This window comes from Sphingomonas sp. 22176 (assembly GCF_052045505.1).
Lineage (GTDB): Bacteria > Pseudomonadota > Alphaproteobacteria > Sphingomonadales > Sphingomonadaceae > Sphingomonas.
The window spans coordinates 1-222,494 of record NZ_JBQEPL010000002.1; the positions used below are offsets into that span (position 1 = coordinate 1).

189 protein-coding genes, 2 tRNA genes, 18 pseudogenes, 1 riboswitch and 1 other annotated feature are annotated in these 222,494 nt (G+C 64.0%); of the genes and pseudogenes, 106 read left to right on the plus strand and 103 right to left on the minus strand.

Translation table 11 applies throughout. The annotated features are described in order from the left end of the window. The first annotated feature begins 86 nt into the window (after positions 1 to 86). From ACTJKY_RS07875 to ACTJKY_RS07895, 5 genes and pseudogenes are all read left to right on the plus strand, one after another. Entirely contained in the window at positions 87 to 995 is a 909-nt protein-coding gene (locus tag ACTJKY_RS07875; protein ID WP_440845259.1) for an ArdC family protein, read from the plus strand. Beyond that, a complete protein-coding gene (locus tag ACTJKY_RS07880) occupies positions 992 to 1,201 on the plus strand; it encodes a sigma factor-like helix-turn-helix DNA-binding protein (protein WP_440845261.1) in 210 nt (69 codons plus the stop codon). The genes ACTJKY_RS07875 and ACTJKY_RS07880 overlap by 4 nt, the downstream gene beginning before the upstream one ends. Before the next feature lie 73 nt (positions 1,202 to 1,274). Then, complete coding sequence (locus ACTJKY_RS07885; RefSeq protein ID WP_440845262.1) at positions 1,275 to 2,198, plus strand: nucleotidyltransferase; 924 nt, start codon at positions 1,275 to 1,277, stop codon at positions 2,196 to 2,198. Positions 2,199 to 2,271: 73 nt separating this feature from the next. Then, positions 2,272 to 2,547 carry an HU family DNA-binding protein gene (locus tag ACTJKY_RS07890; protein ID WP_440845264.1) on the plus strand — a complete coding sequence of 92 codons (276 nt, stop codon included), beginning with the start codon at positions 2,272 to 2,274 and terminating at the stop codon, positions 2,545 to 2,547. Continuing rightward, positions 2,547 to 3,112: pseudogene (locus ACTJKY_RS07895) on the plus strand (YbaK/EbsC family protein). Before ACTJKY_RS07890 ends, ACTJKY_RS07895 begins: the two are co-directional and overlap by 1 nt. On the opposite strand, the gene ACTJKY_RS07900 reads toward ACTJKY_RS07895, so the two are convergent. Next, positions 3,026 to 3,325 carry a conjugal transfer protein TraD gene (locus ACTJKY_RS07900; protein WP_440845265.1) on the minus strand — a complete coding sequence of 100 codons (300 nt, stop codon included), beginning with the start codon at positions 3,323 to 3,325 and terminating at the stop codon, positions 3,026 to 3,028. The pseudogene ACTJKY_RS07895 and the gene ACTJKY_RS07900 overlap by 87 nt on opposite strands. Between ACTJKY_RS07900 and ACTJKY_RS07905 the strand changes: the two genes are divergently transcribed. Then, positions 3,255 to 3,593 carry a hypothetical protein gene (locus tag ACTJKY_RS07905; protein ID WP_440846341.1) on the plus strand — a complete coding sequence of 113 codons (339 nt, stop codon included), beginning with the start codon at positions 3,255 to 3,257 and terminating at the stop codon, positions 3,591 to 3,593. The two genes, ACTJKY_RS07900 and ACTJKY_RS07905, sit on opposite strands and share 71 nt — an antisense overlap. A 146-nt stretch (positions 3,594 to 3,739) precedes the next feature. Beyond that, positions 3,740 to 4,195: a DUF6118 family protein gene (locus ACTJKY_RS07910; protein ID WP_440846295.1), complete on the plus strand. Its 456-nt coding sequence runs from the start codon at positions 3,740 to 3,742 to the stop codon at positions 4,193 to 4,195. Positions 4,196 to 4,313: 118 nt separating this feature from the next. On the opposite strand, the gene ACTJKY_RS07915 is transcribed toward ACTJKY_RS07910, so the two are convergent. The 6 genes from ACTJKY_RS07915 to ACTJKY_RS07940 all read right to left on the minus strand — a co-directional run bounded on the left by ACTJKY_RS07915 (position 4,314) and on the right by ACTJKY_RS07940 (position 8,346). Then, entirely contained in the window at positions 4,314 to 4,925 is a 612-nt protein-coding gene (locus ACTJKY_RS07915) for a hypothetical protein (RefSeq protein ID WP_440845266.1), read from the minus strand. A 224-nt stretch (positions 4,926 to 5,149) separates the two neighbouring features. Beyond that, positions 5,150 to 5,671: a toll/interleukin-1 receptor domain-containing protein gene (locus ACTJKY_RS07920; protein ID WP_440845268.1), complete on the minus strand. Its 522-nt coding sequence runs from the start codon at positions 5,669 to 5,671 to the stop codon at positions 5,150 to 5,152. Positions 5,672 to 5,674: 3 nt separating this feature from the next. Next, positions 5,675 to 6,151, minus strand: a complete 477-nt coding sequence (locus ACTJKY_RS07925) for a TIR domain-containing protein (protein ID WP_440845269.1) — start codon at positions 6,149 to 6,151, stop codon at positions 5,675 to 5,677. 53 nt (positions 6,152 to 6,204) lie between these two features. Further along, positions 6,205 to 6,687: a TIR domain-containing protein gene (locus tag ACTJKY_RS07930; RefSeq protein ID WP_440845271.1), complete on the minus strand. Its 483-nt coding sequence runs from the start codon at positions 6,685 to 6,687 to the stop codon at positions 6,205 to 6,207. Positions 6,688 to 6,703: 16 nt separating this feature from the next. Continuing rightward, on the minus strand, positions 6,704 to 8,158 hold the full coding sequence (locus ACTJKY_RS07935) for an SIR2 family protein (protein WP_440845273.1): 1,455 nt from the start codon (positions 8,156 to 8,158) through the stop codon (positions 6,704 to 6,706). Continuing rightward, on the minus strand, positions 8,158 to 8,346 hold the full coding sequence (locus ACTJKY_RS07940; RefSeq protein WP_440845275.1) for a hypothetical protein: 189 nt from the start codon (positions 8,344 to 8,346) through the stop codon (positions 8,158 to 8,160). Before ACTJKY_RS07940 ends, ACTJKY_RS07935 begins: the two co-directional genes overlap by 1 nt. A 142-nt stretch (positions 8,347 to 8,488) precedes the next feature. Here ACTJKY_RS07940 and ACTJKY_RS07945 point away from each other — a divergent pair, with 142 nt between their 5' ends. The 16 genes and pseudogenes from ACTJKY_RS07945 to ACTJKY_RS08020 form a co-directional block, all read left to right on the plus strand. Next, complete coding sequence (locus ACTJKY_RS07945) at positions 8,489 to 9,397, plus strand: WYL domain-containing protein (RefSeq protein ID WP_440845277.1); 909 nt, start codon at positions 8,489 to 8,491, stop codon at positions 9,395 to 9,397. Between the two features lie 35 nt (positions 9,398 to 9,432). Then, positions 9,433 to 10,101: a nucleotidyltransferase domain-containing protein gene (locus tag ACTJKY_RS07950; RefSeq protein WP_440845278.1), complete on the plus strand. Its 669-nt coding sequence runs from the start codon at positions 9,433 to 9,435 to the stop codon at positions 10,099 to 10,101. 490 nt (positions 10,102 to 10,591) lie between these two features. Further along, positions 10,592 to 10,939 (plus strand): IS110 family transposase, encoded by a 348-nt coding sequence (locus ACTJKY_RS07955; protein WP_440845280.1) that lies wholly within the window; start codon positions 10,592 to 10,594, stop codon positions 10,937 to 10,939. Positions 10,940 to 10,949: 10 nt separating this feature from the next. Further along, positions 10,950 to 11,171 (plus strand): hypothetical protein, encoded by a 222-nt coding sequence (locus ACTJKY_RS07960; protein ID WP_440845282.1) that lies wholly within the window; start codon positions 10,950 to 10,952, stop codon positions 11,169 to 11,171. A 153-nt stretch (positions 11,172 to 11,324) separates the two neighbouring features. Next, positions 11,325 to 11,447, plus strand: a complete 123-nt coding sequence (locus ACTJKY_RS07965) for a hypothetical protein (protein WP_440845284.1) — start codon at positions 11,325 to 11,327, stop codon at positions 11,445 to 11,447. 159 nt (positions 11,448 to 11,606) lie between these two features. After that, a complete protein-coding gene (locus ACTJKY_RS07970; RefSeq protein ID WP_440845286.1) occupies positions 11,607 to 14,192 on the plus strand; it encodes a TonB-dependent siderophore receptor in 2,586 nt (861 codons plus the stop codon). Continuing rightward, positions 14,189 to 16,924 carry a M16 family metallopeptidase gene (locus ACTJKY_RS07975; protein WP_440845288.1) on the plus strand — a complete coding sequence of 912 codons (2,736 nt, stop codon included), beginning with the start codon at positions 14,189 to 14,191 and terminating at the stop codon, positions 16,922 to 16,924. The genes ACTJKY_RS07970 and ACTJKY_RS07975 overlap by 4 nt, the downstream gene beginning before the upstream one ends. Next, a complete protein-coding gene (locus ACTJKY_RS07980; protein ID WP_440845289.1) occupies positions 16,921 to 18,759 on the plus strand; it encodes an ABC transporter ATP-binding protein/permease in 1,839 nt (612 codons plus the stop codon). The genes ACTJKY_RS07975 and ACTJKY_RS07980 overlap by 4 nt, the downstream gene beginning before the upstream one ends. A 35-nt stretch (positions 18,760 to 18,794) precedes the next feature. After that, entirely contained in the window at positions 18,795 to 19,559 is a 765-nt protein-coding gene (locus ACTJKY_RS07985) for a MotA/TolQ/ExbB proton channel family protein (RefSeq protein WP_440845291.1), read from the plus strand. Positions 19,560 to 19,561: 2 nt separating this feature from the next. Next, positions 19,562 to 19,978: an ExbD/TolR family protein gene (locus tag ACTJKY_RS07990; protein WP_440845293.1), complete on the plus strand. Its 417-nt coding sequence runs from the start codon at positions 19,562 to 19,564 to the stop codon at positions 19,976 to 19,978. Next, positions 19,978 to 20,700: an energy transducer TonB gene (locus ACTJKY_RS07995; RefSeq protein WP_440845295.1), complete on the plus strand. Its 723-nt coding sequence runs from the start codon at positions 19,978 to 19,980 to the stop codon at positions 20,698 to 20,700. Before ACTJKY_RS07990 ends, ACTJKY_RS07995 begins: the two co-directional genes overlap by 1 nt. Positions 20,701 to 20,864: 164 nt before the next feature. Further along, positions 20,865 to 21,437, plus strand: a complete 573-nt coding sequence (locus ACTJKY_RS08000) for a sigma-70 family RNA polymerase sigma factor (RefSeq protein ID WP_440845297.1) — start codon at positions 20,865 to 20,867, stop codon at positions 21,435 to 21,437. Then, positions 21,427 to 22,395 carry a DUF4880 domain-containing protein gene (locus ACTJKY_RS08005; protein WP_440845298.1) on the plus strand — a complete coding sequence of 323 codons (969 nt, stop codon included), beginning with the start codon at positions 21,427 to 21,429 and terminating at the stop codon, positions 22,393 to 22,395. Before ACTJKY_RS08000 ends, ACTJKY_RS08005 begins: the two co-directional genes overlap by 11 nt. Before the next feature lie 435 nt (positions 22,396 to 22,830). Next, complete coding sequence (locus ACTJKY_RS08010; protein ID WP_440845299.1) at positions 22,831 to 24,618, plus strand: sensor domain-containing phosphodiesterase; 1,788 nt, start codon at positions 22,831 to 22,833, stop codon at positions 24,616 to 24,618. Between the two features lie 197 nt (positions 24,619 to 24,815). After that, positions 24,816 to 25,025, plus strand: a complete 210-nt coding sequence (locus ACTJKY_RS08015; RefSeq protein WP_440845301.1) for a hypothetical protein — start codon at positions 24,816 to 24,818, stop codon at positions 25,023 to 25,025. A gap of 116 nt (positions 25,026 to 25,141) precedes the next feature. After that, positions 25,142 to 25,588, plus strand: a pseudogene (locus ACTJKY_RS08020) (IS110 family transposase); the annotation flags it as partial. Positions 25,589 to 25,909: 321 nt separating this feature from the next. Here ACTJKY_RS08020 and ACTJKY_RS08025 read toward each other — a convergent pair. Further along, entirely contained in the window at positions 25,910 to 26,947 is a 1,038-nt protein-coding gene (locus ACTJKY_RS08025; protein WP_440845303.1) for a substrate-binding domain-containing protein, read from the minus strand. A gap of 153 nt (positions 26,948 to 27,100) precedes the next feature. Here ACTJKY_RS08025 and ACTJKY_RS08030 point away from each other — a divergent pair, with 153 nt between their 5' ends. The 6 genes from ACTJKY_RS08030 (at position 27,101) to ACTJKY_RS08055 (ending at position 39,351) form a co-directional block, all read left to right on the plus strand. Continuing rightward, positions 27,101 to 29,122, plus strand: coding sequence for a glycoside hydrolase family 31 protein (locus tag ACTJKY_RS08030; RefSeq protein WP_440846297.1), 2,022 nt, complete (start codon positions 27,101 to 27,103; stop codon positions 29,120 to 29,122). Between the two features lie 65 nt (positions 29,123 to 29,187). Beyond that, on the plus strand, positions 29,188 to 30,609 hold the full coding sequence (locus ACTJKY_RS08035) for an MFS transporter (protein ID WP_440845305.1): 1,422 nt from the start codon (positions 29,188 to 29,190) through the stop codon (positions 30,607 to 30,609). After that, entirely contained in the window at positions 30,606 to 33,242 is a 2,637-nt protein-coding gene (locus ACTJKY_RS08040; protein WP_440845307.1) for a cellulosome protein, read from the plus strand. Before ACTJKY_RS08035 ends, ACTJKY_RS08040 begins: the two co-directional genes overlap by 4 nt. A gap of 79 nt (positions 33,243 to 33,321) precedes the next feature. After that, a complete protein-coding gene (locus tag ACTJKY_RS08045) occupies positions 33,322 to 36,069 on the plus strand; it encodes a TonB-dependent receptor (protein ID WP_440845309.1) in 2,748 nt (915 codons plus the stop codon). Between the two features lie 333 nt (positions 36,070 to 36,402). Then, positions 36,403 to 36,657, plus strand: a complete 255-nt coding sequence (locus ACTJKY_RS08050) for a hypothetical protein (RefSeq protein WP_440845311.1) — start codon at positions 36,403 to 36,405, stop codon at positions 36,655 to 36,657. 822 nt (positions 36,658 to 37,479) lie between these two features. Beyond that, complete coding sequence (locus tag ACTJKY_RS08055; RefSeq protein WP_440846299.1) at positions 37,480 to 39,351, plus strand: methyl-accepting chemotaxis protein; 1,872 nt, start codon at positions 37,480 to 37,482, stop codon at positions 39,349 to 39,351. Between the two features lie 889 nt (positions 39,352 to 40,240). On the opposite strand, the gene ACTJKY_RS08060 is transcribed toward ACTJKY_RS08055, so the two are convergent. Next, a complete protein-coding gene (locus ACTJKY_RS08060; RefSeq protein ID WP_440846301.1) occupies positions 40,241 to 40,696 on the minus strand; it encodes a peptidylprolyl isomerase in 456 nt (151 codons plus the stop codon). Further along, entirely contained in the window at positions 40,697 to 40,978 is a 282-nt protein-coding gene (locus ACTJKY_RS08065) for a hypothetical protein (RefSeq protein WP_440845312.1), read from the minus strand. A gap of 147 nt (positions 40,979 to 41,125) precedes the next feature. On the opposite strand from ACTJKY_RS08065, the pseudogene ACTJKY_RS08070 reads away from it, so the two are divergent. Beyond that, positions 41,126 to 42,165: pseudogene (locus tag ACTJKY_RS08070) on the plus strand (IS481 family transposase). A 9-nt stretch (positions 42,166 to 42,174) separates the two neighbouring features. Here the strand turns inward: ACTJKY_RS08070 and ACTJKY_RS08075 are convergent. The 4 genes from ACTJKY_RS08075 to ACTJKY_RS08090 all read right to left on the minus strand — a co-directional run bounded on the left by ACTJKY_RS08075 (position 42,175) and on the right by ACTJKY_RS08090 (position 45,923). Continuing rightward, positions 42,175 to 42,414 (minus strand): transposase, encoded by a 240-nt coding sequence (locus ACTJKY_RS08075; protein WP_440846303.1) that lies wholly within the window; start codon positions 42,412 to 42,414, stop codon positions 42,175 to 42,177. A 78-nt stretch (positions 42,415 to 42,492) separates the two neighbouring features. Beyond that, positions 42,493 to 42,642, minus strand: coding sequence for a hypothetical protein (locus ACTJKY_RS08080; protein ID WP_440845313.1), 150 nt, complete (start codon positions 42,640 to 42,642; stop codon positions 42,493 to 42,495). A 70-nt stretch (positions 42,643 to 42,712) separates the two neighbouring features. Continuing rightward, positions 42,713 to 42,841 carry a transposase gene (locus ACTJKY_RS08085; RefSeq protein ID WP_440845315.1) on the minus strand — a complete coding sequence of 43 codons (129 nt, stop codon included), beginning with the start codon at positions 42,839 to 42,841 and terminating at the stop codon, positions 42,713 to 42,715. 370 nt (positions 42,842 to 43,211) lie between these two features. After that, positions 43,212 to 45,923 carry a TonB-dependent receptor gene (locus tag ACTJKY_RS08090; RefSeq protein ID WP_440845317.1) on the minus strand — a complete coding sequence of 904 codons (2,712 nt, stop codon included), beginning with the start codon at positions 45,921 to 45,923 and terminating at the stop codon, positions 43,212 to 43,214. A 113-nt stretch (positions 45,924 to 46,036) separates the two neighbouring features. Between ACTJKY_RS08090 and ACTJKY_RS08095 the strand changes: the two genes are divergently transcribed. Genes ACTJKY_RS08095 through ACTJKY_RS08105 form a run of 3 tightly spaced genes read left to right on the plus strand, consistent with a single transcriptional unit; the run spans position 46,037 to position 49,217 of the window. After that, positions 46,037 to 46,900: a DUF6528 family protein gene (locus ACTJKY_RS08095; protein WP_440845319.1), complete on the plus strand. Its 864-nt coding sequence runs from the start codon at positions 46,037 to 46,039 to the stop codon at positions 46,898 to 46,900. Then, positions 46,888 to 48,069: a hypothetical protein gene (locus ACTJKY_RS08100; RefSeq protein ID WP_440845320.1), complete on the plus strand. Its 1,182-nt coding sequence runs from the start codon at positions 46,888 to 46,890 to the stop codon at positions 48,067 to 48,069. The genes ACTJKY_RS08095 and ACTJKY_RS08100 overlap by 13 nt, the downstream gene beginning before the upstream one ends. Further along, positions 48,066 to 49,217, plus strand: a complete 1,152-nt coding sequence (locus ACTJKY_RS08105) for an ROK family protein (protein ID WP_440845322.1) — start codon at positions 48,066 to 48,068, stop codon at positions 49,215 to 49,217. Before ACTJKY_RS08100 ends, ACTJKY_RS08105 begins: the two co-directional genes overlap by 4 nt. 882 nt (positions 49,218 to 50,099) lie before the next feature. On the opposite strand, the gene ACTJKY_RS08110 is transcribed toward ACTJKY_RS08105, so the two are convergent. Both ACTJKY_RS08110 and ACTJKY_RS08115 read right to left on the minus strand, forming a co-directional pair. Next, the gene (locus ACTJKY_RS08110) at positions 50,100 to 51,935 is read right to left on the minus strand and encodes a sensor domain-containing phosphodiesterase (protein WP_440845324.1); all 1,836 of its coding nucleotides are present in this window, start codon (positions 51,933 to 51,935) and stop codon (positions 50,100 to 50,102) included. Positions 51,936 to 52,202: 267 nt separating this feature from the next. Further along, a pseudogene (locus tag ACTJKY_RS08115) lies at positions 52,203 to 53,153 on the minus strand (IS481 family transposase). A gap of 300 nt (positions 53,154 to 53,453) precedes the next feature. Then, positions 53,454 to 53,558: riboswitch (SAM-I-IV-variant riboswitch) on the plus strand. Between the two features lie 37 nt (positions 53,559 to 53,595). Here ACTJKY_RS08115 and ACTJKY_RS08120 point away from each other — a divergent pair. Both ACTJKY_RS08120 and ACTJKY_RS08125 read left to right on the plus strand, forming a co-directional pair. After that, positions 53,596 to 54,375 (plus strand): aminotransferase class V-fold PLP-dependent enzyme, encoded by a 780-nt coding sequence (locus tag ACTJKY_RS08120; protein ID WP_440845325.1) that lies wholly within the window; start codon positions 53,596 to 53,598, stop codon positions 54,373 to 54,375. A gap of 130 nt (positions 54,376 to 54,505) precedes the next feature. Then, a complete protein-coding gene (locus ACTJKY_RS08125) occupies positions 54,506 to 54,721 on the plus strand; it encodes a hypothetical protein (protein WP_440845327.1) in 216 nt (71 codons plus the stop codon). Positions 54,722 to 55,118: 397 nt separating this feature from the next. Here ACTJKY_RS08125 and ACTJKY_RS08130 read toward each other — a convergent pair whose 3' ends face one another. From ACTJKY_RS08130 to ACTJKY_RS08160, 7 genes and pseudogenes are all read right to left on the minus strand, one after another. Beyond that, complete coding sequence (locus ACTJKY_RS08130; RefSeq protein WP_440845328.1) at positions 55,119 to 56,546, minus strand: DUF6055 domain-containing protein; 1,428 nt, start codon at positions 56,544 to 56,546, stop codon at positions 55,119 to 55,121. 956 nt (positions 56,547 to 57,502) lie between these two features. Beyond that, positions 57,503 to 58,876 (minus strand): methyl-accepting chemotaxis protein, encoded by a 1,374-nt coding sequence (locus ACTJKY_RS08135; RefSeq protein WP_440845330.1) that lies wholly within the window; start codon positions 58,874 to 58,876, stop codon positions 57,503 to 57,505. Positions 58,877 to 60,209: 1,333 nt separating this feature from the next. Further along, positions 60,210 to 60,713: a hypothetical protein gene (locus tag ACTJKY_RS08140; RefSeq protein WP_440845331.1), complete on the minus strand. Its 504-nt coding sequence runs from the start codon at positions 60,711 to 60,713 to the stop codon at positions 60,210 to 60,212. Positions 60,714 to 60,814: 101 nt separating this feature from the next. Beyond that, positions 60,815 to 62,143, minus strand: a complete 1,329-nt coding sequence (locus ACTJKY_RS08145) for a discoidin domain-containing protein (RefSeq protein ID WP_440845332.1) — start codon at positions 62,141 to 62,143, stop codon at positions 60,815 to 60,817. Positions 62,144 to 62,717: 574 nt separating this feature from the next. After that, a pseudogene (locus tag ACTJKY_RS08150) lies at positions 62,718 to 63,465 on the minus strand (IS3 family transposase); the annotation flags it as partial. Then, positions 63,067 to 63,182: a sequence feature (AL1L pseudoknot), on the minus strand. (Overlaps the previous pseudogene by 116 nt.) Positions 63,466 to 63,778: 313 nt before the next feature. Continuing rightward, positions 63,779 to 63,979, minus strand: a pseudogene (locus ACTJKY_RS08155) (transposase); the annotation flags it as partial. A 36-nt stretch (positions 63,980 to 64,015) separates the two neighbouring features. Further along, positions 64,016 to 64,360, minus strand: coding sequence for a winged helix-turn-helix transcriptional regulator (locus tag ACTJKY_RS08160; protein WP_440845334.1), 345 nt, complete (start codon positions 64,358 to 64,360; stop codon positions 64,016 to 64,018). Here ACTJKY_RS08160 and ACTJKY_RS08165 point away from each other — a divergent pair. After that, entirely contained in the window at positions 64,286 to 65,446 is a 1,161-nt protein-coding gene (locus ACTJKY_RS08165; protein WP_440845335.1) for an aromatic alcohol reductase, read from the plus strand. The two genes, ACTJKY_RS08160 and ACTJKY_RS08165, sit on opposite strands and share 75 nt — an antisense overlap. Before the next feature lie 52 nt (positions 65,447 to 65,498). Further along, positions 65,499 to 65,945 (plus strand): ester cyclase, encoded by a 447-nt coding sequence (locus ACTJKY_RS08170; protein ID WP_440845337.1) that lies wholly within the window; start codon positions 65,499 to 65,501, stop codon positions 65,943 to 65,945. Positions 65,946 to 66,167: 222 nt separating this feature from the next. Here ACTJKY_RS08170 and ACTJKY_RS08175 read toward each other — a convergent pair whose 3' ends face one another. The 4 genes and pseudogenes from ACTJKY_RS08175 to ACTJKY_RS08190 form a co-directional block, all read right to left on the minus strand. Then, the gene (locus tag ACTJKY_RS08175) at positions 66,168 to 66,536 is read right to left on the minus strand and encodes a nuclear transport factor 2 family protein (protein WP_440845339.1); all 369 of its coding nucleotides are present in this window, start codon (positions 66,534 to 66,536) and stop codon (positions 66,168 to 66,170) included. Positions 66,537 to 66,804: 268 nt separating this feature from the next. Beyond that, entirely contained in the window at positions 66,805 to 68,010 is a 1,206-nt protein-coding gene (locus ACTJKY_RS08180; RefSeq protein WP_440845341.1) for an FAD-dependent monooxygenase, read from the minus strand. Positions 68,011 to 68,042: 32 nt separating this feature from the next. Next, positions 68,043 to 68,543 (minus strand): MarR family winged helix-turn-helix transcriptional regulator, encoded by a 501-nt coding sequence (locus ACTJKY_RS08185; RefSeq protein ID WP_440845343.1) that lies wholly within the window; start codon positions 68,541 to 68,543, stop codon positions 68,043 to 68,045. Between the two features lie 223 nt (positions 68,544 to 68,766). Continuing rightward, positions 68,767 to 69,560: pseudogene (locus ACTJKY_RS08190) on the minus strand (IS5 family transposase). 982 nt (positions 69,561 to 70,542) lie between these two features. On the opposite strand from ACTJKY_RS08190, the gene ACTJKY_RS08195 reads away from it, so the two are divergent. From ACTJKY_RS08195 to ACTJKY_RS08215, 5 genes and pseudogenes are all read left to right on the plus strand, one after another. Further along, positions 70,543 to 70,746, plus strand: coding sequence for a hypothetical protein (locus ACTJKY_RS08195; protein WP_440845345.1), 204 nt, complete (start codon positions 70,543 to 70,545; stop codon positions 70,744 to 70,746). A 94-nt stretch (positions 70,747 to 70,840) separates the two neighbouring features. Beyond that, a pseudogene (locus ACTJKY_RS08200) lies at positions 70,841 to 71,020 on the plus strand (hypothetical protein); the annotation flags it as partial. Next, positions 71,019 to 71,759 (plus strand): annotated as a pseudogene (locus ACTJKY_RS08205) (methyl-accepting chemotaxis protein); the annotation flags it as partial. The pseudogenes ACTJKY_RS08200 and ACTJKY_RS08205, both read left to right, overlap by 2 nt. A 116-nt stretch (positions 71,760 to 71,875) precedes the next feature. Then, positions 71,876 to 72,154, plus strand: a complete 279-nt coding sequence (locus ACTJKY_RS08210) for a hypothetical protein (RefSeq protein WP_440845347.1) — start codon at positions 71,876 to 71,878, stop codon at positions 72,152 to 72,154. Further along, positions 72,154 to 72,528 carry a response regulator gene (locus ACTJKY_RS08215; protein WP_440845349.1) on the plus strand — a complete coding sequence of 125 codons (375 nt, stop codon included), beginning with the start codon at positions 72,154 to 72,156 and terminating at the stop codon, positions 72,526 to 72,528. The genes ACTJKY_RS08210 and ACTJKY_RS08215 overlap by 1 nt, the downstream gene beginning before the upstream one ends. Before the next feature lie 22 nt (positions 72,529 to 72,550). Here ACTJKY_RS08215 and ACTJKY_RS08220 read toward each other — a convergent pair whose 3' ends face one another. Next, positions 72,551 to 73,552, minus strand: a complete 1,002-nt coding sequence (locus ACTJKY_RS08220) for a sensor histidine kinase (RefSeq protein ID WP_440845351.1) — start codon at positions 73,550 to 73,552, stop codon at positions 72,551 to 72,553. A 132-nt stretch (positions 73,553 to 73,684) separates the two neighbouring features. Between ACTJKY_RS08220 and ACTJKY_RS08225 the strand changes: the two genes are divergently transcribed. The 6 genes and pseudogenes from ACTJKY_RS08225 to ACTJKY_RS08250 all read left to right on the plus strand — a co-directional run bounded on the left by ACTJKY_RS08225 (position 73,685) and on the right by ACTJKY_RS08250 (position 78,599). Further along, positions 73,685 to 73,924 carry a DUF6894 family protein gene (locus ACTJKY_RS08225; protein WP_440845353.1) on the plus strand — a complete coding sequence of 80 codons (240 nt, stop codon included), beginning with the start codon at positions 73,685 to 73,687 and terminating at the stop codon, positions 73,922 to 73,924. 374 nt (positions 73,925 to 74,298) lie between these two features. Then, the gene (locus tag ACTJKY_RS08230) at positions 74,299 to 74,568 is read left to right on the plus strand and encodes an SDR family oxidoreductase (protein ID WP_440845355.1); all 270 of its coding nucleotides are present in this window, start codon (positions 74,299 to 74,301) and stop codon (positions 74,566 to 74,568) included. 21 nt (positions 74,569 to 74,589) lie between these two features. Continuing rightward, positions 74,590 to 75,706: pseudogene (locus ACTJKY_RS08235) on the plus strand (IS3 family transposase). Between the two features lie 783 nt (positions 75,707 to 76,489). Next, entirely contained in the window at positions 76,490 to 77,398 is a 909-nt protein-coding gene (locus ACTJKY_RS08240) for an ArdC family protein (RefSeq protein WP_440845357.1), read from the plus strand. Further along, complete coding sequence (locus ACTJKY_RS08245) at positions 77,395 to 77,604, plus strand: sigma factor-like helix-turn-helix DNA-binding protein (protein ID WP_440845359.1); 210 nt, start codon at positions 77,395 to 77,397, stop codon at positions 77,602 to 77,604. The genes ACTJKY_RS08240 and ACTJKY_RS08245 overlap by 4 nt, the downstream gene beginning before the upstream one ends. Positions 77,605 to 77,675: 71 nt before the next feature. Then, positions 77,676 to 78,599, plus strand: coding sequence for a HEPN domain-containing protein (locus ACTJKY_RS08250; RefSeq protein ID WP_440845361.1), 924 nt, complete (start codon positions 77,676 to 77,678; stop codon positions 78,597 to 78,599). Between the two features lie 42 nt (positions 78,600 to 78,641). On the opposite strand, the gene ACTJKY_RS08255 is transcribed toward ACTJKY_RS08250, so the two are convergent. From ACTJKY_RS08255 to ACTJKY_RS08285, 7 genes and pseudogenes are all read right to left on the minus strand, one after another. Then, complete coding sequence (locus tag ACTJKY_RS08255; protein ID WP_440845363.1) at positions 78,642 to 79,151, minus strand: MucR family transcriptional regulator; 510 nt, start codon at positions 79,149 to 79,151, stop codon at positions 78,642 to 78,644. Positions 79,152 to 79,329: 178 nt separating this feature from the next. Then, positions 79,330 to 80,096 (minus strand): IS5 family transposase gene (locus tag ACTJKY_RS08260; RefSeq protein WP_440846305.1). Its coding sequence is split into 2 segments (ribosomal slippage): positions 79,330 to 79,758 and positions 79,761 to 80,096, totalling 765 coding nucleotides; the frame shifts between segments, so codons are not numbered across the junction. 30 nt (positions 80,097 to 80,126) lie between these two features. Next, complete coding sequence (locus tag ACTJKY_RS08265) at positions 80,127 to 80,393, minus strand: conjugal transfer protein TraD (protein ID WP_440845365.1); 267 nt, start codon at positions 80,391 to 80,393, stop codon at positions 80,127 to 80,129. 243 nt (positions 80,394 to 80,636) lie between these two features. Next, positions 80,637 to 81,734 carry a PepSY-associated TM helix domain-containing protein gene (locus tag ACTJKY_RS08270; RefSeq protein ID WP_440845367.1) on the minus strand — a complete coding sequence of 366 codons (1,098 nt, stop codon included), beginning with the start codon at positions 81,732 to 81,734 and terminating at the stop codon, positions 80,637 to 80,639. A gap of 6 nt (positions 81,735 to 81,740) precedes the next feature. Continuing rightward, positions 81,741 to 83,855, minus strand: a complete 2,115-nt coding sequence (locus ACTJKY_RS08275) for a TonB-dependent siderophore receptor (RefSeq protein WP_440845369.1) — start codon at positions 83,853 to 83,855, stop codon at positions 81,741 to 81,743. Between the two features lie 351 nt (positions 83,856 to 84,206). Continuing rightward, positions 84,207 to 84,668 carry a helix-turn-helix domain-containing protein gene (locus ACTJKY_RS08280; RefSeq protein ID WP_440845371.1) on the minus strand — a complete coding sequence of 154 codons (462 nt, stop codon included), beginning with the start codon at positions 84,666 to 84,668 and terminating at the stop codon, positions 84,207 to 84,209. 52 nt (positions 84,669 to 84,720) lie between these two features. Then, a pseudogene (locus tag ACTJKY_RS08285) lies at positions 84,721 to 84,915 on the minus strand (hypothetical protein); the annotation flags it as partial. Between the two features lie 352 nt (positions 84,916 to 85,267). On the opposite strand from ACTJKY_RS08285, the gene ACTJKY_RS08290 reads away from it, so the two are divergent. Continuing rightward, positions 85,268 to 86,026, plus strand: a complete 759-nt coding sequence (locus tag ACTJKY_RS08290) for an IclR family transcriptional regulator (protein WP_440845373.1) — start codon at positions 85,268 to 85,270, stop codon at positions 86,024 to 86,026. Positions 86,027 to 86,203: 177 nt separating this feature from the next. Here the strand turns inward: ACTJKY_RS08290 and ACTJKY_RS08295 are convergent, their stop codons facing one another. Together ACTJKY_RS08295 and ACTJKY_RS08300 are read right to left on the minus strand one after the other, a co-directional pair. Then, a complete protein-coding gene (locus tag ACTJKY_RS08295) occupies positions 86,204 to 86,482 on the minus strand; it encodes an aldehyde dehydrogenase family protein (protein ID WP_440845375.1) in 279 nt (92 codons plus the stop codon). Between the two features lie 80 nt (positions 86,483 to 86,562). Continuing rightward, a pseudogene (locus tag ACTJKY_RS08300) lies at positions 86,563 to 87,030 on the minus strand (aldehyde dehydrogenase family protein); the annotation flags it as partial. 116 nt (positions 87,031 to 87,146) lie between these two features. Between ACTJKY_RS08300 and ACTJKY_RS08305 the strand changes: the two are divergent. The 5 genes from ACTJKY_RS08305 to ACTJKY_RS08325 all read left to right on the plus strand — a co-directional run bounded on the left by ACTJKY_RS08305 (position 87,147) and on the right by ACTJKY_RS08325 (position 92,944). After that, the gene (locus tag ACTJKY_RS08305; RefSeq protein WP_440845377.1) at positions 87,147 to 88,049 is read left to right on the plus strand and encodes a VOC family protein; all 903 of its coding nucleotides are present in this window, start codon (positions 87,147 to 87,149) and stop codon (positions 88,047 to 88,049) included. Between the two features lie 29 nt (positions 88,050 to 88,078). Then, positions 88,079 to 88,927 carry a fumarylacetoacetate hydrolase family protein gene (locus tag ACTJKY_RS08310; RefSeq protein ID WP_440845379.1) on the plus strand — a complete coding sequence of 283 codons (849 nt, stop codon included), beginning with the start codon at positions 88,079 to 88,081 and terminating at the stop codon, positions 88,925 to 88,927. Then, the gene (locus ACTJKY_RS08315; protein WP_440845381.1) at positions 88,927 to 90,570 is read left to right on the plus strand and encodes a bifunctional 3-(3-hydroxy-phenyl)propionate/3-hydroxycinnamic acid hydroxylase; all 1,644 of its coding nucleotides are present in this window, start codon (positions 88,927 to 88,929) and stop codon (positions 90,568 to 90,570) included. The genes ACTJKY_RS08310 and ACTJKY_RS08315 overlap by 1 nt, the downstream gene beginning before the upstream one ends. Positions 90,571 to 90,697: 127 nt before the next feature. Beyond that, positions 90,698 to 91,705 carry a SphA family protein gene (locus ACTJKY_RS08320; RefSeq protein ID WP_440845383.1) on the plus strand — a complete coding sequence of 336 codons (1,008 nt, stop codon included), beginning with the start codon at positions 90,698 to 90,700 and terminating at the stop codon, positions 91,703 to 91,705. 24 nt (positions 91,706 to 91,729) lie between these two features. Further along, positions 91,730 to 92,944, plus strand: a complete 1,215-nt coding sequence (locus ACTJKY_RS08325; RefSeq protein ID WP_440845385.1) for an MFS transporter — start codon at positions 91,730 to 91,732, stop codon at positions 92,942 to 92,944. A 556-nt stretch (positions 92,945 to 93,500) separates the two neighbouring features. Here ACTJKY_RS08325 and ACTJKY_RS08330 read toward each other — a convergent pair. The 9 genes and pseudogenes from ACTJKY_RS08330 to ACTJKY_RS08370 form a co-directional block, all read right to left on the minus strand. After that, positions 93,501 to 94,264 (minus strand): IS5 family transposase gene (locus tag ACTJKY_RS08330; protein ID WP_440845387.1). Its coding sequence is split into 2 segments (ribosomal slippage): positions 93,501 to 93,923 and positions 93,926 to 94,264, totalling 762 coding nucleotides; the frame shifts between segments, so codons are not numbered across the junction. Positions 94,265 to 94,606: 342 nt separating this feature from the next. Then, the gene (locus ACTJKY_RS08335) at positions 94,607 to 96,016 is read right to left on the minus strand and encodes an alginate export family protein (RefSeq protein ID WP_440845389.1); all 1,410 of its coding nucleotides are present in this window, start codon (positions 96,014 to 96,016) and stop codon (positions 94,607 to 94,609) included. Continuing rightward, positions 96,013 to 97,023, minus strand: coding sequence for an anion permease (locus tag ACTJKY_RS08340; protein ID WP_440845391.1), 1,011 nt, complete (start codon positions 97,021 to 97,023; stop codon positions 96,013 to 96,015). Before ACTJKY_RS08340 ends, ACTJKY_RS08335 begins: the two co-directional genes overlap by 4 nt. 10 nt (positions 97,024 to 97,033) lie before the next feature. Then, the gene (locus ACTJKY_RS08345) at positions 97,034 to 97,645 is read right to left on the minus strand and encodes a DUF47 domain-containing protein (RefSeq protein ID WP_440845393.1); all 612 of its coding nucleotides are present in this window, start codon (positions 97,643 to 97,645) and stop codon (positions 97,034 to 97,036) included. A gap of 338 nt (positions 97,646 to 97,983) precedes the next feature. Next, entirely contained in the window at positions 97,984 to 98,601 is a 618-nt protein-coding gene (locus ACTJKY_RS08350) for a trimeric intracellular cation channel family protein (protein ID WP_440845395.1), read from the minus strand. 1,042 nt (positions 98,602 to 99,643) lie between these two features. After that, positions 99,644 to 100,846: an MFS transporter gene (locus ACTJKY_RS08355; protein ID WP_440845397.1), complete on the minus strand. Its 1,203-nt coding sequence runs from the start codon at positions 100,844 to 100,846 to the stop codon at positions 99,644 to 99,646. Positions 100,847 to 100,880: 34 nt separating this feature from the next. Continuing rightward, positions 100,881 to 101,981, minus strand: a pseudogene (locus tag ACTJKY_RS08360) (serine hydrolase domain-containing protein); the annotation flags it as partial. A 322-nt stretch (positions 101,982 to 102,303) separates the two neighbouring features. After that, positions 102,304 to 102,834, minus strand: a complete 531-nt coding sequence (locus ACTJKY_RS08365; protein ID WP_440845399.1) for an AAA family ATPase — start codon at positions 102,832 to 102,834, stop codon at positions 102,304 to 102,306. Between the two features lie 232 nt (positions 102,835 to 103,066). Beyond that, positions 103,067 to 103,219: a hypothetical protein gene (locus ACTJKY_RS08370; RefSeq protein WP_440845401.1), complete on the minus strand. Its 153-nt coding sequence runs from the start codon at positions 103,217 to 103,219 to the stop codon at positions 103,067 to 103,069. 180 nt (positions 103,220 to 103,399) lie between these two features. Here ACTJKY_RS08370 and ACTJKY_RS08375 point away from each other — a divergent pair, with 180 nt between their 5' ends. Beyond that, a complete protein-coding gene (locus ACTJKY_RS08375; protein ID WP_440845403.1) occupies positions 103,400 to 104,296 on the plus strand; it encodes a LysR substrate-binding domain-containing protein in 897 nt (298 codons plus the stop codon). Here ACTJKY_RS08375 and ACTJKY_RS08380 read toward each other — a convergent pair. Next, on the minus strand, positions 104,271 to 104,594 hold the full coding sequence (locus ACTJKY_RS08380; RefSeq protein WP_440845405.1) for a hypothetical protein: 324 nt from the start codon (positions 104,592 to 104,594) through the stop codon (positions 104,271 to 104,273). The two genes, ACTJKY_RS08375 and ACTJKY_RS08380, sit on opposite strands and share 26 nt — an antisense overlap. 36 nt (positions 104,595 to 104,630) lie before the next feature. Between ACTJKY_RS08380 and ACTJKY_RS08385 the strand changes: the two genes are divergently transcribed. After that, on the plus strand, positions 104,631 to 104,840 hold the full coding sequence (locus ACTJKY_RS08385; protein ID WP_440845406.1) for a transposase: 210 nt from the start codon (positions 104,631 to 104,633) through the stop codon (positions 104,838 to 104,840). 594 nt (positions 104,841 to 105,434) lie between these two features. Here ACTJKY_RS08385 and ACTJKY_RS08390 read toward each other — a convergent pair. Then, complete coding sequence (locus ACTJKY_RS08390; RefSeq protein ID WP_440845408.1) at positions 105,435 to 105,989, minus strand: gamma-glutamylcyclotransferase family protein; 555 nt, start codon at positions 105,987 to 105,989, stop codon at positions 105,435 to 105,437. A gap of 85 nt (positions 105,990 to 106,074) precedes the next feature. Here ACTJKY_RS08390 and ACTJKY_RS08395 point away from each other — a divergent pair, with 85 nt between their 5' ends. From ACTJKY_RS08395 to ACTJKY_RS08405, 3 genes and pseudogenes are all read left to right on the plus strand, one after another. After that, positions 106,075 to 106,260, plus strand: a complete 186-nt coding sequence (locus tag ACTJKY_RS08395; protein WP_440846307.1) for a helix-turn-helix domain-containing protein — start codon at positions 106,075 to 106,077, stop codon at positions 106,258 to 106,260. A gap of 228 nt (positions 106,261 to 106,488) precedes the next feature. Continuing rightward, positions 106,489 to 107,042, plus strand: a pseudogene (locus tag ACTJKY_RS08400) (IS5 family transposase); the annotation flags it as partial. 88 nt (positions 107,043 to 107,130) lie between these two features. Next, on the plus strand, positions 107,131 to 108,126 hold the full coding sequence (locus ACTJKY_RS08405) for a sigma-70 family RNA polymerase sigma factor (protein ID WP_440845410.1): 996 nt from the start codon (positions 107,131 to 107,133) through the stop codon (positions 108,124 to 108,126). A gap of 657 nt (positions 108,127 to 108,783) precedes the next feature. On the opposite strand, the gene ACTJKY_RS08410 is transcribed toward ACTJKY_RS08405, so the two are convergent. Continuing rightward, positions 108,784 to 108,921 (minus strand): HU family DNA-binding protein, encoded by a 138-nt coding sequence (locus tag ACTJKY_RS08410; RefSeq protein WP_440845412.1) that lies wholly within the window; start codon positions 108,919 to 108,921, stop codon positions 108,784 to 108,786. Between the two features lie 1,329 nt (positions 108,922 to 110,250). Between ACTJKY_RS08410 and ACTJKY_RS08415 the strand changes: the two genes are divergently transcribed. Next, positions 110,251 to 110,967 carry a hypothetical protein gene (locus ACTJKY_RS08415; RefSeq protein ID WP_440845414.1) on the plus strand — a complete coding sequence of 239 codons (717 nt, stop codon included), beginning with the start codon at positions 110,251 to 110,253 and terminating at the stop codon, positions 110,965 to 110,967. A gap of 46 nt (positions 110,968 to 111,013) precedes the next feature. Here ACTJKY_RS08415 and ACTJKY_RS08420 read toward each other — a convergent pair whose 3' ends face one another. Continuing rightward, a complete protein-coding gene (locus ACTJKY_RS08420; RefSeq protein WP_440845416.1) occupies positions 111,014 to 112,303 on the minus strand; it encodes a recombinase family protein in 1,290 nt (429 codons plus the stop codon). A gap of 128 nt (positions 112,304 to 112,431) precedes the next feature. Here ACTJKY_RS08420 and ACTJKY_RS08425 point away from each other — a divergent pair, with 128 nt between their 5' ends. From ACTJKY_RS08425 to ACTJKY_RS08435, 3 genes are all read left to right on the plus strand, one after another. Further along, entirely contained in the window at positions 112,432 to 112,905 is a 474-nt protein-coding gene (locus ACTJKY_RS08425) for an Lrp/AsnC family transcriptional regulator (protein WP_440845418.1), read from the plus strand. A 109-nt stretch (positions 112,906 to 113,014) separates the two neighbouring features. Continuing rightward, a complete protein-coding gene (locus ACTJKY_RS08430; protein WP_440845420.1) occupies positions 113,015 to 114,754 on the plus strand; it encodes a M61 family metallopeptidase in 1,740 nt (579 codons plus the stop codon). Positions 114,755 to 115,252: 498 nt separating this feature from the next. Continuing rightward, positions 115,253 to 116,821: an aldehyde dehydrogenase (NADP(+)) gene (locus tag ACTJKY_RS08435; protein ID WP_440845422.1), complete on the plus strand. Its 1,569-nt coding sequence runs from the start codon at positions 115,253 to 115,255 to the stop codon at positions 116,819 to 116,821. Between the two features lie 58 nt (positions 116,822 to 116,879). Here ACTJKY_RS08435 and ACTJKY_RS08440 read toward each other — a convergent pair whose 3' ends face one another. The 4 genes from ACTJKY_RS08440 to ACTJKY_RS08455 form a co-directional block, all read right to left on the minus strand. Beyond that, positions 116,880 to 117,512 (minus strand): hypothetical protein, encoded by a 633-nt coding sequence (locus ACTJKY_RS08440; protein ID WP_440845423.1) that lies wholly within the window; start codon positions 117,510 to 117,512, stop codon positions 116,880 to 116,882. A 155-nt stretch (positions 117,513 to 117,667) separates the two neighbouring features. Then, on the minus strand, positions 117,668 to 119,044 hold the full coding sequence (locus tag ACTJKY_RS08445; RefSeq protein ID WP_440845425.1) for a glutamate--cysteine ligase: 1,377 nt from the start codon (positions 119,042 to 119,044) through the stop codon (positions 117,668 to 117,670). A 58-nt stretch (positions 119,045 to 119,102) separates the two neighbouring features. Next, positions 119,103 to 119,843 carry a 16S rRNA (uracil(1498)-N(3))-methyltransferase gene (locus tag ACTJKY_RS08450; RefSeq protein ID WP_440845426.1) on the minus strand — a complete coding sequence of 247 codons (741 nt, stop codon included), beginning with the start codon at positions 119,841 to 119,843 and terminating at the stop codon, positions 119,103 to 119,105. Positions 119,844 to 119,893: 50 nt separating this feature from the next. Continuing rightward, on the minus strand, positions 119,894 to 121,699 hold the full coding sequence (locus ACTJKY_RS08455; RefSeq protein ID WP_440845427.1) for an AcrB/AcrD/AcrF family protein: 1,806 nt from the start codon (positions 121,697 to 121,699) through the stop codon (positions 119,894 to 119,896). A 90-nt stretch (positions 121,700 to 121,789) separates the two neighbouring features. On the opposite strand from ACTJKY_RS08455, the gene ACTJKY_RS08460 reads away from it, so the two are divergent. Continuing rightward, entirely contained in the window at positions 121,790 to 122,179 is a 390-nt protein-coding gene (locus ACTJKY_RS08460; protein WP_440845428.1) for a GtrA family protein, read from the plus strand. After that, positions 122,180 to 122,911, plus strand: a complete 732-nt coding sequence (locus ACTJKY_RS08465) for a class I SAM-dependent methyltransferase (RefSeq protein WP_440845429.1) — start codon at positions 122,180 to 122,182, stop codon at positions 122,909 to 122,911. Positions 122,912 to 123,067: 156 nt separating this feature from the next. Here the strand turns inward: ACTJKY_RS08465 and ACTJKY_RS08470 are convergent, their stop codons facing one another. The 4 genes from ACTJKY_RS08470 to ACTJKY_RS08485 all read right to left on the minus strand — a co-directional run bounded on the left by ACTJKY_RS08470 (position 123,068) and on the right by ACTJKY_RS08485 (position 129,492). Further along, the gene (locus ACTJKY_RS08470; protein WP_440845430.1) at positions 123,068 to 124,093 is read right to left on the minus strand and encodes a glycosyltransferase family 2 protein; all 1,026 of its coding nucleotides are present in this window, start codon (positions 124,091 to 124,093) and stop codon (positions 123,068 to 123,070) included. A 49-nt stretch (positions 124,094 to 124,142) separates the two neighbouring features. Then, positions 124,143 to 125,459, minus strand: coding sequence for an Nramp family divalent metal transporter (locus ACTJKY_RS08475; protein ID WP_440845431.1), 1,317 nt, complete (start codon positions 125,457 to 125,459; stop codon positions 124,143 to 124,145). A 38-nt stretch (positions 125,460 to 125,497) separates the two neighbouring features. After that, on the minus strand, positions 125,498 to 127,303 hold the full coding sequence (locus ACTJKY_RS08480; protein WP_440845433.1) for a DUF885 domain-containing protein: 1,806 nt from the start codon (positions 127,301 to 127,303) through the stop codon (positions 125,498 to 125,500). Positions 127,304 to 127,404: 101 nt separating this feature from the next. Further along, entirely contained in the window at positions 127,405 to 129,492 is a 2,088-nt protein-coding gene (locus ACTJKY_RS08485) for a RelA/SpoT family protein (RefSeq protein ID WP_440845435.1), read from the minus strand. A 134-nt stretch (positions 129,493 to 129,626) separates the two neighbouring features. On the opposite strand from ACTJKY_RS08485, the gene ACTJKY_RS08490 reads away from it, so the two are divergent. Next, entirely contained in the window at positions 129,627 to 130,109 is a 483-nt protein-coding gene (locus ACTJKY_RS08490; protein WP_440845436.1) for a winged helix-turn-helix transcriptional regulator, read from the plus strand. A 69-nt stretch (positions 130,110 to 130,178) separates the two neighbouring features. After that, on the plus strand, positions 130,179 to 130,481 hold the full coding sequence (locus ACTJKY_RS08495) for a hypothetical protein (protein WP_440845438.1): 303 nt from the start codon (positions 130,179 to 130,181) through the stop codon (positions 130,479 to 130,481). Here ACTJKY_RS08495 and ACTJKY_RS08500 read toward each other — a convergent pair. Next, entirely contained in the window at positions 130,478 to 130,900 is a 423-nt protein-coding gene (locus tag ACTJKY_RS08500) for an acyl-CoA thioesterase (protein WP_440845440.1), read from the minus strand. The genes ACTJKY_RS08495 and ACTJKY_RS08500 overlap by 4 nt on opposite strands. Before the next feature lie 224 nt (positions 130,901 to 131,124). After that, positions 131,125 to 132,333: an LL-diaminopimelate aminotransferase gene (locus ACTJKY_RS08505; protein ID WP_440845442.1), complete on the minus strand. Its 1,209-nt coding sequence runs from the start codon at positions 132,331 to 132,333 to the stop codon at positions 131,125 to 131,127. Positions 132,334 to 132,463: 130 nt separating this feature from the next. Between ACTJKY_RS08505 and ACTJKY_RS08510 the strand changes: the two genes are divergently transcribed. The 3 genes from ACTJKY_RS08510 (at position 132,464) to clpS (ending at position 135,577) form a co-directional block, all read left to right on the plus strand. After that, positions 132,464 to 134,200 carry a PHA/PHB synthase family protein gene (locus ACTJKY_RS08510; RefSeq protein WP_440845444.1) on the plus strand — a complete coding sequence of 579 codons (1,737 nt, stop codon included), beginning with the start codon at positions 132,464 to 132,466 and terminating at the stop codon, positions 134,198 to 134,200. A gap of 119 nt (positions 134,201 to 134,319) precedes the next feature. Continuing rightward, positions 134,320 to 135,078, plus strand: coding sequence for a TIGR01841 family phasin (gene phaP / locus ACTJKY_RS08515; RefSeq protein ID WP_440845446.1), 759 nt, complete (start codon positions 134,320 to 134,322; stop codon positions 135,076 to 135,078). Positions 135,079 to 135,244: 166 nt separating this feature from the next. Continuing rightward, entirely contained in the window at positions 135,245 to 135,577 is a 333-nt protein-coding gene (clpS, locus tag ACTJKY_RS08520) for an ATP-dependent Clp protease adapter ClpS (RefSeq protein ID WP_064310916.1), read from the plus strand. Positions 135,578 to 135,727: 150 nt separating this feature from the next. Here the strand turns inward: clpS and ACTJKY_RS08525 are convergent, their stop codons facing one another. After that, complete coding sequence (locus ACTJKY_RS08525) at positions 135,728 to 136,435, minus strand: Crp/Fnr family transcriptional regulator (RefSeq protein ID WP_440845447.1); 708 nt, start codon at positions 136,433 to 136,435, stop codon at positions 135,728 to 135,730. Positions 136,436 to 136,584: 149 nt separating this feature from the next. On the opposite strand from ACTJKY_RS08525, the gene murA reads away from it, so the two are divergent. After that, positions 136,585 to 137,868, plus strand: a complete 1,284-nt coding sequence (murA, locus tag ACTJKY_RS08530; protein ID WP_440845449.1) for a UDP-N-acetylglucosamine 1-carboxyvinyltransferase — start codon at positions 136,585 to 136,587, stop codon at positions 137,866 to 137,868. Positions 137,869 to 138,020: 152 nt separating this feature from the next. Here the strand turns inward: murA and ACTJKY_RS08535 are convergent, their stop codons facing one another. From ACTJKY_RS08535 to ACTJKY_RS08545, 3 genes are all read right to left on the minus strand, one after another. Continuing rightward, the gene (locus ACTJKY_RS08535) at positions 138,021 to 140,336 is read right to left on the minus strand and encodes a GH92 family glycosyl hydrolase (RefSeq protein ID WP_440845451.1); all 2,316 of its coding nucleotides are present in this window, start codon (positions 140,334 to 140,336) and stop codon (positions 138,021 to 138,023) included. A gap of 46 nt (positions 140,337 to 140,382) precedes the next feature. Further along, positions 140,383 to 141,630 carry a GGDEF domain-containing protein gene (locus ACTJKY_RS08540; protein WP_440845452.1) on the minus strand — a complete coding sequence of 416 codons (1,248 nt, stop codon included), beginning with the start codon at positions 141,628 to 141,630 and terminating at the stop codon, positions 140,383 to 140,385. Between the two features lie 118 nt (positions 141,631 to 141,748). Further along, a complete protein-coding gene (locus ACTJKY_RS08545; protein ID WP_440845453.1) occupies positions 141,749 to 143,257 on the minus strand; it encodes an acetyl-CoA hydrolase/transferase family protein in 1,509 nt (502 codons plus the stop codon). 248 nt (positions 143,258 to 143,505) lie between these two features. On the opposite strand from ACTJKY_RS08545, the gene ACTJKY_RS08550 reads away from it, so the two are divergent. Together ACTJKY_RS08550 and ACTJKY_RS08555 are read left to right on the plus strand one after the other, a co-directional pair. Then, a complete protein-coding gene (locus ACTJKY_RS08550) occupies positions 143,506 to 144,402 on the plus strand; it encodes an iron-containing redox enzyme family protein (protein WP_440845454.1) in 897 nt (298 codons plus the stop codon). Between the two features lie 31 nt (positions 144,403 to 144,433). Continuing rightward, positions 144,434 to 145,420 (plus strand): GDSL-type esterase/lipase family protein, encoded by a 987-nt coding sequence (locus ACTJKY_RS08555; protein WP_440845455.1) that lies wholly within the window; start codon positions 144,434 to 144,436, stop codon positions 145,418 to 145,420. Between the two features lie 115 nt (positions 145,421 to 145,535). Here ACTJKY_RS08555 and ACTJKY_RS08560 read toward each other — a convergent pair whose 3' ends face one another. After that, positions 145,536 to 146,852 carry a cystathionine gamma-synthase family protein gene (locus tag ACTJKY_RS08560; RefSeq protein WP_440845456.1) on the minus strand — a complete coding sequence of 439 codons (1,317 nt, stop codon included), beginning with the start codon at positions 146,850 to 146,852 and terminating at the stop codon, positions 145,536 to 145,538. Positions 146,853 to 147,107: 255 nt separating this feature from the next. Here ACTJKY_RS08560 and katG point away from each other — a divergent pair, with 255 nt between their 5' ends. Then, on the plus strand, positions 147,108 to 149,306 hold the full coding sequence (gene katG / locus ACTJKY_RS08565; RefSeq protein ID WP_440845457.1) for a catalase/peroxidase HPI: 2,199 nt from the start codon (positions 147,108 to 147,110) through the stop codon (positions 149,304 to 149,306). A 222-nt stretch (positions 149,307 to 149,528) separates the two neighbouring features. Here the strand turns inward: katG and ACTJKY_RS08570 are convergent, their stop codons facing one another. Continuing rightward, positions 149,529 to 150,683 (minus strand): DUF2171 domain-containing protein, encoded by a 1,155-nt coding sequence (locus ACTJKY_RS08570; protein WP_440845459.1) that lies wholly within the window; start codon positions 150,681 to 150,683, stop codon positions 149,529 to 149,531. A gap of 223 nt (positions 150,684 to 150,906) precedes the next feature. Here ACTJKY_RS08570 and ACTJKY_RS08575 point away from each other — a divergent pair. Then, positions 150,907 to 150,982: transfer RNA gene (locus tag ACTJKY_RS08575), tRNA-Ala, on the plus strand. Positions 150,983 to 151,014: 32 nt separating this feature from the next. Here ACTJKY_RS08575 and ACTJKY_RS08580 read toward each other — a convergent pair. From ACTJKY_RS08580 to ACTJKY_RS08595, 4 genes are all read right to left on the minus strand, one after another. Further along, positions 151,015 to 152,361, minus strand: a complete 1,347-nt coding sequence (locus tag ACTJKY_RS08580; protein WP_440845460.1) for an ATP-binding protein — start codon at positions 152,359 to 152,361, stop codon at positions 151,015 to 151,017. Positions 152,362 to 152,364: 3 nt separating this feature from the next. Beyond that, positions 152,365 to 153,069, minus strand: a complete 705-nt coding sequence (locus tag ACTJKY_RS08585) for a response regulator transcription factor (RefSeq protein ID WP_440845461.1) — start codon at positions 153,067 to 153,069, stop codon at positions 152,365 to 152,367. 77 nt (positions 153,070 to 153,146) lie between these two features. Then, positions 153,147 to 153,698 (minus strand): DUF4142 domain-containing protein, encoded by a 552-nt coding sequence (locus tag ACTJKY_RS08590; protein WP_440845462.1) that lies wholly within the window; start codon positions 153,696 to 153,698, stop codon positions 153,147 to 153,149. A gap of 140 nt (positions 153,699 to 153,838) precedes the next feature. After that, the gene (locus ACTJKY_RS08595) at positions 153,839 to 155,287 is read right to left on the minus strand and encodes a carboxylesterase/lipase family protein (protein WP_440845463.1); all 1,449 of its coding nucleotides are present in this window, start codon (positions 155,285 to 155,287) and stop codon (positions 153,839 to 153,841) included. On the opposite strand from ACTJKY_RS08595, the pseudogene ACTJKY_RS08600 reads away from it, so the two are divergent. Both ACTJKY_RS08600 and ACTJKY_RS08605 read left to right on the plus strand, forming a co-directional pair. Then, positions 155,286 to 155,711 (plus strand): annotated as a pseudogene (locus ACTJKY_RS08600) (hypothetical protein); the annotation flags it as partial. The gene ACTJKY_RS08595 and the pseudogene ACTJKY_RS08600 sit on opposite strands and share 2 nt — an antisense overlap. Before the next feature lie 92 nt (positions 155,712 to 155,803). Beyond that, positions 155,804 to 156,049, plus strand: a complete 246-nt coding sequence (locus ACTJKY_RS08605; RefSeq protein WP_440845464.1) for a glycosyl hydrolase — start codon at positions 155,804 to 155,806, stop codon at positions 156,047 to 156,049. 83 nt (positions 156,050 to 156,132) lie between these two features. Here the strand turns inward: ACTJKY_RS08605 and ACTJKY_RS08610 are convergent, their stop codons facing one another. From ACTJKY_RS08610 to ACTJKY_RS08620, 3 genes are read right to left on the minus strand one after another with little or no spacing between them, the layout of a single operon-like run. Continuing rightward, positions 156,133 to 157,617, minus strand: coding sequence for a PepSY-associated TM helix domain-containing protein (locus tag ACTJKY_RS08610; protein ID WP_440845465.1), 1,485 nt, complete (start codon positions 157,615 to 157,617; stop codon positions 156,133 to 156,135). Continuing rightward, positions 157,614 to 158,195, minus strand: a complete 582-nt coding sequence (locus ACTJKY_RS08615) for a hypothetical protein (RefSeq protein WP_440845467.1) — start codon at positions 158,193 to 158,195, stop codon at positions 157,614 to 157,616. Before ACTJKY_RS08615 ends, ACTJKY_RS08610 begins: the two co-directional genes overlap by 4 nt. Continuing rightward, entirely contained in the window at positions 158,192 to 160,417 is a 2,226-nt protein-coding gene (locus ACTJKY_RS08620) for a TonB-dependent receptor (protein WP_440845468.1), read from the minus strand. Before ACTJKY_RS08620 ends, ACTJKY_RS08615 begins: the two co-directional genes overlap by 4 nt. Before the next feature lie 532 nt (positions 160,418 to 160,949). Here ACTJKY_RS08620 and ACTJKY_RS08625 point away from each other — a divergent pair. Together ACTJKY_RS08625 and ACTJKY_RS08630 are read left to right on the plus strand one after the other, a co-directional pair. Next, entirely contained in the window at positions 160,950 to 161,564 is a 615-nt protein-coding gene (locus ACTJKY_RS08625; protein ID WP_440845469.1) for a hypothetical protein, read from the plus strand. A 12-nt stretch (positions 161,565 to 161,576) separates the two neighbouring features. Further along, positions 161,577 to 164,438, plus strand: a pseudogene (locus ACTJKY_RS08630) (GAF domain-containing protein); the annotation flags it as partial. 27 nt (positions 164,439 to 164,465) lie between these two features. Here the strand turns inward: ACTJKY_RS08630 and ACTJKY_RS08635 are convergent. Together ACTJKY_RS08635 and ACTJKY_RS08640 are read right to left on the minus strand one after the other, a co-directional pair. Next, positions 164,466 to 164,639, minus strand: a complete 174-nt coding sequence (locus ACTJKY_RS08635) for an aldehyde dehydrogenase family protein (RefSeq protein WP_440845470.1) — start codon at positions 164,637 to 164,639, stop codon at positions 164,466 to 164,468. After that, positions 164,558 to 165,205, minus strand: a complete 648-nt coding sequence (locus ACTJKY_RS08640) for an aldehyde dehydrogenase family protein (protein ID WP_440846308.1) — start codon at positions 165,203 to 165,205, stop codon at positions 164,558 to 164,560. The genes ACTJKY_RS08635 and ACTJKY_RS08640 overlap by 82 nt, the downstream gene beginning before the upstream one ends. Positions 165,206 to 165,451: 246 nt before the next feature. On the opposite strand from ACTJKY_RS08640, the pseudogene ACTJKY_RS08645 reads away from it, so the two are divergent. Beyond that, positions 165,452 to 166,031: pseudogene (locus ACTJKY_RS08645) on the plus strand (NAD(P)H-dependent flavin oxidoreductase); the annotation flags it as partial. 449 nt (positions 166,032 to 166,480) lie between these two features. Here ACTJKY_RS08645 and ACTJKY_RS08650 read toward each other — a convergent pair. Together ACTJKY_RS08650 and ACTJKY_RS08655 are read right to left on the minus strand one after the other, a co-directional pair. Continuing rightward, positions 166,481 to 166,945: pseudogene (locus ACTJKY_RS08650) on the minus strand (IS5 family transposase); the annotation flags it as partial. A 253-nt stretch (positions 166,946 to 167,198) separates the two neighbouring features. Further along, positions 167,199 to 170,396, minus strand: coding sequence for a TonB-dependent receptor (locus ACTJKY_RS08655; RefSeq protein ID WP_440845471.1), 3,198 nt, complete (start codon positions 170,394 to 170,396; stop codon positions 167,199 to 167,201). Positions 170,397 to 170,715: 319 nt separating this feature from the next. Between ACTJKY_RS08655 and ACTJKY_RS08660 the strand changes: the two genes are divergently transcribed. The 5 genes from ACTJKY_RS08660 to ACTJKY_RS08680 all read left to right on the plus strand — a co-directional run bounded on the left by ACTJKY_RS08660 (position 170,716) and on the right by ACTJKY_RS08680 (position 179,301). Beyond that, positions 170,716 to 172,230 (plus strand): tryptophan halogenase family protein, encoded by a 1,515-nt coding sequence (locus ACTJKY_RS08660; RefSeq protein ID WP_440845472.1) that lies wholly within the window; start codon positions 170,716 to 170,718, stop codon positions 172,228 to 172,230. Continuing rightward, entirely contained in the window at positions 172,227 to 173,657 is a 1,431-nt protein-coding gene (locus tag ACTJKY_RS08665) for a tryptophan halogenase family protein (RefSeq protein ID WP_440845474.1), read from the plus strand. Before ACTJKY_RS08660 ends, ACTJKY_RS08665 begins: the two co-directional genes overlap by 4 nt. Continuing rightward, positions 173,644 to 175,167 (plus strand): tryptophan halogenase family protein, encoded by a 1,524-nt coding sequence (locus ACTJKY_RS08670; RefSeq protein ID WP_440845475.1) that lies wholly within the window; start codon positions 173,644 to 173,646, stop codon positions 175,165 to 175,167. The genes ACTJKY_RS08665 and ACTJKY_RS08670 overlap by 14 nt, the downstream gene beginning before the upstream one ends. A 577-nt stretch (positions 175,168 to 175,744) precedes the next feature. Next, on the plus strand, positions 175,745 to 178,177 hold the full coding sequence (galA, locus tag ACTJKY_RS08675; protein ID WP_440845476.1) for a beta-galactosidase GalA: 2,433 nt from the start codon (positions 175,745 to 175,747) through the stop codon (positions 178,175 to 178,177). Between the two features lie 8 nt (positions 178,178 to 178,185). Next, a complete protein-coding gene (locus ACTJKY_RS08680; protein ID WP_440845477.1) occupies positions 178,186 to 179,301 on the plus strand; it encodes a glycoside hydrolase family 53 protein in 1,116 nt (371 codons plus the stop codon). Between the two features lie 92 nt (positions 179,302 to 179,393). Here ACTJKY_RS08680 and ACTJKY_RS08685 read toward each other — a convergent pair whose 3' ends face one another. From ACTJKY_RS08685 to ACTJKY_RS08695, 3 genes are all read right to left on the minus strand, one after another. Then, positions 179,394 to 182,003, minus strand: a complete 2,610-nt coding sequence (locus ACTJKY_RS08685) for a TonB-dependent receptor (protein ID WP_440845479.1) — start codon at positions 182,001 to 182,003, stop codon at positions 179,394 to 179,396. Between the two features lie 722 nt (positions 182,004 to 182,725). Further along, on the minus strand, positions 182,726 to 183,877 hold the full coding sequence (locus ACTJKY_RS08690; RefSeq protein ID WP_440845480.1) for an epoxide hydrolase family protein: 1,152 nt from the start codon (positions 183,875 to 183,877) through the stop codon (positions 182,726 to 182,728). A 32-nt stretch (positions 183,878 to 183,909) separates the two neighbouring features. Beyond that, on the minus strand, positions 183,910 to 184,803 hold the full coding sequence (locus ACTJKY_RS08695) for an NmrA family NAD(P)-binding protein (protein ID WP_440845482.1): 894 nt from the start codon (positions 184,801 to 184,803) through the stop codon (positions 183,910 to 183,912). Positions 184,804 to 184,907: 104 nt separating this feature from the next. Here ACTJKY_RS08695 and ACTJKY_RS08700 point away from each other — a divergent pair, with 104 nt between their 5' ends. The 3 genes from ACTJKY_RS08700 to ACTJKY_RS08710 all read left to right on the plus strand — a co-directional run bounded on the left by ACTJKY_RS08700 (position 184,908) and on the right by ACTJKY_RS08710 (position 187,955). Continuing rightward, a complete protein-coding gene (locus tag ACTJKY_RS08700; RefSeq protein WP_440845483.1) occupies positions 184,908 to 185,798 on the plus strand; it encodes a LysR family transcriptional regulator in 891 nt (296 codons plus the stop codon). A gap of 660 nt (positions 185,799 to 186,458) precedes the next feature. Further along, the gene (locus ACTJKY_RS08705) at positions 186,459 to 186,872 is read left to right on the plus strand and encodes a hypothetical protein (RefSeq protein WP_440845484.1); all 414 of its coding nucleotides are present in this window, start codon (positions 186,459 to 186,461) and stop codon (positions 186,870 to 186,872) included. Positions 186,873 to 186,977: 105 nt separating this feature from the next. Next, positions 186,978 to 187,955, plus strand: coding sequence for an extracellular catalytic domain type 1 short-chain-length polyhydroxyalkanoate depolymerase (locus tag ACTJKY_RS08710; RefSeq protein ID WP_440846310.1), 978 nt, complete (start codon positions 186,978 to 186,980; stop codon positions 187,953 to 187,955). Between the two features lie 240 nt (positions 187,956 to 188,195). On the opposite strand, the gene ACTJKY_RS08715 is transcribed toward ACTJKY_RS08710, so the two are convergent. Beyond that, a complete protein-coding gene (locus ACTJKY_RS08715; protein WP_440845485.1) occupies positions 188,196 to 188,828 on the minus strand; it encodes a class D sortase in 633 nt (210 codons plus the stop codon). Further along, the gene (locus ACTJKY_RS08720) at positions 188,825 to 190,933 is read right to left on the minus strand and encodes a marine proteobacterial sortase target protein (protein WP_440845486.1); all 2,109 of its coding nucleotides are present in this window, start codon (positions 190,931 to 190,933) and stop codon (positions 188,825 to 188,827) included. The genes ACTJKY_RS08715 and ACTJKY_RS08720 overlap by 4 nt, the downstream gene beginning before the upstream one ends. Before the next feature lie 210 nt (positions 190,934 to 191,143). On the opposite strand from ACTJKY_RS08720, the gene ACTJKY_RS08725 reads away from it, so the two are divergent. Continuing rightward, positions 191,144 to 191,896 (plus strand): helix-turn-helix domain-containing protein, encoded by a 753-nt coding sequence (locus tag ACTJKY_RS08725; RefSeq protein WP_440845487.1) that lies wholly within the window; start codon positions 191,144 to 191,146, stop codon positions 191,894 to 191,896. 389 nt (positions 191,897 to 192,285) lie between these two features. Next, a complete protein-coding gene (locus ACTJKY_RS08730) occupies positions 192,286 to 192,417 on the plus strand; it encodes a recombinase family protein (protein WP_440845488.1) in 132 nt (43 codons plus the stop codon). A gap of 870 nt (positions 192,418 to 193,287) precedes the next feature. Here the strand turns inward: ACTJKY_RS08730 and ACTJKY_RS08735 are convergent. The 12 genes from ACTJKY_RS08735 to ACTJKY_RS08790 all read right to left on the minus strand — a co-directional run bounded on the left by ACTJKY_RS08735 (position 193,288) and on the right by ACTJKY_RS08790 (position 202,931). Next, positions 193,288 to 193,512: a hypothetical protein gene (locus tag ACTJKY_RS08735; protein WP_440845490.1), complete on the minus strand. Its 225-nt coding sequence runs from the start codon at positions 193,510 to 193,512 to the stop codon at positions 193,288 to 193,290. A gap of 834 nt (positions 193,513 to 194,346) precedes the next feature. Further along, positions 194,347 to 194,422, minus strand: a tRNA-Phe gene (locus ACTJKY_RS08740). Between the two features lie 31 nt (positions 194,423 to 194,453). Then, positions 194,454 to 194,636 carry a DNA gyrase inhibitor YacG gene (locus ACTJKY_RS08745; RefSeq protein ID WP_440845491.1) on the minus strand — a complete coding sequence of 61 codons (183 nt, stop codon included), beginning with the start codon at positions 194,634 to 194,636 and terminating at the stop codon, positions 194,454 to 194,456. 5 nt (positions 194,637 to 194,641) lie between these two features. Continuing rightward, positions 194,642 to 195,592 carry a ribonuclease gene (locus ACTJKY_RS08750; RefSeq protein ID WP_440845492.1) on the minus strand — a complete coding sequence of 317 codons (951 nt, stop codon included), beginning with the start codon at positions 195,590 to 195,592 and terminating at the stop codon, positions 194,642 to 194,644. After that, on the minus strand, positions 195,585 to 196,154 hold the full coding sequence (locus ACTJKY_RS08755; RefSeq protein ID WP_440845493.1) for a Maf family protein: 570 nt from the start codon (positions 196,152 to 196,154) through the stop codon (positions 195,585 to 195,587). The genes ACTJKY_RS08750 and ACTJKY_RS08755 overlap by 8 nt, the downstream gene beginning before the upstream one ends. A gap of 13 nt (positions 196,155 to 196,167) precedes the next feature. Beyond that, a complete protein-coding gene (infA, locus tag ACTJKY_RS08760; RefSeq protein ID WP_003049127.1) occupies positions 196,168 to 196,386 on the minus strand; it encodes a translation initiation factor IF-1 in 219 nt (72 codons plus the stop codon). Between the two features lie 270 nt (positions 196,387 to 196,656). Then, entirely contained in the window at positions 196,657 to 198,846 is a 2,190-nt protein-coding gene (locus tag ACTJKY_RS08765; RefSeq protein ID WP_440845495.1) for a sodium-translocating pyrophosphatase, read from the minus strand. 197 nt (positions 198,847 to 199,043) lie between these two features. Beyond that, entirely contained in the window at positions 199,044 to 199,529 is a 486-nt protein-coding gene (locus ACTJKY_RS08770) for a DUF1440 domain-containing protein (protein ID WP_440845496.1), read from the minus strand. Between the two features lie 65 nt (positions 199,530 to 199,594). Beyond that, complete coding sequence (locus ACTJKY_RS08775) at positions 199,595 to 200,518, minus strand: TraB/GumN family protein (protein WP_440845497.1); 924 nt, start codon at positions 200,516 to 200,518, stop codon at positions 199,595 to 199,597. A gap of 63 nt (positions 200,519 to 200,581) precedes the next feature. Beyond that, positions 200,582 to 201,418 carry an S-formylglutathione hydrolase gene (gene fghA / locus ACTJKY_RS08780; protein WP_440845499.1) on the minus strand — a complete coding sequence of 279 codons (837 nt, stop codon included), beginning with the start codon at positions 201,416 to 201,418 and terminating at the stop codon, positions 200,582 to 200,584. Beyond that, a complete protein-coding gene (locus ACTJKY_RS08785; RefSeq protein ID WP_440845501.1) occupies positions 201,418 to 201,804 on the minus strand; it encodes a VOC family protein in 387 nt (128 codons plus the stop codon). The genes fghA and ACTJKY_RS08785 overlap by 1 nt, the downstream gene beginning before the upstream one ends. A 14-nt stretch (positions 201,805 to 201,818) precedes the next feature. Then, a complete protein-coding gene (locus tag ACTJKY_RS08790; RefSeq protein ID WP_440845502.1) occupies positions 201,819 to 202,931 on the minus strand; it encodes an S-(hydroxymethyl)glutathione dehydrogenase/class III alcohol dehydrogenase in 1,113 nt (370 codons plus the stop codon). A 165-nt stretch (positions 202,932 to 203,096) separates the two neighbouring features. Here ACTJKY_RS08790 and ACTJKY_RS08795 point away from each other — a divergent pair, with 165 nt between their 5' ends. From ACTJKY_RS08795 to ACTJKY_RS08825, 7 genes are all read left to right on the plus strand, one after another. After that, positions 203,097 to 203,558 carry a DUF4126 domain-containing protein gene (locus ACTJKY_RS08795; protein ID WP_141987181.1) on the plus strand — a complete coding sequence of 154 codons (462 nt, stop codon included), beginning with the start codon at positions 203,097 to 203,099 and terminating at the stop codon, positions 203,556 to 203,558. Beyond that, positions 203,555 to 204,931, plus strand: coding sequence for an FAD-containing oxidoreductase (locus tag ACTJKY_RS08800; RefSeq protein WP_440845503.1), 1,377 nt, complete (start codon positions 203,555 to 203,557; stop codon positions 204,929 to 204,931). Before ACTJKY_RS08795 ends, ACTJKY_RS08800 begins: the two co-directional genes overlap by 4 nt. A 14-nt stretch (positions 204,932 to 204,945) precedes the next feature. Then, complete coding sequence (locus ACTJKY_RS08805) at positions 204,946 to 205,590, plus strand: sulfite oxidase-like oxidoreductase (protein WP_440845504.1); 645 nt, start codon at positions 204,946 to 204,948, stop codon at positions 205,588 to 205,590. A 134-nt stretch (positions 205,591 to 205,724) separates the two neighbouring features. Continuing rightward, positions 205,725 to 206,087, plus strand: coding sequence for a response regulator (locus ACTJKY_RS08810; RefSeq protein WP_440845505.1), 363 nt, complete (start codon positions 205,725 to 205,727; stop codon positions 206,085 to 206,087). Further along, positions 206,084 to 207,853, plus strand: coding sequence for a PAS domain-containing sensor histidine kinase (locus ACTJKY_RS08815; RefSeq protein WP_440845506.1), 1,770 nt, complete (start codon positions 206,084 to 206,086; stop codon positions 207,851 to 207,853). The genes ACTJKY_RS08810 and ACTJKY_RS08815 overlap by 4 nt, the downstream gene beginning before the upstream one ends. After that, on the plus strand, positions 207,850 to 208,467 hold the full coding sequence (locus ACTJKY_RS08820) for a response regulator transcription factor (RefSeq protein ID WP_440845507.1): 618 nt from the start codon (positions 207,850 to 207,852) through the stop codon (positions 208,465 to 208,467). The genes ACTJKY_RS08815 and ACTJKY_RS08820 overlap by 4 nt, the downstream gene beginning before the upstream one ends. A 90-nt stretch (positions 208,468 to 208,557) precedes the next feature. Next, entirely contained in the window at positions 208,558 to 208,779 is a 222-nt protein-coding gene (locus ACTJKY_RS08825; RefSeq protein ID WP_440845508.1) for a hypothetical protein, read from the plus strand. A 60-nt stretch (positions 208,780 to 208,839) separates the two neighbouring features. Here the strand turns inward: ACTJKY_RS08825 and ACTJKY_RS08830 are convergent, their stop codons facing one another. The 4 genes from ACTJKY_RS08830 to ACTJKY_RS08845 all read right to left on the minus strand — a co-directional run bounded on the left by ACTJKY_RS08830 (position 208,840) and on the right by ACTJKY_RS08845 (position 212,250). Then, entirely contained in the window at positions 208,840 to 209,367 is a 528-nt protein-coding gene (locus ACTJKY_RS08830) for an AAA family ATPase (protein WP_440845509.1), read from the minus strand. A 74-nt stretch (positions 209,368 to 209,441) separates the two neighbouring features. Continuing rightward, entirely contained in the window at positions 209,442 to 210,257 is an 816-nt protein-coding gene (locus ACTJKY_RS08835; RefSeq protein WP_440845510.1) for a hypothetical protein, read from the minus strand. A 975-nt stretch (positions 210,258 to 211,232) separates the two neighbouring features. After that, a complete protein-coding gene (locus ACTJKY_RS08840) occupies positions 211,233 to 211,691 on the minus strand; it encodes a hypothetical protein (RefSeq protein ID WP_440845511.1) in 459 nt (152 codons plus the stop codon). A gap of 112 nt (positions 211,692 to 211,803) precedes the next feature. After that, positions 211,804 to 212,250, minus strand: a complete 447-nt coding sequence (locus tag ACTJKY_RS08845) for a hypothetical protein (RefSeq protein WP_440845512.1) — start codon at positions 212,248 to 212,250, stop codon at positions 211,804 to 211,806. A gap of 222 nt (positions 212,251 to 212,472) precedes the next feature. Between ACTJKY_RS08845 and ACTJKY_RS08850 the strand changes: the two genes are divergently transcribed. Continuing rightward, complete coding sequence (locus tag ACTJKY_RS08850) at positions 212,473 to 212,709, plus strand: hypothetical protein (RefSeq protein ID WP_440845513.1); 237 nt, start codon at positions 212,473 to 212,475, stop codon at positions 212,707 to 212,709. Between the two features lie 259 nt (positions 212,710 to 212,968). Here the strand turns inward: ACTJKY_RS08850 and ACTJKY_RS08855 are convergent, their stop codons facing one another. From ACTJKY_RS08855 to ACTJKY_RS08865, 3 genes are read right to left on the minus strand one after another with little or no spacing between them, the layout of a single operon-like run. Further along, a complete protein-coding gene (locus ACTJKY_RS08855) occupies positions 212,969 to 213,427 on the minus strand; it encodes a GNAT family N-acetyltransferase (protein WP_440845514.1) in 459 nt (152 codons plus the stop codon). Next, complete coding sequence (locus tag ACTJKY_RS08860) at positions 213,424 to 214,542, minus strand: M14 family metallopeptidase (RefSeq protein ID WP_440845515.1); 1,119 nt, start codon at positions 214,540 to 214,542, stop codon at positions 213,424 to 213,426. Before ACTJKY_RS08860 ends, ACTJKY_RS08855 begins: the two co-directional genes overlap by 4 nt. Beyond that, complete coding sequence (locus ACTJKY_RS08865) at positions 214,539 to 215,177, minus strand: DUF4136 domain-containing protein (protein WP_440845516.1); 639 nt, start codon at positions 215,175 to 215,177, stop codon at positions 214,539 to 214,541. The genes ACTJKY_RS08860 and ACTJKY_RS08865 overlap by 4 nt, the downstream gene beginning before the upstream one ends. 192 nt (positions 215,178 to 215,369) lie before the next feature. On the opposite strand from ACTJKY_RS08865, the gene ykgO reads away from it, so the two are divergent. The 6 genes from ykgO to ACTJKY_RS08895 all read left to right on the plus strand — a co-directional run bounded on the left by ykgO (position 215,370) and on the right by ACTJKY_RS08895 (position 218,499). Beyond that, entirely contained in the window at positions 215,370 to 215,495 is a 126-nt protein-coding gene (ykgO, locus tag ACTJKY_RS08870) for a type B 50S ribosomal protein L36 (protein WP_010543750.1), read from the plus strand. Between the two features lie 8 nt (positions 215,496 to 215,503). Then, positions 215,504 to 216,124, plus strand: a complete 621-nt coding sequence (locus ACTJKY_RS08875; RefSeq protein WP_440845517.1) for an HAD family hydrolase — start codon at positions 215,504 to 215,506, stop codon at positions 216,122 to 216,124. Positions 216,125 to 216,479: 355 nt separating this feature from the next. Continuing rightward, positions 216,480 to 216,752: a PadR family transcriptional regulator gene (locus ACTJKY_RS08880; protein WP_440845518.1), complete on the plus strand. Its 273-nt coding sequence runs from the start codon at positions 216,480 to 216,482 to the stop codon at positions 216,750 to 216,752. Beyond that, the gene (locus tag ACTJKY_RS08885; RefSeq protein ID WP_440845520.1) at positions 216,749 to 217,387 is read left to right on the plus strand and encodes a hypothetical protein; all 639 of its coding nucleotides are present in this window, start codon (positions 216,749 to 216,751) and stop codon (positions 217,385 to 217,387) included. The genes ACTJKY_RS08880 and ACTJKY_RS08885 overlap by 4 nt, the downstream gene beginning before the upstream one ends. A gap of 431 nt (positions 217,388 to 217,818) precedes the next feature. Then, the gene (locus tag ACTJKY_RS08890; RefSeq protein WP_440845521.1) at positions 217,819 to 218,070 is read left to right on the plus strand and encodes a hypothetical protein; all 252 of its coding nucleotides are present in this window, start codon (positions 217,819 to 217,821) and stop codon (positions 218,068 to 218,070) included. Between the two features lie 105 nt (positions 218,071 to 218,175). Further along, positions 218,176 to 218,499: a UrcA family protein gene (locus ACTJKY_RS08895; RefSeq protein WP_440845522.1), complete on the plus strand. Its 324-nt coding sequence runs from the start codon at positions 218,176 to 218,178 to the stop codon at positions 218,497 to 218,499. 33 nt (positions 218,500 to 218,532) lie between these two features. On the opposite strand, the gene ACTJKY_RS08900 is transcribed toward ACTJKY_RS08895, so the two are convergent. Both ACTJKY_RS08900 and thrC read right to left on the minus strand, forming a co-directional pair. Then, on the minus strand, positions 218,533 to 219,402 hold the full coding sequence (locus ACTJKY_RS08900) for a class I SAM-dependent methyltransferase (RefSeq protein WP_440845524.1): 870 nt from the start codon (positions 219,400 to 219,402) through the stop codon (positions 218,533 to 218,535). Next, a complete protein-coding gene (gene thrC / locus ACTJKY_RS08905) occupies positions 219,399 to 220,790 on the minus strand; it encodes a threonine synthase (protein ID WP_440845525.1) in 1,392 nt (463 codons plus the stop codon). Before thrC ends, ACTJKY_RS08900 begins: the two co-directional genes overlap by 4 nt. A gap of 148 nt (positions 220,791 to 220,938) precedes the next feature. Between thrC and mgrA the strand changes: the two genes are divergently transcribed. Both mgrA and ACTJKY_RS08915 read left to right on the plus strand, forming a co-directional pair. Beyond that, positions 220,939 to 222,003 (plus strand): L-glyceraldehyde 3-phosphate reductase, encoded by a 1,065-nt coding sequence (gene mgrA / locus ACTJKY_RS08910; protein WP_440845526.1) that lies wholly within the window; start codon positions 220,939 to 220,941, stop codon positions 222,001 to 222,003. Continuing rightward, complete coding sequence (locus tag ACTJKY_RS08915; protein WP_440845528.1) at positions 222,000 to 222,461, plus strand: GreA/GreB family elongation factor; 462 nt, start codon at positions 222,000 to 222,002, stop codon at positions 222,459 to 222,461. Before mgrA ends, ACTJKY_RS08915 begins: the two co-directional genes overlap by 4 nt. Positions 222,462 to 222,494: the final 33 nt, after the last annotated feature.

Below are 222,494 nucleotides of genomic sequence, written 5' to 3' on the forward strand. Positions count from 1 at the left end.
CTCTGACGGCAGGACTGCCGGTTCGCTCCTGCCGCTCCCCCCGCCCTTCCGGCGCCGGTTGCGGTGTTTTGGAAGGAGCAAGGATCATGGGTGTTGGACACGAGAACCGGGTGAGCCTCTATGCCGAGGTGACGGGACGGGTGATTGCCGAGCTGGAGCAGGGACGGCTGCCCTGGGTTCAGCTTTGGGATGCGGCGGCGTGTGGCTGTGCGATGCCGGCCAATGCCGTGACTGGGCGGCGCTATTCGGGGATCAATGTGCTGATCCTCTGGGCTGCGGTGATCGAGGGGCGCTATGCCGCGCAGCGCTGGCTGACCTTTCGGCAGGCGCAGGCGGCGGGCGGGAGCGTACGGCGCGGCGAGCGGGGCACGACGATCTGTTATGCCGATCGCTTTACACCGAAGGACGAGGCCGAGCGGGCGCGGGATGAGGACCGGGAGGCGCGGCAGCTGGCGTTTCTGAAGCGCTTCACCGTGTTCAATGTCGACCAGTGTGAGGGGCTGGCCGAGCGGTTGGCTACGGTCGAGCAGGACGCCCGGGTGGCGGAGGCGGACCGCATTCCCGCCGCGCATGCGCTGATGGAAGCGTGCGGTGCCGATATCCGGATTGGCGGCGGAGAGGCCTATTACAACCCCGGTGGCGATTATGTGGCGGTGCCACCGCAGTTGGCATTCTACAGCCGCATCAACTGGTATCGCACTGTGCTGCATGAACTGGGGCACTGGACCGGGCATGGCTCTCGGCTCGACCGCGACCAGTCGGGCGCATTCGGCAGCGCCGCCTATAGCCGGGAAGAGCTGGTCGCTGAAATGGCGAGCGCGTTCACCTGCGCGTCGCTGGCGATCCGGCCGACGGTTCGGCACGCCGATTACATCGGCAGTTGGCTGGCGGTGCTGCGCGAGGATGAAAAGGCGATCTTCCGGGCGGCGAGTGCTGCCAGCAAGGCGGCCGATTACCTGCTCGGGTTCGTCGCGGACGGGGAGGCGGGGCAATGATGCGCTGGCTTCGCCTGCGGCGGATGCGCCGTGCTTTCCGTGCCCTCCCAGAGCGCGATCGGACAATCTTTGGATCGGTGCGGTTCGACGATTTGGATTACATTGAGACGGCCCGGCGGCACGGCTGCACGGTGGCGGAAGTCGAGCAAACCGTCGCCCGCGTGCTGATAGCACTCGGTCGAGCGGAGCGGGGCGACCAGCCATGAGCGACGACGTACACCTCGCCCGGCGAACCCGGGCGAGGTGTACGTCGTCGCTTCAGCGCGTTAGGATCGATCCATGAGGACCAGCCTCGACCATTTGCCCCCAGCCAAGCAGCGCGAGCTGGAGCGTGTCGTCCAGATCCTGTTTGAGGAGTTTGGCGACGCGATCGCTATCGCCACGTCGGACTGGAAGAAGCAGGCGCGCATCCTCAAGGTGATCCTGTACGGCAGCTATGCGCGAGGCGGCTGGGTCGACGAACCGCATACCGCCAAGGGCTATCAGTCGGACTTCGACCTGCTGGTGATCGTCAACAGCCCGAAGCTGACCGATCGGGTCGAGTTCTGGGCAACCGCTGAGGATCGGCTCAACCGCGAACTGGGGATCACCAAGACGTTGCGCACGCCGGTCAATTTCATCGTGCACACCCTGCAGGAGGTAAACGACGGGCTGGCGCACGGGCGGTACTTCTTCATGGATGTCGCCCGCGACGGCATCGCGCTGTACGAGAGCGACCCGAGCGAACTCCATCAGCCAAAACCAAAGACACCGGCACAAGCGGTGGCTATGGCACAGGAATATTTCGTCGAGTGGTTTCCCAGCGGGGCGAGCAAGCTGGACCTGGCCGGCGATGCTCGACGCAAAGGATATCTGAAGGACGCCGCTTTCCTCACCCATCAGGCGACGGAAAGCCTCTATCACTGCGTGCTGCTCGTCTGCACCTTCTACACGCCACATGTTCACAACCTGGCCTTCCTGCGCACACAGGCAGAGCGCATCGACCCGCGATTGGTCGATGCGTGGCCGCGCGACCAGCGCGTCGACCGTTCGCGGTTCGAGAAGCTGAAGGAAGCTTATGTGAAGGCGCGCTATTCCAAGCATTATCGGATCAGCGCCGAGGAACTGGCGTGGCTGGGCGAACGCGTCGAATTGCTGGGACAGGCGGTACAGGTGATCTGTGAAGAACGCATTGCCGCGCTGGAGCGTGCCGCTGCCGCATGATGGCGCGCGTCGCTGGACAGGTTGATGGCCCGCACCTAGAGGGCACGCCTCTTTTCACACGGAGAACACGTCCATGAACAATGCCGATCTCGCCGACCGCGTTTCCGAAGAGCATAGCCTTAGCAAGGCCGACGCGCGCAAGCTGGTCGACGGCATTTTCGCGGCCATCACCGAGGCGGCAGCGGCCGGCGAGGAAGTGTCGCTGAACGGCTTCGGTAAGTTCAAGGTCAAGGAAAGTGCCGCGCGTGAAGGCCGCAATCCTTCCACCGGCGAGGCGATCCAGATTGCCGCGTCGAAGAAGCTCGCCTTCACGCCCGCCAAGGCCGTGAAGGACAAGCTCAACAGCTGATGGGTATCGAGGCGGTCCGCGCCTTTCTGGAGGCGCGTGCACCCGACATTCCAATCATCGAACAGGCTTCGAGCACCGCAACGGTGCTCGAAGCTGCCGCCACGCTTGATGTGCTGCCGGGGCAGATCGCCAAACGCTGTCACTGCGCGTCGGCGATGCGGTGGTGCTGGTTGTGGCGGCCGGCGATTACCGGCAGCGGGGCGAAATACGCCTCGACAATTGCAAGGTGAAGGACGCGCTCGGCGGTCGTTCGCGCATGCTCACGGCCGAAGACGTCGAGCAGCTGACAGACCATCCGGTTGGCGGCGTCTGCCAATTCGGATTGCCGACGCGGTTGCCGATCTATTGCGACATTTCGCTACGCCAGTTCGACACCGTCTATCCCGCGGCCGGGTCGCGCACCGCGTCGGTGCGGATGACGCCCGAGCGGCTTGCGGATCTGGTGGGCGCAACCTGGGCCTATCTCTGTTCGCCACCTTCAAAGTTCTGCGTCGTTGTCGGCGAAAGCACGCCGCCCGCGCCGTCGCCAGAGTGTCAGCGCGTGTTCGCTATCATCGCCCCGTAGCGTCACGGCGGCTTCGACCATCAGCCCGAACAGCACCGCGCGATCATCGTCGGTGAGTTCGACCAATCCGGCTTCCGCAACCAACCCGCCAAGTTCGATCAGCTGACGCGTTCGCTCGCGGCGTTTCACCACCCAGGCTCGCGTGTCATTCCGCGCCCGCTGCCCTTCCAGCCGGTGCGGTGCCGCTGTCAGCTGCCGCAGCCGATGCCGCACGCGGACGAGCGTCGCCGCGAGCTTTCCCCTGTCGCTGAAAGAAGGCCGCGCCGCACTGGCGCCAGTCCTCCCGCGCGATCATATCGGACAAGCTGACTGCGGCGAACAACGCGCCCGCCAGTTGCTCCACCGGCAGTGCATCGGCACCGGTCGCGACCACCAGTTCGCCGAGCTGCTGGAGCTTGGCCTATTTGAGGTGTCGCGCCTTGCTGTCGAGCGCCTTCAGTTCCGAATCGAAGTCACGTGGTTTTCGCATTTTGCCCTCTGAAGTTGATGGATCATGTTTGATAATTTAGGAACTGCATCGATTAGCGCAAATGTCGTGAAACATCTTGGGATGAGCACGTCGCGAAGAAGATGAAATCTTTTGACGGCCCGGCTATGACGTTGACGCCGTAGGATGTAGCGAAGCAGATCGCGGCGGCTGACAGGCAGGGTCGCGCGGACGATCATCGTGCCTGGACCGCCGCCAGCCATGCCCTTGCCGGCGCAGTCCAGGAATTGAAGGGGATGGTTGCGTCCGCGCATTCCGCGGAAACCCAGCAGCTGTGGATCACGGGGGCGGCCGCTTTGGCACTACTGGTAGGCTTCGCGTTTGGCACTGTTGTCCCCCCGGTTATCGCTCAGCTCGCGCCGGAGAGCTGGCATTGGCCAGAAGAACGGGCTGCAACAATACTCAGGCGGGCACCTTGGGACGCGGGCGTGCGGCTCATGCAGGTTGCCGATCCACAGCAGGCGCGGGCACTGGCCGACGCCGCTCGGCTCGCGAAGGACAATGCGGAAGTGCTTACAGGATGCCGGAAACGTGCAGAGCAGCTCAATGCTCCAGTAAGGTGCTCCGTCGAGATCCACCAAGCAAAGATCGATTGACGCGCTGGGGCTGGCTCCCCGCCGCTTGCAGCCTTTCCGCTTTTGGTCGTCGAATCGGCAACAGCTGCTCTTCGTGCTGGAATCGCGGCCGGCAGCGGCGGCGTATCGGCGTCGAGCATCAATTGGTGACTGGTTTCACCGGCGAAGCGGCGGCAGCCTTAGGGTCGGGTGATGGCACGCGTGGATGCAGATAGGGTCCAGTTGGGCCGATCCAGAGTGCGACGGTCACACCGAGCGTCACGGCCGCAACGACCGCTACCAGAATGCTGGCTTTGAATCTGCGGTACCAGGGTTCACCCGTTTTCACGATGGACCAGTTTGCCTTGAGCGGCCACCGCGCGCCGTCGAGGATCGCGGTGCAATGGGTCTTCATCGCGGCCTTATCCGGGAGAGATTTGATCATTTCGTCGCGCAGTGATCCGATCTCAGCTCTTATAGGCGCCCATTCGGACTCGCGTGGATTCTCGCGCAGCTCGACCCGCGCGCGTGCTGCGTCGAATGTCGCTAGCCTTTCGACCTTCTTGGCTATATCGGTTTCTGCCACATAGGCCTCTGCTTGGGAGCAGATAGAGGCTAGATCCGCGCGCTGTGCGTCGATCCAGGCTTGCCGAAACTCGCTGATCTTATTCTCTTTGCCGATGACAGCGGTCATCGCCGCGATCAAGCCGGCGAGTGAGCCGCCAGCGAGACCGATGATGGCGGGCAGCCAATCCTTCGCCTGCAAATCCATTCGCCTCCTCCGTCGGTCGAGCGTGTGCTCCGGCTCTATGCTCCCGCCGCACCAGCAAGGTATACGCCAAAAGCTGCCGGTCAGGCTGCACGAAGCGGCGGGTCGGGAAAGCAGCTTAGCCGACTCGATTGCAGCTGGAAGACTCGCAACGTGGGCCGGCAACCAATTCAACAGGGCGACGGAGCAGTACACAAACCTCGAGCAATGAAGGCTGGATCAAGTTTTCACAGGGATCTGACGAACGCCCCGGAGGTTTCGCCCGGACGCCAGGTCGCGAGAGGCCCTTGTTGGCTCACATCCACCTTACGATAGAGGTCGAGGTACTCGTTACCGTAATTGTTGCCTTGCGCATCCTGGGTTTGCACCACCATGATCGTGTCGATCGGCTTCACACCGTCGGCGAACCCGATCTCCCAGGGGCACCAGCGCGACGCGGTCGAGTTCGGCGTGGCCAGGAACATAAAGTAGTCGGCCTGCTTGATACGCATTTTGATCCGCTGAGCGGTCGTCCTGTTAGGACGCGGCGGCATCGTGTCATCCAACCAGTCGACATACGCGTCCCATCCGGCCTCCCGAAGCAACTCAACGAAACCGACGACGTAGTCACGGTCGGCGTGGCTATGACATAGGAAAACGGTCTTCCTACCTGCCGCACGAGCGCTCTCGAGCGCCATCTCTCGCGTGGCGGCGGTGGTCTGACTAGCGCGGCGCGCTGCTGCGGAGAGCGTAGAAAGGGCAATCGGCATTCGTCAGCGCCCCGCCTTCTTCGCGGCCGCCTCGATCCAAGCGGGCATGTTGGCATATCCGCGGCCGTTCACCCAAGAATAAGTGTTGTACAGCTGCGTGAACGGCACATCCACGCCCCCTTGTTTGATAGACCAGTACGAAAGCGGATTGGCGCCGGGAACGTCCACTCCGAGCTGGGGATCCTTGACCCCATACAGGTCGACCGCCAGCAGCCCCTTCCCAAGCTCGAAGCTGCGCTTGATCTCATGGCGCACCCACGGCCGGTGATAGGTCTCGGCGCCAAACAGGACTACCGTTACCGACGTACCCGCGAGCTGGTCCTCGATCCACTTCTCGATGCCACCCGCCCGTCGCTTCGCCTGCTCGAACTCGGCCTTATCATAAAACGGCTGCGCCTCATCTCCCGGACGCATCACCCACGAGTTACGCACCTGCACGACGCGACGTACGTCGCGCGCGTAATGAAAGCTGAAGAACACTCGCCTCGCCATGAACTTTCCACTCCATCAAGTGCGCCAAACATGTCTCATCATCACTTGCGGACGTCGATCGCCACCTTCACCCAATCTTCGATGTTCGCGGCAATGTGATTGTAGACGTCCTTGCCCACTGAGTAAGGCGGGTCATACACCTTACCCTCTACCGCCACGCCGTCGACCGTCAGTCCGGCGAACGGGTTGCCGCCCTTCTTCGCCTGCTCGCCCGAACTGTTCTCGAGATTGTGAATGTGGATGGCGAGAATGCCCATCCCTTTTCCCCAGGCTTTCTTAATCTCGTAATTCACCCAGCGGCGTCCCGCAGTTTTCTCGCCGACCAGAACGACCAAGCAGTCCTTGTCCTTCATGTTGTCGTCGATCCACCTGCGGATCCCATCATCTCCGCCCTTCTTGACATCTTCCCATTTGTTGGAGCTGAGTAGCGGCTGCTCGTCGATGGCGCCCATCTGCTTGACTTGCTGCACTCGCCAGCTGTCAAGCTTATAGTGGAAGCTCAGGAAGCACTTCTTCTTGGCCATAACTATCCCCTCAAATTCAGCGGCCGCGCCGCAGGCGAGCAATCAGGTTGGCGATGGGCTCGACGAGCAACATGAGGTCGTCGACATTATCGGGAATTTCCCAAAGAAGGCCGCGTTCGGCGTCGTCGAGCGCCGTCAGGTAAACGTCGGGTTCGGACGCGGCCTGCTCGGCAAGTGTCCGTGCCATTGATCCGGTCGCCGCGATGGGCAGCAAGGCAAGGCCCTTCTCGCACGCGATCTCCCACTCTTTCTCGATCCCGTCGGCGGGCACCACAGCGTCCCCAATGCGCTTATTGCCGAACAGGAACAACGCCACACCCGCCTCACTGAGGATGCGCAACCGGTACTCGGCCCATACCCTCTGCCTTTCGTCAGGATCGAGAATGTGCTGGGGAAAGGGTCGGATGATTAGAGAGTCTTCGATATGGCCGGCCCGACTCTCCAGTACCCGCTCAATGGCACCTGTAAACAGCGCGTTTCCAACGCCCAGTCCAAGGCCGGTGACGATCCGGATCCGGCGGCCAACGAGAGCGCTCCCGAGCGCTCGCATGAACTTCTCAACCGCCGGCTGGCCCCAGGGTCCAAAATCGTCGGCGCTGGCGGCGACGAAGACCGACTGGCGGCGATACCGCCGCTCCAACTCCTGCAGGATCTCGTCAATGTCGGCGTAGTCGTCGACCAAAATTGCATTGACGCCGTAGCGCTTCAAGTCTGCGACGATGTGCTTCTGGCGGGCAAGATCGTGTGCGTAGGACTCATCCGTGTCGGCGTCGCCGCGCTGCCGCCGCTTAAAAAACGCGAAGTGCTCGCGCGTGTTGTCGCGCAGGCTGAGCCGAACCCTCGCCAGCACTTGCTCGAGGTTCGGATCCGTAAAGCTGAAGCCGATAAACAAGAAGGTCTTCGAAACGAGATCACCAGCGAGCGCGCTTACGAAGGGTGCGCGATCACGAGCGTAGCTCTCGTAGTCGTCGCGGGTGACCACCGCCTCATTTGGACGGCTCACGTCGCCGTGCATCTTATAGAGGATTGTGTCGCGCCGCGCCTTCGTGTCGGCCAGCTGGCGGTGGTCAGACTTGACATCGACGACCTTCCCAGCCGCCTTTAGCGCTTCTTCGGCAAGGGTGTCGTAGTTCGTCGTCCACCACGTGGCGATCGGCATTCGCGCGAGCAGGCGATGATTCGCGGTCGGCGGGGTGTCTGGCGAAAGGTGATCAATGATTTCCTTATTGAGCCGATATCGGCTCTGCGCCTTGTTAACGTGCCATTGCGCGACGGAGATTAGGTCGTCCTCGCGGTCGATTACCAGATCTAGATCATGTGCGATCTCACGCAGCAGTTCCTTCCAGTTTACGAACCCTGCCGGCGCAGAGAGACCAGCACCAGCGAAAATTGCTGCATTGCCGGCTTCAATCTCGGCCAAAAAGCGCTTCAGGAATCCGGCTATCTCTCGGTCAGAGAAGTCGACCATCATCAGGCTCCTGGTGTGTCGCGGCCGTCAGGCTCGCGGGCCACGCCCTTAAAAGGTGTGCCGTCATCCTTCACGCCCATGAGCCGGCCGGTGCGCTCATCGCGCTTCTGCCAATTGCCGTCCGGCCGCTGGAACTGCGTGCGAGCCGTAACCGCCCCGCGACGAAAGTCTGACCCCGTATTCTTCGCCATCATCGTCTCCATCCCTGCGGGTTCGGGTAGCCGGGGCGTTGCCGGGCGAATCGAAACCGTCCATAGAATATGATAACATTTCAACCGTCCGTCAAGAAAGTCGACGTATGATGTGCAGGATCATCGGGTTACAGGAGGTGCAATGAGTGACGAACAAGCTAGCGCGGTGCGCTGGGGCGTGCGCCGCCGTCTCGAATTTATCGACTTCCGGCTCTTCTGGGACAGTAAGGTGAACCGGCGCGACCTCGCGGAAACGTTTGGCATCTCCTCCCAGCAGGCATCTGCAGACATCGCACAATACTCGGCGATGGCACCGCATAATCTGGTCTACGATGGCGCGTCGCGCGCTTATGTCAGAACCCCGGAGTACAGACCGGCACTGATGGCAGCCTCATCGGAAAGGTACCTCTTACAGTTGGTTGCCATCGAGAATCGCTGGATGAGGAAGGAGGACACCTGGTTTGACGAGCCGCCGCCGATCGAGAACGTCGCACTCCTGCGAAAGCGAACGGATTCCGCCATACTCCTGCGAATTTTGGAAGCAATCAACTGCAACGGACAAATCGAGATACAGTACAAGTCCATCACCGGCTCGCCCGAGCCGAGGCGGCTAATCGCCCCGCATGCCCTTTTCCATGCCATCGGGCGCTGGTATGTTCGGGCTTGGTCGGCTGAGCATGGCGACTTTCGCGATTACAACTTGTTTAGGATCGACAGCGCGGGTGCGATCAAGCCCACCGCCGCGGATTCAGCGCTCGACTACGAGTGGGCGCATCGCGTTGACCTCGAGATCTCGCCCAACTCCGCTTTGAACGAGACTCAGCGGGCCGCGGTAGCCATGGAGTACGGCATGACCAACAACCGGCTGATGGTCACGGTGCGGCTAAGCCAAGCCTTCTACGTCATGACGGAGCATAACCTTGACGTGGAGCCCGGAGTGCTGGTGGCTGGCAAGCAGCAGCTCGTCCTGCTCAATCGCGAGGAGGTGGTCGCGGCGCGGGTAGCGGCACGCAAGCTGTCCGTGGCTGCGATCGCGCGAGCGGGCCGCTGACGGCTGTGGTCGCCCCCTTTGACGGCATCGCCTCGATGCTGCTGTTTGGCAGCCGCGCGCGCGGGGACAACGAACGCGGCTCGGATACGGACCTGCTCCTTGTGACCCCTGCGGGGGAGCCGAGGCACAGGTCCATCGGCCGCCTCTCCATGTTCTTCTACCCTTGGGAAAAGCTGCTCGCCGAGGCCGCCGAGGGTGACCTCTTCCTCTACCACGTGACTACAGAGGCGAAGCCGATCTTCGACCCTCAAGGGTACCTCGAAAAGCTGCGCGCTAAGTTCACACTTCGGCGGAGCTATGCGTTTGAGGTGTCGCACGCCTCTGACCTTGGATGGCTCTTGGAACGGCACGCCGATGCGCTGCCGTCGCAGCTCGTGGCGAAGCGTATATTATGGTGCGTCCGGACGATCTTAATTGCTCGTGCGGCCGAGCGCGGCCAACCTGTATTCGGGCCGCTGGAGCTGGCCGGCCAAACTCGATCTCAAGCGGCATCGGACCTGTTGACGGAACGGCATCAACGCCGAGCGGACGCGCCGATGCAGCGGCGTTTCAGGCAGTTCCTCGCAACTGAGGCGAACGCGCCCCCGCTTCCGCAGGAGGCAGACTTGGACGCCTTCCGTGTGCTATTCAGGAACACGGGGAACAAGGTGGGCCTTAGCACGCTCCAGGAGGGAGAGCTCGCGTTGGACGGCATCTACCGGTGAGGCGCTCCGCCAGCTCCTCCAATAGCTCAAGGAGACACTACCTTAGCTCCGCGCGCGTAGCGTAGCGGTGATCCTCACGAGCGGGGTGCGCGAACTTCCGCTGGTGGCAAGAGCTGTCCTTCGGCGAGCTGTTTTGGATTGCCTGCTTCGTCCCAAACTCAGCCATGCCCCCCCCCTGTCGCATCAGCGAACGACGGCTTTCAGGTTTGAGCCGACGGGTTCGGAATGAGTGAGGTTGGACGCGTAGCGGTCGCAGTCGTGCCAGATTGTTCCTGGCAATCTCACAAGAAGTGTGGGGAAAAATGTGGGGGCGCCTCTCGCAGGATCATGCATTTAGCTGCGAATTGGAATACTTAAGATCAATTTCAGTCTTCCTCCCACGTAGTTACAACTCTGAATAGTTGCTTGGACAGTCGATCCCGCACGACATGGACAGGAGGCATACCCACGCCAAAAGCCACCCATCGGCTGCGATCTCTCCCGTGCCGTCATGGACCACCGCGAGCTATCAACGCTAAAAAATGGAGAGAGCGTTAGTACTCCAGATATCATCGCTGCCTGGCTTGACAGGCTCGATCATGACATTCGCCTCATCTTCGAGGCCATCAACGGCTGCGATGGCAGCCAGATCGCCGCATTGGCAAGGCGCGGACATCCTTCCTCTCGCGTCAATCCGCGTCGCGCCCGCGAATTTGCCCGGTACACCCGCGCGCTCGCCAAGACCGACTGCGCCGATGCGCGCGTTCTTGCCCGGACGGGTGCGGCCCTCGACCTGCCGTCCACAATCTCGCTCGCCCCTCGCGACGGTGCATGCCGATCCTCTGCGTCATCCCAGTGATTTGGTTGACATGCGCAAAGCCAAAAAGCTGCATTGTCACAGCGCCGGTCAGCTCAAGGTCACGCAGACAATCGAAACCATGATATCCCTGCTCCACGAACAGATTGTCGATCTCGATCGCCAGATTGCCGCCTTCCTCGCCGAGGATCAGACGCTTGCCGCGATCCACCCCCTCGTCCCCGGCACCGGACTACCGTCCTGGCCACGCTGCTCGGCGACCTTCCCGCGCTAGGCACCGCCGTCGCCGAATCGCTTCCCCCGTCAGCTTTCCTGCTCATGCATGGGGAAGCAAAACCTCGCCCGGCGGCCGCCCACATAGGTCAGCGCTCCCGAGGTCGACGAAGCACTACGCATCGTTGCGTGCCGCATTCCGGTGTTAACCGCGATGCGTGACAGCATTCACGCCAAGGGCGAGGCACTCAAAGCCATTCTCGTCGCCGTCGCCACACGACTCCTCGTCATCCTCAACGCCATGATTGCGAAACGACAGCCTATCGCTGTCGTCTGATTAACACAGTTGCCACCACCCCGGCCTCGGGCGGGCACGGTTAAGCATGTTCTCAGCATCGCCTCTGAATTTTTTTTGCCCGGTGGTGACACTTTTTGGCCCTTACCAGTCAAAGTAATAAGGGAATTGCTTCGGCAGCAGCATGTCGTGGGGCGGGGTATGGAACGGAACAGTGGCTGGAATTCGATCCTGATGGCGGTGGCAGTGGCCGCGGCTGTCACGCCCTCCGCGGCCTGGGCTCAGGCCGAGGGCGACGAGGTAGTCTTTCACGTTAGTAGTGGCGCGCTCGACACGACGCTGACCCGGATCGCCGCGCAGTCGGGACATCGAATAGTGTTCGATCCGGTCCTCGTAGCCGGCAAGACCGCGCCACCGGTTGAGGGACGGATGCTGCCAGAGGCAGCGGTGCGGCTGGCGCTCTCGACGAGCGGGTTGACCCTGCGCGTCACTAGCGATGGTCAATGGATCATCGCTGGCCAGGCACCGTCGGACGCGAGCGTGACGGGCGGCCGAACCCTGTCGACGGTCCGCGTGACGAGTTCCGTCGGCCATGCAGGGAGCTATGGCGGGACCGAGTTTGGCGCGAACGGTAGCACCGATCCGGTCTCAACTGAGGGGACCAGAAGCTATACGACCAATGGTGCCATCGTCGCGTCGAAGATGCCGTTGGCGCTCAAAGACACGCCGCAGGCCATCTCTGTCCTGACCCGTCAGCAGCTCGACGACCGGTCGATCAACAGCTTCAGTGATGCCATGAAGGCGCTGCCCGGAGTGACGACGTCGGTCGATTCCTCCGGTAATGCTGTGCTCAGCTCGCGCGGGTTTGTGATCAACAGCATCCAGATCGACGGTGGATCGCCGATCTTCACGGGCAGCAACAGCAACTATTCGTCGCAGTACCGGCAGCTCGATGATCTTTCCATCTATGACAGCGTAACGATCGAACGCGGCGCCGCCGGGACCTTCACCGGGGTCGGCAACCCAGGCGGCACGCTCAGCCTGGAACGGAAACGTCCGCTGGATCACGAGATGTTGGACGTCACAGCTCAGGTCGGCTCGTGGGACCGTTACCGCGGCGTTGTCGATGTGTCGTCGCCGGTTCTACTGAACGGCCTTGTCAAGGCGCGTGCGGTTGCCACGGTTGAGCGGAACGGCTTCTTCTACGACTATGCCAAGCGCGCTTTCGCGCAAGGCTATATAAACGTTGAGATCGCACCCGCGGCCGACACTACGATCAACATCGGCGGCAAGATCAGCCATGAGCGGAACACCCCCTTCCAGGGGATCCCCGTCGACCCCAACGGGAACCTGCTTTACGTGCCACGTGCAACCTGCCTGTGCACGCCGTGGAGCCGGTCAATCACCAATACGAAGGAAGTGTTCGTCCAGCTTCGTCAGGCGATCGGCGACGACTGGACGCTGCGGCTCAATACGGGCGCGACCTATCAGGACGGGGATGACGACAGCTTCGTCTTCAACGTGCCGTTCGGCAAATACGGCGTCCAGCCAGGCGCGACCAATCAGGGCTCGGCCGGCGCCTATCGTTCAACACGGCGATCGAACCAGTATGTCGCGGACGCGTACATCGCGGGCAAGTTCGATGTGCTTGGTGCAGGAATTGAGCTGACGGTCGGCGGAAACTTCCAAAAGGTGACGCAACGTCTACCCGACCTGACCGGCAGCGCTTCCTATTCCAATTACGTGGTTATTCCGTTCGATGCCGCTAATTTTCCGCGTCTGCCCGACAGCGCCTTCAGCACGAGCGGCGGCATCTACTCCCCTCTCAGCTATCAGCGGCAGTACGGCGTCTATGGCACGATCCGGATATCACCATCGTCATGGCTACATTTGACCATCGCGGATCGATTTACTGCTTACGATTTTAAGGTGATTAGCATCAGTGGCGGTCGCACGACCCTCAAGACCACGAGTTATAGCAACTTCTCGCCTCCGAACGCAGGGCTGGTCGCCGATCTGAGCAAGGAAGTCTCGCTGTTCGCGAATTACAACAGCATCTTCGACCAGCAGAACCTGTATCAAAAAGACGGCTCGGTGGTGAAGCCGACCACCGGGGTCAACATCGAGGGCGGTGCGAAGGCGGCGCTTGCTCATGGCACGCTGAACCTGTCGGGATCAGTATTTTATATCGAGCAACGGAATGTGCCGGCACGCGACCGGTCGGTGCCGCTGGTCGCATCCAATTCAATAAACGGTTCCGGCTGCTGCTATCTTGACGATGGAACCAAGTATATCAGTAGGGGCTTCGAATTTCAGGCGCAGGGTGCCATCACCCGCCGCGTCCAAGCCGACGTATCCTATACGTACACCAACTTCAGCAAGCATGAGGGGCCGACGGCCCAACTCAGCGACCTGTTTTCGCTCGAGCTGCCACTTGCCCAGCCGAAACATCTGGTTAAAATCTTTGGAACGTGGCAGCTTCCAGTATTGGATCACCGGATGACCGTCGGCCTGGGCGGTCAAGGGGACACCGGGGTTACTTCAGTCTACCCGGGGCCACGTCGTCTCACCAACGGCATCTTCGCCGTCACCTCCCTGCTTACACATCGGCCCGGTTACGTGACGGCGGACGCGCTGCTCCGTTTTGCGATCACGCCCAAACTAAGTGCGCAAGTCAATATTACCAACATCTTCGACCGAACCTATTACGCTGTGGTCACGCCGCCCACGGTCGACTTCTACGGTCAGCCGCGCGCTGCGCTCTTCACCCTCCGGCAGGCGCTATGAACGAGGTGGAATGTGTCGCCATGTCCGAGGCGGCAGCTGGCGTAGGCGCGGTTCGTAACTGGCGGCTCGGCAAGGAGAAACTCCTATCCATGATTACCATGGATTGGTCTCGACACGTGCTGCCGAACGGGCTGACGGTGATACTGCAGCCCGCCGCCGCCACCGCGCTGGTGCACGTCAGCATCGCCTATCGTGTCGGATCGATGGACGAGGGGCCGCGCCAGACGGGTCTCGCCCACTTCTTCGAACATTTGATGTTTGGCGGTACGCGTACTCTGCCGGGCAGCTACGTCACCCGGATGATCGACGCTGGCGCAATCGACGTGAACGCCGTGACGATGCGGGACATGACCCGCTACGTGCAGACCATTCCGGCATATATGCTCGAACATGTGCTGTTCGCCGAGGCCGACCGGATGGGCGATTTCGCCGCAAGCCTCGATACCGGGATTGTTGAGCGCGAACGCAAGGTGGTGCTCGAAGAGAAGCGTCAGATCGAAGCGCAGCCGCTCGGCAAGCTCCACGACTGGCTGTCGCGCGGCCTGACACCGCCGGGGCACCCGTACCATCATCCGACCATCGGATACGAGCATGATATCGCCAATTACACGCTCGACGACATCCTGGCTTGGCATGGCGAGCATTACGGCCCGAGCAATGCCGTGATCGTTGTTGCGGGCGCGATCGATCCGGACCGGACGCTTGCGATGGTCGAGATGTATTTCGGAGCCATTCCGCCGCGCAATCCGCCGCGCCGAATCCTTGCGCATGTACCCTCCATGCCGCAACAAAGCATAATGCGGGTCGCCGATCGGATCGGTGACCCCGGTATCTACCTTCAAGGGTGGAACACGCCGTCCTATGTGGGGACGCCCCGCGCTCATCTGGCTCTGACGATGGCGGCGGAATTGTTCGCTAACGGGCAGGCAAGCCCTCTTCATCGCAGGCTGGTGGCGCAGGACGGCCTTGCCGCCGGCGTCAGCGCAACGGCGCTGGCGGGGCGGGGGACGGGCATGTTCGTCATCCGCGCGCGGTTGAAGGCGGCGGCCGACCTGCGTGTGCAGCGCGCGGTTGATGACGCCGTGAAGGCCTTCCTCGAAATGCCGATTGACGCCGAGCGGCTGGAAGAAGTCCGTCTGCAGCGGCTTTCCAGGACGGCCCGCGACATGGTCGATCTGCAGCGTCGTGCGACGTTGCTCGTCGAAGGCGAGGTCTTCCATGGCGACGCCAGCTGGTACCGCGAGGAAGCGGGGGTGATCGCTGATCTCGATGGCGCGGAAATTCGCGAAACGGCTGCCCACTGGCTCGCGCGTGAGGGCTTCCGGCTGTCGGTGGACCAGATCTCCACACGAACGTCTGGGGCTACCGCGCCAAAAAGCGTTCCGGCGATCGGCGATGCTGCGGCGATGCCGGTATGCCCGCCGGCCTGGAGCACGACGCGCCTGCGATGCGGAGCACGGCTGCTGGTGTCCCAGCGTCCGAGCGACACGACGTTCCACCTCCGGGCGCTGGGCCATGGCGGCCGCTCCCGCGAACGACCCGGAATGGAAGGGCTCGCCGAACTGGCGGCGTCCGTTCCCATGATCGGAGCGGGTCCCGACGATGCGGCCGGCCTGTCGGGCAGAATCGCGCGGGCCGGACTGTCGGTTAGCATGGCGGCCGGCATGCAGGTGGGTGTAGCTAACGTCAGCGGACTGGCGATCGCGCTGCCCGCTGGCGTTGCCCTCATGTCCGACATGCTGATCCGGCCAAACTTCGAATCGCCTGACTGCCGCCGCCGTGCGGAGGCGATTGCCGGGAGCGCCTCCGCGCAGGCAGGGATGCCGAACGAGCGGTTTAACACGATATTGTATAGGGCATTGTTCGGCTCAGATCATCGTATCTGCGCGCCTTTGCCCGCCACGCCGTCGCCATCGAAGGCGCTGTGGGGGGACGAGGTCCGCGCGTTCCATCGAGGCGGCTGGCGAGCCGACAAGGTCGATCTGCTGCTCGCAGGCGACATAGCCATCGCCGATGCGGAGACGCTGTTCAACGCGATGTTCGATGACTGGCAAATGGGTGACGAGCATCTACCCCCGCCGCGACTGACACTTGAAGACGCCACCGCCGGAATCCGCATCGTCGACGCGCCCGAACGTGAGGCGGCGCGGCTCGTGATGGGCTGGCGACCCGAGGCGCAAGGCGGGGAGGCGTATCTCATGGTTCGATGTCTCCACGATTCGCTGTGTGGCGGCTTCGCTTCGCGCGCCAACCGCCGGCTGCGCGAGGAAAAGGCTTGGACCTACGGCGTTGGCGGGCAGGCGGGCGAGTTGGTGCCCGGCATCGGGCCGCTATTCGCTTCCGTTTCAACCGAGATCGCCCCGGAACTGGCTGGCGAAACGGTCGGCGAGCTTCGTCGCCTCGTCGCGGAGCTACGGAGCGATAGCCCGATCACGGAGAACGAGGTGGAGGCCTTTCGCCGGTCCGAGCGCCAACGGCTTGCCGGTCTCAACGAAAAGGCGGCGGATGCGGTCGATGCCATGCAGTTCATGCTTCAACACGGGTATCTTGGCACAGCGGACTGGCAGACCTATCGCACGAACGTCGATCGGCTGTCGTGCGACACCATCCAAGCGCGCATCGGAACGCTGCTGCCTGCTCCCACCGAAATCGTCTGCGTCGTGATGGGCAACGCCGCGGCGATCCGCGCGTCGCTCGAACGCGCCGGATTCGATTCGGCGATCGTCGAATGAAGGCGAAGACGGAGCGGGAAAAGACCGGTACAGTCCGCTCGCGGATCGTTATCGCGGCCAGGGACAAGCGCATAGACGGACGGTTCTTCCGTCGCTTGTGGGCACTTGCTGCGCCATATTGGCTCAGCAGGGATGCGCGGCTGTCGTGGCTACTCTTCGCCGTCATGATCGGGCAAAGCACCGCGAGCGGTCTCATCGGTGGGATGCAGACCCTCGTCACACAACAGCAAACCAACGCGCTCGTTGCAAAGCAGGTCGCGAGCTTCTGGCCGCTGACCTATTGGCTGGTCGGTTTGATGATCGGGTCGGCGATGGTTGGCTGGGTCAGCGGGGCCGGTCGGGATCTCATCGAAATCCGGTGGCGACGCTGGCTAACGGAGAGGCTAACCGACCGTTATTTGAACGACCGCACCTATTACGATATCGCCGTCGATAACGACATCGACAACCCTGATCAAAGGATTCAGGAAGAAGTTGGTCCGCTGGTCAAGGCGCTGATCGCGCTACCCCAGACGGTGGTAAATATCGTGTTCTCCATTTCCATACAGACGGTGATCCTTAGCAGGATATCGCCCGATATGACGAAGGCTGTCTTTGCGTTCGTCATTTTACGCGCCATCTCGATGATCTACATCTATCGTCCGGGCATCGGTATCGCCTGGGACATCAAAATCGCCGAGGCCGATTTGCGGTACGGCATATTGCACGTACGCGATAATGCGGAAACCATCGCCTTCTACCGGGGTGAATCCGCCGAGCGTACCCAGATCCAGGCGCGATTGCGCCATGCGTTGCGACAGGCCACTCGGCAGGTTTTGAACAATGTCTATGTCAACGCGTGCCTGCAGGCCCTTCAGATTGGACAGTTCTTCCTGCCGCTGCTCTTCGTCGTTCCGCTATTCTTCGCGGGTCGGATCGAATACGGCGCAATTGCCGCCGCAGCCATGGCGGCTAGATTGATCGAAGACAGCCTAAGTCAGGTTTCGAACATCATCCCGACGCTAACCGCGATCGCGCCAAATGTAGTTCGACTCGCACAAATCGTCGAGAAATCGGATGAAATCCGCGGACGGACCCGTACGCATGCCGATAAGCCGGGGCAGCATTCGATCGACATGCGGCGGCACGACGACATGATCCGCCTGTCGGGCGTGACGTATCAAACCCCGGGCGGCGAACGCAGTCTCGCACGAGATATCTCGCTCGAGCTGCGCCACGGCCAGCGGATGATCGTGGTGGGCCAGACCGGCGTGGGCAAAAGCTCCCTTTTGCGTGTACTTGCCGGGCTATGGACCCGTGGCGAGGGACGCGTAGACGCGCCTCCGCTCGAACGCTCGCTGTTCATGCCGCAGAAACCCTACATGCTGCTGGGAAGCCTGCGTGTCCAGCTCCTCTACCCGGGTTACAGCAGCCCCGACGTCGACGATGCGTTCCTGCTGGACGCGTTGCGCCGCGTGCAGCTGCGCGATTTGGCCGACCGGCACGGCGGGTTGGACGTCGAACGCGATTGGGGCCGGATCCTGTCACTGGGAGAGCAGCAGCGGATCGGCTTCGCAAGGTTTCTCGTGAACCGTCCAGACCACGTGTTCCTGGACGAGGCCACGAGCGCGGTCGACCTCGAGATGGAAAAGCATCTCTATCAGCTGCTGACGGAGGCCGGCGTGACGGTGGTCAGCGTTGCGCATCGTGCCAGCATCATTCCCTTTCACGATTTTATACTCGACCTGCGCGCGGACGGCTGGTCACTGAATCCCGTTTCCAGCAAAATGGTGGCGGGCGATGACAATCCGACCATTCCTCCCGATCGATCTTCGTTGCCGGAGCTGCTCAAATGACGAGACGCCAAAAGATCCTTTTCGTCCCCGCAGCGATGGCGCTGTGCCTGCTGCCGATGACGGCGTGGTGCCGTCCGCTTGCCGCCAAGGTGAATTTCGATGCCTTTGCGATGTTTCTCAACGCCGAGCCGGTCGTGAAGCTAGTGATGATTGTTCTGGTGGGCACCTCCTTCGTGAGTTGGGCGCTGTGCGTGGTGAAGGCACGGGAGATCTCCGCCGGCGTTCGGGCGGTACGCGAGTCGACCGCACGTCTGAAGGCCGCCCGGCGCCTGGGCGAACTCGACGCGCTCGATGCGGCCACCACCGCGATGCTGGACGCTGCACGCGGCGAGATCGCGCAATCGGGCGACCTCATCCGGCAGAACCGTGTCGATGGCGCGTCACAGCGCGTCGAGGATAAGGTCGCCCGGATCGAGGCACATTCGGTGTTGGCCATGCGGCGTGGGCTGCCAGTCTTCGCGTCGATCAGCTCGGTTGGTCCCTTCGTGGGACTGTTCGGCACGGTCTGGGGGATCATGCACAGCTTCATCGGCATCTCCGCGGCGAAATCTACCAGCTTAGCGGTAGTGGCGCCGGGTATCTCCGAGGCGCTGCTCGCTACCGCGCTGGGCCTGGTCGCGGCGATCCCAGCTACGATCATGTACAATTACCTGCTGCAACGGCTCGCCGCCTATCGCGAAACTCTTGAGATGAGCGCGACAATGATCGCCGGATTGGCGAGCCGCGAGATGGAGTTCATTGCGATGACGGGGGAGGCAGCTGTCGCCGCTTCTGCGCGCGCCTCGGCAAGGAGTGTTTGATCGTGGCCATATCGCCCAAGCTAAACGACGAGCTGACCGAATGCAGCGAGATCAATCTGACGCCCTTCATCGACGTCATCCTTGTTCTGCTAATCATCTTCATGATCGCCGCGCAGGCATCCAGCGTCTCGCAATCGGTGGACCTGCCGAGTTCCGCGGCGAAACCGCTTGAGCCGCAGGACAAGCCCATCGTTGTGACGCTTCGGCCCGATCGGTCGCTCCAGGTCGACGACCGGCCGGTGTCGCGGGACAGGCTCCACGACGCACTTTTGAGAGCCGGCGCGAAACCAGACGACCGGGTGCTACTGTTGGCGGATCGGACCATGACCTACGAAGGCGTTATGGACACTCTGGACGACTTGCGTGACGCAGGGTTCACCCATGTCGCTCTGGTCGGCCGGGACCGGCAGTCGCGGTGATGGTCGGACGGGAAGCCGCGGCGACGTGGCAACGGTGGCGCCTGGGGCTGGGCGTCGCCGCGCTCCTGCACGGCGCCATCTTTCTGATGCTCATCATCCGGGTTCGCGAACCGATCCCTTCCGAGCCGCCGAGCCTTTCCGTTGAGGTCGTGCCTGCGCCCCCGGCCGCAATGCCCCAAGCACAGCCGCCGACACCCGAACCGCAACGCTCCACGCAGCCGCCGATCTCGTTGAAGGATATCAAAGTGTCGAAGACGCGCGCGCACAACGATTTCGTTCTGCCGCCGCCAGTGACTCAGGCGTCCAAGCCGATACCCCCATCGCGCCCGTCTGCAGCTCCGCAACAGATACAACAGATGCAACAGGCTGCGGCCGCGGTGAAGGCCGTTGAGGACCGGATAGCGACGGCTTCTCACGCCGATCCTAACTTACAAATGACATGGGAGTCATTTGTCGTCGCAAGGCTCGAAGGCAGCAAACGCTATCCCGCGTCTGCGCGTTTCGCGCATGAGGAAGCGACGATTCTCGTGCGCTTCACCGTTGATCGTACAGGGCGGGTAACCCGGTCCGCATTGGTCAAGCGCAGCGGCATGGATGATCTGGACGACGAGGTGTTGTCGCTCCTGCGACGAGTTCATCTGCCGCCACCGCCCAAAGATCTCTCGGACAGTGATCTGACGCTCACGGTTCCGATCGAATTCTCGCTTCAGACAAGATTTTAGTAGTTGTTTTGTCGTAAACCTGTCGGACCCCGCATGGTCCTCTGCTCGCCAGACTTGGCTGCATGTCGCTGAAGGTGCGTACAGGAGAGGGCGGCTGAAAAATTAGACTTCGGAGCGTTCGACATGTCTGTTGATCAATCGTCTGCATCGCCACGGCGAGATAGATGTCGGCGGGGAACTGCGCCCGCAGCGCCGGCAGTCGTGTTGCGGGTAATCAGCCAGTGATGACAACGGCGTCTACCTCGAACTCGGCGCTAGATGCGATTTTTCGTTCCGACTACGCTTGGCTGCAAAGCTGGGTGAAAAGACGAACGGCCGCCAATCACTTAGCGGAAGACGTTGCCGCGGAGACCATGCTTCGCCTGACGAGTATCGCGGCCAATCAGCAAATCCGCGAACCTCGCGCGATCATGACGATCATCGCGCGGCGGATCCTATACGACTTACGCGTGAGGAATGATCTACATTGCGCTTACGAGGAGGCCATGGCGTTGCTCCCGGCGGCATTGGAACCTTCGCCGGAGGAGCAGTTGATCGTCAGGGAGGCGCTTCGCCAGATTGATCGAGTCCTTCAACGATTGTCCATGAAAGCGCGCTCCGCCTTCCTACTGAGCCAGATTGAAGGCATGCGCCAAGCCGAAATCGCGGAGTTGCTCGGCGTGTCGAGCAGCATGGTACGCAAATACATCGCTCAGGCTTTACGCGCGTGTTATCTGGACGCCTCCGATGACCGTTGAAAACGAAGCGATCCCCAACCAGGTGATCGACGAGGCCATCGCCTGGATGATAGCAGTCCGCGAAGATGCGCTGAGCGCCGAGGACCGTGTAGCGCTTGATGATTGGTTGAATGAGGACGAAGTGCATCTTCAGGCGTGGACCCGTCTTAAAGGATCGCTCCACCCCTTCCGCGTCGTCCAGGACCGTCTGTCGGCAACGGGGCTAATTGCTTCATTCGAACGCGATCACATTTCGCGCAGGGCAGCGGTGAGTAAGATCTTTGGAGTAACGGCGGTTGGGATGGTTACCTTACCCGTCCTCAATCGCTTCTTTCCGCTTGCGACTATGACCTCCGATTATGGCACACGGACTGCTGAACGGCGGCGTTTCATGCTGCCGGACGGGACTGCGCTCGCACTCGACGCGCGCAGCGGTGCGGATCTTATCTCCCCGTCTCATCCGCGGGGCCTGGCGCTCAGTGAGGGCAAAGCGTGGATTTCGGTATCACCCGCTGCGCTGCCGTTCCGGGTCATGGTAGCACAGCTACGCATTACCATGATGTCGGGTGACCTGCTCGTCTCCAATCGCAAGGGGCGGCTTCAGGCAATCGCCTTGAACAAGCCCGTAGTGATGGCACTAGGTGGCGGTCCTGATGTTCGCGTCGCGGGCGGTGCTGGCCTGTCTCTAGCCGGTAGCACGCTCCGCCCCCTTCCGCCAAACGAGACACTCGACGCGGTAAGTTGGCTGGATGGTCGTCTGATCCTTCACGACCGGACCCTCGGCGACCTCATAGATGCATACCGTCCGTACCAAGCTGGTATTCTCTCCATAGCTTCACGGGCAGCCGCGCTGCGGGTCAGTGGAGTGTTCGATCTCGGGAACCTGGAAGATGCGCTTGCGATGATTCAGACCACCTTTCCCGTCCGTATAACGCAGGTTGGGCAACTCTTGACGCGCATGGACTTGGTGCGTCTATAGCTCTGTCAGGCAAGCGGCTTCGTCGCGGTCCATAAAGGCTGCGTTTACAAGAACCTGTAAATGCGCGCGGTATGTAGCGGCGTTTTGACTGTTGTATCTCCCAGTTGATCGATCTGACGACGCATCCGTGGTCGATCGTAGCGCGTCCGACGTGGCGGGCCCAAACCTGTTAATGACCTTTAGTTCCTTTCCTGTCCTGGAAACGTCTCCAGTGAGATTGACGTATATCCAACAGAATTGAAGCTCAGGCAAAACCAAAATCGTTATACCTGACCATCTCGATGCCGCCAGATCTCTGACGGTTTACGGCGGCCTCAGCGGCGACCATCTACGGTTACTAGTAGAATCACATATGCTGTTGGATAAAAGTGGCTGACAGGCTCTGCGGATGTCGACCTCTATCGAGTAAAATTCAATTCAATGAAAGGGTGACGTGTGTCCGATGCTGCCGAAATTGCTAGATTAAACGTTCTTCATCAATTGAACATTATTGACACGCCAGTAAGCACGCACTTTGATCGGATCACGCGAACGGCGGCTCAAATTTTTCAACTTCCATTTGCAGCAATCTCGCTCACGGATAAAGATAAGCAGATATTCAAATCGCGATACGGGTTCGATGTTCATAGCGCGCCACGGAAAGGTGCTCCATGCGCCGAAGTTACTGTTTATAGAAAGCCGGTGGTAATCGAAGATATTTTGAGCGACCCCCTTTACCGAGATACTTCGCTTGCAAGGAATGGTAAACGATTTTACGCCGGCGTGCCTCTTGTAACGGCTGACGGTTATGGCCTTGGTTCGCTCTGTGTTCTCGGCGACCGACCGCGTGTCGCTACTCGCGGTGAGTTAGAAGCCCTAACCGACTTGGCTGCAATGGTTATGGCGCAGATAGAATTGCGGTATGCCTATGGTCACATCGACCCAGTAAGCGGCATGCCCAGTCGAGCACGTTTTCGCGAGGACATGGCGTATCTTGAGCATGTCAATGCGCGTACTAAGTACGTGCTCGTATTCTTAGATCTGGCAAGAGGAGAACAAATATCAAAGATTGCCAGCGCCATGGGGGTGCGCCGGGTGGACGAGTTGATCCGCGAAATTGCTGTCGGGTTTGATCGGGTGCTAGGGAGCGGGCGGACAGCATATCACGTCGGGGCGACGCAATTTGCCTTTATTTCACCTCCTGATGTTGAAGTCTCGTCGTACATGGATTTGGTTGAACGAACATTCAAGGAGCTTTGTGCTGGCAGTCCGCTACCTTTCGTAACGACAGTTGCGTTTGGTGCTCGTGAGTTCCAAGTTGGGATGGTAGGATCGGAGGACTTGCTGCGTGGTGCGGCCTTGGCTGCGCACGAAGCTCGCCGCACAAAAAAGCTGACCGCTATTTATTGCAGTGAGCTAGATGCAGCGGTGCAGCGTCAGTACCGACTGCTCCGCGATTTTGGCGCCGCACTGCGAGGCGGCGATCAGTTTTACCTTGTGTACCAGCCGCGGGTTGAACTGAGTAGCGGGGCATGCCTTGGGGCGGAGGCCCTTCTTCGTTGGCGCCATCCGGAACTCGGGGAGATATCCCCATCTGAGTTCATCCCCATGATCGAGCAGACGTCGCTCGCGCGTCCGCTGACCCAGTGGGTGCTCGATACAGCGTTGGACGAAGCTGTTCGTTTACGCGCAGCAGGAATCCATCTTAAGTTATCGGTTAACATATCTGCGGCAAACTTAATGGAGTCGGATTTTGCAGAACGAGTTTATGGTGGGTTGCTCGTCCGAGACTTGCCGGCCCAATGTTTAGAGATTGAGCTGACTGAGAGCGCGGTGATGGAGCATCCTGCCTCAGCCCTCAACATACTCAGAGAGCTCGCGACGGCCGGTATTGCATTGGCTATCGATGACTTTGGAGTAGGGCATAGTAGCTTTGCGTATCTACAAAACATTCCGGCAAGTGTAGTTAAAGTGGACCGGTCGTTCATAAAAGATTTGGAGGCAGGAGACAGCAAGCGAATATTATTGCTCGAGACGATAGTGCGTCTTGTAAAAAAACTCGGCTATCGTGCCGTTGTGGAAGGCGTAGAGAGTAAAAGCTGCTTCGAGATACTTAAGAAATTAGGCTGTGACGAGATTCAGGGTTATTATTATTCGAAACCAATGGCGCAAGATATTTTCAACTGTTGGTGCAACGAGGTATGTCTAAACGTGGATTTTGATACTATTGAAAATCGTCAATAAAGGTAAGCATAAGCTATTTGGCCAAATATGAAGGTTGGACGGCGTAATGTATAAAAATTTGTGACCGATCATTCATACTGTTGTTCTCGCAATGATCGGGTGTGATCTTGACGGTTGGCAAATAAACTACGCCCCGCCAAGCCGAATATGTCGGTAAAACCGCGTTCCTGGTTTTCCGTTTCATCTCAGGAGGTATTATGGTTTTCGAAGAACGAGCTAAGAGATTCATTTTGGCATTTGAACTATGTCAGCTATATGGCTCCCGGGTGGGGAAAATTGTCGATGGGAAGATTACCGAAGCTCACGAGCAAGGTGACAAAGACCTCGTTGAAGCATGGTTATCAATACGTCAAGTAGCCCTGATTGCAGTGGCGCTCTCAGATGTTGAACTCTATCAAGTGCATTAGAGAATCTCATTGAGTTCGGCTGAGGCTAAGGTGATGAGTGCACGGCCCCTGCACCAGCGTAGCTGCGCAATGATGTGGTCGTTGAGCCACGTCTAGGTGATGATCCGTGCAGCAGGATTTGTGATCGTGGTGCCGAACTGGCGAAGAACGTTGTTCAAGTTCATGCAATCGGGGCCGATGGCAAGGTGTTGGTGCGCCGGCAGCTCCGGCGGGGCATGGGGGTGAATTTCTTCTCATCGTTGCCACCGTGCATGGTTGGGGTGGGCGTGTGCATCGGTGCACCACTGGAGTCGAGGGCTTCTGGCGCTGAGCCATGGTGTCCGGGTGATGCCGGCTGCCTATGTGTCCCATACCTGAAGCGCGGGAAGACCTATGCCGCAGATTCCGAAGCTATTTGCGAGGCATTGACCCGGCCAACGATACGGTTCGTGCCGGTCAAGGGTGTCGATCAGCAGGCGGTGCTGATGCTCCATAAGAGCCGTGATCTGCTCGTGGGACAGCGAACCCCATTGATCAACGCGTTGCGGGCGCACTTGGCGGAGTACGGCATCGTCAGTAGCCGATCAGCATCCACAGCATCAGTTCGGGATCGATCGAGGGGGGCCCCGTCTGGCTCTAGAAGGGACGCAGCTGATCGCGCAGGTTCGACAGGTCGACCGAGCGGTCGATCAAGTGGAGCAGGTGGTCCGCCACACGTGCCCTTCCAGCTTGAAGCTGTAGAACAGCGCTCCTGCGACACGGTTCAGTCGGCCATCATCCGCATGTATCCCGCCGACCGCTGGGAGTGAATCAGACGGTCACCGCGCCTTCAAAGGCTGTTTTCAACACAGTGCGCCCACTTTCAAGGCGCCGAGGTTTCGCGTCTCCCGTATCCGCGACGATCGTCAGGCGCTCGCGTGGACCGGCAGCTGATGGCTTTCCCGCACTCGAAGGACCATGGGCCAACGACGCTGCACCAGATCAAGCGGCTTTCCGTCCTTGCTTTCGAGAATAGCGATCAATCCCTGTGCGAGCGCCAGCCCTAGGGCATTGAGGTCGAGCGTGAAGCAAGTGAGATCCGGCGAAAGCGCCTGGCAGGTGGGATTGTCGCGCAAACCGATCACCGCGATGTCCCGCCCCGGCTCGCGGCCCAACCCGCGCAAGGCGCGATAGGCCCCCACCGGCGAGGTTTCACCCATGAGCAACAAGGCCGTCGGCGGCTGGTCCAGCGCCATCAGCTCGCGCGTCGCGGCTTCCCCGTCGTGCTCATCGGAATCGCCGCGATGGACCAGCGCTTCATCTATGGGGATGCCGGCATTGGCCAGCGCGGCGCGATACTCGGCAACAACGATATGGCTGTTGTTGATCGTCGCTGGCGGCGCGACGAGCCCGATGCGCCGGTGGCCGTCGGTCAGCAGCAGTGCCATGGCCTGCGCCACCAGACCTTCGAAATCAAGATCGATCCAGGCATAATCGCGATCGAGCGCGGTGCGGCCGAGCGCGACGAACGGGATCTTGTGGTCGAGCAGGAAAGTAATGCGCGGATCGTTTTGCTGGGTGCCGGACAGCACCCAGCCATCTACCGTGCTGCGCGAAACGTGGCGCCGCAAAAAGGTCAGCCCGTCCTCCCCCTTGCGGGCCAGCAGCACGGCAAGGTCCAGATCCTGCTCGCTCAGCCCGTTCTGCAACCCTTCGAGCAGCGCCATGAAGAACGGATCGCCATGGATGGCGCTGTCATGCTCCAGCGTGAGCATGAAGCCCACCGTGCCCGTGCGGCCGCGGCGCAGCGTGCGCCCGGACTGGTTGGGCGCATAGCCGAAGGCCTGCGCCGCCTCGATCACCCGCTGGCGAGTGGCCGGGCTGACATCTTTCCGGTCGTTCAGCGCACGCGACACCGTGCCGATCGACAAGCCCAGGTGACTGGCGAGTTCGCGTATGTCCATTCGCATGTGATCGCGGCCCGGCGCGTTTAGCACAAGACCCGTTGACAGCGACCGGCATTCCAGCAACAAAACCGTAAACGTTTACGGCCGTCCTAGAATGGCGATGAGAGGATCGAAGGATTGGACACGCTCGTCCTGGAAAACCACGCGATAATGTGGGCTTATAACGGGGATTGGCTTCGGATCGAAGCGCATGGGCCGGACGGATTGCGTCTGCGCGCCTCTCCCTTCTCGGATCGCGGCCCACGTGCCGGCGCTCTGCTTGACGATCGAGGCGGTTCCACTGCCCGGCCGGTGGTGACGCGCGAAGGCGCGACTGCCCGCATCACCCATGGCCGCATCACCGCCGAAGTCGACCTGCAAGGGCGCGTCCGCTTTCGGGACGCGCGCGGCACCCTGTTGCTTGCCGAGAAATGGCGGCAGCGCGATACGATCAGCAAGTTCTGGACGGTGGGCACCGACGAGGTGCGGACGATCAGCGCGCTCGGATTGGCGGGACGCGAGTTCAAGCCGCTGACCGGCGAGACCGCCCGTATCACCGCGCGGTTCGAACCGAAATCGGGCGAGCGTCTGTATGGCATGGGCCAGTATCAGCAGCCGCATCTCGATCTGGCCGGCTGCACGCTCGAACTCGCCCAGCGCAACTCGCAGGCGAGCGTGCCCTTCGTCGTATCGAGCCACGGCTATGGGCTGTTGTGGAACATCCCCGCCATCGGCGAGGCGCATTTCGCGACGAACGGCGCGACTTGGACGGCTGAGGCGACACGCGAAATCGATTATTGGATCACCGCGGCAGACACTCCTGCCGAGATCGTGCGCAACTATGCCAGCGTTACCGGCACCGCGCCGATGATGCCTGACTATGCGCTGGGCCTGTGGCAGAGCAAATTGCGTTACCGCACGCAGGATGAGCTGCTGTCGGTCGCGCGCGACTATCAGCGCCGGGGCATTCCGCTGGCGGTGATCGTTGCCGATTTCTTCCACTGGCCGGTGCAGGGCGACTGGCGGTTCGACGAGCGCGAATGGCCCGATCCCGCCGCCATGACCGCCGAACTCAAGGCAATGGGCACCGAATTGCTGGTATCGGTATGGCCGACGGTCGATCCGCGATCGGAAAATTATCCGGCGCTGGCAGAAAAGGGCTATCTCGTCCGCGCCCGCCGGGGGCTGGACGTGCAGCAGGAATTTCTGGGCAATACCCGTTTCATCGACGTGACCCACCCTGGCGCCCGCAGCTTCCTGTGGGACACGCTCAAGCACAACTATCGCGATAAGGGCGTCCGCCTGTTCTGGCTCGACGAGGCCGAGCCCGAGTTCAGCGTCTATGATTTTGACAATTATCGCTATCATGGCGGCAGCACGCTCGAAATCGGCAACGCTTATCCGCTCCATTATGCGCAGGCGCTGCACGATGGGCTACGCGCCGAGGGCGAAAGCGAGATCGTCAGCTTAATCCGCTGCGCCTGGGCAGGCAGCCAGCGCTACGGCGCGCTGGTTTGGTCCGGCGACATCCACAGCTCGTTCGAGGCGATGCGCAACCAGCTGAGCGCCGGGCTGAACATGGGGATGGCGGGCATCCCGTGGTGGACCACCGATGTCGGCGGATTCCATGGCGGCCATGTCGATGATCCGGCCTTTCACGAGCTGATGGTACGCTGGTTTCAATGGGCGGTGTTCACACCGATCCTGCGGATGCACGGCCATCGCGATCCGATCACTCCGCCGACCGAGCCATTCCGCGACGGTGTTGCACAATGCGATACCGGCGCGGGCAACGAGCTATGGAGCTTCGGCGAGCCCGTGTTCGAGGTTCTGCGCCGATATGCCGCGCTGCGCGAGCGCCTGCGGCCCTATGTCGCAGACCTGATGCGCACCGCACACACAGATGGCGATCCGCTGATGCGACCGATGTTCTACGACCACCCCGACGATCCGGAATGCTGGGCGGTGGACGATCAATATATGTTCGGCCCCCACCTTCTGATCGCGCCGGTGACGGCGGCCGGGGTCATCGAACGGCCGGTGTATTTGCCCGCCGGCCAATGGCGCGATGCCTGGACCGGCACGACAGTCACTGGCGGACAGACCATCGTCTGCGCCGCGCCGCTCGAGCAATTGCCGGTGTTCGTGCGCGACGAGGCCGCGGTTGGCGCAGTCTTCAACGAACAGGACTAACCCGACGAGATAGAAAATTGGGAAATCGTCGAGACAGGCGGCCCAAGGTAGAAGGAGAGAACGGGATGGTGTCGTCGATCACGAGAGATCTCCCACGATTCAGGCGAGAGGCCGGCACGGCCGCACCCGCCGCTCCCATCCCGTTTTTCGAGAAGGTCTGCTATGGCCTTGGCGACGCTGGCGGGACGATCGTCACCGGGCTGATCGCCAACTTCCTGACCTTCTACTACACCGACGTGTTCGGGCTCGCGCCCGGGATTGTCGGCATCCTGTTTCTGTCGCTGCGCATCTTCGACGCGGTGTCCGATCCGCTCATCGGCATCATGGCCGATCGCACCTCCACCCGCTGGGGTCGCTTCCGTCCCTATCTGCTCTGGACGGCGATTCCCGTGGGGCTCAGCTGTTTTCTCACCTTCCAAGCGCCCGATTTCAGCTATGACGGCAAAGTCTTCTATGCGGCGATCACCTATTTCCTGCTCGCCCTCTTCTATTCGCTCAACAACGTCCCCTATTGCGCGCTGATCACCCGGATGACCGACAGCGAACGCGAAGGCGTATCCTGCCAGTCGGTGCGCTTCGCCTTGGTGGCGGTCGCGTCGTTCTGCGTGTCAGTGGGGCTGCCGATCCTGGTGCGCCATCTGGGCGGTGGAGACGTTGCGCGTGGCTATCGCGACGGCGCGGCGATTCTGAGCGCCGCGGCCGTCGTCATGTTCATGATCTGCTTCCTGTTCGTGCGCGAACGGGTGGCGGCCGCTGATGCCGCCGATGTGCCGATGAAGGTCGCCGTCGCCAACACGCTGAAGAACGATCAGCTTCGCCTCACCTTCTTCATGACCCTGTTGCTGATCGCGATCTTCAATACCAAGGGCGGCGCCGCCCTCTATTTCATCACCTATGTGCTGAAGGGTGACGCGACTTATCAAGCGCTGTTCTTCGGCACCGCCACCGCCGGCGGCTTTCTGGGGTCGATCGTGGTGCAGGCCTTCACCCGGCGGTTCGACGTGCGCACGGTCTATATCTGGGTGAACCTGATCCTAGTCGCGGGGCATTTCGCCGCCTTCTTCGTGCCGGGCGACTATCCCACGCTGTGGCTGGTGCTGGTGGGGCTTTGCTGCATCGTGCTCGGCTGCACGCTGCCATTGCACTTCACCCTGATCCAGCTCGCCGACCAATATGGCGAGTGGAAGCTGGGCATGCGCTCGTCGGGCATGAGCTTCGCCTTCAACCAGTTCTTCGTGAAACTGGCCTGGGCAGTCGCCGGTGCCCTGATCAGCGGCGTGCTCGTCCTCGTCTCCTACAAGGCCGGCGCGAGCAACCAGACTCCGCTGTCGCTGACCGGCATCCGCCTGCTGTCCACGATCATCCCCGGCCTGATGCACCTGGTGCTGGCGATCACGATCTCCCGCCTGATCCTCAACCGCGCGACGATCGCGCGCATGACCGCCCATCGTGCGGCATCCCCCGCTACCCGGAGCCCTGCCCTATGACGCTTTCCCTCCGCCGCTCGACGCCGCTGGCGGTCAGCGCACTTCTCGGTTCGGTATCGCTGCCCGCCTTGGCGCAGGAGCGGATCACCGTCGATCTCGCCAGCGATACCGGCGCCTTTCATGGTGGCGCGGCAGGCACGCTCTACGGCCTGTACGATGCGCGGCTGCCGCACCCCAATCTGGTCGAGGGCATGGGGCTGCGCACCGTATCGACCAAGGCACAGGACGGCCCGCAGCATCCTGGCGCCGACGCTTTGGAGGTCTCGAAGCTGCTAACCGACGCCTCGGGCGGCGACACCTATATCTACATGACCGACATCAACCGCGAATTTCCATATGACTGGAAGACCGGGGACTGCGCGCAATCGATAACTAATTATATCGAGAAGCTGCGCGCACAGGTCCGCCAAGCCTGGGCCATGGCGCCGCGCTATCGCAACCGGATCGTGTTCATCCCCTATAACGAGCCCGACGGCAACATGTTCGCCGAAGGCCCGAAAAGCTGCAACGGCGTCTCGTGGCGCAAGGACCCGACCGCCTTCAACGACGCTTGGGACCGCGCGGTACGCATGATCCGCCAGGAAGCGCCAGGCGCCCGAATCGCGGGTCCCAACACCAGCGTTCTGTTTCCGGAAGTCGAGGGCTTTCTGCGGCACACCATCGCCGCCGATACCGTGCCCGACGTGATCACCTGGCACGAACTCAGCAACCCGGCTACGGTCAGCACCAGCGTGCGTACCTTTCGGGCATGGGAGGATCGGCTGTTCGCCGGAACGAAATGGGAGAGCCGCCACCTGCCGATCAACATCAACGAATATGCCCACAACTACCACACTTCGGTTCCCGGCCAGATGGTGCAGTGGGTCGCCGCGATCGAACAGTCCAAGATCGATGCCGACATCGCCTATTGGAACATCGACGGCAATTTGAGCGACTCCGCCGTCCAGGCCAATCGCGGCAACGGGCAATGGTGGATGTTCAACGCCTATGCGACGATGGGTGGCCACACGCTGGCGGTCACGCCGCCGCATCCCGACGAGAGCTATACGCTGCAGGGCGTAGCGACGCTGGATCCGGCGCGTGCGCAGATGCGGATGCTTTTTGGCGGAACATCGGGCGCGGCGACGGTCGCGCTGACGCATGTTTCCGACCGGTTCGGTGACACGGTGCGCGTACGCGTGCGCGAGATCGGCTGGACCGGACAGCTCGGCGATTCCGCGCCGCCAGTGGTGGTCGGCGACCGGGTCGTGCCGGTGCGGGAAGGACAGGTCGCCGTGGCGTTCGGGCAGGACGGATGGCCGAACCTGCGGGAGGAAGCCGCCTATGAGCTGCTGCTGACGCCCGGAAAGGGTGTGCATTCCGCGGCCGCCGCGTCCCGCTGGCGGCAGGACTATGAGGCCGAACTGGCGGCCCGGCGCGGAACCGGCCTCAGGGTGCGCGGCCCTGAAGGCTCACCCGAGCATGTCGATCGCTTTCACGTCTCGGGCGGCTATGCGGTTGAGGGATTCAAGACGGACGCGGATGCCGCGCTCGACTTCACCGTCGATGTGCCGCACGACGGGCGCTACGATCTGTCCGTCCTAGCGAGCACCTTCAACAAGGACCCGCTGGCCGCCACGCAAGGGCCGACCAACGTCTTCCTCCAGATCGACGGCAGGGAAACGATCGAACTGTTCCTGCCGCTCGGCTACAAGCCTGCGGTGCTCGACCATAGCGACACGGTTGTCTCCCTAACGCGCGGCCGCCACACGCTTACCTTGTCGACGCGCAGCCTGGATGGCGCGGGGCGGACGCAAGGCAATGCACTGATAGACCGCATCACCCTCGCCGCCATCGATCCCGCAGGCGACTGCACCACGTACGACGTGCAGGATGCGGTGCTGAAAGGCACGTCCACGCCCGCAGGTAGCGCGGTAGTGCTCGCCCAGGGCAGCAGCGCCACCTTCTGGGTCTATGCAGCCCAGGACGGGCTAGCGCAACTGGCGCCGGAGGTGCGCAGCGGATCGGTGCGCATCGCTGCGAACGGCCGCGATACGATGGGCACCGCCTTCCTGCTCGGCGGCATCAACAAGGTGGTGTTGACCGCAACCACCGGTGCATCGCAACTACGCGGGCTCTCGGTCGTGCCCGAGGCGGGGCACGCCGGAACTGTCTATGAGGCGGAGGATGCGCAGCTCGCCGGCACCGCCCGGATCGGTGCGGCGTCGCTCGCGAGCAAGGGCGCCGCCGTGTTCGACATCGGCGGTGCGCCCGGCAACGGCAACACCCTGACCTTTCCCGAGGTAACGGTCGCGCGCGCCGGCACCTATGCGTTGACGATCCGCTACTCGAACGAGGAACAGGCCAAGGCGACCCACTATAATCCCGATCCACTCGCCCGGATCGCGTGGATCTCGATCAACGACGGCAAGCCAGTGCTCGCCAGCTTCCCGCACAGCTTCAATGCCAACAACTGGTGGGAAATGACGGTGCCGGTGACACTGAAGGCAGGTGGCAACAGCATTCGCTTCTCGGGCGAGGCACAGCCCGATTGGGATGGCCGTACCTTTGCGTCGCAGCGCTGGCCCGGGATCCAGCTGCGTTCCCGCTTCGCCCCCAACATCGACCGTATCACCGTCACTGCGATGCCGTGACCATACCCCCTTGGAAGGGGTCCGCAGGCCTTCCACGCACGATCAACCGTAAACGTTTACGAAAAATAGGGAGGGGATTATGAAACCGAATACCATCTGCATGCTTCTGGGATCGGTGTCCGCGATGATGGGGGTGGCGCTCGCCGCCCCCGCTAACGCGCAGCAACAGCCGTCGCCGCAGCAGGATCCGACGACCACGCCGAGCACGGCCGCCGCTCAGACTCCGGATAGCGCCGATGAGATCGTGGTCACCGGTCTGCGCCAGAGCCTAAGCAGCGCGCAGAACATCAAGCGCAGTTCGGATGCGATCGTCGACGCGCTAGTCGCCGAGGACATCGGCAAATTCCCGGACAACAACGCCTCTGAGGCAATTGCCCGCATCACCGGCGTCCAGGTCACCCGCTATGCCGACGAGGCCAACGGCGTGCTGATCCGCGGCCTCCCCAATGTGCAGACGACGGTGCAGGGGCGCGAGATCTTCACCGCGGACGGCAGATCGGTGGCGATCCAGGACTTCCCGGCCCAGGCACTGTCGCGCGTGGAGGTCTACAAGGCGACCACCGCCGATAATCTGGAAGGCGGCATTGCCGGGCTGATCGACGTAGGTCTGCGCCGCCCCTTCGACTTCAAGGGCTTTCAGCTCGCCGGCGCAGCGCGCGGTGTCTACAATACCGAATCGCGGAAGCTCGATCCGATCGGCAGCCTGCTGATCAGCGATCGCTGGCAGACTGGCATCGGTGAGATCGGCGCGCTGGTCAACGCGTCCTTCACCCAGACACGCTTTCTCAACTCGATCCGCTATCAGGGCTTCCAGGATAATGTGCCCGCCAACCAGCAGATCCTGCCCGCATCGGTCAGCCGCAACATCACCTTCCCGCAGGACATTGGCCTGTTCTACGGCCGCGGCACCCGCCAGCGCCCTTCGGTAAACGCCTCGCTGCAGTGGCAGCCCGCACCCAACCTGATGATCTACGCCGACGGCATGTATCAGGGCTATCGCAACAAAATCGCCAACGACTTTTTCGGCATTTCCATCCAGTCGAGCCCCAACGGCGCCCCGCCGACGATCCGCAACGCCGTGCTGACCAAGGACGGCACGACGCTGGACTCCTTCGACGTCGATCTGGGCATCGTCAACGGCCCGACCAAGCAGGCGGGACGGCAGAAGACCGACACCTATCAGGGCGCGCTGGGCGCGAAATGGGAGGTGGGCAACGCCGTCTTCACCACCGACCTCGCCTATACCAAGTCGATTGTCGACAACACCTATTACGAATTCCAGACCACGCTGGCCAGTCCGCTGTCGCTGGCAGTGAAGCTGAACGATCAGCGCGGTGTCAATTTCGCGCCGAGCGGCGTCGATTTCAACAATCCTGCCAGCTATTATGTACGCGGTCTCTATGAGAACAGGAACCGGGCAGAGGGTGGCCAGTGGCAATGGCAGGGCAACCTGGCGCTGGACACCGGATCGCGGCTTTTCCCCAAGTTCCTGTTCGGCCTGCGCTACGGGGATCGCAGCGCAAGTTCGGTATATGGCGATCGCTATGCGTCGCTGAACAGCCTGCGTGATCCGATCAGCGTCGTGCCCGGCGTATCGGACGGGCGCCTCATCGAAGCGGGTTTCCACGGCGACGCCGTCCAGCAGTTCCGCTCCTGGTTCGCCCCGGATCCCGACATCCTGAACGATCGGATCAACGACGTGCGTGGCTACGTCCGCCAAGCGCTGGTTCGCAGCGGCGCGGACGCAGGCACCGAGCAGGCCTGGTCGCCGGAACGCCCCGCGCTCAACCCGCTCAACGCTTTCACCGCGCGCGAGCAGGTGTTCACCAGCTATGCTCAGGTGAACTACGCGTTCGACATCGGCATCCCCGTCGATGGCTCGATCGGCAGCCGCGTCATCGTCACGCGCAACAAGTTGAACGGCACCAATCAGCTGCCGACCGCCACCGGCACGGTGCTGGTACCGATCGACTCGTCCAGCCAATATGTCGACATCCTGCCCAACATCAGCGCCCAGCTGCACTTTACTGACAAGCTGAAGCTACGCCTGTCGCGGACTCAAGCGCTGTCGCGTCCCGGCTTCAACCAGATCAATCCCACGCTCACCGTCCAGCAGGGAACGATCGGCGGCAACATCTCCTACACCGGCAATGGCGGCAATCCGAACCTCCAGCCGATCCGCTCAGATAATTACGACGCCTCGCTTGAATATTATTTCTCGCGCACCGGATCGGTCTCGCTCGCCGGCTTCTATCGCAAGATCGACGGCTTCATCAATTCGCTGCCCCAGGTTGTGAACGTGCAGCCGTTCGGCGACATTCTGGTCTATCGTCCTTCCAATGCGGGCTCTGGGACGATCAAAGGCATCGAAGTGGCCGGCACCACCTTCTTCGACTTTTTGTCGGGCACGTTGCGCGGGCTCGGCGCACAAGCCAACTTCACCTATATCGACGGCAAGCAGGTGGTTCCCTCGGCCGCTAATTTCGTCGGCGGCCAACAGACTCTGCCGGGCGTGTCCAAATACAGCTTCAACGTCATCGGCCTATACGAACTGGGGCCGACCAGCGTGCGGCTGGCCTATAATTATCGCAGCGCCAATGTGGACAGCTTCGGTGCGCCTGGCGTGTTCACCACGGTCTATTCGGACGCGGTGGGCCGTCTCGACCTCTCGGCCAGCTACAACCTGAACGACAGGCTGACGCTGACGGTGGATGCCACCAATCTGCTGCGGACGCCCTACCACAGCTATGTGAAGGACCCCCGCTATCCACGCGACGTGCGGTGGGAAGCCAGCCTGCTGTCGGCCGGCGTCCGTTTCCGCTTCTGACGACAAAGGCACGCCGCCGCTCGGCACCGCTCGCCGGCGGCGGCAACAGGCGCATTCTTCGGGCGCGCGTCGAGCCTCGCTGGCTTGGCGTGCGGCTATGGAGAGCAGGATATCGAACAGGGTTTCCGGCCGAGAATGCGGTTCCTCTTCGAACACCTCGCCCATGCCGCTCCGTTGCGGGCGCTTCATCCGTACGCCCGAGCAGCTCGATTGTCTGCAGGAGCGCGATATCTTTCACGACGTGTTCGACCAAGAGCCACTGCTCGATTACCCGCCTTGGCCAACGATATGAGAGCCTATGGCTAAGGCGGCCTGCGCGCCGCCAAACTCGGCATGATGCAGGAGCTGTGGCGCCTCTATTGGTACAGCGTCAAATACGGTCTGATCTGCGGCACTGCCGAGCCAGTACTACTTTGGCAGAAGGTCAGGGTGATCAATCTCGACAGCGGCAGTCTCGACGCAGCGCTCGGTCCATTGTTCCGCTCATTCACGGTCGACATCAGCGTTCATGATGCCGGCATTCTGAAAGAGCGGGGGTCCGGGCGTGCCGTCGTCCACGAGCCGCTGGAGCTCGATGCCGTAAGCTGAGGGAGCGAAAGGCGCCGCAGGGTACCGGATGCTGACGTGGTGATTTACTGCGACACCGCATATTGAAGCAGTATATCGCCGAACGTCTCAACATTAGAGCCGACACCGCCTGGCGTAGTTGCCCATGCTCGCGCTCCAACTCCTTCATGCGCCGGGCCTGATCCATCTTCAGGCCGTAGCACTCCGTAACTCTACTCGGTCACACCAATCCAAGAACAGGCGTCGACGACCGCCGCGCCTTGCGCGGGAACGATCTCCGCCTCACGCATTGGGGTGGAGTGGTATCAATCGCAAGCATCCTCGTCAAAGTTACGAGCGGCTGTAGTGATTCTGAGCCAGCAAAGTGTTGAGCTTGAATGAACATTCTTGCTGCTCATCACTGCGATTGAGTTCTATCTGGATGATCTAGATAGAGTTATACTGCTATCCTTTTACTCTGGATAGCCAAAGGGAGAAATAACCAACGGAAAAACTGTAAAAACGTAAAATGTCAAATCGTTATTAGATATTTCGACGCTTTCAGACAAGAGTGCTCGAAAAATGGGCTCAGCCATTGACTTTAAGTTCATGGGTGATGGTGATATATATTGGCAATTTGCTGCCCGTGCCCGGATATGAAGCCTGGGTCGATCGAAATATCACCAGAGTTTCTGTGCGGAAAGCACGTCGATAAATATGCTCACTGGACATGCGCTGTAGGTCTCACGTGAACGTAGGTTGTATAATGATTTGCAAGTGAGATAAGAACCTCTGCATAAATTTAGCTTTAAATCTTTTAGGATCGGTGTGCGCAAGCGCATGATTTTGATAGGGAAACTAACAATGACAGCTTTTTCAAATTTGAAGATTCAGCTCAAAATAATTATGTTGCTTGCTAGTTTTGGCCTCGTTACGCTGGGGATTGCTTGGTATAGTGGCAGCGCTATCAAAACGGCGGACGATAGCTACAGCGACATCATCGCTGTAACAATGCCCGACACGGTGCAGCTCGTGCGCGCCAATCGCGTCGCGAGCGAGATGGTCTATGCCGGCTACAAAGTCATGGCGTCGGACGGCGCATCGTCGACGGCTCGTGATGCCGCAGATGATGAAAAGGCCGCGTTTGCAAAAGCCTTGAAGTATATCGATGAGGTTGTGAAGGCTGAGCCAAGCCAAACCGCCAAGCTTAGCCCCATTCGAGACCTCACTGCGAAGCTGCACGATCAGGTGCAAACCGCCATTGTCTTTGGCCTTCGAAACGACAAACCGGCCGCGCAACAGGCACTCTTTGGCGCGGATGCAACTGCCGCGCAGCTAAACACAGCACTCACTGCGATCAATGATGCTCGTGTGAAGGACGCAAACAAGACCTCCGACGATCTGACGGCCACCTCCGTCACCAATCGCATGACCCTTCTGGTGGTTGCCCTCATAGCGCTTGTTGCGACGATCGGTGCGGCCGCCCTTCTTTCTAAAAGCCAAATCGCGAAGCCGCTTGAGCGATTGCAGGATGCGATGCGCGCTCTTGCTGGCGGCAACAATGCCGCCGAGGTTCCCGGCACCGATCGGCGTGACGAAGTGGGCGCGATGGCGAAGTCCGTGCTCGTCTTCAAGGAGGCCGCCATTCAACAGGCTGCCGCCGCCAAGGCCAAGGCAGTGAGCGACGTCGCGCAGAAGCATGTCGTCAATACGCTGCAAGAGCGCTTGAGCAAGCTCGCCGGCGGCGACCTCACGGCCTCGATCAACGAGCCTTTCGCTGTCGAATATGAAGGCGTGAAGACCAACTTCAACGCCGCCGTCACGGCGCTGCGGGATCTGATCGCCTCGGTAATGCAGAGAGCAGAGACCATCTCGACGGGATCGGCCGAGATCGCGCAGGCCAGCGAGGATCTCGCGCGTCGTACAGAGGCCGCCGCAGCCAGCCTGGAAGAGACTTCGGCGGCGGTCATGGAGATGAATCAGCGCATCCGGAACACCGCGACCGCGGCGACGCAGACGGTGGACCGGGCCACCGGTGCCATCGGGGTCGTGGCCTCGGGCCGCAGCGTGGCAGACGAGGCGATGCAGGCGATGTCGCGCGTTTCCGATAGCGCCAAGGGCATCGATACCGTCATCGAGGGCCTCGACAAGATTGCCTTCCAGACGCGTGTTCTTGCGATGAACGCCGCCGTCGAAGCTGGCCGCGCAGGCGAGGCGGGACGTGGCTTTGCCGTCGTTGCCGATCTGGTCTCTGCGCTCGCGATGCGCGCCGAAGAGGAAGCGGGGCGCGCGCGCGACCAGCTGACGACAACGCAGGCCGACGTCACGGCTGCGGCCGAAATGGTCAAGCGTGTCGACGCGGCGCTCGGCGCGATCGTCGGGGATGTGAACGAGGTGCACGGCCTCCTCGAAACCATGGCCACCGACAACCAGGCACAGGCAACCACGGTCACCCAGGTCTCAACTGCAGTGAACAGCATCGACCAAGTGACGCAGCAAAACGCAGCGATGGTCGAACAGACCTCGGCGGCAGTTCGCAATCTGAACACGGAAGTAGCGGAGCTCAAGGCGCAAGCATTGCGATTCAATGTAGGTGGAACTCGCTCGCATCTTGCACCGAAGTTGGAGCGCACAGATCGAGCATCCACCTCATCTCAGCCGACGATGGGGGCCGTCGCGAAAGTTCGTGCTTTGGCTCTTGAAAGCCCAGACAAAACTAGCGCTGTGATTCATTAACAGGATTGAACTAAGCTGCTATCGCGGCAATTGGAGAAAACTTTGATCGGATCCTCCTGGCTGATGGGATGGTGGTGTTGCAACTCGCCCTTCAGACAGGAGGTCCAGATGTATCCTATATCAACGCCGTCCAGAAGTTCAGCCGTTATTCCCGTGGATCGCCGGAGTGGCTTGAGCTTGAAGCTGGTCACGCCTTTCAGGTTTATCTGGTCTCGACAGAGGTCTCCTGAGTATTGCTGAACCAGATCGTCTGAGCTCTGGGTGTCTTTATGGCGTCACGTTGTGCTAAAATGATGTGCCCGAGCGGATCCCGTGTGCGCGCAAGCCGTGCACATTCTCAGTTATTCTGTCGGCTGACGAAGGCGTTCAATTCCTTGAAGCCATTTCGACTGCGGCGCATCTGCGCCGCTGACGGAGGTAGCCTCACGGCACGGCAACACTACGAAGAACTGCGCCGTGTGCGGTACCCAGCGCGCTCAAGCTTGCACTGCCATCCAGGTCCACGTCGGCCGGCGTTGCATGCTCGCGCAGGCGCCCAGGTCGCCCAGCGCGTGGATGAGCGGTGAAGCGGCTATCGCGGCACCCATCGCGAGCGGAGGAAGGCCACATGAATCCGTCAGGAAAAAGGCGAACAGCAGGCCGCTCGCATGCCACAGCCGGCTGTCGCACAAATGGGATATCGCATCGGCTTGCCAATCCCGCGAGGGGACTGCCACCATCTCTCACACTCCAGATCCTTATCTCGCCCCTTAAGCTCGAGTGATGAAGAGGAGGTGACGTCCTGATATTGTGCATGCTTTTGCGAAGGATCGGCGGATATCCAGCCCGACGGCGCAGGATGACCGGCCCCGCCGACAATGGGCTTTGCGCAAGCGATGGGCCCGGATCATTACTCATTGACATAGGCTGGCAGCGCGGCAACGGCTTTTCGGATCTCCTCTGGCAATCTCCCGTTGATGACGTCCTGCTCGACCCAGTAGCGAGAGGCCGCGACGGTCGCCGGTATACGCTGGTCCAGCCGGATGAGATGATGCCCTCGGGGCCCTCGCACAGGCTCTGTCACGGCAAGGTCCGCCAGGCGGCGAGCGTACGGAAAGAATGCGTCGTTCATCGATACTCCCACCGTTGCCGGCAGATGACCTCCGTTCGACGAGGTGCTACGATCTTCGGAGGCCGCTGCGGCCAGATCTTCGAACGATTCACCGCGAGCCAGGCGAAGACGCAAGCCTTGGGCAAGCTTGAGTGCATCGGCGTCGCTCCGCGTCTTTCCGTTCGGCGTGGTGCCGACGGCGACGAAGATATGGATCAGCCGGTATTCGTCATATCGACCCGGATTGGCGGCTATCTACGCCGACACTACGGCATCTGACATGGGGATTGCATCGGTCAGGCTGCGGCTGGCCGCCTCCGCCAGTACGATCGTATCGACAGCGCGCAGGGCGGACCGAACATCCGAACGCTGATCGAGCCCTTGCGTCCGCGCCACGTCCGCCAAGTTTCCCACCGTCTTCGCCCTCGACAGCTGATCTTCTTGCGGAATGAAATGTTCGGCCACAATCGGTTCAAATAGCCACGACACGTCCAGGCCGGCCTTGAGCATCTGCGCAATCGACATCGTCGCGTTCAAGCCATCGGCATCCGCTTGCCGGTTAACAGTACCGTCTTTCCTGCGCTTCCGTTAAAGAATTGGGCGCCGCGCACCGCTGGCAAGACAAGCGTAACCATTGCAGTGATCGACCTGGCAAATAGATTAGGTGTTTGATCCCACGGTTTGATGGTGCGATCCTTTCGTTGGAATGGAAGGAAGCCATATGCGCAGGTTCGTTACGGGAGCGCCACGACCACGCACGCCGTCCGAGCAGCAATACAGCGATCGCAGGCTTCGCTCGCGACGCTGAGCCGTGAACTGGGGATCAATCCGAAGACAGTCGCGAAGTGACGGAAACGGCCAACCGTCGAGGATCTGAAGACCGGGCCGAAGACCCCTCATTCAACAACCTTGTCCGAGGCTGAAGAGGCAATGGTTGTCGCATTCCGACGGCACACCCTGCTGCCTCTCGACGACTGCCTATATGCGTTGCAGCCGGCGATCCCGCACCTGACCCGGTCAGCGCTGCACCGGTGCCTCCAGCGCTACGGCATCTCCGGCTTGCCGGATATCGAAGGCGACAAACCAAAGCGACAACCCTTCAAGCGCTACCCGATTGGCTTCTTCCACATCGATATTGCCGAGGTGCAGACTGCCGAAGGCAAGCTCTACCTGTTCGTCGGCCAAGCTCTACCTGTTCGTCGGCCAAGCTCTACCTGTTCGTCGGCATCGATCGCACGAGTAAATTCGCGGTCAGCCAACTTGTCGACAAGGCTGATCGACGGACAGCGTGGGAGTTCCTCGAACACCTGCTGAAGGCCGCGCCTAACCGCATTCACACGATCCTGACCGATAATGGCATTCAATTCGCCGAGCAGCCGCGCAGCCGCAACACCGCTTAGTCCCGCCAGATGCGCTTCGACATGATCTGCGAAGCAAAGGATATCGAGCACCGACTGACGAAGCCGAACCACCCGCGGACCAACAGGCAGGTCGAGCGGATGAACCGCACCATCAAGGAGGCGATCGTCAAACGCTTCCACTACGACAGCCACGACCAGCTGCGGACGCACCTCGCTGACTTCATGGCCGCCTATAATTTTACTCGCCGGCTCAAGACGCTCAGCGGGCTCACACCCTACGAATACATCGCCAAGATCTGGACGTCAGAGCCAGACCGGTTCATCGTCAATCCGATCCACCAGATGCCGGGACTAAACACCTAGGACTCGGACTCACAAAAACCACATGACGCTGGCGGCGAGATGGATGCTGCCCAGGAAGACGGCGGCCGTGCGGTCAAAGCGGGTGGCGAGGCGCCGGCAGCCCTTGAAGCAGCAGAACATGTGCTCGATCGCATTTTTGGAGGCTGCGGTTGAAGCAGCTTCCCAGCGCCCGTTAGTCTTGGGCGAGATGGTGGGAACAGCACCCTGCCGCTCGATAAGGCCCGTTCCGGTTGGTGTCGTAGGGGCGATCGGCGTAGACGATACAGCGGGCCGGCGGACCGTTGAGCAACGCCTCCGCTGCCCGACAGCCGGTCGCCGGACCTAGTGTCAGAAGGAAGGCGAGCGGCTTGCTTGGGCGTCGGCGATGGCGTGAATCTTGGTGTTGTACCCGCCGCGACTGATGCCGAACGTCTCGCACGCCCCCCAGTTTCCCCCGGCAGCCGAACGTTGCGCCGTCACATTCGTGCTGTCGAGCATGGCCTCAGCCGGTGGACGGCCGGCAGCTGCCAACGCTTCAAACACGGTCGGCCGGGCACCCTTTTTCCGATCAACGCTTATGCCGGCTGTACAGCTCCTTGTACGGACCATAGGCGCTCGACGCGTCCTTCCAACGGCAGCCCGCCTGCAGCACATGGATGATGCCGCTGATCGTCCGACGATTGTCGGCCCGCGGCACACCTCACGGCTTGTTTGGCAGCAGCGGCCGTAATTGAGCCCACTGCTCGTCGTTCAGCCAGAATGCTACCGGTAATTCGCCAACCTCATTTAAGACTCAGAAATTTCCACCTATTTCGCTCGGCTACTGTCATGAAGGCTCGGGCGTAAAGCTGCCGCAACCGCCCGACGACCTCGAAGGCAGCTATTGGCGAACGGGGAACAGGAAGAACAACGCAGGAATTAGCTAGACAATAAAGCCGTGATTCGGCTGCTCGGCGACGTATGGCGGCTTAGTGGAAGTGGGTGTTTGTCCAATCCGGATGCACGTCTACCTCACAAGTGGTGCACTGGAGAGCCGAGTCGCCCGCGCGGCAATGCTGTACCGTGCCTCAAAACCGAAACATCCCTCCGATATAATATGCACGGCCGTTTTCCAGTTCTTCGCTCAACAAGCCAAAGCCTGGCCCGGTCACGCGCATGGGGCGATTGTCGGACAGGTTTTTGCCCTGTGCCACCACGGTGATGGTCCGCGACAATTGGACGCGGACCTGTGCATCGAAGACATCGCTGGCCTTGTACCGAACGTCCTGGGTCGGATCGGTTGTCGACACGGTCAGCAGCAGTGGTGCGAGGTGGTTCCACGCCCCCTGCACCGTGACCGACCCGATGGTGTAGAAGGCGCGAACGTTACCGACGACGTTCGCGCTTTCGACCAGGCTCGATAATTGACGACGTGTGCCATTCGTCATCATCACCGACGGCGGCGTCGGGTTCAGCAGGGTGACGTTGGCAGCAATGCCCAGTCCGTCCAAGGGACGCGGCAGGAACGAGAAGCGGGTGACCACCGCGTTCAGTTCGACGCCACGGATCTCCGTGCCGGCGGCGTTGATCGGTTGGGTGGTGGTGACCTGCGTCATGACCCCGTTATAGGGTTGGAGCGCAGTGTTGCTGACCGTCAGGATTTCGTTCCGAACGTTCTTGATGAAGCCTGCCACCGAAAACAGCACGTCCCGGTTGGCATAATATTCAAGGCTCGCGTCGTAATTGTCGCTACGCCGCGGCTGCAACCGCGCATTGCCGCTCATGATTGTGACAAAATTGGTCCCGGAATTGATGGCGATGGTCTGCCGACCCGCCAAATCGCTATAATTCGGCCGCGCGAGTGTCCGGCTGAACGCTGCACGGGCGCGGACCTTGCTCGTCACGTTCCAGTCGAGTTCCGCCGACGGCAGCCAATCCTGATAGTGCTCAGCCTGCTGCCCATAGGCTAGCGTCGTTGTTTTGCCGACGGTGGTGAAATTATAGGACCCGGTGGTCAGATCTGTGCCCTCGTACCGGATGCCGGCGGTGAGCCGCAGATCGTCGAGCGCATATCGGCCCATGGCATAGCCCGCCTTGATGTCTTCGGTCAGCGTATAATCGGATTGCAGGCTGGCTTGCGCGTTCGTCGCATTCGCAACGAACTTGGCGGGGTTCGCGTTGAAGAACGCGGTGACCGCGGCGGGATCGAAAAACATCACGCTCTGGCCGCCGCTGTTATAGGGCGTATAGCGCTGGGGTGCGGCAAAGGTCGACAGCGGCGCAGCCCCGCCGATCGGCGTATAATCGCTAACGGTGCGATCGTACCGGCGATCGACGAAGCGGCCGTAAAGTCCCGTCGCAACGCCAATGCCGCGATCTTCTCCGGCCATGTTGATCCGCAGGTTCGCCCGTCCGGTCAGCGCCTTTTCTTGCTGGTCATCGGGTGCGATCTGATAATCATAGAAATAGTAGTTTGCTGGGTTGAACACATAGCTCGGGTTGATGAAATTGAACTGGGGAAACTGTCCCGGCTTGATCGTATAGTTATAAGCGAGGTTTGCCCCGGCCGGTATGCGAAAGACCGATGTCGTTGCATCCTGATGATAGGTGGCAATCGCGTAGTTCACGCCCAGATCGGCCGCGATATGATTGCCGGGACTCAGCTCACCGTGAAAGTCGGCATATTTTATGCCGCGCTTCTGGAAGTAATGCGAATCGTCATCTTGCGCATAGGTGCCGCTGGTGACCGTGCCACCAGCCGCGGTGACGCCCGTGATATAAGTGTATTTATTGGTCGCTGCATTTACCGCGGTGTTGGGGGTCACACTGTTGGCTTGCCGGTCCTCGTCATTGGTGTGATAAAAATCTGCATAGGTCAGCATGCCTTTGAACATCACATGATCGTCAAACTCAAACTTGGCGAGGCCACCGTAGCGCTGACGCAGATTGTCGTAGTGCAGCCAGCGCCGGACTGAAGGCACGACAGCGGCGTTGCTGACATCGTTCGTTGCCGAGCTCAATTTCTGGCCGGTGGTCGGATCGACGTAGAGCGGCGCCGTGCTCGCGGAATCAAGCGACGCGCTGACGCGCCGGAAATAGCTGCCCGCGACGACCACGCCGAACTTGTGGTCGGGACCGAAGGTGGTCGCGCCGACCAGCTCGGCCTGGCCCGATGGGGTGTTGCCGCCGCGCACGTGCTGGAAATTCCAGCGGCCCATGTCCGCACGACCGCCCAGATAGGGCCTGCCGCCATTGTCGAACGCACTGCGCGTCCGGAGGTTGGCGATGCCGCCGATCGCATTGGCGTTCATTGCCGCATCCATCGACTTGTAGACGTCGACCCGCGCGGCCAGCGACGATGGGATGACGTCCAGCGAGACATTGCGGCGCGAGATTTCGTTGGCCGGCAGCGGCACGCCATCGATCTCGACGAGGTTATAGTCGGCATTGAGACCGCGGATCGATAGGAATTGCGCTTCGCCGCGACCGTTATTCTGGATGGTGGAGATACCCGGCACGCGGGTCAACGCCTCGCCCAGACCGAAGTCCGGCAATGTGCCGACCTCGTCCGAGCTGATGCTGTCGGAGATGACCGAGATCTCGCGCTTGGCCGCGATGTCCTTTTTCGCCTGCAGCCGCGCGCCGGTCACGACGATGTCGCCTTCCTTCTCGGAACCGGCGAGGGGCGACGCTTCGGGGTTAGCCGTCTGGGTGGGCGCGGCGACGCTCTGCGCAAAGGCGCTGCACGGCAACGATGCGGACAGAAGCAACAGTAAACGAAAACTGGATCGAGACGACATGGCGAATCCCCCTTTGGATGACATAACCACGTCATTTAATCACTATAGGTGACATAAACGTGACGGTTGCATCGAGGTTGATGCGGCAGAAGCTCTATCTGAGGAGTATATCCATGTTTTTGATGAGTTTCCTGGCTTTGTACGCAGCGACGGCGACACCGGATCGCCTATATGCCTGCGGTGACGATCAAGTCCGCGAACTCCGGATCGACAGCGATGGGTCGACCGAGTCGTGGCATTGGACGGCGAGCGAGGCATCCGATCTGCCCGCCGAGTATCGGGCGACGCTGCTGGCCCATATTGATGACTGCAAGCCGGTGGACGATGGTCGCGCGCTACTCGTCACCGCCTCGACCGGCGCAACGGTGCTGATCAATCGTGCGACCGGCAGGGTACTGTTCCGCGCGAAGACGCCGATGGCACACTCGGCGGCGCTGCTGCCGGGCGGGCTGGTCGCGGTCGCACTATCGATCGATCCGGCGGGGAATCGGCTCGAACTTTACGATGTCCACCGCAACGAGAGGCCGCTGCAGAGCCTGCCGCTGCCGTCCGGGCATGGCGCAGTCTGGGATCCCAAGCGTGCGCGACTGTTTACGTTGTCGCACGATCTGGTCCAAGGCTTCCAGCTCGACCCGACCGGGCAAGGCCCCCGGCTTGTCGAGACCGCACATTGGCCGCTGCCGGGTCGGCGCGACGGGCATGACCTTTCGCTGGCGCCAAATGGTGACTATACCGTCACCACCGATGATGGTGCCTGGTCCTTCAACCCCGATGACGGCAGCTTCCACCCCATCGCGCCGCTCAACCCCAAGCTGCGCGTCAAAGCCGTGAGCGCGATGGGCGACCGCATCGCCTGGGTGCAGGCTGAGGAGAGCTGGTGGGCGCACGGCTTCACCGTTATGACCGCGCAAGGTGCCGAGCCGCGCCGCATCCTGGTCGACGACCTTCATCTTTACAAGGTCCGATGGATCCGATGACGCTGTCCCCGCACGCCTCGCATGGCGCCTACTACGCGGCCCACATCGGCAAGAGCCTGTTATGGACGGCGAGCGACCTCGTCACGATCTACGCGCTGGTCAGCCTGTTTGCGGTCGATCCGGTGCTCGCCGGTTGGCTGTTCTTGGTTGGGCTCGCAGCGAATGCACTCGCGGACCTGTGCGTCGGCGCATGGCTTGACCGTTATCCGCAGCAAACGCGACGGGTCGCCGGCGGCGGCCTCACCGCGGCCGCGATGATATTCCCGATGACGATTCTCGCCGCAACCTATGGCAGCGCGGCGCTCGTCGCGACGACATTGGCCTTCCGTAGCTGCTATGCTGCCTATGATGTGCCGCACAACGCGATGCTGACCCGGCTCGCGGCGACTGCGGCCGGCACGGCGACGCGCCTGTCGCGCGGGCGAACGATTGGCACCGGGATCGCCGCAGGCTTGGTCGGGCTCGCTTTATCACGGTGGCGCGACGCCGCGTCGCTGCCGGTGATGCTCTGGTTGCTTGCGGGGGCCGCGCTGATCCTCGGCGCCGCCCTGTTACCGCTGCTGCCACGCGCCACGGCCATGCAGGCAGTGGCAGCGGTACCAACCGGTCCGGGGCTTCCGCGTGGATTCCTGGTCGGTAGCCTGATCGGCATCGTCGCGCTCGGTGCGCTGACCAAGGCGATGCTGCAATTGCCGACCACGGTCGCTCATCCCGACGCCGGGACGACCGTCCTGCTGCTGACGGGCGGCCGGATGCTGGCCGCGCTGGTCCCGTTGGACGTCCGGGATGCCCGCCGCGGCCTAATCTTGCTGGCGTCGCTATACGTGCTCGCTACCCCCGTCATGACCATGCTGCTCCGGCTAGAGGGATGGCCGATGATCCTCGCCCTCGGTCTTTTGCTTGGCTGCACCAACCTCGTCGACTGGACGCTGTTGCCGCTGCTCGCACGCGGCGCAGGCAGTTATGGCTTCTACACCATGGCCGCCAAGTTCGCGCTCGGCGGAGCCGGGCTGGCAATGACCGCCGCACTTGGTGATCACACCACTTTCGCGCCTGATGCTTTTGCGACATTCGTTGCCGTGCTGCTGGTCGCATGTGCGGTCGCCGCCTGGTGCGTTTGGCCGCAGCAGCGTATCGCACCGATCGATCCGAGGGACTTCCACCCATGAGTCATGGTTTCGCGGGCCAGTTCGCGCCCGCATTTCTACGGGAGGATGGACGCCGCACCGCGACCGACAACGAACGCCTTGTGATGGGGCTCCTCCATCGTACCGGCACAGCCTCACGCGCCGACCTAGCCCGCGCGACTCGCCTGACTGCGCAATCGATCACCCGTCTTGTCGACCCGTTGATCGAACGCGGCCTGCTGGTCGAGGGCGCACCCCAGATCGCGGGCCGCGGCAAACCGAGCGCCAAACTCCGCCTCGTCGCTGATGCCGCCTTCGCGGTCGGTGTGTCGGTGATGACCGACGCGGTGTCGCTGGTGCTGATGGACCTAACCGGCGCGATCCGGGCGCGCGCTGACGCACCGCTGCGCAGCGTCGACTTCGCCCGGGCGGCTTCGCAAATCGCTTCGCTGATCGACGCGACGATGATCAAGGCGGCGCTCGATCCGGCGCGACGGATCGGTATCGGTGTCGGCGTGACCGGCTATTTCATCGGCGACGGGGCGCGGCTGAACCCGCCCGCCCAGCTCGACCCATGGGCGCTTATCCCGCTCGACACGATGCTGGCCGAACGGCTTGGAGGGCCGGTCTGGGTCGACAATGACGGCAACGTCGCCGCGGTCGGTGAAGCGATGCTGGGCGCGGGGCGAACCACGCAAGACTTCGCCTATCTATATTTCGCGGCCGGGTTTGGCGGCGGAGTCATTGCAGGCGGCGCGCAGCTGCGCGGTAGCCACGGCAATGCCGGCGAGTTCGCCTCGGTCTTGCCAGAGGGCTGGCCACAGCCCAATCTCGAGAATCTACGCCGCTATCTCGCGGCCAGGGGGCAGCCCTATGACGACCTCCATGCGATGTTGGCCGCGTTCGATCCCGCCGATCCGCTGATCGACGGCTGGCTGGATATCTGCACGCCGTCGTTCAACCTCGTCGCTTCGGTCATCTCAGCTGCGCTCGATCCCGAACTGATCGTGCTCGGGGGGCGCTTGCCGTCCATACTCGCCGACCGGATAATAGCACGCGTCCGGTTCACCAACCCCGAGCGGCGCGGCCGTCAACGCCCCGCGCCCAGAATCGCACCATCGGCGATCGGTCCCGATGCCGCGGCAATCGGTGCCGCCATGCTGCCGTTGTGCACCGCGTTCATCGCCTGACGAGTATGAACTGACAGCGAACAAACACTGGTTCTCTGCGATTCTGGCGGTGTGCCCGCGGATGAGCGATTGCGCGCACCGCGGGCGGAACGCCGCCGACTCCGCTATCGTCGCCGGCCATCTTTTAGCGCGACAGGGAAACGCCCAACCAAAAGAAACTGCGGCGGATCTACCGCGATGGGAACGTGGGCGCGTCACTATGGCAGCTGCAAGCGGCTCTGGAGACCCAGTGTCGATGATGCTGACAGGCCGAACTAGCTAATGGCCGGGTTCGTCTCCGACACACCAATTTTGAGATGAAGCTTCCGCATTCGAATGTACGAAGCTTCGCAACTTGGTTCGGTTCGCTGGGCGCTCCGCAACGTAGCGGTTTGGCTGGGGATCGACGCCGGAGTGGAACTTATGATCATGCGCCAAGCGCTGCCGCAACTACTTTGATTGAAAGTCTACGCGCTACAAATTTTGCCGTCGGCGAGTTTGTTGCACTAATGATACTCATGTTACATGTTGCAGCTCTAGACATGAGAAATTTACTGCAGTCAGAGCTGAGTGAAGTATCACCAGCCACGCGTCGATTATTCACATGTTACCCTGCTGATGAGCACTCTTAATTATTTTGCCAACAAATTTCACGACGCGCGGCCCGTATTACCAAGATAGCACAAACGCTAAAATATAAATTATCTTACTATATTCGGAAATCATGGTACTCTTCGCGAATCGCAAAGATCTAGTATTTATTCGGTGCTACACATTCCGGGCGGATCAAAAAATCGAACAAAAGCCACTAAATATTAAAGTTGTGAAACCGATCAAAATTTTCCGAAGTTGCCACAATAATACGATGAACTGATCAGCGTAAGTTGAGGCGGTCAGCTGAAATCAAAACTTCCTTCTGGCATTATATTCCTTTAACCAATCAACGAAACGTTGCGACGGCATTGGTCTCGCGTAATAATATCCTTGAACTTCGTCACAATGCAAAGACTCAAGAATATCAAAGCACGCCTGATCTTCAACCCCTTCTGCAACAACTCGATAACCAAGCTTCTTGAGGAGATTAATAATCGTATCTACAAGAAGAATGCAGCGGTCATCGCGAGACATCAAATTTTTTATGAACGACTGGTCGATTTTTACGACTCTAGCCGGAAGATTTTGTAAATATGCGAAGCTACTATGGCCTGTACCAAAGTCGTCAATAGACAAAGTGACGCCGCCCGCTACGAGATTTTTGAGTACATCGAGGGATGAGCTAGGATGTTCCATCATTGCACTTTCCGTCAATTCAATCTCCAGGCATTGCGCGGACAAATCGCGGGCAAGTAAGCCGCCGTATACCCGATCTACTAGATCTGCTTCCATGAGATTCATCGCAGATATGTTAATCGACAGTTTGAGCAGGATCCCGGCTGAGCGTAGACGAACAGCCTGATCCAATGCTTCGTCGAGCACCCACTGAGTCAATGGGCGCGCGAGCGACGTCTGCTCGATCATAGGGATGAACTCAGATGGCGGTATCTCACCGAGTTCCGGATGACGCCAACGGAGCAGGGCCTCGGCGCCCAGGCATGCCCCACTACTCAGTTCAACCCGCGGCTGAAAGACAAGGTAAAACTGATTGCCACCTCGCAGGGCGGCGCCGCAATCACGAAGCAGTCGGTATCGACGCTGCACTGCCGCATCCAGATCACTACAATATACGGCAGTCAGAGTTTTTGTGCGACGAGCTTCGTGCGCAGCCAAAGCCGCGCCACGTAGCAAGTCCTCAGGTTCGACCATTCCAACCTCAAAGTCGCGAGCACCAAATGCCACTGTTGTCACGAAGGGGAGGGGGCCACCTGCACAAAGATCCCGAAACGTGCGTTCCACCAAATTCATATACGACGACACTTCAACGTCAGCAGGGGAGAGAAACGCAAATTGTGTAGCCCCAACGTGATAAGCTGTTCGCTGTTCTCCTAACGCCATATCGAACCCTGCGGCGATTTCGCGTATCATCTCGTCGACCCGGTGCACTCCCATAGCGCTGGCGATCTTTGAGATTTGCTCGCCCCGTGCAAGATCTAGAAAGACTAGTACGTACTTCGTACCCGGATTGGCTTGCCGCAGGTCTGCCAAATCCTCCAGAAATCTCGCTCGAGTAGGCATCCCGCTTATTGGATCGATGTGGCCATAGGCGTATTGCAATTCCATCTGCGCCATAACCATAGCAGCCAAGTCAGTGAGAGCTTCTAATTCCCCAGGCGTCGTCATACGCGGCTGGTCGCCGAGGACACAGAGCGAGCCGAGACTGTGACCGTCCGTCGTTATAAGAGGTGCGCCGGCATAAAAACGCTTCCCATTCCTTGCAAGGGAAGAGCGGAAATAAAATGGGCTGTCCAAAAGATCTTCGATAACTAATGACTTTTTCGAGAGAGTTACCTCAGAACAAGGAGCTCCTTCACGAGGCATGCTCCAGACGTCAAATCCATATTTTGATTTGAAAATTTGCTCGTGTTCCGCAGTTAGGGAAATCGCGGCATATGGGAGTTGAAAAACCTGTGCAGCCGTTCGCGTTATTCGATCAAGGTGCTTGCTCGCAGGTGCCTGGAGAATCGTCAGTTGATGAAGTGCATTCAACCGAACAGATTCTGCATAAGTGTGCACAGCTTCATCCTTTTCGAATATGTCCGAGACTTGTTTGATGTCGGACAGATGGTTCGTTGTTTTCTTCAAACGATGAATGTGCAGATACGTATATTTCCGATGTTGCGCGTTTCGACGGCTTCGGCGGTCGGCGACAGGGCGTTTCGGGCGGAACTCGACAATCAGCCCTGCGAACCGCTAAAGGGTCATTCTAGTAAATAATATGCGACATCGCAAATCGTTTGGGATTGGAGCAACTTAATGTCGAATATGTTCCTAAGATGTGACTTTTACGCGAGGTGGCTCTAATCGACATCGCCAGCAAGCAGCCGAACTGTCATGTTGTATACTAGTTGTTTAGTCCGGCATCTTGTGGATCGGATTGACGATGAACCGGTCTGGCTCTGACGTCCAGATCTTGGCGATGTATTCCTAGGGTGTGAGCCCGCTGAGCGTCTTGAGCCGGCGGGCAAAATTATAGGCGGCCATGAAGTCAGCGAGGTGCGTCCGCAGCTGGTCGTGGCTGTCGTAGTGGAAGCGTTTGACGGTCGCCTCCTTGATGGTGCGGTTCATCCGCTCGACTTGTCCGTTGGTCCACGGATGGTTCGGTCCGGTGAGCCGGTGCTCGATGCCGTTTGCCTCGCAGATCATGTCGAAGTGCATCTGGCGGGAGCAGGCGGTATTCCGGTTGCGGGGCTGCTCGGCGAACTGAATGCCATTGTCGGTCAGGATGGTTTGGATGCGGTAGGGGACGGCTGTCAGCAGGTGTTCGAGGAACTCCCACGCTGTCCGTCGATCAGCCTTGTCAACCAGCTGCGTGACCGCGAGCTTGCTGGTGCGGTCGATGCCGACGAGCAGGTAGAGTTTGCCTTCGGCGGTCTGCACCTCGGCAATATCGATGTGGAAGAAGCCGATGGGGTAGCGCTTGAAGCGCGGCCGCTTCGGCTTGTCGCCCTCAATGTCCGGCAAGCGCGACATGCCGTGTCGCTGAAGGCACCGATGCAGCGCTGAGCGCGTCAGATGCGGGAGCGACGGTTGCAGGGCGTAGAGGCAGTCGTCGAGTGGCAGCAGTGTGTGGCGCCGGAACGCCACAACCATCGCCTCCTCGGCCTCGGTCAGGGTCGTTGAATGGGGGGCTTTCGGCCCGGTCTTCAAATCATCGACCGTCGCCCGTTTCCGCCACTTCGCGACCGTCTTTGGGTTGATCCCCAGTTCCCGGCTCAGCGTCGCGAGCGAAGCCTGCGATCGCTGTATTGCTGCTCGGACGGCGTGCGTGGTCGTGGCGCTCCCGTGACGAACCTGTCCCACATCGCTTCCTTCCATTCCAACGAAAGGATCGCACCATCAAACCGTGGGATCAAACAGCGCAGCGTTCGTGCTTTAGCGACAAGCGCCACAGAGGCACCCGCCCTCGATCATCCCTGGACTGTTCATAGGCAAAATTTGCACAATCAGCGCCCATTATGGAACGTCAGATTGCCCAAAGAGCTACCGCGCGGCCATTCCCAAAACTCGATCCCAATCGAGAAACAGCAGACGTCGATGGAGTGCCGAATGTCGGCGGGCTTCATCCCGAGCTTGCGGGCGCAGGAAGCGCGACGTAAGGTGATTGCGCATCAAGAGTTGGAACGACGCCAACGCCAACCTGCCAATCCGGGCAAGGTGGCTCTCCGCGAGGAGGATGTGGCCGAGCCGGCAACAAAACGGACTGTGTCACGCGTCGTCTCCAAAATGTGCAGGGAGCGAAAACGTGACGGACGATCAATCACTTCAGCCGAAGGCATCTCTCTACTTCGCGAATGCGGCGGCCGGCGTCATGCTGCCCGACGTCGTCGAGGCGACTGTGAGGCATCTTCGCCGCGAAGCTGAAATCGGCGCAGTTCCTGCCGCAGCGGAAGCATCAGACGTCATTGCGGCGGGCTATGCTGCGGCAGCCGACCTGATCGGAGCCGAGATCGATGAGGTGGCTTTCGTCGGGAGCGGCAACCGGGCGCTCGCGGCCTTGATCCAATCCGCGGCCCTTCAACCAGGAGATCACGTGCTGGTCGACCGCACGTGCTGGGGCGGCACACTCCACATGTTGTCCAGCTATCCCGGCGTCATCGTTGACGTGATGCCGGTCGATCAGCACGGTCGGGTCGATGTGGATGCGGCCAAGGCGCGGGCGCACCCCGCAACCAGGCTTGTCGTGCTGACATGGTGCCCCGCCACCTGCGCGATCTTTAAACCGGCGGAGGCGGTGGGCGTGCTCGCGGAGGAGTTGGGTGCTTTTTACATCGTCGATGCGTGCCAAGTGGCGGGTCAACGCCCGATCGACGTCCGCGATCTGCGCTGTCACGGCCTCGCTGCGAGCGGACGCAAGTGGCTTAGAGGGCCGCGTGGCACTGCGCTGCTTTATGCTTCCCGAGAATACTTGACCGCCACCCGGGCATTCATGGCTGACCAGTTCGGCAAGGCCGAACCGATGCACGGCGCTATGAGACAGGGGAATCGAACGTGGCCGGTCGGGTCGGCCTGTCCGTCGCGCTAAGCGGCGCGCAGGCAATCGGCGTAGACGCTATCGCGCGACAACTCGCCAACATCGCAGATAGGCTTCGCACTCGCATTCTGGCGGTGTCGGGCGCGGCGATCATCGAGCAGGGGATGACCTCGCGGGTTTCGTGACGGTGACCGGTCTGGATGTGCCTAAGACCGCCGCCGCGCTGGCCCGTGCCGGCATCACAATCAGCAGTCCGGGGCGCACCTACGCGCCGCTAGACATGGATGCGCGGGGCCTAACCAGCATTATTCGGATCGCGCCTCATGTTTTCAGCACAGCGGGCGACGTCGATGCGCTAGTCCAGGTTCTGGAGCGGGTAGCGACTCATAATCACTGATGAGGGATTCCCGAAACATCATCGCTATGCGAATACCTCGACCGTCTCACCGACCCTCTCCAATGGGAACAATAAATGCGCAGACGGAGGCGGTTCTTCGCGGCCTTCTACGACCGAGTGTATCCCCGCTGCATGACTTCCACACGTTCGGGACCGAGCGGAATCCGCCCATGCAAAGCCGCCTCTCCGATGGTACGGACACGTGGATTTGGTCGACTCATTCGCATTACAGCTTCTTTAGATGTTTACGCCTTTAGCGGCGCAACTGGTTAACACATTTGTATATACAACTATGTTGCGTAAATTTCGGAGGAAGTCGCGCTAGTGTCGAGTTCCGTTCATTCCTTCTCGACCAAGTTCACAGCCCTTAACGGTGGAAGGGCGCGCGCGATCGGCGCTACCTTGCCACTGCTCCAGTGAGTTTGAGCTGATAAGGGAATATGTCGGGCGTTGGGAATTGGGCGTCGCCGTTCCAACCTAAAGTCTGATAAACATAAGGAGTCGCGGTGACTGCAAGAATATAAGTTACCCCTGTGCTTACCGGTATTTGTGAGCTGGCGCTCTCCGCATCATCAACCGCTGCCAGAGGGCTGTACATTGCTCTGCCTTGAGCATCGATCGCAACTAAGCGGAAGCGCCACGCCGATTTTGGAATCTTCGGCTCGCCGGTCAACTGTACCGTTATTTTCGAAGAGTCCAGCTCAGGCGTGAGGCGAATCAAATGCGTGCCGAACTGTAGGAGTGGTCGGTCGTACGACGAATGATAAGTGCCAGCCACACTTGCCGGCGACAGCTCTGCATAGCGTTGGGCCATGGGCACATCTCGAGCATAATCTAGGAGCGCCTTCTGCATCTCGAAATCGCCGGCCGCTAACCTGGCACCGAACATGCCCATGAAATCGGCGAAGCTACGCCATCCGTTCGGAAATGCGCCCGTCTTCTGCCCAATCCGAACAAATGCTTCCATTTGATCCTCACGACTCCGCCCGTCGGCTTCGCGCAAATTGTCAGTCCAGACTTGCCAGAGGAGTGGGCGCGTAGAGTCACCTTCCTGCAAGGCGACTAGCCAAGGCCATGCCGCATATCGCAGGTCGGAAAAGGTCGGACCCTTTTCAAGCTGCCCCAGATATGCCGCGACTTGAGCCCCCCCGTTCATCGAAAGCGAGACACTGTTCCATTCGGCAAAAGTTTCCCACGCGGGCCCCGCCGAAGGTCGGTCACGAAATCCTCCGGTGTACGTAGATATGACGTGCGAATATTCGTGGACGAGTGTGGTTGATCCGGGCTGCAGATACACGCTGCTCAACCAAAGCGCGTCCGACGCGCTGGCGCCGCAGTCACCTCGGTCTCCATCCGAGATCCAAGGCAGCCCAGTGCCACAGATGTAGATGTTGATTCGCTTGGGTGAAGGATCATTCAAATAGGGAAGCGGTGAATTCAGGAAGTATTGGTTGAGAAGCCAGATCTGCTCTGCCCAGGCACCAGTGTCGCGTACCATGTCGTCCCATGCAGCGCCACGGCCTTTCTGATAGATATAGCTGAAGGCAGAATGATCAGTCCCATACCAGATACTGAAATGCTGGGTATTGAAGAGCCCAAGCCGGCCGTCTTCCACCGCTGCCTCGGTGGCGCGGCCAGACTGATAATCAGTTGCGTACGTGCGTGAATCGGCTGTGAGTGGATGCTCCGCAACGCGCCGGTCGATCTCGGCGACATCGGACGGCGAAAACGAGCGGCTCTGAAATGAGCGGCGACAGCCGTCTGGCAGTTCGAGCACGACCGTTCGGCGGGAAAACTCGGCGTCGCGCCCGAACGCCACCACCATTCGAGCCTCGAAGGGCGCTCCGGCGGAACGGCCTGGATCAGACGCCTGACCAGCGGTCGAATCGCTGTCGAGTGGCGTCCAGCGGCGCAGCGGACCTAGCGCTCCCCAGGGCCGCCACGTCGAGGTAGTAGTGCAGGCTGTGGAAGCAGGTGTCGGCGCGGGGCTAGAACTTGGCACAGGCGTAGGCAATACGATAGAGGGTGATTTCACCGACCCATTGCTGTCATTTCCCCCGCAACCGCACAAGAGCATCGGCAACAAACAAAGGGCAGCCCGCGGCCTTATGGAAATTTGAGTGCTGCTCATGAAGGTGTCCTACACTTGGATCGTTTCAAATTTGCGTGGTGTCACATATCATCGTCCGCCACCCCGATGGCGTAACCCGATCTGCTCTGACCATGTCCGCTTTGCTCATGCACCGCTCCAGCACGTGGTGGCAAACGGCAAGGGCACGCTGTCGTCGCTAGGAGTGAACAGATCCCGGCCGATAAAGGTTTGCCTCCCACCGTTCGTCGAGGGGTGCCGTGGGTATTTGACATAGTTATGATGCAGCGTTCGCAGTTAGTTCGTCGCATTCACAATCAGGGTAAGCTTGCGCTGGGTTTTGAGCTAGCTGACAGGCTGAGGCGCTGTGTCTCGTCCGAGAAGACCCTCGTAAATACGCCCAACGCGCCGAAGCTCGCCGGCCAGGATCTCGTGCTCCAACGTCTCGCTCGAGGTTATTCCTCGGTCATCTATCGCTAAAGTCCGCGTCTACTAATCACAAACCTCCGATAGTCAGAGTTCGATCACGCCCACCCAGAAGCGAAAGGTGCCGTGCGAATCTCGACGAGCCAGGCGGGGTTGGAAGTGGTTGGCTTCCTGCGCGCCTGGTCCCGGAAGACGGAGAGCACCTACGGCGTTCGCTTGGGGCAGAACCAGGCACGCGACCCATGTCGTGTGTCCGAATTCAAAGTTTAGAAAGAGGACCCTTCTTCCGCGCTAGGAGCGGGCGCCCGTGATCGTGGTGCAGATTGCGCGGTATAAGCTTCAGCCTTGTTCCACCCAGATCGGCTTGCCTCGTGCTCATGCTGATGCCCGATATCGAAGCGCGACGCCGCTTGCGTAAGCTGGCCAACCTCGCTGGCGAGGTTGCGTGCGGCAGCCGAGGTCTGTTCAACCATCGCCGCATTCTGCTGTGTCGTATGGTCCATTGCGTTGACCGTCTCGCTGATCTCGCTGACAGCGCTGGCCTGCGCGCTGTTGTCCCTCGCAATATCACCAAGGAGGTCGTGGACTTCAGCAACGTCTGCCGAAATCCCTGCGAACGCTCCGTCTACCTTTCGCACCATTTCCACGGCGGACATGATTTCTGACTGGGTGGTGGTGAGCTGATCGCGGGCTCGACCAGCTTCTTCCTCAGCCCGCATCGCAAGTGCGGACACAAGGTCAGCAACGACGGCAAAGCCGCGGCCTGCCTCGCCGGCCCGTCCGGCCTCCACGGCAGCGTTCATCGCAAGGACGCGAGTTTGAAAAGCGATCTTGTCGAGGCCTTCGATGACGCTGTCGATGCCCTTAGCGCTTTCCGAGACCTTGCCCATGGCGTAGACCGCATCATCGGCGATCACGCGTCCGCTTGACACGGTCTTGATTGCGGTGTCCGCGCGTGAGACGGTTTTCGCAGCTGCTGCCGCGGTTTGCTTGAGGCGCCCATCCATCTGCGTAATCGCTGCAGTGGTTTCTTCCAGATTGGCCGCGTTCGCCTCGGTTCGACGGGCGAGGTCCTCCGAAGCTGTCGCGATCTCGTTCGCGCCGCTCTCGATTGTAGTCGCGCTCTGCGACACCGCGCCGACCAGCTCCCGCAAACCTTCTACCGTAAGGTTGTAGTCATCACGCAGCGCGGCATAGGCGGTTGGGAAATCGCCGGCGATGGTTGCCGTCAAGTCTCCTGCTCGGAGGCGGCGGAGAAGGGTGCCCAGTGTTTTTACCACATCGGCTTGCTCAGCTGCCTGCCGTTGCTGTTCCACGGCTGCATCGCGGAACGTGAGCATGGCCTTGGTCATCCGGCCAACGCAGTCCTTGTAATCGGTGAACGCGATTGGGCTTTGGAGGTCACCGTCGGCCAGTCCCTCCATGCGCACAACCGTCGTAACATAAGGGTCGGCGATGGCCGCGCGAAACTTGGCCCCGACGAGTGCCGCAATGCCAATCGCTGCGAGATCAACGGCCACTCTGATCCAGCCCGCATCGAAGAAGGACAGAAGCTCCAGCACCAACATGACGCCAACCATGGCTCCGAAGGCGACCTGAAGCTTCTTCCTAATCGGCGCCTCCGCCTTGAACCATTCCATCGAAAGCTCCTTGTATTTCCACGTTGGCAACTCCCGCAATCGATATGGAAGGTTGGTTGACGAGATACCCTCTCAAGCATACGTATTTTAGGAAAAGCGCGGCCTTTTTTTTAAAACTCAGTTAACTTCGTATTTCTTCACGATCTGAGGTTCTGGGAATGTTCTGGCCGCGACAGATTGCACCGCAACGCTTTTGCCTTGATAGCGTCCGACGCCGTGCCATCCCTTCTTTCGTCGGGGTGACAAACTGTCGCAGTTGAGCGCAGATCCCTTGTTCGCGCTGGCGATCACACCACTCTAGTTGCAATCTCTCACCGTAACATCAGCCTGTCGAGCGGAATGGTGTCTGTTGACGCCGTTACGGGCGCAGGCGGTAAATCGGGTAGCCCGCACCTAGTTGGATGCTGTCATCTTTCCGGCCCCCATCGGCGGCGCCATAGTTGCGGTCCAGCATGGGAGTACGCGGACCGGAACCACATGAGCGTTCCGCGCTTAGCTAGCGCTCCGCCTGTCCCCTGGTTCCCCGCCTCGCCGAGAGTCGGGCGATCCCCCTTCGACCCCAATGTCCCCGACATCTCGGGCTTCTGTCCCAGCTTAGGCAGCAACCGCTGCCGGAGTTTGTGCTCCTCGTTTTTGGTCCCGCCCGTCTAGGCGATGCGCGCCATCTTGTTGGCCGGCGCACTGAGACGAGCATGCGCGGTTTGCGCGCCAGTATCCGCTCCAGCCACAAATTTGGCGGCGCGGTGATGGTGGCCTGCCTGACGACCGAACTGCCGCCGATGATGAGCACCGTCGAATGGTGCGGCCTCCCATTTTCGAAATCTGGCCAATCTTCTTGCCTCCTGCCGAATACTGGGTGCGGCTCGAGTTCGAGTTAGGCGGCGAAACGACCGCTCTCGGTAAAGGCCTCTACCGGCAACGCGAGCGCAACTATCGCGGTGACAGCGATCGGGTTGAAGCCGGGGATGGTTATCTTCCTACGCGCACGCAATCTTGAGCACTCGAAGAGCCGTCGCGGCAACTGCGATGACAACGCCACCGCCGAGAGGTTCTTCTCCTCGCTAAAGCGCGCGCGCATCCGGCCCCGCGACGCAGGTGCCGCAACTCGCCCTCGCGATACGCACGGCACGTTTGTGGTGGAAACGGGCGTGCGGTCCGATATGGACGTGGACTATGACGCGGGCGACTTGTCGGAGGGAGGCAATCTGGAACTGACCCAGGCGGTAGCCACCTTGCTAAGGGCGGCCCTTGGCCATTCGGGCTGCCTACAGCGCCCAATCGCATGGCCGAGCGCGATGTGCCGAAGCGCTGATCGGCGATGACCGGCGGGGCGTCAATCGCCGGGTGCGCGATCGACGAACAGGATAAAGCTGCTGCGGCCGTTCGCCTCGCGCACGATGTCCATGCCGGCAGTCATGCCGTGGGCAGACAGGGCGTCGAGGATGGTCGGGTCCCGCAGCCGCAGCCGGGTCACGCTCTCGTCCGCAGCGGCGTCGCCTTGCACCTCGCACCGGCTGCGGCCGCAGGAAACCGACCAGATCGAGAGGCCGGCGGCGGCGGCGAATAGCGCTCGAACCTGTGCTGCCGCATCGGCATCCGCCACCGAATCGCTCGCGATGCTGGCATGCAGGCTCCGCAATACACTCGGCGCTTCCGCCAGAAGGGCGGCCGGGGGCGGCCCAGACCTCGCGCCGGGCGTCTCTAGGGCTAGCGCAGGAGGCACGGCGAGGCGGGGCGGGTTGACGATCCGTACGACCCCGCTCTGCCGGGGGCGGCGTCCGGTGGTGCCGAGCACAAGGCCGATCACGGCCGCTGCCGCCACCGTCAGAATGGACACCAGCGGGATCAGCCTGCCTGGTTGGTTGCGGCCGGTGTTTGGCACGGCGCGCGCTCCTTTTCGATCGTGGATGCAGGGCGCGCGCCGCCCCCGCATGTCGCTCAGTTCAGTACGCGCACATTCCACAGGGCGGGAGTGTACCAGTTGTTCGGGTTGTTGGAGAGCACTGCCGTCACCAACTGCACGCGGATAAAGCGCGCGGTCACGTTGAAGCTGTCGACCGTGAAGCCATAGAGCGTGTTGTTGGTGAAATCATACGTCTGCCAAGTCGTTCCATCGGAACTGAACTCAATCTTGTACTTGTAATAGGCCTCCGATCCCTTTGTCATTGGCCAGGAAATCTGGATTTCACCGACATGGCGTGCTGAACCGAGATCGACGCGCCACCAGGCGGGCCAATTGGCGCTGGAGACCGCCGACCATTTCGTTTGGTAGCTGCGGTCGTTTCCATATTGCGGCGAACTGCCGGATGCCGTCGCACTCGCCGTCGCGGGTCGGGTGGCGGCAACGCTATCGGTTGAAGGCAGCGTCAGCGCGCCGGTTGTCTTGTCGACATAGAAGGTCGAATAATAGTCGAGCGTCGCGGTGCGCGCCTGATCGTCGAGCAGCACCGGCAGCCACATCCGACCGTCATCACGTGCGATGGCGCCGCCAAGATGGTCGAGCACCAAGATGTTGGCGGTCGACCCGCTGCCCCGGATGATGCGTACGTCCGCATTCTGGCCGCCGAAGGTCGAGGCATTGCCGAAATTGGCGAGCGGAGACCAGGGCCCGAGCATTGAGGTCGCCGTGGCATAGGCCCCCTGGCTGGGATACCATCCAGCCGCCGCGGAGGTGAGCAGGAAGTAGATGTTCCCCTTCTTCATCACAATCGGGGCTTCGCGATACTGATTCTCGAAAGCCCAGGTGGTGCCTGCGCTGACGTCAACATCGAGATAGTTGGCGGTCAGCCGGAAGATCGCCATGGTGTCGTTCGCGCCTCCGTTCTTGCGCGAGGCGGCAAGAAAATACGCCGTGCCATCGTTATCCTTCCACACATAGTCGTCGCGGATCTCGCGATCGAGGGGGCGGAAGGTCTTGACGATCGTGTAGGGCCCGCATTCGGTGTCGCTCTGCGCCACCAGTGCTTGGGCCGTGCCATAGCCGGACGCTTCATAATGTGCCCACATCACCCATTTGTGGGTGGAATCATTGTAGATCACATGGTCGCGCTCGGTGCGATAGCCTTCGGGAATGTTGGCGATCCGATGACCGTTCGGGCAAGCATCCGGCAGCGGGTCATAGGCGTAGTGATTGGCGAGCTTGTTTTGTACCGTCACCAGCTGGGCCTCCGCCACGCCGGGAAACAGCCCCGTCACCATGGCGGGCGCGAGCGCGAGCGCGCGCATCCTGCGGATGGCGGTCCGTGCGCGGAACGATAGTCCCTTCATCAAACCTCTCCGTTTATGGCGGATCGTCCGGGAGTTCGATCCGCTACGATCAAGAAGTTGGCGCCAAGGCAGGCGACAGGGCGAACTCCAACGAACCGCCAAACTAGTACGACATATAACAGCGTAAGGTGCCAGGAAACTTAACGCGTTCCTCCTGAGTCGACCCATATGTACTACAAATGCCGCATGCAGACAAATGAAACGGCTGGAGTCCAGCGCGTGTGCGCGAGGCCGTTCAGAGATCGTCGAGCGACCAGCTGTTGCAGACCTGAGACGAATTTACCAGCTTGGCCTCATGGAAGACGAACTGCCGTTCGTAGCCGTTGCAATCATCGCGAGAATTTTGCTGATTGAGGCGCCTTTAACGGTGACGGTAACGCTTGGGTTTTTCTCCTGAAGTCGCTCTGACCCACCAGTTGGCTTTTGGTTCTCCGCCGCAACCCTTGGTTTCTGGCTTCTAGCGGCTGGCTATCGGACTTTCGTCGGCTGAGGGGGCGACAACGGACATGCCGATGTTCTTTACGGCTGGGATCCACAGCCACCACATGACGGCGGCGGCGAGATGGATGGCGCCGAGGAAGTTAAAGTCCGACACCCACAGCATGTTGGGCGCCGGAGCGCGGAACTGGCGGTTCACCCGATCGGGCGGGCATGGTGCCGCTTTGTCGCTGACGGTGGTGCGCACCGGCTTGCCGCGGATCATGCCTGCCAGGCCCGTCCCCCGCATCAGCTGGGCAACGGTACATCGGGCGAGGTCGAACCCCTCGCGGCGCAGCTGCCGCCAAAGCTTGCGGACGCCATAGACGCGGAAATTCTCCTCGAACACGCGGCGCACCTCCGGTCGGAGCAAGTCGTCCCGCCGAGCCAGAGCCGACCGCCTGGTCGGCTCTATCCTTCTGGCAGCATGGGCATGGTAGGTGGATCGGGCGATCGGCAGTACCCGGCAGATCGGCTCGACCCCGTACACCGCGCGGTGCGCGTCAATGAACGACACCATCACTTCGCTCGGCGGTCGAGCTCCGCCATCGCAAAATAAGCGGACGCCTTGCGAAGGATATCGTTCGCCTGGCGCAACTCGCGGTTCTCGCGTTCCTAGGCTTTCATCCGCTCCGCGACGTCACTCGGCGCACCACCGCGCATGCCGCTGTCCACCTCGGCTTTCTTCACCCATTCGTTGAGCGTCTGCCCGGAACAGCCGATCTTCGCCGCGATCGATAATACCGCCGCCCACCGCGCGGGTGATCCTTCTCGTGTTCCAGCACCATTCGAACCGCGCGGGCGCGCACCTCAGGGGAGAACTTGTTCGTCGTCTTGCTCGTCATAGATTCCTCCTCTCAGAAGTTGGGCCTCCGATAATCCCGGCTTGGTTCAGTATCACTTCACGAAGTTAAGCCTAATCACCAATCGGAGTGGATTCCAGCCTCACTGCGCATCGCGTGCGATATATCGGCAAGCGCTTTGAGAGCCGGAATGCCTCCTGTTTGGTTACTGATCTGCGGCTCCACAGGATACGTATCTCGGCAACGGAATCGATCATCGCGTGCGGATGCTGGTCCGGTAGTGTCCCGTCCACCGGAAAACGCCACCGATCGCAAGCCATCCGGTCAATAGCGCATAGGGCCGCCAGTCTGCTCACCGCCGGAACCGCACATAGACCAAGTTCCACTTGCCGTAGCGCTCGTGCATGTCCCGCCAGGGGCAACCGACCCGCAGCACATGCAGCATGCCGTTCAGAAATCGCCGGTTGTCATGGGAGGGCCGCGCCTTGCCGCGCTCGGACGGCAGCAGGCCTTCGAGCACCGCCCATTCCTCGTCCGTCAGATCGCCACGCGCCATTGCCGCTCCGCGCAAAGAGCCGCTTTCAATCAGAGATCAGGACGTTTGGGAGCCCACTTTGTCAACACCACCTAGATCGAATCGAGTGCGTGCCGCCCTGAACTTCGGCGCATTGTCGATGATCCAGGTCCAAAGCGGCATCATTCCGACGAGCAATCCCCGTCCAAGGGGGGTAAGCGTGTAATCGACCCGCGGTGGCACTTCCCCATAGTCACGGCGGAGAATGAGCCCATCGCGTTCCAGGTGACGCAAGGACCGGGTCAACATGCGCTGCGTGACCCCTTCGAGCCGGCGTGCCAGTTCTGCATGGCGCAGCGTACCGGCAACTCCCAGGGCATGGACGATACCGAGCGCCCATCGGTTGCCGGCATGGGCCAGCACCTGCCGCTTCAGCCCGTCATCATCGTCGCTGAGCGCATCGCAGGCCGCTTGCGAGTGCGCAATCACGGCATCGAAGTCCAAGTCGTCAAGCGGTATCACGCGTGTGCCTTCTTCTTATTACCGACCGTGCTTCCATTTTTGCATCAGGATCACAAGGAGCTCCTGATGCCAGAAACAAAGATCACCACCCCCACTACCCTTGTCGTCGGTGCAGGAGAACTGGGACTAGCCGTCATCAACGGCCTGTTGGAGCGGCATCCCGAGAACGTGGGATCGATCAGCGTCCTTCTCCGGCCATCCGTCGACGCAGTGCAGGAGCAACTTGCTCGCCAGTTGCAGGACAAGGCACTCCACATCGTTCGCGCAGATCTTGCGACGGAGACGGTCGAAGGCCTTGCCGCCATCTTCGCGCCCTTCACGACGATCATCTGCTGCACCGGGTTCGTCGGCGGCCCCGGCACCCAACGGAAGATCACCAAGGCCGTTATTCAAGCCGGGGTCGAACGCTATGTGCCTTGGCAGTTCGGCGTCGATTACGATGTGGTCGGGCACGGCAGCGGGCAACCGGTGTTCGATGAGCAGTCGGACGTACGCGACCTGCTGCGCGGGCAATCCGCCACGGAATGGGTCATCGTTTCGACGGGCATGTTCACCAGCTTCCTTTTCAAGCCGGCCTTCGGCCTGGTCGATCTCGAACGACCCAGGGTGCATGCGCTCGGTAGTTGGGACAACCGGCTGACGGTGACCACCTCGAACGATATCGGGCGGCTCACCGCCGCGATCCTCGCGCATGAACCGCGCATCCGAGATGAGGTGGTGTACGTCGCAGGGGATACGTTCTCCTACGCCCAGCTTGCCGACATGGTCGAAGGGCATTTGGGTCGCGATGCGGAACGGGTGCTATTGGATATGGACCAACTGCGGTCCGAAGTCGCGTCACACCCGGACGACGGGATGCGAAAGTACCGCCTTGCCTTTGCCCGCGACACCGGCGTCGCCTGGGACAAGGACCGGAGCTTCAATGTCGCGCAGGGCATCGATCTCACCGACGTGTCGAGGTGGTTGAAGCAGCGGAAAGGCGCCTAAGATGGGACGTTTTGGATCTGTATATCCCACGAGATTGAATGATGCCGCGGCGGTGGCCTTCGCGCGTCCTGACGTGCTGGTCAGCCCCGACGGGGCTGCTTCCATTCTCGCGAACATCGCGGCGACCTATTACGGCTTCTGGAACAACGGCAGCGCCGCGCTGTTCGAGGCGACCGTTTCCTCCGGCTACGAAGATCGCACGTTGCCTGCTGGTCGACGGCAAGGCCCGTCAGGTCTCGCCGATGCCAGGGCGGCCTTTTTTGCAGCGTTCCCTGATGGCCGGGTGAAGGTCCTCCAACAGATGCTGGTGGGGGATCGTATTGTCAGCCATCTTCGCGTCACGGGCACTTTCACGGGGAGCCGCAAAGGTGCGGAAGGGGCCGGGCAGGCGATCGATTACTTGGCGACCGACATCATGCGGGTCGTTGACGGGCTGATTGTCGAGAACTGGCACGTCGAGGATCACGAAACGCTGCACCGGCAGCTGGCCGTCTCGTAAAAACTATCCCGCAACTAGAGCCTTGGACTTTCCGACGATTTCAGTTTTCCATCCTGCTCGAGATAGCCTGATCGTCCAGTCGGCTACAAGCATACTGAATAGGAAGCAGTAGAAGATCGTTTAATGGCGCGACCGGTCGGCACGCGCAGGGAGGGCTTGGGCGAACGTAGACGCCCTGCCCCCCCCCCGACGGGGACGATTTCCGAGATAGATATTGCAGCGTCACCTGAACTCGCCTCGCCAATCGTAAAGCATTGCCGTCGTGGCATATTCACGCAGATACGAGAGTTTACCATCCCGCAGCTTCGCGATGGTTGCACCATCGAAACACTGTTCCTCACCACGCCATGTGTAATGGAAGGTCCATTCCGCCGTTTCCTCCTCGGACGAGCATCGTAGATCGCGGATAGACCAATCTATAACCCGTCCGTCCTGTGCCAACCACGTCGACACCCATCGTGCTACCCAATCATGCCCTCGGTATACTGGCCCAAAGCTCTCGATGACGACGCAATCTGGGATGAGCGTCGCGAGTATCGCCTTTGCGTCGTGTGCATGCCATCCAGCTATGTACTGCTCCAACAATGTCATGGAAGCGATCGCCTTTTCTAAAACTTAGCCTTGATAAAACGCCTCAGCATCGTGTCCGGTCGATCAGGACGTGGTAACCGCTGAACCTGCTTATTCCTCAAACAACGTCCCTATCAGCAACGCCGGCGGCTCGCAGCTCTATGCTGGCCGAGCGCCAGCAACCCCGCGGTCCAAGGGATACGTGAAAGACGGCAGTTAGCCGATTTCGTAACGGTCCCAAGCCGTCGGGACCGCACGCAGCCATCCACCTGCAAGCGCATCGCAGGTATCAGTTAGTCGGGGCCGGGTAGCGGGACAGGTTAGGCGATTTCGGTGGGTTGGAGAGTAGCTTGGCGCCCAGGTTCCGGAGGGGGGGCTTGCTTGCGACGTTCAGCGTGCCGTGCAGGAGTTTTATGCCGATGTTCGAGCGCGGGTGCATCAGACGCGTTCCGAACTTCGGCACTCCCTGTCCGTCATCTACCATCGGCCGCATCGCCGCCTCGTAGGCAGTGAGCGCCGTCCCGATGTCGTCTGTGCGTTGCAGCTCGCCGGCGAGCACACATGCGCCGGTCAGCGAAAGAGTGGCGCCGATGCCGGCAAGCGGCGTCGCGCACCAGGCCGCGTCACCGGTCAAGACGACGCGACCACTGGACCAGCGGTCCATCCTCACTTGACGCAGCACGTCGAAATAGAAGTCGTCAATGGTGTCCATCCCGGCGAGGATGCGATCGGCCTGCCACCCCGCATCCGCGAAACGGTCACGCATATACGCCTTCTGCTTTTCCCGGCCCCATTCGTGCTCGCCGTGGGCGACTTCTTGTATCGCAAGATTGGCCCGCATGGTGCCATGATTGTCGGGGCGTAACGAAATGCTGCGACCGCCGGGCGCATTGTACCAGCGCCATAGCCGATCGTCGCCGGGTTCTCGTGGAATGGTGAAATAGGCGATAGTTAGATTCATCCAGCGGGGCTTGTTCTCCCCGGCGAACATCAGTTCGCGCGTGCTGGAACCGACCCCTTCCGCGACAACCACCAGATCAAAGGCTTCCGTCTCGCCGTCATCGAACGTGACGTCGACACGATCCGTGTCGTGAGCGCTGCCAGTAATGCATTTGATGGTCGTACCGAAGCGATAGGTGACCTGCGATTTCGCGTCTTCGTAGAGTAGTCCGGCCAGATCGCCGCGGAGGATTTCAAGCTCAGCCGTAGGGCCATCACCATCCAGCTCCTTGTTGGCAAACCGGGCGGCGATGCTGTTGTCGGCGTTGACCCAGGCTGTGCCCTCCTCGCCGGTCCCACGATCAAGGGCCTTGCGATCAAGGCCCATGCGCTCGAGCACCTCGCGGCCGACACCACGGACATCAATGTTCTGCCCGCCGTCGCGGAACTTCGGCGCGCGCTCGACCACCATCACGTCATGGCCATAACGCCCCAGCCACGAGGCGGTGGCATTGCCTGCGATACTGGCACCAGAGATCAGAATGCGATGAGACATGCGGTAGGAACCTCCTTACCACCTCAGAAACATCACGCGTGATGTATTGTTCCGTCTGCTGCTTCGTAATTGGCGATGAACCTCTGAAGCAGGGTCACCAGCCCAGTTGCCTCGCTGTCGGAAAAACCCGCTAGACCCCTTTGGTTTGCAGCGATCAGAGCATCGCCGCCAATGCGCGCGGCATCGTGGCCTGCTTCGGTCAGCCGTACCGAGGCCGCGCGTCGATCAGTTGTTGAGGTCGTGCGTGTGACGAAATCCATTGCCTCCAGCTTGTCGAGCAGGGCGGCCATCGCCGGTTGCTTTACAGCAGACCAGCGCACGAGATCGCGTTGGAGAAGTGGCCCCTTCCATGAAAGGAGAAGAAGCGGGCTGATGAGAGCCATCGTCAATCCATACGGACGCAATGCCGTATCCACCTGTCGATTGAACAGCCGAGCCGCATGGTTGGCAAGATAGCCCGGAGCGACCGCTGCATCAGGATAAACGTCATTGGAATCCGTCATATCGTCGATTGTCTGCATCATCGGCATCATATTGCCAACAGGCACGCCCTCAGGTGGACCTGACGATGCAGGGGTTTGCCGACCGGCGACAAGTGGGCGTAGCGTGAGCCAGGAATCAAGCGTCGCCAGACGGTGTAATCGGTGTTTTCTGGGGTCGCGGGCACCATTGTCTCTCTCGACTTTTGAGTGTGCTTCGAATGCCTCGAGTGTTTGAACGTCGAAGTTTCGTGCTGAATTTTTCGCTTCGTTGAGACTAGGTCCTGTTGACAAAGTTGAATAACCACCGTCGGATGGCGGCGAGCTTGAGGAAGCTGGCGAACGACAGCGTAGTTTTGTCCTAGCGGGTGGCGATGCGGCGTTGATGCTTGAGGTGCCCGAACATGCGCTCGATGCGATTGCGGTCCCGGTATCGATGGAAGTCGCAGGCGATGGGGCAGCGCCGGTAGGCCTTTGGCGGGATGATCGGCAGGATGCCGCGGATCAACAGCTTCGCCCGCACCGCATCGCCATCATAGCCTTTGTCGGCCAGCAGCGCCTTGGGTTTGTTGACCGGCAGCGTCATGAGGTCATCGACAGCGCCGTAATCCGACGCTTCGCCGCCGGTCAGGAGGAAGCCGAGAGGGCGTCCCTGATTGTCACAGCGGGCGTGGGCTATGCACGTAAAGCCGCCGCGTGATCGACCAAAAGCCTCCTTATGAATCCTCCTTTCGCGCCCGCTGCCGAAACATGGCCGCGAACCGTGGTGCCGTCGATCATGTGCTGCCAGTCGTCGGTCAACCCGAACTCGACCAGCGTGGCCAGCATCGCATCCCAGACGCCTTGTTCCGCCCAACGCCGGAACCGCACATAGACTGAGTTCCACTTGCCGTAGCACTCGTGCATGTCCCGCCGGTGGAAACCGACCCGCAGCACATGCAGCATGCCGTTCAGAAATCGCCGGTTGTCATGGGGGGCGCCTTCCGGCCGCGCTCGGACGGCAGCAGGCTTTCGAGCACCGCCCATTTCCTCGCCCGTCAGATCGCCACGCGCCGTTGCCGCTCCGCGCAAAGAGCCGCTTCCAATCAGAGATCAGGACGTTTGGGAGCCCAATTTGTCAACACCACCTAGCAGGACGCGTCGACCGGCTGATTCCTTGCCGTAGTGGGAGAGCCTTGCCGACCCGATCATCACTGGGCGAGACGAGATCGGGCATCCCAAGCTCTATGCCGAGATTGCCGAACCATGTCTGTGGGATGGCGCACAAATATGCGCAGCCGGCCTGTGTGGGCTTTCGCTTCCTCGACCTGACAGCCACCCATTGCGCGATGAAACAGCTGCGTCAGCTTTGCTCCGTTCCGATGGAACACTGATTCTAAAATATGTGCCGCGCACGGGCACATTGGCGAGTCCGACCTGCACCAGGTCACGCTCACCCCAGCGAGCAATGCGGACAGAACGGTCGAGCGCCGACAGGAAGGCATCGGGCCCGTGCGTATTCGCCGCGCGACCTGGTCCGACCTGCCCACGATGTATAACGTCGTGAATGCTCTCGCAGACCTACCGATCATGGAACCGCGCGGCGTTCTAACCTGCTGAAAGGAGATGAAGTGGCAGACGATAAATCCAAAATAGGTGGGCGGCGCCGCCAGCGGATCTCGCTCAACGAGGACTATGAGGTCCGGGCCTGAATGGTGTCCTTCGGCGTCTCGATGGAGAGGCTAGTCGAGGCAGTGAACGCCGCTGGCGATCGGGTGAACGATGTGGGCGAGTATCTGAAGCGTCAACTCGACCAATGGTTAGTGTCTCGCCGAGCACAGCCAAGGCTCGTTCGGCATCTTTCGGGGCGTTCGTGCTCAGGCGACCACCCAAGGAGGGTATTGCTTTGAATACTCGGTATGTAAGCTACAGTAACCTCTGGCGACTATCGGTGTCATACCCAATATGAGCTAAATTGTATCCTTGTTGGTAAGTGCATGTCGGCTCAGCGTAATATTACGTACTGACTTGTCGTTCAGGCATCGGTTAAAGAAGCGAAAAGAAAGGTAGGGCTATGCATTACCGTTTTTATCGCTTGAGCCGAAACGACCACATCGTCTCCGGCGATGATGTTGAAGCCGCGCACGATGATGAAGCGGTGGAGAAGGTCTCGCAAAGTGGCAGGAGCGCATGGGAGTTGTGGTGCGGCACCAGAAAAGTGGCCAGCGCCCTGCTTCCCAACGAGCGCGAGCAGCCCGCGGTTATGGTCTACGGGTAGATTCGCGTTAAGCGGCGCCGGAAGGGCCGCTAGCCACCTGATTGTGTTGCAAGACGCCGCCTTGAAGTCGTTGTGACGGTCTGATTCACTCTCGTTGGACGGCGGGAGACGTGCGGATGATGGGCGAACCGTGTCGCAGGAGTCGCTGTTCTACAGCTTCAGCCTGGAGCGGTACGTGCCGGCGGACCACCTGCTTCGCTTGATCGACCGCTTTGTCGACCTGTCGGACCTGGGCGAGCAGTTGCGTCCGTTCTACACCGACACGGGGCGCCCGCATCAGGGCAACCGCCGCCGCGGCGACACAGACGGTCACGCGGGGAACTGGCGACATTCAGGTCGTAGGATCGGGACGTAGCGTAGCGGATGAAGCGATGCAGGCAATGAACCGTGTGTCGGAGAGCGCCAAGGGCATCGATACCGTCATCGAGGGCCCCGACAAGATCGCCTTCCAGACCCGGGTTCTCGCTATGAACGCTGCGGTTGAGGCAGGCCGAGCCGGCGAAGCGGGCCGCGGCTTCGCAGTCGTGGCAGATCTCGTCTCCGCGCTTGCGATGCGCGCGGAGGAAGAGGCTGGCCGTGCGCGCGACCAACTCACCGCTACCCAGTCTGACGTGAATGCCGCTGTGGATATGGTGCGCCGGGTGGACAGCGCCCTTGGCGAGATCGTCTCGGACGTGAACCAGGTGCATGGCCTTCTGGAGACCATGGCGACGGACAATCAGGCGCAGGCCACTACGGTCACCCAGGTCTCCACTGCCGTGAACAGCATCGATCAGATGACGCAGCAGAATGCCGCAATGGTCGAGCAGACCTCGGCTGCCGCGCGCAATCTAAACTCTGAGGTTGTGTCACTGAAGGAGCGCGCCTCGCACTTCCAGACCGGTAGCCGGAGCTACAACCATAAGCCGCAACCGGCGCGAGCAGCTGCAAGCACCAACTTGGTCCGACCCCAGCGGTCGGTCGCCGCGGTGCGCAGCCTCGCCCTCGAAACCGAGGATTGGTCCAGCTTCTAAGATCGGTTGATTGGTCCGCTGCCCTGCGGCCGCATACTCTGGAGCAGCAGGACTTCCCAACCAGGCCAGAGGGGCGCGCTCTGGTCTGCAATGCCTAATCGCAATCGGTGGAACCCATGACTCACAGAACCGAGGCGTTGGAACGCATCGCGGCCTATATCGCCGAAATTGACAGCCTCGCGCCGCAAATGCCGAGTGCAGCTTTAACGCGCGACCTTCATGGCATCGCTGAGTGCTGCCGTGACCTGCTCGCGTTCATCAGCGACATGCCAGAGGCGTTCGATGCAAATGCGCCTTGGTGGAGCGAGTGGCTCGCCCGTTCTAAACCGTTGATTCATATCAATTCTCAGGAACATCAAGCGGGCCGCCGCGCTGTCGATGACGGGAGTTGCTAATGGCCACCAAAAAAGCCTCAACGGTCCTCGTCGTTGACGATGAGACCTTCGTGCGGATGATCGCGGCCGATACACTTGAAGAGAGCGGGTTTCGCGTGATTGAGGCTCCGAATGCCCTGGAGGCACTGGACATTCTCGCTCAACACCAGGTCGCCGTAGTCTTCACCGACATCAACATGCCGGGATCCATTGATGGCTTGCAGCTCGCCGACATCGTCGCGGTGCGCTACCCCCACGTGAAAGTGATTGTCACCTCTGGAAGGCAATGGCTTCCGCCGGAAGCGCTTCCTGACGACAGCGTATTCCTGCCAAAGCCGTATCGGCCCGCCGACCTCGCAGCTCTCGTGGTAAAGCAGGCCGCACGTTCGGGGTGAGTTGCCTGTGTGTGGGCTGAGGTCAGAGCGCCAACCGGGCCCGACTGACTTTCAGCGTTACGATCAAGCCGTCTCGGTTCCAATCATAGTCGATTGTGCCGCCGAGCTGACCGGCCACGCTGCGCTGAACGAGCTGGCTACCGAAGCCGAGGGTGCGATCAGGCACTTCGACCTGAGGGCCGCCGCGTTCAAGCCAGGTGATGACAAGCATTTCCCCTTCCGAGATGCTGGATACGTCGAGTGTCCCTATTGGCGAAGCCAACGCGCCATACTTCATCGAGTTGGTTGCAAGCTCATGGACCACCAGGGCGAGCGCTGTTGAGGCGGTTTTACCCACGCCCATTCGCTCGACCGCGACACGGATGCGGCCCTTGAAGGCTCCCAGATCGTCATAAGGCGCCAAGAGTACCGTTATCAGATCTCCCAAGAGCGCTGCGTTGCCCTGTCCTCCCGGAAGGGGCCGAACCAGGTCGTGTGCGCGGCCAAGGGCGGTCAACCTCCCGATCAGCTCGTTGGCCATCTCCTCGGCGCTAGCGGCGGATCGAGAAGAAAGGGACGTAAGGCTAGTCGCTATCGAAAGCAGGTTCTTCACGCGGTGACTCATCTCACCCGCGAGCAACTCATTACCCTCTTCCGCCTGTTTGCGGCCCGTCACATCCAGAAAAATGCCGAACACAGTACGGTCGATTGGCCTTCCGCCTCCGCCCTGCCCGCGAGCTGCAACCCAGCGGACCGTACCATCGACCACGATCCGGAAATCGGTCTCATGCGGTCCCAGCATCGCGCGGGTCGCCATGAACGCCGATCGGACGCGATACCGATCGGCAGGGTGGATCTTTGCAGACAGCTCTTCGAACGTGACGACCTTACGCCACTCCAGCCCCCAGAGGTCGAACCCCTGCGCATCCATCGTGAAGGCGTCGCTCTCGAAATCCCAGGCCCACAGCGCCACCCCCGCGGCCATGACGGCCCGCCGAAGTTGCTCGGGAGACCATTCATGCACGCCAAATTCTGCCCCAGTCATTTGTTTCCTCCTGAAAGCGGTCGACTATGTCTCGTCTCCTTGGGGATCTGCCAGCGATGGGCCGGCTTCTGCCGGAAGCGGCCCATCGGATCCCGGTTTTGGAACCGAGGTTTGCAACACGCGTTTAGGGAAATGCCTAGGTTCTTGTTTCACGTAGTCAACGACATTAATGTCCCCGATGAGGAAGGCCGGGAGCTTACCAGTCTAGCTATGGTTGACCTCGTCGCGATCGACGCTGCCAGAGAACTCCCAGCCACTTCCGTCCGACAGGGGAAACTGAACCTCAAATACAGGTCGATGTGGAAGACGAAGCTGGTAAGGTCCTCCTCTCGGTACCCTTCGAAGATGCCATTAATCTCACGACGTAAGTGAACGGCGGTGACCACCTATTCATCATCTCGGTCGGGCGATCGGCAACCGAGCCAAAAGCAGCCGGTCCACCCCCTGGCCCTACTCGTGAAGGCGATGTATGACAAACAGGTGTTTCCCGCCGCAACCGGACGCCATTTAGCGCTGACGAAAGTGTGCCTATCAACGCTGACATTTACATAACTGGCAATAGCTAGCATTCTCGAAAAGGATCGTTTTCGGAGCAGCGGATGCGGCCAACTCCGTCGTCTGCTATATTTTTGCGTAATTGTCAGGTCTGAGAATAAGCACGTCCTCATAACGGGCGGAACACGCGTCATGGGGGTGGCTGGCGCGAAGCGTAGCGTCAGGGAGGCGGCATTGTTATAGCCACGGGGTTGAACCCGGATCGAGTCAGCAGCACGCAACGCGCCCTCGGCGATGGTGGGCATGTCATCGCGAGTGACGCCGGCGATCCTTCCAAGGTTGCATTGCTCGTCGAGGCGGCGATCGGGGCAGGTGGGCTCGACGGATTGTGGCTAAACCCCGCCTATGCCGCGCTCGGCAGGCCTGAAGAGGTCGATGCTGATTCCTTTGATCGGATGATGGCCGCCAATGTCTCGGGACCGATGACCTGCTCCCCAGAAATCATGCCACTGGTAAGTTAGCTCGTCAGATGGAGACGAGTGATGCGGCGAAGCCGATTTACCGAGGATCAGATCATTGGGGTGCTGCGGGAGCATGAGGCTGGCGTGAAGACCGCCGACCTGTGCCGGAAGCACGGGATCAGCGATGCGACCTTTTACACCTGGAAGTCGAAATATGGCGGCCTGACAGTTTCCGACGCCGCGCGGTTGCGGGCGCTGGAGGACGAGAACCGCCAGCTGAAGAAGCTGCTGGCGGAGTCGATGCTCGACGTGTCGGCGCTGAAGGATTTGCTGGGAAAAACTGACGCGGCCTGTGGAGCGCTACGCTGCGGTGGAGAAGCTGATGGCCGATCACGGTTTCTCCGAGCGTCGTGCCTGTAGGCTGATCGGGGTCAATCGGTCGGCGTGGCAATATGACCCGCTTCGCGCGAAGGACGATGCTGTCCGCCAGCGGATGGGCGAGATCGCGAACGAGCGTCGTCGGTTCGGCTACCGACGGCTGGCGATCCTGCTGCGACGTGAGGGCAAGGGCATGAACCTGAAAGGTGTACCGGCTGTATCGCGAGGAGCGGCTGACGGTGCGCAAGCGTGGCGGCCGCAAGCGGGCGCTCGGCACGCGGGCACCGATGGCGATTCCGCAGGAACCCAATCAGCGCAGGTCGCTCGACAACGCGCTCGGACGCATTGGCCTGCGGCCGGCGGTTCCGCATGCTGAACGTCATCGACGATTACAGCCGGGAATGCCTGGCCTGTATCGTCGACACGTCGCTGTCGGGCCGGCGGGGCGTTCGTGAACTGGCCGCTATCGCCGAACGTCGCGGGCTGCCGTGCATGTGGTCAGCGACAACGGTACTGAACTGACCAGTCACGCCGTCCTGGCCTAGTGCCAGGATACTGGGGTCGAGTGGCACTACATCGCGCCGGGCAAGCCGCAGCAGAACGGCTTCGGCGAAGCTTTAATGGTCGCTCGCGCGACGAGTGCCTGAAGGAACACCTGTTCCCATCGCTGGCGGCAGCCAGACGGATCATCGAAGCATGGCGGATGGACTACAACACCGTGCGTCCGCACAGCAGCCTTGGCGGATTGGCATCCGCTGAGTTTACGAGCCGCCCCCGTCAGGGGCATAAGGACACCCGAGCTAAGTCATCCGCGGACTGAAAACGGGGAGCAGGTCGGCACTTCTATCACCTTAGAATCGTTCGGGGGTTGGTGGAGCGCTCCGGGCCAAGTTTGCGCTGCGCGGCTGGTCGTGAAAAGAGCCTGGTTGGGGCCAGATGGGATGACGTGGGGACTTTCGGGCACCTGTCGTAGAGCAGGAAGCGCCTGAAGTTCAATGCGGGCGTGCCAGGGCGTCTCACGCCTTTGGCGTGACCGCGCTTGCACGCCGCTGGCGCGGCGCCGAGTCGGCTGAGTCGCCTCGGCCCTTCGGGTTTTAATCGCGGACGCTGCCGTTCCTGTGGATCGGGCCGGCAGGTGCCGGCAGCGGAACGCGGGTGCGGTGTGCGCGCTGGCGCACGCCTTCGGCGACACCAGGGCGCGCATGTTGCTGGTGCCCGCGTGGCACACTTGCCCGGGCGGGAGGCACGGGCGGCGGTTGGCGCACGTGCTGGCGCGCGCACGCCGCCCGCGCGGCCCGCCCGGTTGCAAGGGTGCGGTTCTTGTCCGGGCGCCGGTGGCGCCCGGCAGCGCGGTTGCGCTGACAAGATCGACGCCGCGCTGCGGCGCGGCGGCGTTGTGCATCCGGCACGCGGACGGGCAGGGGGAGCGTCGCTCGCCTTTAGTCCTGCCGCGGCATGCCGCAAGCCGGGCTTTGCCCGGCTCCTCCACGTTGTTTCGGCCTTCGGTGCGGCCTGCCTCTGACGGCAGGACTGCCGGTTCGCTCCTGCCGCTCCCCCCGCCCTTCCGGCGCCGGTTGCGGTGTTTTGAAAAGGAGAAGGGACCATGGGTGTTGGACACGAGAACCGCGCGAGCCTCTATGCCGAGGTGACAGGACGGGTGATTGCCGAACTGGAGCAGGGGCGGCTGCCCTGGGTGCAGCCTTGGGATGCTGCGGCGTGTGGCTGTGCGATGCCGGCCAATGCCGTGACCGGGCGGCGCTATTCGGGGATCAATGTGCTGATCCTCTGGGCGGCGGTGATCGAGGGGCGGTATGCGTCACAGCGCTGGCTGACCTTTCGGCAGGCGCAGGCGGCGGGTGGGAGCGTGCGGCGCGGCGAGCGGGGGACGACGATCTGTTATGCGGATCGTTTCACGCCCAAGGACGAGGCTGAGCGGGCGCGGGACGAGGACCGCGAGGCGCGGCAGCTGGCGTTCCTCAAGCGGTTTACCGTGTTCAACGTCGATCAATGCGAGGGGCTCCCCGAGCGGCTGGCGACGGTGGCGCAGGACGCGCCGGTTGCCGAGGCGGACCGCATTCCTGCTGCGCACGCGCTGATGGAAGCATGTGGGGCCGATATCCGGATTGGCGGCGGAGAGGCCTATTACAGCCCCGGTGGCGACTATGTCGCGGTGCCACCGCAGTTGGCATTCTACAGCCGGATCAACTGGTACCGGACAGCGCTCCACGAACTGGGGCACTGGACCGGGCATGGCTCACGGCTGAATCGCGAGCAGTCGGGCGCGTTCGGGAGTGCCGCCTACGCTCGCGAGGAGCTGGTTGCGGAGATGGCGAGCGCGTTCACCTGCGCGTCGCTGGCAATCCGTCCAACCGTTCGGCACGCTGATTATGTCGGCAGCTGGCTGGCCGTGCTGCGCGAGGATGAAAAGGCGATCTTCCGGGCGGCGAGTGCGGCCAGCAAGGCGGCCGATTACCTGCTTGGGTTCGTCTCGGACGGGGAGACGGGCCAATGACGCGCTGGCTTCGACTGCGGCGGATGCGCCGTGCCTTTCGCGCGTTGCCGGAGCGCGATCGCGCGATCTTCGGATCGGTGCGGTTCGAAGATTTGGACTACATCGAAGCGGCCCAGCGGCATGGCTGCACCGTGGAAGAGGTCGAGCAAACCGTTGCCCGCGTGCTGATTGCGCTCGGTCGGGCAGAGCAGGGCGAACAGCCATGAGCGATGCGACACCTCGCCCGGTCAAACCGGGCGAGGTGTACGCCGCGGCATCATCGCGTTAGGATCGATCCATGAGGACCAGCCTCGACCATCTGCCCCCAGCCAAGCAGCGCGAGCTGGAGCGCGTCGTCCAGATCCTGTTCGAGGAGTTTGGCGACGCGATCGCCATTGCCACCTCCGACTGGAAGAAGCAGGCGCGCATTCTCAAGGTGATCCTCTACGGCAGCTATGCGCGCGGCGGTTGGGTCGACGAACCGCATACCGCCAAGGGCTATCAGTCGGACTTCGACCTGCTGGTCATCGTCAACAGCGACAAGCTCACCGACCGGGTGGAGTTCTGGGCGACCGCCGAGGATAGGCTCAACCGCGAACTGGCGATCACGAAGACGCTGCGCACCCCAGTCAATTTCATCGTGCACACCCTGCATGAGGTGAATGATGGCCTGGCGCACGGGCGTTATTTCTTCATGGACGTCGCCCGCGATGGCATCGCGCTCTACGAGAGCGAACCCACCGAACTGCACCAGCCTAAGCCGAAGACGCCTCCGCAGGCGCTGGCGATGGCGCAAGAGTATTATGGCGAGTGGATGCCGAGCGCCCAAGACTTCTTCGATGGGTGCAAGGATGCGGTCGCGAGAGGTAAGCTGAAGAAAGCTGCTTTCGACCTACATCAGGCGGCCGAGCGCCTCTATCACTGTGTGCTTCTGGTCTGCACATTCTACACCCCGCACGTTCACAATCTTGGTTTCCTGCGCACCCAGGCAGAGCGCATCGACCCGCGGTTGATTGACGCTTGGCCGCGCGATCAGCGCATCGACCGTTCGCGGTTCGAGAAGCTGAAGGAGGCCTATGTGAAGGCGCGCTATTCCAAGCACTACCGGATCAGCGACGAGGAACTGGCGTGGCTGGGCGAGCGCGTCGAAATGCTGGGGCAGGCGGTGCAGGTGATCTGCGAAGAACGCATCGGGGCGCTGGAGCAAGCTGCCGCCGCATGATCGTCGCGCGGCGAGGCATGCAGCCTCGGCGCGCGATTGGATTCAGGCAGTGGGTGCCGCCTTCGCGCGCGGCTTGCGCGCGGGTTTCGGGGCGGGCGCTTCGGCGGGTGCGTTGCGCGCTGCGCGGCCCTTGGCACCGAGGCCGATCTTGTGCGCCATCGCGCGGCGCTGCTCCGAATAGGTCGGCGCCACCATCGGATAATCGGCCTTCAGATTGTAGCGCGCGCGATATTCCTCGGGCGTCAGACCGTGCGTGCTCAGATGCCGGCGGAGCGTCCGATACGGCTTGCCGTCGATCAGCGAAATAATGTGGTCTTTCGAAGCCAGCGATTTGCGGACCGAGACGGCGGGCGTGAACCCTTCCGACGCAGGTTCTTCGCTCGCGCCTTCCATGCTCGCGATGCCGCCTGAAAGTGCAATCACATCTGCGTGCATCGTGCGCAGAAAGGTGGAGACATCCTCCATAGACGCGCGATTGTTCGGGTTCGATAACCAGGCAATGGTGAGGTCGCTTGCGAGTTCAACGGGGTCGGTATTGCTCTGCTCAGACATTCTGAGTCCCTGCTCCTTGTTTTTCGGCATGCTGCCGACCTTATGATTATAGGAGCGTGGGTGCTCCGTCTGCCAAAATATGTTGGAAGATGCGGCGGCATTACGCATTTTGCAGCTGCTCGAACGCGCGACGCCCATGCCATTGCCATAATGTCAGAGCCTGATCCTGTTGTTCGTTTTAGGGCCCGGACTCACAAAACCACATAACGGTGGCAGCGAGGCGTATGCTGCCGAGGAAGACGGCGGCGGTGTGGTCATAGCGCGTGGCGAGGCGTCGGCAGTCCTTGAGGCGGCAAAACATGCGTTCGATGGCGTTGCGGCCCTTGTAGAGGCTGCGGCTGAAGCAGCTTTCCCAGCGTCGGTTGGCCTTGGGCGGGATGTTGGGAACAGCACCCTGCCGCTCGATGAGGTCGCGGATGCGGTTGGTGTCATAGGCGCGGTCGGCATGGACAATGCAGCGGGCCGGCAGGCCGTCGAGCAATGCCTCTGCTGCCCGACAGTCTGCTGCCTGGCCAGGCGTCAGGAGGAAGGCGAGCGGCTTGCCTTGGGCGTCGGCGATGGCATGGATCTTCGTGTTGCGCCCGCCTCGACTGATGCCGATTGCCTGGACGTACGCCCCCCTTTTCCGCCGGCAGCCGAACGGTGGGCCTTCACATGCGTGCTGTCGATCAGAACCTCAGCCGGTGGCCCGCCGGCAGCGGCCAGTGCTTCGAATACCGCCTGCCAGACGCCCTTTTCCGACCAACGCTTATGCCGATTGTACAGCGTCTTGTGCGGACCATAGGCGCTCGACGCGTCCTTCCAACGGCAGCCTGCCTGCAGCACATGGACGATGCCGCTGATCACCCTACGGTCGTCGACCCGCGGCACACCTCGCGGCTTGTTTGGCAGCAGCGGTCGCAGCCGATCCCACTGCTCGTCGTTCAGCCAGAACTCTCCCGGCAACTCACCCTCCACATCAATGTCAAGCGTGAATCACATCTCTCGCGCCCAGGGAATCCCATTTATGGGTCCCAGCCCTAGCGTGGCAGCCGCGTCGATCATCACACAGAACAATACGGCGCGATCATCGTCGGCGAGTTCGACCAGTCCGGCTTTGGTAACCAGGCCGCCGAGCTCGATTAGCTGGCGCGTTCGCTCGCGTCGCTTCACTACCCATTCCTGCCTGTCATTCCGCGCCGTGCGCTTCCAGCCGGTGCCGTGCCGCCGTATCCGATACCGCATGCGGACGAGCGCTGCCACGAGCTTTGCCCTGCCGCTAAAAGAACATCCGGGCACTCATCATACCCGATTGGCGTCGGGATCAATTCCTTCCTGACTGTCCTATCGCTGCTCGCGCGAGCAAGAGCAAAGCTGGACAACCCAAACCGATCCAGCCGGCGACAGCTCCGACCGTGCCACCCATCAACAAGGCCGTGAACAGCCCGAAGAAGGTGACGATTGCGATCGCTACGGGCCATCGCCACGTTGTCCAGCCGCCCCGGGTCACGCGGGCCTCCCGAGGGGACGAATCAGGAGTTGGATACCGGTGATGAGGACGATGATCGTGGCGACATCGAGTACCGCCCACAGCAGCTTTAACGGCAATCCGCCGTAATCGCCGAAGTGCAACGGCCGAGAGATCTCGAGCGCGCGGAGGTACCAGGGCAGTTGCCTCTTCTCGACGACGCGACCGGTAGCAGCCTCGACCAGCACCGGCGTTTCCAATCGCGATGTCAGCGTCGTCGAACCTTTGAACCAGACGATATAGTGGTGCGGGCTTCCGAAACGAGAATAAGGAAACGCGAGGCTTTCGGGCTGCATGTCCGGCACAGCGCGCTGAGCTGCTGCGACCGCGGAGCCCGCACTCACGATGTGCGACGGTACCGGTTTGTCATGCCACGGCCGGATCATCGCCGCGAGCTGGTCGGCCTGCCATAACTGGAACAGCGGCCGGGCCAGGGTGTTGGCGACGCCGGTTATTCCGACCACAGACGTCCACGCTAGAACGACCACGCCAACGAAGTTGTGCGTGTCCAGGCGCTTCGTTCGCTTCGCACCCTCGATGCGGATCGTCGCGAACGGCAGATTGCGCATGAATGGCGCATACAAGACGACGCCGGAGACGAGCGCCAGGACGAACAGCAAGCCCATAAGACAGAGCAACAGCGAGCCGGGAAGACCCAGGATCAAGTCCTCGTGTATCGCATGAATGACGTCGGTCATTCGGCTCCCTAGCCTCCGCTCGGCCAGCACTGCGCCATCCCTGAGGTCGATCACGGCGCCACGGAATTCGCCGGGAGCGGCCATGGCACGAGGCGCGGACCACAATATCAGACGATGCGGGCCGTCGGGCGTCCACGTCAGCGACATCGGCACCGCACCCGCTTGTTTGGCGAGCGCCTTTGCAACGCTCTCGTCAAGCGGTGCGTCGTCATCAGATGTCGGTGGAGTCTGCCGTGTGATCGGTGTGAGGGCAGCATCAATCTCGTCGGAGAAGATCAACGGCAAACCGGTGACGCACAGCACCAGCAGTAATGCCGTGCAAATGATGCTCGACCATTTGTGGATCCAGCGCCATCGGCGAAGCTGCGTGGAGGTCATGCGCAGCTACCAGGCGTAGCGGATATTGGCGATGATCTGGCGGCGCAGACCGTAGTAGCAACCGAGATTGCCGCACGATGAGACATAGGTCTTGTCGAGGAGGTTGGTAGCGTTGAGCTGGACCGACCAGTGCGCGAGCCGCGGCGAGAGATGCGCCAGATCATAGCCGATCACCGCATCGAGCAGGACGTTGTCGACGACCTGATAGCTGTTTGCGAAATTGCCGTATGATTTGCCGATATAGCGGACGCCGCCTCCGATCGTCAGGCCGGCAAGTGCGCTGCCAGTAGGAGCATAGTCGGCCCAGACGGTCGCGGTGTTTTTGGCGTTGCTGGGCGGAACCTTGCCTTTGAGACCGGACGCGGCCGGCGCATCCGACACCTTGATGTCGAGGTGGCCATAGGTGGCGCGCAGATCGAGCCCCTTTATCGGCGTCAGATGGCCGTCGAGCTCAATACCCTTCGCTTCATATTCGCCCAACTGCGCCGTGGCGCCGGCGTGCGCCGGATCAGCGGTGGTGACGTTGCTCTGGGTCAGCTTGTAGACCGACGCTGTCACAAACCCCGGGAAGCTGACCGGCTGATATTTGACGCCGGCTTCGTACTGCTTGCCGCGCGTTGGCCTGAACAGGACGCCGTCGAATCCGGCCCCCAATATCGGCTGGAACGAGGTCGAGTAGCTGACATAGGGCGCGAGCCCGAAGTCGAACAGGTAGATCAACCCGGCTCGGCCGGTGAAGGCCCGCTGATCGAGATCGGTGAGCCTGCCGGTCAGGCGGTTCTGGTCCGATATGGAGACCCAGTCCTCGCGCCCGCCAAGCACGAGGTTCATTCCGCCTAGTGAGAGCTGGTCCTGCGCGTAGATGCCGGTCTGGTTTTGCTTCTGCAGGCCGTTCTGGAAGATTGCCGCAGTGGGGATCTGTTTTCCGTAGACCGGGTCGAGCCAATCTAGCGTCGGCGCCGCCTTGAAGCCGTAATAAGCTTGATGATCCCACTTGCTATACTGATAATCCAAGCCGACGAGCAGCTTGTGCTTGATCGGCCCGGTGTCGAAATCCCCCTGCATCTGATTGTCGATGGCGAGCGTGTTCAGCTTTTCGATCGCCTGATAAGGCGAGCGCTGCAGCGTGTGTCCATCGGCCGCGAGAGCCTCGAACAGGACCGTGCGGTAGTCGGTCGAAATGTGCATGTAGCGGAAGTTTGACCGGAACTGCCAAACGTCGCTGAACCGATGCGAGAAGCTGTAGCCGATCGACTCCTGGGTCCGGTGTAGCCGGTCATAATCGGGCTCGCCGCCGTAGAATGATGTGGGGATCTTGCCGAAAGGGCTGGACTGGCCGGAGCCCGGCGAGGGAATCTGATTGTAGAAGCCGCCATCCGGCTCGCGCTGGTAATTGGCGAGGATGGTAAACTCGGTAGCGCTGTCGGGATGCCAGCTTATCGCCGGCGCGACGAACCACTTGCGATACTTGGTGTGATCAATCTGCGTATCTGTGTCGCGCACCAGCCCCGTCAGACGATAGCTGAGCTGCCCATCGCCGGTCAGCGGCCCAGTAATGTCGGCAGCGCCTTGCAGGCGATTCCAGTTACCGGTCTGGAACATGACCTCGCCTCCCGGTGTCGCAGAAGGGCGACGGCTGGTGAGCGCCACAAGCCCTCCCGGCGACGACTGGCCGTACAGGACCGAGGACGGTCCTTTGAGGACATCGATCCGGTCCAGTGCATAAGGGTCGAATTGCGGCGCCGCCCAAGAGCCCGACTGCAGGCGCAGCCCATCGAGATACTCTTGCGGCACGAAGCCGCGGATCGTGAACTGGTTGGCCTCGATGCGGTTGTCAGCGCCGCCAAGCTCGGTCTGGACGCCAGGGACATAGCGCAAAGCCTGAGTGACGGTCTGGATATTTTGCAGTTGGATTTGCGATCGATCGATCACGGAAATCATCTGCGGCGTCAGGATCAGGGGCGTATCCGTCTTTGTCGCTGTTCGATCGATGGTGCGTTGACCGGTCACGACGATCGAGCCGTCGTCGGCCCCGGCCTGGTCCGCCTGGGCGCGCCCGGGCGTGGGCTGGACAATTGCCAGAGCCGCAGCCGACAGAGCAAGGACGTACGAGGAACTCACAATCACCCTTTCTCTATTAAGACGCATTCGCGTTAACAGAATTCCGGGCTTCTGCAAGTTTCTACGGCGTGGGCATGCGCGATTGGCAAAGCGGATGCTTATAGTGATTAGGCCGAGCCTCTTATCATGCTCGCACGAGGCACAGGTCCACTTAAGACAGCTTTAACCTTCTGGTCAGCCAATTGCGGAGATGCGTTCGGCGAATGGTTCCAGTAAGCTGGAAGTTCCGCCCGGGCGCAGATCTTCCAAACACTTCGGGTGGGCGGCGAAATCTGTGTTCGCCTTTGACGGATGCTGATCATGCGAAGTTACCGCAGCCGGTCTGCTCTGGGCATTTCCTGGCAATCAACTTTACATGCCGGCGGCTCCACTGCGAACCCCCAGCTTCACGTCCGAAGTGAAGCCGCTGCGGTTGTGAAGCTGGTGCTGCACCTCCGGTATCGGCGTTGCGTATCGGCACTCGCGCCAACCGACGAGAGTGGACCAGACCGTCACCGCGACTTCAAGGGTGCGTTTTTCAACACGAGACCAAGCTGCCTGAAGGCGGCCCATGACAGAGGCTGCCAATAAAAAATTCCGCGCAATCTTGAGCTGTCGGCGCCGGCGAGCCGTTGTCTTGTCGTTCGCAAGCAACGTGAAATAGCCGCGGAACATCGCCTCATCATCCAGGTGCCGGTTCCGCTTCAACTTTCGATAAATGGTCGACACGTGGCGGCCAACCTCCGTGGCAGCCTCACAGACACTTCTTCCGGACTGCCGAAGCTGATAGAGACGTCGCTGTTCGTCCAGATTCAGTTGCCGATAATGGCGCACGCTGCGAAACCGTCAAGCGGCTGAACACCGAAGATTGCCTATTTTTCGCACTTCAATTTGGAATTCGCTCGCCCACATCGTCCCCAGATACCAGTCCCAACGCGACGATGGACGAACATGATATCTCGATGATCGAGCATAGCACCCGGTTCAGCGCCACATCGCCGCTTGACAGCGGCGATGTGGCTAGCGCGAACAGCACCACGATTGCCGCCGAATAGCCCAACAGCACGAACGCATAGGTGCGGAAATGGCGAAGGGGTCAGTGCTACCAGGGGCGGGAGCGGCTCGCCCTTCCACCACAGCAGCAGCGCTTCGCCCGCTGCGGCGCCGACCACCGTCCCGCTGAGGCGTGAGACGAAGCGGTCAAGCAAGCCGTCGCCTCGGCGAGGCGATCAACCACACCGTCATCCCTGCCCACCATAGGTGATGCAGCCCGCCCAGCCAAGCGAGGAGGATGCCCAGCAACGTCGCCCGCGCGGTATGCACCGCGAACCGAAAGAGTCGTCACCGCGATCGAACCGGTTGTCGGGGAAGCCGCGCCTGCTATGAAACATCGAACGGACGGCCAATTTTGGCGTCGCGAGGCATGGCATGGCATGGCAACGGCGGACAAGGTACTTTCCATCCTGGGGCTGTTCACGATGGAGCAACCGAACTGGACGGTGGATGCGATTGCCTCCACCCTCGCCCTGTCAGGCAGCACGGCCTATCAATATGTCGGCAGCCTGGTGGCTGCAGGGCTGCTCACCTCCGACAAGAGCGGCCGCTATACCATCGGTCCCGCAGTCATCGAAATGGACCGGCTACTGCGCCGCTTCGACCCGCTGATCCACGAGGCGCAAGGACCGCTCCATGGGCTCGTGGAAGCAATTGAGGGCGAGGCGATCGGCCTGTTGTGCCGGATCTATCGCCTGCGGGTGATGTGCGTTGATCAGGCGGTGCGCCATGCTCCGACGGCGTCGATCAGCTATGAACGTGGACGCCCGATGCCGCTGACGCGTGGCGCTGCCTCCAAGTCCATCCTTGCGCATCTCGGCACCCGGACGCTGCGTCGCTTCTACGATTCCGACCCGATCGGCGTCGCCGCCGCCGGGCTGGGTGACGGGTGGGAAGCGTTTCGCCGGACGATGCGCCAAATGCGCAAGGCCGGCGTGCTGGTAACGGTCGGCGAACTGGACCCGGGCATGATGGGCATCTCGGCGCCGGTGTTCGACGGGCAGGGCGAGGTCCTGGGATCGATCGGCCTGGTGGTGCCGGCCTATGACTATCCGGAAGGCAGCTCGGCCTTGGCGCAGGCGGGGGTCGCCGTGGCCGAAGCGGCGGCGACGTTAACGGCCGCGCTTGCCACGGCCTGAGGAGCCAAGCCGGCGCATCCGATCCGCTTCAGAACGGATAGCGCGCGGCGTTTCCTGGACCGTCACCCAATGATCGTGGTGCATTCGGCGACCGTTCAGTCGACGTTGAATCTGCCGTGCCCGCTGTTCTTCTCGCCGCCGAACATGTTGGACGGGCTGTCCTGGGTCAAGATGTCGTCAACATAGGTCATCCCCGGTTTGGTCTGCCGCGCCGGCTTCCATGCCGCGTGCCACGTCGTGGGTGAAGATCGCGCTGGACAGACCATATTCGGCGGCGTTGGCCAACCGGATGGCATCGGCCTCGTCTTCGGCGCGGATGATGACGGCAACTGGGGCGAGCTGCTCCGCCTGGGCCAAGGCGCTGTCATTGCCCACGCCCGAGAAGCTATGCGGCGGCACCACCGACCCTTGCGCCTCACTGACCAGATGCTCGGTAAAGCCGGCTGCCCGCGCCACGGCGATGGTAGGAGCGCCGCATCGCGTTGGTGGGCAGCGATCAGCGGGCCGATCACCGTCGCCGAGTTTGCCGGGTTGCCAGCCTTCAGCGTGCGGACATGCGTGACGAACCGTTCGACAGAGGCGTCATGCACCGTCGTGTCGAAGATGATGCGGTTGCCGCTCATGCAGGTCTGGCCGTTGTGGAGGAAGCGGGCGAATGCCGCAGTGTGCAACGCGAGATCGAAGTCGGCATCCGCCAGCACAACGACCGGCGCGTTGCCGCCCAGTTCGAGACTGAGATGCTTGAGCCTGGGGCCGGTCATCGCCAGCCCGCCGATATGCTTGCCGACGCGCTGAACCCGTGAACGAACCGGAACGCAGTGACGGCGCCGTCGACATTGATGAAGATGTCGACTTCCGGCATCGGCGGTTAGAGGGGCCGGCGTACCTGCATGAACCGCCCGCAGATTTCCTGCCACCTCAAGATCGCGCGAGCCGCCTTCGAACCCGGACGGGGTGTAGAGTGGACCGGTACAATCCGGCGTGTCTGGGAGAAGCTCCGTCATATAGCCTCTCCAAGCCAGGCGGACTGTCAGTCCAACTCCTTATGCGGTGTCTAGCGGCGCTACCTTCCAGTTGACAGCAATATTCCAGCATAATAGGAATAAAGCATATTTTTGAAGTGGCCCGCACGTCGTCGCTATCGGAGGATGTCATGCCCGTATTTTCTGCCGACCGTTGGGGGCGCCCGCGCGCCACCCTCGTCGCCCGGCTGCACTATCTGGAGATCGGCTGCGCGGACCCGCAGGTGAGCGCGGTTTTCTACCAACAGGCAATGGGCAATTCGGTGCGGGCAATTGCGGACGGTTTTCTGGCATCCGCTCCGGACCGCATGCTGATGCTGTCGCGCGGCAAGCCGAGATCATTGCTGTCGGCCGGCTTCGCGCTTCCGGATGCCGAGGAGTTGGACCGCCTGCGGCGCCGACTGGACGCTGCTGGAAATCCGTATGACGACGGCACGACCTGGTGCTTCGCCGAAGCGGTTGCCGTGCGCGATCCGGATGGCAACCGCTTCGTGTTCGGTGTCGCGGACTCCGCCAACGACATCCTTCCTCCCGCCACCGTGCCGCCGGCCCGCCTGCAGCACGTGGTGCTGGCCAGTCGCGCTCCCGAGCGGATCACCCGTTTCTTCATCGACGTGCTGGGCTTCACGCTTTCGGACGACGTGCTCGACGATCAAGGCGGCGTGCGCACCTCGTTCCTGCGCTGCAGCGACGAGCATCACAGCTTCGCGGTGTTCTTGGCGGGCGAAGACCGCTTTGACCATCATTGCTATGAAACCACGGACTGGAATGCGATCCGCGACTGGGCCGACCACCTGGCCGCCCTTCACATCCCGATCCAATGGGGCCCCGGCCGCCACGGGCCGGGCAACAACCTGTTCCTGTTCGTCCACGATCCCGACGGCAATTGGGTGGAAATTTCCGCCGAGCTGGAGATCGTCCGGCACGACCGGCCGGTCGGGCAATGGCCGCACGTCCAACGCACGCTGAACAGCTGGGGACAGGGGCTGCTGCGCAGCTGAACCACACCCATTTCACCGGAGAACAATTCATGAAGTTGGCGAGTTTCGACCTCGGCGGCCGTGCCAGCTATGGCATCGTCGATGGCGACCAGGTCCATGACATCGGCGCGCTACTGGCGAGCCGCTATCCCGATCTAAAGTCACTGATCGCGGCCAATGCGCTCGGCGAGGCGGCAGCGGCGGCTGCAGCCAGCGCGCACCTGGCGCTGCCGGACGTCACGCTGCTGCCGGTCATCCCCAATCCGCAAAAGATCTTCTGCGTCGGTCATAATTACGAGATGCACCGTCAGGAGACTGGCCGCGACAAGACCGAGCACCCCTCGATCTTCACGCGCTTCGCGGACAGCCAGACCGCGCATGGCGCGGCGATCGTGCGGCCGCGCGTCTCCACCATGCTCGATTATGAAGGCGAGCTGGCAGTGGTGATCGGCAAGGGCGGCCGCGCGATAACGGCGGCCGAAGCGTTGGACCATGTCGCTGGCTATGCCTGCTATAACGACGCTTCGGTACGCGACTGGCAATGGCACACGCGCCAGTTTACGCCAGGCAAGAACTTCCCCGGCACGGGCAGCTTCGGTCCCTGGCTGGTGACAGCGGACGAAATTCCTGACCCCCGTGCCCTGTCGGTTACCACGCGGCTGAACGGCACCATGGTGCAGTCGCAGCCCACCGCCGACATGCTGTTCCCGATCCCGACGATCATCGAATATCTCTCGGCCTTCTCGCCGCTGTCTCCGGGGGACGTGATCGTCAGCGGCACGCCGGGCGGGGTCGGGGCCAAGCGCCAGCCACCGCTCTGGATGAAGGCAGGCGACACGGTTGAAGTCGACATCCCGGGCGTGGGGCTGCTCGTCAATATTGTCCAGGACGAAGCGTGATGCACGACTGTCCCGATAGCGTGGCCCGTGATCACTATCCGGTGGTCGTGGTCGGCGCCGGGCCGACCGGGCTTACTTTGGCCAACCTGCTCGCGCGCTACGGCACGCGGGCGCTCCTGGTCGAGCGAAACCCGACGACGGTGCAGGAACCCCGCGCGGTTTCGATCGACGACGAAGCGCTGCGCACGATGCAGGCTGCCGGCATCATCGATGCGGTGCTGCCCGACATCGTCGCCGGCTACGGATCCGACTATCTATCGCCGCGCGGGCGGATGTTCATGAGGGTGGAGCCGACCACTCGCCCCTATGGCTATCCGCGACGCAATGCCTTTCGCCAACCGCGCTTCGAAGCGACGCTGCGTGATACGCTGGAAGGTGCCGCCACGATCGACACGCTGTTCGGCCATGCGCTGGAATCGTTCGAACAGGATGAAGCGGGCGTCACGCTGCTACTGGCAGGGCCGGAGGGGCAGCGGCAGATTCGCTGCGACTATCTGGTCGCAGCCGATGGTGCCCGCAGCGCGATCCGCACGCACCTGGGTCTGGCTCTCGACGGGGAGACCTTTTCCGAACAATGGCTGATCGTCGATCTGGAGGATTCGCCTGCGCCCAGCCGCAATACCATCGTGTTTTGCGATCCCGATCGCCCCTGCATTGCTCTGCCGGGCCCGAACACCACGCGGCGGTTCGAATTCAAGCTGCTCCGGGGCGAGCAACCGGACTGCGTAACCGACCAGGACTTCGTCGAACGGCTGCTCGTCGATCACGGCGCCGCGCCGGGAAGCCGGATCTGCCGCAAGGCCGTCTATACCTTCCACGCCCGGCTTGCGCCGCTCTGGTCGGTCGGGCGGGTGTTCCTCGCCGGCGACGCTTGCCACCTGACGCCCCCGTTCGCGGGCCAGGGCATGAACAGCTGCATCCGCGACGCGCACAATCTCGCGTGGAAGCTGGCTTGGGTGACGCGCGGGGCGCTACCGCGCGAGCTGCTCGACACCTATGAGCGCGAACGACGCGGTCATGTCGGCGAGATGATCCAGCTGGCGTTGCGCATGGGCCGCATCATGGGACCGCGTAATCACGCCACGGGCTTCGCTACCCGCTCGCTGTTCCGGTTGCTCGCGCTCTGGCCGGCAGCGCGCGAGTATTTCGCACAGATGAAGTACAAGCCGGCACCGCGCTTTACCGAAGGCCTTCTGATCCCGGACGGTGCAACCGCGCGCAAGACCGCCGTGGGTCGGCTGCTGCCCCAGCCGACTGTCGAGATGGTCGCCGGCAAGCAGGTGCTGCTGGACGAATTGCTGGGTGACGGATTTGCCCTGGTCGGCATCGGCGCTGCCGCAGCACGGCTGGCAGAGGTCGCGACTCTGCCCGGGTTCGCGGGCCTGGCGCCAAGGCTGGTAGCCGTCGACGACAATGGCGCCGCGCCGGCCGCCGAAGCCATCGCACGGGTGCGCGACACTGCCGGAACGCTTGGCGGCGGCGCAGGAAAGGCCGACCGGATCTTGCTGGTCCGCCCCGACCGGTATGTGCTCGCCGCGTTCACGCCGCTTCAGGCGGAAGCGATTGCAGAACAGCTTGTGGCGATCGGCCTCGGGCGAGCGGGCCTCGCCCAGCCGTACCAAGCCGCGCTTGCTGCAACATAAAAGGACATATTCCAGATATACTGGAACTAGTTGGTTTTATCGTTATTCCGGATATAAAGGAATACAGTCTGCGAGTCGTGCCGACTACCATGAGAGGCCTGAAGGTCCCCATCGAGGAGAGGACTAGATGCGTTCAAGAACCAAATGGATCGTGCTTACGCTTTGCATTTCCGCCGCCATTAACGGCACCGCCTCGGCACAATCGAGCGCAGGCCTGCCAGCCTCGCAAATTCCGGATCTGGTTACCCCGCCGAACGGGATCAATTTGGGTGCCACCAGCTTCGGCGACGGCTTCAGCACGCTGAAGCCAGGGGTCACCCTACTGCAATATCTGCGCTACAACGATTCCAACTCGATTACCGACAAGAATGGCAACGAGTCCTCGGTGTTCCGCAATCCGCGCATCAAGGTGGCCACCTTGATCAACCAAGTGTCGATTGCCACTCCTTGGGCAATCGACGGTAACCGGATCGCCTTCGACCTGATGCTGCCGATTACCTCGATCGATGGCAGCTTCGATGCCGGCGGCCGACAGTTGGTGGACAACGGCACCAGCGTGGGAGACCTGACGTTCGGCCCTTCGATCCAGTTCAAGCCGATCCTGAAGCACGGGCATCCGGTCGCGTCCTTCCGCGTTGCGCTGAACGCGATCGCGCCGACCGGGGGGTTCAATCGCCACCGCGACCTGAACCAAAGCAGCGGCTATTGGTCGCTCAACCCGTTCGTGGCCTGGACAGTGCTCCCCGCCAAGGGGTGGGACATTTCCGGGCGCCTGCAATATCTATACAACTTCAAGACGACGCGGATTGCCAACGCGCCGACGATCCCCGGCTTCACGTTCCGAGACGGTCAGGCCGGTCAGCTGCTCTACACCAACTATTCGGTCTCGCGCGACGTCGGGCGGGCCGTGAGCGTCGGCGTGGCCGGCTATGCGGTGCAGCAGCTGGATACCGATCGCATCAGCGGAATCCGCCTACCCGATACGAAGCGCTCGGCGTTCTATGTCGGTCCTGGCTTCCAGATCAACCGGCTGCCGCGCTTCGACTTGACCGTCAATCTGTACCTGCCGGTGACGAGTCGCAACTACGCCAATGGTCCTCAGCTGAACTTCCTCGTCGTTATCCCGGTCCGATGATCCGCCCAGCATAGGAAACGCGCCATGCACAGTATTGCCTCCACCGTGATCGGGGCCGAGACCCGGACGGAAACGGAAGTTCCTCTGGTCCCAGGCATCATCCTAGCGGCGCTGGCATGCCTGCCCATCGCTGGCACACTGCTGGTTGCGCAGGTGCTGCCGCAAATGGAAGCTGCCTTCGCCGGAACCCCCGATCTGCGGGCACGCGTGTCGATTGCGCTCACTATCCCAGCGCTGGTCATCGCGCTGTGTTCCTGGGGCACAGGGTGGCTGGCAGACCGTGTCGGCCGGCACCGCCTGCTGGTGGCGGCTCTCCTGCTCTATGCGCTGTTCGGATTGCTCCCGCTCGTCCTCCATAGCCTCGACGCGATCATTGCGTCGCGGGCAGCGATGGGCGTGGCTGAAGGCATCATCATGACCTGCTCGACGGCGCTGACGGGCGATCTATATGCGGGGAAGCGCCGCGAGCGCCTCTTGTCGCTGCAGACCGCCTGCGCGTCCGCGGCGGCGGTAGTCTTCGCGATCATCGGTGGATTGCTCGGCAATTTCGGCTGGCGCACGCCCTTCGCCGTCTATGCCGTGGCATTGCTGGTCCTGCCGCTAGTTCTGGTCTTCGTTCCTGCCGATCGCCCGGCAGTTCGTTCTGCCGGCAAGGGTAGGCAGACGGGCGAAGGGCATCCGCTTGCGCCGCTGGCGGCGATCTGCGCGGCGACTGTGGTGATGTCGCTCGCCTTTTACGTTGCCCAGATCCAGACGCCCTTCCTGCTGAACGCGCTGGGGCCCGTCGCGCCCTCGACGGTGGGCATGGTGTCGGCGATGACGAACATCGCAGTGGTCGCGGGCACGGCGTGTTTCCCCGTCCTCCGCCGCTATCCGCTGTCGGTCACCGGCTTGAGTACCTTCATGCTGCTGGCCGCCGGGCTGATGATCGCGGCGATGGCGACTGCGCATGCCTCGCTTGTCGCCGGCCTGATCCTGACAGGTTTCGCCGGCGGAATCGCGCTGCCGACGCTGCTCAACAGCGTGATGGCACTGCTGAGCTTCGCCCAGCGTGGGCAAGGCGCCGGCCTGTGGCAGTCGAGCTTCTGGGCGGGTCAGTTCGCCAGCCCGATCCTGGTCGTCGTGCTAGCCGACCTGGCGGGCTCGCTCCAGACTGCCGTCGCGCTAACCGCGGCGGTAACGCTGTGCCTTGGAGGAGGGATGGCGCTTCTACTGCCTCGACGCGGCCAGGACAGCTGACCGTTTCTGACCCAAACCTCGTCCTGTATAGACGCCTTTCCTTTGAAGGAGCCTACACAGGAATTTCGATTGTAAGGTCTTCCTGTCGGGACTGCACGCCCCAAATCCATTCGAAGGAAGCTTGGAGGGCCTGCCCGTAACCGGGGTGATCCCGGCTGACTTGTTCGGCACCTGGCACATGTTGAGCAGCAATCGCGAGTTTCAGCCCATCCAGCTCGAACGCTATCACTGGTTCGAAGGCGACCGAATGTCTGCGCGACCACGCTGGTTCAGGGCGTGGCATCGGGCCGCGCGTCATGAAGCAGCCCGCGGTCATCCCAATGTCTGCCGTCCCGCCGATTGCGGCAGCCTGCTGAAACCGAATACTTCGCACACGCGCGCCAGTCCCGTTTCTCCATCTCCCCTGGCAGTTTCGGGAAACGGCGTTCGAGAACACGTAGTAGGCAAGCGCGTCGACGACGCTCCTGAAGAGGCTGATCCTGCACCAGGCAGTCCCCCGGGCCTTCCTTTTCGAGAGTTGCGATGTCTTTTGCGCGCTCTTGCCTAGGATCGGGACTCAATTACACCACAAGGTGATGGCGGCGGCGAGGAAGACACCAGCCATGTAGTTGGTGGCGAGCTTGTCGTATCGGGTGGCGACACGTCGCCAGTCTTTAAGGCGACACCATAGGCGTTCGACCAGGTTTCGGGTGCGATAGGCATCCCAATTATAGGGGATAGGTTGCTTGCGGCTTCGGGCTGCGAGGATGACGACCTCGGCGTCTTGGGTCTGAATGGAGGCGCGGATGGCGTTGCTGTCATAGCCGCGGTCAGCGATCAGCTTGTCGAACCGGCCGCGTGCCGCCTCGATCAGGGCGAACGCCATGGTCATGTCGCTCGTGTTGCCGGGCGAGATCAGCAGGATACGAGGGCGGCCGGCGGGGTCGGTCAGTCCATGGATCTTGCTGGTGCGTCCACCGCGCGATGTGCCGATGCCTTGCGCGAAGGCCCCCCTTTCGCGCCCGCCGCCGAGCGATGGACCTTGATGCTGGTCGAATCGATCGCGACGGATCCCCACACGCCGCTGTGCCCGGTGAGCGCCTCAAAAACCGCGAACCACACGCCTTGGCGGGTCCAACGGTGGAAGCGGTTGTAGATCGTCGTGTAAGTGCCGTACTCGGGCGGACAATCGCGCCACCGCGCCCCGATCCGAAGCATATGTACGATGCCTAAGATCACCCACCGGTCATCCACACGGCGCGCTTCCTTGCGACCCCGCGGCAACAACGGCTCAATCCGAGCCCACTCCGTCTCGCTCAACCACGTCAACTGCCGTGCCATACAAAGCCTCCGCTACGCAGATGCCTTGAATCAGCCACTAGCTTCCCGCGCAACCTTATTGAGTACGAGGCTAAAAGTCCTATCTGCCTCGCGCGGCAGAACGTGTTCGATCACGTCGAGATGCTCTACAACCCGGTGCGCAAGCAGATCAGAAGCGGGATGCTGTCGTCCGTCGTATTCGAACGTCAGCAGGTTTTGATAGCGGAAGGCGTCTAGAAACTAGGGGTCGCTCAAAAGAAGCGAGGCGGCTGCGAGCCAAAAATAAGATATTCCTATTCTATCATCTCGGCGATTACAAAAAGACGCCTCTTTGACGATGGTCGAACGCCACTCCATGCGGAATCAGAAAGTGACTTGGATATTGGCTTCCAGGAAGCGCACGGTGCTCGAGCCATTGACTGTTGCCGTAGAGGCGTTCTTCATGAACTCTCCCTTCGCGAGCAGCGCGAAGTTTGACTCCAGGCGGATATGCTCGGGTATGAGCCAGTAGCGAACCCGACCTTCCACCTGGTGTCCGGCGAAGCTGCCCGAATGCCCGCTGGCATCGACGATGCCGGCGAAACGGTCGTATCGCGAGGTGAGCCAGATCGGACGGTAGTCCAGAAGCCCCTCACAGCGCTTGCCCGGTTTCACCTCGGCACGGACGCCGGGGGCGCTGATATTCTCTCGCGCCACCATGGCGTAGCTGCCGGACGGGCCGAGATCGTCGCGGCGGCTCCCAAACAGAGTGTCGAACCGGCCGAAGCTGCCTCCCGGCCGGTCGCCGCTGGCATAATCGTAGAACAGCCCTAGGCGCAGCTTGAGCGGGGTGTCGAAGCTGTAGCCGACAGCGCCATGGGCGAAGCCGGCGGAGACGCGGGCGGGGGACTTCCCTGGCTCCGTGCCCGAACTTGCCCGCCCGAACTGATAGACCGCCTCGACATCGTAATCGACTGTGCCCGGCTTGGGGTCCCGCGCCAGGCGCATGTCGAGATAGTGAAGTCGGCGGTCGGCGGTGGGATGGCCCGGCGCGTCACGCTCGGACAGCCGATAATAAGCGAGTTCGCCGGTCGCGCCGCCGAGCAGTTTTTTGCGCTGCGCGTGTAGGCCGAACAGCACGCGGTCGAAGCTCTCGCGATCCAAGACGACCTTGTTGCGGCGCACGTCGTCGGCGTCGCTCGGCAGATGCTCCTGGGGCAGCACGTAGAAGAAGGCGAATTCGGTATCGGCATCGGGCTCGAGATCGACGCGCAGGCCGGTGAAGCCGTTCACCGTGTTGCGATATTCATCGGTGGCGATCAGCCGGCCGGACCCCAGATTGAGCAAAAAGCGACCCGCCTCGGCGGCGATCTTGCCGCCCGGGCCCAGCGCGCCATCGAGCTTCAGCTTCACGTAGAGCTGGGGCAGTTCGACTGCGTTGATGTCGTCGCGACCGATATAGCTGCGCCGGTCGAGACCATAGGCACGGCTGTCGATCAGCTCGCCGCCGATCGCCAGTGGGCCGGGTCCATATTCGATCGCTAGGCCGGTGCGCAGCAGGAACGCGTCCTCGGAGGTCGCGTAGCCGGGTCGCCGCCGGCCGCTCACCGTCTCGTACCGGGCGCGGCTGGCGAGCGAGAGGATGAGGCCGGTCTCGTCCTGCTTGGGCGCCGTTTCCTCCTTGCCGGGCTTTTCCGTGGAGGAAGCAGGCGACGCCGGCGGCGATTGGGCCCAGGCGGTGGCGGGCAGCAGCGTGCCGCTCAGCGCGAGGAGCGCCGTGCGGAGGCGGGTCATCCCGTCACCAGATGCGTGAGCCAGTAAACCAGCGCCGCCACGCCGGCAGCGGCCGGCAGAGTCAGCACCCAAGCGAACACCATCTCGCCGGCGATGGGCCAGCGCACCGCCGAGCTGCTCTTCATCGTGCCCACGCCCGCGATCGCACCGGCAATGGTGTGGGTGGTCGAGATCGGCGTGCCGAAGCCGATCGCTGCGAAGATCGTCAGCGCCCCGCCCAGCTCGGCGGAGAAGCCCTGGAACGGCTTTAGCGACGTGATCCGCATGCCCATCGTTCGGATGATCCGCCAGCCGCCGATCATCGTGCCCAGCGCCATCGCGGCGTGGCAGGCGAGCACCACCCAGAGCGGCACGTGGAAGCCGCCCTTCAGATAGCCCTGGGTGAACAGCAGCGCGGCAATGATCCCCATCGTCTTCTGAGCGTCGTTGCCGCCATGGCCGAGCGAGTAGAGCGACGCCGAGCAGAATTGCAGCACGCGGAAGCCGCGATCGACCTTGTAAGGGTTGAACCTGCGCACCACCCAAGTGGTGATCGCGGTCAGCACGACGGCCAGCGCGAATCCGACCAGCGGCGAGAGGATGATCGCCACGATGGTCTTGAGCACGCCGCCCCAGACAATCGCCGCGGTGCCGCCCTTGGCAAGCCCCGCGCCGACCATGCCGCCGACCAGCGCATGTGACGAGCTGGACGGCATCGCCCACCACCAGGTGATCGCATCCCACACGATCGCGCCGATCAACGCGCCGAACAGTACGGTGACGTCGATCGCCTGTTCTGAAACGATGCCGGTGCCCATCGTCTTGGCCACCGCCAGTCCGAAGACGAGGAAGGCGGCGAAGTTGAAGAACGCCGCCCACACCACGGCCGCGCGCGGGGAGAGAACATTGGTGGAGACGATCGTCGCAACCGAATTGGCCGCGTCGTGCATGCCGTTCATCATGTCAAAGAGGAGCGCGACCGCGACTAGGGCGATCAGCAGGGCGACGGGGAGCTGTCCGGCATCCATCTGTCCGCCCTCAGACGTAATCGAGTACGAGGTCGTCGATCCGGTCGGCGACCGCGTCCAGACGCTCGGCGACCAACGTTACGCGTTCCAGCAGGCGTACGCCGGCCAGCATCGCAACGGGATCGCTGCCGCCGTCAAACAGCTGCATCATCGCAGCGTCGCGCTGCTCGACCAGATCAGCATGGCCGTCGCCGATACGTTGGCAGATCTGGTGCAGTTGTTCCGTGTTTCGATCCAAGCCCTCCAGCAACGGGATCGCCGTACGGATATCGCTAGCCAGCGCCACAATGCGCGCACCGAAGGGGGGCAGCACGGCGGCCACGCCGTCCAGCCGGGGCGAGCGACGAGCTGTAGCGGCACTCATCATCGCCTTCAGCGAAGCCTGCATCGCTACCGTCATCTCCTTGATGTCGGCACGATCGAACGGCACCACGAACGAAGCGCGCAGGCGCTCCAGCACCTGGCGGCTAATCTTGTCGCCCTCCTCGATCGTCCGATCCAGCTGATCGAACGGAGCCGAAGCGCCTGGATCGTGGAGGATCTCCTGCAATTGCGTGGCGCCGCGCTGGATGAGATCGCTGTGACTGTCGAAAAGCGGGAAGAACTTCTCTTCTCGCGGCAAGATGGATCGAAGCCAATTTGTCATGAGAACTTTCGATGCCCCCAGACAGCCAGCCACTACGGCGTGCTGTGCCGGAGCAATAAGTCATTTCATGCGCTAAGGTTCCACTTACTATTTCTGACGCACTGTCATATCATTGTAACCTTGTGTCGAACCTTCCGAAGACGCGAACGAAGAGCCGGGATTAGTCTACTTCTAACTTCGGCAGATCACTTAGTCGCGATCCTGGTCGGGCAGCTGCGTGCCCCCCCCCCCTTCAGCAGGCTTATCCGCCAAGACCAGACGTAAGCGCCCCGCGTCCCACCGCCAGCGCACAAGGAGGCTGGAGCAAGTATCCGTTAGCTGCCGCGATGAGGTCGCAATGTGATTGTCCACCTGATCGCGGCAGCCCGGACCGCGAACCCTAATGCGGTCGCCAGGAGCGCAGGCCACGGCGCGGGTACGTCGAAAGCTGACATTGCGACAAATGCTCCTGCGGCGCACAAAGCGGCAGTGACGTACAGCTCATGACGCATAAGTACGGAGGGCGCACCAGCAGTAACATCACGGATGATCCCACCGACGCATGCCGTGACCACTCCGGCCGCCACGGCTGGAATCGGAACGATGCCATAGGACAGCGCCTTCCCCGCTCCATAGACTGCGTATGCAGCCAACCCTGCTGCATCAAGCCAATCTAATGCGCGCTCTCCCCAGAACCGCAGCGGGACCAACCAAGCTGTCATCGCTACTGTCACGCAAAGGAGAACGGGTGCGGACGCGTGCATCCAAAAGATGGGGGCGCCGATGAGCACGTCGCGCAGCGTGCCGCCGCCTGTTGCGGTAATCAGGGCGAAGAAGCAGGCTCCAACAAAATCCAAGCGCTTGCGCGCTGCAGCGAGTGCGCCGGAGGCGGCAAAGACAGACAGGCCAGCCATGTCGAGCCAAGGCAAAAGCGAATAGAACGGTGAATCCATGAAGAATGTCTAGCTAGCCGTCTCTCCACCGTCACGTCCGCTCATCCGCCGAGCGGTCCGAGCCAAAACGAGCAGGGGGCCGGCCAGCTGGGCGGTCGGGTGCCCACTTCCTGCTGGACGAAAGCTGTGTCGCGCTTCCTGGAATCTCCCTCGGCCCAATTGCGTTGTAGCGCTCCCCGCCCGCAGCCAACGTCTGAGGGATTACGATGGCGTCAACGAGCCTGATCAGCGGCGAGCTGGCGAGAGCAAAGGCCTTGCGGCTTCCATGCGTCCGTCAAAGTCGTAGGGGGTTGGCTCGCATAATGGAGGATTAGCGCAAAGCCCTTTCGGAGAATTTTCCTATCGCCATCAACAGCATCGGCCGCCCAGCCTCGATCGTCTTGCGGTTGCCCGGACCTCGCCCGCTCGAGATCCCTGTGGGGTGTCGCCGCGTGCCCACTTTCAGACATTTCGAGGCCGCTTGAACACCCCAAAAGCGTTGGGGTGGACGGCATCGAAGTGCCAGAGCGAAGGTGTTGAGGGTCGCCCTCCAGTTCGCCGATCGCTTCGCTCTCGGCATCTCCCTATGCCTTCGTGGGCTGGACGGGCGTCTGCGGGCTCGGAGCAGCGTTCAGCGCCATGGGCTTGGATTTCTTTGCCAACGGCAAGGCGAACGAGAAAAAGGCGCGTACACCAAATCCGGACGCCATGCCTTGAACGCAGACTTCATGCACTGCGAGCTATGTCCGCTTTCGAGCGCACTGAACAGGTAGGCTCAAGGTCTCGGAAGGGTCGGGGGTTGCCGTTTTATGGCAGTCGAGTCTTATCGGGCTTTAGCGTGGAATCGGCGGTTTCGCGTTGCGTTTGGTGGGTATGTGGTGATCGGCGGCAATATTGCGCCATAGAGGGCAATAGGCGGTATTTGGCGCGCCGCGCAGGGTGAAGACGAGAACTATGTCTACGCTATAGTCCTCTAACGTCCTCCTTTTGCGAGGAATAAGTCCCGTGGCCCTCCGGCTATGGATCCCCCAGGTTTCAAATGCTGGTTAGGGTGCGGGAGGCTTTATTTTTTCCGTTTGCTGCGACCCGACCGAAAGGGCGTAACTGAAACGGAAACCAGAGAGGCGACGACAGCCAGCCCCGCCACGGCGGCGGCCAGCAGCGGTATCGCAGGCAGGCCCAGCCCGGCCGAAAGGGCTGCCGCGCTTACGCCTGCGCCGAGGGCATTGCCGAGATTGAAAGCGCTGATGTTGACGGTCGAGGCGAGGTTGGGCGCCTCACGGGCGGCGGCGACCACCATCGCCTGCGTGATCGCGCAGATCGCGAAGGCAACCACGCCCCACGGGGTGACGATCACGGATGCGGCCCAGGGTGTACGCCCGAAGCCGGCGAAGGCGAGCAACACAAGGGCGACGCAGATCAGCACCGCGACAAGGCTTGGCCCCGCCCGCCAATCCGCCAGCCGCGCGCCAAGATAATTGCCGACTGTCAGGCCAATCCCGACGGCCAGCAGGACGAAGCCGACAAGGGCTTCGGCGATGCCGGCGACCCGTGTGAGGATCGGCGTCACATAGGTGAAGAAGGCGAACATGCTGGTGGAGGCGAGCGTGCTGGCCGCCAGCGTCAGCCAGACCGACGGCGCCTTCAGCGCAAGGATCTCGGCCTTGAAATCGCGCGTTGTGTCGATCGATGGAAGGAAACGAACCAGGCCGAGCAGCGCGAGCGCACCAATGCCGGCGACGGCAAGGAAGGTCGTGCGCCAGCCTGCGGCCTGGCCGATGAACGTGCCGAGCGGCACGCCGACGACATTGGCGATGGTCAGTCCGCTAATCATAAGGGCAATCGCCCGTGCGCTGCGACCCGTGGGCGCGAGGCGCGCGGCCATCACCGCGCCAGTGCCGAAGAAGGCGGCGTGGCACAGTGCGGTGACGATCCGCGCCGACATCAACAAGCCGTAGGTGGGCGCGAGGGCGCAGCCTAGATTGCCGGCGACGAACAGCCCCATCAACCCGACCAGCGTCGACCGCGCCGGGACGCGCAAAAACAGCATTGCAAGCAGCGGACCGCCGAAAGCGACGCCGAGTGCGTAACCGGATACGAGAAGCCCCGCCGCCGGCAGACCGACACGCAGGTCGGCCGCGACCTCGGGCAGCAGGTCCATGATCACGAATTCGGTCGTGCCGATCCCGAAGGCGGCAACGGCGAGCGCCAGCAGCGGAGCTCTCAGGAAAGCGGCAACCTCGGCCATAGACCGCATCCCGGACATCAATGACGACGCGCCCCGCCATTCCCTCAAAGGCCGTGTTGGTCAGCAGCACGACCGACGGCCGGTTGACCGGGTCGATAAACCAGTAGTGCCCATAGGCGCCGCCCCATTGCAGCGTGCCCGCCGCCTGCGGCGTGCTGGTCGCCGAGGGGGCGGTTAGCACCGCACCGCCATAGCCGAAGCCCCAGTCGGGACCTTGCGTCTGCGCCTGTGGGCCGACGTGATCGTGCATCATCGTCGCGACCGCGTCCTGTGACAGGATCGATCCGCCTCGTTCCGTTCCGGCGGTGCGGATGGCCTCGAGGAAGGTCAGCAGATCGCGCGCCGTACCGATCATGCCGGCGCCGCCCGAACGGAAGGAGGCGGGGTCGAAGATGCGATCCGGGGTGAGGGGGATCGCGCCTTCGCCGGCCTGCGGCGGCAACGGCACGGTGATCGTGCCGTCCATGCGTACCGGACCCTCGGCGCCATCGGCAAAGGGTGTCGCAAGCCGCGTCCGGTCGGTGACGCTGAAGCCGGTATCCACCAGTCCTAGCGGACCGGTCACGTCATCGCGAACGATCGCATCGAGCGTTCGGCCGGTTGCCGCTTCTAGCACAGCGCCGATCACGCCGATGCCGAGCGAATAGCGCCACGCGGTGCCCGGCGCAAAGGCCAACGGCGCCTGCGCCAGACGGCGAAGGTTGTCGTCCATCGTGCGACCCGGCTGGTCGAGACCGTCCGATACGTCGAGTTGGTGGTAGGCACTACCGTCCGGCTCGATAAAGCGGTAACTGAGGCCCGAGGAATGCGTCAGGAGGTGATGCAGGGTGATGGTGGGCCGTGATCCGTCCGGCAGCGCGGGGCGAAACGCCGGCAGCCAGCTCGTAACGGGCTGGTCGAGCGCGATCATGCCGCGCGCGGCGAGGCGCAGAGCCACCACCGTGACGAACGGCTTGGACACCGAGGCGAGGCGGAAGATCGCGTCTTCCCGCATCGGCGTGCCCGCCTCCCGGTCAAGTAGGCCTGCCGCACAGTTGCAGGCGAGCTTACCGTCCTGAGCGACGAGCACGACGGCGCCGACAAGGCGATTATCGGCGATGGCACTGCCGATGGCAGCGTCGATCCGGGCTTGGAGAGAAGTGGGCTGACTCATCGCGGATGTTCCTCAATGGCTTCCGACCTTCCGAAAGTCTTGTCGGGTATGGCCGAAAGGCAGTCATGGGCTATGCGATCTTCGTCGGTGCGGCCCTCTTCGCTCTAGCGGTGGGCGGATTAGCTCAACTGGCGGGTGGCTGGGGGCAATGACCGCTCTCCACCCAATCTCGGTCGTCGCCGGGAGGGTTCGAGCTAGAAGCGGACGTTTGCCTGGGGCGAGCACCGAACGGCGGCTTTTGGCACGATCGCCCGCCTGAACGGCCGAGAGTGGTGGGAAGCTGCCAGTCCGCTTCTAGGCACGTTAGATGCCTTCGCCACCCTCAAAGGAAGCGCTGCACTTCTGCGAGCACTCGGTCCAAGTTGACTGCTGTTCGTGTATCGACCTCAACGATAGGCCCGACCCCCATCGGACCGTCATATTCATCGAGCATTTCGGGAGGCATTTCCTTCAGAGGATGCGCGGCATGGTGCCCGCTCGCAGCCGCGCGGTCACGAAACCGTTTGGCTGTTTCTGCTCGGCCGCAATCGCAATGTACTTCGACAATCAACGCTCCAAGGCCGGTGAGTTTGGCCCGCTCGTAGTCGCTGCGTGGCCGAAAGTTCGCTTCCAATACCGCTTGCGGTGCATGCCTCGCCAAGGACCAGATCAGCTCCATTGACGCGCCTCCGATCCGTCGGGACGCTGCGAGATCGCCGCCCCCATCGCCAAATACGTCCGTCAGCGTTTCTTTGATAAAATCCTTTGAGAAGATCGGGAAACCAAGCCGCTGCGCCAAGGGCACTGCGAGGGTTGTCTTGCCAGCGCCCGGCGCACCAGAAACGATCACAATCTTACGCTGAACGTTCGACATGAGGGTACCATATCTACACGCCGGAGCGGCAACAATTGGGCGCGAGCTGCCGATCCGCTTTCTCTGCCGAAGCTGCCATCGAAGTCCTACCCGATAGCACGAGCATCAGCGGCTGAGGCGGCGTGACCGAGCCCGCTGCATGCGCAGCGGGTCCGGGGACAGGAGCCGGGAGTGTGGGGCACCAGCAGGGGCAGCGCTGCGCTAGGAGGATGGCTCCACGCAGTCCCTGCTGCTACAGCCGTTTTCGCACTTCGAATGGAAAGCTCATGAGGTCATACGTGCGCTGGAACGCCGTCACCGTCTCCCCCAGCAGCACCACCCGCGCGTCGAGGCCGCGCAGGTCAAAATAAAGGCTGGCGAGCCGCGCCTGTAGCCCCAGCCGCACGTCCGCGACGTCCGAAGCGCTCGCCTCAGCATTCGTCTAGTTCGTCTTAACCGTGTTGCGGATGCGGCCGAACAGGTCCAGCTCATAGCTGAGCGAGGCACCGATCTGCGCACTGGCATAGGTTGCGGCGCGTCGTTCATATTGTTTGCAGCATGATCGATGCGGCCTATGTATTGAACAATGGAACTGCGCCACCTCCGCTATTTCGTTGGCGTCGCCGAGGAATTGCACTTTGCCCGCGCCGCCGCACGGCTTGGCATTTCGCAGCCGCCGCTCAGCCAGCAGATCGGCCAGCTCGAGGCCGAACTCGGCGTCCGCCTGTTCGACCGGACCAGCCGCAGCGTGCAGCTGTCCAGCGCCGGGCTCGCTTTCCTGCCCGCCGCGCGGGCGACGCTGGAGCAGGCTGAACGGGCGATCAACATTGCCCACCGCGCGGCCCGCGGGGAATTGGGCGAGCTTAATCTCGGCTTCAACGCCTCGGCCCCGTTCGTGCCGATGATCGCCCGCTCGATCTTCGCGTTTCGGCAGGCCTTCCCCGACGTGAAGCTGAACCTAACCGAGGTCGCCGGCTCGGCGCAGTTGACCGCACTGGGCGACCATGCGCTCGACGCCTGCTTCGTACGCAGCAAATGCAGGCCGGAGATGGGCGACGGCGTCGCGGTCACGCCGATCCTGCGCGAGCGCCTGTTCGTGGCGTTGCGCCCCGATCATCCGCTCGCCGACAAGGACCTCACCTTAAGCGATCTCGCCGGCGAGCCGATGATCGTCTACGCGCGCGAGCACGGAGCCACATTTACCGACGAATTGCTGGGCATGCTGCGGGACGTCGGGGTCGAGCCGCGGATCGAGCACCGGGTGCGCGAAGTCTCCACCTTGCTCGGGATGGCGGCGGCGGGGGTGGGCGTCGCCGTCGTCGCCGAGTCGCTCTGCGCGCTGCAATCGGCGCGGCTGGTCTACCGGCCTCTCGGCGATCCGGAGTCGATTACGTCCATCTGGCTGACCCACCTCTCCGAAGGCACAAGCCTACCGTGCCGGAATTTCCTCAACATCGTCACGCAAGAATCAATCGGGGTGTGAGTTCTTCAAGGACGTAGCTTCGTGCCCAGGCCGATCGCCATTTACCGCAACTGTCAACTTTTGCGGCAAAGCTCAGGCAATTGCTGGTATGAAGTGATGACAGCGCTCGGCGCCCCTGGCTCCGGCCGGCCCGCCGCCTCTCGCCCAGATCGCGAGTCCAGCCACCGCCCGGCGTCTGCACCAGCGCGACATAGGCCATCTGCCGGTCGAGCTGCGCCTGGACCAGCGCTCGACGTTCGTTGAGCGCTGTCACCTGGGGGGTGACAACGCTGTTATAGGCGACGAATGCCGCCGCCATACTGCTTGCGCACCGTCGTCTCGGACCGATCGGCGGGTGATCAGCGGCATCAGCTGCGGCGGGCTCAACAACAAGATCCACGCCATCGCCGACGCCCAGGGTAAGCCGCTCGCCTTCCACCTGACGCCGGGTCAGGCGGCGGACTGTCGGGCAGCAGAGGCGTTGCTCAACGGTTTGCCGGCCCGCTGCATCGTCCACCCCAATCGCGCCCATGACACCAACCGCATCCGTGACAATATCGAGTGACTGACTGCCGCTCCCAACATAACGCCCTCGGGCAACCGGCGCTGGAAAAGCTGCTTCAGCCGTAGCTTTTACAAGGGGCACAACGTCATCGAGCACATGTTCTGCCAGCCACAAGGACTACCGACGCCTCGCCACCCACTATGACCGCACCGGCCATTTTCCTCGGCTGCATCCACCTCGCCGCCAGCCTGATGTGCCTTTTATGAGTCCCAGTTCTCAGAAGGCGCAGCTCTATCATCGCGGTTGGAGTACTCTTACCTAATATCGGCATAGGGAAGCGCGGAGTCGTCGATCTAAATCCTGCCGAAAAAAATTCAAGTAGCGAAGACGTTTTTCAAGCGATAAGTCGCCGGTTTTCATTTGATATAGGCTACTGGCGATTTTCATTGCAATGCTAACCGGTCGCGCGCTTGATTGCCATTCATTACTAAAGTATATAAACAGGATATCGGTGCAATCAGAATTCGTTATCGGCACGTTATAGCGGGAATTCATCGATTGTCTGCAGCCTATCCGCCACCATCTCGGTAGTCTCACGCCGAATAACGTCGCCTTACAGCCTTGTGGCGATGCCAGTTAAATGGCCAGGCAGCGTCAAGGCTGAGCATCAAGATAGATCCAAGCCTCCACGGGACCGGTTTCGGTCACAACTCGTATCGGGGTACGCCGGTATTCGGCTCCTTCGAACGCGTCCAGCCGTGCCCAGTGCTGCGGCAGATCAGGCGACAGAAAGAGATGGACCTCGATTTCGTCCCCATTGTCGGACGGAATCAATGCGGGGTAGCCAAGCTTTGCCCCCCAACCTCGTTGGACGAGATGACCCCGCACTTTGCCGGTCAGCCACTTACCCTCCAAATAGGACAGGTGGTGGTGATTGGGACGGTCGGGTGCGAGGGTGCCGTAGGTTGCGAGGCATTCGTCGATGTTCATAACTGCTCTTCTATCAATTAGATGCCTCTCCGTCGCGGTAGATTCCGGTTCAGCCTCGGCATGAGCCAATACGATCTGACCGACTTGAAGTAGCGGGTAATCGAGCCGCTCCTGCCCAACGGCCCGCACGCCATCGTGCTGGCGGGCAAGACCTACGACGCCGACCGCGCGCAGGAACTGCTTCAGGTGCTGCGTATCTGGCTTGCTTTCGGCCCGCACTCCGGCTGGTTGGGAGCTCTGGCCGACGAAAGGCTGACGCGCTCGCTCGGGGGCCTTGCACGCTGTGCCGCAGGGCCGCTGAACGCTGGCGGCGCTTGCGAGTGTCGCCGGTATGTCGCGAACCAGTTTCGTCGAGCGCTTCCGCGATGTCGTCGGCCAAACGCCCCTCGACTATCTCACCGGCTGGCGGATGCGCCTTGCCGCCGATTGCCTGCGCCGCACCGCCGACATTGTTGCAGAGCTCGGCTTTTCGATCGCATATGCAAATTAAACATGGCCGGCAAATCCCTGACCGCGCTCAAGCGCCTTGATCCGAAAGCGGGCTGGAGCTGTAGAGACGACGCGCGATCAGGTTCGCAGAGCTATTGAAGCAGCGGGCATCGTCCTTAAGTCCACCGACAGGGGACAGCGAGTCTACGCACTGGGGCTGGGACCCATAAACCGGATTCCCTCGGCGGGAGAAATGTGATTCATCCTGCAGGTGGACGTGGAGGATGAATTGCCGGGAGAGTTCTGGCTGAGCGACGAGCAGTGGGAGCGACTACGGCCGCTGCTGCCAAACAAGCCGCGAGGCGTGCCGCGGGTTGACGATCGTCGGGTGATCAGCGGCATCGTCCATGTGCTGCAGGCGGGCTGCCGTTGGAAGGACGCGTCGAGCGCTTATGGTCCGTACAAGACGCTGTACAACCGGCATAAGCGTTGGTCGGAAAAGGGCGTCTGGCAGGCGGTGTTTGAAGCGTTTGCCGCTGCCGGCGGACCGCCGACCGAGGTGTTGATCGACAGCACGCATGTGAAGGCGCATCGTTCGGCTGCCGGCGGAAAAGGGGGGCGTACGCCCAGGCGATCGGCATCAGCCGCGGCGGGCGCAACACGAAGATCCACGCCATTGCCGACGCCCAAGGCAAGCCGCTCGCCTTCCTCCTGACACCTGGGCAGGCGGCCGACTGTCGGGCAGCGGAGCCGTTGCTCGAAGGTCTGCCGGTCCGCTGCATCGTCCATGCCGACGGCGCCTATGACACCAAAGCCCTGAGCCAATACGCAATTCCACCTAAACGGGCGTTCACCATTTTATTAACTGGTTAACGGCATTTTCCCTGATGCCCGGAAGTCACGATGCCCGGCCGCAAACCAGGGGGAAGTCATGACGTCCAAGACCACGCTTGCGCTCGAAGCGGCAGTTGCAATCATCCTCGACAACCGTCCCAAGGATGGTGCAACGTCGACCAACCGGCAGCGTGTCAACGTGGACCGGGCTCACACACAGATCATGAAGCTTATCGCGCCCCGAATTCGGCACTTCGTGCGGCAGTACGGGCTTACCTATCACTTCGAAGATGCTGAACAGTGCTGCGCCATCGCCGTGCATCGTGCGGTCGAAGCGTATGACCCCGGGAAGGCGCAGTTCACGACGTTTGTGAATTGGCAGATCCGAGGCGAGCTCCAGAGCCTGCGGTTCCGCGTGATGACCGATCAGCGGCCGTCCGCGAAGAGGGTTGAAGCTACGACGATATCCCTCGACGCAATTGCGGACGCCAACAGCGAGAAGGGCTCCTTCCTCGACACCATCGAGGATGAATTTGCCCTGGAGACGACAGAATCCGCTGCCTCGGACTACCTTGCGGAGGGAGCGAAGTCGTCTCTCATCGACGTCTATGTCGATCACCTGCGCAAAGTGGGGATGGAGGCACTTGCTCGCCGCCCCCTGCCAAAGCGTCAGGAGGCGGCTCTCCGCAAGGAGCTGCCGCGCCTCCGCGCGAACGGGATCGCCGCGGCGGACGTCGAGAAGCTGGAAGCGACGATCGCGCGCGAGCGCGAGATTGTCGAGGGCCGCCTTTTCAGTGGCGCGAGCCTCGAGCAACTCGCAGCCGAAGCGGGTGTGACCGCAGAACGCGTCCGGCAGATCACTAAGCGTGCTGCCAAGGCAATCGCCGGTATCGCTGCCGCCGATCCCCGCTTCAGTGTCATGGCCGAGGTTGGCCGGCCCGCTTCCAAGCAGCCCAAGGCTCGCGCAAGCAAGGCGTCCATCCTTCTCGCTGCGGCACTTCCGCACAATCGCCTGTCACACGTCGCGGCCGTGGATCAGTTCGGACTGGACTACCAGCTCGCTGCCGAGGCTTCCGCTGCCCTGATGCAGTGACTGCTCTTCTCCGGTGATGGCCCTGCGCGCCCGCGCGTCTGCCTCTGTTTACTGGTTGTCAGGACGATAACCGTATCTTGGTCCGGAATAGGTTTGGGGTGAAGTGCATGGTTGAGGTCAAGACGCGCGTGCCTAGCTGCGAAAGCAAGCGCGAGGGTGGAGAGAATGCCACTCTCCGCCGCCTAAGCACTGCACTTCCGGAGAGCGCCGTTTGGACCGCAACCAGGATCATCTTTCAGGACACGTGCGACAAAAGCCTCAAATTTTTTCAGGAGCATGCGTCTTCGCTCAGCATGGGCCCGATCGCCGATTTGATCGCTATCGAGGCGCAGCGTCGCGCGGCAAGGGTGGTAGTCGATAGCTGTCACCCGTAGGAAGACCTACCCAAGGGCTGTCCCGCTCCCACTCGCCTGTTTAGGCAGCTCATCAAGCCTTTTGAACTCCCGAGATTGGACGGGCAGGTGCACGCTCCATCCCCTTCCCCGGGACCGGAGACGCAGCATTCCCCGCCTCGGCAACGAGGATGCCCGCGACACCGTTTGCGCTCTTGTCGCGCCGACGCCTATGTACGCGCGCGGCATCGAAAACAGCGGGTTAAGCCAGTGTTCGGCTCCCTGAAACGCAATCTGGGACTACGAACGCTCAAGCTGCAGGGCCTTAGCGGAGGGAGACCTCATCGCCCTTTGCAACAGCATTGGTAACCTGATCGAACACAGCGGCCACAAGCTTCCCTGCCTCCGTGTCCGTCGTCCCTGTCGCCGCAGCGACACCCTTTGCGAATTCAACGATTTTCATGATGTCAGGCCCCTTGCATGGCGCCTGTACCACCTCGGATCGGAACCGAAACAAAGCTCAGCTATGAGCCGCCGCTGGCAGACGAGCCAGTAGGTTTTCTCCTCCGAAGTTATCGTATCCGCTCGCCTCAGGCCTACACTTACATAGCCGCTAGATGCCGAAGGCCCGGCCCTTACTCGATAGCCCTCACGCGCACATAACGCTTAAGCATCTTCGCCCGACCGCCGATCAGGGTCGTGTCGTCATGGCTTCCCACCGGAACGTACATCGTGCCCTGCTGGGTCGGCAACGTGGCCGACGGGCGGCGGCAGAAGCCAGCTGACCTGGCCCATCCAATCTGCAAGCGTCGATCGATCGACCTCGATGCCTTCGCGCAAGGTTTAGCGATTAGCGATAGGTAGTCCGTAAACTTCGACAACAACACATCCCCCAGCAGGCCTGGTCCGGCGCGGCCGAGCTCTTCCTTCCAAACGTCCCCTTGCGCGATCTTTTTGTCGAGTCGCGGAATCCGACCACTCGGGCCACCGCACGGTCGAACCCGACCCCGGGTTGATGAAGATCGGATTCTGCACGGAACTCGAACGAAAAGCTTCGGCGCCGAATAATATATGGCAGGTCACAACATAGGGTAGATGCAGAGGCTCCTCGGGAGAAAGCGATTAAAATCAGCGCGGTATGTGCTAACATCGAATCCCTCCGTCTCCGCCATACCATTCAGCGCCCGAAAACCGTTGACGATTCAACGAGTTGCCTGGGCCTGACGGGGGCGTTGTACCCCGTTGTGTACCCCCAATGTGTACCCAGATCGACAGCTGCGACTGATTAAGCGTATTGCCGCTACCGGAACTTGCCTTCCCGCGATGGCGCAGACATTTTCACACAGCGCATCAATCAGGGGCGGGGAAATGATGAGAATCACCGAATCGACTGAGGATGCACAGTGATCGGGCTCGCGATGGCCCTGATACTAGGGCAGGCGGCGCCGAATCCGTTCGATCAATTTGATCCTAAGCCGGAGCGCCTTGGCTCCGGTCCTCACACGCTCATGATTTCTGATGGTACGGCTATCACCCGCGTCCACTACAAGAGCGGAGCAGCTTGTCAGAGAGCCCGTGACAAGGTTCGCGAGCAAGTTGCTCCACCCCCAAATTCCTCCACTCGCATCTACGGTCCGCCACGCACAACGGCGTTTTGCGTGCCACGCTGAGGTAGGGCGAAAGCTGGGGGGCGGGGGCGTCGCCTATTCGGGATGACGGTTCTAAAAGCCGGAGGGTCTCGCGAAATGGTCGCTGGTAATGGCCCACTGCGCGATCTTGAAAGGACGCGGATATGACGGACGAAGCGACATACGCGAGAGTGATGCAACTTGCCTCGGATGTGCCGGATTTGAAAGTGGCGTCTCCCGAGCGCGCGCGGTGGCTCGGAAGGTTGTATGCCGCGATTGAAGAGGCCGACCGCTATAGCACCGACCTAATCAGCTTGACGGTCGCGGCGGACGGCCTCGTCGGCGCTTTGGCTGACAGGAGCGCCCAGACTATTGAAAATATTCTCTATCGGACGCTGGCGAGGCTAGAGCGCAAGCTGCCCGAACAAGCGCAAGGCGGGTTCATTGCTGCCAGGAACGTTCTTGATGCGCTCGCCACGTTGGGGGCGGTCATGGAAAAGGCCACCGAGCGCGTGTTAATCATCGACCCTTACATGTCCGGCGTAGCGCTCAGCAAATATGCTGTAATGATACCCGAGGGGGTCCAGGTGGACCTACTGGGCGGCGAGCGGAACCGGAAGCCTGACTTGACACCAACCGCTCAAGCGTGGGTGGAGCAGTACGGCGACAGGCGCCCACTCCGGGCTCGTTGGGTTTCAGACTCGCGGCTCCATGATCGGCTGCTCTTTATCGATGACCGTGAGGTATGGGACGTCAGTCAGTCCTTGAACAAGCTTGCCGACCGCTCGCCCGCCACCATCGCTAAGTCTCCTGCCGAACACGCCCGGTTGAAGCTCGCTGCGTACCTGCCGCTCTTTGAGCAAGGTACATCGATCATCTGACCGCCGTCGTTGATCTAAAAAAGCAGGGCACAGGGAACAGGTGCTTCTAACCGGCTGCGCAGTATCGCTTTACTGTAGCGGTGGACAAGCCGAAGCGCTGAGCAGTGGCTGTGATGCTAGCCCCTTCAGCCTTCCTCCAAGCCCTCACGGTTCCTGCGTCGGCAGCAAAGGGACGGCCAAGGCTCTCCTTGCCCCGGTGCGTCCTGCCGGTCTCCGCAAGTGCCTTCCGGGCTGCCATACGGCCCGCTTCGGTGCGCTCGGCGATCCTCCGGCGCTCCATGGCGGCCATCTGGGCCAGGACGGCAATGATGATCTCGCCCACGCCTTCACCTATGGGCCCGATGCCATGAACGTGCAGGGTCACCCCCTTGGCCAGAAGGTCACGGACGGTGGTCTGCACGTCGATGGCATCGCGCCCGAGGCGGTCGACTGCGTAAACGTGGAGCGTGTCGCCCTTGCGGAGCGCTGCCAACATCGCAGCGAAGCCGGGGCGGTCGGTCGCCAGCACCCCGATCTCGGCGACGATGTGCGCGTCGGTGACGAGACCGGCCTGCCTGGCCGCCAGGAACTCGGCGGCAGCATCGAGCGCGGAGGCGCGGCTATCGGCGATATACCGGCTCATCGCCACCAGCGCGTTGTCGGCTTCGACAGGCCCCGGGCCGCTGGATCCAACGAGGTTGACATGGGTGCCGGGCCGTACCCAGGCGCCGAGGATCACCGGCTCGGCTGCGGTGGTGAGCGTGCAGATCACGTCCGCTTCAGCGGTGGCGGTTGCAAGGTCCGGAACGGCCTCTGCACCAAGAGCTTCGAACTCCGCCGCGAGCGCAGCTGCTTTCTCGGACGCGCGCCCCCAGATCCACACACGATCGAAGTCGCGCACCAGCGGCAGCGTATGCAGGTGGGTGCGCGCCTGGCCCCCGGTACCGACGATCAGCAGCGTGCGGGCATCGGCCCGCGCCAGCGCATCGGTGGCCACCGCCGTCGCTGCGGCGGTGCGGATATGGGTCACCTCCTCGGCATCGACGAGCGCGACCGGCTCGCCTTCGTCCGGCTCGAACAGCAGCACGACGCCGCGATGCCTACGGAGGCCCGGCGAGCGGGGATCGGCGAAGACGCTGATCATCTTTGCGCCGAACATCTCGCGCTCGCCGAGCGCTCCGGGCATCTGGGCAAAGGTGCGACCCGAGCCCAGGGGGATCATCGTGCGGAGGAGCTGGCGGGTAGTGCCAGCGGACAGTGCCTCCATTGCGCCGCGGACGACGCGGATACAATCGGGATAGGTCAGGTGATCGCGGACATACTGGCCGTCGAAAATCGCCAGCTGCTCTCTCTTCACACCACTGGCCCTTTCAGCAGCCTGGAGGCAGGATAGGTCCGGCACATGGCAAAATCTTGCCGGAGATTGCACCCTGACATAGCCTGTGCGAATTTCTGATCCAATTCTGGTTAGGGAGGCGCATAAATATGGCCGACGGTCTCGACCGCATGGACATCAAGATTCTCGAGCGGTTGCAGATCGACGCCTCCGAGTCGTCCAACGAGATCGCCGAACGGGTCGGGTTATCGCAGTCGCCGTGCTGGCGCAGGATCCAGCGGCTGCGCGAGGAAGGCTATATAAAGGCTCAAGTGGCGATCCTCGATCGGGAAAAGTTCGGTGAGAGCATGTACATCTTCGCCCAGTTGAAGATCGGGCGGCTGAGTGACGACGCACGCGACCGCTTCCAACGCGCCATCGACGACATTCCCGAAATTACCGAGGCCTATACGCTGTTCGGCGAGATGGACGTGATGCTGAAAGTGCTGGCGCCGAGCATGGCATGGTATCAGAATTTCACCTTCCGCACGCTGCTTCGGCTTCCCGGCGTCGAGGACATCCGGTCCGTGGCGACCTTGTCCGAGATTAAGTGCACCCACCGCCTGCCGCTCCCATCGAACTAATGGCGCGAAGCGCGCATAAATCATGCGGAACGGCCATGCTGCGACGGCAAATCGCCGACCTTTTCCTGCTGTAGACCGGTAAGATCGAGGCAGCAGCGGAGGAGAATCCATGGTTATGCTCGTTCGAAATGCCGTGCTGGCGCTCGCCATGACCCTGGCACCGGCGTCGGCCACTGCGGCCAATGCGGCCAATGCGGCCAATGCGGCGAAACGCGCGGAGCCTGTGCCTGAGCTCACGATTACCCTCGCGCCCGCTGCGCCGAGTGCTACGCACGCTGTCCCATATCTCGACGTGACCGTGGTAGCGCAGGATGTCCACCGCCGGGCCGGCGAGGATCTGCTCAGGCTGGCGCTGGTCGCAAATACCGTGGTGACGAGCGCCAGGGATCTTCAGGGCCTCTCGATCGCCGACGGTGAAGGTACGATCTCCGCTTCGATCAAGGATATCGAAGACGACGGCTCCAACCGTACGCGTATCTGGCAGACGCCGCGTGCGATCGATGGAACGGTGACGATCCACTATCGTGTTCCGATCGATGCCGGTGCGCCGCCGCTGGCACTGCCGCAGTATGAAATTCGCACCGAAGCGGATGGCTTTTCCGCCGCTGGAAACGCCTTCATCATCGTTCCCGCCGACCAGATCACTCGGCGCGCGCGCATCCACTGGGACTTTGCGGCCTATGGCGCGGGCGGAATCGGGGTATCGAGCTTCGGCGTCGGCGACGTCACGAGTAGCGAACCGCTGCCGGCTGCAAGGCTTGATTCGGTCTATTACATGGCCGGCCGACCGGGCGTCTTCCGAGGGGAGGGGGGCTTCTTCGCCGCGTGGCAGGGCGCACCGCCCTTCGCGATGGCGCCGCTGATGGACTGGGCAGGCGCTCTCCACCGTTATTATGGCATGTTCTTCGGCAATACGCCGCCAAGCTTCGGCGTGTTCGGCCGCACCAATGTTCGCAACCCCGGCAGCGGCATCGGGCTGACCGACAGCTTTGCCTTCACCTACAATCAGACGTCCCGGCCCGAAGAGCTCAAGTCGCTGCTTGCCCATGAGATGCTGCATAGCTGGGTGCGCTCGCTTGATGACTCGATGGATGCTGCAGGTGGTCTCGATCGGTCCTGGTTCGGGGAGGGGCTAGCGGTATATTATCAACGATTGCTGCCCTATCGGGCCGGGATGATCTCGGCCGAGGCGTTTCTTGGCGATCTCAACCAGACGGCCGCTCGCTACTACACCAATATCAAGATCAACGTGCCGAACGCCGACATCCCGGCGGGGTTCTGGAAAGACACGCGCATTCGCGTGTTGCCCTATGATCGCGGTTCGCTCTATTTTGCCGCGCTGAACGCATCGGTTCGTAAGGCGACGGCTGGCAGGCGTAGCCTCGACGATCTGGTCCGAGCGATGCTCTCCGCTCGCAATGCGGGCAAGCCGATGAACGAAGCGCTCTGGCGCACGCTGGTCAGGGCGGAACTGGGTGAGCGGGGAATCGCCGATCTCGATGCAATGCTTGCCGGCGGCACCGTTACGCCACCCTCCGACGCCTTTGGGCCGGAATTCCACCGCGTGCGGCGAACCCTGCGTCGTTTCGACCTCGGCTTCGATCCGGCATCGCTCACCGTTCGCCCCAAGATCGTGAAAGGGTTGATAGCGGGCTCCGAAGCGGCGAAGGCAGGGTTACGCAACGGCGATGAGATTCTGAACACGTTCTCGCAGGACGGTCTTCAGGGCGATCAGACGCGCTTGCTCACGCTTGAAATCAAAAGAGGCCTTGAAACATTGTCCATTCGATATTTGCCGCGTGGAGAATTCGTCTCTGCGTGGCAGTGGCAACTTGTTTCGAAAAAATGACGGGTCTCCCGCAGAAACTCCGCAGACATTGCAGTGATGCCTTTCACTCGATGCATAAGGATCGCGCATAGAGCGATACTGAACATGAATTTCTTTTGTGTTCCTCTCTCTTCACCCATTCGTTGGGCATCTGCACGGGGCAGCCGATCTTCGCTGCGATCGATACCAATGGCGTCGACCGGACGGATGATGCTTTTTGTGTTAGCATCATCCGCCCGACGCGCGTGCGAACTTGTTCGTCGACTCGATCGTTATAGACCCCTCCTTTCAGGAGTGAGCCCCCAATACGGCTCGGTTCATTTCTCTGGTTAGGCTGCGTCGGGGCAAGATGCGTTCCATTAGCGCGGTGCCACCCGCTGCCGCGGCTTACTCCGACAATTGACGCGTTCGCCACTCCGTGGTTGAACCGCGCGCGCCCGGCCCCTAAGTCGCGCGGGCGGCTTGTTACCGCTAACCTGCATTTTCAGAATCATCCTCGACTATTGGAGAGATCTCGCCATGGCGCTGACCGGAGAATTGTTCATCGCATCGAAGCGTGTTGCCCGCGACAGCGGCTTCCGCGCCGTTGCCGCCGCCACCGGCAGCGAGATCGAGCCCAGCTTCAGCACCGCGACGCTGGAAGATGTCGACGCCGCCTGCGCCGCCGCCGAGGCCGCGTTCCTGCCCTATTCCGGCCTCTCCCGCGAGGAACGCGCCAAGTTCCTCGAAGCCATCGCCGAGGAGATCGAGGCGCTGGGCGACGAGCTGATCGAGCGCGCGATGCAGGAAAGCGGCCTGCCGCAGGCCCGCCTGCAGGGCGAGCGTGGCCGCACCGCCGGCCAGCTGCGCCTGTTCGCCAAGGAACTGCGCCTGGGCGACTATCTCCGCGTCCGCATCGACCATGCGATCCCCGATCGCGCGCCGCTGCCCAAGCCCGACCTGCGCCTGCGCATGGTGCCGCTGGGCCCGGTCGCGGTGTTCGGCGCGTCGAACTTCCCGCTCGCCTTCTCGACCGCGGGCGGTGACACCGCCTCGGCACTCGCCGCCGGCTGCCCGGTGGTGGTGAAGGGTCACCCGGCACATCCGGGCACGGCCGAGCTGGTTGCCAGCGCGATCACCCGCGCGGCGGAGAAGACCGGCATGCCGGCAGGCGTGTTCTCGATGGTCGCCGGCACCGCCAACGAGCTCGGCGAAGCACTGGTTCGCGATCCCCGCATCACCGCCGTGGGCTTCACCGGCTCGCGCGGCGGTGGCCTGGCGCTGGTTCGCATCGCGCAGAGCCGCCCGGTGCCGATCCCCGTTTATGCCGAGATGAGCAGCATCAACCCCGTCTTCCTGCTGCCGGCAGCGCTGGAAGCCCGCGCCGAGGCGCTGGGCAAGGGCTATGTCGCCTCGGTGACGATGGGTGCCGGCCAGTTCTGCACCAATCCGGGCCTGGTGCTTGCACTGGAAGGCCCGGCGCTCGAGCGCTTCCTGGCGGCGGCCAGCGAAGCCATGCTCGGTGCGCCCGCGCAGGTGATGCTCACCCCGAACATCCACAAGGCCTATGAGAGCGGCGTGGCGAAGCTCGCCGGCGTCTCGACCGTGCAGCAGCTTGCGCAGGGCGTCGAAGCACAGGGCCCGACCTGCGGTCGCGCGGCGCTGTTCACCATGAAGGGTTCGGACTTCATCGCCGATCCGAGCCATGCCGAGGAGATCTTCGGTGCGACCTCGCTGCTGGTGCGCTGCGCCAGTGTCGACGAGCTCAAGCAGGTGGTGTCGCTGATCGAAGGCCAGCTGACCACGACGCTGCACATGGACGATGGCGATGTCGCCATCGCGCAGGAACTGCTGCCGTCGCTGGAACGCCTGGCCGGCCGCATTCTCGCCAATGGCTGGCCGACCGGCGTCGAAGTGACCGACGCGATGGTCCATGGCGGTCCGTTCCCCTCGACCTCGGACGGCCGCAGCACCTCGGTGGGCACGCTGGCGATCGACCGCTATCTGCGCCCGGTGTCGTACCAGGACCTGCCGGAAGCGCTGCTGCCGGCGGACCTGCGCGACGGTGCGGGCGTGCCGGCACGGGTGGACGGCAAGCCGACCGTCTGAGGGCTGATTGTACCTTTAGGCTCTCCCGCAAACGGGAGGGCCTAAAGAACGATAGTCATCACCAGGCGCGGCGGAGCGGGATAGGGAACACTGGAATCCCGCGCGGAAATTCTAGTACGTCCGCATTCGGGGTGTAGCTCAGAAGCAAAAACGCGCGGTCGATTATGTCGACGTCAACTGAAAAGTCGCTGATCGTAAGCCGTGCTAGATCAATATCGATGATCGGCTCATCGGTGTACGCTATAACAAATAGCTCATCATAATTCGAGCGTTTCGAGTAAAGCTTCTTGTCCTTGCGCGTGACGCTGTCAGACAGCTTTGTCTCTAGAAGCGATTTGTTCCAAGTCGCCCAGTGATATGGATATGACTGACCAAGGGCCTTCTTGTGACGATGCCACTTCACCATCTTCTCATCAACGATTTCGGTTACCTCGACTCCAATCCTTCGCCCATCTGTTGATGAAAGCAAGGCGTCGGGGGGATCGTCTGAGATTGGTATAATGGACGTCCATGAGGCACCTTCAGCTTCTGTGAGGTAGTCGGCCAAGGCTTGGACGACCCCCGCTTCAGCAAGCTGTCGATCTGGCGCCCACTCCCAATTTGAGGCGTACCCGCGATTCATGGAGCGGGCTTCCCTCATCTTCGCAACGATCTTTTCCCAGTCAGGATCTTCGTCTCGAGCTTCAGCCATTTTATCTCTCGGGCTTCCGCAGTCTTGTTTGAGCCCGACATGCAGCGAATTTGGCTTCCACAGCCTCGTTGCTCGCGCCATTGCCGCGCCGGATCGACTCGCGCGCCAGCTCGACCTTCCGCGTCAGGAAGGCCAGATAGTCCTCGGGGCCGCCCTCAGAACTTCGCCTCACCATAGACTCGCGTGATATCCCCCTGCCAATCGCCATGGTAGCGATCGAGCAGCACCTGCGCGGGCACCTTGCCGGTGCGCACGATCTCGCGCAGCGGATCGAGGAAGCCGGACTCGTTGTCGCCCGAGCCGTTGAGTCGGCCGCGCGCCTTGAGCCCCGCGCCGGCGATCTCCAGCACCTCGCCGGCGATGTCGGCCAGCTTGCCGCCGCCCGGCAGCGGCGCGTCGAGCGCCAGCTTGGGCACTGCGCTGCGCAACGCCTCGCGGCCTTCCATCGACCAGCCCTTCACCAGATCCCAGGCGGCATCGAGCGCGCCCGAATCGTAGAGCAGGCCCACCCACAGCGCCGGCAGCGCGCAGATGCGGCCCCAGCGGCCGCCATCGGCGCCGCGCATCTCGAGGAACTGCTTCATCCGCACTTCGGGGAACGCAGTGGAGAGATGGTCAGCCCAGTCGTCCATCGTCGGCAGCTCGCCAGGCAGGACCGACAGTTCGCCCTTCAGGAAGTCGCGGAAGCTGAGGCCCGCCGCGTCGATATATTTGCCGTCGCGGTAGACGAAGTACATCGGCACATCGAGGGCGTAATCGGCATAGCGCTCATAGCCGAAGCCGTCCTCGAACACGAAGGGCAGCATGCCGGTGCGCGCCGGATCGGTGTCCGACCAGATATGGCTGCGATACGAAAGGAAGCCGTTGGGCTTGCCCTCGGTGAAGGGCGAGTTGGCGAACAGCGCGGTCGCCAGCGGCTGCAGCGCCAGGCCGACGCGGAACTTCTTCGCCATGTCGGCTTCGCTGGCATAATCCAGGTTCACCTGGATCGTGCAGGTGCGCAGCATCATGTCGAGCCCCATCGTGCCGACGCGCGGCATGTGGCGCAGCATGATCTCGTAGCGGCCCTTGGGCATGATCGGCAGCTCGGCGCGGGTCTTGTCCGGCCACATACCCATGCCGAGGAAGCCGATGCCGAGCCGATCGCCCACGGCCTTGACCTGCTTGAGGTGGCGGCCGGTTTCGGCGCAGGTGTCGTGCAGGTTTTCCAGCGGCGCACCGGAAAGCTCGAATTGGCCGGCGGGCTCGAGGCTGATCGCGCCGTCGGGTCCCGAGAGCGCGATGACGTGCTCGCCCTCATAAATCGGCTTCCAGCCGAATTCGGTGAGGCCGATCAGCAGCGCATGGATGCCCCCGCGCTCCTCATAGCTGGGCGCGCGGTGGCTGCCGTCCATCCAGTAGACGAACTTCTCATGCTCGGTGCCGATGCGCCAGCGCTCCGCCGGCTTCTCGCCCTGGGCGAAATATTCCACCAGCTGGGCGCGATCCTCGATGACCGCCGCGGTCTTGGTCGAAACGGTCTTGGTGCTCATTTTCGCGCCCTTAGCGATGCCGACGAAACGACGCCAGCGGATTTTTGTACCGGTCGGTTTACCAGTCGCCTGCGGCCCCCATCCACAGGCTCACCGCCGCCGCCGCCGCGGTCTCGGCGCGCAGGATGCGGGGGCCGAGCGCGATGCCGATGGCTTGCGGAACGGCGCGGATCGATTCGCGTTCCTCGGCATCGAATCCGCCCTCCGGCCCGACCAGGATCGCGGCGGGGCCGGGGCGGGCGCGCATCGCCTCCAGCGCGGGTACGCCGCCGGTCTCGTCGGCGAAGAACAGGGCGCGCTCTGCCGGCCAGTCGCGGAGCAGCGCGGGGAGCTTCACCGGTTCGACCAGCTCGGGCAGGGCGGTGCGGCCGCATTGCTCGGCCGCCTCGATCATGTGGCTGCGCAGGCGATCGAGGTTGAGCCGGTCGATCACCGTGCGGCGGGTGAGGACGGGGACGAGGCGCGCCACGCCCAGCTCGCAGGCTTTCTCGGCCACCCAGTCGATCCGGCCCTTCTTGATCGGCGCGGCGCAAAGCCACAGGTCGGGCACGGCCTCGTGCGGGCGGAGCTGCTCGGTGATCTCCAGCGTCAGGTCGCGCTTGCCGACATCGCGGGCGATGCCGAGCCATTCGCCATGCTCGCCGTCGAACAGCTTCACCGCCTCGCCGGGCTTCAGCCGCATCACCGATCCCAGATAATGCGCCTGCGGGCCGTCGATGCGGCGGAGGCCAGGTTCGAGCGGGCCATCGACGAACAGGCGAGGGGCGGATTGCGGCGGCCAGGCGGGGGTTGCGGGCATGGCGGCTGCTGTAGCCCCGCCATGTCCCGTTCGTCCATCCGGACGCGGGGTCACTGCCCCTGGTAGCGGATCTTCCACAGCTTGTAGGGCGAGCCATCGGGGAGCGCCACCGGCTCCAGCCAGTCCGGCACCTGCCCCTTGGCAAGCTGGGCGTAGAAGCCGACCGGGTTGTGCGAACGGTACACGGTCGTCTCCGCCATGTTGGGGCAGAGCAGCAGGTAGGCGGCCTTGTGGCGCGCGGCGATCGGGCGGAAGCCGTCGGCGGTGCCGGTAAAGGCGTGGTGGACGTCGAGGATCGCCTGGCCGTTGCGGTGATAGGGGCCGGCGACCGCATTGTGGTGCGTCACCACGATCAGCCGCGGCCCAAGATCGACCTGGGTGAACATCGTCGCCGCCGGGATCGCGTTCAGCGTGCGCAGCTGCGAGGTGCGGGTGCAGGCGATGTTCGCCTGGCGCACCTTGTCGCTGCCGGGCCTGGAGGCGGTCTTGTTCGCCCAGGGCACCTTCACGCCGCTGGCGACCACGCCGACCCCCACAAAGGCGAGCACCGCCACGCCGATCCGCACCCAGAGCGGGCCGCGCTGGACGAGCAGCGGCACCAGGATCCAGATCAGCGCCGTGATACCGGGCACCGCGAGCAGCTGCGCCCCCGGCGCCGCGCGCATCTGCCACAGCAGCATGCCGGCGGCGAAGGCGGTGAACAGCGCGATCGCGACCCAGCCGACCAGCTTGGGGCTGCGCCGCGCGTTCCACACCGCGAGTAGCGCGCCGAGCAGTCCGAGCCCTGCGACGATCGCGACCGGAACTGCGACGTCCGCCGGGTGGCGGTAGATCGGCCGCGCCTCGCGGACGTTCGACAGCCAGGTCTTGTAGAGCTCGTCCGAAACCTGCTCGGGCCGGCCGAGGCATTGCGGGAAGAAGTGGACGAAGCCCGCGACGATCAGTCCGCCGGCAGCCACCGCCAGCCCCAGCCGCACCCAGCGCGAGGCGGGGTTGGCCAGCGTCAGTGCCACCAGCAGCGCGCCCGCGGCGACCAGCACGCTCAGCCATACCGGGGTCAGCGCGTCGCAACGCATCGCCTGGTTGGCATAGGAGGCGAAGGCCGCGAAGCCGATCGCCGAGCCGCCGCCAAGCGTAAGGCCATAGACCATCAGCCGGGGCCGCTCGGCCGCATCCCAAACCCAGCGCAGCGCGAGGATGGCGCCGGCCATCGCGCAGAAGGGCAGCAGCTCCAGTCCGATCGACAGCGAGAAGGCGCTGGCCAGCCCGACCACCGCACCGCCGCGCGCGCCCTTCGAGTCGGCGATGCCGGCAACGGTCATCGCCAGCGCGGCGAGCTGCCAGCCATGATGGTCGATCCGCAGCGGCGCATACATCGGCAGCGTCGTGGTGCACACGGTCACCAGCAGCACCAGCGCGATCGGCCAGGCGAAGGGCGAGACGAGCCGCCGTACGGTGAGCGCCAGCCCGGTCATCGTGATCGACAGCGGCAGCAGGGGTGCCAGCCCGCACGCCCATTTCTCCGCCGTGGCCATGCCGACAAAGGGCTTGAGCAGCAGGATCAGCCCGGCGATCGGCAGGTCGACGATCCGCGACCAGTGGATGTCGAATCCGCCCAGCGCCGGATCCATCCGGTACTGGCGCAGATCGTACCAGCCCTGGCCCGCCAGCAGCGCGCGGACCTGCATCAGCCGCATGTTGTCGTCGGTATCGCCGAGGGTCAGCCAGTAGATATTGCCCTGGCGCTGGACCAGGAACCACACCGTCACGCAAGCCCAGGCGACCAGCGTCCAGAGCAGCCAGTGGCGGTCGAATTCGTCTCGAAGGCGGAAAAGCCGCTGGATGTTGGCCGTCAAAATCGCTTTCCTCGGATGCTGCCGCGCATTAGGGCGAGCCCCGGTCAGAGGGCAAGCGAGATGACGGCGGTACTACAGCGAGTTGAAGCAATGCGGGCCAGCGGGGTGCTGGGCCAGCTGATCCGCTTCGTCATCGTCGGCGGGCTCTCGACGGTGGTCTATGCCGCCGTCTACTGGCCGCTCGCCACCTATGTCATCAACCCGGTGCTCGCTTCCGTGGCGGGCTTCTTGGTGGCGGTGGTGTTCGGCTATTTCATGCACAGCCGCTGGAGCTTCCAGGGGCACGGCGCCGAGGAAAATGCGGCGCTGAAACTGAAATTCTTCGTCGTGCAGGCAACGGGCATGCTGCTCAACGCCGGCTTCACCTGGCTGCTCACCGGCCCCTGGGTCCATGGGCCCACCTGGTGGCCGCTGGTGCCGGCGGTGCTCGTCACGCCTTTCGCGACCTTCGCACTCAATCGCTTGTGGGTTTTCGGCTGAATGGACCGTATCGTTTACGACCGCATGGCGGCGCATGACTCCACCCATTGGTGGTACCGCGCTCGCCGCGACATCCTCGCCGACTATCTGGCGCGCTACGGCGCGGTGCCGAACGACGCCAAGATCCTGGAGATCGGCTGCGGCACCGGGCACAATCTGCCGATGCTCGGCGCGTTCGGCGAGGTCGACGCGATCGAGATCGATCCGGCAGCCCGCGAGATCGCCAGCGAACGGCTGGGCAAGCCGGTTGGTTCGTCGCCATTGCCGGACCTTACCGGCGTTGCGCCCGGCAGCTACGATCTGGTCGCGGTGCTCGACGTGGTCGAGCATATCGAAGACGATGTCGGCGCGCTGAAGGCGATGGCGCGGGTGCTGAAGCCCGGCGGCAAGATCCTGATCACCGTGCCTGCCCATCAATGGATGTGGAGTGCGCACGATACGGTGAACCACCACAAGCGTCGCTATTCCAAGGCCACGCTGCTTGCCGCGCTGGAGAAAGCGGGGCTGAAGTGGCGCAAGCTGCGCTGGTTCAACTCGCTGCTGTTCCCGGTGGCGGTGGCGGCGCGCTTCGCCGGCAAGCTGATGGGCAAGGACGACAGCGACGATTCGCCGCCGCCGGCCGTGCTCAACAAGGCGTTCGAGACGATCTTCGGGCTGGAGCGGCATTTGCTCGGTCGGTTGCCGATGCCGCCGGGGCTGTCGATCATCGTGATCGCCGAGCCGAAGGGGTAATCAAGCGATCCTCCTCTGCAAGGGGAGGTGGCGCGCGCAGCGCGACGGGGGGGTGTCGACGCTGGTGTGGCGTACGCCTCTTCAGCGGGGACACCCCTCCACCGCCGCCTGCGGCGGCGGTCCCCCTCCCCCTTCGGGGGAGGATCCAGAAGAAAATTACTCCGCCGCGTCGTTGTGCCGCGCTTGGGGCGACACGCTGATCGCGCCCGAGTCCTGGTGGCGATAGCCGAGCGAGGCATGGCCCTGCACCGGCCCGGCGACATCGGCGATCAGGTACAAAGGCCGCCGCTTCGACTCGACATAGAGCCGGCCGAGATACTCGCCGATCATCCCCAGCACGAACATCTGCACCGCGCCGATCACGACGACGACCAGCATGGTCGAGGTCCAGCCCTGGATCGCGTGGCCCATCGCCCAGGCGATCAGGATGTAGAGGATCAGCAGCACCGAGGCGCCGGTGAGCAGCAGCCCGACATGGCTGGCGAAGCGCAGCGGCGCTGTCGAGAAGCCGGTGATCGCGTCGAGCGCGAAGCGGATCATCTTGCCGAGCGGATATTTGGTCTCGCCCGCATGCCGCTCGTGCCGGTCGTAGACGAAGGGCACCTGGCGGAAGCCGATCCACGCGACCATGCCGCGGATGAAGCGCGCCTGCTCGGGCAGCGACAGCAGCGCATCGAGCGCGCGCCGGCTCATCAGGCGGAAGTCGCCGGTGTCGAGCGGAATCGGCGTATCGGTGATGCGATCGAGCATGCGGTAGAAGATCGCCGCGGTCGCCTTCTTGAACAGGCTCTCGCCCTCGCGCTTGCGGCGGACGGCATAGACCACGTCGGCGCCCTGCGCGGCCATCGTCGCGCGCATTTCGGTGAGCAGCTCGGGCGGATCCTGCAGATCGGCGTCGATGATCAGGATCTGCTCGCCGGCGCAGAGGTCTAGGCCGGCGGTGAGCGCGAGCTGGTGGCCGTGGTTGCGCGACAGGTTAATCGCGACGAGGTGCGGGTCCGCGGCGGACAGGCGCTGCATCACCTCCCAGCTGCGGTCGCGCGACCCATCGTTGACGAAGACGATCTCGTACGACTCGCCGACCGCGGCGCGCGCGGCGGCGCTGACGCGGCCGTGGAGCATGTCGAGACACGCTTCTTCGTTGTAGCAAGGGACGACGACGGAAAGCTGGGGACGTTTCATGACGCGCGCTCTGTAGCGCTGCCGGAACGGCCCGTCGAGCGGGCGCGCATCAGGCGAACAGGCTCGAAACGAGCCACACATTGGCGCCGCTGATCCCGGCGAACAGCAGCCAGCCGATCGCCTGCAGCCACATGGGGCTGGCGAAGCGGCCCATCAGCGTGCGATCGGCCGTGAGCAGCAGCAGCGGCGCCATGGCGAAGGGCAGCCCGGCGGAGAGCACCACCTGGGTCAGCACCAGCAGCCGCCCCACCGCGCCGTCCCCCAGCAGCAGCACGCCGGCAAGCGCCGGAATCAGCGCGAGGCCGCGGGTGATCAGCCGGCGGACCCAGCAGGGGATCTTGAGGTCGAGGAACCCCTCCAGGATCACTTGGCCCGCGATGGTGCCGGTGAAGGTCGCGCTCTGCCCCGAGGCGAGCAGCGCGATGCCGAACAAGGGCGCGGCGATCGCGGCGCCGGTGGCGGGAACGAGCAGGCGATAAGCATCCTCGATCTCGCGCACGCCGGTATGGCCGTTGGCGTTGAAGGCGGAGGCGGCGACGATCAGGATCGCGGCGTTGACGAAGGTCGCGGCGAGCAGGGCGGCGATGATGTCGACCTGGGCGTAGCGCACCGCTTCGCTGCGGCTGGCCTCGTCGGTACCCGAGACGCGGGTCTGCACCACCGAGCTGTGCAGATAGAGATTGTGCGGCATCACCGTCGCGCCGAGGATGCCGATCGCCAGGTACAGGGCGTGCGGGTCGGCGAGGCGGGCGGGATCGGGGATCATGCCCGCCAGCACCGCCGCGCCGTCCGGCGGCGAGAGGAACAGCTGCACCACGAAGCAGGCCGCCACCGTGCCGACCAGCCCGAGCATGATCGCCTCCATCTGACGGAAGCCCTGGCCCTTGAGGCTGAGCACGATCACCACGTCCAGCGCGGTGATCAGCACGCCGATCCATAGCGGAATGCCTAGCAGCAGCTGGAAGGCGAGCGCACTGCCGAGCACTTCCGCCACGTCGGTGGCGATGATCGCCAGTTCGGCGAACACCCATAGGAACCTGGCGACGCTCGGCGAATAGCGGTCGCGCACCAGCCGGGCGAGGTCTCGCCCCGTCGCGATGCCCAGCCGCGCGCACAGCGATTGCAGCACCATCGCCGCCGCGCTGGAGGCGAGGACGACGAACAACAGGCCATAGCCGTAGCGCGAGCCTGCCTCGATATCGGTCGCCCAATTGCCGGGGTCGATATAGCCGACCGAAACCAGCAGCCCCGGCCCCATATAGCGCAGCAGCTTGGCCAGCGGCGACAGGCCCGCGGGCACGCTCACGCTGCCGCGGACTTCGGAGGGACAGAAGGGCGCGGTGGCGGTGCGGGGCAGTTTGAACATCGACGTGCTTCTATCGTCCCGCACCTTTTCCCGCCAGATCAGGCAACGCCGCGGGCGCGTTCCTCCACCAGTCGTTCGAACATGGTGAGCGGCATCGCGCCCAACCGGATAACCTCATGAAACTGCTGGAGATCGAACTTGTTGCCAGCGATCTTCTGGGCGTTGGCCCGCGCCCGGGTCCAGGCGATGTGGCCGAGCTTGTAGGCGCAGGCCTGGCCCGGCATCGTGCAATAGCGCTCCACCTCGCGCTGCGAGCGCGGCCGGGCGAAGCCGGTGTTCTGGACGATATAGTCGGTCGCCTGGTCGCGGGTCCATTTCTGCGTATGGATACCGGTATCGACCACGAGCCGCACCGCGCGGAACAGGAAGGACTGGAGATAGCCGGCACGCTCCAGCGGGCCGTGATAGGCGCCCAGCTCGTCGGCCAGCTGCTCGGCATAGAGCGCCCAGCCTTCGGTATAGGCGCTGAAGAAGCCGAACTTGCGGATCAGCGGGCCTTCCGCCGCCTGTGCAGTGCTGATCTGGAGATGGTGGCCGGGCAGGCCCTCGTGGAAGGTGAGCGCGGGCAGCGAATATTTCGGCCAGTCGGCGACGCTCTTCAGGTTGATCCAGTAGATGGCGGGGCGTGAGCCGTCGAGCGCGGCACGGGTGTAATAGCCGTTCGACGCGCCGTCCTGGATCTCTACCGGCACCGCGCGGATCTCCAGCGGCGCCTTGTTGGGGTTGAGGAACGCCTTGGGAAGCAGCGTGGCGACGTTCTGGATGCCGGCATTGAGCCCGGCGATCAGCGCGGCGCGGCCCTCTGCCGTGTCGGGATAGAGCTGGTCGGGGCGTTCGTTGAGCGCGGTCAGCCGCGCGCCGACGCTGCCCTGGGTCATGCCCTGGGCCTTCAGCAACGCATCGAGCTTGGCACTGATTTCCGCCACCTGCTCCAGGCCCATCTTGTGGACCTGATCGGGGGTGAAGCTGGTGGTGGTCCATTGCTCCAGTGCTGCGGCGTAGATTTCCTGGCCGCGCGGCACATCCCACAGGCCCGCCGAAGAGCGGCCCTTGGCGTGGAGCGCCTGGATAAGCGCGTACTGGCGATCGAGCGCGGGATAGACCTTGTCGCCGACGATCTTGGCGGCGCGCGCCTGCCAGTCGCCCTGCAGCTGCTTTGCGGCGGCGCGGCGGACCAGCGACTGGGTGAGGGTGTTCGCGGCGGGATCGGGCTGGCGCAACTTCGCCATTTGCGCGAGCGTCAGCTCGAGGCAGAAGACCGGCGCCACCAGCCCGCGTCCCGCGGCTTCCTTCTGGTCCGCCGTGTCCTGGTCGAGCGCGCCGGCAAAGGCGTCGAGGCGATCGAGATAGGCCTCGGCATCGTCCTGGGTGACGATGGTGTGGCTGGAGTTGAGGAAGTCCGGCGTCGAGAAATAGGCGCCGCCCTGCTGGGTGATCGGGAAGGGGCGGCCGACCGAATCGATCTGGAACTTGTCTTGCGACACGGTGGCGCTGCGCAGCGAGTAGAGCACCACTTCGCGATCCAACCGCGCGCCCTCGGACAGGGTGGCGGGATCGAACGCCTCGATCCTGGCGATGGCGGCCTTGGTATCGGCGAGGTTGCGCGCCTTGGCGGCGGGGCTGTCGTCGCTCAGCTTGTGCTTGAGCGCGGCATTGGGACCCTTGTCGAAGCCGAGCGAGGTGGCGAACTCCGGCGAGCGCTGGATGCGTTCGGCGACGATCTGGTTGTAGACGGCGTTGATCTCGGCATCGCGGGTGCCGGCCACCGCGGCGCGGGCAGCGGCGGTGAGCAAAGCGGCGAATGCGGCAGTGCTCGACGATGCGAGGAAGGTACGACGATCCAAGGCTTTTCCCCCAATTTCTGATGTCCTTGGGAGAGGTTAGCGGGGATTTGCGCAAGGTCCAGAGTGTATCCTCCCCCTGGCGGGGGAGGATATGGCAGCCGTCAAACCCGTTCGGCGGAGCTCACTGCATCCGCCGCGCGCAGCGCGGCGAGCAGCTTCATCAGATGCGCGGCGTTGCGCACCTCCAGATCGATCGTGTTGGTGTGGAAAGTCGTGTCGCGGTTATCCAGCCGCAGCCCGAGGATGTTGGCCTTGTGCTGGCCGATCAGGGTCGCGACCGTGCCCAGCGCGCCGGGTTCGTTCTTCAGCGTCACCGCGATCTCGGCGACGCCGCCATCGGCCTTGTCGCCCCAGGTCAGGTCGACCCAGTCGGCCTCTTCCACCGTCGCCAGGCTCGGGCAATCGATGCGGTGGACGACGATCGGCTGGTCGGGCTGGCGCACGCCCAGGATGCGGTCGCCCGGCACCGGGCAGCAATCCTCGGCATAGGTGAAGGCGACGCCGGGGGTGAGGCCCTTGATGTCGATCGCATGGTGCTGCGGCGGCAGCTGGTCGTCCTCGCCGCTGGCAGAGCCCGGCATCACCGCTTCCATCACCTGGCCGTCGGTCAGCGTGCGGCGGGCGATCGCCTCCATCAACGCCTCCGGGTCGGCGAGCTTCAGTCGCTTGAGCGCCTCGCCCAGCGCGCCTTCGCCCGGCGGCACGGGCAGGCGGGCGACGATGTCCTCGTAGAGCTTGCGGCCCAGCCGGATCGTCTCGTCGCGCTCCTTGTGGCGCAGGTGCCGGCGGATCGCGGCACGCGCCTTGCCGGTGATCGCGAAGTTGAGCCAGTTGGGCTGCGGCTCCTGCGCCTTGGAGCGCAGGATCTGTACCTGGTCGCCCTGCTCGATCTCGGTACGCAGCGGCACCACCTTGCCGTTGACCTTGGCACCGACCGCCTGGTCGCCGAGATCGGTGTGGACGGCATAGGCGAAGTCGATCGGCGTCGCGCCCTTGGGCAGCTGGATCAGCTCGCCCTTGGGGGTGAAGGCGAAGATGCGATCCTGGTACATCGCCATGCGGGTATGTTCGAGCAGCTCTTCCGGGCTCTCGGCATGTTCTAGGATCTCGATCAGGTCGCGGATCCAGCTGACCTGCGTGTCCGGCCGGACCGAGCTCTGCTTGTAGGCCCAGTGCGCGGCGAGGCCGAATTCGGCCTGGGCGTGCATGTCGCGGGTGCGGATCTGGATTTCGATGCGGGTGTCGCCCGCGTGCATGATCGTGGTGTGGAGCGAGCGATAGCCGTTGCGCTTCGGCGTCGAGATATAGTCCTTGAACCGACCCGGCACCATCGGCCAGCGGCGGTGGATCGCGCCGAGGGCCCGGTAGCATTCCTCCTCGCTGTCGACGATCGCGCGGAAGGCCATGATGTCGGAAAGCTGTTCGAGGCTCACATGGCGCTCGGACATCTTCTTCCAGATCGAATAGGGATGCTTCTCGCGTCCCGTCACTTCGGCGTCGATGCCGCCGCGCCCCAGCAGCAGCTTGAGGCCCGAGGCGATCTTGAGCACCCGGTCCTCGCCCTCGACGCGGAAGCTCTCCATCCGGCGGCTGATCGATTCATAGGCTTCGGGTTCGAGCTCGCGGAAGGCGAGCGTCTGCATCTCCTTCATGAACTCGTACATGCCGATCCGCTCGGCGAGCGGAGCATAGATGTCCATCGTCTCACGGGCGATGCGGCGGCGCTTCTCCTCCTTCTTGATGAAGTGGAGCGTACGCATGTTGTGCAGCCGATCGGCCAGCTTCACCAGCAGCACGCGAATGTCGTCGGACATCGCGAGCAGGAACTTGCGCAGGTTCTCCGCCGCGCGTTCGCTCTCGGTCTGCGCCTCGATCTTGGACAGCTTGGTGACGCCGTCGACCATGCGGGCGACGTTGGGGCCGAACAGCCGCTGGATCTCCTCCGGCGTCGCCACCGTGTCCTCGATCGTGTCGTGGAGGATCGCCGTCGCGATCGTCTCGTCGTCGAGATGCAGATCGGTGAGGATGCCCGCCACCTCGATCGGGTGGCTGAAATAGGGATCGCCCGAGGCCCGTTTCTGGGTGCCATGGGCGTTGACCGAGAAGACATAGGCCCGGTTGAGCAATGCCTCATCGGCTTCGGGGTCGTAGGAGAGGACCCGGTCTACAAGTTCATACTGACGCAGCACACTCCTAGATGGCGTGACCGGCCCGGCTTTTGCAACCGATTTGAAGGTGGAATCGCGGCTTGGCGGCAACGCTGTGGCCAAAGTGCTGCGCCCGGCCGGTTTCCCGCCCCCCATTTTTGCGATAGGGTGCCTACATGGGTGGAGCCGTTCGAGAGACGCTGCGGGCCATGGCGCGGGAATGCAGCCTGCCGGCCGCGCTGGAGGCGATGGGCGAACGCTGGTCGTTCCTGATCCTGCGCGGCGCGTTCAACGGCATCCGCCATTTCGAGGAATTTCAGAGCGAGCTGGGCATCGCCCGCAACATCCTCGCCAACCGGCTGGCCCGGCTGGTGGAGCATGGCATCCTGGCGCGCGTCCCGTGCGCCGACGATCGCCGCAAGGTGGAATATCGACTGACCGACAAGGGCCACGCGCTGCTGCCGACGATGGTGGCGCTGCGCCAATGGGGCGAGCGCTGGGAAACCGGCGTGCCCGCCTCGCCGATCCTGGTCGACGCCCGCGACGGCAAGCCGATCGCGCCGGTGACGGTGCAGGCGCAGGATGGCCGGGTGCTGGGCAAGGGCGACCTGCTCTGGGCGCTGCCCGAGGACGCGGAGGAAGTCCGCGCGGCCGAGTAAGTCTGCCCGCATTCGCCGCCAGAGCGTAAATGCTTCTATAATGCCCCCGTGCATCAGGGAAATTTGCGCATGACGTTCGGCATTTCGACGGTGGGGATTACTGGGGTGAAGGGCGTGGCGGGGACCGCTGCGACCCGTGGCAGCGTGAATGGCCCCGTCGACGAGACCGCCGAGGCCTTTCTGCGCGAGGCCCGCAAGAGCCCGGCCGAGCGCACCAAGGAAGCCGTGCTCAAGCGCTACAACCTGACGCAGGAGCAGTTCGACCAGCTCTCCCCCGAAAAGCAGGCCGCGATCCGCAGGGAAATCGAGGACGAGATGAAGCGCAAGCTGGGCCGCGCGCAGGGCGGCGCCTTCGCCGACGTCGTCGTCTAGCCGCCGATCGCCAGTAGCGCAGTCCGCACCGCCTCCGGGATTGGCTTGGCGCGGCGCTCGGCCAGATCGACATGGACGCTGACCATCTCGATCTCCGCGTGCAGATCGCCCGTCTCGGCATGGCGGAGATCGATCCGCATCGTCATGCTGGAACTGCCCACGCGCTCGACGCGGACAAACGCCTCGACCAGATCGTCGAACCGGAACGCGCGCTTATAGTCAACCTGGGCGCTGACGACGTTGAACTCGGCATCCGTCCATTCCGGCCCGAGGCGGCTTAAGTCCGCCCAGCGCCAGAACTCCGTGAGCCCGACATCTGCATATTCGAGATAGCGCGAGTTGAAGACGATCTTCTGCCCGTCGATTTCGGAATAGCGGACGCGGAAGCGGGTGGAGAAGGGGAAACCGGGGCGGGACATGGCGGCGGGCTTTGCGCCGAGCGGGGCGCGGTTCGCAAGTGCGGGGTGCGCATGCGGGCGTGCCGTTTCTGGATACCTGCTCCACCCACACTTCCCCGTCATCCCCGCGAAGGCGGGGATCCATTCGCCAGTGCGTTCAAGGCTGGAACCGCACCGTCAGCCTGCCTTCGTGGGAAGGACGACGCGGCTTGGCGGGGGGTGGTGGAACACCCCCGCCCGCGTCATCACCCCGCGTTCGCGGCGGGCGTGTTGACCCCCATCGACTGGAGATACTTCTTCACGTTGCGCGCGGCCTGGCGGAGGCGCTGTTCGTTCTCCACCATCGCGATGCGGACGAAGCCCTCGCCGTTCTCGCCATAGCCCACGCCCGGCGCCACCGCGACCTTGGCATGGGTGAGCATCTGCTTGGAGAACTCCAGGCTGCCGAGATGCGCGAGCGCCGGCGGCAGCGGCGCCCAGGCGAACATCGAGGCGCGGGGGGAGGGGATTTCCCAGCCGGCGCGGGCGAAGCTCTCCACCATCACGTCGCGGCGCTTGTGATAGAGCAGGCGGTTCTTCTCGACGATGTCCTGCGGGCCGTTGAGCGCGGCGCAGGCGGCGGCCTGGATCGGCGTGAACGCGCCGTAATCGAGGTACGACTTCACCCGCGACATCGCGGCGATCAGCTGCTTGTTGCCCACCGCGAAGCCGATCCGCCAGCCGGCCATCGAATAGGTCTTGCTGAGCGAGGTGAACTCGACCGCGACGTCCTTGGCGCCCTTTACCTGCAGGATCGACGGCGTCGGCTTGCCGTCGAAATACAGCTCCGAATAGGCAAGGTCGGAGAGGATCCACACCTGGTTCTCGCGCGCCCAGGCGACCAGCCGCTCGTAAAAGGCGAGGTCCACCGTCTCCGCCGTCGGGTTCGACGGATAGTTGACGACGAGGATCGAAGGGCGCGGCACGGTGAAGTTCATCGCGCGCTCGAGGCTCTCGAAATAGGCGTCGTCGGGCGTGGTCGGCACCGCGCGGATCGTGGCACCCGCGATGATGAAGCCGAAGGTGTGGATCGGGTAGCTTGGGTTGGGGGCCAGCACCACGTCGCCCGGCGCGGTGATCGCGGTGGCGAGGCTGGCGAGGCCCTCCTTGGAGCCCATGGTGACCACCACTTCGGTCTCGGGATCGAGCTCCACGCCGAAGCGGCGGCCATAATAGTTCGCCTGGGCGCGGCGCAGGCCCGGAATGCCCTTGGACTGCGAATAGCCGTGGGCATCGGGCTTGCGCGCCACTTCGCAGAGCTTCTCGATCACATGGTCGGGCGGCGGCAGGTCCGGGTTGCCCATGCCGAGGTCGATGATGTCCTCTCCGCCCGCACGCGCCGCTGCCCGCATCGCGTTCACTTCGGCGATGACATAGGGGGGCAAGCGCTTGATGCGGTAGAATTCTTCGGACATTTCCTCGACTTTCAAGGGTTCTGGCATGCGACACAAAATTGTGTCGTGCCGTCGTTCTACGCCATAATATCCAAGTCGGGAATGACGCATTGCATTGCCTGCGCTAAGGCGGGGCAAAGGAGAGGATCGAATGCCCGACACGCTCACGCCGACCCTGCCCCGCCTGGAGGACCTGCAGCACTGGACCTGGGTGCTCGGCCGGGCGCAGCAGATGATGCTGGAGCACGGGCTGGACCTGATGGAGCATGTGCCGGCCGCGCCGCCCTTCGGCATGCTGATGGATCCCACACCCGCGATGCGCGCCAGCGCCGATTTCTGGGCGGACACGATGCAGCTGTGGCAGCGTTTCCTCGATCCCGCCCATGCCGAGCCGTTCGTCGAGACGCCGGAACAGGCACGCGACAAGCGCTTCAAGGCGCCGCAATGGCGCGAGGAGCCGGTGTTCGACTTCCTCCGCCAGAGCTATTTCGTCATCGCCGACCATCTGCTGAAGAATGTCGAGGCGCTGGAGCATGTCGACGATCGGCAGAAGGACCAGATTCGCTTTGCGACCCAAGGCTTTATCGACGCGATCAGTCCCACCAATTTCCCCGCCACCAACCCGCAGGTGATCGAGAAGATCGTCGAGACCAAGGGCGAAAACCTGCTCAAGGGACTGCAGCACATGCTGCAGGACATGGCCAAGGGCCAGATGACGCAGACCGCGGCGGGCGCGTTCGAGCTGGGGCGCAACCTGGCGATGACTCCCGGCAAGGTGGTGAAGCGAACGCCGCTCTACGAGCTGATCCAGTACTCGCCGGCGACGGACGAGGTGCTGGAAACCCCGCTGATCATCTTCCCGCCCTGGATCAACCGCTTCTACATCCTCGACCTCACGCCCGAGAAAAGCTTCATCCGCTGGGCGGTGGAGCAGGGGATCACCGTGTTCGTCGTCTCGTGGCGCTCTGCCGACGCGAGCATGAAGGACGTGGTGTGGGACGATTATGTCGAGCGCGGCCAGATCGATGCGATCGACACGGTGCGCGACCTGCTCGGCGTCGAGAGCGTCCACACCATCGGCTATTGCGTCGCCGGAACCACGCTGGCGGCGACGCTGGCGGTACTCGCCGCCCGGGACCAGGCGGCAAAGGTGGCGAGCGCTACCTTCTTCACGGCCCAAGTCGACTTCACCGAAGCGGGCGACCTGCGCGTCTTCATCGACGACGACCAGCTGGCGATGATCCGCAGCCTCAGCGCCGACGGGTTTCTCGACGGCCGCTACATGGCGGCGACCTTCAACCTGCTGCGCGGCCGGGACCTGATCTGGAACTACGTCACCAACAACTATCTGATGGGGCAGGAATATGCGCCCTTCGACCTGCTCCACTGGAACTCGGACGTCACCAACCTGCCGGCGACCTGGCACCTCAGCTATTTGACCGACCTGTACCGCGACAACAAGCTGATCTCCCCCGGTGCGCTCAGCATCGGCGGTACCCCGGTCGATCTCTCCAAGGTGACGACGCCCAGCTATATCCAGGCCGGTCGCGAAGATCATATCGCGCCTGCCAGAAGTGTGTGGAAGTTGACCGAGCATTTTCGCGGCCCCCACAAGTTCGTGCTCGCCGGCTCCGGTCATATCGCCGGTGTAATAAACCCCCCGTCTGCTAAAAAATACCAATACTGGACCAATCAAAATCCTACCGAGTCGCTGGAATCCTTCGTAGAAAATGCGACGGAACATGCCGGAAGCTGGTGGCCGGACTGGCTGGACTGGCTGCGTGCGGTGAGCAGTGCCAAAGTCGCGGCGAACGGCGCGCGTGTGCCAGGGGGTGGTAACCTTTGTGCAGTTGCGGAAGCGCCGGGCGATTATGTTAAGATGCGCTGAGAAAATGCTGTGAAAACGCGCCATTTGTAACTTTTTGTGCAGTGCACAATGACGCCTTGCAAAACGGACGCCATGCCGTTATATGCTGCGGTGCAGCAATAGGCAGGGAAGCTAGTCACATGGCCAGCAAGGGACCTAAGACGACGGGCAAACCCGCCGCCAAATCGGCGGCACGCGGCGCTATCAAGCCCGCGATTTTGGCCGACGCTGCCGCGGTGACGCCGCCGCCCGTGCCCCCGCTGGCCGAGACGATCGTCCCGGCCGCGGCTCTGGTACCGGCGCCGGTCGAAACCGCTGCACCGCAGGAAGTGAAGACCAACGTTGAAGAGACGATCGCCGCCCCAGCGGAAACGGCCCAGGCCGTCGCCGAACCGGTGATCGAAGCCGCAGAGACCGTCGCGCCGGCGGTCACCACCAGCACCGCGAAGGAAACGATCACCATGGCTACCACCTACGAGAACGCGACCACCCAGGCCCACACCGCTTTCGCCGACATGAACGAGCGCGCCAAGGCCGCCGTCGAAAAGTCGACCAAGCTGGTTGAGGAAGCCAACGAGTTCGCCAAGGGCAACATCGAAGCGCTCGTCGAATCGGGCCGCATCGCTGCCAAGGGCTTCGAGCATCTGGGCCAGGAAGCTGCCGATTACAGCCGTCGCTCGTTCGAGAGCGCCACTGCCGCGCTGAAGAACCTGTCGTCGGTCAAGTCGCCGACCGACTTCTTCAAGCTGCAGAGCGATTACATGCGCAGCGCGTTCGACTCGTATGTCGCCGAAGCCTCGAAGCACACCGAAGCGATGATCAAGCTCGCCGGCGACGCCGCGCAGCCGATCTCGAACCGCTTCGCGGTCGCGGTCGAGAAGGTGAAGACCACCGCCTGATCGGCCTTGCCGATCCGGAATGGAACGATTTGGGGGCGGTCGCTGAGCGATCGCCCCTTTTTCGTGGTGACAAAATGCGAACGAAGCCTCGGCACGCCTTGCCCTTGGGGGCAGCGCGACATATTTTGCGACACCTATGGTCGAGCTTCGTACAACACAGATTCGGATGGCCGAGGACGGCGACCAGGATGATCGCGGCAACGACAACGCCGTCGGCATCGCTACGCGCACCCGCACCCGCACCAAGAAGCCGACACCCTATCGGGTGCTGATGCTCAACGACGATTACACGCCGATGGAGTTCGTCGTGCTCGTCCTGCAGCGCTTCTTCCGTATGAACATCGAGGAAGCGACCCAGGTGATGCTCCACGTTCACCAGCGCGGCGTGGGCGTGTGCGGGGTGTTCAGCTACGAAGTGGCCGAAACCAAGGTCTCGCAGGTGATCGACTTCGCCCGGCAGAACCAGCACCCGCTGCAGTGCACGCTGGAGAAGGCGTAGGCGGTTCCCGCCTATGCTTCCGCCGTCATCCCCGCGAAGGCGGGGATCCATTGGCACTGAAGTTCCGGCTCTTTCCCTCGCGTCCTGGCAAATGGGCTCCTGCGCTCGCCGGAATGACGATTTGGGCAGGGGAGGGCAGAACCCCGAAGCTCACCGCGCCGGCGGCAGCCAGCGCAGGTCGAGCCCTTCATAGCGATTGACGTAGTTCGCCGCCCCCGCCAGCGCGCCGCGATCGAGCAGCGTCACCCGGCCGCCTTCGCGCGCGATCATGCCTTCCTCTTCGAGCTGGCGGAGCATGCGGTTGACGTGCACCGCGGTCAGCCCGGTCGCGTCACCGATCTCCTCCTGGGTCAGCCCCAGGGTGTATTCGCGGTCGATCGACTTGTCCGTCGCGCGCAGCCGGTTGCGCAGGTCAAGCAGCAGTGCCGCGACGCGCGCCTTGGCGCTGGTCCGCCCCAGCGCCGCGAGCCGATCGGTCAGGGCCACCCGTTCGATCTGGCTGTAGACGAGAATCATCGCCGATAGCCGCGGGTGTTCCTGCATGATGCCCGACAGCGTTGCCCGGTCGAATGGGCTGACCACCGTGTCCGAAAGGGCACACAGCGTCTCGGGCGCCTCGTGATAAATCGCCGAGGAGATACCGAGCATGTCGCCCGGGAACAGGAACCGCAGGATCTGCCGGCTGCCGTCGTCGAGCAGCACATAGCTCATCATCAGCCCCTTGCGGAGTATGAACAACTCGCCGCAAGGCTCGTTCTCACGCTGTAGAATCGCGCCGCGCCGGACATGACGCTGGCGCAGCTCGAGCGCATCCAGCGCCTCGCGCTCTTTCGGCGTGAGGTGGATGAACTCGCTCAAAACATCGGCAAAACAACTGGATGACACGCTCTGCACTTTCCCCCGGTCCGCCCTGCAAAGCAGCGCAACGGAATCAGTGCATTAAAATCGATCAAGCCTGTCGGCAGCCCACCGCTTGCGCGGACGCGCAGAGCGGCTAGAAGCTCGCCATGGACCGTATCCTCATCCGTGGCGGCAACCGACTTGCCGGCAAGATCACGATTTCCGGCGCGAAGAACGCTGCCCTGACCCTGATGCCGTGCGCGCTGCTCACCGACGAGCCGCTCACGCTGCGAAACCTGCCACGCCTGGCGGATGTCGACAGCTTCGGACATCTACTGAATGAACTCGGCGCGTCGACCTCGGTAGAGGGCACGCGCCCGAACGAATTCGGCCGGGTGCTCTCGGTGCGCGCCAGCCGGTTGACCTCGACGGTCGCCCCCTATGACATCGTCCGCAAGATGCGCGCCTCGATCCTGGTGCTGGGCCCGCTGCTCGCCCGCGAAGGCGAGGCGACGGTGTCGCTGCCCGGCGGCTGCGCGATCGGCAACCGCCCGATCGACCTCCACCTCAAGGCACTGGAAGCCATGGGCGCCGAGATCGAGATCAGCGCCGGCTATGTGAAGGCGACCGCACCCGGCGGCCGCATTTCGGGCGGGCGCTTCCGCTTCCCGGTCGTCTCGGTCGGCGCGACCGAGAATGCACTGATGGCGGCGTCCACTGCGCGCGGCACCACCGTGCTGGAGAATGCGGCGCGCGAGCCCGAGATCGTCGACCTGTGCAACCTGCTTGTCGCGATGGGCGCGGTGATCCGCGGCATCGGCACCGAGACGCTGGAGATCGACGGTCGTGATCGGCTGCACGGCGCGACCTATGCGGTAATGCCCGATCGCATCGAGGCGGGCAGCTATGCCTGCGCCGCGGCGATCACCGGCGGCGATGTCGAGCTGGTCGGCGCCTCGGCCGAGGACATGCGCGCGACGCTGGATGCGCTGGTCGAGGCGGGCATTACGGTGGAGGAAACCGCGAACGGCGTGCGGATCGCAGCCGACAACGGCATCCGCCCGCTGACGCTCAACACCGCGCCGTTCCCAGGCTTCGCGACGGACATGCAGGCGCAGTTCATGGCGATGCTGTGCAAGGCCGACGGCGCCAGCACGCTCACCGAGACGATCTTCGAGAATCGCTACATGCACGTGCCCGAGCTGGCGCGGATGGGGGCGGACATCGAGGTGCATGGCCGTACCGCGATCGTGCGCGGGGTGAAGAAACTCACCGGTGCGCCGGTGATGGCCACCGACCTCCGCGCCTCGATGAGCCTGATCCTTGCCGGCCTCGCCGCCGAGGGCGAGACCCAGGTCAACCGGGTCTACCATCTCGACCGCGGCTATGAGCGGCTGGAAGAGAAGCTGCAGGCGGTCGGCGCGGACATCGAGCGCGTCGGCGACGGCTGAGCCTTCACACCCTCTCCCCGTTAGGGAGCGGGTAGGGCCCGCTGCCGAAGGCGGTGGGAGGGAGAGGGGTACCGCTACCGAGCAGCCGCGCGGCGCTATGCGCGCCGCTCACCCTTCCCAAGCTGCGCTATTCTCTCCCTCGAGGGAGAGGATCAACGGGGCATCGAATAGGGCCGCGCCGCCACCGGCACCGCCGCCCGGTTGGGCGTCGCCTGCATCGCGAAGTGCAGTTCGCCGCCGCGCATCAGCTCCTCATGCGTAACAAATTGCCGGTCGAGCTTGCGGCCGTTCAGCGTCACGCCGCCGACATAGCGGTTCGCCTCCGACAGACCCGGTGCCGTCACCGTGAAGCGCTTGCCATTGGGCAGCGTCAGCGTCGCCCGCTCCAGGAACGGCCGGCCCAGCACATATTGGTTGGAGCCCGGCGCGACCGGATAGAAACCCAGCATCGTGAACACCAGCCAGGCCGACATCTGGCCGAGATCGTCATTGCCCGCGAGGCCATCCGGCGTCGGCTTGTACTGGCTGTCGACGATCTGCTTCAGCCGCTCCTGCGTCCGCCAGGGCTGGCCGGCATAGCTGTACAGATAGGCGACATGGTGGCTCGGCTCGTTGCCATGGATATATTGGCCGATCAGCCCGGCAATATCCTCGGCATGGCTGTAGTCGAGCTTCGAATTGTCGAAATCGAACATCGCGTCCAGCTTGCGCACCACCGCCGCATCGCCGCCCATCAGGCGGAACAGACCGGCCTGATCCTGGGGCACGAACCACGAATATTGCCAGGCATTGCCCTCGGTATAGTCCGAGCCATAGTTGATCGCAGTGGGATCGAAGGGCGTGCGGTACGCGCCGTCGCTCTTGCGGGCGCGCAGGAAGCCCGTCTTCACGTCGAAGCTGTTGCGCCAGTTGCCGGCGCGCTTTTCGAACGTCGCGGCGAGATCGTCCTTGCCCAGCGCGCGCGCCATGCGGGCGATGGTCCAGTCGTCATAGGCATATTCGACGGTCTTGGAGGCGGCTTCCGGCTCCTTGTCGATCGGCACGTAGCCAAGCTTCTGGTACCAGTCGAGCCCGCCATAGGGGCCGTAGGTCGCGCTGGCGACCATCGCGTCGAGCGCGGCTTTGCCGTCGAAACCGCGCAGGCCCTTCAGGTACGCGTCGGCGATCACCGGGACTGCGTGATAGCCGATCATCGTCCAGGTCTCGCGGCCCTGGAACTGCCAGACGGGCAGGATGCCGAACGGGCTTTGCTGCTGGCTGGCGATCAGCGACTTGATGATGTCGCGGTTGCGCGCCTCGGGCTGGACGAGCAGCAGCAGCGGATGCTCGGCGCGGAAGGTATCCCAGAGCGATAAGGTCGAGTGGAAGGTGAAGCCGTCGGCTTGGTGGACCTGATCGTCGGGCCCGCGATAGCGGCCATCGGCGTCGGAGAAGACGCTGGGCGCCATCAGCGTGTGGTAGAAGGCCGAGTAGAAGTTGCGCAGCGCGGTGTCGCTGCCCTGCGCCTCGATCGCGCCGAGTGCCTGCTTCCACGCACTGGTGGTGCGGGCATGGACGGCATCGAAGTCGCCGGCCTCGGTGGCGAGATTGGCGAGCGCGGCATCCTCGTCGACGTTCGACAGTGCGACCCGCAGTTCGAGCGGCCGATCGAGCACCCCGAAGTCCAGCCGTGCCACGATCGAGCGGCCCTGCAGCTGCGCGACGCCATCGTCCCCGCGGCCCGGGCCCTGGAACCCGCGATAAGGCACCTTGCCTTCGGTGTCGACGAAGGCGTGGCCCTTGAGCGGCGCCGAGGGGCGGATCGCGAAGAACAGCTTGCGCGCCGGCGCCCAGCCGCGCGTCTCGCGCGCGCCGGTGATCGTGCCGTCGGGGCGCACCCGCACCGAGGACCAGAGGATCTTGCCGGGATAATTGTATAGCGAGCTGCGCAGATCGAGCACGAGGTGCGCGGCCTTGCCCGTGGGGAAGGCGTAGCGCTCGACCGCGACGCGGGTGCCCGCGGTCATTTCGGCGCGGACGCCCTGGTCCTGCAGCGTGACGGCGTAGTAGCCGGGCCGTGCGACTTCGTCGGCATGGGCGAAGCGCGAGCGATAGCCCGATCCCGGCTTCTTCGGGTCGCCAGGCTCCAGCGGCACCGTGTCGCCCGCCACCGGCGCGATCAGAAAGTCGCCGAGGTCGGAATGGCCTGCGCCCGAGAAGTGGGTCAGCGAGAAGCCCTGAATCGTCGGATCACCATAATGATAGCCCGCGGCATGGGCATAGCATTCGCGGATCGCGCAGCCGGTGTCCGTGTCCGGGCTCAGCTGCACCATGCCGAAGGGCGCGACCGCGCCGGGGAAAGTATGCCCTTCGCCGCCGGTGCCGACCAGCGGATCGGCATGCTCATAGCCGGTCTGGGCGGCGAGCGGTGTCGCGAGAAACGACGTGGCGGCGAGTGCGAGCGCGGCCCGCTGAAATGTCCCCTGCATTCCCGAGGCCTAACCGAGTGAAGCGGAGGACGGAAGCCCGTGCGCCTTACGCCGCCGCTTGCGGCAAAATCGGCGTGTCGCGGCTGGGTGCGGCGACCACGCGGTTCCGCCCGCCTTCCTTGGCCTGGTAGAGCGCGGCATCGGCCATGCCGAGCAGATCGGCCACCGAGCGGGTGCTCTCCGGGATCGACGCAACGCCGAACGAGGCCGAGATCTTCGCGTCATGCATGGCGGACAGCGCCTCGATCCGCTCCCGCAGGATCTCGGCCTTGGCGACGGCTTCGCTCAGCCCGCATTCGGGCAGGATCACCAGCAGCTCCTCGCCGCCGTAGCGGCAGGCGACGTCGGAGGTGCGGAGGCCCCCCATCAGCGTCGCGGCCGCCTCTCGCAGCACCGCATCGCCGACCACGTGGCCGAATTCGTCGTTGAGGCGCTTGAAGTGGTCCAGATCGATCATGACGACCGAAAGGTGCGTGCCGCTGCGTTCGGCCAGGTTGGCATAGCGGCTGAGCGCGTCTTCCATGTAGCGCCGGTTGTACAGCCCGGTCAGCGGATCGCGCAGCGCCTGGGTGCGCAGCTTCTCGCGCAGCGCAATGTTGGAAACGGCCAACGACATGGCATCGGCGATGGCCGCGGCCAGCGGCTGGACGCGCTTGAGTTCGGCGACCGTATCCGCCCGCGCGGTCGCGATCAGCAACAGGCCCTGGATCTCGCCATGGGCCGCCATCGGCAGTTCCAGCAGCGAGGGGCCGGTAAGATGGTGATCGCATCGCAGTGCGCCGCGCTGATCGGCGTTGAGGTGCCATTTGCCGCGCTTCAGCGCCCAGCATTGGGCCGGCGCCAGCGTGGGACGCAGCGTGTCCTCGCCCGGCCATTGCCACGCCCCCGACAGCTCCAGCCGGTCGCGCGAATTGTTGAAGACGTACAGCGCGGCGCCGAATCCCTCGAGCAGCGATCCGATCGTCGCGCCGAGGACCGCGTTCGCGTCCGGATAGCCGCTGGCGCTTTGCAGCATCTCGGTCATGCGGAACAGGTGGTTGATCTGCTTGCGCTCGGCATGCGCGCGGTTCGCCTCGTTCCTGCGTTCGCGCAGCGCCTGCGCGATCCGGGACGAGTCGATCAGCAGCAGCACGAGCGCGAGGACGCCGCTGGCAAATCCGACGACGCGGAAGATCAGGCTCGCATCCCGATTCGGCAGCAGCGGGTGAAGGAAATGTACGACCATGGTCACCGTGATGGCCGTCATCACCGCCTTGAGACGCCAGACCATCTGCGCCGCGTACGGGTCAGCCACCTCCTCGGCGACACTATTCTGCACGTGTTTTCACCCAAACCCTGCCGCCCCCATTGGCGGTCCAAGATCATTATAGAAGCGAAACGCTCTCGGCGTCCGGGCTTGGGGGCGGTATGGGCTAGGCGCGCATGCTTCCCGTATCGATGAAGCGCTGGTGCCAGGCCAAGGCTTCGCCGGGCAGCATCGGCGTCTGCTTGCCGTAGCTTCCGGCCATCGCACGCTCGTAATAGTCGCGCAGTATCGGCTTGTAGCTCGGGTGGGCGCAGCGTTCGATCACCTGCTCGGCGCGCTTGCGGGGGGCGAGGCCGCGAAGATCGGCCAGGCCCTGCTCGGTCACCACGATCTGCACGTCCTGCGCGATGTGGTCGACATGGCTGACGTGCGGCACGATCGAGGAGATCGCGCCGCCCTTGGCAGTGGAGGGCGACATGAAGATCGAGATATAGGCGTTGCGCGCGAAGTCGCCCGATCCGCCGATGCCGTTCTGGATGCGCGATCCCATGATGTGGGTGGAATTGACGTTGCCGTACAGATCGGCCTCGATCATCCCGTTCATCGCCAGGCAGCCGAGGCGACGCACCACCTCCGGATGGTTGCTGATCTCCTGCGAGCGCAGCAAGATGCGATCGCGGAACTGGTCGAGATCCTTGTTCAGCCGTTCGGCGGCGCTGGGGCTCAGCGAGAAGGCGGTGCAGCTCGCCATGCGCAGCTTGCCGGCGGCGAGCAGGTCGAGCATCCCGTCCTGTAGTACCTCGGTATAGGCGGTGAGGTTCTCGAACGGCGCGGTCAGCAGCCCGGCGAGCACTGCATTGGCGATGTTGCCCACGCCCGATTGCAGCGGCAGCAGCGACGGCGGCAGGCGGCCCTTGCCGACTTCGTGGCGGAAGAACTCGATCAGATGCTGGGCGATGGCGATTGCGCTGGCATCGGGCGCGGCGAAGGGCAGGTTGCGATCGGGGGCGTTGGTCTCCACCACGGCGATCACCTTGTGCGGATCGCAGCGCAGCGTCGGCTGGCCGATGCGCTGGTCGGGCGCGGTGAGCGGGATCGGCACGCGGTTGGGCGGCAGCGCGGTGCCGTAATAGATGTCGTGCATCCCCTCCAGCGCCGGGTTCTGCCAGCTGTTGACCTCCAGGATCACGCGCTTGGCGACATCCAGCCAGGTCTTGTTGTTGCCGACCGAAGAGGAAGGGATCAGCGAGCCGTCCTCGCGGATGCCGGCGATTTCGATCACCGCGACGTCGAGCTGCCCGAGAAACCCTTCCCAGGCGAGCGGCGCGACCTGGCTGAGGTGGAGGTCGACATAGTCCATCTCGCCCGCGTTGATCTTCTCGCGGGCGATCGGGTCCGAATTATAGGGCAGCCGGGCGGAAATGCCGTCGACGCGGGCGAGTGCACCGTCCAGCTCGGGGCCGGTCGAGGCGCCGGTCCACACCTTCAGCCGCATCGGCTTGCCGGCGGCGTGCTCCGCCTCGATCTGTGCGGCGAGCGCGATCGGCACCGCCTTGGGATAGCCGGAGCCGGTGAAGCCGCTCATCCCCACCGTCATGCCGTCGGCGATGAACGAGGCGGCGTGTTCGGCGGTGGTGACCTTGGCGGCTAGTCCGGGGTGCGCGATTCTGCTCATGGATCCTCTCGGGGCTGCATCGTTGGCGGCGATGCAGCCGTAACGAGTGGGATGCAATTGTTGCAATTACCTACTTGGGATGGGTGGATGCACCCTGCGCATCCGTCACCGCGAAGGGGCGTCCGCTCGCCCGGCATCGGGCCGAACATGACAGATCGGCGACGGCCAAGTGATTGATCTGGTTGAATCGACTGGAACTCCCCCCTCCGCCGGGGGGTTTAGGCGGCCAAGCAGGAGAGAGTTTCCCCATGGCAACGCTAGCGCGCGATTTCGCGCCACGCCCCCGTTCGCAGTTTCTGACCGACAGCTTCCAGCGCGGCCTCGCACACTGGAATCGCGAGCGGCTGGAACCCGGCTTCCCGTCCGACGACTGGCAGCGCCTGTTCGAGCGCGACGTGCGCATGGAGCGGCTGCAGGGCGCGTTCCTGGAGGAACTGCGTGCCGAGGTGATCGACGAAGCCGCCGAAGCCCCCACCGATGCCGATGGCTTCATCGACTGGTTCGAAGGGCTGAAGGCGACCGGTCCGGGGCAGGGCGATCCGCTCTTCCCCTGGCTCGCCGACGCAGCGGACCGAGACCAGCTTCGATGGTTCTTCGAGCAGGAAGCCGCCGGCGAAGCGGGGTTCGACGATCTGGTCGCGATGACGCAGGTCAAGCTGCCGACCCGTCCCAAGCTCGAACTCGCCCGCAATTACTGGGACGAGATGGGCCATGGCACCGAGAAGGGCATGCACGGCCCGATGCTCGACGCGTTGGTCGAGACGCTGGCGGTGACGCCGGTGATCGAGAACACCGTGTGGGAAAGCCTGTGCCTCGCCAATGCGATGACCGCAATGGCGAGCAGCCGTCGCTATGCCTGGCATTCGGTGGGCGCGCTGGGCGTGATCGAGCTGACCGCGCCGGGCCGCTCGGCCGCGACTGCCGAGGGGCTGAAGCGCGTCGGCCTGAGCCCCAAGGAAGCGCGCTACTTCACGCTGCACGCGGTGCTCGACATCAAGCACAGCGAGGATTGGAACCGCGAGGCGATCCGCCCTGCCGTGGAAGAGGATCCGCGCCGTGCAACCGCAATGGCTGAAGGCGCGCTGATCCGGCTGCGCTGCGGCGCACGCTGCTTCGAGGCCTATCGCGAGCGGCTCTGGGGCTGACGCGGCGCGAGCGGGTTGCTAGGCAGGCACCATGCTTCGCCTAGCCCTTGTCGCCGCGCTGATGCTCGCGCCTGTCGAAACGCCCGTGCCGCTGCATGCCGGCGGCCGGGTGACCGCCGATGGCCGCTTGGGCTGGCCTGGCGTCTATTTCGAGGGGCGGTTCAAGGGGACGGCGGTGACGGTCTCGGTAGAGGCCGATACCGATCATCTCGCCGTGCTGATCGACGGGGTCGAGCGCGCGGTTCTGGAGAAGCCGGGCAAGGTGCAGCGCCGCTTCGACGGACTGGCAGACGGCGAGCACGTCATCCGGGTCGAAAAGCTGACCGAAACGCAGCGCGGCTATAGCCGGATGATCGGCGTCACCACCAACGGCACACCGCTTGCACCGCCGGTACATGCGCGCCAGGTGGAGTTCATCGGCGACTCGCACAGCGTCGGCTATGGCGACACCGCGACCACGCGCAATTGCACCCCGGAGAAGGTCCACGACACGACCAACACCCAGCTGGCCTTCGGCCCGCTGCTCGCCAAGAAATGGGACGCCGACTACCGCGTGATCGCCTTTTCGGGCCGCGGGGTGGTGCGCAACTATGCGGGCGGCAATCCGGGCGAGACGCTGCCGGTGCTCTACCCGCGCGCCATCCCCGGCGAGCCGGCGGCCGCGGTGCAGGATGGCTGGAAGCCGCAGCTGATCGTGATCAATCTGGGCACCAACGACTTCTCGACGCCGGTTCATGCCGGTGAGGCGTGGAAGGACGCGGCGGCGCTGCACGCCGACTATCAGTCGAAATATGTCGCGTTCGTGCGCCAACTGCAGGCGGCGAACCCAAGTGCGCGCTTCCTGTTGATGGGGGCGCCCGCCTTTATCGCGGACGTACGCGCGGTCGCCGCGGCGACGGGCACGACGCCGGTGGCGGTGCCGCAGCTGGAATTCACCGCCTGCAACTTCCACCCGTCGCTGAAGGATCAGCAGCAGATGGCGGATCTGGTCGAGCAAGCGGCGCGGACGCTGAAGTAGAAGCGCTCCCCTCCCGCGAGCGGGAGGGGGTAGGGGAGGGGCTGGTACCTAACCGCGCTTCTTCCACGTCGGTCCCTCCCCCGACCCCTCCCGCGAGCGGGAGGGGAGCGAGAAGTCACACCGCCTTCAGCGCATTCTCAAAATCGGCGATCAGGTCGTCGGCATCCTCGACGCCGATCGAGATGCGGACCAGATTGTCGGTGATCCCCAGCGCCTGCTTGCGGTCCTCGGCGACCGACAAATGCGTCATCCCCGCGGGGTGGCTCGCCAGCGTCTCGGTCCCGCCCAGGCTCACCGCCAGCTTGGCGATCTTGAGCGCGTCGAGGAAGGCGAACGCCTCCTTCTCGCCGCCCTTGAGATAGAGCGAGAAGGTCGAGCCGGCGCCGGTGCAGTGGCGGCGATAGATATCGGCCTGGCGCTTGTCCTCACCGCGCTCGAGGAATCCGAGATAGCCGACCTTCTCCACCTTGGGGTGGCTCGCCAGGAATTCGCACACCTTGGCGGCATTCTCGCCCGCGCGGCTCATCCGCAGCTCGAGCGTCTCCAGCGAGCGGAGCAGCATCCAGGCGGTGTTGGGATCGCAGATCGTGCCGATCGTGTTGCGCATCAGCCGGATGGTGTTGATGTGCGCCTTGGTGCCCAGCACCCCGCCTGCGACGAGGTCCGAATGGCCGCCGGCATATTTGGTCAGCGAATAGACGACGATGTCCGCGCCCTGGCGGAGCGGCTGCGCCCAGAGCGGGCCCAGGAAGGTATTGTCGATCGCGATCGGGGGCTTGGTGTCCCCCGTGAAGATCGCGTCGCGGCTGGCGGCGACGGCTTCCACGTCGACCAGCGCGTTGGTCGGGTTGGCCGGGCTTTCCAGATAGATCAGCGCGACATTGCCGGTCGCCGCCTTGGTCAGCACCGCGTCGATTTCCTCGCGGGTGGCGCCCGCCGGAAAGTCGAGCCAGTTGACGCCGAACCGGCCGAGGATGCGCGAAATCAGCGTCTCGGTCGCGGCATAGAGCGGGCCCGAATGGACGATCGTGTCGCCGGGCTTGACCATCGACAGGAACAGCGTGGCGATCGCCGACATGCCCGAGGAGAAGGCGAGGGCGTCCTCGGCCTCTTCCCAGATCGCGAGACGGTCTTCCAGGATCTCCTGGTTCGGCCCGTTGAAGCGCGAATAGACCAGGCCCTCGGCCCCGCCCGGGCGCTTGCCGGTCACGCCCTCGAAGTGGCGCTTGCCCGCCGCCGCGTTAGGGAAAACGAAAGTGGAGGTGAGGAAGATGGGCGGCTTCAGCGCGCCTTCGGAAAGCATCGGATCATAGCCGTGCCCCATCATCATCGTCGCCGGCTTGAGCTTGCGATCGCCGATCTTTTCGATCTCGCCTTCGGGGCGGGGACGGGGGGTGCCGCCGGTCAGATCGGCTTCGGTGGCGTCGGTCATGTGCAGGCTCTCCGGTTCTGTATTCTACGGTTGGTTGCGAGTGTAACCAGTTCGGGCATGCAAACCAGCCAAGTCGGTAACCGCCATCGCGCAACATCGTTTCGTGTGCGCGACATGGCAGAGGCCTATCCGTTCGGATATGCTGACATGAGCGGTGGGATCGATCAGTGTGCGCGGACTAATCCATTTTATCGATCGCTCTGGCCGTGCGAGGCTCTGCGCAGATCATAGCCCGATTTCGAAGGAGATGCCCGAATGAATGCCGAATCCCAGTGCCCGATGCATGGCGGCAAGATGGAGGGGAACGCCGTCCTGTTCGAGATGACGAACCGGACTTGGTGGCCTAACCAGCTTGACCTGACCGTGCTCCACCAGAACCCGCCCGCCGGCGATCCGATGGGTGCGGACTTCGATTATGCCGCCGAATTCCAGAAGCTCGATCTCGCTGCCGTGAAGGCGGACATCTTCGCGCTGATGACCGACTCGCAGGATTGGTGGCCGGCGGACTTCGGCCATTACGGCCCGCTGTTCATCCGCATGGCCTGGCACAGTGCCGGCACCTATCGCATCGGCGACGGCCGCGGCGGGGCGGGGTCGGGCACGCAGCGTTTCGCGCCGCTCAACTCCTGGCCGGACAATGCCAACCTCGACAAGGCGCGCATGCTGCTCTGGCCGATCAAGCAGAAGTACGGCCGGGCACTCTCCTGGGCGGACCTGCTGATTCTCACCGGCAATTGCGCGCTCGAATCGATGGGCTTCAAGACCGCCGGCTTCGGCGGTGGCCGCGCCGATGTGTGGGAGCCGGAGCGTGACATCAACTGGGGCCCCGAGCGCGAATGGCTGCAGACCAGCGAGAAGCCGGGCGGCCGTTATTCGGGCGAGCGCGACCTGTCGAACCCGCTGGCGGCGGTGCAGATGGGCCTCATCTACGTCAATCCGGAAGGCCCGGACGGCAATCCCGATCCGCTGCTCGCCGCGCACGACATCCGCGATACCTTCGCGCGCATGGCGATGAACGACGAGGAAACCGTCGCGCTGATCGCCGGCGGCCATACCTTCGGCAAGACGCACGGCGCGGCGGACCCCAGCCAGTATATCGGCCCGGAGCCGGAAGGTGCCGGCATCGAGATGCAGGCGCTCGGCTGGTCGAACAGCTATGGCAAGGGCAATGCCGGCGACACGATCACCAGCGGCCTGGAAGTCACCTGGACCGAGACGCCGACCCAGTGGGGCATGGGCTTCTTCAAGAACCTGTTCGAGTATGAATACGAGCTCACCAAGAGCCCGGCTGGCGCGCACCAGTGGGTGGCGAAGGATGCGGGCGAGGTGATCCCCGACGCGCATGATCCGTCGAAGAGGCACCGCCCGACGATGCTGACCACCGATCTCGCGCTGCGTTTCGACCCCGCCTATGGCCCGATCTCGCGCCGCTTCTACGAGAATCCGGATCAGTTCGCCCATGCCTTTGCTGAGGCCTGGTACAAGCTGACCCACCGCGACAGCGGCCCGCACCCCAAGCTGCTCGGGCCGGAAGTCCCCGCCGAGCCGCGCCTCTGGCAGGATCCGGTGCCGGCGGTCGATCATCCGCTGATCGATGCGGCCGACATCGCGGCGCTCAAGGCCGAGATCCTCGCTTCGGGCCTGTCGATCGCGCGGCTGGTGAAGACCGCTTGGGCATCGGCCAGCACTTATCGCGGATCGGACAAGCGCGGCGGCGCCAATGGCGCGCGCATCCGCCTTGCCCCGCAGAAGGACTGGGCGGTGAACGAGCCGGCCGAGCTTGCCAAGGCGCTGGGCGTGCTGGAGGGCATCCAGGCGAAGTTCCAGAGCGGCGGCAAGAAGGTGTCGCTCGCCGATCTGATCGTGCTCGGCGGCACGGCAGCGGTGGAAGCGGCGGCCGAGAAGGCAGGGCATGCGCTGTTGCTGCCCTTCGTGCCGGGCCGTACCGATGCGACCCAGGAACAGACCGACGCGCACAGCTTCGAACCGCTCGAGCCCAAGGTCGACGGCTTCCGCAACTATGCGGGCGACACGATGGGCTGGTCGGAAGAGGAACTGCTGGTCGACCGCGCCGCGCTGCTGACACTGACGGCGCCGGAGATGACCGTGCTGGTCGGCGGCCTGCGCGTGCTCGGCGCCAACCATGGCGACTCCAAGCACGGCGTATTCACCGATCGCCCGGAGACGCTGACCAACGACTTCTTCCGCAACCTGCTGACCACCAGCTTCGCGGCGAAGTGGGAAGCGCAGGGCGATGGCAGCTTCGTGGCGAAGGATCGCAAGACCGGCGAGGCGACCTGGACCGGCTCCCGCGTCGATCTGATCTTCGGCTCCAACTCGCAGCTCCGCGCACTGGCCGAAGCCTATGCCACCGACGATGCCGAGGCGGCGTTCGTCGAGGCGTTCGGCAAGGCCTGGGCCAAGGTGATGCACGCGGACCGCGTCAACTTGTAATCATAGCAGGTCAGCTCGGTGCTGCCCCACCGTCTCCTCCCCCTCCAGAGGGAGGTGGCAGGCGCAGCCTGACAGGGGGGAGGAAGCACGCCGGCTTCCGTTCTGGCATCCTCCCCCTCCGTCGCCTTCGGCGCCACCTTCCCTTGGCGGGAGAGGAAACGCTGCAAAGAAAAGGGGCCGCCCGGCACTGCCGGACGGCCCCTTTCTTCGTCTCAACGGAGCTTAGTAGGTGCCCTTGAAGCTCGAATTCAGATTACCCGTCGTGCTCCAATCCTGCGATCGGTCGCCCGTGGTGGTCTGATTGGTGGTCGTGGCGGTGGACTTGGACTTGTCCTCGCCGAACATTGCGCCCGACTTTTCCTCGTCGCGCCAATGGTCCTTGGCTTCCTCGGCGGTCTTGCGCAGCGTTACCTTGTCGTCGACGGTCTGGATCCAGCGCGACGGGATCGAGTGGTGGCGACCTTCGGCATCGGTGTCGTTCTTGGTCAGGATGATGCGGTCGCCGCGCACCTTGTCGACCGTGCCGACATGGCTGCCGTCCGAACCCAGCACTTCCATATGCTCGGTCACACGGCGAAGCGAGTCGCGCTGGCCGGTACGCTCGGTGCGGAAGCTGTCGAACTCGTTGTGGAAACGCTGCGCGTTCTCGCGACGATATTCGTCGTAGTCGCGGTCGAATTCCTGGATCCGGCTGCGGCGCCATTCGCCATAGTGGTTGTCCGAATGGCCTTCGCTTCGCGCCTGCTGCTCGTCATAGCGCTGGTCCTGGCGGCGGCGGCGTTCCGCTTCCTCGTCGCCGAACCACGAGCGGACCTCGTCCCCGGCGCGGTCGAGAAAGCCGCGGTCGCGGTCATAGCCGCGCATGTCGTTACCGCCGCGGTCGCGGTCATAGCCATAGGCGCTGCGGCCCTGGTCCTGGCGGCCATAGCGCGACCGATCCTGGTCCTGCTGGCCATAGCTGCGCGCGAACGAATCGCGGCTGCCCCAGTCGCTGTTGCCATAGTTGCGCTGGCCGTACTCGCGGTCGCGATCCTGGGCCGAATAGCCGCCATAGTTGCTGTAGCTGCGCGAGCCGGTGTCGCTCCAGTCGTTGTCGCCGCCGTCCCAGCCGCTGCGCTCCTGGCTGCGTTGGCCATAGCCCTGCGCGCCATAGGTCGAGCGATCCTGATTGCGTCCTTCCGAGCGTCCGCGGTTCCAGTCGTCGCGCTGGTTGCGGTCGCGCCCGCGGCCGAGTTCGCCGGCGGCGGCATAGTCGCGCGCGCTGCTATAGGTGTAATCGCGGCCGGAGCCGTAATCGCGCCCATAGTCGCCGGGGGTGCCACTGTCGTTGTAGCCGGTGGGGCCATAGGGGCCGTAGCGATTGTTGCGGTCGTCCATCGTATCTCTCCTGCTGAGATTTCGGCGGCTGCGGCATGCTTGCCGTCACGCTCCGTTCAAGCGAGCAGAGGGGCGGATGGGTTCCCCGAATTTTAACCTGCGTCACAGGCACTTCGTCGTCAGCGATACGAATCCGGGGGCAAGATGCGACAAGCCGGTTGCATCGCCCGATTGGTCTCGCTAAGGGGAGCGCCTCCCGGGCCCAGCCCGGGACCAAGGCGGCGGGGCTGTAGCTCAGATGGGAGAGCGCTGCAATCGCACTGCAGAGGTCAGGGGTTCGATTCCCCTCAGCTCCACCAGCCGCCTTTTCTTCTTCCCGAAACCCTGAAAATCAGCCCGCGAGCGTCATCCGCAGCGCGACGCGCAGGCCCGGCTCGGCATCTTCCAGCGCCAGCGTTCCGTGGTGGAGTCGCGCGATCGCCAGCGCAAGCGGCAGCCCGAGGCCGTGCCCGCGTGTGTGGCGGCTGGCGTCCAGTCGGCCGAAGCGGCGCAAGGCGCGCTCGCGTTCCGCCGGAGGGATGCCCGTCCCGTTGTCCGCAATGCAGAGCAGCGCCTTGTTGCCTTCGCGGCGCACGTCCAGCCGGATCGTCGTGCCCGGGGGCGTGTGCGTAACGGCATTCTCGATCAGGTTGACGATCAGCTGGGTAAGAAGACGCGGATCGCCTTCCACCGGCACTGATTCCGTCGGTGACGGAGCCATGAAATATCGGCCATTCTCGGTCACCAGCAGCGCAAGGCCTTCGCCCACGTCGGCCGCGAGCGCCGCCAGATCCAGCCGGGCGAAGCCCGCCCGACGCTCGCCGCCCTCGATTTCGGTGATGCGCAGGATTGCCGCGAAGATCGCGAGAATCTCCTCGCTCTCGGCCACAGCCTCTGCGAGTTCTTCGCGGACCGGGGCGGCCTCGGGCGCGTCGGCCAGTGCCGCCAGCCGGCCGTGGAGCCGCGCCAGCGGCGTGCGCAGGTCGTGGGCGATGTCGTTGGAGATGCTGCGCATGCCGGTCATCAGCTCGCCGATGCGATCGAGCATGCGGTTGAAGGTCACCGCCAGCCCGCCGAACACGCTGCCGGGGCGCTCCACCGGCACCCGCGCGCGCAGATCGCCGTCGATGATCGCCTCCGCCGTGCCGCTGATCGCAGCGATGTTGATGCGGATCGCGCGGATCAGCGCGAAGGTGCCGATCAGGAGCAGCGCCACCACCGCGCCAAAGCCGATCGCGAGAATGCGCAGGCGGCGGTGGTCGTGCTGGTCGATCGGCTCGCTCTCTGCCACCAGCGACAGGGTTTCGCCGCCCGGAAGCCGTGCCACCCAGGCGCGCCCGCGGCTGAGGCCGGGGATCGCCGCATCATCGGTGACCGTCGAAACGCCGATCGGCAGCGGATGCGCAGGCGCGATGTTGCCGGCGATCCGCCGCCCCGCCGAATCACGCAGCAGGAAGCCGATATCGGCGCTCTCGCGCTCGCTGCTTTCGCGGGCGATGCGGCGGACGATCTCGGGCACGCCGGCGCGGCCCTCCAGCAGCTCGCGTGCCTCACCCTGCAACCGCAGGTCTACCTGGTGGTCGATCGCTTCGAGCAGCGCGACATAGACGCCCAGGCCGGCGAGGCCGATCGTCGCCGACAGCGCCAGCGCGAAGGCGATCGCGATCCGGCCGAGCGAGCGGAGGCGCCGGCGCGGCACCGATCAGGCGCGGAACATATAGCCGACCCCGCGCACCGTCGCGATCGGATCGGGCAGGCCGGGCATCTCCAGCCGCTGGCGCAGCTTGAGGATATGCACGTCGACGATGTTGGTGGTCGGCACGAAATCATAGCCCCAGACGCGCTCGATCAGCATCTTGCGCGAGAGCACGCTCCCCGCCTCGCGAACCAGCTCGGCGAGCAGCTTGAGCTCGGTCTTCTGCAGCTCGATCGGCTTGCCGGCGCGGGTGACGCGGTGGCGCAGCACGCTGACCGTCACGTCGCCCGCGGTGAGCGTCGCATTGTCGGCAGCGGGAGCGCTGCGGCGGCGGAGTACCGCGCGGATGCGGGCGTTGAGCTCGTCGATCTCGAACGGCTTGACGATATAGTCGTCGGCGCCGGCCTCCAGCCCTTCCACTCGTTCCTGAGTGAGCCCCAGCGCGGTGAGCAGGATCACCGGCGTCTCGACCCCCTCGGCACGGATGCGGCGGAGCACCTCGACGCCCTCGATCGCGGGCAGCAGGCGATCGAGCAGGACCGCGTCGAACTGCGCCTGGCCCAATGTAGTGATCGCCGACCGGCCGTCGGCCACAGCCTCGACCGTATAGCCGAGCGTGCCCAGTTGCCGGACGAGAAGCGCACGAAGCTGGGCATCATCCTCGACGACGAGGATGCGGAGGGCGGGCGAGGAGACGGACGGGGACTGCATGATCGGCATCCTTAGGGCTGCCGCCTGTTCCTAACCTTACAGTCCACGCACGTCGACCCGCCACGCAGGGGGGGCGCTCAGCCCTTGGGTAGTTGGGCGAGCAGATCGATATGTCGCTGCACGATCGGCACCGCCGCGGCTGCAACCTTGCGAAGCGCGGCGTTGTCACCATTCTCGGCATAGCCGGCATGGAGTGCGAGCGCTTCCTGGTGCGCGGCCTGCTGCTGGCGGAGATAGACGGCGTCGAACTGCGCGCCGGAGAGGCCACGGAGTTCGTCGATCATCTTCTGCTGGCGCGGGGCGAGCGCGGGCGGCGGCGGGGTCATGCCCGCGGCGCGGGCCGCGCTGATCAGCGCCTGCGTCGTCTGGGTGTGGTGCTCGATCATCATCTGGCCGAATTGGCGCACCGCGCCGGTGGCGGCCTTTTGCTGCGCCAGCCGCGAGGATTCGATCTCGTACAGGTCGCCGGCGCCCGCCATGCGCGCATAGCCCATCGCGTCCCGCGGCATCGTCATCTGCGCCGGTGGCATCGGCTCGGTCTGCGGTAGCGTCGGCCGGGGCGCCTCTGCCGCGGCGGCGGCGGTCAGCGCCAGCGACGCCACGGCGCCGCCCAAGAATATCATCTTCATTTTTTCCCTCCTGGACATGACCGATTAACCGGCCAAGTCCAGGATGGTTGCAAATTCACTTGTGTTTACTTGGTGTTACTTTGCGATGACGATCATTTCTGGACATGCCGGGCGTCTCGCGCCGCGCTGGGGGCGGGGCCTCAGCGCGGCTTGGCCGGCACGGTCGCCATGGCGTCGATCTCCGCGCCCCAGGGGTCACGGCCTGCGACCGGCTTCCCGTCGGCCGCAAAATCGAGGATCTCGTCGCCGGATGCGGTGACGCGCGGCCAGGCCGCCAGGCCCGCACCATTGGGATCGCCCTTTTTGGCGAAATTGACGAGATAGGCGCTGATCGTCTTGCCGACCTGTTCGTCCTTCGTGGTGGTCGCCGCGCCATATTTGATGCGGGCATTGTCGAAGAAGAACGGAATGTCGGTGGCGTGGCCGGCACCCGGCTTGCCGATCGAATCCGCAACATAGGAGAAGCGATATTCCCAGACCGGTACCTTCTGGGCCGCGATCATCGCGCTCGCCTCGCGTGCGCCGGCGATCATGAAACCGGACTTGCCGCCCATATCCGCACTGGTCGCGCCGATCAGCATCGGCACCTTTGCGAAGTCACCGTTGCGATAGGCTTTTTCCTGATCGACCAGCAGCTTGCCGTCCAGCATCGGTCCGCCATAGGTGCGCGGGCCCGGCTTGGGCTGGAACAACTCTATCATGCTGAGCCCGTCGGTCACCTCGTCGGCACTGAGCGCGCGCAGCTTGGCGAGCGCATCGGGGGCGGCAGGGTCGATATTGTGGGCGCGGGCGAGGTTCTCGCCGATCGCCTCGGCATCCTTCAGCGTCGGGTTCTTCGCGGTCTGCGCATTGCCGCCGGACATCACGATCGCCTTGCTGAACAGCCCGCGCGACAAGGGCGAGGTGACCAGCGTATGGACCGACATGCCGCCTGCGCTCTCGCCGATGATCGTCACGTTGGACGGATCTCCACCGAACGCCGCGATGTTCTGCCGCACCCATTTGAGCGCCGCGATCTGGTCCATGAAATTGTAGTTGCCGAGCAGTCCGCCGTCCGGATTCTCTTTGGTGAGCTGGGGCAGGGCAAAGCTGCCGAAGCGCCCGACTCGGTAGTTGAAGCTGACGAACAGCACGCCCTGCTTGGCCATGTTGGCACCGGCATAGGTGGGCGGCGAGGCCCCCCCGTTCACGAAGCCGCCCCCGTAGATCCACACCATCACCGGCAGCTTGGCGGTGGCCGACGCGGCAGCGGGCTTCCAGACGTTGAGATACAGGCAGTCCTCGGCCGGCGTGGTGCCGAGCGGCGCGGCGTCGCTGGGGAAGGGCTTCTGCATGCAGTCATGGCTGTACTGGGTGGCGGGACGCACGTCCTGCCAGCGCGCCGCCGGCTGGGGTGCCCGCCAGCGCAGGGGCCCCACTGGCGGGGCGGCAAACGGAACGCCCTTCCAGCTGGCAACGGCGTCTTCCACCGCGCCCTGTACCTCACCCGCGGTCGTTGCCACGATCGGCCCACGCGTCTGCGCCATCGCGGCGGCAGGAATCGCACAAGCCGCCATCCCGCAGGCCAGCGCCGCCCTCCATGCCTTCATGCTCGCATCTCCCATTGCAGTCTCTTGTTCGGAAACGCTTGGTAGGCGGAAAATCGAACGTCCGCCCGAAAATGTTGGCGTTCGAGGGGGCATAGGCACCGCGGCGCCGGTGCTTGAGGTACCCGAACATGCGCTAGATGCGGTTTCTATACGGATATCGGAGGTCGGACGCGATGGGTTCGCGCCGGTTGTCCCTTGCTGCTTCACCCGATCCGCCAAGAGGGCAAATCGTGTTGTGAATGGTGGGGTACTTAAAGCGTGCGACCCCGATGTGCCGCCACCCGCCGACCTCGTCTACTTCTGCTGTAAGCGGTCAAAGCGCTGCCCGGGCAAGGTGCAGGAACGGATCGCCGCGACCCCGCTCGCCCATCTGCAGCGCTGGGAGATCCGCTACCGGCCGCCGCTCCCGCAATGGTCGAACGGCCGCGTAATGCTGGTCGGCGACGCAGCGCATCCGACCTCGCCCTATGCCGCCTCTGGCGCGGGCATGCCGCAGAGCGTACCCGATAGGCTGACATGGGGAAGCGCGGGGTGGGCCGCAGCGCTGCGGCGCAACGCGGATACTGTCGCCCGGCTGGGCTGCGCCTCGGCATCGCCTCGTCGCCTGGCTGGAGCAGCAGTGGCGCCCCGCTCGTCACGCCGGAGCCGGCGAGGAGAAAACTGGTGTGTAACGAGCTGCGGGTTACCGGCAGTCGTCGCTTCGACGGGGCGCCTGGCGTCGCCGCCCGCTGTTGCCGGACCCTATCAGGCCGGACGGCATGAATATCCGGCAGCCGGAGATCTTCCCGCTGGGCGGAGTGGTTCCGCTGCGGCGCGGGTGTCCGACGGAGTACCGCACCAAGGTGTCAAACTCCCGCGCGGCGGACGCTCGGCAACCGCGCTAGGCTCACCAGAAGGGCCATGCCAACCACGATCAGCACGAAATTGACGGTGGGCACCATCCAGTCGGCCGCGCCCCATCCGCCATGTGCTAGCGCGACCAGTACCAGCAGCCCGCCCGTGCCGCCTCGCCCGATCCGCGCAAGTTGTCGCGAAGACAGCAATGGCGCTCCCGCCAACATCGCAAGCGTTGCCACCGCCCAGGTGAGCAAGGGCGCGCCTCCCTCGGCCGGCGCCGCCACTGCGCCGAGGGCAGCGGCTGAAAGCGCCAAGGGTTGTCCCCAAGCGAAGGCGATCCAGATGCGCTCCCACCCAGGCACCGGCCGCCCGCGATCACGCCGACGAGCGATCCACAGGAGCACGCCGCCCGACGCCAGATAGGCCAGTCCCAGCCCCAGCAATCCGTATGCTACCTTCACCAACGGCCCGGCAAACCAGCCGAAATGCAGCGGTCCGAGCGTTCCGAGAATTTGCCCGCCTATATTGTTCTCCGCCGCCCGCTTGGCGTGATAGAGCCGCGCGTCGCGGTCATAGCCATAGGCATCGGTGCCCGCGATATGGTGCGATCCGTCCTCCACCTGCAGTTCGACGCTGCCGTCGCGCCGGCTAGGATGTTCGATCCGCAGATAGTCGATCCGTCCCGCCGGCACGCGCCGGGCCGCGTCCGCCAGCATCGGGCGCAGGTCGAGCGCCGGCATTGGCCGCGCATCCACCGCCAGCCGCGGGGTGCGGAACAGCGCATAGACCTTGGCGGTATTCCCCTGGAAGGCGACCATGCCCAGCGTAGCGATGACCACCGTCGACAGCCCCAGCAGGGCCCCGGTCAGCGACACGATCAGGTGGAAGGGCAGTCCCCACACCCCGATGCGGTTGTGCATGTCCGCTTCCTGCAATCGGCGTGATCCGCCGAGGCGCAAGTGGAAGGCATCGCGGAAGATTCTCGGATGCGCGAGGATGCCGGAGATCAGCGAGGACAGCAGCGCCACCCCCGCCAGTCCGACGAGGAACCCGCCCCAGGCGTGCGGCAGATGCAGATTGACGTGAAGCCGCACGAGCAGTTCCGACCACCCCTCGCGCAGCGGCGCGACGAGATGCCCCCGGGCGTCCGCCAGCCATTCGCGCTGGCCCGCAGTGTGCGCCTCGGTGCGCACGCGTAGCAGCGGGTTGTCGTCGTCGGGCAGCACCATCAGGATGCGGTCCACCTGCCCGCCGGCGCGCGCCAGCGCCTCGCTATAGGCCTGCGGCAGCGCGTCGGGCGCTAGCGTCGCGACGCGCGGCGCCGAAGCATTCTCCCAGCGGGTGAATTCTGCCACGAAAACCGCGAGGGCGCCGGTCAGGCATATTAGGTAGAGCGCCGCAGCGAAGGCGAGCCCAAGGCTGCTGTGCCCTTTCAATATCGCGCGCACCACGCCCGGCGCCAATCCTACCCCATTGCCCCGCGGCCGGCTCATGCCACGCCTCCCAGCCGCGCAAGGCCGAAGCCGACCAGCGCCGTGCCAATCAGCACGGCGGCGGCGCGGAGCAGTTTGTCGTCGGCCAGCGTCCACGCCATAGCCCCGCCCCAGACGAGGGGCACCAGCAGACCGCCCACGACCAGCCGCGTCTGTACTGCGCCTGCCCCCCAAACGGTATAGCAGACGCCTACCGCCATTGCCGCGACCATGCCGATCGGTCCGGCCAGCAGCCAGCGCAGCAGTCCGCGCCATGGCGCTAACGCGCGTTCTGCCGGCTCCGGCGCGGGACCATCGTCACGTCCGGGACGCGCCACCCGTGCGCTTCGCCGCGTCCTTCCCGCAGCGACGACCGCGAGCGCCGCGGCCGAAGACAGCGCCAGCGTCGCGAACGGCCCGCGCGCCGTGCCCAGCAGACCTGCGGAGGCGAGGATGAGCAGCCCCCCCAGCCCGAACCCGGCGGCGCGCCAAGGCACCTTGCCGGTTCGAGATTGCCATGCTCTCCGGAGCAGCAATGTTGCAGCAGCAGCCACCAGGATCACGGCGCTGCCCGACAGAAGCAGGTCGGCGTCGCTCACAAGGCGAAGCCCAGCATCGCGCCCATGGTACGGGGGGGGGCGACGATCGCCTGGTTGGTCAGCGGGTTGACATACTGGTCGTACTTCTCGTCGAACAGGTTGTTGACGAACAGCGAGGCGCTCCAGCGCTCGACCCGGTAGCCGATCCGGCCGTTCACCAGCGTTCGCGGAGCCACCCGATAGGCGCTTTGCGGCCGCGACACGTCGGTGAACACGCCGCTGCGGTAATTGGCATTGAGATTGGCCTCGAACCCGCCCGCCAGGCGCAGATTGGCGCCGCCCGCCAGCGTCCAGCGCGGTGCATAGGTGAATTGGTTGCCGGAAAGATCGGTGATCGACCCGATGCTGGTGACGAAGGAGTCGAACTTGGTGCGGGTATGGCCGGCGCTCGCATACCAGTCGAAGGCGCGCGAAACCCGGTGGCTCAGCTCGACCTCGAAGCCATAGAGGTGCGACTTGCCGGCATTGACCGTGTTGGTATCGTAATTGCCGTTGCCGAAATTGGCCGTCGTCTGCTGGTTCTTCCAGTCGATATAATAGACGTTCGCGTTGGCGGTCAGCTTGCCGCCGAACCAGGCAGAGCGGAGCGAAAGCTCGTAATTCCAGGTATGTTCGGGATCATAGGCGAACAGCGTGGAGCGCGCGGTGTTGAAGCTGCTGCCGCCGGAACGATAGCCGCGCTGCGCGACGAACGCCGTCGAGAGGTCGGACGTCCATGCCATCTCGATGCCGCCCTTGGGCAGGAAGGCGTTGAAGGTGCGCGCGCCGAAGGGCGCGGTGCCGTTGGCATCGCTCACCAGCCCCAGCACGGCCCGGTTGATGGCGGTGATCACCGGTGCAAGCGATCCATAGCTGGCAGGTGTCGGCAGCGTGCCGGCAAAGGTGGCGCGGGTGATCCCCGACTTGCCGTTGCGCTCGCGATCGACGCGAAAACCGCCGAGCAGCGACAGTCGATCGGTAACTCGGTACAGCCCATCGGCGAACAGCGCATAGGTCTGCACCTGCTGCGGCAGGTCCGACGTATAGGCGACGGTGATGTAGGGCAGCGCCTGCGTATAGGTCGATGCCACCTGCGTCGCCAGCGTCGCGCCGAGCGATCGATTGAGCAGATTGGCGATGGTCGCGGCTGGCGTCGGCACCAGCGTGGTCTGCTGCGAATTGGCCGTTTCGTCGCGATTGTAATAGAACAGCCCGATCAGACCGCTCAGCCGTTCGCCCTCGTAATTGAGGCGAAGCTCCTGGGTGAAGGTCTTCGACGTGCCGGTCAGTTCGCTGGAGGCGCGGTCTGCGGCGCTCGCGTCGCCATCGTAATGGCGCACGTAGGCGGTGTCGGTGTAGGTGCTGAGCGCCGTTAGCGAGAGGCCCGCACCCAGCCGATAGCGCAGATCGAGCGTTCCCTGATCGGAATCGACGTCGCTGTCGTTGGGGAAGTTGGAGCTGTTGGTCGGGTTGTCCAGGTAATCAGGGCGGTTTCGGTCGACATAGGTGAAGCGGTAGCCGCCCTTGGTGTGGAAATGGTGGTAGTTCAGCCGCGCCTCGAGGCCGGGCAGCGCGGAGGGCGTCCAGAGCAGCTTGCCCCGAAGCGACAGCGAATTGACCGGATTTTCCGGCGCACGGCGGGTGACATTGTAGATGAAGCCGTCGGAATCGCGCTTCTCGGCGGAGATGCGGAAGGCCAGTTGATCGGCGATCAGCGGCCCGCCGCCGGCGACGGCGAACTGGGTGGTGTTGAACGACGCGACCGTCGACTGCCCCTTGAGGCGCCAGTCGAAACTCGGTTCCTCGGTGCGGATGTGCACCGCGCCTGCCAGTGCATTCAAGCCCTGCAGCGTCGATTGCGGCCCGCGGAAGATCTCGACCTGCGCCACGTCCCACAGGTCGGTGGGGCCGTTCGACAGGAGGTCCTGCGGCACCGGTGCGCCGTCGACGAATACCGTCGCAGTGGCGGCGCCCGATCCACCCGAGACACCGCGCTGGTCGATCCCGCGGATCGAGAAGCCGGATGCGCCATAGGTCTCGGAGAGATTGGCGGTCCGCTGATAAACATCTTGAATTGATTGTATATTTTCCTGCGCGATGCGCTTCGCCGTGGTCACGCCGACCGAGCTGGTCGTCTGCTGGAGCGTGCGGTCGCTCTTCTCGCCGGTGACGATGATCTCTTCGGCTCCTGCAGTCGTCGTCTCCTGCGCATGAACCGCGGGAAGCCAGCACGTCGAGGCCAAGGCCGACGTGAGCAAAAGCCGATACTGTAGCACGCGATCCCCTCTTTTGTTACACGTGCGCACCTATCTTTTAAAGGTACTGCGAGTCAATAGCATTCGCATGTACGCATGTTTGGAGGAGCGGGTGCGCATGCAGCGGGTGAGCAATTGCGCAGCCCGGCTTCCAGCAGATGCTGCCGTGCGAATCATGGCCGAGGACGACTGATTCTGATCGGCCGTGGCCAGCGCGTCGGTTGGGACGTGTTGCCTGGGGTGCTTACGAGCGCGCCGCGAGAGCCCGCAGCGATCCGAACGCAGGATCGGCGCGTGTGTCCCGCAGCGATCTGTGCGTCCGACGCAGGTAAAGACGCTTCACCGGCGGAATTGGGGGTCCACGGCAGAGCCTCGACGATGATAACGAGATTGTCCCTGCCGCAGTCCATTCCACAGCAGGCCGCAATGTTTGTGCATGACGGTTTGAGGCTCGCTTGCTAGGGCTGTCATCCACCCTTGTTCATTCGACAATTCCGGAAAAGGACGGCTCTTGGCCTCAATGCTGGCCCCGGCTTCGACATCTGGATTCCTCGCCGGCGGAGGCGAGGTAGGGGAACTTATTCGTTCGCGCGATTGGTCTTCAACGCCGCTCGGCGCCATCGAGTCCTGGCCGGAGACGCTAAAGACCGCGGTGAGTATCATGCTGACCGCCGTTGGCCCGGTCGCCATCCTCTGGGGCCCCGAGCGCACCCAGCTTTATAACGACGCCTATATCCCCATCGCCGCGCACCGGCATCCGGGGGCACTCGGCCAGCCGGCAGCCCGGAGCTGGACCGAGGCGTATACGAGCTTCCTCGCGCCCGTTTTCGACCGCGTATTTGCCGGTGAAACGGTAAAGGTCGATGAGCATGCGGTTCCGCTGAATGCCCCGTCCGGGCAGATCGAGCATCGTTTCTTCACCGGCAGCTTCCAGCCGATCCGCACCGGCGACGGAACCGTGGTAGGGATATTCCATCCGCTTGCCGACGTCACCGGCGATCGCGGTGCCGCGGAAGACCAGTGCCGTGCCGAACAGGCGCTGCGGGAAAGCGAGGCGCGGTATCGGCAGATCGTCGAAGGCGCGGAGGATTATGCGATCGTGCGGCTCGACGGCCGGGGCATCATTACCACCTGAAACGCGGGTGCGGAGCGTCTCACCGGCTTTACCGAGCAGGATGCGATCGGCTGCCGGCCCGGGCAGATCCTGTTCACACCCGAAGATCAGGGCGCAGGGCGGGCGGAGGACGAGCTGGCGCGCGCCATGCGCGAAGGGCGGGCGCTGAACGAGCGCTGGCACATGCGCAAGGACGGCAGCCGGTTCTGGGCTTCGGGACTGATGATGCGCCTCGACGCCGATGGCGGCAGCTATCTGAACATGTTCCGTGACCGCACGGCGGAGCACGAGGCCGAGGCCGCCCTCGCCGCCGAGGTCGAGGCATTGGAGCGGCTGCAGGAAATCAGCACCCGGCTGGTCGGCGACGAGGCGCCCCAGGCGCTCTACGACGCGATCGTGGCGGCCGCCGCCGCCCTGATGGGATCGGAATGCGCCAGTATCCAGATGCTGGACGTGGCCGGGCATCTGCAGCTGCTGGCGCATTATGGCTATGATCCGCGTTCGGCAGACTATTGGCGAACCGTCGAAGCGAGTTCCCACAGCACCTGCGGAATGGCACTCACCTCCGGAGAGCGGGTGGTCGTCCATGACGTGGAGGCCAGCGGCCTCGCGCCCGACAGCGGCGACCTGCAGGCCTATCGCTGGACGGGCATGCGCGCGGTGCAGACGACGCCGCTGCTGTCGCGCTCGGGAACGCCCATCGGCATGATCTCCACCCACTGGAAGCACCCGCACACGCCCTCGACGCGGGACCTGAAGATCTTCGACGTGCTCGCCCGGCAGGCGGCCGATGCGATCGAGCGCCTGTCCGCACAGGCGAATTTGCGGGAGAGCGAGGCGCGGCAGGCATTTCTGCTGTCGCTGTCGGACGCGTTGCGGACGCTCCGCACGCCCGCGGAGATCGCCTCGACGGCCGTGGAGCGACTGGGCGAGCGCTTCGGCCTGAGCCGCGTCTTCTATGCCGAATTCTTCGGCAGCCTGATGAAGGTCGAGCGGGACTACACGCGGGGCGTCGACTCGATCGTGGGGCAGCATGATCTGGAGGCGTTCGGGCCGGACCTGTTGCGCGCCTATCATGAACAGCCGGTGGTGAAGGTCGACGATGTCCGTACCGATCCGCGGTTCAATGCGGATGCGCGCGCGGGCCTGCTCGCCCGGCAGGTCGGCGCCTATCTCGATGTCGTGCTGTTCGAAGACCGGCATTGGGTGAGCGTGCTGGCGCTGCAGAGCGCGACGCCGCGGGCCTGGAGCCCATCGGAAGAGGGGTTGTTCCGCGAGGTGGGCGAGCGCGTCAAGGCGGCGATCGAACGTGCGCGGGCGGAGGACCAGCTTCGGGAATTGAACGATACGCTGGAGCAGCGCGTGGCGGCGGCCATCGCCGAGCGCAACATGCTCGCGAACCTCGTCGAGATGACCGACGTCATGATCATGGCGGTCGACCTCGACTATAATATCATCGCGCTCAATGCCGCCAACGCCGACGAGTTCGAGCGCATCTACGGCATCCGCCCAAGGACGGGTGACAACATGCTGGGGCTGCTCGCTGCGCAACCCGAGCATCAGGCGCAGGTGCGGGCCGGGTGGAGCCAGGGGATGCGCGGAGAGCCGGTCACCTTCGTCGAGAAATATGGCCATTCCGACCTCGCCCGCGCCTATTACGAAGTGAATTTTCGGCCTTTGCGGGACGAGGCGGGTAAGCAGATCGGCATCCTGCAGTTCGTAACGGACGTCACCCCGCGGCTTCAGCAGGAGGCGCAGCTCGCCGCCGCGCAGGAGGCGCTTCGGCAGTCGCAGAAGATGGAAGCGATGGGCCAGCTGACCGGCGGCGTCGCGCATGATTTCAACAATCTGCTGACGCCCATCGTCGGCGCGCTCGACATGCTGCAGCGCAAGCAGCTGGGCAGCCAACGCGAGCAGCGTCTGATCGCCGGCGCCATGCAGTCCGCGGAGCGCGCGAAGACATTGGTCCAGCGCCTGCTTGCCTTTGCGCGCCGGCAGCCGCTCCAGCCCGTGGGCGTGGATGTCGCCAAGCTGGTGTCCGGCATGGGCGCGCTGATCACCAGCACGACGGGGCCGCAGATCAAGGTGCTGATCGAGGCACCGGCCGGGCTGCCGCCGGCCAAGGCGGATCCCAACCAGCTGGAAATGGCGCTGCTGAACCTGGCGGTGAATGCCCGCGATGCGATGGCGGACGGCGGCGGTACGCTCCGCATCTCCACCAGGGCGGAGCAGATAGGCGCGGGCCATGCCACCAAGCTTCCCGCCGGAACCTATATCTGTCTGTCGGTCGCAGATACCGGCGCCGGCATGAGCGAGGCCACGATCGCGCGCGCGGTAGAACCGTTCTTCTCGACCAAGGGCATCGGCAAGGGCACGGGGCTGGGGCTTTCGATGGTGCACGGGCTGGCATCGCAGCTGGGCGGCGCGCTGAAGATCGAAAGCGCCCCCGGCGAAGGGACCAATGTCGAACTGTGGCTGCCCGAGAGCTCGGCCAGTCCGGAAGCTCCCCGGAAGCCGATCGAGAGCGCGCCGCAGCGCATGAAGCGGGGCACGGCGCTGCTGGTGGACGACGAGGACTTGGTGCGGATCAGCACTGCCGACATGCTCAGCGAGCTTGGCTATACCGTGATCGAAGCTTCCTCCGCCGAAACTGCCCTCGACCATGTCCGAACGGGCACCAACTTCGACATCCTGGTCACCGATCACCTGATGCCGGGCCTCACCGGCACGGAACTGGCGCGGGCAATCCGCGCTGTCAGGCCCAGCACGCCCGTGTTGCTGGTGTCGGGATATGCTGAAAGCGAAGGCGTAGACCCAGACCTGCCGCGATTGATCAAGCCGTTCCGCAAGAGCGAGTTGGCAGAAAGCCTTACCCTACTCGTGCCTCATCAATGAGGACATGCCTGGCAAGAGAGAGGTGACTCACGCTGCTCCCCGATATCGGACGATCGTCTGTGCATTGGAGTATTCGTGCAGCCCATCTGCGCCGCCTTCCAGCCCCAGGCCCGATTGCGTCATGCCGCCAAAGGCTGCGAGGGGGCTGAGATGCTGCGTCTCGTTGACCCACACCGTGCCGCTGACAATCCGCTGGGCCACCGCGAACGCGGCATCCTCGCTTCCCCAGACCGAGGCACCCAGCCCATAGCCGCTTGCATTGGGCGGGCGATCACCTCGTCGATGCCGCGGAACTTCAGCAGCGGCGGCACCGGGCCGAACTGCTCCTCCTGGACGATCCGGCTCGCCTCGGGCGGGTTGTTGAGGATCGTCACCGGCACGAAATAGCCCGGCACCGTATTGCCCGCCAGCAGCGCCGGGCCGAGCTTGAACATCGCCAGCACCATCGGGAAATACCACGGCGCGATGGCGCCGACCACGCCGATCGGCACGCGGCGCGTATCACTATAGCGTTCGGCGCTGTCCTCGTTGATTGTCACCGGTAGGTCGAGCGTGGCGGCGCCCTTCAGCCAATAGGCCGAGGCGAGGATTTCGGTGCGGGCATCGGTGTACGGCTTGCCCTGCTCGGCGGTGAGCAACCGGGCGAAACCGTCGAATTCCGCCACCAGCGCGTCTGCCAGTCGCACCAGCAGCGCGCGGCGCGTGTCGATCGGCGTGACGGTCCGGCCCGGAAAGACGGCACGCGCCGCCGCGACGGCGGCGTCCAGCTACGTGTGCGTGGCGTCTGGGGCGTGGGCGAATACCGTTTCGGTAGCGAGATTGACCACGTCGAGGCAACGCTCGCCAACGACCGCGCGGCCGCCGATGGTCATCGAAAAGGTGCCGTCGAACTGCATTTCACTCTCCTGGACATGGACGCGATGCATGGGCCGCGCTCTTTGAAGCGTGGCGTATCAGATCATCCGGCGCCTGCCGTCGGCAGCGCAAGAAATGTCAAAAAGCGCGGCAAGTCGGTCCACAAATGCACGGCGGTCCGCCATGCGCTGTCGGCCGAGCGTATGGGCGTGGACGTTATCTCGATCGACGGCTTCGAATGCGCCGGCCATCCGGGCGAAGACGACGTGCCCGGCCTGGTGCTGATCCCCGCCGCGGCCGACCAGCTGCGCGTGCCGATACTGGCGAGCGGCGGCTTTGCCGATGGACGCGGGCTTGTCGCGGCGCTGGCGCTGGGAGCCGAGGGCATCAACATGGGCACGCGCTTCTGTGCAACCGTGGAAGCGCCGATCCACGACGCGGTGAAGCGCTTCCTGGTCGGCAATGACGAGCGCGCGACCAACCTGATCTTTCGCCGCTTCGGCAATACCGGGCGCGTGGCGAAGAACAGCGTTTCGGACGCAGTGGTCGCGCGTTCCGAAAAACCGGATACGGTGTTCGACGACATCCGCCCGCTGGTCTCCGGCGCGCGGGGGGCGGACGGCGCTGGAAACGGGCGATCTCGATGGCGGGCTGGTCTGGACAGGGCAGGTTCAGGGGTTGATTCACGACGTGCCGACCTGCCACGCGTTGATAGCGCGGATCGTCGCCGAGGTATAAGCTCTGATCACTCTGCGGCTGGCGGCATTTGCAACGGTGGAGCAGGGGAGTGACCCACGTGATCGCAGTTCACTGCGATAGATCGCGAGGGAAGGCTAAGGTTGGTGCTCACGAACGGCGCGAGCACCCCAATGGCGGTGCTGCGCGCCGGAGCGCGTCGCCATCTTCGGCCATGTAGAGCGAAAAGCCTTCGATACCCTGATCGGAGTAGCGAATTGGCCTCCGGCTTGACGATCGACTCGCATGTCGTGCCGTTCAGAGTTTCTGCTTGAAGGCGAGCGCTTGCCTACTGCGAGTGCCTTCTCATCGAGCCTCGCCGTCTCGGTCATCGAGACTTGCAGCACGCCTAGGGGATCGACATCCACCGGAGCCAGATCATGCTGGCGGCGAGATGGCCGAAGCCGGCGAAGTTGATGGTTCGGCGATCATAGCGTGTAGCGAAGCGCCGGAAGTGCCCGTGCGATGTCGCCGGTCTTACCGGGCGTGAGGAGGAAGCGCAGCGGATGGCCGAGTGCGTTGGCCAGCATGTGGACCTTGGTCGTCAGTCCGCCTCGGGAACGCCCCAGCGCCTGGTCGCACGCCTCCCTTTTCCGGTGGCCGCCTGCTGGTGTGCGCGGACGATCGTGCTGTCGATCATCAGATATTGATTGTCTCGGTTGGCGGTCAGCGTATCGAACACCCGTCCCAGACACCGGCATGGCACCAGCGGCTGAAACGGCGATGCTCGCTCTTCCACTTCCCATAGCGTTCCGGCAGATGACACCAATGCGCACCGGAGCGCAGCACCCACAAACATCCGTTCACGGACAATCGGTTATCCGTGCCCGAACGCCCCGGATCTGCCACCTTGCCGGCAACAGCGATGCGATTCGTTGCCATTGCCCATGGCTCAGTTTGTACCGCTTGGCCGCCATCTCTCGCTCCGCGTCTCAACACGGATGCCTAGAAATCAGCGATCAGCCCATTTGGAAATCTGGAATCTCGATCTGCGCTAGGCCTCTACTTCGATCCGTTTAGCCGCGCTGTTCGCCATGGCCGAACGGCCTGCGCGAGCGGGGTTACGTTCGGTCATCGTCCGTTGGAAGACGGTTGAGCGTTCCTATGCCCGAAGAGCGCTCCGACGCCGAGGCGCCGGAGCTAGTCGATCACAAACCGCTATCGTGGTTATCAGAAGTTCCCGCGCAGAATGAACGAGAAGCGGCGGTCGTTGACGAAATAGGATCGCGGCGCGGTGGCCGAGGATCCGTTGATATAGGCCTGCTCGGTCTTCACGACCTGGTTGGCAAGGTTGACGCCCTGCACGCCGATCTTGACGTACTTGTTGATGCTGTAGAACGCCGAGGCATCGAGCTGCCCGCCCGCCGACTGGTAGATCGACGTATACGGGAAGATCACGTCCGCTGCGGTGAGCAGATACTTCGACCGCCAGTTATAGGCCGCGCGCAGCGAGACCGGGCCCTTTTCGTAGAAAAGGGTGGCGTTGAAGTTGTGCTTCGACAGGCCTTCCAGCGGCAGATTGCCCGGCGTGATGTTGGAAGTGTTCGTCGGAGCGCCGCCGTTGAGGAAGGAATTGGGCAGGCCCGAGCTGTCGATATACGAGTAGTTCAGGTTGGCGCCCAGGCCGCCCAGCACGCCCGGCAGGAAGTCGAAGGTCTGCTGATAGGCGACTTCGGCACCCTTGATCTTGCCATAGCCGTCGTAATTGGCCGGACCGCGGACGATGACGTCCTGCGTCACGCCGCCGCCGGTGACCGCGCGAGTGGTCAGCGACTGGTAGAAGAAGTTGTGGATCGACTTGTAGAACACGTCGACCGACAGCTGCCCGACGCGGCCGAAATACCATTCCATCGTGGCATCGAACTGCCATGCGGTTGCCGGCTTCAGATAGGGATTGCCCGCCGTCGCGGTGAGCGCACCGCTCGACGAGTCGAAGCCGACCGAGAGGAAGTTGCGGATGTTGGCCAGATCTGGACGCGTCATCACCTTGGAGGCGGCGAGGCGCAGGATCAGGTTGTTGGTCAGGCCGAACTTCAGGTTGGCGCTGGGCAGCCAATAGCCATAGTTCACCCGCGCTACCTCCGCGTTGGTGACACCGGTGGAGAAGTTGCGCAGCGCGTTATAGCCGGTCTCGCCGAGGCGGCAGAGCGCGCTCACCGTGGTGCCGGTGCTCGAGCAGGTTGCGGCGAAGCTGTCCTGCGTGCCGGTCTGCTGCTGGGTCGGCGCACCGATCGAGCCGGCCGAGGTGAGATCGCTGACGACATAGCGCAGGCCGACATTGCCGCTGACCTTGACGTTGCCGAACACGGGGCCCGGCGACTGGAAGTTCAGCTGCGCATAGACGTTCTTGTCCTGCTGCGTGACGTTCTGGATTTCCGACGGCAGGAACGGCGTGCCGGCGACGACACCCGAGCGTGCTGCAAGCGGCGACCAGGGCGTGGAGCTTGCGCCGTTCGCCTGCCATTGCTGGCCGATCTGCTGGAAATAAGCGGCCGACTGGTTGTACCCGTCGATCAGATCGCCGGTATAGTAATAGCCGCCGATCGGCCCCTTGGTCGCCCCGCGGAAGAAGTTGGGGAAGCTGTAGAAGGCGGTCTGCTGCGGCGACTGCGCGAACGACACCGGCGAGCCGGCCCATACTTCGCTCAGCGCACCCCAGTTATAGGTGCTGTAGCGGACGTCCGAAGAACGATCGGCATAGCGCGCGCCGAACTTCAGGTGGGTCAGGAAGCTGTCTTCGCCGAACTTGTAGTCGAAATCCGCCTTGAAGGCATATTCGCGACCTTCGCTCTGCTCCAGATGGTCCATCGCCGCGCGCCAGAACTGGTTCTGCGGGTTTTGGAAATACTGCGCGTCGCTCTGCCCCGCGAGTGCCGGGTTGGAGGTGCCGAGCACCGTCGGCTTGTGCGGTGTCACGACCGGCAGGTTGCCGGTGAGGTCGAGTTCCGAATCCGCGAAGGTCGAACCGAACACCGCGAAGTCGGTGTTGTTGTGCTTGGCCTTGGTATAGTCGGCGTCGAGGTTGACCGAGAGGCGATCGCTGAGTTCGGTCTTCAGATTGAGGCCGTAATCCCAGACAGTGTTCTCGTCGAGCACCTGGCGCCGCGACAGCGACTGCTGCGTGCCGCCTGCAGGTACGTAGCACGGCTGAACTGCGACACTGGCGCACCGAACGCCACCATTGCCCGGCGCAGTGATGTAGCCGGACTGGAACAGGCCCGAGGAATCGAACTTGTAGTTGGTCGTCGCGCCGACCGCGCATTCTGCGCGCGGCGTGCCGCCCGGGCCGTTGCTGTTGGGCGCGCAGCCGAGCGGGTAGGTGTTGTATTCCGACAGGTCCGGCGCGGTCTCGAAGGTATGCTCGCCCCAGGCATTGGTGGTGTGGGTGCGCAGGAACTGCGCGGTCAGGATCGTGCGGTTGTCGCGGCTCTGCCACTGCGCCGCCACGGCGACGCCGTCGCGCTTGCGATCATAGTCCTGGCTGCGGAACTGGCCGCCGATCGGCGCATAGCGCACGCTCGCGGGATCGAGCAGCCCGTCCGCGCCCGGCGTGCTGCCGGTGCCGCAGGCCGAACCGCCCGCAGGCAGCGTCGTGCTGTCGCCGGTGCCCGGCAGCGGATTGCGGCAGACCAGGTTGGTGGTCGAGTTGGCGGCGAGCGCCTGCTGGTTGTCACGCGTCTGGAAGTTGGTGACCTGGATGCCGTCCGCGCGGCTGCGGATGCGCGAATAGGACACGTCGCCGAGCAGGCCCAGCGTACCGATGCCGGTCTCCCAGGTGTTGCTGATCAGGAGCGAGGCGGTCGGCGACCACTTCTTCTCCATGTCGCCATAATTGCCTTCGAGATCGGCACCGACGTGCAGGCCCTTGTTGTCGAAGGGCTTGCGCGTGTTGAGGTTGACCGTGCCGGCCAGGCCGCCCTCGATCATCTCGGCCGTGGCGTTCTTGTAGACTTCGACCGAGCCGAGCAGTTCGGCCGGCACGTCCGCGAAGTTGATCGCCTGGCCGCCGATGCCGGCGGAGAAGGTGTCGCGTCCGTTGAATTCCGAGCGGACGAAGTTGAGGCCGCGGACGTTCACGCCCGAGCCTTCGACCGAGAAATGGTCCGGATCGTTGGTGCCGGCGAAGCGGCTGATCGTCACGCCCGGTACGCGCTGCAGCGCTTCGGTGACCGAGCGGTCCGGCAGCGCCCCGATGTCGCTGGCGGTGATCGCGTCGACCACGGTGTCGGCATTGCGCTTGATGTTCTGCGCATTGGCAAGGCTGGCGCGGATGCCGGTGACGACGATCTCGCTGCTCTGGTCGGCAGGCGCGGTGTCGGCCGGAACCTGCTGGTCCGGCGTCGTGGTCTGTGCGTGGGCGGTTCCCATCAGACCCGCAACACAAAGCGCAGTGACCGAGGCCCCGCGCAGGAAAGATCCGAATTTGTTGATATCGCGCATCGGCGCATGCGAAATGTTTCGCATAATCCCCTCCTCAGTAAGCGTATGACTCGTTGGTCACGACAAGGTTGTCAGGGATTTACACCAGATCGCCGCGAACTTGGCAATGCGAGCGCTACCATGGTCGGAAACGTTTCCGGCGGCAGTGTAGCGGTTTTGCAACGGTAGCGCGGTCTCCACCAACGAAGGGTTTGACATCCGGCGGGGCATTGCTGGTACGCCGTAGATAACGAGAGAGGGTGCAGCGATGTTGGGGCGTCAGAGTCTACGGGTGGTAGTCGTCGGAGGGGGAACGTCCGGCTGGATGACGGCGGCTGCCATTGCGCGTTTGTTGCCAGCGCGTTGCAGCCTGCACCTCATAGAGTCCGAGGCGATCGGCGTGATCGGCGTGGGGGAAGCGACTTTGCCCCACATCCGCGGCTTCATCGAAAAGCTCGGCATCCGCGAGGCCGATTTCATGGCCTGGACGCGCGGTACGTTCAAATTGGGTATCGAATTTCGCAACTGGGGAAAGATCGGCGACAGCTATGTCCACCCCTTCGGCACGTTCGGGCGCGGCAAGGGGGAGGTGGACTTCCACCATTACTGGACCCGGCTGCGGCGTGCGGGGGCGGACGTGCCGCCGCTCGAAGCCTTTTCCTATGCCTGCATGCTCGCGCGCGCCAACCGGTTCGACGTGCCGGCGGCCGATCCCGCGCAGATCGCCTCCACCTATGGCTATGCCTATCAGTTCGATGCGCTGCTGTTCGCGCCCTATCTGCGCAGCATCGCCGAGGGGCTGGGGGCGGTGCGCAGCGAGGGCAAGGTGGTCGAGGTACTGCGCGACGGGGCGAGCGGCGACATCACCGCCGTCCGCCTCGACGATGGCCAGCGAATCGAAGGCGACCTGTTCATCGATTGCTCAGGCTTCCGCTCGCTCCTGCTCGGCGAGGCGCTGGAGGAACCGTTCGAGGACTGGAACCACTGGCTCCCCGCCGACCGCGCGGTGGCGATGCCGTGCCGAACCGAAACCTCGGTCACGCCCTATACCAGCGCGATCGCCATGCCGGCCGGGTGGCGCTGGCGCATCCCGCTGCAGCACCGCACCGGCAACGGCTATGTCTTCGCCAGCGCCTTCACCTCGGACGATGCGGCGGCGCAGGCGCTGACCCAGGCGGTGGAGGGCGCGCCGCTCGCCGATCCGCGCTTCCTGCGCTTCCGGGCCGGGCGGCGCCGGCGCAGCTGGGTGAACAACTGCGTGGCGATCGGGCTGGCGAGCGGCTTTCTGGAGCCGCTCGAATCTACCAGCATCTATCTGGTCCAGCAGGCGATCACCGCGCTGATCGAGCTGTTCCCGGAGGCTAAGGTCTCGCCGGTTGACCGCGGCGAGTTCAATCGCCTGATCGATCTCGAATATGATCGCATCCGCGACTTCCTGATCCTCCACTATCACGCGACCACGCGATCGGATTCGGACTTCTGGCACTATGTCCGCACCATGGCCGTGCCCGACAGCCTGTCCGAGAAGATCGAGCTGTTCCGTCGGGCCGGGCGGGTGGTGAAGTATCGCGAAGGCGTGTTCCTGGATGCCAGCTGGATCGCCGTCTATGTCGGCCAGGGGATCGTTCCGGAAGGGTATGACCCACGCGCGGACCTGCCGGACGCCGACAGCCTGATGCGCGGCATGCAGGCGCTGCGGGCGGAGATCGACGCCACCGTCGCGCAGGTCCCCGAGCATCTGCGCTACATCGACCAATATTGCGCGATGGCGGCGGCGGCATGAGCTTGCGTAGTATTCTCGTCGTCGGCGGAGGCATGGTGGGGTGGTCGGCCGCCGCCGCGCTCAAGCGCCGTCTCCCGCAGCTGGACATCACGATCGTGCCGGTCGCGCCGCCCGCCGATGCGCTGGCGGACCGCATCGCCAGCACGCTGCCCTCGATCCTCGGCTTCCACGGCGACTTGGGGATCGGGCTCGGCGATGCGGTGCTGCGCACCGGCAGCCACTATCGCCTCGGCACCCTGTTTCGCGACTGGGTGGAGGGCGCCCCGGACTATGTGCATGCCTATGGCCGGGCGGGCATGCCGATCGGCGGCGCGCCTTTCCCTGCGATATGGGCACGCGCTGCCCAGGCAGGTGTAGCTCCGCCATTCGATACGCTGTCGGCGGCCGCAATGATGGCGCGGACCGGGCGGTTCGTCACGCCGCAGGCCGAGGGCCTCCTTGCCGAGCACAGCTTCGGCCTCACGCTCGACATCCCGCGCTACACCGCGATGCTGATGGCGTTCGCCCGCCATGTCGGCGTGCAGGGCCATCTCGGCGAGGTGGCGCAGGTCGAGCAGGACGCGCGGGGCGACATCGCGGCCGTGGTCCTGGACGACGGTACCCGTCTCACGGCCGATCTCTACTGCGATTGCACCGGCCCTGCCGCCCGTCTGCACGGGGCGATGGCGGTTCCCCGCGAGGACTGGCAGGCGTGGCTGCCCTGCGACCGGGTGGTGCTGGAAGACGTTGCCGGCGACGACGACGCAGCGCCGATGGAGCAGGTCACGGCGATCAAGCATGGCTGGCGCTGGGTAGGTGCCCGCCAACGCGGCACCGTCTACTGCGCCGCCTCTGCCGCAACGGACGAGGGCGCAGTTGCCATCCGCTCCGGCGCCACGCTGGAGCCCTGGCGCGGAAACGTCGTCGCCGTCGGCGATGCTGCAGTCAGCGTAGAGCCGCTCGAGTGGAGCAATCTCCATCTCGCGCACAGCGCCATCGACCGGCTGATCGCGATGCTGCCCGCCGGTCGGCCCCATCCGCTGGAGGCCGCCGAATATAATCGGCAGGCGCTCGCCGAGGCGCGGCGCGCGCGCGACTTCCTCGTGCTGCATTACGCCACCGCCCGGCGCGATACGCCGTTCTGGCAGGGGCGGGCACAAGCCGGGTTGCCGGAGTCGCTCGCGCATACGCTGCGCCTGTTCCGTGAGCGTGGCCGCCTGCCCTATTATGAGGAGGAGACCTTCGACCGCGACAGCTGGTTGGCCGTGCTGTTCGGCCAGCAGGTGCTGCCCCGCCGTATCGATCCGCTGACCGATGCCGTGCCGCCCGCCGAAGCGGAAGCCGCGCTGGCCTCGCTACGGCACAGCATCGCACAGGCGATAGAGCGGGTGCCCACCGCCGCGCGGTTCCGCGCCCTGCAACTGGAACATCTCCATGAACGAAAATAGCATCCGCGACGTCGTCATCGTCGGCGGCGGCACCGCCGGCTGGATGGCCGCGGCGGCGTTTTCGCGGTTTCTCGACAATGGCTATACCCGCATCACCCTGGTCGAGTCCGACGAGATCGGCACGGTGGGGGTGGGAGAAGCGACGATCCCGCCGATCCTGCGCTTCAACCAGATGATCGGCCTCGCCGAGAACCAGTTCCTCGCGGAGACCGGCGGCACCTTCAAGCTGGGCATCGAGTTCGTCGATTGGGGTGCGCTTGGCGACCGTTACTTCCATCCCTTCGGCAACTATGGCCAGGATTTGGAGGGGGTGCCGTTCCACCAGCTCTATCTGCGCGAGCGGGCACGCAAGCCGGTGCTGGAGATCGCCGCCTGGTCGATGAGTGCGGTGGCCGCCTCCCTGGGCCGGTTCGGGCGCCCCTCCACTACCGCGCAATCCCCCATTCGAGAGCTGTTCTACGCCTTCCACTTCGACGCAGGCCTGTACGCGCAGCTTCTTCGTAGACTGGCGGAATCGCGCGGCGTTACCCGCGTCGAGGGCAAGGTCGTCACCGTAGGGCAGCGGCCGGAGGACGGATTCGTCCAATCGGTGGCGCTCGCCGACGGGCGCGTCGTCGCGGGAGACCTGTTCATCGATTGCTCCGGCTTCCGCGGATTGCTGATCGAGGAAACACTCCGGACCGGCTACGAGGATTGGCGGCACTGGCTGCCCTGCGACCGTGCGGTTGCGGCCCCCTGCGCCCATATGGGAGAGCCCACCCCCTTCACCCGCGCCACCGCACGCGCGGCCGGTTGGCAATGGCGCATTCCGCTGCAGCACCGCATCGGCAACGGCTTGGTCTATTGCAGCGAATATCTCGACGACGACTCCGCCGAGCGACAACTCCTGGATTCGCTGGAGTCCCAGGCACTGGCCGAACCGCGCCGCCTGCGCTTCACCACCGGCCGGCGGCGCGTGCTCTGGTCGCACAACGTCGTGGCGCTTGGCCTTGCGGGCGGATTTCTCGAGCCTCTTGAGTCGACGAGCATCCATCTGATCCAGAGCGGCATCGCACGACTCCTCGCGCTGTTTCCGGACAACCGGTTCGATGCGATCGAGCGGGAGGAATATAACCGCCAGATGGGTGCGCTGTACGGTGATGTCCGCGATTTCATCATCCTGCACTACAAGTTGACGAACCGCGACGATTCCGCATTCTGGCAGCGCTGTCGCACGATGAACGTTCCGGATAGCCTGGCGCACCGGTTAGCACTCTTCGGCCAGAAGGGACGGCTCTTCCGCGAAGAGGCGGAACTTTTCTCGACCTCCAGCTGGGTTTCCGTCTGCTTGGGCCAGCATCTCGTCCCCGAGGACATCGCCCCCATGGTCGACGCGCTGGATAGCGATCTCGTTGCCGCGGCAATGGAGCAGCTTCGGCGCGGCTATCAGGAAACCGCGTCGCAAATGCCGACGCACGGCGCCTTCTTGGCTCGATGCCTGGAGGGCATGCGGCAGGTCCCTTCCTGGTAAATGCGGTGTGGCAGCCCTCCCTGCCGCTCTCCAGCCTGCCGCCTCGGCAGCACCCGGACTACCGATCTCAGGTACCGACAGGCGTGGGAAGGTTGCCGCGGTTGTTTCGCAAGCGTTCGTAGATCCTCAGCGCGGGCTGGCGTGATTTCCACCAGAATTAAGTGGATTGAGGAAGCCCCACCTCCGATTGAGAAGCCGCTCCCCCGTTGGTCAGCGTTAAAGGCGCCACTTCACGCCGGTCTCCGCAAGAGGCCGGGCAGCTGCGTGCGCATTGTAACCATCTGCGGCGAAGACTGACCGCCGCCTTCAAGGATCGCATTCTGAGAGTATATTGGCGCTCGCGCGCCCGGGTGCGGTTCGAGCAGCCCCCATCTTTCGCGCAACCGGGTGACCATAGAACGACCTGGCTGACATCGAGGGCGCGGGTAGCGCCCTCCGGTCAGGAGGACCTGCAGTGCATCCCGGCAGTTGCGCGGAGCTGCCGAGCGGGTAAGGTGGTTTATCAGATTAATAGGAGTTGGGTATGCCGATGGATCGGCGAATGTTTTTGGCGCACGCTTCCTTGGCAGCCGCTACGGTGCCCCTCGCATCGCCCGCTGCCGCGAGCGTCGCTGCACCGGGCGACGGGGGTGCGCCTGCGCTGCCGCGGGCCCGTACACGCCTCCGCAACTGGCGTTTCCATCTTGGCCACGCTGCCGATGTAGAGCGGGATTTCGGCTTCGGGCGCGATCAGCGGACCTTCGCCAAGGCCGGTACCGGCACGGCAGATGCCGCGGCGCCCGATTTCGACGATCATGGTTGGCAAGCCGTGCAGGTGCCGCATGACTGGGCAGTGGCACTGCCCTTCGCCCCGCCTGCCGCGCCCGCGCCCAAGGATCGTGCGGATGCCGTTGCGGCGCACGGGTTTAAGGCGATCGGCCGCGACTTCCCGGCGAACAGTATCGGTTGGTATCGGACTTCGATTTCGGTGGAGCCCGCCGACCGCGACCGGGCACTGTGGCTGGAATTCGATGGCGTATTTCGCGAGGCGACGGTGTTCGTCAACGGCTATGTCGCCGGCACCAGCAGCAGCGGTTATGCGCCCTTCGCGGTCGAGATCGGCGACTTCCTCGATTATGATGGCGGCGCCAATGTGGTGACCGTCCGTGTCGACGCCTCGTTGGGCGAGGGCTGGTTCTATGAGGGCGCGGGCATCTATCGCCATGTTGATATGGTGCGGGTGGGCCGGGTGCACGTGCCGCAATGGGGCAGCTATGTTCGCAGCGAGGCCGCCGGCAGCGGCGCGCGGGTGCGCGCGACGCTGGACGTGGCCAATCGCGGCGATGCGACGATCGAGGCTGTCGTCCGCCAGGCGCTGCTCGCCCCCGACGGCACGCCCGCCGGAACATTGCCCGAGCAGGGGGTCACCGTCGCCGCGAACGGGCGGGGGAGCGTCGACGCGCAGCTTCTCCTTTCGGCTCCCCGGCGCTGGTCGCCTGCGGATCCGGCGCTCTACACGCTGGTGAGCGAAGTGCTGGTCGGCGGCGTGGTGGTTGACCGATACGAGACGCGCTTCGGCATTCGCGACCTGCACTTCGATGCCGCGCGCGGCTTCCTGCTCAACGGGCAGCCGGTCAAGCTGCGCGGCGTGTGCAACCACCAGGACCATGCCGGTGTCGGTACCGGTATTGCCGATGCGCTGCATCGCTGGCGGATCGCGCAGGTTCAGTCGATGGGGGCGAATGCCTGGCGGAGCGCGCACAATCCCCCCGCGACCGCACTGCTCGACGCCGCCGATGCGATGGGCATGATGATGATCGTCGAGACCCGCCGCAACAGCAGCGATCCCGAGGCGATGGCCGAATTGGAGCGCACGCTGCGGCGCGACCGCAACCACCCGTCGGTGATCGCCTGGTCGCTGGGCAATGAAGAGCCGCACCAGGGCAGCGCGCGCGGCGCCCGGATCACCGCGGCGCTGCAGGCGCGGGTGCGGGCACTCGATCCCTCGCGGCCAACGACCTTCGCGCTCGACAATAGCTGGGAGAAGGGGGTGGGGAAGACCGTCGATGTCGTCGGCTTCAACTATCGCACCGACCAGATCGAGGCGTTCCATCGGGCGCATCCGGACGTGCCGGTCTATGGCAGCGAGACGGGCAGCACCGTTTCGACGCGCGGTGCCTATGTGAATGACGCGGCGACGCATGTCGTGCGCGCCTATGATACCGAGCATCCCTGGTGGGCCTCCACCGCCGAGGCTTGGTGGACGCTCGCCGCCGATCGGCCGTACATCGCCGGCGGTTTCATCTGGACCGGCTTCGACTATCGCGGTGAACCGACCCCCTATCCAGCCTATCCCAGCATCTCGAGTTATTTCGGCGTGCTTGATACCTGCGGCTTCGCGAAGGACAATTACTATTACTACCGCGCCTGGTGGCGGACCGACCAGCCGCTGGTCCATCTGCTGCCGCACTGGACCTGGCCGGGGCGTGAGGGCAAGCCGATCGAGGTGTGGGTCCACGGCAATTGCGACGAGGTGGAGCTGCTGTTGAACGGGCGCTCGCTCGGCCGCAAGGCGATGCCGCGCAACGGGCATCTGGCGTGGCAGGTGCCTTACGCGCCCGGCAAAATCGAGGCGCGCGGGTTCGTCGGCGGCCGTCCGGTGGCGCAGGATGCGCGGGAGACGGCCGGCGCGCCAGCAAAGCTTCGGCTGCGCTGCGATCGCACCCGGTTGACGGCCGATAGCGGCGATGTCGCCATGGTGAAGGTGGAAGTGCTCGACGCCGCTGACGTGCCGGTGCCCGATGCGGCGGTGCCGGTGCGCTTCACGGTTGCGGGCGAGGGGCAGGTGATCGGCGTCGGCAATGGCGACCCGACCTGCCTTGAGGCCGATGTCGCCAGCCGGCGCACCACCTTCCACGGTCTCGCCCAGGCGATCGTGCGTGCAGGCAAGCAGCCCGGTCCGCTACGCGTCACCGCCGAGGCTGCGGGGCTCGCACCCGCTACGCTCACCCTGTTCACGCACCTGCTTTGAGGACACCGATGTTTCGATCGCTTTCGCTTCGCTCGGCCAGCCTGGTGGCGCTGCTCGCTGCACCACAGGCCTTTGCCCAGCCCGCGCCTTCGCCCTTCTACCTGGGCGCCGACCTGTCGTTCACCAACGAGATGGAGGCGTGCGGCGCCGTGTTTCGCGCGGGCGGGAAGCCGGTCGATCCGTTCGTGCTGCTCAAGCAGAAGGGCGGCAATCTGGTCCGCGTGCGGCTGTGGAACGACCCGCAATGGACGCGCTACAGCAATTATGACGACGTGCTTAAGACGATCCGCCGCGCCCATGCCGCCGGGCTGCAGGTGCTGCTCGACTTCCATTATTCGGACGACTGGGCCGATGGCGACAAGCAGATTGCGCCCGCCGCCTGGGCCAAGCTGGACCTCGACGCGCAGGTGGCGGCGCTGCATAATTTCACCCGCGACACGCTGCTCAAGCTCGCCGCCGCCGGGCAGATGCCCGAGCTGGTGCAGGTGGGCAACGAGACCAACAACGAACTGCTCGGCGGCGTGAAGGGCCAGGCAATCGACTGGAAGCGCAATGCCCGGCTGCTCAACGCCGGCATCGCCGCGGTGCGCGAGGCGGGCAAGACCACGCACAGTCGCCCGCGCGTGATGCTCCACATCGCCCAGCCGGAAAACGTGATCCCCTGGTTCGACGATGCCACCGTGGCCGGGGTGATGGATTATGACATCATCGGCATCAGCTATTACAGCAAATGGTCGAAGCTCAACCTGTCCGGCCTGGGCAAGGTGATCGATGCAGCGCACCGCCGCTACGGCGCCGACGTGATGGTGGTGGAGACCGCCTATCCCTTCACGCTGGAGTCGGCCGACCAGTCGACCAACCTGCTCGGCCAGGATTCGCTGATCCCAGGCTATCCGGCGACGCCGGCGGGGCAGCGGAAATACCTGGAGGACCTGAGCCAGACGGTGCTCGATTCGGGCGGGGACGGCGTCGTCTATTGGGCGCCGGACTGGGTCTCCACCCGTTGCAAGACTCGCTGGGGCGCCGGTTCGAACTGGGAGAATGCCGCCTGGTTCGATCTCAAGGACTTCGAGGCGCTGCCAGCGCTCGATTTTCTGGGCAAGATCTATCGCAAGACGCGCTGAACTGCGGATGGGATCAAAAAAGGGGGAGCGGCGATCGCCGCTCCCCCTTTTGCGTGCGATGGGTGTGGGAGCGCCGGAGCGCCCCCACAGCATCAGTATTTGAAGGTCACGTCCGCCAGGAAGCTGCGGCCGTAGCGCTCATAGCGCGCCAGCTGCTGCGGATCGTTGTTCCAGTAGAAGCGGGCGGCCTGGTTGGTCAGGTTGTTTGCCTGGAACCGGACCGACACGTTCTTGGTCACGTTCGCCGAGATGCTGGCACCCAGGATCGTTTCCGATTCCAGGCGGGTGAGCTGCGAGGCATCCCAGCCATAGATCACCGTGAAGGGCGTGTGGTGCTTCACCGCGACGCGGATGTCGAAGGTCTTGTCCGAATAATAGATGTCGAACTCGCCGGTGAACTTGGCGAGGCCGACGGCTTTGAACGGGTTGCTGGCCGGTGCCAGCTCGTGAACGTTCGAGCCGACCAGCGCTAGGTTCGAATAGACGCCGAAATGCTCGAGCGCGGGCACAAACCAGAACGGCGTCTGGAAGGTGGCTTCGGCGCCGTAGATGTCGCCGCCATTGCCATTCGCCGGGCCGGTGATCGTGTAGGTCTGGCCGTTCACTACCTGCTGGGTCTGGGTATAGCCGATATTGGTATCGACCTTCTTGTAATAGCCGGCGAGCGCGAAGAGCGCGTCCTTGCGGAAATACCATTCCAGCGAGAGGTCGCCCTGCGACGCCATGAACGGTCGCAGATAGGGATTGCCGGCGGAACCGGTGAGCTGCGGCGGATAGAAGCTGAGCAGCTGGTTGCCGCGCAGTTCATCGAGCGGCGGACGCGACATCACGCGGGCGACGCCGGCGCGCAGCTTGAGCTGCCGGGTTAGGTCGAAGTTGAGGTTGAGGCTGGGCAGTGCGCGGAAATATTCCGCATTGGCGTCGACTGGGCTGTTCACAGTGACGTTCGCCGTCCCGTTCCACGACGTGGTCGCGCGAACCGCATTGCTGTGCGTCGTCACGTCGACGAAACGGACGCCGATGTTGCCGTTCAGCGGTACGTTGCCGATGGTGCTTTCGAAATCGGCCTTCACATAGCCTTCGAAATCATCCTCGCGCACGCGCCAGCCGCGGGTGGGGTCGTTGGCCGGATTGGCGGCGGCCAGCGCCAGCGGCGCTATCGCGTCGTAATCGCCGTACAGCATGTTCGGCACGCTGAAGCTGCCGACCTGGAAGCTTTCGAGCAGGTTCGACGGGACGGTGAAGCCGCTGCCGGTCTTGGTGGCGACCGTAGCCGTACCCGCGGTGAAACTTTTCACGCGATTCGAATAACGCATGCCGGCGCCGATGCCGGAGAAGAAGCCGCCATGCAGATCGTAGCGGAAATCGGCCTGGGCCGCGCCCAGGCTGTCGGCCAACCGCTGCGGCCCGTCATAGACGCCGGGATAGGAGCTTTGCACCGTCTGTGCGGTCACGTCGGCCGGGTTGCTGCTCACGGTCACCGACGGCACCGTGCCCGCGCCGGTGGAGAAGCTGGTGCTCGCCGGATAGCTTTCGGTCGCGACGCTGCGCCACAGATTGTTGCGGCGTGCCTCCGAATAGGAAGCGTCGAACGTCGCGGTCCAGTCGTCGCCGTGATAGCGTGCATTGAGGCCCGAGACGAACAGCGTCTTGTCCTCGGTATATTTCGCCAGCACGTTGGTGACCGAAGAGAAGTTGTTGAGCTTGGCCGCGGTGATGTCGTTGCCGGTCAGCGTGTAGGATCCGGACTGGTAGATGTCGCCCGGCGCGCCGATCGTGCCGCCCCAGTCGCCCCAGCCGTTCGAGCGGCCGTACCATTGCTGATACTGGCGCTCGTTGATCTTGACGTTCGAATAGAGCAGGTCGGCGTTGACGTCCCATCGGTCGCTCGGCTTCCACTGGACGCCGAGGGTGCTGCTCCAGCGGGTTTCGGTGAGGGCCTTGATTTCGGTTTGCGCGCCCCAGGGGGCGTTGACCGGCTTGCCGTTCAGCGTCGGCGGGGTGCCGGTGTCGGGCGTGTTGTAGCCCCAGCCCTGGAAGGATTCGAAGCCGTTGCGCTGGCGCTGATAGGTGCCGCCGAGCGACACGGCCAGCGTGTCGGTGAGCTTTTCGACCAGCTGGCCCGAGCCGCGCGCACCCCACGGGGAGTAATGCGGGATCGACTTTCCGCCGTCATTGTACAGCGCGCCGGCGCGCAGCGTGAGCGCAGGGCCGGAATAGTCGAGCGGGCGAACGGTGCGGATGTCGATCGTACCGGCGACGCCGCCGGCGATCAGATCGGCGGACTGGGACTTGTACAGCGTGGCGCCGGATACGATTTCGGAGGGGTAGATTTCCCAACGGACGTTGCGGTCCGGCTCCGAGGAAGCGACTTCGCGGCCGTTGACCAGTCCGAGGACCAGGCGCGGGCCGAGTCCGCGCACCGCCGCCTGGCTGGCGTTACCACGATCGCGGGTGGCGGTAACGCCGGGCAGGCGGGCGATCTGATCGGCGATCGTCACGTCCGGCAGCACGCCGATGTCCTTGGAGGAGATTGTCTCGGTAACGACCGACGCGGCGCGCTTCGCCTGGAGCGCGTCGCGCAGTGAGGCGCGCAGGCCGGTGACGACGATTTCGTCGGCGGGAGCATTCGCCTGCGCGCTCGCGGCCTGGGCCGGAGGCGAGTCGGTCTGCGCAATGGCCGGAGACGCGGCGAGCGCCATCGCGACAGAGCTAGAACACGTAACAAACACAGATCGACGCTTGCGCATGATACCCCCTCCAAAAATACGCCGATTATTTATAGGATAAATCGGACCGTTAGGTTCGCCAATTAAACCGGCTTTGGGCGGGACGCAAGACCTTCGGACAGGGCGCTAATCCGAGCTATTTTGGGCGGTGGGCCGCCACCCGCACCGGGATGCGCGCATCACGCTCGTTACCCTTGCTGTCTTCGCACGGGTGTGGCGCGGCCACTGCAATTGTGTTTGCGATCCGCTTTCGGCGCGCCTCGCTGTGAAGCGTGAAAGCGTGTTTGAAGTGCGCTGTCGTGCCTTTGGGGATGGCTGGGTGAATCGCGGAGGCCGCACATCGTGTTTTCGCCGTGAGGGCGTGCGCTTGGAAAGGTTGCGCGCGACTGTGGCGAGAGAAGAGGCCCGGCGGCTCGCGACCAGATATTGCCGTTCACCTGAAGCGATGCGAACGTCCGGATCGGACAGAAGCCGCCGGACAGCGAGCGCCCAGACACTGCCGTTCAATATATCAACAAGGCTTCGTGAAGCCGCCCGTTTCGGGGATGCGCGAGCTTCCCGTTTCCCCATCTCCGGCATGCCATTTCGGGCAAACGCGGTCGGGAGCAGGTTTCGGGAAAGCCAAGCCTGCAATCCCGGTGTTTCGGCCCACCGGAACAGGCGGCCCCGCACCCCATTCTCGTTTGGGAATGACGTTATCTTTCCGAAGCGAAGGTCGCCCGGATATCGTCGACCAGCGCTGCGGGATTTTCCATCGCAGCGAAGTGGCCGCCACGTTCGGGCTGGTTGTAGTGACGCAGGTCGGCGAATCTCTTCTCCGCCCAGCGACGCGAAAGCCGCAGCGCCTCACCGGGGAACATGCTGACGCCCGCCGGCACCGGAACCGGATCGCTAGGCATACCGCCTTGCGCCCGTGCATTGTCCCAATAGAACCGCGCCGAACTAGCCGCGGCATTGGGCAGCCAGTAGAGCATGATGTCGTCGATCATATGGTCGAGTGGGATCACCCGCTCCGGCTCTCCCCCGCTATCACTAACGTCCTGGAAAAGCGCATATATCCAGGCTGCGAGCCCAACCGGTGAGTCCGCCAGTGCGAAGCCGACCGATTGCGGCCGGGTGTTTTGGAGCTTCATGTAGCCGGATTGCTCGGTCTCGTACCGCTGCATGTCAGCGAGCATCGCCTGTTCCTCCAGGGACGCCTCCGCCACTTCCTGCTCGGTTGGCCGGAACATGACCATGTTGAGGTGGATGCCGGAAAGCCCGGGCGCACGCATATGCGCCAGCGCCGACACGACGGCCGCGCCCCAATCCCCGCCCTGCGCGAACCACTGCTCGCCATAGCCCAGCCGCCGCATCATTTCCGCATAGGCGCCAGCTACTCGGCCGACGTTCCATCCGGGCTCGGTCGGCTTATCCGAAAAGCCGAACCCCGGCATCGACGGGATGACCAGGTGAAACGCCTGCCGCGGATCACCGCCATGTGCCCCGGGATCGGTCAGCGGCGCGATCATCTCGCGAAACTCGAGGATCGATCCCGGCCAGCCATGGGCAAGCAGCAATGGCACCGCGTCGGGCTCGGGCGAGCGAATGTGGAGAAAGTGGATACCAATTCCGTCGATGACGGTGCGGCTGCTTCCCGAGGAATTGATAAGCGCCTCGGCAGTGCGCCAGTCATACCCTTCCTGCCAGCGCTCCACGAGGTTCCGGATGGCGGGGAGCGTCGGCCCCTGGCTGCCGTCGGTGACGGTGCCGGCATCGGGCCAGCGGGTGCGGGCCAACCGGTCGGCGAGGTCAACCAGCTCGGTATCCGCGATCCGGATAGGATACGGGGTGATGGCGTCGGTCATGGCGTGCTTGTCCTTTCGGCGGGGTCAGAAGCTCAAAGGGTAGGGGCCAGGACGTCTGCCGCGCGGGACCAGTGGGTCTTGCCGTAGCGGGCATTGTCGAGGTCGTGCAGCTTGCCGCGGCCGGTCGACATGTCGCGGAGATATTGCATTCCCTGCCACACTGGGAACGGCGCGTCGGTATTTGGGGTCAGCGCACGCACGACGGCGATGACGGCGCTCAGCCGACCGATGCCACCGGCACGCAACAGCTTCCACGGGCGGCCATCCATCCTGGTCAGCAGCGCGGCAAGGCCACGCGGGCTGATCTGATCGCCGGCGATACGCAGATAGCGAGGTGCTGCTGCGTCCATCGCTGCGTCCGCGGTGAACGCCGCCACGTCGTCCTTAGTCGTGAAGTCGAACAGCTGGTCGGCGTCACCCCAATAGAGGACGCGGCGTAGCCTATGCAGGACGATCGGCGCTTCGCCTTCCAGCAGATCCGCGAACGGTCCGTTCAGGATCGACGTGGCGCGGATCGGGGCGGCATCGATCTGGGCAGCGAAGGTGCGACGCAGGTCCATGTTGCGGTTATCGCCCGGCCGCGTCCCCCGATAATCCAGGCTGAAGTCGGACGGAATGAAATGCGGCACCCCCGCCGCGACGGCGGCATTGAGGAGCCGCTCCTGGATACCCAGGATCACCGGCCCCGTGCCGTTCAGCGCAGAGACCACCGACGCCGCGCCGGTGACGGCGCCGGTCAGCGCCGTTTCGTCATTGAAATCGACCGCGACCTGCTCGACCCGGGCCAGGATCAGCTTATCGACCGGACGCCGCACCAGCGCCCGCACGGAAGCACCTTTCGCGGCCAGTGCGTTGACAATCCGGAACCCGAGGTCACCTGCGGCCCCTGCGACCGCCACCGTCGGCCGGGTCTGCCCATCGTCCATCGCCTCGCCCCTCCTGTTGTGTGATGAGATCGGAAATAGCTGTTGCGCTTCGGTGTGATTAGACCAACCGATCGGGACAGGATGTTGCGGAAAGTGGAACGACCATGGAATTGTCCGACCTGCGTGCATTCGCGCGCATCACCGATCTGATGAGTGTATCGGCTGCAGCCCGCGCCCTCGGCTTGCCGAAATCTGGGGTCAGCCGAGCGCTTGCCAGACTGGAGCGGGATGTCGGGGTGCTCCTGGTCGATCGCTCGACGCGGCACTTGCGGCTGACCGACGCCGGCATGCATTTCCGCCCGCACGCCTTACGCATTCTGGCCGACGTCGATGAGGCGGGCGCTGCGCTCGATAGCCTTGGTAACGTCCCTGCCGGTTCGCTCACGATCAGTCTGCCCTTCACGATTGCGACGGCGCTGGTCGCGCCGATGCTGCCGTCGTTCATGGCAAGTTATCCGCAGATCCGGGTCGTGCTGGCTGTCGAGAACCGATTCATAGACATGCCGGCTGATCCTGCTGACCTGATGATCCGGGTGGGCCCGCTGGTGGACAGTGGCCTTATCGCGCGTCGACTGCTGGTATCGGAGACATGGCTGTGCGCCAGCCCCGACTATCTTGCGACGCGCGGTACGCCCATAGGTGCCGCCGACCTGTCGGACCACCTTTTGATCGGCTATCATGACCGGCCGACCGTGTATCTGGATGTCTCACCCGGCGATGCGGGTCGGATCGAGTTGGCACCCGCGATCGCCATCTCCGACGCCGCAGCGCTGCTTCCCGTGGTGCTGGCTGGTGCCGGGATCGCACACCTTCCCGACTTTCTCGCCCGCTCGCTTGTGGCGGACGGTCGGCTCGTCAGACTGCGGCCGACGATCGCGCGTGAGCAAAGCGTGATCCACGCCGTCTACCCCAGCCATCGCAGCCTTTCCGCAAAGGTGCGGGTCTTCATTGACGCACTGGCGGCGAGTATCTCGCACCTCAAACTTGGCGTCTAGGTTCTCAGAAGACGCTTCGAAGAGATGTCGAGCTCCTCACCAGTCCCACAAGACCATCTTTTTCAGGACGCCAATCGGATCCCATATTTGCTTCGGTTTCGGCGCGCGCTTCGCGCCGACGGTCCGTCCGGCATTTCAGACTGGGCGCTTTTATCGGTGGGTTCGGTCTCAGGCATCTCCATGATCATTCTTCGATGGCCAGATTGGCCGTTCGAAGAACGTTTTTGGCGCCTTGTAAGCAGGCATGCCCCGAGGCACCTGCCAACCAAGTTCAATCATTCGTCTGCGGCGCGCTGAACGGTCGCTTCCGTTGTGACCTGCCGCTCGCGCAGCGAGATCCTGTCCGGCGGCAGAGTGCCCGCTTTGAGTGGTCGCGGCACCTGTCACCGACGCGCCGAGTGGCATTCTGACGAGGGCTACTGAGACCTTTGAACTTGCGGAAGTTCATTCAACGTATGGGGGTAATTACCGCCAGGTTGTGACGACGCTGATTCTATAAATCGCGGGATGTAGAGTAGACCATTTCTGCTCATCATGCCGTAGACCGGCGTCCCAGACATTCATTACGTCGCAGTTCTTTCCATGAAACGTGGCCGTCAGGCTTGCGTCGTGAGGGGTGACCCTCCATCTACCATCCACACGGATGGCGGGATGAACATAATGTCTCAGCGGACTGACCTGCGGACGCGAGCCGATAGCGAAAAAATCACGATCAACCTTGGCTATGTCGATCTCGGGCGCATCGACCTGCTCGTCCGCGACGGCTTCTACGGCAACCGAACGGACTTCATCCGAACTGCCATTCGCAGCCAGCTCGAGCGGCATGCCGAAGCAACCGACAAGTCGATCCGCCGCCAGCAGCTCGACCTTGGCCTCCGTCATATAACTAGCGCCGAACTCGAAAGAGCGCGGGAGCGTGGCGAGATGCTCGACATCCGCGTTCTGGGCTTGGCTACGATCGATGCCGACGTCACGCCTGAACTTGCACTCGAGACGATCGCATCACTCACCGTGCTTGGCGCCCTTCAAGCTGGCGCAGCGGTGAAGACCGCCCTCGCCGACCGCATCCGCTGACGGCCCTCCAGGAGATCAAACATGCGCCTTCACCCAAACATCATGGAAGCGACTCGCCTCACTCGCGAGGGAAGGCTCGGAGATGCGACCGCGCTGCTCCGCTCGATGTTCGGCGGCACGGCCGCAGAGCCAGCGACGCGCCCGACCGTATTGCGCAGTAAGCCCCCCCAGCTACCCGGGCGAGGCGCCGATCGTCGCCAACCCTCGAACGAAGCCGCACCATCCGGAAATGCCGGCGGGAGGTTCGAAGCCCACATCCATGCAGGACCGCAAGGCCGCCTCACATACAAACTCTACGTACCGGGGTCGGCTACGTCCGGTGCGCCGCTGCTCATCATGCTACACGGGTGCACGCAGAACCCGGATGATTTCGCGGCGGGAACCGGCATGAACCATCTGGCTGACGAATTCGGCTTCCTTGTCGCCTACCCTGAGCAAACCAAGGCGGCCAACGCGTCTCGGTGCTGGAACTGGTTTCGACCGGGTGATCAAAAGCGGGATGCGGGCGAACCGGCGCTCATCGCTGGCGCGACGCGGGACATCATGGCGCGACACGGAACCGATCCAAAGCGCGTCTACGTCGCCGGTATGTCAGCCGGCGGCGCCGCGGCCACGATCATGGGAGAGGTCTATCCCGATCTCTTCTCCGCAGTTGGCGTACACTCCGGGCTCGCCTGCGGCGCCGCGAGCGATCTTCCCGGCGCGATGATGGCGATGAGCGGGAATAGCGCGCGAGCCGCGAAGCGTCGAGGCGCCCCGACCTTCGTGCCGACCATCACTTTCCACGGCGATCGTGATCAGACCGTGGACAAGGTGAATAGCGACCACATCGTTGAGAGGGTGATGGCAAGCGGCGGTCCGACCCTTACCGAGGAGATGGTCAGAGGCGATGATGACTGCGGCCGGCGCGCTTACACGCGCCGAGTGCTGCGCGATGTTGGCGGCACGCCGCGCCTCGAGCAATGGACGATCAGCGGTGCTGGGCACGCTTGGGCCGGTGGCGATCCGGCAGGGAGCTACACGGACAGGACGGGGCCGGACGCCTCGCGCGAGATGGTCCGCTTCTTCCTGGAGCAGAACTGACGCTCCCCTACGAGATAAAACGCCGCTTGTCAGAAAGCGACTAGAGCTGGTCGCTCGGCTTTCCGCCCCGACGTCCGGTCATGGCGGAAGCCGCCGATTATGCCGATTGACGGGAACAATCGTCGGCGCGCGAATTTCGAACGAACAAGGAGCTCCGGCGCATTGCAAAGCCCAGCCGCGATGGAGCGCCGGCCCATGCTGATCCTGTCAGCGATGCATACAGAACTCGGCCAGGCGTCCCTAGAGCCGCTCGGCCCAGGCCACCCGCCGCCAAGGCCCGCCATATTCGGTGCTGCCGAAGGGGAAGCACGTGGTCAACGCAAGGCGCGGGCGCACGGGATCGAGAGGGTAGGTGAAGCGGTCCCAGTGCACCGTTTCAAACCTTGTCACCCGATAGTGTTCCACCACGCCGTTGACGAATTGCAGGCGGATATCGTCGCCCTCGCGCAGATCGCGGATAAACAGGAAGTGGGTATCTCGGTGGGCGGCCAGGACGGTGACGGGGCTCGCCGCATTGCCTTGCCGGATCATCGTCGGCCCCTCGGCAAGCTGCTCGTGCGTGCCGTTTCCGGCGAGAACGATGTCGCTCACCCCCAGGCGGGGAACGGTGATCCGCGCGATGGGTCCTCCGGTCGGCAGGGCGGGCACGGCCCGCACCGCCTCGCGCGCAGGCGTCCGAGAACGATGCTCCGGCGCAATGGTCGGGGCGGTTGGCGCTGCACGTGTTGCTGCTTGCAAGCGCTGCGCGAACACCTGCCGCAGCCGGTGCTGCGCGATTTCGGCGCGGATCGGAACCGCAGCGCCAGCGCCCAGGCTGATCGCACCGCCCAGGCACAGTGCGAGCGAGGTGGCCCAGAGTGCCGGCGGCTTCATTGGTCCGCCCCCTTCGTGCTGCGGCGACGCGCGGCAACGAGGCCGGCTGCGCCGAGCACTAGCATCGCGAGCCCGCGCCAGACCGCGCCCAGAAAGCCCGTCGCGGTCTGCGGCAGGTCCATCTGCTGCTCTGCCTCGGGAAGTCCGGCGGCGGGAGCTGCGGAAGGCGCATCTTGGCCCAGCAGCGCATCGAAACTCCAGCCCTTGGGCAGCAGCAGCGGCAGGTCGTCGCTGGTCAGTTTCGTGCCGTCTGGGCGGGCCGGGGTTTCATCGACGGAGACGAGGCTAGTCTGCGTCGTCACTAGATCGTAAGCGAGGCCAAGCTGCGCGACCTTCTCGTCGGCCGCCGCGCCCTCGATCTGCCCCGACCAGCGCTGCGCCTCCACATCGGCAATGCTGCGGCTCGCCCAGAGCCGCGCAACCGCCGGGCTGGCGGTAGCCTGGCTGAGATCGACCCGCTGGCTCCAGCGCGTGTCACCGATCATCCCGCTGACCACGAGCGTGCCCTTGAGATCGTCCCCCTTGCCCAGCAGAACCAGCGGCTCGCCGGCGTAGAGATCGGGCAGATCGTGCGGCGTCAGATCGAGCTGCGTCCCTTCCACACGCACGGCGATGTCATGCAAGGCGGGCGTTTTCAGCCGGTCTAGCAGCGCGGTCATCTTCGCCAGCACTTCGCTGCCCTCGCCGATATTGGTGTAGGTGCCGCGCCCGGCTTCGGCCATGCGGCGCATCAGATAATTATTGGGCGCGGAGCCGATTCCGACCATGAACACCCGGCTGCGCCCGCGATGCGCGGCAATCTCGGCCATCATGTCCTTCTCCTCCGAAAGATCTCCGTCTGTCAGGAACACGATCTGGCGCACGCCCTTGTTTGCCGGGTGCGCGTCGACCAGCGCGGCCTTCAGTGCGGGCAGCATCTCGGTGCCTCCCGCAGACTCCAGCCCCGTGGTGAACTTGCGCGCGATCTCCACCTGCTCGGCGCTGGCCGGGGTGGGCTGGTCGAACAACTGGGTCATCGTGTTGTCGAAGCGGATCACGTTGAAGGTATCTTCCGGCCGCAGCGTGCCGAGCGCATGGAGCAAGCTCTGCTTGGCCGCTTCCATCGAGCCGCCATTCATCGAGCCGCTATTGTCGATCACGAAGATCATTTCCCGCGGAGCGACCTTGCCGGGTTCGACCCGGGTCTGCGGCGTGATCGTCGCCATCACATAGTTCTGGCCGCCCAGCGCCTGGCGAAACAGGCTGAGCATGGGATCGGCACTGGCCGAGCGCCAGCGCAGCTCGAAGTCGCGGTCCGCCGGTTCTTCGCCTGCGGCCAGCGTAATAGTCCGCTCCGCCGGCCCCGCATCCACCACGCGGATGCGGTGATAGGGACTGATGATGTTGGCCGGCACGAAGCCGGGGGCGAGATGGATGGTGATCGACACCGGATTTAGCGGCGCCCCCGGCGGGGCCAGCGGTGCGGTGATGCGCGCCGCGTCGGCCAGCGCGGCACTGCTCGTCAGGCTGCGCGGCGGCACGTAGCGCGGGCCGACGACGAGTGGCAGGCGCATCGCATATTCGCCGCCAAGCTGGCGCAGCGGGGCCTGATATTTGATCGAGATCAGCACCGTTTCGCCAGGGCCGACATTGGCGACATTGGTGCGGAACAGGTTCGGGCGGTCCGCTTCGACCAGACCGCTGCGCTGCCCATGCGCCTTTGCCCGTTCATAGATGTCGCGCGCTTCGGCGCGGCGCTTGATATGGCCGACAATCACGCGCTGGCCGACAACCATCTTCAGCGTGTCCACCGCGCCATCGTCGGGCAGGGGATAAAGATAGGTCGCCTCCATCCAACCCTTGCTGGTGTTGCGAAACGCCTGCGTCATCCGCACTCGCATGACCGGGCCGTTGACGATCACGTCCATATCGGTGCCAAGCCGAACGGCGGGCAGTGCAGCGGGGGTGCCGTCCTTGCTGTCGCGTGCCTGGAGGAGGAGCGCGCCGCCCGCAGCGGGATCGCCTGCATCTGCCGCCTGCGCCTGCGCTGCGGCAAGGCTGCCCAGCACCACGCCAGTAAGGCCGATCGCGCCGATGGCGAGGCGGCGGCGGGTATCTGCGGACATCGGCGGAAGGGGATACAGACGCGGCACCATGACAAGGCTCCCTATTGAGTGGAGCCATTCCGGTAGACACCGCCGATGCCGGACCGCCACGCGAAAGGTCCGCCAGCTTTGGCCACATGGTGGCCGGTAGCGGCGGAGATTGGCAATTTCCCGTCGAGCCCTTGACGAAATGTGCGGATTTGTGTCGGGTTGTCCGGTAGGGAGACGAGGGTGCGCGACGAAGAGCCGTTACAGCGCGACGAGAACGACCAGATCGCCGTGCGGCTTCGGGAAGAACTGGCCCGACGGCGCATCTCGCGCCAGGCTCTTGCCGACATGGCACGGATCAGCCTTTCCACACTGGAAAAGGCGCTGTCCGGCAGCCGCCCGTTCTCGCTGGCGACAGTCGTGCGGATCGAGGATGTGCTGGCCACGGCGCTGCGCTCCGGCACCACTGCCCCGTCAACACCGCCGGACGCGCTGCTCGCCCCAGCGCATATGGGTTCCTATAGCCGCCCGGCGGTGCGCTGGATCGAGGGCGCCTACCTTACCCTGCGCCCGGCGTTCAGCGAGCCAGGCACAATCTATGCCTATTGCACCGAGATTTTATGGGATAGCGCGGGCGCGCATCTCAGATTCACCGAAAGCGAGCGGGCGGACCGGACCTTCTCCCAGGCCGGATATGTCTCGATGCCCCACCTTTCCGGCCACACCTATCTGGTGACCAGCGAGGAAGGGCAGTACAGACTGATCATGTTGGGGCGTGGCACGCGCGAGCGGCGGATGTTCGGTTTGCTTTCAACCCTGCAGGCCGGGCCCGGATCGCAGCTACTGCCCGTCGCCAGCCCGATCGCGCTGGTCCCGCTCGACCAGTTCGAAACCCCGCACTTCGGCGTCGTCGCGGTCGGAAACGATTTTTACGCGCCCTATCGTCAGATCCTCGACCATGCCATCGCTAGCGACTTCTGCCGCTGGCACACGTGAAGGCTCAGATCAAGCGGCGCGGGGCCGCATGGCCGCGGTTTGAGGAAGACATGGCGCTCAGTGATGGTGCAGTTGGCCGCTTCGAGGAGCTTTGGCGCGCGGCGTGGATAATCGGTTGCCGCCAAGATCGCGCTATCGCTTTCGGCGGCGGTCGACCAGAGTCAGTCGTTCTTCAGCAAAGGTGTGAACGGCGGCTTCTGGCGAAACCTGCCAGTCACCCAACGCAAACATGATGTGCGGCTTCGTGACCCATCCAGCCAGACCCTTCCGGAAAAGGCTCGATCGCGCAGCCTAGAGGGGATCAATCGATCTAGGATTGCCGACGGGTGACGCTTTCACCGCGGTGGCGTCATGAATTGCCGCAGGGGTTCCGCTCGCTTACGGAGCAGATGGACACCACCGCGCCCCATGGCGAGCTGCTGTTCTCCTTGTTCGGTGCCTTGGCACGGTACGAGCGAGCTTTGACGCGTGAGCGAGTGGTGGCCGGCCTTGCCGCGGCAAAACGCGGAGGCCGCTATTGAAGCACTGGCATCCGGCACCAGCAAAGCCGCGGAGTACCGGAATTTCGGCATTGCTCGATCTACCCTCGTGGGCACCCTTGCTCGTACCGGACGGGCGGATCCTTCAGACGCTTAACCGCGTGCGCTCACGAGTAAGAAGCCACCAGTCCGCTCTCCCCCATTGTCGACATTGACTTCGATGCGGCGCAGAAGGCTGCGCAATACCCCCTGAATGTTGAGCGCGTGCTTAGTGCGCTCTAGAGCTGATTGATGCCTCTGGCGCGCGAGGCGGAAGGGAGCGGCCATCAGGCCTTTTTCACTGGCCGAGCTTTCGCGCGATCGAATGATCCCCTGTAGCGATCCCGGCCGACCGGGCAGCACGTCTCGCAGGCACTTTTGTCATCCCGGGTCTAGGCGATTTCACCGTACGGAATGACAGCCTCGGACTCGCCATGTCGCTTCGCGACGGTGTTCGCGAGCCGCTTTATGCATCGTCGGCGAACGATTACTTCATCGCGTCACCGATGCGGATCAGGATATGCCGCGATCAGCAAATCCGAGTTGTAGCGGTGAACTCCTAGCACTGAGGACCAATCGCGAGAGTTCACTCGTCGGCGCGGTACCCCGCTTGTTAGAGGGGGCAGCATGGGCGGAACCGCGAAGGATCCCCTTTTTGCTGATCGGTTGACTCATAGGCGGCCGTCGAAAGGGAGGCAGCAGTACGGAACTTCCTCTTCTGGGTGGGAAGCGAACCGTCCGCCTACGACCGATTCCAGCCTAAACGGTCGTTCCATCGCTTATGGGAACGGCTTAAGTTGGTCGGGAGCAGACGGCTGGATTTGACGACGGCCCGAGCCCGAAGACCGGGATGGCGGACTCCGGTCGCGGCGATCAGCGGGCGACCTCGACGTGACTGGAACCTGCTCGCTGCGGCACGAACAGAAGCAACAGGACGATCGCGACGGAGAGCGTTGCCGTGGCAAGCGGATGACTGACACCCAAACCGCCTTCTCCACGGGCTTGTCGAGGAAATCCCTGACGACCGCCCCAGGGGCGGGTGAGGATGCAAGTTGCCCAGACCACCATCACAGTGCTGTTGAAATAGAGCAAGGCCAACACACCGAGCCCAGCCGAAAAGGATCGCTGCTCCGGAATAACCGAGCGAGCCGTCGGCTACCCAGTCCATCAAGGTCGTGCCGAGCGTCCGGGGAAGGTGATCGTGACCCAATAAAGGTGTCAGCACGAGCGTTATCGATGGCGTTGACATCGACCGTGCCGAGGGCGCGATACCAGCTGAACAGCGATGCGAGCACCAGCCCGGATAACAGTGTCGAGCCGCCGGTATACCCCAGCGCTAGGGACCGGGTGGCAAAATCCACGAGCGTGGTGCCTGCGGTGGCGGACGCATTTACGCGTAGCCCAACCGCGTCCCCGCCTGCCAAGCCCCCGATCCGAAAGCACACGCGGAAATCTGTGAGCCCCGCAACCGGGCGTGTCGCTGCCGCAAATCGCGCGGCCACTCTGCAGCCGCAAGGCCCAGTCGTCACCACGCGCGACACATCGGCGGACGTTAATCTGCACAGGCTGAAGGTAGCGCCGACGGCAGCCTCCTTGTCCTGAGTATGTGCGAGGTACTCTACTGCCGCTTGCAGTCGGTCCAACGATCGGGACGCCAAGATGATACTCGTCACCATCGTGGCGGACAAAGCAGCTGACGCAAGGTTCGGCGGGTGCGAACGAATCTCAGGAGCCGGAGACCGGGCGTTCTGCAGATTCTTCTGCCGTGTCAGGCGGACTTCTTGCCGCCTTTCCCATAGAGCGTCATTACGCGAATCGTCAGGAAAATGGTGAATTTCCGGAGGTCGCGAGGATGTGGCCACATATGGGAGCGAACTTCACCTCTTATGGGCGAAGCGACAGGACGTTCGTGGATCTGTGCGGAGAGGTGGATGGTGCCCGGGGACGGAGTCGAACCGCCGACACTGCGATTTTCAGTCGCATGCTCTACCAACTGAGCTACCCGGGCACACCGGCGGAACCGCCGGGGAGCGCGCCTGTTAGTCGGGGAATTCGTCGCTGTCCAGCCCCGATTGCAGATTTGTTTGCGCCGGCTCGCCGGGCACGCGGTAGCCTTCGCCCAGCCATTGCAGCAGGTCGCGATCCTTACAGCCGCGGCTGCAGAAGGGCTTGAACTCGGCAGTGCCGGGCTTGCCGCAGATCGGGCAGGCGTCGCGGGGCATGGGGGTCACTCCTTGGGGGTCACGAACTGGACCGCGCCACCCATGCGGCGGGCCAGCGTTTCGGTCCAGTCGGGCTCGCGCGCCAGGCGGCGGGCGATTCGGGCATCCACCATATGGGTGGCCGGCACCGGTTGGGGAAGGCGCTCGAGCCGGCGCAGCTCGGCGCGGGCGGCGGCGCCGACGGGATCGGCGTGGAGCAGCTCCGGCAGCGAAGGTCTCGTGCGGCGGCGGACGATCTGGAGAAAGCCGAAGCCGTTCACCGCGGTGCGCTCGAACGGCTGGGGCAGCGCGGCGTCGATCGCCTCGGCCACCGCATTGCGCGCGTTCTTGTTGCTGAGCGTCGGGAAGTCGATGCCGATCGAGCCGCCGATGCCGAATCGCTCGATCGCGCGGGCGACGGCATGGGCGGCGGCGATCGACAGCGGCTCGAGCGGGCCGGAGCCGTCGACATCGAACAGCGTCATCGCGGGGGTGGGGGACATGCGCAGCGCGCCGCCGGGAAATACGATCTCGCCGGTATAGGCCTCGTCGAGCAGTTCGGACCAGCCAGCCTCCTCCAGCGCATCGGCCTCGTGGGGGCGCAAGAGGCGCACCGGATGGTCGGTGGCGGTGATCCGGGCGAGCAGGTCCGGTCCGTCGCCCAGCGGCGCCTCAGGGGGCGCTGGGACGGCCTTGGGGAGCTTGGCGCGACCTGGTTCGGGGATTGCCTCGCGGACGATCTTCACGCGCAGCGGCGCGCCTTGAGTGATGCCCTTGGGGAGGGGGTCGCACAGCGCCTCGCCGCCCTGGTCGAGCGTCACCTTGCCGGTGGACTTGTCGGCGAGCCGTGCCGCGCAGATCGCACCGACGTGGGGGCGGGTGCCCGCCAGCTCGATCCGCGCCTTCCAGATCAGCCCACGCGAAACGAGGGCGGCGCGGTTCTCGCCGATCCCCGCCTCGTACAGCCACTCAGCCAAGGGGATAGCCGGCAGCGGCGAGCAGCGCGCGTGCCTCGAACACCGGCAGGCCGACTACGCCCGAATGGCTGCCGGACAGGAAGCGCACGAAGGCCTCGGCCTTGCCCTGGATGGCATAGCCGCCGGCTTTGCCCATGCCTTCGCCGCTGGCGACATACCAGTCGATGTCGGCGTCGCTCAGGCGCTTGAACGCGACGACGGTGTCGGAGACGCGGGTGCGCGCTTTCCCGTCGGTGCCGATCACGCAGAGCGCTGACAGGCAATGGTGGCGGCGGCCGGAGAGCAGCGCCAGCATCCGGCGCAGATCGGCTTCGTCCGCGGGCTTGCCGAGGATGCGGCGGCCGACCGCGATGGTGGTGTCGCCGGCGAGGACGATCTCGTCCGCGGCACGCTCGACCGCATGCGCCTTGGCGGTGGCGACGCGCAGCACATAGGGTCGCGGCAGCTCGCCGGCGCGGACATCCTCGTCCACGTCCGGCGCAGCGACGCGATCGGGCGCGGCGCCGATCCGGGTGAGCAGATCGAGCCGTCGCGGCGAAGTGGAAGCGAGCACGAGCCGCATGGGCGGCACCCGCTTACTTGAAGCGGTAGGTGATGCGGCCCTTGGTCAGGTCGTACGGGGTCAGCTCGACGAGCACCTCGTCGCCGACCAGCACGCGGATGCGGTTCTTGCGCATCTTGCCGGCGGTGTGGCCGAGAATCTCATGGTCGTTCTCGAGCCGGACGCGGAACATGGCGTTGGGGAGAAGCTCCACAACCTGTCCACGCATTTCAAGCAGTTCTTCTTTGGCCAAAAAATGCCTCTCAGGGATTAGCGCGCGTAAAAGTGCGTCGCCCTTACAGCGCTGGAAGGAAAAAGGGAAGGCGGCGCAGCACGGGCGCGCGTCTTCGTGTGGGATGTGGGGAGATGGGAGCGGGAAGGCAAGGAGGCACTAATCTCCCCTCCCGCTTGCGGGAGGGGTTGGGGGAGGGGGCGACGTGGAGGTTCTTTCTGCAAAGGTGTCGCCCGCGAACCTTACACACCCTCCCCTAACCCCTCCCGCAAGCGGGAGGGGGATTTCAGGTCAGTGCGTGCCGCCGCCAGCCAGCGCCGCGAGCAGCAGCAGCGCGACGATGTTGGTGATCTTGATCATCGGATTCACCGCCGGGCCCGCCGTGTCCTTGTACGGATCGCCGACCGTGTCGCCGGTAACCGCGGCCTTGTGGGCATCGCTGCCCTTACCGCCGTAATTGCCGTCCTCGATGTATTTTTTCGCATTGTCCCAGGCGCCGCCGCCGCTGGTCATCGAGATCGCGACGAACAGGCCGGAGACGATCACGCCCAGCAGCATCGCGCCCACCGTGGCGAAGCCCTGCTCCTTGCCCGCCACTGCGGCGATCAGGAAATAGACGAGGATCGGGCTCAGCACCGGCAGCAGCGAGGGGATGATCATCTCGCGGATCGCTGCCTTGGTGACGATGTCCACCGTGCGGGCATAGTTGGGCCGGCTGGTGCCTGCCATGATGCCGGGATTGTCGCGGAACTGGGCGCGGACGTCTTCCACCACGGATCCCGCCGCCCGGCCGACCGCGGTCATGCCGAACGCGCCGAACAGATAGGGGAGCAGCGCGCCGAGCAGCAGCCCGACGATGATGTACGGGTTGGAGAGCGAGAAGTTGACCGGCCCGGTCAGCCCCAGCGCGTCGTGATAATGGTCGAGATCGGTGGTGTAGGCGCCGAACAGCACCAGCGCGGCGAGTGCGGCCGATCCGATCGCATAGCCCTTGGTCACTGCTTTGGTGGTGTTGCCCACCGCGTCGAGCGCGTCGGTCTTGTGGCGGACCTCGTCGTCAAGGCCGGCCATTTCGGCGATGCCGCCGGCATTGTCGGTCACCGGACCATAAGCGTCGAGTGCTACCACCATGCCGGCCAGCGCCAGCAGTGAGGTTGCGGCGAATGCCACGCCGAGGATGCCCGCAATCTGATAGGTCGCGATCACCGCGACGACGATCACCAGTGTCGGCAGCGCAGTCGACTCGAGGCTGATCGCAAGGCCCTGGATGACGTTGGTGCCATGGCCGGTCACGGATGCCTTGGCGATCGATTTGACCGGGCGGAAGTTGGTGCCGGTGTAATATTCGGTGATCCACACCAGCAGGCCGGTGACCGCCAGGCCGATCATCATGCACCAGAACAGGCCCATGCCGGTAACGGTCGGCATTGCGGCGGCGGCGGCCACGGCATCGGCCGACACCGAACTGCCATCGAGCAGCGCCGAGGGCTCGCCGAGCGAGGCGATCGAATCCTGCATCCGGCCGCCCAGCACATAGTGGGTGACGCCGTAGATCGCCGGGACCGAGAGGATCACGGTGGCCCAGAAGCCCTTGTAGAGCGCGCCCATGATCGACTGGTTGGCGCCCAGCCGCACCATATAGGTGCCGAGGATCGAGGTGATGATGCACACGCCGCCGACGAGCAGCGGCAGCGCCATCAGCCGGGTGAGCAGCGCCTCATCGACGCCGCGCAGCAGCAGTGCGATGGTGACCATGGTGAGGCCCAGCGTCACTACGTACGTCTCGAACAGATCGGCTGCCATGCCGGCGCAGTCGCCGACATTGTCGCCGACGTTATCCGCGATCACCGCCGGGTTGCGGGGGTCGTCTTCCGGGATGCCGGCTTCCACCTTGCCGACCAGATCGGCGCCGACATCGGCGGCCTTGGTGAAGATGCCTCCGCCGAGCCGCGCGAAGATCGAGATCAGCGATGCGCCGAAGGCGAGCGTCGACAGGGTGAGCACGACGATGCGATCGCCCGGCGCATGGTGCGCCATGTCCACCAGATACCAGAACAGCACCGCGATCGAGAGCAGGCCCAGGCCCGCTACCAGCATGCCGGTGATCGCACCGGAGCGGAAGGCGAGGGTGAGCCCGCCCTGCAGGCTGCCGCGCGCCGCCTCGGCGGTGCGCACATTGGCGCGGACCGAGATGTTCATGCCGACGAAGCCGGCCACGCCGGACAGGATCGCGCCGATCAGGAAACCGATGGTGGGGATCAGCCCCAGCGTGAGGAACAGCACGATTCCGACCACGACGCCGACCACGGCGATGGCGGTATATTGCCGCGTCAGATAGGCCTTGGCGCCTTCCTGGATCGCGGCGGCGATATCCTGCATCTTGGCGTTGCCGGCTGGCGCACGCAGCACCTGCTGGCTGGTGATGAAGCCATAGGCCACGGCGATCAGGCCGCAGACGATGGCGAAATAGACGATCGTCATAGAGTGACATCCTCCCCTGCAATTGCGGGTCGCGGCGCACGCCGGGTGTATCCGGTCTCGTCCGCAACCCGGGAGGGTATAGCAATAAGGGGTTCGCGCAAGGCGGTTGCGCCGTCCGTGAAGTGGACGGCGAGCCTTGGTAAACCTATGTCATCCCCGCCGATGCGGGGACGACGGCTCGTGGGGGAGGCGGGGGGTTACCGCGCGCCGGCGATGATCCGCCGCACGCCTTCCAGCACCATGCCGTAGACGAGGTGCGATGCTGCGCCATAGGCATGGATCGAAGCTGGCGTCTCGGCGGGCCCGCTGCCCAGTCCCAGCGCCGGGACGGCACCTTCATCCAGCAGCGCGGAGGTAACCACGCCATATGCGCCGCCGAAGCCCGACGCCGCTTCCGGCCGATACTCCGTGATCAGCCCGTAGATGCCGCCCAGCACGCCGCCGACGATGTAATGCACCGCCTGGCCCGAGGCTTCGCGATACTTCTCGGGCACCTTGTCGCCCGTCGTCGCCTCGACCACCACATCGGCGGCCTTCACCGTTGCCGGATCGCCGTCGCTCTGGTCCTCCTTGGGGATCAGCTTGCTCGCCTGATTCTGGAACGCGGCCATCGCGGCCGAGGCGACCAGGCCGGCGGTCACGCCCGCGAGCAGGCCGATCAGGGGACGGGGATTCGATGCCATGCGAATTGCTCCAAGATGCATGCGGCAGGGCGCCGCTTCGAAGAGGACGCGCGCCCCGCGGATCGTCAGTAGCGGATGCGCTCCGCCTTGACCTGATCCTTCGCGAGGAACGCCTGGACACTGTCGTTGCCGGCGAGATGGCCGGCACCTACCGCCAAGAACACCGTTCCGGGCGTTTGGAGCCGTGCCTCGATCCATTTCGCCCAGCGCGCATTGCGTTCGGTCAGCAAGATGCGGGCGAGTTCGGGCGTGTCGCGCATGCCTTCGTTCATCGTCGCGCCTAGCGCCTCGGGATCGCCGGCGGCCCATTGGTCGATCATCTTGCCGAGCTCGGTGCCGAGCTTGGGGTAATCGTCCACCGCCGAGGTGAGGAAGGCGAGCTGCAGCGCCTGCGGCATGCTGGAGAAATAGCCGAGCTGCTGCTCGGCGGTTTCCAGCCCGATCACCGGCTTGTCGGCGTCCTTCGCCGCCGCGGTCAGCACCTTCTCCGCGCCGCTCGCCGGATCATAGCCGAGCTTGGGCAGGCCCGCGACGCTGAGCGTGATGCCCGCCACCCAGGGCTGGAGCATGTCGAACGCCGCAGGGGGCACGCCAATATCGGCCATCGCCTTCAGATAGGCGTCGCGCTTGTCGGCGGGCAGCTGCTCGGCGATCGGCTTGGCGCCCGCCGGCGCCATCGCGGTCTTCACCAGCAGCGCCTGCATCGCGGCGGGATCGGGTTCGATCAGTTCGAGCACCAGCGTGTCGCTCTTGTCGAACGCCGTCTTCACTGCCGAATCGAACCAGCTGAGCCCGGGCTGCAGGACGTGCACGGTGCCGAACAGATAGATGGTGGTGTCGGCATCCTTGACCACCCAGAGTGCCGGATCGGCCGGGCGGTTCTGCACGGCGGGCGCAGCGGCCGCCGGTGCCGCCTGGCCGAAGGCGAGCGGGCTGAACAACAGCGCAAGCGGCGCGGCGGCGACGGCGAACAGCGACTTCAACTTCACGCCGGAAAACTCCCCCGAATGGACCGGCACCGCGTCGTGCGGCGTCGGTGTGCTGGTCTTATATCACGCTTTCAGCCGCGCGGCATGCCAGGCGACATGGTCGGCGAGGAAGGTCGATACGAAATAATAGCTGTGGTCGTAGCCCGGCTGGAGCCGCAGCGTCAGCGGGATGCCGGTGGCGGCGCAGGCATTGGCCAGCAGCTGCGGGCGGAGCTGCTCGGCGAGGAAGTTGTCGGAATCACCCTGGTCGACCAGCAGCTCGGGCAGGCGCGCGCCGTCCTCGATCAGCGCGACGGCGTCATGGGTGCGCCATGCCGCGGGATTATCGCCGAGATAGCCGCCCAGCGCCTTCTGCCCCCAGGCGACCTGGGCAGGCGCGACAATCGGCGCGAAGGCCGAGACGCTGCGGAAACGCTCGGGATTGCGCAAGGCGATGGTCAGCGCGCCGTGGCCACCCATCGAATGGCCGGTGATCCCCTGTCGGGTCAGGTCGGCCATCGGGAACTCGGCGGCGAGCAGCGCCGGCAGCTCGTCCTCGATATAGCTCCGCATGTGGAAATGCGCTGCCCAGGGTGCCTCGGTCGCGTCGACATAGAAGCCGGCGCCCTGGCCGAAATCATAGTCCGGCACATCGGCCACGCCTTCGCCGCGCGGGGAGGTGTCGGGTGCCACGAAGATCACCCCCGCTTCGGCGCAGGCGCGGCGATATTCGCCCTTCTCGGTGACATTGGCGTGGGTGCAGGTGAGGCCCGAAAGATACCAGAGCACCGGCAGCTTCGCGCCCTCGGCATGCGGCGGGACGAAGACCGAGAAGGTCATCGGCGTGCCCGTCGCGGCGGAGGCATGGCGATACACGTCCTGCACCCCGCCGAACGCCTGGTTGGTCGAGAGCGTCTCCATCAGGCACGGACCGGGTGGACGGCGCAGAGCTTGTTGCCGGAGGGGTCGCGCAGATAGGCGAGGTAGAGCTGGCGCCCGCCGGTAGCGTTGCGGATGCCGGCCGGGTCTTCGATCACGGTGCCGCCATGCGCAACGCCAGCCGCCTGCCATGCATCGACCAGATCGGCCGACGCGGCGAAGAAGCCGATCGTGCCGCCATTGGCGCAGCTTGCCGGCTCGCCGTTGATCGGCTTGGTGATCAGCAGGCGGCCGCCGCTATGGGCGTAGGCGATCCGGCCCTTCTCGTCGATCAGGCCTTCGCCCACGCCAAGCACGCCCAGCGTCGCATCGTAGAAGGTCTTGGCAGCGTCGATATCGTCGGCGCCGAGCATCACATGGGTGAACATCGCTTGTCCTCTTCTCAGTAGACGACGACGCTGCGGATGCTCTCGCCCGCATGCATCAGGTCGAAGCCCTTGTTGATCTCTTCCAGCGTCAGGATGTGGGTGATCATCGGGTCGATCGCGATCTTGCCGTTCATGTACCAGTCGACGATCTTCGGCACGTCGGTCCGGCCCTTGGCGCCGCCGAACGCGGTGCCCTTCCAGACGCGACCGGTGACCAGCTGGAACGGGCGGGTGGCGATTTCCTTGCCCGCCTCGGCCACGCCGATGATGATCGATTCGCCCCAGCCGCGATGGCAGCATTCGAGCGCGGTGCGCATCACCTCGGTATTCCCGGTCGCGTCGAAGCTGTAGTCGGCGCCGCCGTCGGTCAGCTCCACCACCTTGGCGACCACCTGTTCGCGCGACATGCCCTTGGTGTTGAGGAAGTGGGTCATGCCGAACTTGCGGCCCCATTCCTCGCGGTCCGGGTTGACGTCGATGCCGATGATCTGGCCCGCACCCGCGAGGCGTGCGCCCTGGATCACGTTGAGGCCGATGCCGCCCAGGCCGAACACCACGACCGTCTCGCCCACCTGCACCTTGGCGGTGTTGACCACCGCGCCGACGCCGGTGGTGACGCCGCAGCCGATATAGCAGCTGGTCTGGAAGGGGGCGTCCTCGCGGATCTTCGCCACCGCGATCTCGGGCAGCACGGTGAAGTTGGAGAAGGTCGAGCAGCCCATGTAATGGAAGATCGGCTGGCCCTTGTAGCTGAAGCGGGTGGTGCCGTCGGGCATCAGTCCCTTGCCCTGGGTGGCGCGGATTGCGGTGCACAGGTTGGTCTTGCCGGAGAGGCACGACTTACACTGCCGGCATTCCGGCGTGTAGAGCGGGATCACATGGTCGCCCGGCTTCACGCTGGTGACGCCGGCGCCCACCTCGCGGACGATGCCGGCACCTTCATGGCCGAGCACCGAGGGGAACAGGCCTTCCGAATCGAGGCCGTCCAGCGTGTAGGCATCGGTGTGGCACAGGCCGGTGGCCATGATCTCGACCAGCACTTCGCCGGGCTTGGGGCCCTCCAGATCGAGTTCGACGATCTCCAGCTGCTTCTTCGCTTCGAAGGCGACGGCGGCGCGGGTCTTCATGGCCGGGTTCTCCTGTAGGGCTTGGTTGGGTCGCCTGATCCTTCAATCGGTGGCCGCTTGCAACCCGTTGCGGTCCGTTTCGTTGGCGGCGGGACCATACCCTCGTCCAGTTGCGCAGACGCGCAGAAAGGCGCTGGGTGGGTGCCGCTACTGGGAGACCTGCCGATGCCGCCCCTCGTCCTCGCGCTGTTGATCGGCATCGTCGCCGGCATGCGCACCATGACCGCGCCGATGGCGATATCCTGGGCGGCCTATGCCGGCTGGCTGCCGCTGCAGGGGACGTGGCTCGGCTGGCTGGGCTGGTGGGGTACACCGTGGATCTTCACCGCGCTGGCCATCGGTGAATATGTCGCGGACAAGCTGCCGACCACGCCCAGCCGCAAGTCGCCGCCGGGGTTCATCGGCCGGACGATTTCGGGTGCGCTGTGCGGCGCGGCGATCGGATTGGCGGCGAGCTCGCTGCCGCTGTGCCTTGCCGCCGGCATCATCGGCGCGGTGATCGGCACCTTCGGCGGCTATGCGGCCCGCATGGGGCTGTGCCGGGCGTTCGGCACCGATCTTCCCGCCGCGCTGGTCGAGGATCTCGCGGCCATCGGCGTGGCGGCGTTCGTGGCAGCCTCGCTATGAGCCGCAAGTTCGACGCCATCGTGATCGGCGCAGGGCAGGCGGGGACACCGCTTGCCGGGCGGCTTAGCGACGCCGGCATGTCGGTGGCGCTGGTCGAGCGGCACCTGCTCGGCGGCACCTGCGTCAATACCGGTTGCAAGCCGACCAAGACGCTAGTCGCCAGCGCCTATGCCGCGCACATGGCAAGGCGGGCCGCCGATTTCGGCGTGACCATCGGCGGCGAGGTCGGCATCGATTTCGCTAAAGTGCGGTCGCGGGCGGACAAGATTTCCGCGGATTCTCGCGCGTCGCTGCAAAGCTGGATTGACGGGATGGCGCACTGCACGCTCTTCTTCGGCCAAGCGAAATTCGAATCGCCGCATCGCGTACGCGTTGGCGATGAGGTGTTGGAGGCGGACCGCATCTTCCTCAACGTGGGCGGCCGCGCGCTGGTGCCGGAGATGCCGGGCGTGGAGGACGTGCCGTTCCTCACCAACAGCACGATCCTCAAGCTCGATGCAGTGCCGCGCCATCTGGTGGTGGTCGGCGGCAGCTATATCGGGCTGGAGTTCGGCCAGATGTTCCGCCGCTTCGGCGCCGAGGTGACGATCGTCGAGAAGGGCCCCAAGCTGATCGGCCGCGAGGATCCCGAAATCTCCGACGCGGTGCGCGATATCCTGGAGGCGGAAGGCATCGCGATCCGCACCGGCGCCGAATGCATCCGCTTCGCATCCCAGGGCGACGACGTGCTGGTCGGGGTCGACTGCCATGAGGGCAGCCCCGAAGTGCTCGGCAGCCATGTGCTGCTGGCAGTGGGGCGCACGCCCAACACCGACGATCTGGGGCTGGATGCGGCTGGCGTGGCAACCGACGCGCGCGGCTATGTCCAGGTCGACGATCGGCTGCGAACCAATGTCGCGCACATCTGGGCAATGGGCGACTGCAACGGCCGCGGCGCCTTCACCCATACCGCGTATAACGATTTCGAGATCGTCGCCGACAACCTGCTCGACGGCGCCGACCGCAAGGTGACCGATCGCATCCCCGCCTATGCGCTCTATATCGATCCCCCGCTCGGCCGCGTCGGCATGGGCGAGGTGGAAGCGAAGAAGGCGGGCCACCGCATCGAAGTTGGCAAGCGGCCGATGACGCGGGTGGGCCGGGCGGTGGAGAAGGACGAAACGCTCGGCTTCATGAAGCTGGTGAGCGACGCGGACAGCGGCAGGATCCTCGGCGGCGCGATCCTCGGCACCAGCGGCGACGAGGCGATCCACGGCGTGCTCGACCTGATGGTGAAGCAGGGTACGGCTACCGATCTCGCGCACGCGGTGCATATCCATCCGACCGTGTCCGAGCTATTGCCGACCATCGCTGGCGAGCGGAAGCCGGCTTGAGAGGGGAAGCGCCGATGGACGAGGACAGCAAGCTTACCCGATCCAAGCGCGCCTGGGCCGAGGCGGGCAAGTTCCTCACCGGCCGTACGTCGCGCCCCGAGACGGAGCGACTGCCGCCCGGCCAGCACCTCGTCACCAACTGGCCGGTGCTCGATCTTGGCCGCCAGCCCGAGGTGCGGCCCGAGCGCTGGCGGCTCACCATCGACGGCATGGTCGCCCGCCCGATGACGCTCGACTGGCCCGCCTTCGAGGCGTTGGCGACCGACGAGCGGACGAGCGACATCCACTGCGTCACCAGCTGGTCGCGCTACGACAATCGCTGGGCGGGCATCGCCACGGCGCGGCTGCTCGAGATGGTAGAGCCGCGCGACGAGGCCGAAGCGGTGATGCTCCACGGCTATGACGGCTATACCACCAACCTCCTGCTCGCCGATTTCGCCGCGCCCGACGCGCTGATCGCGCACCGCTGGGAGGGCAAGCCGCTCCACCGCGACCATGGCGGCCCGGCGCGGCTGGTGGTGCCGCACCTTTATTTCTGGAAGAGCGCCAAGTGGATCTCGCGCATCGAGGTGATCGGGCGCGATCGGCCGGGCTTCTGGGAAGTGAACGGCTATCACCTGCGCGGCGATCCCTGGGCCGAGGAACGCTATTCGCGCTGAACCGAGCGGCAATACGTACCAATCCGCATGACGTTGTAGGTTGGCGCTGCATATTTTGGCTCCATGCGTTTCAGCGTCTGCCTTGCCTTGCCCCCCACGCCGCCCGGAGTGCGCGCGTGAAGGAGGGCGTCCCCATGCCGGCCCGGGGCGTGCGCGAGCGCGTGCTGCTGGTCGATTCGCAGGACGATTCGCGCCGCGCGCTGCAATTGCTGCTGCAGGGCTGCGGGATGGAGGTTCGCGCCTTCGCCTCGGCTGCCGCGGCGATGGCGGAAGCCACGATCGACCAGATTCGCACGCTGCTGATCGCGCGCGAACTGTCCGACGGCGATGCCATCCACCTCGTCCGCCATCTGGCCCTGCGCGGCTGGAAGGGGCGGGCGATCCTGATCGGCCAGAGCCACGCCGAGCTGGACGATGAGGCCCGCGCTGCCGGGTTCGCCGGCGTGGTGAAGAAGCCTGTTGGCCGACTCGAGTTGCTCGGCGCGCTCGCGCGATGAACGTTCCGCTGCTGCCGTTCGACATGCCCGTGCCGGTGACGCTGGGCGATCGTCTGCGGCGGCGCATGCCCGAGGCGATGGCGACGCTGCTCCTGCTCGTCTCCGGGCTGGCGCTGGCGCCGCTGGTCTCGCGCGGGGAGCGCTATGTGCTGGTCGGCGTGCTGTTCGCCTGGGCGGCGGCGATCCTCCTGCTCGCTTCCTATAGCCGCGCGCTGCGCCGCCGTCTGCGCACCGAGGAGGCCGATGCCCGCAGGCGGGCCGATCGCGCCGACGAACTCGCCGCCGAACTCAACCTGCTGATCGACGGCGCGGTCGGCTATGCGATCTACACCGTCGATCCCAACGGCCGCGTCTCCTTCTGGAACGAAGGCGCCGAGCGGCTGAAGGGCTGGCGCGAGGACGACGTGCTCGGCCGCGACATGGCCCTGTTCTACCCGGCCTCGGCCGTCGCGGCGGGCAAGCCGCGCGCCGATCTCGACACGGCGCTGCGCGACGGCAAACTGGAGGAAGAGGACTGGCGGCTGCGCAAGGACGGCAGCGAGTTCTTGGCGCAGGTGCTGATCACGCCCTTGCGCGGCCCGGACGGGCTGCTGCGCGGCTTCGGCAAGGTGATCCGCGACATCACCGAGCAGCGCGCCAGCGAGCGCCAGGCCAGCGCCGCCGCCAACCATCTCCGCTCGATCCTGGCGACGGTGCTCGACGCGATGGTGATCATCGACGAGCGCGGCAACATCGTGTCGTTCAGCGCTGCCGCCGAGCGAATGTTCGGCTATGCCGAGGACGAGGTGGTCGGCGCCAATGTAAGCCTGCTGATGCCCTCGGGCGACGGAGCGCGGCACGACGGCTATATCCGCCGCTATCTGGACACCGGCGAGCGGCGGATCATCGGCACCGGCCGCATGGTGACCGGGCGCCGCCGCGACGGGTCGACCTTCCCGATCGAACTCTCGGTCGGCGAGGCGATGACCGATGGCGAGCGGGTCTTCACCGGCTTCATCCGCGATCTGAGCGACAAGCAGCGCGCCGAGCAGCGGATCGAGGAGCTGCGCTCGGGCCTGATCCATGCCGCGCGGGTGAGCGCGATGGGCACCATGGCGTCGACCTTGGCGCACGAGCTCAACCAGCCGATCACCGCGGTGGTGAACTATGTGAACGGGGTCTCCAACCTGATCGACGCGGGCGATCCCGAGGATCTGCCGATGATCCGCGAGGCGCTCGACGACACCGCGCAGGAAGCGCTGCGGGCGGGCACCATCGTCCGGCGGCTGCGCGAATTCGTCGCGCGGGGCGAGGTGGAGAAGAGCGTCGAGCAGATCCCAGATCTGGTCGACGAGGCCTGCAAGCTGGCGCTGATCGGCGCGCGCGAGAAGGGTGTGGTGGCAGAGTTTCTGTTCGATCCGGCGGTGAGCCCGGTGCTGGTGGATCGCATCCAGATCCAGCAGGTGCTGATCAACCTGATGCGCAACGCCATCGAGGCGATGGGGGATGCGCCCGAACGGCGGCTGACCGTCTCCAGCCGGCTCGAATCGCCCGGTTTCGCGCGGGTGACGGTGGCGGATACCGGCCCCGGCGTCGCCGCTGAAGTCGCCGAGGACTTGTTCCGCGCCTTCCACAGCACCAAGGCCGAGGGGATGGGCCTCGGCCTCTCGATCTGCCGCACCATCGTCGAGGCGAATGGCGGCCGCATCTGGCTGGAGCCGCGCGAGGGCGGCGGCAGCTGCTTCCACTTCACCCTCGTCCATGTAGAAGAAGGGAATACCCCGTGACCGACAAGCGCCTCGTCCACATCGTCGACGACGAGGATGGCGTCCGCCGTTCCGCTAGCTTCATGCTCAAGACCCATGGCTTTGCCGTGCAGACCTGGCCCTCGGGCATCGCCTTCCTCAAGGAGGTGCGGCATGTCGAGCCCGGCTGCGTGCTGCTCGACGTGCGCATGCCCGAGATGGACGGGCTGGAGGTGCAGCAGGAACTCCATGCGCGCGGCATCGCGCTGCCGGTGATCGTGCTGACCGGGCACGGCGACGTCTCGCTGGCGGTGAAGGCGATGAAGGCGGGGGCGATCGACTTCCTCGAAAAGCCGATGTCGGGCACCGCGCTGATCGACGCGATCAGCCGCGGCTTCGAGCGGCTGGAGGCGGCCGAAGACGTGAAGACGCGTGCCGCGGATGCCGAAACGCTGCTCGGCGCGCTGACGGTGCGCGAGCGCGAGGTGCTGGAGGGGCTGGCGCAGGGATACCCGAACAAGACCATCGCCTATGATCTCGGCATCTCGGCGCGCACCGTTGAAGTGCACCGCGCCAATGTGATGGCGAAACTGGGCGCCAAGAGCCTGTCCGAAGCGCTCAGAATCGCCTTCGCTGCGGGAATGGGTGCAGATTAAACGATTGCACAATCGTGCATCCTTGGCGCGCTGGTGGTATAGTCGGGAGACTCGGGAAAAACACGGAATCACGCACGCTGAGGAGCGGGAATGATGACGATGCACTGCGAACCGAACGCCATGGCAGCGGTGCTGCCGGAAGTGGAAGAAAGCCTGCGGTCCTGGTCGTCGGGCCTGTTCACCGCCTGGTGCGACGCGGTGGTGACGCCGTGGAACCTGGTGCCGGCGCCGACCACCCACGAGGTCAGCCGCGGCGATCGGCTGACCATCCCCGAAGCGCTGGAGAGCGGGACCCTGTCGCTATTCGCCTGAGGGGCGGGGGCTTGTTCTTCGAGGGCCGGATCTTCAAAAGTCCGTCTTCGAGCGGCCGGCTTATCGGCGCAGATCGTTGCGGCGGTAGAAGTCGGCAATGGCCCGCGGCGAGGCGAGCATGGCCTTGGGCAGCGTGATGTCTTCGAACATCCGCCGATAGCGCACGCGATTGGCGCGGGTGGCGATGGCGATGTGGTGGAGCATGTCCCATTTCACGCTGTCCCGCCCGCCAGTGAGCGCACCGCGGCGCTCGCGCTCGAACCAGCAGCGCCGGACATAGCGATAGAGGCTGACCGAGGTTGGCACGTCGAGCAGCAGCACGCCGGTTGCCCGCGCCAGGCGTTGCGGCAGCAGCCGGGTATAGTTTCCCTCCATCACCCAGCTGTCGCCGGGGATCGCCGCGTCGTGCAGCGCGGCGAAGTCGTCGGCCGGGCGGGGGACCCAGTCGGTGTCGGGAAAATGGTGGAGCTGGTCGAGATGGATCGGCGTTAGCCCACGCGCGGCGGCGATCGCGACGGCCAAGGTGGACTTGCCGCTGTTCGACGGGCCCAGGATGCACAGGCGCGGGCCGAGTTGGTCAAGGGTCATGGCCACGGGGCCTGTGCCGTCGACTGCGGGTTCGGTGCCCGCCCGCCGAGCCCGTCCCGCCATGCGGCGCCCGGTCACAGGACCTCCCGCCCGAGCACTTTCTTCGCATAGCGGGTGTGGCCGTTCCCTTGCGACTCGTCGGGGCAGGTGGCGGTGACCCGCGTCGCATGGATCGCACCGCGGTCGGCACGGAGGGCCAGCGTGGTTTCCTCCTCGGCGCCATGATCGCCGCAGGGCCAGTCGGCGAGTTCGGCCGGGCGCGGGTTGCGGGCGAGCGCCTCCCATTGCCAGTGATAGAGGGCCAGCGGGCGCTCGGGATGCTCGGCGCTGGTCAGCGCGTGGAGGCCGGGATGGGCGCGCGAGGTGCCGACCGCCACCATCAGCTGCTTGCCGCAAGGCAGCGCATCGATCTGCAGCAGAAACTCGCCGGCGACGCCGTCATGGTCATAGTCGGCGAGCTTGAGGATCGGGACCGCGGGGCGGGCGCGGATCGCCTTGGGCGTGACCTCCTTCGAGACATCATCGTCGCCCATCGGCCAGCGCGGCAGGACGGCGGCGGGGCCGTCCTCGTTGGAAAGCATCTCGGACCCGGCGAACAGCGGCGCCAGCGCCATCCGTTCGGGCGCTGTACCGGGGCGCTGCCGTTCCAGCACCAGGTCTCCGCGCTGCGCATAGGCGACGCCGCTGCACGGGCAGGTGATCGCCATCTCGGGATCCTGGGGACCGCACGTCGCATCGTCCCGCGGCGCGCCACGCCAAACCAGCCGCCACACTTCCTGCACGCCGCCGACGGTAACGTGCCGCTCCTCGCGGACGACCTCCTTGCCTGGCGTGGCAAGCAACGGGGCGGCGACCAGCGCCAGCAGGGCGAGCAGGGGGCGGAACGGCATGCGCCGGTTATGCCACTGACCGCACTAAGCGGGAAGGCCACGGAGTTGCGCGGGTCTTGATTCCGCGTGGAAGCCGATGGCGATCGACAAGCCCCTGCTTTGGAGGCCCCCTCAGCTGACCGATAGCTGGGGAAAACGGCCGCGCCAGGGCGGCGGCCAGCGACCGAAGTTGCGAAAGTTTAGGCTTGCGCGCGTTTCAGCGGGTCTCTCGGTGGGCTGGCGCGGGGGCGCTAAGTTTAGGAAGTTTAGGCCCGTGAACATTCAGCGCGTACCGCTCGCCGAAACCGGCAGAGCGCAAGGCGCATCGCCTCGCGCGCAGGAAAGCATCGCCAGCGGGGTCAAAGAGCGCCCGCCCAAAAGCGGGGTGGGTACATATGGGGAACATCGCTGATGCCGCAAGACGGCGCTGCAGCGTTCGGAGGTGCGACCGATGATCGTCGCGAACGGCCGGACGTGGGGGCGGCCCGTCCGCTGTTGGACTGCAGACGCGAAAGCTGCCGGTTCTTGAGGGCCGCCGGCAAGGCGCCTGCCGACCACCTCGAGACGTTCGCCGATCCGCGCTCACACGGCTGCTCTTGCTGGCATCCGCCATTCCCGCATTCATGGGTAGATCGAAAGCCGCGCAGCCACCGCTAAAAACAGGCGTAGAACCGTGATTTCGGGAATTTGCGATGTCGCGCCGTAACCCGATTGAGCAGGGTGGCTCGTTGCGGCGGTCCGCCTGGCCAGCCGTGCAGCGTTGCTTCGGCAACGCAGGCCAACGCGGCACGGGAGACACCGTCGCGAGCCAACACCGACAAGCCTCGGCTGGTCAAGTGCTGGATAGACCCTGTGGACGGCACAGAAAGTGGCGACATGGGCGCTCTCAATCCGCAGAGCAGCGTACCCGAACACGGGACATAGCGTCGTACCGCAGGGGTCGGCCTGCTGTTCAAGGCAGGCGGAATGATCAGCCCCGCGTCGCTGGGCGGTCGCCTACCGTTCGGCAGCTCCAACGGCAGCGGATGCTTGTTCGGTCATCTGCTTGCAGAGCGTGCGTTCAGACAGTTTCTGTGCCCGGGCATTCTCGGCGAGCGATATCGTCTGGCCCTCGCGGACCTCCTCGGGATGCGCAGGATCAGCCGGGTTCATCAACCCGATAACCTGCGGACCGACAATGGTGCCGCGCCGGCCAACCTCTTGCTGCGCAAGCGCGGCGGGCGTGGCAGTCATTCCGCTCAAGGTCGCAGCCACGATCCTCCGCGCGTTCGCCACATCGCCTGTGTTCGCGAAGCCGTTGGCAGCGCAATATTCAATAAGGCCTAAGCGATTGTAGGTCGCGCCAAATGCCCTTTGAAGCTGTTCATCGGAAGGCAGATCCTGTGCCTGCAGACTGCCAACAGACGCAGTTCCAAGCGCGACCCCGACCATGAGCTTGCGATAACATGTACGCATTCAAACCTCCTTGGCCGGCGAGGGAACGTTCTTGAACAGCATCCGATGCGGATGAAGTGGGATCACACATGGCGATCGGAACAACGTCCGTCTTGCAAGATGGCAATAGGGTTCAGCAAGCAACGCCCCACATGCCCCGCATGCTGATGGCAACGCCGCCGTGATCCACCGTAAGAACCGCGCGACCGCCGCTGCTATCTGTCGCTGCGTTCGATGTGACGCGGCCGATGGCCTGAATGTGCAGACGGTACCCGGAACAGGAAGCGGTGCCCCGTCCTGTCTCCAGGCCCTCGCCCTCTTTCTCGGTCAACCGACACGCGCGTAAGCCCTGCGGATCTCGGAGCATGAGCTCGCTGCCGACAAGCTGGAGATAGTCGTGGCCTGCCCCCGTGAACGTAAACGTGCAGCCTGTCTCCTGCGTCGACTGCTCGTCCGCGTCGCTCAGCGGCACAAGGGGCATCCGCTTCGCACTTGCCTGGGCGGCGACCTGATGGGGCGGCGTCGCCGCGCCTAAGGTCACCGCGGCTGCGCTGACCAAGACTGCACGAATGAACAGCATCCTTCTCCTTGTCGCGGGACAGGTCCGGCAGACAGCGGGTTTCTGCGCCGTTGGCAAGGCCGAACGCCACCGCATCTGGCGCGGACCTGCAGACCATTTTGCCTCACTCTGCCGCGAGATACCTTGCGGCGGCCCCGATTGCACGTCGCTACGGATCGGCTAGAGGCGTGGGCCTCCCGTAGGGTATGTCGCTCGCGGAGGTGAGCCAGGACGATCGACGGGATGATGCGCGTGCTATCCAATGTCCTTTTCGCGCTTGCGGCGCTGACGGGCGTGTGCGCGATGCTCGTCTATGGGTATCTCGTCCAACTAGCCTGCGGCTACGCCCCCGGTGCAACGAGCTGCAGCGGAGCGCCGTGGGACCTGACGGCAGATGACCGCTTCTGGCTGATCGGCATGCCGGCTATGGCAATTGCCAGCCTCCTTGCCCTCGGCGTGCTGGCAAGGCGGAAGGCTTAACGCGTAGCTGGACAGCCGCACGGGTACTCCCGGGGCCAGCATCCCAAATCCTGTTGAACGACCGCTTCCCTGCGAGGGCTCGACAGGCCGCTGCTTTGCTCGGCTGTAATGTCTGTTCCTTCCGACAGCCGTCGCTCCGCCGGGAATGGCAGGTAAGTCCCAGCCTCAGACTTTGCCGCCGCGTGAACAAGCCTTCCCTCAAGGTGGAGAGAAAAATGCCGTGCGGTTTACGGCGGCAGCAGGAACGAGGCCTGCGCCGTTACAGCGCCAATGTGAGAAAACGACTATGCGGATCTTCCGCATAACTGCCGAAGGGCGGGCAGGGCACGAAGCCGTAGCGCGCGTAGAGCCGGAGGGCCGGTTCGAACGCGGGCGCGGTGCCCGTCTCCAGGCTCAGCCGCGTCAGCCCCCGCGCTCTGGCGGTGGCGAGGATATGCTCCAGCATCGCTGCGCCGACGCCCTTGCCGAGCTGCGCCGGCACGGTGCGCATCGACTTCACTTCGCCGTGCGTCGCATCCAGCTGCTTGAGCGCGCCCATGCCGAGCAGATCCTCGGCCTCCCACGCGCTCCAGAAGGTGACGTCCGCCGCCTGGAGGCCCGACAGGTCGAGAAAGTGGCAGCTCTCGGCCGGCGAGTTGGCGAGCATGCCCGAGGCGTGCAGGCGCAGGAGATCCTGCACCTGCGGCTCGTCCAGCCCGCCTTCCCGGATCGTGATCACAGCGTGTCGATCATCCCGGCCAGCGTCTCGAGGCAGGCATGGGCGAGCAGCTTGCTGCGGATCGGCGACCAGCCGAACTCGGGGTCGGCGTTCGCGTCATGGTCCTTGAATGGCATTTCCAGCGTCATCGACACCGCCCCGAACCGCTCGGCGAGCTGGTTGGTCGACATGGCGAGATTGGCCTTGCCCGGCGGCGACTTGTCATAGCCGAGCTCGGTCTGGAAATCGGGGGTGTGCGCCGCCAGGCGACGGCCGAATTCATAGAATTTCTCGCCGAGTTCGTCGGTCCAGCTCGGGATGCCTTCGAAGCCGGCGAGGAAGTTGGCCGGGATCGCCTCGTCGCCGTGGACGTCCATGGCGAAATGCACGCCGGTTTCGTCCATCGCATTGCGGACCGCGAGCACTTCCGGGCTGCGCTCCGGCGTCGGCGTGTGCCATTCGCGATTGAGGTTCACCCCGGCCGCGTTGGTGCGCAGATGGCCGCGGCGCGAGCCGTCCGGGTTCATGTTGGGCACGCAGTGGAAGGTGGCCTTGCTGCGGAGCGCCTGTGCCACCGCATTGTCCTCATCGGTGAGGAACTCCAGCGCGCCTTCCATCCACCATTCGGCCATGCTCTCGCCCGGATGCTGGCGGGCATAGAGCCAGACCTGCTTCGGGCCCTCGCCCATGCTGAGGCAGTCGATCGGCTGGCCGTCCAGCGTCTCGCCTAGCTGGCGGTGGGTCACCCCGTCCTGCAGCGCGATGCCGCTGACCAGGTCGTGGTGCCGCTCCATCGAATAGGGCGCGAAATAGGCGAACCAGGTGAGGTCCGTCTGGAAGTGGTGGGTGAAGCTGAGGATGCCGCCGGCATAGTCCGTATCGGTCATCCGCCACGATTCGCGGTCGGCCGACCAGCGCGCCTTGTAGCCCGGCCAGCCGAAGGGGTAGGCCGAGCTGCCCGCATTGAGGATGCGGAAGGTCAGCGTCCGCCCCTTCGCGCCGGCGACGCGGAAGTGGAACCACTGGAAGAAGTCCGACTGGTGATCGAGGACGATCTCGCAGTCGACCCGGTCGCCTTCGATGGCGACCACGCGGATGTTGCCGCTGTCGAACGCGGCGCTGATCTGGATGCTCATTTTACCGTCGTAGTGATGCCGGACTCGCCGGGGAAGTCCTTGAACAGCGCAGCGGCGAGTCGCTGTGCGGTAGCGGCGGGCTGGTTGTCCTTGATGCCCACGCCGGTGGTCTCGGCGCGGCCTTCCCAGATCACGTTCTCGCCGGCGCGGCGGCGGAGCTGCACCCAGAGCTGCGAGACGAGGATCTCGTTGGTCTTGCGCTTGCCGAGGCCGAAGGAGAAGCTGCCGCCGAGGCCGCCGCCGCCGCCCCGGTTGCCGCCGAAGCTGCCGCCGCCCAGGCCCACCGATACCGGCGACTGCTCGCGGACCACGCCGCGTGAGGTGCGGGTGAACGAGACCGAGGCGATATAGCCCGCCGGGCGATCGCTGGTGGCGGGGACATAGCCGAGCTTGTTCAGCTCCGCCTGCACCGCATCGGCATAGGCGCGGAATTCGGGGGTGACGTCCATCGCGCCGGTCATCGGCACGACGGATACGGTGGTTCGCTCGAACGGCTCGCTCAGATGATAGCGGGTGACGTCGATCGGCGGATGGCCGCCGGTGGAGGTGCAGCCGGCGGCGAGCGCGGGCAGGGTGGCAAGCAGGGCAAGACGCAGATACGGATTCACGAACACGCACTCCTGTTTCGTGGGCATGGGCGGGTGTATCCTGCCGGCACGGGCCGGGTCGAGCGGATTTGCGGAGCCCATCGGCGGTGAAACGTTCGAGGACGGCGTTCGGCTGCATATCGGCAGCACGGGGCACACGCGGCCTTGACTTCCCGCCGCCGCGCTTATAGGCGAGCCGCTCTTTCCGGCATTCCAGATAATTTGAGAAGCGAATCGGTCATGAAGATCGTCAATTCATTGAAGTCGCTCAAGGGGCGGCACCGCGACAACCGCGTGATCCGCCGCCGTGGCCGGATCTACGTGATCAACAAGACGCAGAAGCGTTTCAAGGCACGTCAGGGCTGAGCCCGTACGTGGGGACTGCGCCGCACGCCGTTATCTTCGACGTCGGCAACGTCCTTTTCCCTTGGGAACCGCGGCGTTTGTACGAGCGCCTGTTCGACAACGAGCAGGCGCTCGACGCGTTTCTGTCGCAGGTCGTCACCAAGGAATGGCATTTCCAGCATGACGCTGGCCGTCCCTTCGCCGAGACATCGGCGGAGCTGAGCGCGCTGTACCCCGAGCATGCCGACAAGATCGCGCTCTGGGGGCCGCAGTTCGGCGACCAATTGGGTCCGCCGATCCCCGGCATGGCCGAGCTGATCGAGGAACTCGATTCGGCGGGCGTGCCCCTGTACGGCATCACCAATTTCTCCGGCGAGTTCTGGCGGGCCTGGATGCCGCAGGTGGACTGGCTGTTCGGCCGCTTCCAGGACATCGTCGTCTCGGGCGACGAGAAGCTGGTGAAGCCCGATCCCGCCATCTACGCGCTGGCGCTGGAGCGATTCGGGCTGAAGGGCCCGGACGCGGTGTTCGTCGACGATCTGCCGGTGAACGTCGAAGCGGCGCGGGCGCAGGGCATCCACGGCGTGGTGTTCACCGGCGCCGAGCCGTTCCGCGCCGAGCTGGTGCGGCTGGGCGTGCTCGCCGGCTGAGGGCTGGCGGCTCTTTCCTCCTTCCCATCGTTGAGACGGCCATCCTGACGAAAGTCGGGATCCATTCGCGATGCCGCTGGGGCGGAAGGAGGTGCGGCTGGCGATTGCGGCAAAGTTTACGAAGTTTAGGCTCGCGCGCGATTTGCGAAGTTCACAACCTGAACCTCAGCGGTGCATTTTGGCAGTGGTTCCGGCAGGCTGAAAGAGCGGCCGGAGGATGTACCCGGCATAAGAACATATTGGATACAACGGGGCTCGGTGCAAGAGACCACCTGGAGCAAACCCTAGGCTTGACTCTTAAATCTACATATGTTGTATTCGTGTCATGGTTCGGAAGCGGCAACCCTCGAAGCAGATGCGCCTTCTCCTGCAGGTCCTTGCGGAGGAACGCTATGTCTGGCGGCATGGCTATGAGCTGATGAAGGCGACCGGGCTCTTGTCCGGTACCCTTTATCCGCTGCTGATGCGGATGACCGAACAGGGGCTGGTAGAGGCCGAGTGGCGCGAGCCCGCCCAGCCGGGACGGCCTGCCCGCCATGCCTACCGATTGACAGCGGCTGGCTACGTGCTGGCGAAGGAGCTTGCCGACACCATTGCCGATCGGCCGTTCAAGGGAGCACTCGCATGACACTCTTCGTCGCTCGAGCCCTGCTGCGGCTGGCCAGAGCCTGCCTCGGTGAACGCCATGCCGATTGGGCGTCGGCCATGGAGGCGGAGCTCGATGTGGCGGCGGCGGCCGGGGAGGCGCTGCCCTTCGCGCTCGGCTGCCTTACGGCGGCGTGGCGGGCGATGTTTACAAGCGAGCAGGGGCATTTTCTCCTCAGCAGCTATGCGTTGGTGCTCGGCATGGTGCTGCCGATGGCAGCGCTGCAGATCGGCTGTGCGCTATTTGGCCTGCCCTATCTCTACCCGGACCAGCACGGGCTGGCCGGCGCGCTACTGGAACGCAGCCCCAGACAGGACCTGCTGCCGAGCGTCTATCAGGCCGCGATCCCGGCGCTGGCCTTGCTGCAGGTGATGATCGGGCTCGGCCATCTGCGCGTGGGCTGGCTTACGCTGGAGCGCGACTGGGCAGGGGCGACGCGCTGGGGCAGCATCTGTCTCGCCGCGACGATCACCCTGATTTTGTTCATGGCGGCGCTGTTCCTCGATGGGCGGCAGGTGGTGCTGCAAGGCACGGTACTCGCCATCGAACTGGCCACGATCGCGGCCGTCGCGCGGTGGCATGTGCAGCTATCGAGCGGGCGACCGCAGGTGCAGTAAGCGCCCACGACCGAGCGGAAGACTTCTGTCGCTGAGACCTTTTCGGGGCGCACCGCCCCGGAACCCGAGACCGTGCGCCTGTGCGGCGCCGTGACGCGACACGTGATCGCGACAAAAGCCGGGGCCGATCCCGGGACTTGAGGAGAAGAAGCCATGCGACCGTCCTTCGTGCGCCCCATCCTCGTGGGTGCAGCAGTGACCATCCTCCTCGGCATGACTGCGCGTGCAGCACCTCGTCCCGAAGGGCCCGTGTCGGCGGGGGCGGCGGCGGCCTCGTCGCCGTTCGTCGGGGCCTGGGAGCTCGACCTCACCCGCATGCCGGAGAGTTACGGTCCCCGCCCAAGCGGGTTCGCTTCACGTTCGAGCCGGTCGGTGCGGAGCAATGGCGAACGACCGTCGACATCACCGCGCCCGACGGCAGTATCCGCCACATGGCGGTGCGCTATCGCCGCGACGGTGCCGCCGCTCCCGGCGAGGGGGACTTGTCCGAGGCGGACAGCGCCGCTTTCCGCTCGCCGGCGCCGAACGTGCTGGTGATGGGGTTGGCCAAGAAACAGATGCTCGGCTCGGTTCGGGTCTATGTCGTCTCCGCCGATGGACGCGAGATGATCGAGTCGGCCGCTGCGGTGGACCCCAGCGGCGCGCCTTTCGTCCGCGAGTTCCACTTTAAGCGCGCGCCCTAGAACCTTCACGCGGGGCGGCCGCGTCCATGGGCCGCCTTCGCCGCGTCACGGAAGCTCAACGACCGGTGGCGGCGGCAACCTGTCTTTTGAATACGGAGAAAAACGATGAAGTTGCTGGTGCTCCCCTGCGCCGCGCTGCTGTCGGCGTGCGCCTTGCCGCATGCGACGGGAGCGGAGTCACCGCGCATGATGGTTGCTTATGGCGATCTTCGCCTGGAGACGAAGCCGGGAAGGGCCGCGCTCGCCCTGCGGGTTGCGCAGGCCGCTAGAGATTTTTGCCGGGTCTACGACCCGCTGGACCCAGAGACCAGGTTCGATGCGCACCTTGCGAGCGAGCGCCATTGCCCGGGAGCCGCCGCCATTCTGTTGGCGCAGCATATGCCTGCATCGGTGCGGAAGGCTTATCAAGCAGGCAAGCGCGCCGAGTGAAAGGGCCGCGCGGGTCCCTGCCGGCGTCCTGGGCTACCGGCTCCACCGCGCGAAGATCGCCGTCGGCAGCTCCAGCCCGCGCGCCTCTTCGCGCACCGTCAGCTCGCCCGCTTCGACCGTGCCGCCCTTGTCCGCCATCGCCTGGCGGACGAGTTCGCCGATCGCCAGTGCCGACATCCGCACCGCGTAGACCGTCAGGAACAGGAAGCGCGAGTTTTCGTCGAGCAGCTTGGCCACGTCGTCGATCAGGCCCGGCAGGCCTTCTTCCAGCTTCCACACCTCGCCATTGGGCCCGCGGCCCCATTTCGGCGGATCGAGGATGATGCCGTCATAGCGCCGGCCGCGGCGTACCTCGCGCGCGGTGAACTTCATCGCGTCGTCGATCATCCAGCGGATCGGCTTGTCGGTCATGCCGGAAAGCTGGGCGTTGGCCTTGCCCTCCATCACCGACTTCTTGGAGGCGTCGACATGCGTCACCTTGGCGCCCGCCGCCGCCAGCGCCAGCGAGCCGACGCCGGTATAGCCGAACAGGTTCATGCACTCAGGGCTGTCCATCCCGTCGATCCGGCCGCGCATCCAGTCCCATACCGGCGCCATGTCCGGGAAGAAGCCGAGGTGGCGGAAGGGCGTGGTCTGGGCGGTGAAGCGCACCTCGCGCCATGCCAGCGGCCAGCCCTCGCGCGGGGTGGGCTTCAGATAGTCCCAGCGGCCGCCGCCCTCTTCGTCGGAGCCGGGGACGAATTCGGCATGCGCGTCCCACTCGGCCGAGGCCGGCGCCCACATTGCCTGGGGCTCGGGGCGGATGAACCGATAGGCGCCGTAGCGCTCGAGCTTGCGGCCATGGCCCGAATCGATCAGGCCATAATCGCCCCAGGGCTCGCCGGTGAGGGTGACGAGCTTCATGCCTTCGCGTGGGCCCGCTCGGCGATATAGCCGGTGATCGCGCCGAATTCGGCGGGGAGGGTGTCGTAGCGCTCCTGGCGATCGAACAGGTCGCCGACGCGGTTCGGCACGTGCGGACGCATGCCGGTGGCGCGCTCGACCGCGTCGCGGAACTTGGCCGGATGCGCGGTGGCGAGGGTGACGATCGGCACGTCCGGCGCCAGACCGGCGCGCTGGGCGGCGGCGAGGCCGATCGCGGTGTGCGGGTCGATCACCTGGGCGGCCTCGGCGCAGGCCCAGCGCATCGCTTCGTTCATGCCGTCGGCATCGATCGCGTCGCTGGTGAACAGCTTGGAGGCGCCCTCCCGTTGCATGTTGGTGAGCTGCATCGCGCGGGTCGATTCGAAGCCGCGCATCTGCTCGGCGATCGGTGCGCCGGCGAGGTCGGCGAGCAGCCGCTCGAAGTTCGAGCTGACCTGGATGTCCATCGAGGGCGCGGCGGTGGGGGTGACGGTGCCCGCCGAATAGTCGCCGGCCGACAGCGCACGGTGGAGGATGTCGTTGACGTTGGTGGCGACCACCAGCTTGGCCACCGGCAGCCCCATGCGCGCGGCGACATAGCCGGCGAAGACGTCGCCGAAATTGCCGGTGGGCACCGAGAAGGCGACGGGCCGCTCGGGCGCGCCGAGGCGGACGGCGGCGTAGAAATAATAGACCACCTGCGCCATCAGCCGGGCCCAGTTGATCGAATTGACCGCGCTCAGCTGGAAGCGGCCCGAGAAGGCCGCATCGTTGAACATCGCCTTCACCAGCGCCTGGGCATCGTCGAAGCTGCCGTCGATCGCGATGTTGTGGACGTTGGGGGCGAGCACCGTGGTCATCTGCCGGCGCTGGACGTCGGAGACGCGGCCCTGCGGGTGCAGCATGAAGATGTCGACACCGATGCGCCCCGCCACCGCGTCGATCGCGGCGCTGCCGGTGTCCCCCGAGGTTGCGCCGACGATGGTGAGGTGCTGGTTGGTACCGCTCAGGAACTTCTCGAACAACAGGCCGAGCAGCTGGAGCGCCACGTCCTTGAAGGCAAGGGTGGGGCCGTGGAACAGCTCGAGCAGCCAGTGCTGCTGGTCGATCTGGACCAGTGGGGTCACCGCCGCGTGCGAGAAGCGGCCATAGGCTTGGGTGCAGAGCTCGCGGAGTTCGTCTTCGCTGAGGTCCGGCGTGACGAAGGGCAGCATGACGCGCACCGCCGTCTCGACATAGGAGAGGCCGCGCATCGCGGCGATGTCCTCGGCCGAGAAGCTCGGCCATTCGGTCGGGATATAGAGGCCGCCGTCGCTGGCGAGTCCGGTGAGGGTGACGTCGCGAAAGCCCAGCGAGGGCGCGGCGCCGCGGGTGCTGTGATACTGCATGGCCGCCCGCGTTACCCGGCGGCAACGATCGGGACAAGATAGCTGTCCTTGGGGGCGGCTTGTCATTGTTGGCATGTCCGGGTGTTCCGCGACGGACCCGCCATGCGTATAGGCGCGTTGCGTACAGCCTTCCCGATGGAGAGAGATGATGGCCTATCCCCAGCCCTGGCATGCCGATGCCGACCGTTATGACGGCCGCATGCCCTATCGCCGCTGCGGCGTGAGCGGGCTCGACCTGCCGGCGATCAGCCTGGGGCTGTGGCAGAATTTCGGCGGCACCGATGTGTTCGAAAATGCCCGCGCGATGCTGCGCCGGGCGTTCGATCGCGGCGTGACCCACTTCGATCTCGCGAACAATTATGGCCCGCCCTATGGCTCTGCCGAAGAGAATTTCGGCCGCGTGCTGGCGACCGACCTCGCCAGCCACCGCGACGAGCTGATCATCTCGACCAAGGCCGGCTGGGACATGTGGCCCGGACCGTATGGCGATGTCGGCGGCAGCAAGAAGTACCTGATCGCCTCGTGCGACCAGAGCCTCAAGCGGATGGGGCTCGACTATGTCGACATCTTCTATTCGCACCGCGTCGATCCCAAGACGCCGCTGGAGGAGACGATGGGCGCGCTCGCCCAGATCCACCGCCAGGGCAAGGCGCTGTATGTGGGCATCTCCAGCTATTCGCCCGAGCTGACGCGACAGGCGGCGGCGATCCTGGCGGACTACAAGGTGCCGCTGCTGATCCACCAGCCGAGCTATTCGATGCTCAACCGCTGGATCGAAGAGAGCCTGCTCGACACGCTGGAAGATCTCGGCACCGGCTGCATCGCCTTCTCGCCGCTGGCGCAGGGGATGCTGACGCGGAAATATCTGAACGGCGTGCCCGAGGATGCGCGCGCGGCCAAGGGCGGCACCTCGCTCGACACGCGGCTGCTCTCCGACGAGAACATCGCCCGCATCCGCGCGCTCAACGCCATTGCCGAGAAGCGCGGGCAGACGCTGGCGCAGATGGCGATCGCCTGGGTGCTGCGCGATCCGCGCGTCACCTCGGCGCTGGTCGGCGCGCGCACCGTCCAACAGCTCGACGATTCGCTCGATGCCGTGAAGAATCTCGGCTTCACCGCCGAGGAGCTGGCCGAAATCGACACCCACGCAACCGAAGGCGCGATCGATCTTTGGAAGGTATCGTCCACGCTTGCGGAACTGCCGCAACGATGAGCGTCGCCTTCCGTCGCGAGAGCGATGAAGAACATAAGGAACCGAAGTTCGAGCTGCCGCTGCCGGCCGGGCCCAATCTGGTCACGGCGGCGGGGCCGGCGCTGATCGCGGGCAAGGTCGCGGCGCTGGAGGCGGCGATCGAGGCCGAAGGCGATGCCGAAGCCAAGGAAGTGCTGAAGCGCGAGCTCCGCTACTGGAACACCCGCGCCGCCACCGCGCAGGTCGCGCCGCCCCTGGAGGAAGGGGTGGCGGGCATCGGCGCGCGGGTGCGGATCCGGCTGAACGGGCGCGAGCGGGTGATCGAGATCGTCGGCCATGACGAGGCCGATCCGGCGGCCGACCGGCTCGCCTTCCAGGCACCGCTGGCGCACGCGCTGCTGGGTGCCGAGGAAGGCGAGAAGGTCGATTTTGGCGGGAGGCCGGAGGCGATCGAAGTGCTGGCGGTGGAGGCGATCTAAGCGAGCCTCTCCGCTCCTGCGCTCCCCTCCCGC

Bases quoted from the DNA above. Each gene is read 5' to 3' on its own strand.
- ACTJKY_RS07975 (WP_440845288.1), top strand. From the start codon at position 14,189: ATGAACGAGGTGGAATGTGTCGCCATGTCCGAGGCGGCAGCTGGCGTA.
- ACTJKY_RS08375 (WP_440845403.1), top strand. From the start codon at position 103,400: ATGGAACTGCGCCACCTCCGCTATTTCGTTGGCGTCGCCGAGGAATTG.
- murA (WP_440845449.1), top strand. From the start codon at position 136,585: ATGGACCGTATCCTCATCCGTGGCGGCAACCGACTTGCCGGCAAGATC.
- ACTJKY_RS08825 (WP_440845508.1), top strand. From the start codon at position 208,558: ATGATGACGATGCACTGCGAACCGAACGCCATGGCAGCGGTGCTGCCG.
- ACTJKY_RS08380 (WP_440845405.1), bottom strand. From the start codon at position 104,594: ATGGCGGCGGCATTCGTCGCCTATAACAGCGTTGTCACCCCCCAGGTG.
- ACTJKY_RS08810 (WP_440845505.1), top strand. From the start codon at position 205,725: ATGCCGGCCCGGGGCGTGCGCGAGCGCGTGCTGCTGGTCGATTCGCAG.
- ACTJKY_RS08015 (WP_440845301.1), top strand. From the start codon at position 24,816: ATGGTTTTCGAAGAACGAGCTAAGAGATTCATTTTGGCATTTGAACTA.
- ACTJKY_RS08035 (WP_440845305.1), top strand. From the start codon at position 29,188: ATGGTGTCGTCGATCACGAGAGATCTCCCACGATTCAGGCGAGAGGCC.
- ACTJKY_RS08595 (WP_440845463.1), bottom strand. From the start codon at position 155,287: ATGAAGGCATGGAGGGCGGCGCTGGCCTGCGGGATGGCGGCTTGTGCG.
- ACTJKY_RS08440 (WP_440845423.1), bottom strand. From the start codon at position 117,512: ATGGCTGAAGCTCGAGACGAAGATCCTGACTGGGAAAAGATCGTTGCG.
- ACTJKY_RS07915 (WP_440845266.1), bottom strand. From the start codon at position 4,925: ATGGATTTGCAGGCGAAGGATTGGCTGCCCGCCATCATCGGTCTCGCT.
- ACTJKY_RS08315 (WP_440845381.1), top strand. From the start codon at position 88,927: ATGCACGACTGTCCCGATAGCGTGGCCCGTGATCACTATCCGGTGGTC.
- ACTJKY_RS08690 (WP_440845480.1), bottom strand. From the start codon at position 183,877: ATGACCGACGCCATCACCCCGTATCCTATCCGGATCGCGGATACCGAG.
- ACTJKY_RS08505 (WP_440845442.1), bottom strand. From the start codon at position 132,333: ATGTCCGAAGAATTCTACCGCATCAAGCGCTTGCCCCCCTATGTCATC.
- ACTJKY_RS08425 (WP_440845418.1), top strand. From the start codon at position 112,432: ATGGCCGACGGTCTCGACCGCATGGACATCAAGATTCTCGAGCGGTTG.
- ACTJKY_RS08450 (WP_440845426.1), bottom strand. From the start codon at position 119,843: ATGCCCGCAACCCCCGCCTGGCCGCCGCAATCCGCCCCTCGCCTGTTC.
- ACTJKY_RS07965 (WP_440845284.1), top strand. From the start codon at position 11,325: ATGCGTGACAGCATTCACGCCAAGGGCGAGGCACTCAAAGCCATTCTC.
- ACTJKY_RS08335 (WP_440845389.1), bottom strand. From the start codon at position 96,016: ATGACCCGCCTCCGCACGGCGCTCCTCGCGCTGAGCGGCACGCTGCTG.
- ACTJKY_RS08765 (WP_440845495.1), bottom strand. From the start codon at position 198,846: ATGACGATCGTCTATTTCGCCATCGTCTGCGGCCTGATCGCCGTGGCC.
- ACTJKY_RS08005 (WP_440845298.1), top strand. From the start codon at position 21,427: ATGACCGTTGAAAACGAAGCGATCCCCAACCAGGTGATCGACGAGGCC.
- ACTJKY_RS08340 (WP_440845391.1), bottom strand. From the start codon at position 97,023: ATGGATGCCGGACAGCTCCCCGTCGCCCTGCTGATCGCCCTAGTCGCG.
- ACTJKY_RS08805 (WP_440845504.1), top strand. From the start codon at position 204,946: ATGGACGAGGACAGCAAGCTTACCCGATCCAAGCGCGCCTGGGCCGAG.
- ACTJKY_RS08100 (WP_440845320.1), top strand. From the start codon at position 46,888: ATGGATCCGATGACGCTGTCCCCGCACGCCTCGCATGGCGCCTACTAC.
- ACTJKY_RS08430 (WP_440845420.1), top strand. From the start codon at position 113,015: ATGGTTATGCTCGTTCGAAATGCCGTGCTGGCGCTCGCCATGACCCTG.
- ACTJKY_RS08665 (WP_440845474.1), top strand. From the start codon at position 172,227: ATGAGCTTGCGTAGTATTCTCGTCGTCGGCGGAGGCATGGTGGGGTGG.
- ACTJKY_RS08325 (WP_440845385.1), top strand. From the start codon at position 91,730: ATGCACAGTATTGCCTCCACCGTGATCGGGGCCGAGACCCGGACGGAA.
- ACTJKY_RS08465 (WP_440845429.1), top strand. From the start codon at position 122,180: ATGGACCGTATCGTTTACGACCGCATGGCGGCGCATGACTCCACCCAT.
- ACTJKY_RS08145 (WP_440845332.1), bottom strand. From the start codon at position 62,143: ATGAAGGGACTATCGTTCCGCGCACGGACCGCCATCCGCAGGATGCGC.
- ACTJKY_RS08355 (WP_440845397.1), bottom strand. From the start codon at position 100,846: ATGTCCGGGATGCGGTCTATGGCCGAGGTTGCCGCTTTCCTGAGAGCT.
- ACTJKY_RS08705 (WP_440845484.1), top strand. From the start codon at position 186,459: ATGTCTCAGCGGACTGACCTGCGGACGCGAGCCGATAGCGAAAAAATC.
- ACTJKY_RS08215 (WP_440845349.1), top strand. From the start codon at position 72,154: ATGGCCACCAAAAAAGCCTCAACGGTCCTCGTCGTTGACGATGAGACC.
- mgrA (WP_440845526.1), top strand. From the start codon at position 220,939: ATGGCCTATCCCCAGCCCTGGCATGCCGATGCCGACCGTTATGACGGC.
- ACTJKY_RS08850 (WP_440845513.1), top strand. From the start codon at position 212,473: ATGATGCGCGTGCTATCCAATGTCCTTTTCGCGCTTGCGGCGCTGACG.
- ACTJKY_RS08815 (WP_440845506.1), top strand. From the start codon at position 206,084: ATGAACGTTCCGCTGCTGCCGTTCGACATGCCCGTGCCGGTGACGCTG.
- ACTJKY_RS08470 (WP_440845430.1), bottom strand. From the start codon at position 124,093: ATGAAACGTCCCCAGCTTTCCGTCGTCGTCCCTTGCTACAACGAAGAA.
- ACTJKY_RS08670 (WP_440845475.1), top strand. From the start codon at position 173,644: ATGAACGAAAATAGCATCCGCGACGTCGTCATCGTCGGCGGCGGCACC.
- ACTJKY_RS08250 (WP_440845361.1), top strand. From the start codon at position 77,676: ATGAGGACCAGCCTCGACCATCTGCCCCCAGCCAAGCAGCGCGAGCTG.
- ACTJKY_RS08365 (WP_440845399.1), bottom strand. From the start codon at position 102,834: ATGTCGAACGTTCAGCGTAAGATTGTGATCGTTTCTGGTGCGCCGGGC.
- ACTJKY_RS08000 (WP_440845297.1), top strand. From the start codon at position 20,865: ATGTCGGCGGGGAACTGCGCCCGCAGCGCCGGCAGTCGTGTTGCGGGT.
- ACTJKY_RS08720 (WP_440845486.1), bottom strand. From the start codon at position 190,933: ATGTCCGCAGATACCCGCCGCCGCCTCGCCATCGGCGCGATCGGCCTT.
- ACTJKY_RS08055 (WP_440846299.1), top strand. From the start codon at position 37,480: ATGACAGCTTTTTCAAATTTGAAGATTCAGCTCAAAATAATTATGTTG.
- phaP (WP_440845446.1), top strand. From the start codon at position 134,320: ATGGCCAGCAAGGGACCTAAGACGACGGGCAAACCCGCCGCCAAATCG.
- ACTJKY_RS08410 (WP_440845412.1), bottom strand. From the start codon at position 108,921: ATGAAAATCGTTGAATTCGCAAAGGGTGTCGCTGCGGCGACAGGGACG.
- ACTJKY_RS08165 (WP_440845335.1), top strand. From the start codon at position 64,286: ATGGCGCAGCGTACCGGCAACTCCCAGGGCATGGACGATACCGAGCGC.
- ACTJKY_RS08495 (WP_440845438.1), top strand. From the start codon at position 130,179: ATGACGTTCGGCATTTCGACGGTGGGGATTACTGGGGTGAAGGGCGTG.
- ACTJKY_RS08475 (WP_440845431.1), bottom strand. From the start codon at position 125,459: ATGTTCAAACTGCCCCGCACCGCCACCGCGCCCTTCTGTCCCTCCGAA.
- ACTJKY_RS08555 (WP_440845455.1), top strand. From the start codon at position 144,434: ATGCTTCGCCTAGCCCTTGTCGCCGCGCTGATGCTCGCGCCTGTCGAA.
- ACTJKY_RS08570 (WP_440845459.1), bottom strand. From the start codon at position 150,683: ATGGACGACCGCAACAATCGCTACGGCCCCTATGGCCCCACCGGCTAC.
- ACTJKY_RS08180 (WP_440845341.1), bottom strand. From the start codon at position 68,010: ATGTCTCATCGCATTCTGATCTCTGGTGCCAGTATCGCAGGCAATGCC.
- ACTJKY_RS08865 (WP_440845516.1), bottom strand. From the start codon at position 215,177: ATGCCCACGAAACAGGAGTGCGTGTTCGTGAATCCGTATCTGCGTCTT.
- ACTJKY_RS07995 (WP_440845295.1), top strand. From the start codon at position 19,978: ATGGTCGGACGGGAAGCCGCGGCGACGTGGCAACGGTGGCGCCTGGGG.
- ACTJKY_RS08080 (WP_440845313.1), bottom strand. From the start codon at position 42,642: ATGCTCGACAGCACGAATGTGACGGCGCAACGTTCGGCTGCCGGGGGA.
- ACTJKY_RS08785 (WP_440845501.1), bottom strand. From the start codon at position 201,804: ATGTTCACCCATGTGATGCTCGGCGCCGACGATATCGACGCTGCCAAG.
- ACTJKY_RS08755 (WP_440845493.1), bottom strand. From the start codon at position 196,154: ATGCGGCTCGTGCTCGCTTCCACTTCGCCGCGACGGCTCGATCTGCTC.
- ACTJKY_RS08310 (WP_440845379.1), top strand. From the start codon at position 88,079: ATGAAGTTGGCGAGTTTCGACCTCGGCGGCCGTGCCAGCTATGGCATC.
- ACTJKY_RS08415 (WP_440845414.1), top strand. From the start codon at position 110,251: ATGACGGACGAAGCGACATACGCGAGAGTGATGCAACTTGCCTCGGAT.
- ACTJKY_RS08290 (WP_440845373.1), top strand. From the start codon at position 85,268: ATGGCAACGGCGGACAAGGTACTTTCCATCCTGGGGCTGTTCACGATG.
- ACTJKY_RS08710 (WP_440846310.1), top strand. From the start codon at position 186,978: ATGTTCGGCGGCACGGCCGCAGAGCCAGCGACGCGCCCGACCGTATTG.
- ACTJKY_RS08840 (WP_440845511.1), bottom strand. From the start codon at position 211,691: ATGCGTACATGTTATCGCAAGCTCATGGTCGGGGTCGCGCTTGGAACT.
- ACTJKY_RS08460 (WP_440845428.1), top strand. From the start codon at position 121,790: ATGCGGGCCAGCGGGGTGCTGGGCCAGCTGATCCGCTTCGTCATCGTC.
- ACTJKY_RS08405 (WP_440845410.1), top strand. From the start codon at position 107,131: ATGACGTCCAAGACCACGCTTGCGCTCGAAGCGGCAGTTGCAATCATC.
- ACTJKY_RS08130 (WP_440845328.1), bottom strand. From the start codon at position 56,546: ATGGTGGTGGCGTTCGGGCGCGACGCCGAGTTTTCCCGCCGAACGGTC.
- ACTJKY_RS08510 (WP_440845444.1), top strand. From the start codon at position 132,464: ATGCCCGACACGCTCACGCCGACCCTGCCCCGCCTGGAGGACCTGCAG.
- ACTJKY_RS07970 (WP_440845286.1), top strand. From the start codon at position 11,607: ATGGAACGGAACAGTGGCTGGAATTCGATCCTGATGGCGGTGGCAGTG.
- ACTJKY_RS08030 (WP_440846297.1), top strand. From the start codon at position 27,101: ATGTGGGCTTATAACGGGGATTGGCTTCGGATCGAAGCGCATGGGCCG.
- ACTJKY_RS07960 (WP_440845282.1), top strand. From the start codon at position 10,950: ATGCGCAAAGCCAAAAAGCTGCATTGTCACAGCGCCGGTCAGCTCAAG.
- ACTJKY_RS07940 (WP_440845275.1), bottom strand. From the start codon at position 8,346: ATGGCGAAGAATACGGGGTCAGACTTTCGTCGCGGGGCGGTTACGGCT.
- ACTJKY_RS08255 (WP_440845363.1), bottom strand. From the start codon at position 79,151: ATGTCTGAGCAGAGCAATACCGACCCCGTTGAACTCGCAAGCGACCTC.
- ACTJKY_RS08535 (WP_440845451.1), bottom strand. From the start codon at position 140,336: ATGCAGGGGACATTTCAGCGGGCCGCGCTCGCACTCGCCGCCACGTCG.
- ACTJKY_RS08220 (WP_440845351.1), bottom strand. From the start codon at position 73,552: ATGACTGGGGCAGAATTTGGCGTGCATGAATGGTCTCCCGAGCAACTT.
- ACTJKY_RS08590 (WP_440845462.1), bottom strand. From the start codon at position 153,698: ATGAAGATGATATTCTTGGGCGGCGCCGTGGCGTCGCTGGCGCTGACC.
- ACTJKY_RS08860 (WP_440845515.1), bottom strand. From the start codon at position 214,542: ATGAGCATCCAGATCAGCGCCGCGTTCGACAGCGGCAACATCCGCGTG.
- ACTJKY_RS08790 (WP_440845502.1), bottom strand. From the start codon at position 202,931: ATGAAGACCCGCGCCGCCGTCGCCTTCGAAGCGAAGAAGCAGCTGGAG.
- ACTJKY_RS08680 (WP_440845477.1), top strand. From the start codon at position 178,186: ATGTTTCGATCGCTTTCGCTTCGCTCGGCCAGCCTGGTGGCGCTGCTC.
- ACTJKY_RS08435 (WP_440845422.1), top strand. From the start codon at position 115,253: ATGGCGCTGACCGGAGAATTGTTCATCGCATCGAAGCGTGTTGCCCGC.
- ACTJKY_RS08830 (WP_440845509.1), bottom strand. From the start codon at position 209,367: ATGACCCTTGACCAACTCGGCCCGCGCCTGTGCATCCTGGGCCCGTCG.
- katG (WP_440845457.1), top strand. From the start codon at position 147,108: ATGAATGCCGAATCCCAGTGCCCGATGCATGGCGGCAAGATGGAGGGG.
- ACTJKY_RS07920 (WP_440845268.1), bottom strand. From the start codon at position 5,671: ATGCCGATTGCCCTTTCTACGCTCTCCGCAGCAGCGCGCCGCGCTAGT.
- ACTJKY_RS07985 (WP_440845291.1), top strand. From the start codon at position 18,795: ATGGCGCTGTGCCTGCTGCCGATGACGGCGTGGTGCCGTCCGCTTGCC.
- ACTJKY_RS08625 (WP_440845469.1), top strand. From the start codon at position 160,950: ATGCTGGCCCCGGCTTCGACATCTGGATTCCTCGCCGGCGGAGGCGAG.
- ACTJKY_RS07930 (WP_440845271.1), bottom strand. From the start codon at position 6,687: ATGGCCAAGAAGAAGTGCTTCCTGAGCTTCCACTATAAGCTTGACAGC.
- ACTJKY_RS08610 (WP_440845465.1), bottom strand. From the start codon at position 157,617: ATGAGCCGGCCGCGGGGCAATGGGGTAGGATTGGCGCCGGGCGTGGTG.
- ACTJKY_RS08890 (WP_440845521.1), top strand. From the start codon at position 217,819: ATGGCGGTGCGCTATCGCCGCGACGGTGCCGCCGCTCCCGGCGAGGGG.
- ACTJKY_RS07950 (WP_440845278.1), top strand. From the start codon at position 9,433: ATGCTGCTGTTTGGCAGCCGCGCGCGCGGGGACAACGAACGCGGCTCG.
- ACTJKY_RS08745 (WP_440845491.1), bottom strand. From the start codon at position 194,636: ATGCCCCGCGACGCCTGCCCGATCTGCGGCAAGCCCGGCACTGCCGAG.
- ykgO (WP_010543750.1), top strand. From the start codon at position 215,370: ATGAAGATCGTCAATTCATTGAAGTCGCTCAAGGGGCGGCACCGCGAC.
- ACTJKY_RS08195 (WP_440845345.1), top strand. From the start codon at position 70,543: ATGCATTACCGTTTTTATCGCTTGAGCCGAAACGACCACATCGTCTCC.
- ACTJKY_RS08550 (WP_440845454.1), top strand. From the start codon at position 143,506: ATGGCAACGCTAGCGCGCGATTTCGCGCCACGCCCCCGTTCGCAGTTT.
- ACTJKY_RS08135 (WP_440845330.1), bottom strand. From the start codon at position 58,876: ATGGAATGGTTCAAGGCGGAGGCGCCGATTAGGAAGAAGCTTCAGGTC.
- ACTJKY_RS08915 (WP_440845528.1), top strand. From the start codon at position 222,000: ATGAGCGTCGCCTTCCGTCGCGAGAGCGATGAAGAACATAAGGAACCG.
- ACTJKY_RS08835 (WP_440845510.1), bottom strand. From the start codon at position 210,257: ATGCCGTTCCGCCCCCTGCTCGCCCTGCTGGCGCTGGTCGCCGCCCCG.
- ACTJKY_RS08350 (WP_440845395.1), bottom strand. From the start codon at position 98,601: ATGGATTCACCGTTCTATTCGCTTTTGCCTTGGCTCGACATGGCTGGC.
- ACTJKY_RS08585 (WP_440845461.1), bottom strand. From the start codon at position 153,069: ATGCAGTCCCCGTCCGTCTCCTCGCCCGCCCTCCGCATCCTCGTCGTC.
- ACTJKY_RS08800 (WP_440845503.1), top strand. From the start codon at position 203,555: ATGAGCCGCAAGTTCGACGCCATCGTGATCGGCGCAGGGCAGGCGGGG.
- ACTJKY_RS08245 (WP_440845359.1), top strand. From the start codon at position 77,395: ATGACGCGCTGGCTTCGACTGCGGCGGATGCGCCGTGCCTTTCGCGCG.
- ACTJKY_RS07885 (WP_440845262.1), top strand. From the start codon at position 1,275: ATGAGGACCAGCCTCGACCATTTGCCCCCAGCCAAGCAGCGCGAGCTG.
- ACTJKY_RS08605 (WP_440845464.1), top strand. From the start codon at position 155,804: ATGGGGAAGCGCGGGGTGGGCCGCAGCGCTGCGGCGCAACGCGGATAC.
- ACTJKY_RS08545 (WP_440845453.1), bottom strand. From the start codon at position 143,257: ATGAGCAGAATCGCGCACCCCGGACTAGCCGCCAAGGTCACCACCGCC.
- ACTJKY_RS08210 (WP_440845347.1), top strand. From the start codon at position 71,876: ATGACTCACAGAACCGAGGCGTTGGAACGCATCGCGGCCTATATCGCC.
- ACTJKY_RS08090 (WP_440845317.1), bottom strand. From the start codon at position 45,923: ATGTCGTCTCGATCCAGTTTTCGTTTACTGTTGCTTCTGTCCGCATCG.
- ACTJKY_RS08025 (WP_440845303.1), bottom strand. From the start codon at position 26,947: ATGGACATACGCGAACTCGCCAGTCACCTGGGCTTGTCGATCGGCACG.
- ACTJKY_RS08895 (WP_440845522.1), top strand. From the start codon at position 218,176: ATGAAGTTGCTGGTGCTCCCCTGCGCCGCGCTGCTGTCGGCGTGCGCC.
- ACTJKY_RS08730 (WP_440845488.1), top strand. From the start codon at position 192,286: ATGGACACCACCGCGCCCCATGGCGAGCTGCTGTTCTCCTTGTTCGGT.
- ACTJKY_RS08560 (WP_440845456.1), bottom strand. From the start codon at position 146,852: ATGACCGACGCCACCGAAGCCGATCTGACCGGCGGCACCCCCCGTCCC.
- ACTJKY_RS08270 (WP_440845367.1), bottom strand. From the start codon at position 81,734: ATGACCTCCACGCAGCTTCGCCGATGGCGCTGGATCCACAAATGGTCG.
- ACTJKY_RS08655 (WP_440845471.1), bottom strand. From the start codon at position 170,396: ATGGGAACCGCCCACGCACAGACCACGACGCCGGACCAGCAGGTTCCG.
- ACTJKY_RS07980 (WP_440845289.1), top strand. From the start codon at position 16,921: ATGAAGGCGAAGACGGAGCGGGAAAAGACCGGTACAGTCCGCTCGCGG.
- ACTJKY_RS08320 (WP_440845383.1), top strand. From the start codon at position 90,698: ATGCGTTCAAGAACCAAATGGATCGTGCTTACGCTTTGCATTTCCGCC.
- ACTJKY_RS08695 (WP_440845482.1), bottom strand. From the start codon at position 184,803: ATGGACGATGGGCAGACCCGGCCGACGGTGGCGGTCGCAGGGGCCGCA.
- ACTJKY_RS08095 (WP_440845319.1), top strand. From the start codon at position 46,037: ATGTTTTTGATGAGTTTCCTGGCTTTGTACGCAGCGACGGCGACACCG.
- ACTJKY_RS08885 (WP_440845520.1), top strand. From the start codon at position 216,749: ATGACACTCTTCGTCGCTCGAGCCCTGCTGCGGCTGGCCAGAGCCTGC.
- ACTJKY_RS08240 (WP_440845357.1), top strand. From the start codon at position 76,490: ATGGGTGTTGGACACGAGAACCGCGCGAGCCTCTATGCCGAGGTGACA.
- ACTJKY_RS08185 (WP_440845343.1), bottom strand. From the start codon at position 68,543: ATGATGCCGATGATGCAGACAATCGACGATATGACGGATTCCAATGAC.
- ACTJKY_RS08040 (WP_440845307.1), top strand. From the start codon at position 30,606: ATGACGCTTTCCCTCCGCCGCTCGACGCCGCTGGCGGTCAGCGCACTT.
- ACTJKY_RS08105 (WP_440845322.1), top strand. From the start codon at position 48,066: ATGAGTCATGGTTTCGCGGGCCAGTTCGCGCCCGCATTTCTACGGGAG.
- ACTJKY_RS08175 (WP_440845339.1), bottom strand. From the start codon at position 66,536: ATGACATTGTTGGAGCAGTACATAGCTGGATGGCATGCACACGACGCA.
- ACTJKY_RS08700 (WP_440845483.1), top strand. From the start codon at position 184,908: ATGGAATTGTCCGACCTGCGTGCATTCGCGCGCATCACCGATCTGATG.
- ACTJKY_RS08445 (WP_440845425.1), bottom strand. From the start codon at position 119,044: ATGAGCACCAAGACCGTTTCGACCAAGACCGCGGCGGTCATCGAGGAT.
- ACTJKY_RS07890 (WP_440845264.1), top strand. From the start codon at position 2,272: ATGAACAATGCCGATCTCGCCGACCGCGTTTCCGAAGAGCATAGCCTT.
- ACTJKY_RS07880 (WP_440845261.1), top strand. From the start codon at position 992: ATGATGCGCTGGCTTCGCCTGCGGCGGATGCGCCGTGCTTTCCGTGCC.
- ACTJKY_RS08660 (WP_440845472.1), top strand. From the start codon at position 170,716: ATGTTGGGGCGTCAGAGTCTACGGGTGGTAGTCGTCGGAGGGGGAACG.
- ACTJKY_RS08685 (WP_440845479.1), bottom strand. From the start codon at position 182,003: ATGGCGCTCGCCGCGTCTCCGGCCATTGCGCAGACCGACTCGCCTCCG.
- ACTJKY_RS08900 (WP_440845524.1), bottom strand. From the start codon at position 219,402: ATGAAGCTCGTCACCCTCACCGGCGAGCCCTGGGGCGATTATGGCCTG.
- ACTJKY_RS07945 (WP_440845277.1), top strand. From the start codon at position 8,489: ATGAGTGACGAACAAGCTAGCGCGGTGCGCTGGGGCGTGCGCCGCCGT.
- ACTJKY_RS08770 (WP_440845496.1), bottom strand. From the start codon at position 199,529: ATGGCATCGAATCCCCGTCCCCTGATCGGCCTGCTCGCGGGCGTGACC.
- ACTJKY_RS07875 (WP_440845259.1), top strand. From the start codon at position 87: ATGGGTGTTGGACACGAGAACCGGGTGAGCCTCTATGCCGAGGTGACG.
- ACTJKY_RS07935 (WP_440845273.1), bottom strand. From the start codon at position 8,158: ATGATGGTCGACTTCTCTGACCGAGAGATAGCCGGATTCCTGAAGCGC.
- ACTJKY_RS08490 (WP_440845436.1), top strand. From the start codon at position 129,627: ATGGGTGGAGCCGTTCGAGAGACGCTGCGGGCCATGGCGCGGGAATGC.
- ACTJKY_RS07955 (WP_440845280.1), top strand. From the start codon at position 10,592: ATGGACCACCGCGAGCTATCAACGCTAAAAAATGGAGAGAGCGTTAGT.
- ACTJKY_RS08845 (WP_440845512.1), bottom strand. From the start codon at position 212,250: ATGCTGTTCATTCGTGCAGTCTTGGTCAGCGCAGCCGCGGTGACCTTA.
- ACTJKY_RS08715 (WP_440845485.1), bottom strand. From the start codon at position 188,828: ATGAAGCCGCCGGCACTCTGGGCCACCTCGCTCGCACTGTGCCTGGGC.
- ACTJKY_RS08045 (WP_440845309.1), top strand. From the start codon at position 33,322: ATGAAACCGAATACCATCTGCATGCTTCTGGGATCGGTGTCCGCGATG.
- clpS (WP_064310916.1), top strand. From the start codon at position 135,245: ATGGCCGAGGACGGCGACCAGGATGATCGCGGCAACGACAACGCCGTC.
- fghA (WP_440845499.1), bottom strand. From the start codon at position 201,418: ATGGAGACGCTCTCGACCAACCAGGCGTTCGGCGGGGTGCAGGACGTG.
- ACTJKY_RS08500 (WP_440845440.1), bottom strand. From the start codon at position 130,900: ATGTCCCGCCCCGGTTTCCCCTTCTCCACCCGCTTCCGCGTCCGCTAT.
- ACTJKY_RS08225 (WP_440845353.1), top strand. From the start codon at position 73,685: ATGCCTAGGTTCTTGTTTCACGTAGTCAACGACATTAATGTCCCCGAT.
- thrC (WP_440845525.1), bottom strand. From the start codon at position 220,790: ATGCAGTATCACAGCACCCGCGGCGCCGCGCCCTCGCTGGGCTTTCGC.
- ACTJKY_RS08880 (WP_440845518.1), top strand. From the start codon at position 216,480: ATGCGCCTTCTCCTGCAGGTCCTTGCGGAGGAACGCTATGTCTGGCGG.
- ACTJKY_RS08795 (WP_141987181.1), top strand. From the start codon at position 203,097: ATGCCGCCCCTCGTCCTCGCGCTGTTGATCGGCATCGTCGCCGGCATG.
- ACTJKY_RS08050 (WP_440845311.1), top strand. From the start codon at position 36,403: ATGATGCAGGAGCTGTGGCGCCTCTATTGGTACAGCGTCAAATACGGT.